Raw genomic sequence first — 230,686 nt, forward strand, 5'->3', positions numbered from 1 at the left:
GCCTCGTGATCTCCTGCATCGTCGTGTTCCTCGCCGAGATGATCACCTCGACCGACGGGCTCGGCCATGTGCTGGTGACCGCCGCGCGCACCTTCCAGGCCGTCGACATGTTCGTGCCGCTGATCACGATCTCGCTCCTGGGCCTCATTCTCAACGCCCTGCTGCAGGGCCTGCGCGCTTACCTGCTGCGCGGCTTCCCCTCGGTCTGATACAGACAACGAACAACAATCGGGAGAACGACCATGCTGGCGGATCGCATCGAGGCGAAATGGATCGACGCATTCTGCGAGATCTTCGAGCGCTGTGCCGTGAAGACCGGCGACACCGCCGCGATCCTGTCGGAGACGCAGTCGCGCCCGCTCAATGTGCACATCGCCGAGCTGGCGCTGCTGCGCATGGGCGCGCGTCCGTTCCACGTCGTGGTGCCGACCCCGCGCAACCCCCACCCGGTGCCGGTGCGCTCGACCGGCGCGTCGGAGGCGATCGGCAAGCTTGGTCCTGTCGTGACGGCCTTGCAGCAAGCGGGCTTCGTCGTCGACTGCACGATCGAAGGGCTGATGCACGCGGTGGAGACGCCGGAGATCCTCAAAGCCGGCGCGCGCATTCTCGTCATCTCCAATGAACATCCGGAAGCGCTCGAGCGCATGCGGCCTGACTCGGCGCTGGAGAAGCGCGTGCGGGCCGCCGCCAAGATGCTGCGCGGCACGAAACGCATGCGCGTGACCTCGAAGGCCGGCACCGATCTCGACGTCATCATGGAGGGCGCCTCGACCGTCGGCGTCTGGGGCTGGACCGATCGTCCCGGCACCCTGGCGCATTGGCCGGGCGGCATCGTCGTCAGCTTTCCCAAGAGCAAATCGGTCAACGGCACCATCGTCATGGCGCCGGGCGACATCAACCTCACCTTCAAGCGCTATCTCTCATCGCCTGTCACGATGACGCTGCGCGACGACTACATCACCGACCTGGCAGGCGAGGGCGCCGACGCCGCGATGATGCGCGCCTATCTCGCCTCCTGGGGCGACCGCGAGGCCTATGCGGTGTCGCATGTCGGCTGGGGCATGAATCCCGGCGCGCGCTACGAGGCGCTGACCATGTACGACCAGCGCGACACCAACGGCACCGAGCTGCGCGCCGTCCCCGGCAACTTCCTGTTCTCCACCGGCGCCAACGAATTCGCCGGCCGCTACACGGCGGGCCATTTCGACCTGCCGATGATGGGCACCACGATCGAGCTGGACGGCGTCGCCGTGATCAAGGAGGGCGTGCTGCAGGACGTGTTCGGGTAGAGTCCTTCGCATTCTACTGGCGAGCTGCTGGCGCGGCGGTAGTGCGCTCCCCTCCCCCTTGCGGGGAGGGGGCGGGGGTGGGGGTCCCCATGCGCTGAACTCCGTTGTGGGCGCAACTGCTCGTACACAAACCTCCACTGTGAGACGCGTAGGCCGCAACACGCCATCGGTTGATCGATGCAGGGCTCTTGCGCTCGTCACTCCAAGCACAACTCGAGGACCCCCACCCCCACCCCCTCCCCGCAAGGGGGAGGGGAGCGCACCGTCATGACGGGGGGCGGGCCGGCCCAAATGACAAGCGCCGAGACAGAATCATCCCCTTCTTCTGTTAAAAATAATCCTATTGCTATTTTTCGGAAATCGTGGTTCTCTCTCTGCATCCCGCCTCACTGCGGAGGGGCGTTGCGCGCGATCGTCACGACACGCGAGGTGGGGATGCGATGGCCGCGAGAGATCGCAGCGTCTTCTTACGAGGGCGCGGACGAACGATCGCTTGCGGACGTGAAGTCGCAGCGTCCTGATACCCCGACGCTGGTATCAAGTCGCGTCGGCCTCAGTGCCGCGCGGTGATGGTGGCCAACAAGCCCGGCGCACCAGGGAGACTGCGTATAAGCGTTAGACCCATCGCGCAGGGAATGCCGGCGTGTTCGGCTTTGCCTGTGGTACCTGCCGCCTGCATTTTTTTCGCAGGCGGGCCATGGGTGAGGCCTTCACCCGGCATTCCCTGCGCCCTCTGCATTCCCAGAGGGACGAACTCATCGCATACCTCGGGCATGATGTGCCGCGAGACTGCGCCCTCATGCCGATCGCTGTTTGAACCGTGAATCCGACCGCACCCATCGCCTCGCTGCGCGATACAGCGTCCTCTCCCCTTGCGGGAGAGGGCATCGCCGGCCCATCCTCGCACTCGATTGGGTGAGGGGTATCTCTCAGCGAGCAAAGCTCGTGGAAACATACCCCTCACCCAACCGAGCTCGCCGCACTGTCCTACATGCCCTCTCCCGCAAAGGGAGAGGGCGCATTCACGTGCACTCGCCGCGCTCAATCCACCACCGGTGGCCGGGCCAGTTTGAAATGCCTGAGCATATCGACCAGCGCTCCCAGCCGCTGCTCGCGATAGGCGGCGACGTCCATGCCGGAGTAGTCGAGGAAGCCCGAGCCGGTGCGCAGGCCGATGCGGCCCTCCGCCATGTTGCGCTCAATCACCTCCGGCGCGCGGTAGCGATCGCTACCCAGCGCGCCTTCGAGATAGCGGCTCGCGTAATAGAGGATGTCGCCGCCGCCCCAGTCGATGAATTCGAGCAGGCCGAGCACGGCGTAGCGGAAGCCGAAGCCGTAGCGGATCGCCTTGTCGATCTCCTCGGCGCTGGCGACGCCTTCGCCGACCATACGCGCCGCCTCGTTCATGGCGAGCGCCTGGATGCGCGGCACGATGAAGCCCGGCGTCGCCGCGCAGACCACCGGCACCTTGCCGATGTCTTCCAGCAGGGCCTTCAGCCGCGCCGTGACGTCGGGATCTGTGGCCTTGCCCGGCGAGATCTCGACCAGCGGGATCAGATAGGCCGGGTTGAGCCAATGGGCATTGAGAAAGCGCTCGGGCCGCTCGACCGCACCGGAGAGATCATCGACCAGGATGGTCGACGTCGTCGAGGCGATGATCACGTCCGGCGCGACCGCGCGCGACGCCGCAGCCAAGACCTCGCGCTTGAGGTCGACGATCTCCGGCACGCCTTCGAAGACGAGCGTGGTCTGCACCAGCACGTCGCTGCTCGCGCCGGCCGGAGCCACGCTGATCTTCGCCATCAGTCTGTCGGCATCCGCGGCCTGCAGCATCCCGAGCCGCGTCAAGGTGGCGAACGTCGCGCTGATCTCGCCGAGCGCCTCGCGCCGCAGCCTGTCGAACTCGGCCGCCGTGCGCGCCTTGATGTCGATCATCGTCACGGGATGGCCGGCATAGGCGAAAGCCACCGCGATCCCGCGCCCCATGCGACCGGCGCCGAGGCAGGCAATATGACCGCGCGTGCTCATGCCGCGAACCCGTCGCGCAACAGCGCCTGCAGGGCGGTCCGATCGAGACCGCTAAGGCCGAGGCTGGCGAGCGTGCGTCCCGTCGCCCAAAAATCCTCGCCGCAGATCGCGCCGCCGATGGCAAGGAAAGCGCGGGCAAGCGGCACAGGCGTGCCGCTCAGCTCGGCCGCCGAGATCAGGAACGACAGGCCGAGCCGGAGATCCTCGCGCATGTAGCGGTGCTGCGTCAGCACCAGCTGCTCGCGCCAGTCGCCGGAATCGGTGAGCCGATCGTGCGAGCCGCGGCCATACATCCAGATCTCGCCCTCCTTGGCGTAGTGATGCGCCAGCGGAAAATGCGGCGCGCCGTAGCCGAGCGCTTCGCGCACCGCGATCCGCTCTGCATCGAGCGCATCGGTGACGCGGCGGATCGACGGTTGCGTGCCCTCCTTGTGGATGTCCCAGCGTTCGAAGTGCTCGATGGGTCCTGCATTCATCACGATCAGCGGCGGATGGATGATGCAGCCGGCATTCATCAGTGCGCCCGACAGAGCATCGCCGCACGGCTCGATCACGCCAGGGAAGGCGCGGCCGATCACCGCGAGAGCGCGGTCCGCCGTCCTGAGAGGAAACACGCCGACGGGCAGCCGCTTGGCGCGGATGGTGATCGCCACTTCGAACGGGCCGTGCTTGCGGGTCAGCCAGGGCAGGGTGCCGGTCTCGGCGTAGCTGACACTGGCTTTGTTGCCGGCATCGCGTGCGGCCGCCGCGAAGATCATGGTGCCGAAGGTCGCCGGCGGCAGGAACACGACCTGGCCGTCGGTCAGATGCGGCGCCAGATGGCGCGCGATGTCGGCCTGTGCGAAGGCCGGCGCCGGGCAGAGGATCAGCTCGGCACCATGGACGGCCTCGCCGATGTCGGTCGTGACCAGCGCGAGCCTGGCCTCATGCCGGCCATTGACGTCCTTGACGACGATCGTCGAGCCCGCCGCTCGATGCTGCGCGACAGCGTCCGCATCGCGGCGCCACAGCCGGACCTCGTGACCTCCCAGCGCGAAATCGCCTGCCGCTGCAAAGGAGCCGTTGCCGCCGCCGAGCACTGCAATTTTCAAGAGCGCGTCTCCGTCTCGCTTATTTCGGGGTCATCGATCCGGCGCAGCAGATGGTGCTGCACCTTGCCGAGCGCGGTGCGCGGCAGGTCGTCGACGAAAACGATGTCCCGCGGCACCTTGAAGCGCGCGAGCTGCGACTGCAGATGCGCGCGCAGGGTCTCGGCCTCAAGCGCGCAGCCCTGGCGCTTGACCACGAAGGCGACCGGCACCTCGTCCCAGCGCGGATCGGGCCGGCCGATCACGCCGCAGTCGACGACGTCGGGATGCTCGCTGAGCACGCGCTCGATCTCGGCCGGATAGACGTTCTCGCCGCCCGAAATGATCATGTTGTTCTTGCGCTCGAGCACGAAGAAGTACCCCTCCGCATCGCGCTGGGCGATGTCGCCGGTGCGGTACCAGCCGTCATGGATCGCCTGCTGCGTGGCTTTGGCGTTGCCCCAATATTCGAAGAACAGATTGGGCCCGCGCACGGCGATCTCGCCCGCTTTGCCCGCCGGAAGCTCGTCGCCGTCTTTGTCGATGATCTTGGCCTCGCAGCACAGCCCGGGCAGGCCGGTCGAGCCTGCGCGCGAGAGGTCGCCGCCGAGCCGCGTGTAGACCGCGATCGGACAGGTCTCGGTCGAGCCGTAGACCTGCAGCACCGGCACGCCGCGCGCCGTGATACGCTCAATCAGCGCCGGCGGCACGATGCTCGAGCCGGTGGCGACGGCCTTGAGCGACGACAGATTCGCGGCGGCCCAGCCCGGATGCTCGGTGACGGCCTGGATCGTTGCAGGCACCAGCACGGTCAATGTCGGCCGGTCGTTGACGATCGCGGCCAGCGTCGAATCCGGGGTGAAGCGGGCGTGCAGCGTGACGGTGGCGCCGTGATGCAGCGCCGGCGTGGTCTGGAGGTTGAGGCCGCCGACATGGAACAGCGGCAGCACCGTCAGCACGTGATCGTCGGAGGTCAGGCCATGCATGTGCTGGCTCATCACCCCGTTCCACAGCAGCGCCTCCTGCCGCAGCACCGCGCCCTTCGGCCGGCCCGTGGTGCCCGAGGTGTAGACGATCAGCAGCGGGCAGGAGAGATCGATGTGCGGGTTGCGATCGTCGCCGTGGCCACGCGCTAGGAGATCGTCGATCTGCAATCCGTTAGCCGGCGTGAAATCGATGCCGACCGGCACTGTCTCCGGGTGCTGCTCCGCTAGCGCCGGCAGCACCGGCGCAAACGCCTGCTCGAGCACCAGCACCTTGGCCGCGGCATCGGAAAGAATGAAGACCTGCTCGGCCACCGCAAGCCGCCAGTTCAGCGGCACCAGGATCGCGCCAAGCCGCGCGCAAGCATAGAGCAGGACCAGATAGTCCGGCCGGTTGAGACTCAGGATCGCGACGCGGTCGCCGCGCCCGACGCCGAACTCCGATTTCAGCGCGCGCGCCATCAGCGCGATGCGCGCGCTGAAATCGGCATAGCTCAGCGTCGCGCCTTCGAAGTGGATCGCCGGCTTGTCCGGCGTGAACGCCGCATTGCGCTCGATCAGGTTGCAGAGGTCCACGCTCAGTCGTCCGTCTCGCCGGGCTCGTACAGTGCCTCGCGGCCGATGCGGTCGAGGCACAATTCGGCGGTCCAGGGCAGCATCAGGGAGCCGCAACGGCTGTCGCGATAGATGCGCTCCAGCGGCAGCGTCTTGAGCATCGACTGTCCGCCGCAGGTGCGGATGGCGAGCGCCGCCAGGTCATTGGCCCCCTCCATCACCGAGTATTGCGCCGCATAGGCGCGCAGCACCTGCTCCTTGGTCGGATTGGCGCGCGCCTCGGTCACCGCCTGGAACCAGATGCCCTTGATCTGCTCCAGCTTGATCTGCATCTGCGCCACCGCGATCTGCTTGGTCGGATACATCCGCCGCTTGACCGGCGGCATGCCGGGCACCTCGCCGCGCAGATATTTGACGGTGAAGTCGTAGGCGGCCTGCGCCAGGCCCATATAGGTCGGCGACAACGTCATGAACATGTGCGGCCAGCGCATGGCCGCCTGGAAGTAGACGCCGCGCGGCATCAAGGCGGCGTCCTCCGCGACGAAGACATCCTTGAACAGCAGCGTGCGTGACACCGTGCCGCGCATGCCCAGCGGATCCCAGTCGCCGACGACGGAGACGCCCTCCGTTTTCGCCGGCACCGCGAGATAGAGCGTGTTGCGGCGGGACGCCTTCTCGCCCTCGCTGACCTCGGTGCATAGCACACCATAATAATCCGCGTGTCCGGCAAGCGAGGCGAAGATCTTCTTGCCGTTGATCAGCCAGCCGCCATTGACCGGCTTGGCCTCGGTGCCGAAGGCGACGCCGCCCGCCGCGGCTGCGCCGCCTTCCGAGAACGGTTGCGAGTAGATCGCGCCGTCCTCGACGATGCGCTTGTAGTGGATCGCGCGCCGCCGCTCATGCTCGGCGCGGACGTCGTCCTCCATGTCGAGGTCGTCGGCGAGCGGTCCGGACCATAAGGTCGAGCAAACGTGCATGTTCCAGGTCAGCGCGGTCGCGCCGCAATAGCGGCCGATCTCGGCGGCGGTGAGTGCATAGGTCTGGTAGCCGGCGCCGAGGCCGCCGAGAGCCTTGGGAACGGAGATGCCGAGCAGGCCGGCGCGATGCAGGTCCTTGTAGTTCTCAGTCGGAAAGCTCGCCTCGCGATCCCAGGTCGCGGCGCGGCCCGCCAGCACGCTCTGTCCGAGTTGCCGAGCGCGAGTGATGATGTCGGCCTGCTCAGCGGTCAGCCGGTACGCGGCCGGATCGAACATCGGGGCGTCGAGCGCCTCACGGGATGCCGTCGCCGTCTTCTGGACCTGAATGGTCATTGTGCCTCCGCTGCCGTCGTTGTCGCGTGCGCCCTCAGAAAGGCGTCGAGCGCAGTGTTGAATTCGCCGGGCCGTTCGAGATTGACGAGATGGCCGGCGCCTTGGATCTCGACATAGCTCGACGCGGGAATGAAGCTCGCCATCTTCTCCATCATCGGCGCCGGTGCGTTGCGATCCTTCGATCCCGAGAGCACCAGCGTCGGCACCTTGATGTCCCTCAAGGTTTGTCGCCGGTCGAAACCGAGCAGGGCCAGCATGCTCGAGCGATAGCTTGCCTCGGGCACGCCGGCCATGCAGGAGGTTGCAATTTCAAGGCCGTGCGGATCGGGATCGTCGCCGACCAACTCCTCGACCAGGCCCGACGCCAGTGACGCCATCGTCGCTCCGCGATCCAGCGGGCCGAGGCGCGCCTCGATGAACGATTTCTGCCAGTCGCCGTCGGCCTTGCCGAAGGCCGGGCTGGTCTGAGCCAACACCACGGCCGACGCGGCCTGTGGATGCATCGTCAACCATTCCTGTACGATCATTCCGCCGATGGAATGACCAACGAGGATCGGCTGCTTGGCGCCGATCTGAATCAGGAAGTCTTGGAGCGCAGCAGCGAGCGTGGTGATGCTGACCATGTCGAGCCGGGCGGATCGGCCATAGCCCGGCATGTCCCAGGCCACCGCATGGCAGCGCTCGCCGAAATAATCGAGCTGACCACGCCAGGCGCGCGCGGCGCCACCGATGCCGTGCAGGAACACAACGCTCTGTTGCTCGGGCGTCCCCGATGCCTCGTAGCCGAAGCGGCCGTCCTTCGTGGTAACGATTTGCGACGCAGGCACGCAGACCTCCGAGATATGCCCGAGGCCGCTACGTTGCTCGCTCCAGGCCCTTGAACGCTAGTCGCGGTAAACGAGGTGTCAAGCCGCTTCCGGCGTGTTGTTGCAAAAATTTGAAGTTTAAAATAACTTCTCCGTCGAGACGAGCCAACGAAATCAGAGGAGGCGCACGCATGTCCGGACTTCCGCAAGCCGCGCATGCGATGGTGACCGGGGGCGGGCGCGGCATTGGCCGCGAAATCGCGCGCGCCTTGAAGCTTGCGGGCGCAACCGTGACGATCGTCGGTCGCAACCGCGCAACGCTCGATGAGGCCATCGCGGCCGGATGCGCAGATCACGCCGCAATCGCCGATGTTGCCGATCCGGCGGCGCTCAATGCCGCAGCCGCAAGCGCCGCCGCGCATCAGCCGATCGACATTCTGGTTGCCAATGCGGGAAGCGCAGAATCGGCGCCGTTCCTGAAATCCGACACCGCGCTGTTCCACCGCATGATGGACATCAACTTCATGGGCGTCGTACACGCCGTGCAGGCGGTGCTGCCGGCGATGAAGGGCAGGCCCTACGGCAGGATTGTCGCAGTGGCGTCTACCGCGGGCCTCAAGGGCTATCCCTATGTCAGCGCGTACACCGCGGCCAAGCATGCGGTCGTCGGCCTCACGCGATCGCTGGCGCTGGAGCTGGCCGCGACGCGCGTCACGGTCAATGCCGTGTGTCCCGGCTTTACCGATACCGATCTTGTCGCGGAAAGCGTCGACAACATCATGAAAAAGACCGGCCGCAGCCGGGAGCAAGCGATCGCCGAGCTTGCCAAGCACAATCCGCAGGGGCGTCTCATCATGCCGCAGGAGGTTGCCGACACTGTGCTGTGGCTGTGCGGCAGCGGTGCCGGTGCGATCACGGGGCAGGCGATCGCGGTTGCCGGCGGCGAAGTGTGAGCCGCAGCGCCCTGGCCTAACGAAAACAGTTGAACAGAGGGAACTTACATGTCGAGACCGGCCAACCCAGTCACCGTGCCGCTGGCGGACTACAAGCCCAGCCATTTCCTGCTTACGGTCAAGGATCGCGTCGCGACCGTGACGTTGAACCGGCCCGAGCGCAAGAATCCGCTGACGTTCGAGAGCTATCGCGAGCTGACCGATTTCTTCCGGGCCTGTGCCTTCGACGATGAGGTCAAGGCGGTGGTCGTGACCGGCGCCGGCGGCAACTTCTCGTCCGGCGGCGATGTGTTCGAGATCATCGGCCCGCTGGTGAAGATGGACACCAAGGGTCTCACCGCCTTCACCCGCATGACCGGCGACCTGGTCAAGGCGATGCGCGCCTGTCCGCAGCCGATCGTCGCCGCGGTCGAGGGCATCTGCGCCGGTGCCGGCGCCATCGTCGCGATGGCCTCCGACATTCGTCTCGCAGCGACCGGCGCCAAGGTCGCGTTCCTATTCAACAAGGTCGGTCTTGCCGGCTGCGACATGGGCGCCTGCGCGATCCTGCCGCGCATCATCGGCCAGTCGCGTGCGTCCGAACTGCTCTACACTGGCCGCTTCATGAGCGCGGACGAGGGCGAGCGCTGGGGCTTCTTCAGCCGCACCGTCGCGCCCGCCGACGTGCTGGGGCAGGCCGTGACACTGGCAACAGAGATCGCGAACGGCCCGACCTTTGCCAACACGATGACCAAGCGCATGCTGGCGATGGAATGGGCGATGTCGGTCGAGGAGGCGATCGAGGCGGAGGCAGTTGCCCAGGCCTTGTGCATGACGACAGAGGATTTCAACCGCGCCTTCGAAGCATTCGCCGCCAAGTCCAAACCGGTCTTCCAGGGCAATTGAGCGGCCGCGGGAACCAAAGGGACTTGCCAGGAGATATTTTAGGTCTAAAATAATTTTCATTGGCTCGGCTCTCCAGCGGAGGCGCTCATGAAGATCGCGATCATCGGCGGCGGACCTGCCGGTCTCTATGCGGCGATATTGCTCAAGAAGCAGCGGCCCAGCGCCGACATCGCGGTCTACGAGCGCAACCGTGCCGACGATACGTTCGGCTTCGGCGTGGTGTTCTCGGACGCCACGCTCGACAATTTCGAGAAGCACGATCTGCCGAGCTACCAGCGCATCACCCAGGAGTTCGCCTACTGGGATGATATCGCCGTGCACTTCCGCGGCACGGTGCATCGCGTCGGCGGCAACGGCTTCTGCGGCTGCTCGCGCCGCACGCTGCTGCGCATCCTGCAGGAGCGTGCCCACGAGCTGGGTGTCGCTCTGCACTTCGAGGTCGATCTCGAGGACGAGACGCAATTCGCTGATGCCGATCTCCTGATCCTGTCGGATGGCATCAACAGCCGCTTCCGCCAGAAGTATGTCGATCACTTCCAGCCCGAGGTCGACCTGCGCGCCAACAAGTTCGCGTGGATGGGCTCGACCAAGCCGCTCGATGCCTTCACCTTCATCTTCCAGGAGACGGAGTGGGGCCCGTTCATTGCGCACGCCTATCAGTATGAGGCGGGGCACTCGACCTGGATATTCGAGATGGATCCCGAGACCTTCGAGCGCGCCGGCCTGACCGGGCTCGACGAGCGGCAGTCCGCCGATCGCATGAAGGAGATCTTCGGCTGGTTCCTCGGCGACCATCCGCTGCTGATCAACCGCTCGATGTGGCGCAATTTCCCGATGATCCGCAACAAGCGCTGGGTCAGGGACAACATGGTGCTGCTCGGTGACGCCAAGTCGACCGCGCATTTCTCGATCGGTTCGGGCACCAAGCTTGCGATGGAGGACGCGATCGCGCTGGCCGACGCCATGCAGCGCGCGCCCAACATTCCAGCGGCGCTCGATCTTTACGAGCATGGCCGGCGCGAGGAGGTCGAGAAGACCCAGCACGCCGCCGACGTGTCGCTGGTCTGGTTCGAGCATGTCGACCGCTTCTGGGATTTCGATCCGGTTCAGTTCGCGTTCGGCGTGATGACGCGCTCGAAAGCGATCACCTACGACAATCTCACTCTGCGCGCGCCGGACTTCGTGGCCGAGGTTGACAAGGCCTTCGCGCGCCAGGTCCGCGCCAAGGGTTTTGATGTCGATGTCGAGAAGCCCTTGGCGCCGATGTTCCAGCCGCTCAAGCTGCGCGAGATGACAATCGTGAACCGCGCGGTGCTGTCGCCGATGTGCATGTACTCGGCGGAGGAAGGTGTCCCTGGCGATTTCCACTTGGTGCATTACGGCTCGCGCGCGATCGGCGGCGCGGGTCTGCTGTTCACCGAGATGACCTGCGTCAGCCGCGGTGCCCGCATCACGCCCGGCTGTGCCGGTCTGTGGAACGACGCCCAGGAGGCGGCGTGGACGCGCATCGTCGATTTCGTCCATGCGAACTCGCGGGCGAAGTTCGCGCTGCAGCTCGGCCACGCCGGCCGCAAAGGCGCGACCAAGCTGATGTGGGACGGCATCGACCGGCCGTTGGAGCAGGGCGGCTGGGACGTGGTGTCGGCGTCGCCATTGCCGTATTTCCCGGACAGCCAGGTGCCGCGCGAGCTCGACCGCCAGTCGATGGATGCGATCAAGACCGACTTCGTCGCTGCGGCCGAGCGCGGCAACCGCTGCGGATTCGACATGCTCGAACTGCACTGCGCCCACGGCTATCTGCTCGCGAGCTTCATCTCGCCGCTGACCAACAGGCGCACCGATGAGTACGGCGGCTCGCTGGAGAACCGGCTGCGCTTCCCGCTGGAAGTGTTCGCGGCGATGCGCGCGGCGTGGCCGGCGCACAAGCCGATGTCGGTACGCATCTCCGCCACCGACTGGGCCGAGGGCGGCATCACTGGTGACGACGCGGTGCTGATCGCCCGCGCCTTCGGCGAGGCGGGCGTCGATCTCGTCGACGTCTCGACCGGGCAGACCGTGCGCGAGGCCAAGCCGATCTACGGCCGCATGTTCCAGACGCCGTTCTCGGACCAGGTCCGCAATGAGGCTGATGTCGCCACCATGTGCGTCGGTAACATCACTTCGGCCGACCAGATCAATACCATCCTCGCCGCCGGCCGCGCCGATCTCGTCGCGCTCGGCCGTCCGCATCTGGTCGACCCCGCCTTCACGATGAAGGCCGCGGCCTGGTACGGCGCCGACATGTTCTGTCCGCCGCAATATCTGCCGGGCAAGGAGCAGATCTTCCGCAACAGCGTCCGCGACCGGCAGGATTTCGAGGAGCTGAAGATTAAGGCTAAGCCGAAAACGCGGGCCGAGCTGAAGGCCGAGGCTGCGAAGCCGCTTGCGGCGGAGTGAGCCGCTGTGCAACGCTGCCGCCCGGTATGCGAAGTACGAGTGGAGTAGGGAACGATGAAGGCGATCATCGTAGGCGGCGGTATCGGCGGATTGACCACGGCTCTGATGCTGCGGGCGCGCGGCATCGACTGTGAGCTGTTCGAGCAGGCGGATGCAATCCGCGAGCTCGGTGTCGGCATCAACACCCTGCCGCACGCGATCCGCGAGCTCGCCCAGCTCGGGCTGCTCGACCGGCTCGACGAGGTCGCCATCCGGACCTATGAGCTGTTCTACCTGACCCGGCGCGGCCAGGAGGTCTGGCACGAGACCCGCGGGCTCGATGCCGGCCATGACGTGCCGCAATTCTCGATTCACCGCGGCCGTCTGCAGAGCGTGATCCATCAGGCGGTGATGCAGCGGCTCGGGCCTGAGAAGGTCCACACCGGCTGCCGGCTCGGCGCCTTCACCCAGGATGAGGGCGGGGTCACCGCGTATTTCTTCGACCGCACCGGCGCCCATGTCCACACCGCCCGCGGCGACGTGCTGATCGGCGCCGACGGCATCCATTCCAAGGTCCGGCAGACGCTGTTCCCGAACGAGGGCGCGCCGTGCTGGAACGGCCTGATGCTGTGGCGCGGCGCCACCGACTGGCCGGTGTTCCTGACCGGGCGTTCGATGATCATCGCCGGCGGCCTCAACGCCAAGGCGGTGATCTATCCGATCGCCGAGGGCTCGAGCCCCGCGAGCCGCCTCACCAACTGGGCCGTGCTGGTGCGCATCGGCGATGCCAACACCGCGCCGCCGCGGCGCGAGGACTGGTCGCGGCTCGGCAAGGCCGACGAGCTGATGCCGCATGTCAACGGCTTCTCCATTCCCCAGGTCGACTTCGCCGCGATGGTGCGGGCGACGCCGGAGTTCTGGGAATATCCCTGCTGCGACCGCGATCCGTTGCCTTACTGGTCGAGTGGCCGCGTCACGCTGCTGGGCGACGCCGCGCATCCGATGTACCCGGTCGGCTCCAACGGCGCCTCGCAGGCCATTCTCGATGCCCGAGCGCTCGCTGATGCCTTGGCCCGCTCCGAGCATCCGCGCCAGGCGCTGATGACCTATGAGCAGAAGCGGCTGCCGATGACGGCCGAGATCGTCGCGTCCAACCGTCGCGGCGGCCCCGAGGGCGTCATCGATGCCGTCGAGCAGCTCGCGCCGCAGGGGTTCAGCGACATCAACACCATCCTCAACTACGAAGCCCGCGAAGGCATCGTGCGCGGCTATGCCAGCCGGGCCGGCTTTGCCGCGCGGATGGTGACGCGGCAGGCGTCGTAAGTCAGCGTCGAGCACCGTTTTCCGGGCTGCCCCTCACCCCAGCCCTCTCCCCGTAACAACGGGGAGAGGCAGCCGACTGCATTCTGTGGTATAGTTCGAACCCAAGCACCAGCCCGCCTCACGCCCCCGGAGGCGGGGGCAGGAAGTGGATGTTGTGCTCGGCGGCGAGCTTCACCACGTCGTCCGGGTTCTGCTCGCGCATGTTGTGGATCGCCCAGAACAGCTCGTAGAGCCGCCGCGTCGGCGACACCCAGAACAGCGTTTTGGCCGTCTGCTGCGACTTGTTGAAGATGCCGTGCGGCTTGCCCATCGGCAGCCGCACCGTGTCGCCGGCGGTGGCGTATTCCTCGGCGCCGTCGAGGAAGAAGTCGAGCCGGCCTTCGAGGATGTAGAGATACTCGTCCTGGTCGGGATGGATGTGCGGCGGCACGAAGGTGCCGACCGGGAACGTCGCATGCCAGGAGAAGCTGTGCTCGGTGCGGTTCTTCGGCACGTAGACCTGGCCGAGGATGTTCCAGGAGATGCCCTGGATGCCCTCATTGGCCCGGGTGATGCCGGCGATTTCCGGATGGTTCATGTTGGTTTCGCTCCCTGTTGTTACTTGGCCGCGCAATCCTTGGCGTAGCGGTCGGCGTAGTTCTCGAACACCTTCTGCACGATTTCGGTCTGGAACTTGCCGTCGGGCCGCTTGGCGACCTTGGTCAGATAGAAGTCCTGGATCGGGTAGCCATTGGTGTTGAACTTGAAGTTGCCGCGCAGCGAGGCGAAATCGGCCTTCTTCAGCGCCGCGGCCACCGCATCCTTGTTGCTGAGGTCGCCATTGACCGCCTTCACGGCGCTGTCGATCAAAAGCGCGGCGTCATAGGCCTGCATGGCGTAGGTGCCGGGCACGCTGTTGTAGGCGGCCTCGTAGCCGGCGACGAACTTCTTGCTTTGCGGATTGTCGAAATTGGGCGCCCAGTTGGCGCCGCCGAACATTCCGACCGCGGCGTCCTGCTGCGCAGGCAGCGTGGATTCGTCGACCGTGAAGGCCGAGAGCACCGGAATGGTGTCGGCAAGGCCGGCCTGCTTGAACTGCTTGACGAGGTTCACGCCCATGCCACCCGGCATGAAAGTGAACACGGCGTCCGGCTTCTGCGAGGAGATCTTGGACAGCTCGGGCTGGAAATCGAGCGTGTTGAGGGGGACGTAGGATTCCTCGACGATCTCGCCCTTGTAGTCGAGCTTGAAGCCGGCGACGGAATCGCGCCCGGCCTGGTAGTTCGGAACCAGCAGATACATCTTCTTGTAGCCGCGGTCCTGCGCGACCTTGCCGAGAACGGCATGCACTTGGTCGTTCTGGTACGAGGTCACGTAGAAGTAGGGACTGCACTCCTTGCCGGCGTAGCTGGACGGACCGGCATTCGGGCTGATCAGGAAGGTCTTGTTCTCGGTGACCGGCCGGTGGATCGCCTGCAGCATGTTGGAGAAGATCGGACCGACGACGAAGTCGACCTTGTCACGCTCGAGCAGGCCCTTGACCTTGGTGATCGCGGCGTCCGGCTTGAGCTCGTCGTCGGCGACGACCACCTCGACGTCCTTGCCGCCCATCTTGCCGCCGAGGTCCTTGATGGCAAGGTTGAAGCCGTCGCGGACCTGGCCGCCGAGCGCGGCGGCGGGGCCGGAGAGGGTGACGATGACGCCGATCTTGATCTTGTCGGCGGCCAGCGTCGGCTGGGCGAGCAGGCTCGCAGCAATGCCAAGACCGACGCCGAGACCGGCCAGCTTCGAACTCATTTTCATGACAACTCCCCCGGGATGCGGAATTTCAGGTTTATGTTTTTTGCACCTGACCAAACGATGGGCCAGACCGCAGCTTGGTCACAAGCCTAGTCTGATGACGCCCTCAGCCGCAAGCGAGCTGCTTGCGGAAAGGGCAGTTTCGGCACGCATGCAAGCGCCGCGCCAATTGCTTGAAGGTTAAAGGAATTGCCGCCTCATCGTCCTGCGCAAAATGACGGTACATTTTTCCTTGCTCCCGGGAGGTCCTGAAGGTCAAACTCACGAGCCTCGCCAGACGAGGCTGAACGTGCCCAAGTGATTCCGTCATGACGCTTGATTCCGAGACCAAGGCTGTCGAGCTGCCCGAGGACCATGCCGAGGAGCTGCGGCTGTGGCTGCGCCTGCTCACCTGCACGACGCTGATCGAAGGCGAGATCCGCAGCCGGCTGCGTGAGCGTTTCGACGTGACCCTGCCGCGTTTCGACCTGATGGCGCAGCTCGACAAGGCGCCTGATGGCATGACCCTGTCCGACGTCTCCAAGCGCATGATGGTCTCGAACGGCAACGTCACCGGACTGGTCGAGCGCCTCGTCGAATCCGGCCATCTGGATCGCCGCACCTCCGATACCGACCGCCGCGTCCAGGTGATCCGGCTGACCAAGCTCGGCCGCGCCGAATTCCGCAAGATGGCGGCCGAGCACGAGACCTGGATCGCGGATATCTTCGGCGATCTCACGGAGAAAGACGTGCGCGAGTTGATGCGGCTGCTCGCCAAGACCAAGGGGTCGGCGCAGAAGGCCGTGCAGCGCCGGCAGGATTGAAGCGGGCCTGACAGGACGTCGCAGGCCACGCTGCCACGCGCGGCAAACGCTCAAACAATTTGCGGGCAGTGCACAATCTTCGGCTCTCTTCGGCTCTTGCGTCCAGATGTTTTAAGTCTAAAATGTTTAGGACTGAAACGTGCCGGGCGTTCTTCCCTTCAGACAGGAGCGTGTGATGGCCACTGCCGCCAAGGTTCAGCAGCCGGAGAGCGCCAGTGCGCATGCGCACAGCGCCCACGTCGACACCTTCGCCCAGGACAATCTGCCGCCGCGCGAGCTGTGGCCTGACTTCGTCTTCAGCCGGCCCGAATTCCAGTATCCGCCGCGGCTGAACTGCGTGACGCATTTCGTCGATCGCTGGGTGAATGAGGGGCGGGGCGATGCGCCGTGCATCATCAGCGCTGACATCGGCTACACGTATCGTGAGCTGCAGGCCCTGGTGAACAGGATCGCCAACGTCCTGGTCGGCAAGCTCGGCCTCGTGCCCGGCGGCCGCGTGCTGCTCCGCTCCGCCAACAATCCGATGATGGTTGCCACCTATCTGGCCGTCATCAAGGCCGGCGGCATCGTGGTCGCCACCATGCCGCTGCTGCGCGCCAAAGAGCTGTCCTATCCGATCCAGAAGGCGCAGATCGCGCTGGCCTTGTGCGACGGCAAGCTCGCCGACGAGATGGAAAAGACCCGGCCGATCGCGCCGGCGCTGAAGCAGGTGGTCTATTGGGGCAACGGCCAGCCCAGCGCGCTGGAAGCGCTGATCGCCGATGCCAGCCCAGAGTTCACCGCAGTCGACACCGCCTCCGACGATCTCTGCTTGATCGCCTTCACTTCCGGTACGACCGGCGATCCCAAGGGCACCATGCATTTTCACCGCGACATGCTCGCAGTGTGCGACGGCTACGCCCGCAACGTGCTGCGCGCCAGCCAGAGCGACCGCTTCATCGGTACCGCACCGCTCGCCTTCACCTTCGGCTTCGGCGGCGTGCTGTTTCCGATGCATATCGGGGCATCCTATGTCGTGCTGGAAAAGACCTCGCCGGACGATCTGCTCGCGGCCATCGAGCGCACTAAGGCCACGATCTGCTTCACGGCGCCGACCGCCTATCGGGCGATGCTGAGCAAGCTCGAGGGGCGCGACATCTCCTCGCTGCGCAAATGCGTTTCCGCCGGTGAGACCCTGCCGAAGCCGACCTTCGACGCCTGGCTGAAGGCGACCGGGCTGAAGCTGATGGACGGCATCGGCTCGACCGAGATGCTGCACATCTTCATCAGCGCCATCGAGGACGAGATCCGCCCCGGCGCCACCGGCAAGCCGGTGCCGGGCTACGAGGCCAAGATCGTCGACGACGAGGGCCGCGACGTGCCGCCGGGCACGATGGGGCGGCTCGCAGTGCGCGGTCCCACCGGCTGCCGCTATCTCGCCGACGAGCGTCAGCGCAAATATGTTCAGAACGGCTGGAACGTCACCGGCGATACCTATGTGATGGATGAGGACGGCTACTTCTGGTATCAGTCGCGCTCCGATGACATGATCGTCTCGTCCGGCTACAACATCGCCGGCACCGACGTCGAGGCGGCGCTGCTGACGCACCCGGCTGTCGCCGAATGCGGCGTTGTCGGTGCTCCCGACGACGCGCGCGGCATGGTCGTGAAGGCCTATGTCGTGCTGGCGCCGGGAGCCGAAGGCACGCCGGCGCTGGTGGCCGAGCTGCAGGAGCATGTCAAACGCGAGATCGCACCGTACAAATATCCGCGTGCGATCGAGTTCGTGACACAGTTGCCCAAGACCGAGACCGGCAAGCTGAAGCGCTTTGCCCTGCGGCAGCTGGCGCAAGGCGTGGCCGCGCCGCCGTCCGGCGCCGACAATCGATAAGGAGGCACAGTCGTGAGCACGACCAAGGCGCCCACGCTGGCCGTGGTGAAGCAGGATGGGGCCGAAGGCATGCGCGTGCTGCAGCCAAGCGGCTGGCCGATGCCAAAGGGCTATGCCAACGGCATCAGCGCCGAGGGGCGCATCGTCGTCACCGGCGGCGTGATCGGCTGGGACGCGAGCGAGACGCTCGCCGACGGCTTCGTCGCGCAGGTGCGGCAGGCGCTGGAAAACATCTCCGCAATCCTGGCCGAGGGCCATGCGCGTCCGGAGCACCTGGTGCGCCTGACCTGGTATGTCGTCGACATGGATGAGTATCTCGGCCATCTGAAGGAGCTTGGGAAGATCTATCGCGAGATCTTTGGCAGTCATTATCCCGCGATGGCCCTGGTGCAGGTCGTCAGGCTGGTCGAGAAAACCGCGCGAGTGGAGATCGAGGCGACTGCGGTGGTGCCGCGCTGAGGGCGGGTGCTGCCGGCAGGGGCCGGTCTTTGATCGGTCGAATCTGGAAGATGACATCGCGCTCTCGCGGCTGGTCGGCCCGAGCTTTGCTGGTCGATCACCCCCGGCGAAAATCGAGGGCGCAGGGAAGGCCGGGTGTCCACCACACCCGCGGCCCCCGTGCGATCAAAAATGCACGGGGCAGGAACCACAGGTGGCCCGAACATGCCGGCCTTCCCTGCGCGATGTTTGACGGCTTATACGTGGTCTCCCTGGTGCGCCGGGCTTGTTGGCCACCTCCGCGCGAGGCGAAGCCTCGTCGCGTTCGCGACAACGCGCGTAGCGCGTTGCGCGGGTGATACCAGCGTCGGGGTATCAGGACATCACGACTTCACCGTACGCCACGACATCACTCGTCCGCGCAACAAGCGCATGATGCAACGGCGTCCACCGCAGCCTGCCCCACGTATCGTGACGACGCGTACGCCCCTCTTCGCCGGATCAGGTTGGGCGCAAGCATCGTCGTGATTTGCCCGACGACACAAGGCTCGAGCGCTGCGACATGGTAACGCGACGGGCAGTCACACAGCACATCACAGTTCGCAGGCATCGGGCTTCGTTCGTCGAACAATTGTGGTCGTCTGATGCGCCCTCTGTCGAACGATGGACGCGGGATCGCCATGTCGCGGCCACCAACCTGTTCGAGCGTGGCCGCCCAGGGGCGGATGAGAGCAGGGGGTGGACTTGGATTGGAAACTCTTCGTGGCGACGGCGCTGGCCGCCGGCATCGGCGCTGCGGCCGGCGCGCTGGCATTGGCAAGCGCCGGTGGCGGCGGCATCGAGCATCAGGCCGATGCCAAGATGCTGGAGATCGGCGTCGCGATCCTGCGCGAGCCGGCGCGGGTGGATGACGATCCGATGCGGTCGTGGGCGGTGCGCGTGGTGGAGAAGAAGTCGGGGGTGAGTTTTACGGACCAGCAGCGTGCGGCATTGTTGAAGCGGGCGGCGGGGGCAAGGTAGCTCCGCCGACGGTGCGTAGGGTGGGCAAAGGCGCGCCCGCAATGCGATTGTTTGTCCGTGTTACATGTTCGCGCCATGCCCGCCGTCTTGCGCGGATGGACTGTCGGTGGGCACGCCATCGCGCGGCTTGCGCCGCACGACGGCTTTGCCACCCTACGAATTTTCGGCGTCATGGTGAGAAGCGCAGCGACGAAGCAATCCAGAGTCCTTGCTCCATCCCTGGATTGCTTGCTTCGCTCGCAATGACGGGGTGAGAGCGGTGGCCTACTGATAGGCCGAGACGATGTCGCTCACGGCGCGCTCGAGCTGCTGGGCCGTTGCGCAGGGGCGGACGACGTTGCAGAAGGTCTGGTAGCGCGGCATCTCTGAATCGCCCCAGCCCCAGGTCATGCGGCCCTCTGGATTGAGCCACACCACGCGCTTGGCGCGCTCCGAGATCGCTTTCAGGATGTCGGCGCGCGGGGCGAGCTTGTTGCTGCGGGCATCACCCAGAATGATCACGGTGGTCTGCGGCGTCACCGAGGCCATGAACTGCTTCTCGAAATCGACCAGCGACGAGCCGTAGTCGGACGAGCCGAAGCCGACCTTGTGCATGATCTCGGCCATGGCCTCCTCGGCCGGCTTCTGCTCCAGGATCTCGCTGACCTCGATCAGGTGGCCGGAGAATGCGAACGAGCGGACGTCGCTGACGACGTCGTGCAGGCTGTGGATCAGCAGCAGGAAGAAGTCCGAGACGCGGGCGACCGAGCCGGAGACGTCGCACAGCGCGACGATCTTCGGGCGGTCGCGGTGCCGTCGCTTCCACGCGGTGAGGAAGGGCACGCTGCCCCAGGCGGCGTTGCGGCGGAGCGTGCGGCGGACGTCGAGATGGCCGCGGCGCTGGCGCTTGCGCGGCTTCGCATAGCGCTCGCGCAGGCGGCGCGCGATCTGCCGGATCAGCGCCCGCATCGCCGCGACCTGGCGCGGCTCGATGCGCGAGAGCTGGGCATTGCGCAGGATCTCGTGGCGCAGATTCTCGGTCTCTTCTCGGCCGTACAGCGCCAGCGCCTGCGCGACGGCATCGCGCACGGTGTCGCGCAGGCCGTCGAGCCCGGCCTGCAGCCGCTCCGCCAATGACGGATTGGTTTCGGTGAGCGTATCCAGATCGTCGCGCAGCCGCTGGATGCCCATCGTCTCCAGCATGCGGCTGGAGAACAGGCCGCGCTGGGTGAAGTAGCGGATCTCCGACAGCCCGACGGCGCTGGACGCGTTGGCGATCGCGGCCGAGATGTCAGCCGTGTTCTGCGTCAGCAGCATCTGGGCGAGGGGCCCAAGCTCTGCATCCGCCTCGGCGCCGGCCGGCTGTCCCGATGATAGCGGAGCTGCCTGGGCCTCCTTCGACGCCGCGTCCTGCCGCGTCTCGTCATCCGCCTCGGCCTGCGCCGGATCGACATGGGCGAAGAACAGGTCGAAGCAGGCGCCGAGCGCCTTCTTCTCGTCCTCGCTCTTGGCGAGCGTCAGCAGCAGGCTGTCGCGCAGCACCGTGCGGTCGGCGAGACCGACGCTCGCCACCGCGCGCATGGCGTCGATGCTCTCGGCCGGCGAGACGTGCACGCCGGCGCCGCGCGCCGCCCGGAAGAACCGATGCAGGTTCTCCTGCATGGCGCCTACCCGAAGATGTTCTGTCGCTGCGCCTTGGCGACGAAGGTCGTCACCTGCGGCAGCGCGACCTCGATGTCCGATTCGTATTTCAGCAGCACGTTGAGCGTGTCCTTGACCACCTCGTGGCCGAGTTCAGCGGCCTGCAGCAGCACCAGCACGCGCGCCCAATCGATGGTCTCGCTCACCGAAGGCTGCTTCTTCAGGTCGAGCGTCCTGACGTCGTGGATGAAGGCCACGAGCTGCCGGCGCAGATTCTGCGCGATGCCGGGCACGCGGCTCTCGACGATGCGCTCCTCCAGCTTCTGCTCGGGGAAGCCGATGTGCAGATGCAGGCAGCGCCGCTTGAGCGCGTCGCCGAGATTGCGCTCGGAGTTGGAGGTCAGGATCACCGTCGGCGGCTTTGCGGCGGCGATGCTGCCGAGCTCGGGGATCGTAACCTGGAAATCGGAGAGGATCTCCAGCAGCAGCGATTCGAACTCGGCGTCGGATTTGTCGATCTCGTCGATCAGCAGTACGCAACCGTTTGGCTCGAGCAGCGCCTGCAGCAGCGGCCGCGGCTCGACGAACTCCTTGGAGAAGAACACGTCGCCGAAATCATGCAGCTGGCCGAGCGCGGCATGCAAGGTCTGGGCGCCGCCGAGCACCTCGCCGAGCTTGTCCTTCAGGATCTGGGTGTAGAGCAGCTGCTTGGCGTATTTCCACTCGTACAGCGCCTTGGCCTCGTCGAGACCCTCATAGCATTGCAGCCGGATCATCTTCAGGCCGCGCCAGGCGGCGATCGCCTTGGCGAGCTCGGTCTTGCCGACGCCGGCCGGCCCCTCGACCAGGATCGGCTTGTCGATCGCCCGCGACAGGTAGACGGCGGTGGCGATCTGGCGGCTGGCGATATAGCCCTGCGCGGCGAGGCCGGCTTCGACGGCCGCGATCGAGGCGATGGCTGAAGGGGAGGCCGGGGAATCAGCCACTGACGAAACTCCGTTTCCTGGTATCAGGACCCGGCGCAGATGTGATCGGCGTTCCGGTCCCTGGACGTTGGCATCAGGGCGAAAACCCTGACTTTTCCTCGCATTGTGTTATGTCCTGGCTACGCGCACCCGGCAGCCCTGTCCAGTGCGTGCGTGGGTGCCCAAGCCGCATGGCTGCCGGTCGCCAGCGGACGGACCGAGAACCTCCTCCTGTAAATCACGCCGAGCGGAATATGAACCGATCCATCCTGCATCTCCTCGTCCTGCTGGTCCTCGTGGTCGGAGGCGGCTGGATCATCGGCGCCTCCAACATGCCCGGCGCCTGGTACGGCTCGCTCAACAAGCCCTGGTTCACCCCGCCGGGCTGGCTGTTTCCGATCGCCTGGACCGTGCTCTACATCATGATTGCGGTCGCCGGCTGGCGCACCTATGAGCGGGTCGAAAGCGGCGCCGTGATGCAGGTGTGGTGGGGACAGCTGGTGCTGAACTTCGCCTGGTCGCCGGTGTTCTTCACCGCGCATCTGATGTGGGTCGCGTTCGCGATCATCGCCAGCATGTTCGTGCTGATCGTGATCTTCATCGTGATGCAATGGCGCGAGGATCGGATCGCCGCGTTGCTGTTCGTGCCCTATGCGTGTTGGGTAGGGTTTGCGTCGGTGCTGAATTTTTCGGTGAACGTGTTGAATTGAGATGAGGCGGGTTTGATGAAAGCTCGCTGTCAGATGAAAACAACGGTGCGCTCCCTCTCCCCGTTCTTACGGGGAGAGGGTTGGGGTGAGGGGCAGCCGCGCGGGGGGTGTTCGCGGATAGACCTGTACCCCCTCACCCGGATTGCATCTGACGATGCAATCCGACCTCTCAGCGCGAGCGAAGCTCGTCGCGGCCCCGCAAGCGGGGCGAGGTTGCAGCGCGCTTGCGGCTCCGAGTTCGCGTCACACCACGGGCATTCGCGGGGCCACCGCCCATGAACCTCAAGCAGCTCGAATACTTCGTCCAGGTCGCCGAGCTCGGCTCGTTCAGCAAGGCCGCGTCCGTGCTCGACGTGGCGCAGCCGGCGCTGTCGCGGCAGGTGCGGGCGCTGGAATCGGAATTGAAGCAGCAGCTGTTCGCGCGCAACGGGCGCGGCGTCGAACTGACTGAAGCGGGGAAGCGGCTGCTCGACCACAGCGTCGGCGTGCTGCAGCTGGTGGCGCATGCGCGCGAGGATCTCGGCGCCAGCCGCGATGCGCCGGTCGGCCGCGTCACCATCGGCCTGCCGCCGAGCATCGCGCGGCAATTGACCTTGCCGCTGATCGATCGCTTCCGGAAGGAATATCCGGCGGCGCGGCTCGCCGTGGTCGAGGGCCTGTCGACGCATGTGGTCGAGTGGGTCACCACGGGCCGCATCGATGTCGGCATGGTCTACAATCCCGAGGCGCAGGCCGGCATCGAGATCACGCCGGTGCTGCAGGAGCCGCTCGCCCTCGTCAGCCACGCGCCGAAGGGCAAGCGCCGCGTCACCGCGCCGCTGCCGATGGCCGAGCTGTCGCGCTACAGCCTGATCATGCCGGAGCGGGTGCACGCGATGCGGCGCCTGCTGGAGACGCAGGCCGCGCTCGCCGGGATCAAGCTCGACATCGCCTGGGAGGTATCGAGCGTGCCCTCGATCATCGATCTCGTCTGCGCCGGCTACGGCCACGCGGTGCTGACCCCGAGCGGCGTCGCCGCCTCGGGCCGCGCCGGCGAGCTCGCGATCCGGCCGCTGACCGAGCCGGCCCCGACAAGCGTGCTGTGCTTCGTCACCTCGGCGCACAAGCGCCCGACGCCGCTGGCGCAGCAGACGATCAAGCTGGCGACCGCGTTGATCAGGAAGCTGCCGCGCTGAGCGCTGCGTCAGTTCGGTTCGGGCGGCGCCATTGTCCCCTGGAGGTTCAAGGCGGGCATGTGAAGATATCGGACTCCTGGGACGAGCAACCCCGCCAGTGAGTTACTCCGTCATGCCCGGGCTCGTCCCGGGCATCCACGTCATTCCCAGGATGCCGACCAACGTCGATGGCCGGGACAAGCCCGGCCCTGACGACTTGGAGACACGCGAGCGCAAAGCTCCGATCTTCAAGTGTAGCAGCGTCGCCTGGGGAGCAAGTGTAGCAGCGTCGCCTGGGGAGGTGGAGGTGTGAGCCTCGACGTTGCGCCCAAGCGGCTGTGGCGGCCTCTCCAGACCCATTCTAAATTCAGCATGGCTCATGTGATATCTTATGCCGTTTCGGAATAGCTGATAGAAGCCCCCGGGCGCTGGTGCGCGCTGTCCCTGTCCGTCACATAGCCTGTCAAGCTGCCGAAGCTGCAAGACCCGACCACGCGAGGAACGGGCGTCTGCGGACCTCGGTTGATGCGCCAGAACAGCACCCCAAGGAAGCAGAAGCGATGCCAACGACCGCCCGTGTCGACGTCCAGGCCTTTCTCGACGACCACCCGTTTTCCGGCTTCCAGTGGCTGATCTTCGCGCTCGGCTTCGTCATCGTGCTGCTCGACGGCTTCGACACCGCGGCGATCGGCTTCATCGCGCCGTCGCTCCTGAAGGAGTGGGGCATCGAGAAGTCGGCGCTGGGACCGGTGCTGAGCGCGGCGCTGTTCGGCCTTGCCGGCGGGGCGCTGTTCGCAGGGCCTATCGCCGATCGTCTCGGCCGCAAGCTGGTGCTGGTCGGCTCCGTGCTGATCTTCGGCATCGCCTGTCTTGCCTCGGCGTTCGCGAGCAACCTCACCGAGCTCACCGTGCTCCGCTGCGTCACCGGTATCGGCCTCGGTGCCGCCATGCCGAATGCCGTGACCCTGCTCAGCGAGTATTGCCCGGGCCGGCTGCGCGCGACCATGACCAATTTGATGTTCTGCGGCTTTCCGCTGGGCGCGGCATGCGGCGGCTTTCTCGCGGCGTGGATGATCCCGCAATGGGGCTGGCGCAGCGTGCTGGTGCTCGGCGGCGTCACCCCGCTGGTGCTGACGGTGCTGCTGATCGCGATCCTGCCGGAATCGGTGCATTACCTGTTGTCGCGAGGCGCCAGTGTGGAGCGTGTCCGTAAGGTCATGCGCAGGGTCTCTTCTGCCGCCTCCGAAGTCGGCCAGTTCGTGATGCTGGAGCCGGAGCATGCCGAGACCACCCGGCGCGTCAATGCCACCGGCATCGGCATGGTGCTGTCGCCGGTGCTGCGTGTGGGCTCGCTGATGCTGTGGGTCACCTATTTCATGGGCCTGGTGATCTTCTATTCGCTGATCAACTGGATGCCGATCCTGTTCAAGGATGTCGGGCTGAACCCGCAGACCGCGACGCTGATCTCGGCGCTGTTCCCGCTCGGCGGCGTCGGGGCGGTGTTCTTCGGCGTGCTGATGGACCGCTTCAACGCCAACCGCATCGTCGCGGTCGGCTATGCGCTGACGGCGGTCACGATCTTCCTGATTGGGCAGGCGGCTGGCAACATGGGCTTCCTGGTGGTGATCGTGTTCGTCGCCGGCGTGGTCATGAACACGGCGCAGTCGTCGCTGCCGGCGCTGGCCGCGGCGTTCTATCCGACCCAGGGCCGCGCCACCGGTGTCGCCTGGATGATGGGCATCGGTCGCTTCGGCGGTATCGCCGGGTCGTTCCTGGTCGCCGAATTGACCGCGCGGCACCTGACCTTCAGCGAGATTTTCACCGTGATCGCAGTTCCCGGCTTGATCGCGGCGCTCGCCCTTGTGGTAAAGCAGGTCGTGGGACCGGGAGGCCGCGCCAGCGGCAAGGATGTCGGCGCCCCCGTGGCGGCGCATTGAAGGCGCTAGCTGGCTCGCGAGACAATCTGAGGGAGAGACTGACGTGATCATCGACGTGCACGGCCATTACACGACGGCTCCGAAGGCGCTCGAAGAGTGGCGCAACCGGCAGATCGCGGGCATCAAGGATCCCTCCGTCATGCCCAAGGCGTCGGAGCTTTCGATCAGCGACGACGAGCTGCGCGAGAGCATCGAGAGCAACCAGCTCAAGAAGATGAAGGAGCGCGGCAGCGACCTCACCGTGTTCTCGCCGCGCGCGAGCTTCATGGCCCACCATATCGGCGACTTCCAGGTGTCCTCGACCTGGGCTGGGATCTGCAACGAGCTCTGCTACCGCGTCAGCAAGCTGTTCCCGGACAATTTCATCGGCGTCGCGATGCTGCCGCAGTCGCCGGGCGTGGACCCCAAGACCTGCATTCCCGAGCTCGAGAAGTGCATCAAGGACTACGGCTTCGTCGGCATCAATTTGAACCCGGACCCGTCCGGCGGCCACTGGACCTCGCCGCCGCTGTCGGACCGGCACTGGTATCCGATCTACGAGAAGATGGTCGAGCTCGACATCCCCGCGATGATCCACGTCTCGACCAGCTGCAATGCCTGCTTCCACACCACCGGCGCGCATTATCTCAACGCCGACACCACCGCGTTCATGCAGTGCCTGACGTCGGACCTGTTCAAGGACTTCCCGACCCTGAAGTTCCTGATCCCGCATGGCGGCGGCGCGGTGCCGTATCACTGGGGCCGGTTCCGCGGCCTCGCCCAGGAGCTGAAGAAGCCGCTGTTGAAGGACCATCTGCTCAACAACATCTTCTTCGACACCTGCGTCTATCACCAGCCGGGCATCGACCTCCTGACCGGCGTGATCCCGATCGACAACATCCTGTTCGCGTCGGAAATGATCGGCGCCGTCCGCGGCATCGATCCGGAGACCGGCTTCTACTACGACGACACCAAGCGCTACATCGAGGCCGCCAAGCTGACCCCCGAGCAGCGCCACCAGATCTACGAAGGCAATGCGCGGCGCGTGTTCCCGCGTCTCGACGCCGCGTTGAAGGCCAAGGGCAAGTAATCTAAAGGGCAGGCGATATGAGCACCCCCATGAACAATCTCGGCATCGTCAAGACGAAGATCAACCGCGCCGACAAGGCGGCGGTGGAGAAGCTGTCGAAGTTCGGCGTCGCCACCATCCACGAGGCGATGGGCCGCGTCGGCCTGATGCAATGCTACATGCGCCCGATCTATCCGACGGCGAAGATGTGCGGCACGGCCGTCACTGTGCTGCTGCAGCCCGGCGACAACTGGATGCTGCATGTCGCGGCCGAGCAGATCCAGCCCGGCGACGTCGTCGTCGCGGCCTGCACGGTCGAGAACACCGACGGCTTCTTCGGCGATCTCCTGGCGACCAGCTTCCGCGCCCGCGGCGCGCAGGGCCTCGTCATCGACGGCGGCGTCCGTGACGTCGCCGATCTCACCGACATGCAGTTCCCGGTGTTCTCGCGCGCGATCTCCGCGCGCGGCACGGTCAAGGCCACGCTCGGCTCGGTCAACATCCCGATCGTCTGCGCCGGCGCAGCCGTCAATCCCGGCGACGTGATTGTCGCCGATGTCGACGGCATCGTCGTGGTGCCGGCTGCTGTCGCGCACCAGGCGGCGGACGCGGCCGCGGCGCGCGAGGCCAACGAGGCCGACAAGCGCGAGAAGCTGGCGTCGGGCGTGCTTGGCCTCGACATGTACAAGATGCGCGAGCCGCTGGCGAAGGCCGGGCTCAAATACATCGATTGAGCAGCGATGACCGCGGCGTCGAACCAGTGGCATGTCGGGCTGATCGGCTACGGCGAGGTCGGCAAGATCCTCGCCGAGGATCTGCGCAAGGATGGCGTGCGCGTCTCGGCCTATGATGTGAAGCTGGCGGACAGCCGCGGCGACGCGATGCGCAGCCATGCCGAGAGCATCGGCGTGACGCTCACGGCCTCGCATGCCGAACTGGCGGCGCAGGCCGACTTCATCGTCTCGGCAGTGACCGCCAGTCAGGACGTGGCGGTGGCGGAAGCCTGCGCTCCGAAGATCAAGCCAGGCGCGTGGTTCCTCGACTTCAACTCGGCTTCGCCCGGCGCCAAGCAGCGCGCGGCCGCGTTGATCGACGGCGCCGGCGGCCGCTATGTCGAAGGCGCGGTGATGACCTCGGTGCCGCCCTATCGCATCAAGGTGCCGCTGCTGCTCGGCGGTGCCGGTGCGCGCGAGTTGGCGCCGCTGCTCAACGATCTCGGCTTTGCCGCCAAGTCCGCCAGCGACAAGCTCGGCGTGGCCTCGGCCACAAAGATGTGCCGCAGCATCATGATCAAGGGCCTGGAGGCGATGGTGATCGAGAGCTTCACCACCGCCCGCGCCTATGGCGTCGAGGACGCGGTGCTGGCCTCGCTGAAGGAGACCTTTCCCGGGATCGACTGGGAGAAGCAGGGCGCCTATTTCTTTCAGCGGGTCATCGAGCATGGCCGCCGCCGCGCCGAGGAGGTGAGGGAGGTGGCCGAGACCGTACGCGACATCGGGCTGACGCCGTGGTCGGCGGACGGCACCGCCGAGCGCCAGGCCTGGGTCGCCGATCTCGCCGATGACGGCCTGTTCGGCACGCGCGGCACCAAGGAATTCGCGCGCAGCCCGGACTGGCGCACCGAGGCCGATCGTATCATCAACAAGATCAAGTCCAAGGAGTAGGGAACCTCATGGAGTTCCAGAAGACCCCGGGATGGCTGGACTGGTATGACGGCCCGTCGAAGCCGCGCTTCAAGGTGCCGGCCGGCAGCGTCGATGCGCATTGCCACGTGTTCGGCCCTGGCGCCGAATTCCCCTATGCGCCCGAGCGCAAGTACACGCCCTGCGATGCCTCCAAGCACCAGCTCTACGCGCTGCGCGACCATCTCGGCTTCGCCCGCAACGTCGTGGTGCAGGCGACCTGTCACGGCGCCGACAACCGCGCGATGGTCGATGCGCTCGTGCATTCCAACGGCAAGGCGCGCGGTGTCGCCACCGTCAAGCGCAGCGTCACCGACGCCGAGTTGCAGGCGATGCACGACGCCGGCGTGCGCGGCGTCCGTTTCAACTTCGTGAAGCGCCTGGTCGACTTCACGCCCAAGGACGAGCTGGTCGAGATCGCCAGCCGCATCAACAAGCTCGGCTGGCATGTGGTGATCTATTTCGAGGCCGTCGACCTGCCGGAGCTGTGGGATTTCTTCACCTCGCTGCCGACCACCGTCGTCGTCGACCATATGGGGCGTCCCGACGTGACCAAGCCGGTCGATGGCCCGGAGTTCGAGCTGTTCGTGAAGTTCATGCGCGAGCACCACAACGTCTGGTCCAAGGTGAGCTGCCCGGAGCGTCTCTCGGTCAAGGGACCGCCGGCGCTGAACGGTGAGCAGAACGCCTATCGCGACGTGGTGCCGTTCGCGAAGCGCATCGTCGAGACGTTCCCGGATCGCGTGCTGTGGGGCACCGACTGGCCGCATCCGAACCTCAAGGACCACATGCCCGACGACGGCCTGCTGGTCGATTTCATTCCCCACATCGCCGTCACCGCGGAGCTGCAGCAGAAGCTCCTGGTCGACAATCCGATGCGGCTGTACTGGCCCGAAGAATCCTGAAGGAGGGAAGCGATGTCGCTCGACAAACCCTATACCGACGTTCCCGGCACGACCATCTTCGACGCGGACATGTCGCGGATGGGCTATCACCTCAACCAGTTCTGCATGTCGCTGATGAAGGCGGAGAACCGCGCCCGCTTCAAGGCCAACGAGCGCGCCTATCTCGACGAATGGCCGATGAGCGAGGAGCAGAAGCAGGCCGTGCTCGACCGCGACCTCAACCGCTGCATTGCGCTTGGTGGCAACATCTACTTCCTCGCCAAGATCGGCGCGACCGACGGCAAGAGCTTTCAGCAAATGGCCGGCAGCATGACCGGCATGACTGAAGACCAGTATCGCGAGATGATGATCAAGGGCGGCCGCTCGGTCGAGGGCAACCGCTACACCGGGGAGAAGAAGTAAATGGCAAAAATCTCCGCAAGCGTTTTCACCTCGCACGTGCCGGCGATCGGCGCCGCCCTCGACCTCGGCAAGACCGGCGAGGATTATTGGAAGCCGGTGTTCGCCGGCTACGATTTCGCCAAGCAGTGGGAGAAGGAGCAGAAGCCGGACGTGGTGTTCCTGGTCTTCAACGACCACGCGACCGCCTTCAGCCTGGACATGATTCCCACGTTCGCGATCGGCACCGCAGCCGAATATCAGCCGGCCGACGAGGGCTGGGGGCCGCGCCCGGTGCCCAAGGTGATCGGACACCCGAAGCTCGCCGCGCATATCGCGCAGTCGGTGATCCAGGACGATTTCGATCTCACCATCGTCAACAAGATGGATGTCGACCACGGCCTGACCGTGCCGCTTAGCCTCGTGTTCGGCCAGGTCGATGCCTGGCCGTGTCCGGTGATCCCGTTCGCCGTCAACGTCGTGCAATATCCGGTGCCGTCGGGCCGCCGCTGCTTCATGCTGGGCAAGGCGATCCGCAAGGCGATCGAGAGCTATGACGAGCCGCTCAACGTGCAGATCTGGGGCACCGGCGGCATGAGCCATCAGCTGCAGGGCCCGCGCGCCGGCCTGATCAACCGGGAATGGGACAACATGTTCCTGGACAAGCTGATCAACGATCCCGAAGGCCTGTCCAAGGTGCCGCACATCGACTACGTCCGCGAGGCCGGCAGCGAGGGCATCGAGCTCGTGATGTGGCTGATCGCGCGCGGCGCCATGAGCGACGTCAACGAGACCAAGAAGGGCAACGCTCCGACCGTGCGCCACCGCTTCTATCATGTGCCGGCCAGCAACACCGCGGTCGGCCATCTGATCCTGGAGAACAACTAAATGGCCAAGACGATCAAGGTCGCGCTCGCCGGCGCCGGCGCCTTCGGCATCAAGCATCTCGACGGCATCAAGAACATCGACGGCGTCGAGGTGGTGTCGCTGGTCGGCCGCCGCTTCGACCAGACCAAGGAAGTCGCCGACAAATACGGCATCAAGCACGTCGCGACTGAGCTCGCCGACAGCCTCAAGCTGCCGGAGGTCGACGCCGTCATTCTCTGCACGCCGACACAGATGCATGCGGCGCAGGCGATCGACTGCCTCAAGGCCGGCAAGCACGTGCAGGTCGAGATTCCGCTCGCCGACTCCTTGAAGGACGCCCAGCAGGTGGTCGAGCTGCAGAAGGAGACCAAGCTGGTCGCGATGTGCGGTCACACCCGCCGCTTCAATCCGAGCCACCAGTTCGTGCACAAGAAGATCAAGGCCGGCGAATTTCACATCCAGCAGATGGATGTGCAGACCTACTTCTTCCGCCGCACCAATATGAATGCGCTGGGCCAGCCGCGCAGCTGGACGGACCATCTGCTGTGGCACCACGCCGCGCACACCGTCGACCTGTTCGCCTACCAGGCGGGCTCGCCGATCGTGAAGGCCAATGCGATCCAGGGGCCGATCCATCCGACCTTGGGCATCGCGATGGACATGTCGATCCAGCTCAAGGCCGCCAATGGCGCAATCTGCACCTTGTCGCTGTCGTTCAACAATGACGGCCCGCTCGGCACCTTCTTCCGCTACATCGGCGACACCGGCACCTACATCGCGCGCTACGACGATCTGGTGAACGGCAAGGAGGAGAAGATCGACGTCTCCAAGGTCGATGTCTCCATGAACGGCATCGAGCTGCAGGACCGCGAGTTCTTCGCCGCGATCCGCGAGGGCCGCGAGCCCAACGCGTCCGTTGCCCAGGTGCTGCCCTGCTACCAGGTGCTGCACGACCTCGACGCGCAGCTCGCGAAGGGCTGAGCCGATTCCCTCCTCGCGTCTCGGCGCGCGGGGAGGGGACCCTCGGCGGCGCCTGGAAGATCCGCCGGCGAGCGTTGCACTCGTATGGCGGCTTCGCTTACCATCGGCTTCAGCAAGATGAGGCCGCCCTTGACCGTGCAATCGCCGCAACCGTTCCAGACCGAAAGCTTTACCGACGCGGCCGCCGCGGTGGCCCGGCTCGAGGAGATCTACGAGCGCAACACGGCGTTCCTGCGCGGCCATTTCGAGGCCTATGCCAACGGCGTCGTGCCGGCGACACGGATCCGCGCCACCTATCCCTTCGTGCGGCTGACGACCGCAAGTCATGCCCGGCTCGACTCGCGTCTGGCCTATGGCTTCGTCGCAGGGCCCGGCGTGCACGAGACCAGCGTGACGCGGCCAGACCTGTTCCGTTCGTATCTCACCGAGCAGATCCGTCTGCTGGTGGAGAACCACGGCATGCCGGTCGAGATCGGCGAGTCGGCCGAGCCGATCCCGGTGCATTTCGCCTATCGCCGCGACATCAACATCGAGACGGCGCTTCCGCACCACGAGAGCCCGTTGGTGACGCGCTCGCTGCGCGACGTGTTCGACGCTCCGGATCTCGCGACCATGGACGATGCGATCGCCGACGGCACGCTCGAGCTGAAGCCCGGCATGCCGGAGCCGCTGTCGCTGTTCCGCGCCGCGCGCGTCGACTACTCGCTGCGTCGGCTCTATCACTACACCGGGACCGACCCGGACCATTTCCAGAATTTCGTGATCTTCACGAACTATCAGTTCTATGTCGACGCCTTCGCCGATTGGGGCCGCCAGCAGCTGGCGGCCGCGCAGGGGGCAGCCGAGGCCTTCGTCGAGCCGGGCAATGTGATCACGCGAACCGCGCGTCTCGGCGGTGGCACCACGGGCTCCGCGCCGGCGCGCACGCCGCAGATGCCGGCGCTTCATCTGGTCGAGCCAGGCCATCAGGGGATCACACTGATCAACATCGGCACCGGCCCGTCGAATGCGCGCAACGTCACTGACCACATTGCGGTGCTGCGGCCGCATGCCTGGCTGATGGTCGGCCACTGCGCGGGACTGCGCAACACTCAGCGGCTCGGCGACTACGTCCTCGCGCACGGCTACGTCCGCGAGGACCACGTGCTCGACCAGGAGCTGCCGCCCTGGGTGCCGATCCCCGCGCTGGCCGAGGTGCAGGTCGCGCTCGAAGAGGCCGTGGAGACGGTGACCGGCTATTCCGGCTTTGAGCTGAAGCGGGTGATGCGGACCGGCACGGTGGCCAGCGTCGATAACCGCAATTGGGAGATCTCCGGCCCTGGGGTGATCCGCCGCTTGTCGCAGTCGCGCGCCGTCGCGCTCGACATGGAGTCCGCCGCCATCGCCGCCAACGGCTATCGCTTCCGCGTGCCCTACGGCACCTTGCTCTGCGTCTCCGACAAGCCGCTGCATGGCGAGATCAAGCTCGCCGGCATGGCCGGCGACTTCTACCGGCAGCGCGTCGGCCAGCATCTCCAGATCGGGCTGAAGGCGCTGGAACTGCTGAAGCACCAGGAGTCGGAGCGGCTGCATTCGCGCAAGCTGCGCAGCTTCGCCGAAGTCGCCTTTCAGTAGCGGTCTGCGACCGCCGCCGATCAGCGGCCGCGGCGCTCGTCGAAGGCCTCACGCGCCTGCTCGACCTCGGGCATCTTGGCGATGGTCCAGGCGTAGAGCGCGCGGAATGGCGGCTGCAGGGTCCGGCCGAGCGGCGTGATCTCGTACTGGACGGCAACGGGCGAGTCCGCGATCACCTCCCGCGCGACGAGGCCGTTGCGCTCGAGCCGGCGCAGGCATTGCGTCAGCGCCTTCTGGGTGACGCCCTCGAGCTGCTTCTTGACCGCGTTGAAGCGCAACGGCCCGCCGTCCAGCACGGCCAGCACCATCATCGACCATTTGTCGGCGATCTGGTCGATCAGCACCCGGCTCGGGCACTCCGACGAGAAGTGCTGCGGCTTGCAGCGGAGCGGGGCGGTCTCTGATGTCGACGCGACGGTCACGACGCGGTTTCCTCTGATATACCTGAGCGACTTCGGGTGCCTGATTGACTTCAGGTTTACGAAGTATACTGGAGCGGTTCCGAACGCAATGGAGCCCTCTGAATGTCCGACCTCGATACCAGCGTGCTGTTTCGTCCGTTTCGCCTGAAGTCGCTGGAGCTGAAGAACCGCATCGTCATGGCGCCGATGACCCGCAACGCGGCGCCGAATGGCGTTCCCGGCGAGGCCAATGCCGCTTATTACCGTCGCCGCGCCGAAGGCGGCGTGGGGCTGATCCTGACCGAGGGCACTGTCGTCAACCGTCCGGCCTCGCGCAACGAGCCCAATATTCCCTTCTTCCACGGTGACGCAGCCCTGGCCGGCTGGCGGAGCGTGGCGAGCGCCGTGCACGCGGCCGGCGGCCGCATCGCGCCACAGATCTGGCACACCGGCTCGACCAAGGGCATGAGCCGCTGGGAGCCTGATGCGCCGGTCGAGAGCCCGTCCGGGCTGGTTGCGCCTGGCAAGCCGCGCGGCAACGCGATGACCGAGAACGACATCGCCGACACCGTCGCCGCATTCGCGCAGGCCGCGGCCGACGCCAAGCGCACCGGCTTCGACACCGTCGAGATCCACGGTGCGCACGGCTATCTGATCGACGAGTTCTTCTGGTCCGGCACCAACCAGCGCGAGGATCGCTATGGCGGCGCCAGCATCAAGGAGCGCTCGCGCTTCGCCGGCGAAATCGTCGCCGCGATCCGCAAGGCGGTGGGGCCGGATTTTCCGATCATCCTGCGCGTCAGCCAGTGGAAGCAGCAGGACTATGCGGCGCGCCTCGCCGAGACGCCGGCGCTGATGGCCGACTGGCTGCAGCCGCTGGTCGCGGCCGGCGTCGACATCCTGCACTGCTCGCAGCGCCGTTTCTGGGAGCCGGAATTCCCGGACGTCGACGGCGAGAACGGCCTGAACTTCGCCGGCTGGGCCAAGAAGATCACGGGCGCCGCGACCATCAGCGTCGGCTCGGTCGGCCTGTCCGACGAGTTCTTCTCGGCGTTCGCCGGCAAGCCGTCGACGACAGCCGATCTCGATGCGCTGCTGGAGCGCATGGCCAAGGAGGAGTTCGACCTCATCGCGGTCGGCCGCGCGCTGATCAGCGATGCCGAATGGGTCGCCAAGATCAAGTCCGGCGACAAGGCGGGCCTGAAGGGCTTCAGCGCGGCGGATCTCGGCGCGCTGGTTTGAGCTCTGGTAAACCGGTTGGCGCCTCCCTCGCCCCGCGCAAGCGGGGCGAGGGAGCGTACCGTCCGCGAGGTGCGTGCTCGAGCCCGCCATCCCGTCCTTGCGACCGACTAATGCACCGTCAGCTCCAGGTACATCGGGCTGCGGAAGGTCGATGACGGCATCCAGGGCAGTTGCTCCTGGGTGCGGCGATAGTCCGGCACGACCTTGTGCAGCTCGTCGAACGCGATCCTGATCGCCATGCGCGCGATCGCCGATCCCAGGCAGGCATGCACGCCGCCGCCGAAGCCGAGGTGGCCGCGCGGCTTGCGCGTGATGTCGTAGACGTCGGGATTGGGAAACTGCCGCTCGTCGCGATTGGCGGAGCCGTAGGCGAGGCAGACGAAATCGCCCTCGCGCATGGTCTGGCCGTGCAGGGTGAGATCCTTCTGCAGGCAGCGGCGGAAACGCTGCGCCGAGGTGTTGAAGCGCAGCGACTCCTCGACGGCGTCCGCCAGCAGATCGGGATTGGCGACGACCGCACGGCGGGCGTCGTCGTGATCGGCGAGATTGTAGGCCAGCATCGTCATGAAGCCGCCGAGAGACTCGATGCCGGCCATGATCAGCGTGGTCGTCGTCAGCAGCACCTCGCGCTCGTCGAGCTTGTCGCCGTCGATCTCGGCCATGCTGAAATGCGAGATCAGATCGTTCTGCGGCCGCGCCCGGCGCTCCGCGATGATGCCGGCCGCATAGTCCTGCATCCAGTTGTAGGCTGCGATGTGCTGCGGTCCCTTGGCGCGGCTCACCGGATCGCTCTGCACCATGAGCACCGCCTTGTCGCGCACCGTCTGCTCGTCGCCGAGCGGCAGGCCGAGTGCGGCGAACAGCACGCGCACCGTGAACTTCGACGAGAAGGCGTCGATGAAGTCGAACCGGTCCTGGCCGCGCAGCGCCTCGGCGCTGTCGCGCGCGATGTCGCGGATCGGGCCTGACAGGCTCTCCAGATTGCGCTTCATGAAGGCATGCTGGACGAGGCCACGCAGCCGGTCATGGCGCGGCGGATCGGTGGTGCCGAGCGTCGCGCCGGCGCGGTTCGGCAGCTCGGTCATCAGGTTGCCCTTAGCCGACGAATAGGTCTGCCAGTTCGTGCCCGCCGCTGCCACGTCGGCATAGCGCGACAGGATCCACATCTGGGCTTGCTGGCTCCAGAAGCAGGGGTGCTCGTCGCGCAGCGTCTTGTAGAACGGGAACGGGTCGGCATCGACCGCCGGCGAATACGGGTCGAACGTGAACATGTCGGGCCTCCTCTCCATTGAGTGTGGTCGTTGTTGTTCTTTTCACTGATCTAGCCGAGCCGTGGCCGCGGCGCGAGACACGAAAGCCGGTCAAGACTTGTACTTTTCCGACATTCGGGGTTAGCTCTCGCTCATGCCCCGCTTTCGCACCAAGCCGTCGATCCCGGCCTTCGCGCTGTACGGCGAAGCCTCCGCCGCGCAGCCGGACATGCTGCATGTCGAGCCGATCCAGGTGCGCAGCAAGCTGTATCGCTGGGAAATCGAGGCGCATACGCACCAGGGCCTGCATCAGATCCTCTGGGTCGCCTCCGGCCCGGCCGAGATCGCCTTGGACGAAAGCCGCGAGCGCTGCACCGGCCCGGTGGCGGTGATCATTCCGCCCGGCGTCGTCCATGCCTTCCGCTTCTCGCGCGAGACCGACGGCTACGTGCTCACCTTCAATCCGCGGGCGGTGGTGGAGGGCGACGTGCCGGCGACCGGCGAGGCGCTGCGCGACCTGTTTGCAGCGCCGCAAATCCTGCATCTGGAGCCGCAAGCCGTTGCGACGGGCCGGATCGGCACGCTGTTCGTCGACCTCGCCGGCGAGTTCGCCGCGGCCGATTCCGCGGCCTCCCCGGTGCCGCACTGGCTCGGGCGCTCGATCGTGTGGCGGCTGGCGCAGCAGAGCGCGCGGCAGTCGCAAGGCGGGCGGCGCGGCAGTGGGCACGCTGATCTGTTCACCCGCTTCATCGTGCTGGTCGAGGCGCATCACCGCGATCACTGGTCGGTGGCGCGCTACGCCGACGAGCTCGGCATGACGCCGGAGCGGCTCAATCGGTTGACGCGGGCCGAGACCGGCCAGTCCGCGCTCGACATCGTGCATGCGCGTCTGGCCCGTGAGGCCTGTCGTCGGCTGACCTATATTGCAGCGCCGGTGTCGAAGCTGGCGTTCGAGCTCGGTTTCAAGGACCCGGCCTATTTCTGCCGCTTCTTCAAGCGCCACACCGGGGCGAGCCCGCGCGACTATCGGCGCGCGATGGGCGTGGGAGACGGCGCGGCGCCGCCGGCCGGCTGACCGGCGCCGCCCGATACCACCGTCGCATTCGTTTTGCGTCGCGGCATGGTGTTGGAAAAGTACAAGAGAATGCCGCGTCCATCCAAGTGATCCTGCGCATTTCTTGGTAAAATCCGCCACTGAAAAGCATACCCAACAAACCTGCGTCTGCGAATCCGGGAGAACGCGCCCATGAAAGTCCAAGTCTGCATCATCGGCGGAGGCCCGTCGGGGCTGATGCTGTCGCAGCTCCTGCATCTGCAGGGCATCGATACGATCATCCTGGAGAAGTCCAGCCGCGACTACGTGCTGTCGCGCATCCGTGCCGGCGTGCTCGAGCACGGCTTTGCCGAGCTGATGCGCGAGGCGCAGTGCGGCGAGCGCATGGATCGCGAGGGCGAAATCCATCACGGCTTCTACATCGCCCATGACGGCAAGCTCGACCGCGTCGACCTGCACAAATATTCCGGCGGCAACTCGGTGATGGTCTACGGCCAGACCGAGCTGACGCGCGATCTCTACGAGGCCCGCGACAAGCTCGGCGGCAAGGTCGTGCACAACGCGGCCGACGTCACGCCGCACGACATTGCCTCCGACAAGCCCTACGTCACCTATCGCAGCGGCGAGGAGGTGATCCGCGTCGACTGCGACTACATCATCGGCGCCGACGGCTTTCACGGCGTCAGCCGCAAGTCGATCCCGCACGACAAGCTGACGGAATACGAGCGGGTGTACCCGTTCGGCTGGCTCGGCGTGCTGTCGCGCACCAAGCCGGTGTCGCCGGAGCTGATCTATGCCAAGCACGAGCGTGGCTTCGCGCTGTGCTCGCTGCGCTCCCAGGTGCTGAGCCGCTATTACGTCCAGGTGCCGCTCACCGACAAGGTCGAGGACTGGAGCGACGATGCGTTCTGGGAGGAGCTGAAGCGCCGCCTGCCCAATGAGATCGCGGCCAAGCTGATCACTGGCCCGTCGATCGAGAAGAGCATCGCGCCGCTGCGCAGCTTCGTCGCCGAGCCGATGCGCTACGGCCGGCTGTTCCTGGCCGGCGACGCCGCCCACATCGTGCCGCCGACCGGCGCGCGCGGGCTGAACTCGGCGGCGTCCGACATCTACTATCTCTATCATGCGCTGCTCGATCACTACAAAAAGGGCGACGACGCCGGCATCGACGGCTACTCCCAGCGCGCGCTGGCGCGGATCTGGAAGGCGCAGCGCTTCTCGTGGTGGATGACGACGCTGCTGCATCGCTTCCCCGACCGGCTGTCCTACGACGACAGACTTCAGGACACCGAGCTCGCCTATCTGTTCTCGTCGGAGGCCGCGCAGCGGTCGCTGGCGGAGAACTATGTCGGACTGCCGTTCTGAGGTCTTGCACAGTCCGTAGGGTGGGCAAAGGCGCGCCAACGATGCGAGTTGGCTGCCTCACTGCATCGCGCGCGCCGTGCCCACCATTCTCTCCGTGCATGCGGATGCACGGTGGGCACGCGACCGCCCTGCGGGCGTCCGCTTTGCCAACCCTACAAGGCCGCGCATCGACCATCCCCGCTTCAACAAACACCGCTGTCGTCCCGGCCTTGAGCCGGGACCCATACCCCCAGGGAGCCATTTGAAGCACGCTGGTCGTTGGCTTTTGTGCTCATCACGACCGCCGCGGCGTATGGGTCCCGGATCGGCGCCGCGCCGCGCGTTGCGCGTCGCCACTTGTCCGGGACGACGACTGCGGGTGAGGCCCGCGTCTGCATCAACAAACACCGCTGTCGTCCCGGCCTTGAGCCGGGACCCATACCCCCAGGGAGCGCTTTGGGGCACGCTGGCAATTGGCTTTTGTGCCCATCACGACCGCCGCGGCGTATGGGTCCCGGATCGGCGCTGCAGCGCGCTTCGCGCGTTGCAGCTTGTCCGGGACGACGGCGGAGGGTGGGGCGGATTTACGGTTCAAACAGCGAAGTCATCATCAAACAGCGAAGTCATAAAGAGAGACATGGCATCACGTTCTCGCGGCATCTGATGCCCGAGGTCTGCCATCAACTCGTCCCTCGCAAGCATGAGAGGGCGCAGGGAATGCCGGGTGAAGGCCTCACCCATGGCCCGCCTGCGAAAAAAATGCAGGCGGCAGGTACCACAGGTGCAGCCGAGCATCCGGCATTCCCTGCGCGGTGTCTTCACGCTTATACGCAGTCGCCCTGGTGCGCCGGGCTTGTTGGCCACCATCCCCAACGCAATGCGTTAGCATTGCGCCAGGTTGACACCAGCTTCGGGGTGTCAGGCCGCTGCGATTTCGCGTCCGCAAGCGATCGTTCGTCCGCACCCTCGTGAAAGAGAATGCTGCGATCTCTCGCGGCCACCGCATCCCCGCCTCGCGTGTCGTGACGATCGCGCGCAACGCCCCTCTCGTTGAGGCGGGATGGCGGGAGATAATCACGAATTCGGATAAATGGCAAGATGATTATTTTTATCGGAAGATGGCGCCGGCTGGCCGGCCGATGGCAGGCAGGCCGGCCCTCGGGCGGTTCCCCCGCCGGACGTCGTGCTTCCTGTTAGGAATTTGCTCATTCTCCTCCTAAATCCGGCGTTAAGTCCCTCCGCGAGAAGCTGTCGGCGAGGAGTTGCCGATGTCAGCCCACCACCACGACGATGCCCGCCGCCTGGAAGCCCTTGCCGAACTCGACATCCTTGATACACCCAGCGAGCTCGCCTTCGACCGTCTCACCGGCCTGTGCCGGAAGGTCTTCGGCGTCCCGATGTCGACACTCACGCTCATCGACGGCCATCGCCAATGGTTCAAGTCGGCCGCGGGGATGGCCGACCGTGAAGGCGAGCGGCGGCCCGCATTGTGCAACTTTGCCATTCAGGAAAGCGAGCCGCTGGTCATCCCCGACACGCATCAGGATGCGCGGCTGGCGGACAACGTCCTCGTCCATGGCAAGCCCTTCATTCGGTTCTACGCCGGCGCGCAGCTGCGCATCTCCGGCGTGAACGTCGGCACGCTGTGCGCGATGGACACGACGCCGCGCGAGTTCAGCGCGCACGATGTCGACGTGCTCAAGGACCTCGCCGCGATCGCCGTCGACGAGCTGATGCTGCGCAATCTGAGCATGCGCGACGCTCTGACCGGCGCGCTGTCGCGCCGCGCCTTTCACAACGAAGGCGAGCGGTTGCGGGCGCTGGCCGAGCGTCACGGCCACAAGCTGACATATGCCATGGTCGACGTCGATCACTTCAAGTCGGTGAACGACACTTACGGCCATGCCGTCGGCGATCTCGTCCTGGCGAGGCTCATCGAAGCCTGGCGGTCGGTGCTGCGGAGCTCCGACGTCATCGGCCGTCTCGGCGGCGAGGAGTTCGGCATCCTGCTGCCGCATACGGGCCTGCACGACGGGCTGGCGGTGCTCGAGAAGATGCGGTCGGCGATTGCCGGCCTGTCGATCGACACGCCATGCGGACCGATCAGGGTCACCGCCAGTTTCGGAGCCGCGGATCTGACTCCTCGGCTGGGCTTCGATGCCATGCAGGAGCGGGCGGACATGGCGATGTATTCTGCCAAGAACAACGGCCGCAATCAGGTCATCGCCTGGGTGGAGGCGTCACCGTCGATCGCGCCTGCGCTGCGCCGCGTGTTCAAGGCGGGGCAGATCGCGTTCAACGCCGGACGCTCGACGCTCGACTGCACGGTCCGTGCGTTGTCCGAACGCGCTGCTGCACTGGACGTGATCTCCACGGCCGACTTGCCGGAGAACTTCAAGCTCGCGATCGCCAGCGACGGTTTCTCACGTGCCTGCCGCATGACGGCGCGGTCCGACAAGCGGATCGAGGTCGCCTTCGTCTAGCTCTCTCGGAGCTCCAGGCCGCTCCGGGCGGGGCGCCCCTCAAAAATGAGTTGCGTACCTCAAAAACCGCGCTATGGTCCTCAACCCAAAGGGGAGGACCATGAACGCGCCGCTGACATTGCGGGACATTGCGCGACAGGCGGGGGTGAGCCTCGCCACCGTCGACCGCGTGCTGCACAACCGGCCGGGCGTGCGCCCGGACACGGTGCGACGCGTCAAGGACGCCATGGCGCGTAGCGCGTTCCAGCCGCATGCGGCGGCCTCCGAGCTCGCCCATGCCCGCGCGCGGCGCTTTGCCTTCGTGATGCCGTCCGGCATCAATCCCTTCATGCAGCAGATTCAGGCGCATCTCGGCGATCTGGCGAGCTGGATGGCCGCGCGCCGGCTCACGGTCGATGTCGTCACGACCGACGTGTTCGATGCCGCCGTGCTGGCCGCGAAGCTCGAGCAGCTCGTCGGTCAGGTCGACGGCGTCGCGGTGGTGGCGCTCGATCATCCGGGCGTGCGCGCGGCGATCAACGATCTCGTCGAGTCCGGCGCCAAGGTGGTGACGCTGGTGTCGGACGTGCCATCGTCGCGGCGGCAGCATTATGTCGGCATCGACAACATCGCCGCTGGCCGCACCGCGGGGGCGCTGGTCGGACGCTTCGCCGGCGGCAAGGCGGGGCGGATCGCGATCATGGCGGGCTCGCAAGGCCTGCGCGATCATGCCGAGCGCATCTTCGGCTTCGGCCAGGTTCTCGCGGCGGAGTTTCGGCAACTTGAGGTTTTGCCGGTTGCTGAGGGGCATGACGTGGACGATCGCTCAGAGCACCTCATGCGCAAGCTGCTGACCGAGCACCGCGACATCGTCGGGCTCTACAATGTCGGCGCCGGCACGGCCGGCGTCGCCAAGGCGCTGACCGAGTCGGGGCGCGCCGACGATATCGTGTTCGTCGGCCACGACGTGACGGCACTGACGCGCAAGCTGCTGTTGAACGGCGTGATGGACGCGGCGATTTCGCAGAACCCGGGCCACGAGGCGCGCTCCGCGGTGCGCGTGCTGCTGGCGCTGGCGCGCGGCGAGCCGATCCTGAGCGAACAGGAGACGATCCGCATCGACATCGTGATGCGGGACAATCTGCCGTGAGCGGGCGGCCGCGGTGACGCGGTCGTTTGCGTACGGAACGAGAAAGACCGAGGTGCTGGTTTCGAGGCGACAGCAGATCGCCGAAGCGCCTGGCGGTCGGTGGGAGGAGTGGAGTCGTGTTTCTCGGACTGGATGTCGGCACATCCGGCGTGAAGGCCGTGCTGGAGGACGAGGCGGGCGCGCTGATCGCAAGCGCCGGGCGTCCGCTGGCGCTGTCGCATCCGCAGCCGCTGTGGTCCGAGCAGAACCCGGATCACTGGGTCGAGGCCGTCATCGGCGCGGTCGATGATCTCGCGCGGGCGCGTCCGCGCGAGACCGCTGCCGTCAGCGGCATCGGCCTGTCCGGCCAGATGCACGGCGCGACGTTGCTGAACCGCGACGGCCGGCCGCTGCGGCCGGCGATCCTGTGGAATGACGGCCGCTCGCAAGCCGAATGCGCCGAGCTCGAACGCCGCTGCCCCGAACTGCATGCGATCGCCGGCAACCTTGCGATGCCCGGCTTCACCGCGCCGAAGCTCGTCTGGGTGGCGAAGCACGAGCCGAGGATATTTGCCGAGGTCGCGAAAGTGCTGCTGCCGAAGGCCTATGTGCGCTATCGGCTGTCCGGCGAGATGGTCGAGGACATGTCGGATGCGGCCGGCACCCTGTGGCTCGACGTCGGCGCGCGGCGCTGGTCGGAGAAACTGCTGGCGGCGACCGGGCTCGGTCTCGATCACATGCCGCGCCTGGTCGAGGGCAATGAGCGCAGCGCCGTGTTGTCGCCCGAGCTGGCGCGGCGCTGGGGCATGGGCGCTGACGTCGTGATCGCGGGCGGCGCCGGCGACAACGCGGCGAGCGCGATCGGGCTCGGCGCCATCACGCCCGGCGATGCATTCCTGTCGCTCGGCACATCGGGCGTGCTGTTCCGGGTGACCGACCGCTTCGCGCCGGTGCCGGAAGCGGCCGTGCATGCGTTCTGCCATGCGCTCGGCGGTCTCTGGCATCAGATGGGCGTGATGCTGTCGGCCGCGGCCTCGCTGGCGTGGCTGGCGCGCATTCTCGAGACGCCGGAAGCCGCGCTGCTGGCGCCGCTCGGTATCAGCGTCGAACGTCCGAGCCCGGTGCAGTTCCTGCCTTATCTCGACGGCGAGCGCACGCCGCACAACGATGCCCATGCCGCCGGCGCCCTGGTCGGGCTGCGCAGCGCCGCCGGCCGCGCTGATCTCGTGCAGGCGGTGCTGGAGGGCGTGGCGTTCGCCTCACGCGACATGTTCGCCGCGCTCGCGCGCAGCGCGCAGCCGATCACAGAGCTCGATCTCGTCGGCGGCGGCTCGCGCTCTTTGTTGTGGGCGCAGATCATGGCCGACGTGCTCGGCGTCACCGTGCATCGCGTCGAGGAGGGCGAGGTCGGCGCCGCCATCGGTGCGTCCAGGCTCGGCCGTCTGGCCGCGACCGGCGAAGCCCCGGCCGATGTCTGCCGCAAGCCACGGCGGCTGCAGAGTTTCGAACCCCGCGCGCCGCAGCGCGCCGCCTACGACGACGCCTACGCGCAATGGCGCAAGCTCTATCCCGCTCTCAAGGAGTGCATCTCGTGAACGTCCAGGCTCCCTTCTTCCAGACCGGCGCGACCGTCAGCTATGTCGGGCCCGAGTCACGCAGCCCGCTGTCGTTCCGCTGGTACGACAAGGACCGTGTCATCCGGGGCAAGCGGATGGAGGATCATCTGCGCTTCGCGGTCTGCTACTGGCATTCGTTCTGCTGGCCGGGCAGCGATCCGTTCGGCGGCGAGACCTTCCTGCGGCCGTGGCAGCATGGCGACGATGCGCTGGCGATGGCGCGCGCCAAGGCCGATGTCGCGTTCGACTTGTTCCGGCTGCTCGACGTGCCGTTCTTCACCTTCCACGACGTCGACGCGGCGCCGGAAGGCGCGACGCTGAAGGAGTCGGTCGCCAATCTCAATGCGATCGGCGACCTGTTCGAGCAGAAGATGGCGTCTGCCAAGGTACGGCTGCTATGGGGCACGGCCAATCTGTTCTCGCACCGCCGCTACATGGCGGGCGCCGCGACCAATCCGGATCCCGATGTCTTCGCCTATGCCGCCGGGCAGGTGCGCGCCGCGCTCGAGCTGACGCACCGCCTCGGCGGCGCCAACTACGTGCTGTGGGGCGGCCGCGAGGGCTACGAGACCCTGCTCAACACCGACATGAAGCGCGAGCTCGACCAGCTAGGCCGCTTCGTCTCGCTCGTGGTCGAGCACAAGCACAAGATCGGATTCAAGGGACCGCTGCTGATCGAGCCGAAGCCGAAGGAGCCGACCAAGCACCAGTATGATTTCGATGTCGCCACCTGCTACGGCTTCCTGCAGCGCTATGACCTGCTCGACGACGTCAAGCTCAACATCGAGCAGAACCACGCCATCCTCGCCGGCCATTCGTTCCAGCACGAGATCGCACTGGCGCAGGCGCTCGGCGTGTTCGGCTCGCTCGACATCAACCGCGGCGACGATCTCTTGGGCTGGGACACCGACCAGTTCGCGATGAACGTGCCGGAGCTGGCGCTGGTGTTCCACGACATGCTCAAGGCCGGCGGCTTCACCACCGGCGGGCTGAACTTCGATGCCAAGATCCGGCGGCAGTCGATCGATCCGGATGATCTGCTGCACGCCCATGTCGGCTCGATGGACGCCTGCGCGCGGGCGCTGATCGCGGCCGACGAGATGCTGACCGACAGTGCGCTGACGGCGCCGCTCGCAGCCCGCTACGCCGGCTGGGACGGCGAGGAGGGGCAGGCGATCCTCGCCGGCCGCCGCTCGCTTGCCGAACTCGCCGACCGCGCCGCCGACACCGGCCTCGATCCACAGCCGCGTTCCGGCCGCCAGGAATATCTCGAAAGCGTGGTGAACCGCTATGTCTGACGACAGCCGCCTGCATACGATGACGAGCGCGGCCGAGCGCGCCGTGACCGGCACGGCCGCGCAGCCGGTGCTGGAGCTGAAGGGCCTCGGCAAGCAGTTCGGCGCGATCCGCGCGCTGCAGGGCGTGGATCTGACAATCGGCGCCGGCGAGGTCGTCGGCCTGATGGGCGACAACGGCGCCGGCAAGTCCACCCTGGTGCGCATCATCGCCGGCAACTTTCCGCCGAGCCAGGGCGCCATCCATTTCGGCGGCCGCGAGGTGCATTTCCATCGCCCGATGGATTCGCGCAGCGTCGGCATCGAGGTCGTGTACCAGGACCTCGCGCTCGCCAACAATCTCACCGCCGCCGCCAACGTGTTTCTCGGCCGCGAGCTGAAACGCAATTTCGGTCCCCTCGTGCTGCTCGACCACAAGGGCATGGAGGCGCGCGCGCTGGAGCTGTTCCGCGAGCTGCGCTCCGAGACGCGGCCGCACGATCTCGTCAAGGACATGTCGGGCGGCCAGCGCCAGGCGGTGGCGATCGCGCGCACGCGGCTGTCGAACGCCAAGCTGGTGATGATGGACGAGCCGACCGCGGCGATCTCGGTGCGCCAGGTCGAGCAGGTGCTGAGCCTGATCCATCGGCTGAAGGAGCAGGGCATCGCGGTGATCCTGATCTCGCACCGCATGCCCGACATCTTCGCGGTCTGCGATCGCGTCGTGGTGATGCGCCGCGGCGAGAAGAAGGCCGACAAGCCGGTCGGCGAGACCAGCCCCGAGGAAGTGACCGCGCTGATCACCGGCGCCAAGGAGGCGGCGTGATGTCCGTTCCATCCGAGACCAGCTCCGCCGGCACCGACGTCACCTTCACCAATGTCGGCGCCATCAGATGGTGGCATCGCGGCGTGTTCGCCTCGCAGACGGCCTACGTCACGCTGGCGCTCATCGCCCTCATCATCGTGATGAGCTTCGCCAGTCCCTATTTCCTGACCGAAGGCAATCTGCAGAACGTCGCCAAGAACTTCTCCTTCATCGCCATCGCGACGCTCGGCATCACCTTCGTGATCATCACCGGCGGCATCGACCTGTCGGTCGGCTCGATGATGTGCTTCGCGGCGATGATCACCTCGATGGTGATGACGACGCTGTCGACGCCGGGCATGCCGTTGTCCTCGCTGTTCGTGCATCTCGCCGCGGACGGCAAGACCGTGGTCGCCAACGTGCCCGGCCTGATCCTGATCGTCTCGGTGCTGGCCGGCCTTGCGGTCTCGCTGGTCGTCGGCCTCATCAACGGCGTCTGCATCGCCTTGCTGGGGCTGTCGCCGTTCGTGACCACGCTCGGCATGCTCTCGATCGTGCGCGGCCTGAGCTACGTGATCTCGAACGGCAAGGGCAGCTTCCCCGGCGGGCCGGACGCCGATTATTTCTACGCGCTGACGCAGGGTGACGTGTACGGCGTGCCGGCGCCCTTCATCTATCTGATGGCGCTGGCGCTGGTGATGGCGCTGGTGCTGCACCACACCGCGTTCGGCCGCCACGTGTTCGCGATCGGCGGCAACGAGAAGGCCGCGGAGCTCACCGGCGTCTCCGTGCCCCGCGTGAAGATCGAGGTCTATGTGATCGGCGCGCTGGCAGCCGGCCTGCAGGGCATCATCATCTCCGGCTGGCTGGGATCCGCGCCGGCCAACATGGCGACGTCCTACGAGCTCAACGTGATCGCCGCGGCCGTGATCGGCGGCGCCAACCTCGCCGGCGGTCTCGGCGGCCCGCTCGGCGCCATCGTCGGCTGCGTGCTGCTCGAGGTGATCAGGAACGGGCTGGTGCTGGCGCAGGTCAATTCCTACTGGCAGCAGACGCTGGTCGGCGTGATCATCATTGCCGCCGTGCTGGTCGACCGCATCCGCGCGCGGCTGCTGTGACGAATACTGGCCGGGATGACATCACGTCTATCCTCACCCGGAACAGACAATCATCAGGGATAGACATGGAGGAGGGAAACCCATGAAGAAGCTGCTCTATGCGGTCGCGTCGCTCGCGATCATGCTGGCCCCGGCGCAGGCGGAGACCAAGTACCGCTTCGCCATCGTGCCGAAGGCGATGAACAATCCGTTCTTCGACGTCGCGCGCGACGGCTGTCTGAAGCGCGCCAAGGAGCTCGGCAATGTCGAGTGCATCTACAAGGGCCCGGTCGAGCACGAGCCGGCCACGCAGGCGCAGATCATCCAGGACTTCATCACCCAGAAGGTCGACGGCCTCGCCATCTCGGTCGCCGACGTTCCATCGATGACGAAATCGATCGAGGCGGCGACCGCCGCCGGCATTCCCGTCATCACCTTCGACGCCGATGCGCCGGGCTCCAAGCGCCTCGCCTATATCGGCACCAACAACAAGGACTTCGGCCTCGCGCTCGGCAAGCAGCTGCGGGAGCTCCGGCCTGACGGCGGCAAGTACGCCATCGTCTCCGGCGGTCCCGGCGCCAAGAACCTCGCCGAGCGTGTCGACGGCGTGCGCGAGGCGCTGAAGGGCTCGAAGTGGACGGAAGTGGCCGGTTCGCCGACCTTCTGCAACGACGATCCCGCGCTCGCCGTGCAGCAGATGGCCGACCTGCGCACCGCGACGCCCGATCTCGGCGCCATCGTGCCGATCGGCGGCTGGCCGATGTTCGCACCCGAAGGCTACAAGGCCTTCGTCAACAAGAACAAGAAGGACATCGACGCCGGCAAGCTGACGCTGGTCGTGGCCGACACGCTGAAGATGCAGCTCGAGCTGCTGCGCGACGGCTACTCCAACGCGCTGACCGGCCAGCGTCCGTTCGAGATGGGCGAGAAGGCGATGGACACGCTGCTCGCGATCAAGAAGGGCGAGAAGGTGCCGGAGGTGATCTACACCGGCCTCGACCTCGTCACCAAGGACAACGTCGCCAAGCTTCTGAACTGAGTTCCTCCCGGGGAAAACCTGGCGGTCCGGCATCCGGCCTCGGCCGGCGGCTGGGCCGCCCTTTTTGTTTGCAGTCGGCGTGATTGTCTCCGCGTTGACATCGCGAGATATCTGACTTAAGTCAGATATCATGCTCGACCCCGTCTCCCGCGTCCGCCGCTTCAACCGCGCCGTCACCTCGGAGGTCGGCGCGCTCGACACCTCCTTCCTCGGACGCGGTCGGCCGCTCGGCGCGGCCCGCGTGCTCAACGCGATCGGCCATGGCCGTAGCGACGTCGCCGAGCTGCGCGACTATCTCGCGCTCGATTCCGGGCTGATGAGCCGGCTGCTGCGCGGCCTGGAGGAGGAGGGGCTGGTAACGACCCGGCCGCATCCCGACGACGCGCGCCGCCGCGTCGCCAGGCTCACGGCCGCCGGCCGGCGCGAATTCGACGCCTATGAGACTCTCTCCAATGCCCAGGCGGAATCGATGCTGGCGCGCCATGGCCAGCCCCAGGCGTTGCTTGCCGCGATGGACATGGTCGCGGCCGCGCTCGGGCGTAGCCGCATCACCATCGAGGAGACCGATCCCAGGAGCGAGCAGGCGCGCTACTGCCTCGGCGAATACTACGCCGAGCTGTCACGCCGTTTCGAGCGCGGCTTCGATGTTTCGCTGTCGCGCGATCCCGACGCCTTGGACATGATGGCGCCGCGCGGCGCCTTCTTCGTCGCGTTGTCGGACGGCCTGCCGCTCGGCTGCGTCGGGCTGAAGGGCAGCGGCGGCGATGCCGCCGAGATCAAGCGGCTCTGGGTCGCGCCCGCCGCGCGCGGCCTCGGCCTCAGCCGCCGCCTGATGGATGCGGCCGAAGCGGCTGCGCGCAAGCTCTCGATCAGCCTTCTTCGCCTCGACACCAACAGCGCGCTCGCGGAGGCCATGCAGCTCTATCGCCGCACCGGCTGGACCGAGATCGACCGCTTCAACGACGACCCCTATCCGGACCTGTTCTTCGAAAAGCGGATTTCAGATTGATCTCGCGGCGCCTGCGCCTTGCGGTTCTCCAGGCCGAGCCACGGACCCGATCGCCCTGTTCGGCGTTAAGCGATGGGCAACCGGTGGGGTGGTGGAATGCGGGTCTTGGGGGCGTGCGACGGAAGGGCGCGTCTTGAGTCCGATTCGTTGCCCGATCCTGCCCCAATTGCGGCGAGCGGAATGTCGATGACATCAGGACGCGCCTTCGCCTCACTTCACCCCAAGACATGATCGAGCGTATAGATCGTCCTGCGCCGATCGCGCCGGCGGAACAGCAATGACGATTCGGGAAACAGCATGGTGACACGATCCACGGCGGCTCAGAACCTTGCAGCGATGCGGCGTCGGGGAGCGCTCCTGACGACTCTCGCGGCTGCCACCGTGCTGGCGCTGGCCGGATCCGAGGCTGGTGCACGGCAGGCGCGTCCGGCGCCGGTGACCGAGGCGACGGCGCCGCGCGCGCATGGCGATCCGATCATGGCGATCGTGTCGATCAAGGCGCAGAAGGTGACGTTCTACGACGCCGATGGCTGGATCTGGCGCGCGCCGGTCTCGACCGGCGTCTCCGGCCGCGAGACGCCGGCCGGCGTGTTCGCCATCATCGAGAAGGACAAGGACCACCACTCGACGCTCTACGACGATGCCTGGATGCCGAACATGCAGCGCATCACCTGGAATGGTGTGGCGCTGCACGGCGGGCCGCTGCCTGGCTATGCCGCCTCGCATGGCTGCGTCCGCATGCCCTATGGCTTTGCCGAGAAGCTGTTCGACCGGACCTGGATCGGCATGCGGGTGATCATCGCGCCGGGTGACCCGGCGCCGGTCGAGTTCTCCCATCCCGCCTTGTTCGTACCAAATGCGCAGGCGCTCGCCGCGGTGCCCTCGCGGGCCGCGACGCTTGGCCACGAAGCCGAGGACGCCGCCAAGAGCGCCGACGAGGCCAAGGCGGCGGCCGCCGCGGCCGAGCGCGAGGCCAAGGCGCTGAAGACGTCCTTGCGCAAGCTGGAGCAGGCCAAGGCACGCGCCGAGGCCGAGCTCAAATTCGCCGACAGGAAGCTGGCTGCCGCCAAGACCGATCAGGCCAGGACGCTGGCCGAGGATGCGAAGCAGAAGGCCGCCGCCAAGGCGACCGACGCGGCAGCGCAGCTCGAGGCCGCGAAGTCGGACGCGACCGTGAAGCTCGCAGCGGCGACCTCGACCAAGGACGCCGCCAAGGCGGCGGCGGCCAGGAAGACCGAGACGAGCAAGGCCGCGACCGACGCCAGGCTCGCGACCGAGCCGGTCTCGGTCTATATCAGCCGGTCGACGCAGATGCTCTACGTCAGGCGCAACACGCACAAGCCGGCCCCCGATGGCGGCGGCGAGGTGTTCGACACCTCGATCGAGGCCCCGGTGACCATCCGTGATCCCGACCGGCCGATCGGAACGCATGTGTTCACCGCGGTGGCGCAGGACGGCGCGGGGCTGCGCTGGACGGCGGTGACCATCGACGACGGCGACACCGCCAAGGACGCGCTCGACCGCATCACCATTCCGAAGGACGTGCTCGACCGCATCGCGCCGACGGCGGTGCCGCGCTCCTCGATCATCGTCTCGGACGAGCCGCTGTCGAGCGAGACCAACTACCGGACCGAGTTCGTGGCGGTGCTGAGCAACCAGCCGCAGGGCGGCTTCATCACGCGGCGGCCGACGACCAATGCCGATGTCGTCGCCAGCGGGGACGAATATGACGACGGCTTCGGCAGCTTCTTCCAGCGCAGCTGGGATGGCCAGCCCGTCGCGGCTCCGCGTCGTCGCGGGCCGCCTCCGACCTACTACCGGCCGGTGCAGCCGGGCTGGTGGTGACCAGCCGGGCGGATGCCTGACCGCGATTCGCGGGTCAGGCCGGGTGGCACTTCAAATCAGTTGCGGCCTGCGGGGAGGACGCCGGGCCACTGCATCAGGAAGGGCTGCGCCTCGGCCGCGCGCGCTACGCGCCTGACACGGTGAGGCCTGCGGGAGATCGAGCTGGTCGCTTCGCGCGCGGTCTCGATGCGCGCCAACTGCTGACGCATCTCGCCGGTGGAGGTCCGGAGCTGCTCGATGGACATGTCGCTGTTCGCGGCGGCGGTGCGCAGCCCGCTCAGCTCGGTCGCCGCATCTTCCTGGGCGCCGCGGAGGCGGACCGCCTGGCGCTTCAGCAGCGCGAGATCGGACTCGATCTTGTCGGCCGTATCGCGGCGGCGCGCCTCGGTCTCGTCGGCGGCGGTGCGCAGAGTGGCCAGGCCGGTCTCGGTCGTGGTGAGGCTGGCGCGCAATTGCATGAGCTCGCCGGAGGTGTCGCTCTGGCGGTCGCGCAACTGGGCGGTCTCGGCCTTGAGCTGGGCCAGCTCCGATGTCAGCGTGGCGACGCGGGTCTCGAGCGAAGGCGCTCCGTTACCGAAGGAGAAGCTGTTGGCGCCGCCGCTGCTCCACCACATCGCGCCGGCGCTGGCAACGAGCGCCAGGCTCAGGACAATTCGTAGAGAGGCCGTGCCGCTGCTCGGCGGGGCGTCCGGCGTCTTGGTGGATCTGCGCATCGACGGGGTCTCCGGGATTTGATGGAGACAATTATGATCATATTAAGGTTGCCAATGTTCTAAGCGCGCCGCGCCGGTGGAACATTTCATCCACGTAGTTTTGCGGAATGCGGTCCCGGCGCCGAGCTGCAAGGCCGTGCGGTGCGCGCTGCTGCACGTCGGTCTCGCGGCGCGCGTCGTGAACGTGGTCGGCGGTGCAGAACGGTGCAGAGGCGGGAGCAGCGGTGGTCCGGGGCGGATCGTTCGCACACAAAGCAGATGTGCCGGAAAAAGACTTCGTGCCTCCGTGCGATCATGCTCTAAATCGCGCATGTCCCACATTCCGCCCACCGCCGCACCGCCGGCATTCGACGCTCTCGCCGGGGCCATCAGGAATCGCCGCTCGGTCTATGGCCATATCAGCGGGCTCAGGATGGACCGCTTCGCGCCCGGCGAGGCCTGGTCGACCCTGCCTTATCGTCCCGTGTTCGTCGGCGACAGCGAGACCGGCGTCATCCATGGCGGCGTGGTCACGGCGATGCTCGACGAGAGCTGCGGAATGGCGGTGCAGCTCGCGCTCGACGGCAGCCGGGCGATCGCCACGCTCGATCTGCGCATCGACTATCAGAAGCCGGCGACCCCCGGGCTCGACATCAAGGCGCATGCCGTATGCTTCCGCGTCACGCGCTCGATCGCCTTCGTGCGCGCCACCGCCTATCAGGAGGAAGAAAGCGAACCGGTCGCGACCGCGACGGCCTGTTTCATGATCGGCGCCAACCGCACCAACATGCTGACCGATCGCCCGGCGTTCAACGGCGCGCCGCCACCGCTCGAGGCGCCTGAGGATCCGACGGGGCCGTTCGCCACCAGTCCGTTCGCGCGCTGTCTCGGCATTCGTCTCGCCGAGAACGAGACGCTGATGATGCCGTTCTCGCAGCAGATCATCGGCAATCCCGTGTTGCCGGCGATCCACGGCGGCATGACCGGCGCATTCCTCGAAACCGCGGCGATCATCACCGTGATGCGCGAGCTCGGCGCGTCGGCGCCGCCGAAGCCGATCGGCCTCACCATCAACTATCTCCGTTCGGGGCGCGCGCTCGACAGCATCGCGTCGGCGTCGATCGTCAAGCAGGGCCGCCGCGTCGTCGCCTTCGAGGCCCGCGCCTGGCAGGACGATGATACGAAGCCGATTGCCACCGCATTCGGGCATTTCATGCTGCGGCAGGCGCCGGGGCAGGAGCAGGACTGAGGCTTGGGTTTGCACGACCGCCGCCGCGCGCTTGGCGCTCACGGCGTGCGCAGGATCTTGTCCATCGCCTTTCCGCGCGCCAGCTCATCGACCAGCTTGTCCAGGTAGCGGATCTCGCGCATCGTCGGCTCCTCGACGTCCTCCACGCGGACGCCGCAGACCACGCCCTTGATCAGGGAGCGCGCCGGATTCATGGCCGGCGCCCGCGTAAAGAAGGTCTCGAAGTCCGTCTGTCGGTCCACCTCGGCGTCGAGCTGTTTCTGATCGTAGCCCGTCAGCCAGCAGATGATCTGATCGACCTCGGCCTTGGTTCGTCCTTTCTTTTCCCCCTTCGCGACGTAGAGCCGGTACACGCTCGCGAAGCTCGTCGTGTAGATGCGGTGTTTCGCCATGAGTGCTCCCTGTCCGTCATTGGTATCATGATGCAGCCCCTTCGTGCACCGGGGAAACCGGAGCGCTATCCCGGCAGGACCATCGGGAACGATACGCCGAGCGACCACGCCAGGATCAGGCCGAGACCGATGCCCTCTGCCATCGGCGAGCCGGTCCGGCGGCCGACGCAGCCGCCGATCAGTCCGAACACGACGAAGAACAGCACGATCACCGGGACGATGATGAGCAGGAAGAACAGCCGCCTGAAATCGAGCGCGACCGCGCCGCCGAGCGAGGCCAGCAACGCGGTCCGGATCCACACCGTGCGCCACAGCGCGGCGTGCCCGCCCTGGTTGGCGATGCTGTCGGCCAGCATGCATGGCACTGCGCCCACGGCGATCGCCGCGATGACCGGCAGGCGGGCGGCGATCGGCATGAACGAGGCGACGTAGCGGTCGAGCGCGCCACCGAAACCGAAGATGCCATAGGCGGCCAGCACCAGCGCCGCGAGCCGGGCTACGCGGCCGAAGCGAACACCCTGCATGCGCAGCAGCGACAGCGACAGCGCGCCGTATACGAAGAGATGAACGGCGAGGTAGTCGGCGACGAGCACGGGCAGGAAATGCGTGTCGACGAATCGCAGCACGACCGGAGTGACTGCCGCGGGCACGAGCGTGGCGATCGCAAGCTGACGCGGCGGAATCGAAGGCGGCGGCGCATCGCCCTTCGGCAGCAGCGCGGCCAACGGCCAGGCCAACAGTACGATGCCGGCCAGCAGCAGCGCGATCGGGCCGCCGGTCGCCGCCACCGGCCCGCTGCTGGTGCGCCCGAACACGCGATCCAGCCAGTCGCGCGCCTCGCGCAGCGCGGTCGTCGAATACAGCACGCTCACGTGTTCGACTCCGGGCGCGACGACGGCGCGGCGTCCGCCGTTGTCCGCGGGATCGCCCACGGTGTCGCCCTCGCGCGCGGCGGGATCGGCGAGCCGGAGGTTACGCAGCGCGTCCCTGCGCAGGGCCGTCTCCCATTCGCCGGTGATGATCAGCAGATTGCGCGGCGCGCTCGGCGTGACGGCCTCGGAAAACATCGAGATCGCCACCGTTGCCCTGATCCGTGGGTCGGCCAGGGCCTGGCGTACGATGATGTCGGAAGCCATCGAGTGCCCGAGCAGGGCCACCCGGCCGTCATTGCCCGGCAGGGACAGCGCGGCGTCGGTGACGCGGCCGATCTCGCTCATCAGCTTCCTCGTCGTGCCGTCGATGCGGGTGACGTCGCCCGACATCGGCGTCGGATTGCGGCCATGCCCCTCGAAATCGAACGAGACCGCGACATAGCCGGCGCGCGCCAAGGTCAGCGTATAGGCCTCCATGAATTGGCGCGAGCCCGCAAAGCCGTGGGCAATGACGACGACGGGCGACGCAGCCGCTCCGTCGCGCCGATAGACGGTGACGGGAGTGGAGCCCGCCTGCAGCGGGGTGATCGAGATGCCCATGCGCTCGGCTTCGAGGCGCCAGAGTCCGGCGACGCAGAGCGCGAGGCCGGCAAGCGCTGCAGCCAGCAGGGCTGCCCCGCGCAAACCGATGGCGTCCCGTCTGCGCGCCGCAGCGTCCATGATTGGCTCCATTTGCAGCCGAAACTAGCGCAGGAATGTGCGCCATAACAACGACGGCGCAGGCGAGCGGCGTGGCCGCGATCGAACGAAACGCACGCCGCTTCGTTGACAACGCCGCCGCACCGATATTCGGTGACCCCCGTTTGGCGGCGACAAGGAGGATGCATGAAACCGGAAGTCATCTGCCTGATGGCGTCGAGCGTCGACGGCCGCACGTTGCCGAGCCGCTGGCGTCCGAAGGGATCGGGCGATCTGTTCGAGCAGGTGCATGACCAGCTCGGCGGCGACGCCTGGCTGATTGGCCGCGTCACCGGCCAGGAATTCGCCAAGGGCTCGGCCTATCCCGCCGAGACCACCGAGCGCTTCCCGCGCACCCATTGGATCGCGCGGCCCGGCGCCAAGGCCTACGGCATCGTGCTCGATCCCCATGGCAAGATCTGCTGGGGCCGCTCCGACATCGGCGGCGATCCGATCGTCGTCGTGCTGACCGAGGCCGTGTCCGATGCGCATCTCGCGGGACTGCGCGGCGAAGGCGTGTCCTACGTCTTCGCCGGCCAGGCGAAGCTCGATCTCGAGCTCGTGCTCGATATCGTCGCGCAGGAGCTCGGCGTGAAACGGCTGCTGCTCGAAGGCGGCGGCGGCGCCAACGGCGCGTTCCTGCGCGCCGGTCTGGTCGACGAGTTCAACCTCGTTCTGTGTCCGGCGGTGGATGGCGCCAAGGGGGCGCCCAGCGTGTTCGATTCGACGGAAGCCGAGTCCGGCATGCGCGCGCCGATCACGGCGATGACGCTCGAAAGCAGCACGGCGCTGGAGGGCGGCGCGCTGTGGCTGCGCTACAAGATCACCAACGGCTTGGCCATGCCGGCCCAGGCGAGTCATGGCTGAGCGGCCAATGCACATCATCATCGTCGGTGCCGGTGCCGCAGGCCTGATGGCGGCGCGCGAGCTGGCCCGCGCCGGCCAGCGGGTGACGCTGCTGGAAGCGCGTGACCGCTGCGGCGGACGCATCCATCCGCTGCCCGCGAGCAGGTTCGGATATCGCGCGGATGCCGGTGCCGAATTCATCCATGGCGAGGCGCCGGTCACCCACGCGCTGATGGCCGAGGCGGGGCTGGCCTCGACGCCGGTCGATGGCGCGCGCTGGTACGTGACGGACGGCGCGTTCTCGCGCGACGATCCCGCCGATCGGCAGATGCGCCAGTTGCACCGCGTGGCGCGGCAACTCGACGAGGACATGACCGTGACGGCGCTGCTCGACCGGCATTTCGCCGGTGCGGAGTTCGCCGCCCTGCGCAAATCCGTGCTCGGGATGGTGCAGGGCTATGACGCCGCCGATCCTGGCCGTGCCAGCGTGTTCGCGCTGCGCGACGAATGGATGGGCGGCGAGCGCGGCGCTCAGGCGCGCATCGTCGGCGGCTACGCGGCGCTGCTCGATCATCTCCTGGCGAAGTGCCGGGCGCATGGCGTGGCGATGCAGCTCGAGGCGGTGGTGCGCGCGGTGGAGAGCGCCGATGATGGTGTCGTCGTGCGCTGCGCCGACGGCCGCGCGCAGCGCGGCGATCGCGTCATCCTGACCGTGCCGCTGCCGCTGCTGCGAACCATCGCGCTGCCGCCTTCCATGCGTCCGCAATTGGCCGCCGCCGAAACCATCGGCTTCGGCAACGTCATCAAGCTGCTGCTGCGCTTCGAGCGGCGGTGGTGGCGCGAGGCTCGGACCGAGGATCTTTCGGACATGCTGTTCGTGCTGTCCGATGCCGACGTGCCGGTGTGGTGGACGCAGCATCCGAACGATGACGCGGTGCTGACCGGCTGGCTCGCCGGGCCGCCGGCCGCTGCCTTCGCTGCGTGCGACGAGGACGCGCTGATCGAAAGAGGGCTTTCGGCGCTCGCGGACATCTTCTCACGGCCCGTGGGCTCCCTGAAGCGGCAGCTCGTCGCGTCGCATGTCACGGATTGGGCGAAGGATCCGTTCGCGCGCGGCGCCTATTCCTACGCGACGCTGACCTCGCGCGAGGCGCAGGATGCGCTTTCGCGCCGGGATGGCGGACGGGTGCTGATCTCCGGCGAGGCGTTGTATCGCGGCCGCGACATGGGAACGGTCGAGGCGGCGCTGGCGAGTGGGCAACGGACGGCGCGGCGCATCCTCGCGATGTGAGCGTGCCGCGTGCATCGTTGCGCCGTCCTGCCGGCGGAGCTAGCATTCGGCCGTCATCATCGATGAGGATCGCCATGCTCGACCACGTCGGCTTCCCCGTTTCCAACTTTGCCCGCGCCAAGGCGTTCTATGCGGCGGCGCTGGCGCCGCTCGGCTACGTCCTGATGATGGAGATCACCGACGCGCAGACCGGCGGCCACGGTGATCACGCCGGCTTCGGCGACGGCCGTCCGGATTTCTGGATCGGCACCGGCGGGACGGCCGCGACCTCGACGCATGTCGCGTTCCACGCCAAGGATCGCGCCACGGTCGATGCGTTCTATCGGGCGGCGATCGCGGCAGGCGGACGCGACAACGGGGCACCCGGGCTGCGGCCGCATTATCACGAGAACTATTACGGCGCGTTCGTGCGCGACGCCGACGGCAACAACATCGAGGCGGTGTGCCATACGCCGGGGTGAGGGCCGCTCACCTCTCGGGATGAGTCACGCCATGATGGGCATGTGCTCGGCCGCAGCGGCGAGGCTCGGCGCGACCACGATCTCGAGCTGCTGGCGCAGCCAGCGGTGCATCGGATCCTCGTGGTGGCGCAGGTGCCAGACCATGTACATCGGCATCGCCGGGCAGGGGACCGGCACCGGCGCGACCGCGAGGCCGCGCAGCATGTAGGCGCGCAGCAGGCTCGGCAGGGTCGCGATCATGCGGCTGCCGCGCAGGAACGGCCCGATGCCGCCGAAGCCGGGAACCTGCGCCGCGAAGCGCCGGACGATGCCGCGCTCGGCGAGGACCTCGTCGATGTCGAGCCGGCGTCGCGGCTCGTACAGCACGGTGACATGGTCGCTGGCGAGATAGTCTTCCAGGCTTTCCGGCGGCTCGCGCTGGCCCGCATCGTAGAACACGCGATAGCTGTCCTCGAACAGCCGCTTCTGCAGGATGTCGCTGCCCTCGGGCGGGCGCGGCGTGATGATCAGCTGGCAGTGTTCTTCGCGCAGCATTTCCGGCACCGGTGCGCCTGAAGGGATCACCCGCAGGCTGAGGCCCGGCGCCTGCGCGCGGGCGTAGCGGAGCAGGGACGGCAGCAGCAGGTCGCGCTGCAGATCATTGGCCGCGATCGTCACCTGCGCGGAGATTTTCGCCGGCTCGAACGCGGCGGTGTGCGAGAAGCTCCGGAGATCGTCGAGCAGCGCGCGGGCGCGCAACGCCAGGAGCTGCGCATGCGCGGTCGGCACGATGCCGCGGCCGGACTTCACGAACAGCGGATCGCCGGTGATCGCGCGCAGCTTGTCGAGCAGATGGCTGACGGCCGACTGCGTGACGCCGAGCCGCTGCGCGGCGCGCGTCACCGAGCCTTCCTCGATGACGGCGAGCAGCAGCTGCAGCAGATGGCCGTCGAGGTCCAAATGATCGAATTGGCTCATGGATCAGATCGGTCGCGCGGCCTTTATCGGCGGTGTCATCAGACGATACTGGCGGGCACGAACGGCGCCGCGTTTGATCCAGATCAAGCGCGGCCGTCCGAAACACGAACAGGGGAGGCTAAGATGTCCACCACATCAGCCCGGCAGCCCGTGCCCGGCACCACCATCTTCGACGGCGAGCAGGCCCGCAAAGGCTACGCCCTCAACAAGATGTGCTACTCGTTCAACGATGCCGCCAACCGCAAGGCTTTCGTCGCCGACGAGGACGGCTATTGCGCCAAATATGGCCTCAATGCCCAGCAGCGCGCGGCGATCAAGAACCGCAACGTGCTCGAGCTGATCGAGGCCGGCGGCAACGCCTATTACCTCGCCAAGTTCGCCGGCATCTTCGGGCTCGACATGCAGGACATCGGCGCGCAGCAGACCGGGCTGACGAAAGAGCAGTTCAAGGCCAAGCTTCTGGCGGCGAGGGGGTAATCGTCATGGCAAAGATCGTCGGCTGCATCACCACCTCCCACGTTCCGGCCATTGGCGGCGCAATCGCCAAGGGCCTGCAACAGGATCCGTATTGGAAACCGTTCTTCGACGGTTTCCCGCATGTGCGCGAATGGCTCGCCAAGGTGAAGCCGGATGTCGTGGTGCTGGTCTACAACGACCATGGCCTGAACTTCTTCCTCGACAAGATGCCGACTTTCGCGATCGGCGCGGCCGACAGCTACAGCAATGCCGACGAGGGCTGGGGCATTCCGCAGACCGCGCCGTTCAAGGGCGACAGCGAATTGTCGTGGCACCTGATCGAGCATCTGGTGAAGGAGGATTTCGACCTCACGACCTGCCAGGAGATGGTGGTCGATCACGCCTTCACCCTGCCGATGGCGCTGTGCTGGCCGGATCAGAAATGGCCGGTGCGGGTGGTGCCGGTCGTCGTCAACACGGTGCAGGCGCCGCTGCCATCGGCTGCACGCTGCTACAAGCTCGGTCAGGCGCTGGCGCGGGCGATCGAATCCTGGCCTGGGGATGAGCGCGTCGTCGTGATGGGCACCGGCGGCCTGTCGCACCAGCTCGACGGCGAGCGGGCCGGCTTCATCAACAAGGATTTCGATGAGAAGTTCATGGCCAGCATGATCGACGATCCCTCGTGGGCGACGAAGTATTCGACCACCGAGCTGGTCGAGCTGTCGGGCACGCAGGGCGTCGAGTTGCTGAACTGGATGGTGGCGCGCGGCACCTTGCCGGAGAAGGTCCGCAAGGAGCATTCCAACTATCACATCCCGATCTCCAACACGGCGACGGGATTGATGGTGCTGGAGCCGGTGTAGCGGCTCTTGCGGGATCCTGGTGCGGACGGTGATGACCGAGAGCCGTTCCGCCAATGACCATCACGCGGTATGGGTCCCGGCGCAAGGCCGGGACGACAGCAGTGTGTTTGGCTCGACTAGGCCGCATCAACGGTGTCGTCCCGGCGAACGCCGGGACCCATACCGCGGATGCTATCGAGGAACGTCGCTATCAGTCGCCTGTCTCATCGCGACCCGATGTTAGCAGTCTTGGCTAAAGGCCGGGACGACAGCAGATGTTTTGGATGAGGGGAGTATGGTTTCTCAACCGACGCTTCCCGCGTGGTTGCCCCTCTCCCCGTGAAGAACGGGGAGAGGGAGCACACCGTCTGCGCGGCGCGAGCACGGATATCAATTCCGGCTGCTACGCCTCCGCTCCTGGCTGATGTTGATATCAGCTCGCCGCGCCGTCGTCGTCGCCCTGGATCTCGGCGATGGCGCGGGTGAGGATGTCGCTGACGCGCTTGGCCTCGTCCTCGCTCCAGCCGGGGCGGTGCATCTTGAGCGCCATCTTCAGCGTCTGCACCGTCTGCAGCACCTGCTCGGGCGGGCGCATGCCGCCCATGGTGCGGGCCATGATGCGCAGCCGGCTGAGCAGACCTTCGATCGCCGCCTCGTCGTCCTTCAGCGCCTGGCGTCCGGCGTCGGTGATCGCGAACAGCTTCTTGCCACCCTCGCTTGAGGCGGCTTCGATCTGGCCCATGTCCTCGAGGAGGCTGAGGATCGGATAGACCGAGCCCGGGCTCGGCGAATAGGCGCCGCCGACCAGCTGCTCGACCGCCTTGATCAGCTCGTAGCCATGGCGCGGCTTCTCGCCGATCAGCCACAGCAGCAGGCTGCGCAGGTCGCCGGGGCCGAAGAAGCGCCCGCCGCCACGTCCGAATTCCTCGCGCCCGCCACGGCGACCGTCCCGTTCGAACAGGCCGGGACCGCGATGGCGGCCGAATCCGGGGCCGCGCCCGCTGAGCCGGATGTCCTCGCAGGTCTCGCCGAAGCCATGCCGCTCATGCCGTCCGCGTTGCGCCCAACCGCGCTCTTCGTCGTCGCGGCGAGAAGGTCCGAATTTCCAATGATGATGTCTCATACGATATGATCTCCCGTTCGTACAAACGATATATCGTTTACGTATATCGTTTGTCAATGCCGGGCTGCTCGATTGTCGGGTCTTCGCCTAAGCTTCTGATATTTCGTTGTTTTGTAAGCCGTTTAAGGAGCGGCTGTCGCCCCGGCAGCCTGGGCCGGCGTCTCGTGCGCCGTACCCCGATGGGCGATCAGCGCATAGGCGACGGGGACCACGAACAGCGTGAACAGGGTGCCGATGGCGAGCCCGGTGGCGATCACCAGCCCCATGTTGAAGCGCGACACCGCGCCGGCGCCGCTCGCGGCGATCAGCGGGATCACGCCGAGCACCATCGCCGCCGTGGTCATCAGGATCGGGCGCAGGCGGACGGTGGCCGCCGCGATGATGGCCTCGGTGCGGTCCTTGCCGTGTTCGCGCAGCTCGTTGGCGACCTCCACCATCAGGATGCCGTGCTTGCTGACGAGGCCCATCAAGGTGACGAGGCCGACCTGGGTGTAGATGTTGATGCTGGCGCCGCCGATGCCGAGGCTGATGAAGATCAGCGCGCCCGCCAGCGACATCGGTACCGACACCAGGATGATGACCGGATCGACGAAGCTGTTGAACAGCGCGGCGAGCGCCAGGAAGATGATGATCAGCGCGAACACGAAGGTCGTGACGAAACCGCCGGACTCCTGCTCCAGCTGCCGCGACGCGCCGCCATAGTCGATCGAGTAGCCCGATGGCAGCGACGTCGCGATCTCCCTCAGGGTGGCGAGCGCGTCGCCCATCGCGATGCCCGGCATCGCCACGCCGGAGATGGTCGCCGCGTTGATCTGCTGGAAGTGGTTGAGCGACTCGGGGATCGTCTTGCGCTCGAGCCGGGCCACCGTCGAAAGCGGCACCATGGCGTTGCCGCTGGTGCGGATCGAATAGTCGAGCAGCTGCGTGTCGGTGAGGCGATCGTTCTGCCGGACCTGCGGGATCACCTTGTAGGAGCGGCCCTCCAGGCTGAAATAATCGAGATAATTGCCGCCCAGCATGGTCGCGAGCGCGCCGCCGAGATCGCTCATCTTGAGGCCGAGATCGGCGGCCTTGTCGCGGTCGAACACCACGGTGGTCTGCGGCTTGTCGATCTTCAGGTCGCTGTCGAGGAAGATGAACCTGCCGCTCGCCAGCGCCTTGGTCATGAAATCGCGCGACACGTCGTTGAGCTCGTTGAAGGACCCCGTGGTGCCGATCACGAACTGGACCGGCAGGCCGTTGCTGCCCGGCAGCGGCGAGGGCTGGAAGGCGACGGAACGGGCGCCGGCGATGCTGTTCAAGAGCTGCTGGAATTCCGGCTGCAGGGTCTTGGTCGTCGCCTTGCGCTGATCCCACGGCTTCAGCACCCAGCCGCCGATCGCCTGCGTCGGGGTGTCGATCTGGAATACGGTGCGTGTCTCCGGCCGCTGCGCGATCAGGCCGTAAAGCTGCTGGCCGTAGAACTGGCGCTGCTCGAGCGTGGCCGAGGGCGCGGAATTCGTCAACGACAACACGATGCCCTGATCCTCGTCCGGCGCGAGCTCGCTGGTGGAGCTGACATAGAGCCAGGGGATCATCGCGAGCAGCAGCAGCGCGAACACCACCACCACCGGCTTGGTCGCGAACACACTTTCCAGCCCGCGGCGGTAGCCGTGGGCGAGACGTTCGAGCACGCGGTCGATGGTGCGGACCAGCCGAGCCTCCAGCGTCGTGGCATCGCGCTCGGTCCGGCGCAGCAGCCAGGCGCAATTCATCGGCGACAAGGTCAGAGCGATCACCGCGGAGACGGTGACGGCGCCGGCGAGGGTGAAGGCGAATTCGGTGAACAGCGCGCCGGTGAGGCCGCCCTGGAAGCCGACGGGCACGTACACCGCAATCAGAACCACGGTCATCGCGATGATCGGGCTCGCCAGCGCCCGCGCCGACTGGATCGCCGCCTCGACCGGCGGCACGCCCTCGTCGATCAGGCGGTGCACGCTCTCGACCACGATGATCGCGTCGTCGACGACGAGGCCGATCGCGAGCACCAGGGCCAGCAGGGTCAGCAGGTTGATGGAGAAGCCCATCAGCAGCATCAGGCCGAAGGTGCCGATCAACGACAACGGAATGGCGATCACCGGGATCAGCACCGAGCGCCACGAGCCTAAGAACATGAAAACCACGACGATCACGATCCCGATGGCCTCCACCAGCGTGTGGATCACCTCGTCGATCGACGAGTTCACGAAGTCGGTGGAGTCGTAGAGGATCTCGCTGGTGATGCCGTTCGGCAATTGCCGCTGCAGCTCCGGATAGACCGCCTTCACGCCGTTGATGACGTCGAGCAGGTTCGCGGTCGGCGCCACCTGGACGCCGATATAGACCGCGGTCTTGCCGTTGAAACGCGTCGCGCTGTCGTAGTCGTCATTGCCGAGCGTGACATTGGCGACGTCGCGCAGGCGGATGATGGCGCCATTGACCTGCTTGACGACGAGGTTGCGGTATTGCTCCAGCGAATGCAGGTTGGTCGCGGCGGCGAGGTCGACCTGCACGAGGCGGCCCTTGGTGGTGCCGAGCCCGGAGATGTAGTCGTTGCCCGACAGCGCCGTCGACACGTCGGTCGCCGTCAGGCCATAGGCCGCGAGCTTGTCGGGATCGAGCCAGGCGCGCAGCGCGAACTTCTTGGCGCCGAGCAATTCGGCGGTCTGCACGCCGGAGACCGCCTGCAGCTTCGGCTGAACCACGCGCGTCAGATAGTCGGTGATCTGGTTCGGCGCCAGCACGTCGCTGGCGAAGCCGATATACATCGCGTCGATGGTCTGTCCGACCTTCAGGGTCAGGGTCGGCTGCTGCGTGCCGGTCGGCAACTGGTTCAGCACCGAGTTCACCTTGGCGTTGATCTCGGTCATCGCCTTGCCGGAATCGTAGTTGAGCCGCAGGTTCACCGTGATGGTGCTGCTGCCGGTGACGCTGGTCGACGTCATGTAGTCGATGCCGTTGGCCTGGGCGATCGCATTCTCCAGCGGCGTGGTGATGAAGCCGGCGATGATATCGCTATCGGCGCCGGCATAGGCCGTGCTGACCGTGACGATGGCGTTCTGCGTGCGCGGATATTGCAGGATGGCGAGCGTCGTCATCGAACGCAGGCCGAGCACGAGGATCAGCGCGCTGACCACGAGCGCCAGCACCGGCCGACGGATGAAGATGTCTGTGAAGCGCATGGGCGGGCTCTGAAGGTCGGAGGCTTTTCGCGAATTACTGATCGACGACGTCAGGCGCGGCCTCGGCGACCGGGACGTGCGAGTTGTCGATTCTCACCGGGCTGCCGTTGCGCAGCTTGATCTGGCCCGCGATCACCACCGTCTCGCCCGGCTTGATGCCGTCGGTGATCGCGATCCGGTCGCCCTTGGCCGGCTTGCTCTTGACGAAGGTCTGCCGCGCTCTGCCCTGGCCGTCCTTGAGATCGTCGACGACATAGACGAGGTCGCCATAGGGATTGCTGACGACAGCCGTCAGCGGCAGGGTGACGAGCTGCTCGGGCTGTCCGGTCGCGATCTCGACCTTGGCGAACATGCCCGGCAGCAGCCGCGCCGCCGCGTTGTGCAGCGTGGCGCGGACCTGGACGTTGCGGCTGGTGGAATCGACCTTGGCGTTGATGGCCGAGATCTGGCCGGCGAAACGCTCGGCAGGGAAGGCATCGACCACGATGGTGATGTCCTGGCCGATGCGGATGTCGGCGAGCGATTGTTGCGGCAGATAGAAGTCGACGAAGATGGGATCGAGGCTCTGCAAGGTCACGATGGTGGTGCCCGCGCTGAGAAATTGTCCGAGATCGACGGCGCGGATGCCGAGGCGGCCGGCGAACGGCGCCTTCAGGGTCTTCTGCTCGACGACCGCCTTCTGCTGCGCGACCAGGGCCTGCGCGTTCTTCAGGTTGGCGCGGTCGCTGTCGAGCGTCGCCTGGCTGACGGCGTTGAACTTGATCTGCTCCTCGTCGCGCTTGACGACGATGGCGTTGTTCTCGGCGGTCGCCTGCAGCGATTGCAGCTTGGCGACGTCGTCGGTGGCGACCAGTTGCAGCAGGGACTGGCCGGATTCGACGGCATCACCCGAATTGAACTGGATGCTCTGTACGATGCCCGAGACCTGCAGTGACAGATCGGCGCCGTTAACGGCGCGCAGCGAGCCGACTGCGGTGAGATTGGAGCGCCACGGCGCGGTCGCCGCGACCGTGGTCGAGATCGTCTGCGGCGGGTTCGCCATGGCGCCGATCGCCTTGGCGATCATGATGCCCTTGAAGGTCTGGAAGCCGTACAGGCCGCCGAACAGAGCGGCCATGGCGGCCAGCATGATGACCATGCGCTTCTTCATTACATTGCTTCCTGGGTCGTACGATTGGGACCGGCGAAATAGCCGGGATTGGCGCGCGGCAGCGCCGCCGGGGTCTCGTCCTGGCGATTCCACCAGCCGCCGCCGAGCGCCTGGAACAGCGCCGCGGTGTCGGTGAAGCGCGTGGCCTGCGACTTGATGCGGGAGACCCGGGCGTTGAGATAGGATTGCTGCGCGTTGATGACGTTGGCGTAGGGCACGGCGCCGGTCTTGAACTGCTCGACCGACATTGCAAGGCTGTCGGCCGTGGCCTTCTCGGCGGCGGCCTGCGCCTTCAGCGCCTCGGCGTCGTACTGGATGGCGCGCAGCGAATCCGCGACGTTCTGGAACGCCGTGATGACCGTGCTCTTGTAGAGCGACAAATCCTGCTCGAACGTCGCGACGTCGGCCTCCTTGGTGTGGTACAGCGTGCCGCCGTCGATCAGCTTCTGGCTGACGCTCGAGGCGGCATCCCATACCAGCGTCGTCGGCGAGAACAGCCGCTCCGGCCCGCTCGCGCCGTAGCTGCCGGACAGCGTCACCTGCGGCAGCAGGTTGGCGATCCCGACGCCGACGGTCGCGGTCGCCTGGTGCAAGGTCGCCTCGGCCTGCCGGATGTCGGGACGCTGCCGGACGAGCGACGAGGGCAGGGAGACCGGCAGCTTGCGCGGCAGCTTCAGCTCCGCGAGCGTCACGTGCTCGCCGCGGTCCTGGCTCGGCAGCCGGCCGAGATAGGCCATCAGTTGATTGCGCTGTTGCGCCAGTTGCTTCTGCAGTGGTGCCAACGTCGCCTTGGCCTGCGCCAGCGTTGCCTCCTGCGCCAGCACGTCGGATTTGGAGATCGCGCCGACGTCGAACTGGCGCTGGATGCGGCCGAGCTGATCGGTCTCGGCCCTGATGATCTCCTCGGTCGCCGCGATCTGGTCGCGCAGCGAGGCGTCGGTGATCGCGGCGGTCACCACATTGGCGGTCAGCGCGAGATACGTCGCCTCCATCTTGAACCCCTGGTAGTCGGCCTGGGCCTGCAGCGCCTCGACCTGGCGCCGCGTACCGCCCCATAGGTCGAGCGCGTAGCTGACGCTGACGGAGCTACCGTAGAGCGTGTAGAGCGACGTCTGGCCAGGCCATTGTCCCTGCTGCGTGCTGGAGGCCTGCGTACGCTCGGCCGACCCGCTCGCGCTCAGCTGCGGAAACAGCGCGCCCTGCTGCGACAGAGCGTTCTCGCGCGCAGCACGCAACGCCAATTGTGCGGCCTCGATGTCCGGATGATTGCGAATCGCCTCCTCGACGAAGGCGTTGATCCGCCGGGAATGAAACAGTGCCCACCAGGTGCCCGGCAGGTCGCTTCCCGGCGCGAAGCTCTGCGCATTGCCGCCCGGCGTCGTGGCGCTGGCGGTCGCGGCGAGGCGGTGCTCGGTCACGTAGCCGGTTGTGGCCGGCGCATCGGGGGCCAAGAAGTCCGGGCCGACAGCACACGACGCGAGCAGCACGCCGCAGCCGAGCAGGCCGAGCGGCAGAGGCCATGCGCTGCGTCTCGGGACGGGTCCCGAACAGGCGGGAAACAAATGGACATCATCAGACATGAAACTAAACCGTTTCGTTTTCTGCTGCTGACGATGCTTGGCAGTACCGATCTGGTCAAGTCACGTTGATGACAGGACGGGCTTACTCACAGCTTGACGTCTCGCGCACTGTCGGTGCCCGCCTGCGCCGGACGCGAATGACAGTTCTGAGACGAACGCCGAGAACGCCGCTGCTCGTCGCGTATTGGCGAGGGCCGACGTCGCTCGTCACAATGATCGGGAACGTTCTGCTGCCGGGCCCGCGTTCTCCGGGCCAGGCCGCGGCGACGAACCGGGCCGCGCAGATCGCGCAGAAGGTCGTAATTGGAAGCCGGCCCGCAGGGCGGGCCGGCTCCATGCGATGATCGCAATCGTCAGGACGGCATCGAGGATGCCACGGCGGTCTTCGCCGGCACGTCGCGCGCGCGGCTCGGGCGCCGCAGCCGGCGCTGCGTCCAGATCAACACGCCGGTGACCAGCAGCGCGAACAACGCGACCGAGATCAGAATGTTGGCCGCGCTTCCGATCAGAGACCAGTTGCCTTCGTGCAGCAGGCGCGGCCAGTTGCGCGGCAATGCGGAGAGCCCGTCGGACGTGACCGCATAGGCCCTGAGCTCATCGTCCTCGATGATCCTCGCCATCATCCGCCCGCCGCGATTGCCGATCGAGTTCACCGACGACAGGTCGTGGTCCCTTGAGACGATGCTGACGGCCTCAGGCAGCGAGATGCGCTTGGCCGCTGCGGGCGGCGCGCTGCCTGCGAAGGTGAGGCCGAGCTCGAGGCAGAGTCCGGTGAGCGGGCTGAGCAAAATCAGCGGCAGCGTGAACCAGGCCGTGCCCTTGTGCCAGCCGGACAGCGTGTTGCGCAGCCGCGGCAGTCCCATCAGGATGCCGACGATCATGATGCCGACCATGGCGACGGTCGAGATCAGAGTGAGGCCGGGGATTCCGATCAGATGCTCGTGGGTCCTGCGCGCCCACGAGAAGACGCTGGCCATCGCCGGCCTCTCGACCGCGGCGCCGGTCGTCATGTCGACCTCGGTGCCTGGCGCCCCCTGCAAGGTCAGGTGCTGCATGGAGGCGTCGATTGACAGGCCGCGTGCCTTGCCGTCGGGATCGTACTGCTTGATCAGCGCGACCACGCGCGCCGGATCGACGCTGTGCGGCTTGACGGCGGCGACCTGCGCCATCGGCTCGAAGGAGAGGATCATCCCGGTCACGATGATGACAAGCAATGGCAGCGCGAAGACGAGGCTGATCCAACGGTGAAGTTTGAGCAGAAGCTGCTTGTTCATGATCGTCTCCGATTGATCGTCTCGCGCACGGTGTCATGCGGGACCGGTGGTCCTCAGGCGCTTGCTCCGTGAACGTTTCTGATCGTTCTTGCTGGACGACGCGGGGATATCGACACGTCGTCCGCTGCGCTTCATTAGCTGAGCACAGCAGCGAGACGAAAGAAGACAACTATTAATTTTAGGTCATGCGCCGTTTGATCGGCGTCAATGCGGCGAGACTCGCTTCACGTCTGCTTCAATGATTTCAATTTGCATCAGATGCCGTCATGACGCCATCGAGCACCTCGCGCAGGCGCGTCGCGTCCAAGCCATTCTCCCACCTCGCGATGACGATGGTGGCGACCGCGTTACCTATCAGGTTCGTCGGCGTCAGCCCCTGCGACATCAGCCGGTGAATGCCGAGCACCAAGGCGACACTGGCGACCGGAATCGTTCCGGTCGCGGCCAGCGTTGCGGCCAGCACGACGAAAGCGGCGCCGGCGATGCCGGCTGCGCCCTTCGATGTCACCAGCAGGATCAGCAGCAGCCCGATCTGGTGACTGACGTCGAGATGCGTGTTGGTCGCCTGCGCCAGGAACACCGCGGCGGTGGCGAGGTAGAGGCAGGTGCCGTCGAGATTGAACGAATAGCCGGTGGGGATGACGAGACCGACGATGCTGCGTTCGCAGCCGGCGGCTTCGAGCTTCGCCAGCATGCGCGGCAGCACGGTCTCCGATGACGTGGTGGCGATGCAGACCAGCACCTCGTCCCTGAGGTAGCGGATCAGCTTCCACAGGCTGAAGCCGGTGAAGGCGGCGATCGGTCCGAGCACGGCGGCGATGAAGATCAGGCAGGTCAGGTAGAAGCTGCCGAGCAGCAGGCCGAGCTTGGCGAGCGAGCCGATGCCGAACTTGCCGACGGTGAAGGCGATTGCCCCGAAGGCGCCGAGCGGCGCTGCCCACATCACGATCCGGACGACGCCGAAGATCATCTGCCCGGCGACCTCGATCACGTCCGTCACCGGCTTGGCGCGATCGCCGAGCCAGATCAGCGCAAAGCCTGACATCACCGAGATGAACAGCACCTGCAGGATATTGCCCTCGGCAAAGGCGCCAACGAAGGTCTGCGGGATGATGTTGAGCAGGAACGGCACGAAGCCGACCGCAGCGGTCTGCTTGACATAGGGCTCGATCGTTGCGGAGTTGATCGTTGCCGGGTCGACGTTCATGCCGACGCCGGGTTGAAACAGGTTCACCGCGGTCAGGCCGATGATCAGCGCCAGCGTCGTGATCGCTTCGAAATAGATCAGTGCCTTGATCGCGACGCGGCCGACCTTGGCCATGTCGGCCATGTGGGCGATGCCGTTGACCACCGTGCAGAAGATGATCGGCGCGATCAGCATCCGGATCGCCTTGATGAAGGCGTCGCCGAGCGGCTGCATCTGGGCGCCGAGATCCGGCTTGATGGCACCGAGCAGGATGCCCGCTGCCATCGCGATCATGACCTGGACCCAAAGCTCCTTCCACCAGCCTCGGCGGGCGCCTGGCTTGCTGTCGGCGGTGAGGGTCGTGGCGGTCATGATCGGTCCTGTCGCTGAAAGGTTCGAAGTCGCAGCTGGCGGTGACTCAGCTCTTGGGCTCGAACTTGAACAGCCGTTCGGGATTGCTGACAAGCAGCTTTCGCTGCATGGCCGGATCCGGGGCGTAGAGTGGGATCAGATCGACCAGATCGCCGTCATTGGGCATGATCTTGACGTTCGGATGCGGCCAGTCGGTGCCCCAGATGACGCGATCCGGCGCGTTGTCGATCAGCTTGCGGGCGAACGGGACCGCGTCGTGGAATGGGGGGCCGGAGGCCGAAGCGCGCTCGGGACCGGTGATCTTGATCCAGCACTTGTCGTCGCTCGCCTGCAGGTCGAGCAGCGCCTTGAACCCGGCATCGTCGATCCCCTTGGCGGCGCTGATCGTGCCCATGTGGTCGATCACATAGGTGACCGGCAGCGCCTTCAGGATCGGCACGAATTCCTGGATCGTTCCGGCCTCGAGATAGATGTCGACGTGCCAGCCGATCGCCGCGACGCGGTCCACGAGGCTGCGGAAGACGTTCATGTCGCCGACGCCGCCGAGGCGGCGGAGGAAGGCGAACCGGCAGGCGCAGATGCCGGCCTTGCCGAGCGCCGCGAGGTCGGCATCGGACATCGCCGCATTGATGTTGGCGACGCCCTTGTAGTTGCCGTTGCTCTGCGCGATCGCATCGGTCACGACCCGATTGTCGGTGCCGTGGACGGTGGCGTTGACGATGACGGCGCGCTCGACGCCGATCTTGGCGTGCAGCGCCCGGAACATCTCCAGCGATGCGTCGGGCGGCGTGTAGGGGCGGGTGGGCGAGAACGGATAGGTCGCGGCCGGTCCGAAGATATGGGTGTGGGTATCGACGCTGCCCGGTGGCGCCTTGAAGCTTGGGGTCTTCGGTGCCGGATCCGGTCCGGCGATGTTGGGGATCTTGGCCTCTTCGGCGGAGAGTTGCGCAGGGACCGCGCCGAGCACGCTCGCCGCTCCCAGTCCGGCCATGGTGGCCAGCAGGTCTCGTCTCAACATCAGAGCGTCCTCCTCGGAATGGCCGGTCGCAGGCAGGCTCCGCCTGCCAGGCGCGGGCATCGTTCGTGTTTGCTATCGTCACCCCACAATGGCGAGCTCAGGCGACCTCGCAACGTGGCGTCGTGATCATGGCCTGCTCCGAATCCGGAGCCGGCGGATCGCGGTGATCCCAGTTGATCGAGGATCCTGCGGCCGCTGCAGCATGACAAGAAGCATTGGGTGAACGGTCAGTTCGCTTGCTTGGACAATGCTCTGCAGTCCAACTGCCAAGCTTGCCGAGCCTCTCTGTTCGAGCTGCGTTGCAGCGCGGCTGGGCGAGATCGGCTGCTCTTCAACCAGTCTGCGAGAAGGCCGCGTGAGCGCGCAGATCCGCGGAATTGTTCGTGCGACGGAAAGGTGAGTTGCATCAACGCCATGGCGTGCGTTTTGGTCATGCGCCGGCAGCTTCAGGCGCCGTTGTGAAGACCGCATGCGCGATGCTATGCGACAACAAAGAGAGGCGTGCGGCCGCCGAGACGCTGCGCGCTGTCAGCGCACAGCAACATCGGGCAAAGGAAACACCATGGTCGACGCGCTCATCATCGATGCCTGCAGGACGCCGCGCGGTATCGGCAAGGCCGGCAAGGGCGCGCTCGCCGGGCTGCATCCGCAGCATCTCGGCGCCACCGTGCTGCGTGCGCTGGCCGAGCGCACCGGCATCGACACCGGCGATGTCGACGACATCATCTGGGGCTGCTCGTCGCAGCGCGGGCCGCAGAGCGGAGACCTCGGCCGCATGTCGGCGCTCGATGCCGGCTACGACATCCGCGCCTCCGGCGTCACGCTCGACCGCTTCTGCGGCTCCGGCATCACCAGCGTCAACATCGCCGCCGCCTCGATCATGGCAGGGCAGGAGGATCTCGTCGTCGCCGGCGGCTGCGAGATGATGTCGATGGAGGGCCGGCGCGGCGAGGGGCCGCTGATGATGGATGCCGGCAATCTGCATCTGCGCGCGCTGCACCCGCAGTCGCACCAGGGCGTCTGTGCCGACGCCATCGCCACCATGGAAGGCATCACCCGCGCCGATGTCGACGCGCTCGGGCTGGAGAGCCAGAAGCGCGCGGCGGCGGCGATCGCTGCCGGCCACTTCAAGAAGAGCCTGGTGCCGGTACGTCGCGAGGACGGCAGCCTCGCGCTCGACCACGAAGAATATCCCAGGCCGCAGACCACGGCGGAGGCGCTCGCCGGGCTGAAGCCGGCGTTTCCGGCGATCGCCGACTACGCGCTTGACGAGAAGGGCACGACCTATCGCAACCTGATCCTGCAGCGCTATCCCGACCTCGAGATCGACTTCGTCCATCACGCCGGCAACTCCTCGGGCGTGGTCGACGGTGCGGCAGCGATCCTGCTGGCGTCGCCGTCTTATGCCAAGGCTCATGGTCTGAAGCCGCGGGCACGCGTCGTGGCGATGGCCAACATGGGCGACGACCCGACCCTGATGCTGAACGCCCCGGTGCCGGCGACGCGCAAGGTGCTGGCCAAGGCCGGGCTCAAGCTTGATGACATCGACCTGTTCGAGATCAACGAGGCGTTCGCCGTCGTCGCCGAGAAGTACATCCGCGACCTCAAGCTCGATCGCGCCAAGGTCAATGTGAACGGCGGCTCGATCGCGCTCGGACATCCGATCGGCGCCACCGGCTCCATCCTGATCGGGACGCTGCTCGACGAACTCGAGCGGCGCGATCTCAAGCGCGGCCTGGTCACGATGTGCGCGGCCGGTGGCATGGCACCCGCGATCATCATCGAGCGGGTCTGAACGGTCGATCTCCTCGATTTGAGTTGCACGCGCCCGTTGCGGAGTCTCCCGTGGCGGGCGCCGTCGTTTTAAACTTGGGCTGCTTGTGACCTCAGCGGTGCCGCGCGGAGGCGTAGGATCGCGCGGGCCGCGGCGGTTCCACTTTCCGGACCGGTCAACCACGTTTCGACTGGACAGGAATTCGCGCTTGTTCCGCTAGTTGCGACAGGTTATTGCCACGGCGAGGCCTCATCGTAGAAGAAATGGCTCTCCGTGCTGTCGACGCTGTCGCATATCATCGATCGCAAGGCTTCGAACCGGGTGGTCACGCGGCTGCGGGCCCTGCTGCGCAGCAACGAGTTCTACCTGATACCGCTGGCGCTGGTGATCGGCGTCGCGACGGGTGCGATCGTGACGGTGATGAGCCTGATCGCGCAGGTCGCGCATGTGGTCATCTATGGCATTCCGATCGATGTCCGGCTCAGCGCTCATACCTGGGTCAACCCGGCGGTCGCGCTGATCGCACCCGCCTGCGGCGGCCTCGCGCTCGGGATCATGGAATGGCTGCGGCGGCGCTGGAAGATCGCGGCCGCGGTCGACCCCGTCGAGGCCAATGCGCTGCGCGGCGGACGGCTGTCGATGCGGGACAGCATCGTGGTGAGCGGCCAGACCCTGGTCTCCAACGGCTCCGGCGCGTCGGTCGGGCTTGAGGCCGGCTACACCCAGATCGGCGCCGGCGTCGCCTCGCTGCTCGGGCAGTATCTCACACTCCGCCGCAACGATCTGCGCCTCATCCTCGGCTGCGGTGCGGCGGCCGCCATTGCGGCCGCCTTCGGCGCGCCGATCACCGGCGCGTTCTATGCCTGTGAGCTGATCGTCGGCGTCTACTCCGTGGGCAGCGCGGCGCCGATTCTGGCGGCGTCGCTGGCAGGTGCGCTGACCTCGCAATATCTCGCCGGCGCGCCGTATTCGCTGGAGATCGCCAAGGTCGGCGCGGTCGGCTTCGAGCAATACATCGCGCTGTTCGTGCTGGCGCTCCTCGTCGCCGGCATCGGCATCGTGGTGATGCGCGCCTCGCCGGCGGTCGAGCGGCTGTTCGTCCGCATCCCGGTCTGGCTGCGCCCGGTGATCGGCGGGGTCTGTGTCGGCGCCATGGCGATCGTGACGCCGCAGGTGCTGGCGGCTGGCCACGGCGCGATGCTGCTCGATCTGCATCGCGAGATGGCGGTCGGCATGATCGCCACCATCATCGTGCTCAAGCTCGCCGCCTGCCTGATCTCGCTGGCCTCGGGCTTCCGCGGCGGTCTGTTCTTCGCCTCGCTGTTCGTCGGCAGCCTGCTCGGCAAGCTGTTTGCGGGACTGCTCGCGCTGGCCGGCCTCGGGCTCGCGATCGACCCGCTGGTGGCGATGCTCACCGGCATGGCGACGCTCGGTGTCGCCATCGTCGGCGGGCCGCTGACGATGTCGTTCCTGGTGCTGGAAATGACCCGCAGCGTCGACGTCACGGCCGTCGTGCTGGGCGCCTGCATCGTGACGTCGGTGTGCGTCCGCGTCCTGTTCGGCCACTCGTTCTCGACCTGGCGACTGCATCTGCGCGGCGAGACCATCCGCAGCGCCAATGACGTCGGTTGGCTGCGCAACCTCACGGTCGAGCGGCTGATGCGCTCCGACGTCGCCAAGGTGCCGACCACGACCAGCATCGCGGCCTGCCGGCGCGAGTTCGCGCTGGGCACGCGCCAGGCGGTGGTGGTGGTGAACAACAGCGACGATTATTGCGGGCTGGTCTCCTTGCCCGATTTGTTCTCGGGCGAACTGGACTCCATTGCCGACGAGATCCAGGTGGTCGAGCTCGCTAAATATTTCGAGGTCGCGCTGTTGCCCGAAATGAACGTCAAGACGGCGATGAAGATCTTCGACGATTCCGGCGCGGAAGAGCTGGCGGTGCTGGAATCGGAGAACAGCCGCAAGGTGATCGGCTTCCTGACCGAGTCCTTCGCGCGCCGACGTTATGTCGAGGAGATCGACCAGGCGACGCGCGGTGTGCTCGGGGCGCTGTCGTGATCGCGTCCCATCGCCGCGACACGTGATCGCCGGTCCTCGACCGGGGTAGACTGCCGGCCGTTCGAGACGCGCGAGGACTGCATGACGAGACTGATGAGCACGGCTGTCGTGGCGACCTTGAGCGCGCTGGCGGCGACCGCCGCCGCAGCCGAACCTGCTGTGCTGAAAGGCAAGGACGCGTTCGGCAGCTGGCAGGGTAATGCACCGGGCACGATCAGGCTGATCCGCCCTGAAGACCTGCCCAAGCCGGGGGCGACGGCGTCCGCCGCGAACGTGTCCCGCGTGGTGCAACGACCGGCCTCCGCCGTGCCGAAGGTCGTCGACGGTTTCAAGGTCGCGCTGTTCGCCGAGGGGCTGAACGGGCCGCGCATCCTCCGCACCGCGCCGAATGGCGACATCTTCGTCGCCGAGACCCGGGCCGGGCGCGTCCGCGTGCTGCGCCCGAGCGAGGACGGCAGCAAGGTCGCCTCCAGCGAGATCTTTGCCGACCGTCTCGGCCATCCCTTCGGCATCGCGTTCTATCCGAGCCGCGATCCGCAATGGGTCTATGTCGCAAGCACCGAGCGCGTCATGCGCTTTCCCTATCGGGCTGGCGACATGAAGGCGTCGGCCGCGGCCCAGACGATCGCCGATCTGCCGGCCGGCTACGGTCATTCGACGCGCGATATCGTCTTCACCAGGGACGACAAGCGCATGCTGGTGTCGGTCGGCTCCGCCGGCAATGTCGGCGAAGCGCTGGGAGAGCCAGCCGGCGGAATCAGTGCCTGGATCAAGGCGCATCCGCTCGGCGCGGGCTGGGGCGGAGAGACCGACCGTGCCGGCGTGCTGGCATTCGATCCCGACGGCCAGAACCGCAGCCTGTTCGCCACCGGCATCCGCAACTGCGTCGGCCTCGCCATCCAGCCGGCAACCGGAGCGCCGTGGTGCTCGACCAACGAGCGCGACGGGCTCGGCGACGATCTGGTGCCGGATTATGTCACGCGGGTGAAGGAGGGCGGCTTCTATGGCTGGCCCTGGTACTACATCGGCGACAACCCCGACCCGCGCCATGCCGGCGAGCGCCCCGACCTGAAGGGCAGGATCACCGTGCCCGACGTGCTGCTGCAGCCGCATTCGGCCTCGCTCGGTCTGACGTTCTACGACGGAAATCTGTTTCCGCCGGAGTATCGCGGCGATGCCTTCGCCGCCGAGCACGGCTCGTGGAACCGGTCCAGGCGCACCGGCTACAAGGTGATCCGGATCAGGCTCAACGACGGTGCGCCCACCGGCGAATACGAGGATTTCGTCACCGGATTCGTCGTCAACGATCGCGAGGTCTGGGGCCGGCCGGTCGGCGTTACCGTGGCGCGCGACGGCAGCCTGCTCATCTCCGAAGACGGCAACGGCACGATCTGGCGCGTCAGCCGCTGATGGACCAGCTGATGCGGCATTGAGAAGCACGAGCGGGCCGTCCTCACTTCTTCGGCGCGCGGCAGTTGAACGCACGGCGGAAGCCGGCGGCGCGTGCGTCGTCCTCCGAGCAGAACCAGCGGTCGGGCTCGGTGGTCGCGGGATAGCTCGGGCAGCCCTGCAGATGGTAGATGCCGATGTTGCCGGTTACGCGGGCGCGCACCGCGAACTTGCCCTTGATGCTGCAGCCCGGCGGCGCGCTCGGCGCGTCCGGGAACAGCACCGCACGGATCTCGCGGTCGCGGTCGGCGCGGCAGGCGGCGCCGAGCAGGGCGCCGTCCTTCTTGTCGGCGCGGAACTCTGAGGGCGCGACGAAGCATCCCTTCCACAGCCCGCGCACCGCCTCCTTGGCCGCGGCGACATCGTCCTTGGCGCGATACTTGATCGCCGGATCCGCGCTCATGGCGTAGCCCGCGCGCGCGACCTGTTGGTTGAGGCTGACCTTGTCGCCGTCGATGGTGCAGAGGCCGATCCTGCGGGTCTTGAGCGGCTTGTCGGGACCGAGATCGTCGCAGCGCACCGAGCGCCCGCCGATCAGCTTGCCGAGCTGCTCGCGCGCCTCGACGCCGCAGCTCCAGGAATCGGCGTGATCGTCGATGCAGAGCTGGTCGACCTCCGGCGCATCGATGCCGTCGAGCCGGAACACAGTGTCGCCGAGCTGGATCGTGTCGCCGCTGCGCACCGTGGCGCTCGCCGCCAGCGATGCGCCGGTCATGCCGGCTCCCAGCACAATGGCCCCACACAACGACAACAGCCGGTCTCGCAGCCGCATGTTTTCTCCCGCAATCAATTGCATCAAATATCCGCGTCCAGTCCTATCACATCGCTCGTGAGTCACGGCAAGTGCGGCTTGGGATCCGGCGTCTCGGCCTCATGGTTCGAGACGCACCGCCATCTGGACCGACTGCTTGGCTCATTTTGGCGTGCGGCGCTTCTCACCATGAGGGTTTGAGATATTGCCGCGCAGCCGGTCCTCGTCCTGAGGAGCCTGCCGGAGGCGGGCGTCTCGAACGACGGCCGCAAGTGCGGATCAGCTCGCCCGCCTTGCGAACGGGACAGACCGCCACCTTGCGCCGGGGCAGGCTGCTACCCATCTGAGCGGCCGAAGGAAATCTTGCCATGTTGGACTTTACCTCCGATCTCGCCGGCGACGCGCTGTCGCCGGCGCAAGCGTCGTCTGCTGCCCCGGCCGATGACCGGGCGCTGCTCGACGCCTATTCCAATGCCGTCATCGACGTCACCGAGCGCGTCGGCCCTGCGGTCGTGCGTGTCGAGACTGGCCCCAAAGCCGGCTCCCGCGCCGAGCGCGGCGGCCTCGGCTCGGGCATCGTGATCTCGCCCGACGGGCTGGTGCTGACCAACAGCCATGTGGTCGGCTCGTCGAAGGCCATCCGGCTGCGCGACGTCGAGGGCGTCGTCACCGATGCGCAGGTGCTGGGCGTCGATCCCGACACCGATCTCGCTTTGCTGCGCGCCAATCACGCGCGCGACCTGCGCTACGCCGCGCTCGGCAACTCCAAGAGCCTGCGGCGCGGCCAGCTCGTGGTCGCGATCGGCAACCCGCTCGGCTTCGAATCGACCGTGACGGCCGGCGTGGTGTCGGCGCTGGGGCGCTCGATTCGCTCGGTCTCGGGCCGGATGATCGAGGACGTCATCCAGACCGATGCGGCGCTCAACCCCGGCAATTCCGGCGGGGCGCTGGTGTCCTCGGCCGCGGAGGTGATCGGCATCAACACCGCCATCATCCAGGGGGCGCAAGGCATCTGCTTTGCGGTCGCGAGCAACACCGCGCAGTTCGTGCTGTCGGAAATCATCCGCCACGGCTATGTCCGCCGCGCCTATATCGGCGTCTCCGGGCAGACCGCGCCGGTGCCGCGGCGTCACGCGCTGCTCGCCGGCGTCGAGAACAAGATGGGCGCGCTCTTGATGCAGATCGAGCCGGATGGCCCGGCGGCGCGTGCCGGCCTGCTGCCGGGCGATGTCGTGATCAGCCTCGACGGCGCCGACATCAACGGCGTCGACGACCTGATCCGCGTGCTCGACCGCGATCGCATCGGCCGCACCGTCGCGATGGATGTGCTGCGGCTGGGAAGGCTGCGCGGCATCGACATCCACCCGGTGGAGCGCAAGCCGGCGAGGCAGGCGTCCTAGTTTGCGTGAGATGCAGAGCTGTCTCGACAGCCACCGCTGTCGTCCCGGCGAACGCCGGGACCCATACCCCGAGGGAGCGGTTTGAGGCAGGCTGGTCATTGGCATTGTGCTCATCACGACTGCTGCGGCGTATGGGTCCCGGATCGGCGCCATGCCGCGCTGGCGCGCGTCATGGCTTGTCCGGGACGACAGCGGAGGGTGAGGCGACTGCATGCGAGCAAAGGACGGCGGTGGAGTTTGTAGTCCGTAGTCTGTAGGTGGGCAAAGCGGACGCCCGCAGGGCGGTCGCGTGCCCACTGTGCATCAGCGTGCTCGACAGCTATGGTGGGCACGGCGTGGGAAGGAGCTTCGCTGGCAACGCAGGTCCAGGGCGCGCCTTTGCCCACCCTACGGCAGCGTCGCTTGTGGTCGGTTTCACAGTCTCAAACAGCACGGACATGACATCGCAATCTCGCGGCGCGTCGCGCCCGAGTTCTACATTCAATTCGCCCCTCGCAAATCATGCAGAGGGCGCAGGGAATGCCGGGTGAAGGCCTCACCCATGGCCCGCCTGCGAAAAAAAATGCAGGCGGCAGGTACCACAGGCAAAGCCGAACACTCCGGCATTCCCTGCGCGACGGTCTTCACGCTTATACGCAGTCTCCCTGGTGCGCCGGGCTTGTTGGCCACCATGCCGCGACAATGCTTGCGCATTGCGCGGGTGACACCAGCGTCGGGGTGTCAGGACGCTGCGACTTCACGTCCGCAAGCCATCGTTCGTCCGCGCCCTCGAAAGAGGACGCTGCGATTTCTCGCGGCCATCGCTTCCCCGCCTCGCGTGTCGTGACGATCGCGCGCTACGCCCCTCTGCGATGAGGCGGGATGCGCATAGACAATCATGATTTCCGAAAAATAGCAAGAAGATTATTTTTATCGGAAGGTGATGTGACGTTCTCCCGCCGTCGTCCCGGGCTTGACCCGACATTTGTCGGTTTGGCGCGATCGGTGGTCATGCTGCGCACAGGCGGGACGAGGTGAAGCTCAATCTCCTTCCTTGGCGCAAGGCGATGCAGCATGGCGATCATTGCATGCAATGATCGCTCATGAAATGGGCTGAGTTCGCGCCGAACGAGCCTGCCCAGCAACCGGGCAATGTCGGCCATCTTCTCAACCCCTTGAATTAGTTCGTGCTTCGCCAGGGCCGTCGCGCCTCGCCGCATTGTACACAATGGCACACCGCTTGCTTCATCAGTTGCGAGACATTCTCGCGGGGAGGCAGGCGGCTGACATGGCGAACTCATCTGCAGCGGCAACCGCGACGATCATCGCCGAGCCGGAGCCGATCACGCTCGATCTGTCCAAGACCGCGCTGGTCATCATCGACATGCAGCGCGACTTCATGGAGCCGGGCGGGTTCGGCGAGACACTGGGCAATGACGTGTCGCAGCTTGCCCGCGCGGTCGAGCCGATCGCGAATGTGCTGGCGGCGGCACGCGAGGCCGGCATGCTGGTCATTCACACCCGTGAGGGCCACGAGCCGGATTTGTCGGATGCGCCGCCGGCCAAGGTCGAGCGCGGCGCGCCGTCGCTTCGCATCGGCGATCCCGGTCCGATGGGGCGCATCCTCATCCGCGGCGAGGCCGGGCACGACATCATTCCCGCGCTCTATCCCGTCGATGGCGAGGTCGTGATCGACAAGCCGGGGAAGGGTGCCTTCTACGCGACCGAGTTGGGCGAGGTGCTGAAGCTCCATGGCATCGCCAATCTGCTGGTGTGCGGCGTCACCACCGAGGTCTGCGTCAACACCACCGTACGCGAGGCCAATGACCGCGGCTATCGCTGCGTCGTCATCTCCGATGGCTGCGCGTCCTACTTCCCGGAATTCCACGAGATGGGGCTGAAGATGATCAAGGCCCAGGGCGGCATCTTCGGCTGGGTCGCGGACTCGGCCGCGGTGCTGAAGGCCATGATCTGAGAGACGAGCTGAAAGATCTGAGACGGATGAGTTTGATCATGTAGTCGCTGCAGGCAACAGGGGAGCAAGGCGATGAGCGGAAGCGGGACGGCAAGCTCGACAAGTGCGGATTTCAAACCGGTGCTCTGGACACAAGGGGACTGGAACGCGTTCTTCGGTTTCGGCACCAACATCCTCGTCAACATGCTCGTCCTCACCGGGCTGTTGCGCTTCGTGCTGAAGATGCCGGACAGCCTGGTGTTCGGCCGCATCCTGCCGGCGCTCGGCCTAATGATGTGCCTGTCGACCTTGTACTACGCGTTCCTCGCCTATCGGCTGGCGCAGAAGACCGGACGCAGCGACGTCTGCGCGCTGCCCTCGGGCGTCAGCGTCCCGCACATGTTCATCGTGACCTTCGTGATCATGCTGCCGGTCACCTTGAAGACCGGCGATCCCCTGAAGGGCTGGTCGGCCGGCCTCGTCTGGGTGTTCTTCCAGAGCTTCATCCTGATGATCGGCGGTTTCGTCGCGCCCTATATCCGCAAGATCACGCCGAGGGCGGCGCTGCTCGGCACGCTCGCCGGCGTCTCGGTCACCTTCATCTCGATGCGGCCGGCGCTCGAGATGTACATGACGCCGCAGATCGGGCTGGTGTGCTTCGCGATCATCCTGGTCAGCTGGTTCGGCGGCGTGAAATATCCGAAAGGCCTGCCGGCCGGTCTCGTGGCGATCGCGGTCGGCATGGTCATCGCCTGGGGCTCCAACCTGTTCGGCCTCGGCCTCGGCGGGCTCAGCGTGAAGGGCGTCGGCGATGCCTTCGCCAACTTTGGCTTCTCGGTGCCGCTGCCGGCGTTCGGCACGGTGTTCTCCGGCTTCGAATATCTCGGCGTGATCCTGGTGACCGCGATCCCGTTCGGCATCTACGACCTCGTCGAGGCCATGGACAATGTCGAGAGCGCGGAAGCCGCGGGCGACGAGTATCCGACGACGCGCGTGCTGACCGCCGACGGCGTCGTCAGCCTGATCGGCTGCATGATGGGCAATCCCTTCATCAACGCCGTCTACATCGGCCATCCCGGCTGGAAGGCGATGGGCGGCCGCATCGGCTACTCCGCGGCGACCGGGCTGATGGTGATCGTGCTGTCCTGGCTCGGCATCATCTCGGTGCTGCTGGCGCTGGTGCCGGTGGTCGCGATCTCGCCGATCCTGCTCTACATCGGCATGCTGATCGGCGCGCAGGCGTTCCAGACGACGCCGGTCAAGCACGCGCCGGCGATCGTGCTCGCGTTCACGCCGCATCTCGCCGCCTGGGCCAAGCTGCAGATCGACACCATGCTGGCCTCGACGGTGACGGCGGCGCAGGCTGTCGGCGGGCTCGCTGCCGACAAGGTGGACGCGGTGAAGACCGCCGCGATCGCCGCGCTGCCGCAGCAGGGCGTGCTGTATCACGGCCTGGAAGTGATGGGTGGCGGCTCGATCCTCGCCGGCCTCGTGCTGGGCGCCATCGGTGTGTTCGTCATCGAGCGCGACTTCACCAAGGCGGCGGCGTTCGCGCTCGCCGGTGCGGTCATGACCTATTTCGGCTTCATGCATGGTGAGGCTGTCGGCATCGGCGGCGGCTTCGGTGTGACGCCGGCGGTGGCGCTGGCCTATGTCGTGGTCGCGGGCGGGCTGTTCTGGCTGGGACGGCTCGGCATGTCCGAGAGCTACGTGCCGCATGCCGACATGCAAGCGGCGCCGGCGGAGTAGGCCGACTGCGGCACGAAAGCCAAGTTGGTTCAGACGGTCATTCCGGGGCAATCGTCAACTCGACGTCGCGAAGCGGCGGCGGGTTGGCGATTGAACCCGGAATCTCGAGCTTGTTGAAAGCCGACGCAAGACAACATCGAGATTCCGGGTTCACGGCCTGTCGGCCTTGCCCCGGAATGACGTTGTGGTGAGGCAAATGCCTGCACCGTCTCACCAGTCCGGCCGCCGGATCTGTCTTCGACCGTCACGTGGCCGGCTGATCGAGATAGTAGCGCAGCAGCGCCTCACCGGGCTCGGACAGCCACTCTGCCGCACCGGTCACATCGCCTTCGATCAAGCCGCTCATCCCGATCAGATAGGTGATCGGCATCGACGGCGTGGCGAAGACGGAGGCGTCCGCATTGGCTGGATTGGTCGCCTGCGCATGCGGGTCGGCGAAGGACAGACGGGGCATCGCGACCGTTTCCGCGTATCGGCGGATGGTCTTGATGTCGCGGCGGTCGGTGCAGATGGTCCAGACGTCGAGCGCCGGCATCCGGACGCGGTCCAGTGCGGCGAGCGTCGGCAGGTCGGTCTTGCAGGCCGCGCACCACGTCGCCCACAGGTTCACCAGCGTGACATGGCCTGGCTTCGGCGCGAGCGTCACGTCCTTGCCGCTCAAGTCCTGCAGCTTCAACGGCGGCAGCGGATTGCGCGGCCGCTCGACGATGAACTGGCTGCGGCCGCTGCGGAACAGCGGCGGCCTCGGATCATCAGCCGCGGCGCGTACGCGCGGCGAGGATACAAGGAGGGCGGTGGCGGCTCCCAGCAGCGCTGTGCGGCGCGTGAGGGCGCTGAAGGAAACAGTCTCAGCCATGGATGTAGGCCCAGCCCTTGCGCTGCAACTCGACGACGCGGCCGATGCCGAATGGCACGAGCTTCGCGCCCTCGATCAGCTCGATCATCAGATTCTCCTTGCTCTCGGCGATCGCCTTCGACGAGGCGCACATGCTGAAGCCGATATGCGGATACATCTGGCGCAGTGCGGCGATCGGCTCCTTCAACGGAGATTTGTCGGCGCGGAAGACATCGATGCCGCTGCCGTTGGCGACGACCTCGATGATGGGCGTCTGTCCGAGGCTGGCGAAATGCCGCGTGAGATTCCCCGAATAGCTGATGGCGTGGCCCATCACGTGCGGATCATTGCGATCGATCAGGATGACGATGCCGGCGCGATGCTGGGCGACGGCCGGCACGGCGGGGGTTGGAGTGCCGAGGGCCGTCGCGCCAGCGACGAAGCCGCGACGGGAGAGATCTTGAACGGGTTCGCTCATCGCTGCTTTCTCGTCGCAAGGGAAACCGTCGGCCGTGGCGATTCCAAGGCCGGTGGTTGCCGGGTCAGTTGCGCGGCCGGATCGGCGCCTTGTTGTTGCGGCCCCACAGCACGAACAGCGACAAGGCGAGCAGCAGGATATTGAGCGGGGTGACGGCGGCCTCGCCGCGGGAAAGATGAAAGGCGAGGGCGAACACCTGGAGCGTGGCGCAGCCGAGCGCGGCGAGGACGGTCAGGCGCGGCATGATGCGGGTTAGCGACGGCAGGATGATGCCGAGCGCGCCGGCGAGATCGACCAGCCCGATCGCGCGCACGAAAACCTCGGAATACTCACCTGCCCACGGCATCATCGCCGCAAGCTGCGCGATCGGCGTGAACAGCTTGGTCAGGCCGGCTCCGCCAAAGGCCACGAAGATCAGGGCCTGTGCGGTCCACAGGCCGATGCGCAGCGCGAGCGAGGGCCGAAGCGGGGTGAGATCGGTGGTCGATGCAGTGGTGGACACGATGGAAGTCTCCAAACGAGTGGGGGTTGGTCGGCGCAGGTTGATGATTTCTTATGGATTGATCATTATGCCTCCCGTTGAGAAATCATTTCTTGCTGGTTGATGATCAATGGACTCCCTCGTCAGCATCCGGGTGTTCTGCCAGGTCGCCGAGCTCAAGAGCTTCGCTGCGGCGGCCGAGCGGCTGAGCCTGTCACCCGCCATGGTCTCCAAGCACGTCATGGAGCTGGAGCGGCGGCTGTCGACCCGGCTGCTCAACCGCACCAGCCGCCGCGTCGGGCTGACCGAAGCCGGTGTGGTCTATTTCGAGCAGGTGCGTCAGCTGCTGGAGCAGCTCGACGACGTCGAGGCTGATGTCAGCGAGGCCACCGTGCTGCCGCGCGGCACGCTGAAGCTCAGCGCCTCCGTGTGGTTTGCGAATTCGCTGTTCGCCGACGTGCTCGCCGCCTATCGCTCGCGCTATCCGGAGGTCGTGCTCGATGTCGACCTCAGCGGCCGGCTCGTCAATCTCATCGACGAGGGTTTCGATCTCGCGCTCCGCACCTCGGCCTCGCCCGGTGACGGACTGATCGCCCGTCCGCTACCCTCGATCCTGATGCAGTTCGTCGCTGCGCCACGCTATCTCGCCGCGGCGGGCCGGCCGACGGCGCTGGCCGATCTCAATGGCCATGCGTTCCTGAGATATGCGCTGATCCCCACGCGCGCGATGACGCTGCCTGGCCCCGACGGCGAGGTCATGCCGGCTTTCAAGGACGTGCTGATCAGCGGCAACGAAACGCTGCTTCACCATGCCGCCGTCGCTGGCATGGGCATTGCCGTGTTGCCGCGCTGGCTGATCATGGATGATCTCGCGACAGGCCGGCTCGAGACGGTGCTGCCGGAGGCGTTGACGCTCAAGGCGCCGCTGATGGCGGTCTATCCGAGCCGCAAATATCTCTCGGCCAAGGTCCGCACCTTCATCGACTTCATCGCCGCCGATCCACGCCTGAAGCAGGTCTCGGAAGGGCCGCCGCCTGCGATCGATACGATCAGGGCGCGCGGGCGGAAGCGGCGGAAGACAGGGGCGTGATGCGCGTGGCGGCCTTGGCAGCTCGCGATCTGAGCTGGGGTGTGTGTGCTCATCGCTGGCTATCAATTTCTACAAGTTCGACTCGATGTATAGCAGCATGATGTTGTTGAGCTCTCGCGGCAGTGAAGGTGCACCTCGCCCCGCCAGGGCGAAGCGAAGCTTCGCTAGGGCGGGGAGAGGTCGGATTGCATCGAAGATGCAATCCGGGTGACGGGGACAGGTCTCTCCACGAACGCTTCCCGTGCGTCTGCTCACCCCAACCCTCTCAGCGCGAGCAAAGCTCGTTGCGGCCCCGTGACGAATGGGAAGAGGGAGCGCACCGATGGTGCCCCACGTTCACGGTCGCACGGCCGGCGCGTCCATCGTCATGCCGCGTGCCCGCGACATCAGATAGAGCTCGAGTGCGATCATGTCCGGCGCGTCGAAGTCGAAGGCTTGCGCGCGCACGCCGGTCATGCAGCCGCGGAGGCGGCGCTGCAGCGAGCCCATGCCCTGCCATTCCAGGCGATAGATCGGATAGCCGGTCGGCTGTCCCTGTGTGATCGATGAGCCCGCGAGATGCCTGTCCCAATTATCGTCGTGGCAGTTGGCGCAGGCGAGATTGAGCTGGCCCTGGCGCTGAAAGAACAAGTCGCGGCCGCGTGCGATCGAGGACGCCAGCCGCGGGTCGTTACCGGCGGTGATCGGCATCCCGCGCGATTGCTTCGCGATCAGCGCCGTCAGCGCCAGCAGCTCGCGGCTCTCTGCTGCGAACGGCGCGGCCTCCTGATGCTGCCTGCGGCAGAGATTGACGCGCTGGCCGAGATCGACCGGCACACCGCTCGCGGCATTGAAGGCGGGATAGCGCGCAGCGACGCCCTTCATGCTGACATCGACCGCGCCGTGACAATCGCCGCACGCCTTGTTGGCCGTGCCTGCCTTCGTCGTCCACAGCGCCTCGCCGTCGAGCACCGACAGCATCGCTGGATTGGCGGTGTCGTCGTCCTGCATCGCCTTGGTGTCCGACGACATGAAGTCATAGCCGGAGCGGCGCGCGGACTCTGCAATCTCGCCGGCCAGCACGGGCAAGGTCAGGGCGATCATCGTCATGACAGTGAGAAGCGCCGGCCGCATCAGTCGACCGTGATCGTCGCCGCGGCGGTAGCGACGAAGCCGTTGTCGCCGATCCACTCGAAGGCGAAGCGGCCGCTCTCGGTCGCCGTGGTGAAGAACGACAGGAACGGATTGGCGGCGATGGCCGGATAGAGGTCGGCGCGGAAGATCTCGGCGCCATTGAACCTGCAGGTGAAGCTGGTGATGATGTCGCGCGGGATGGCCTCGCCTGCGGCCGTATGGCGATAGCCCGGCTCCATGACGTGGCTCATCAGCGTCTTGATCTCGATGATGGCGCCGCGCCTGGCCTTGGCGGGAACGTTGACGAGGGCGGCAGGCATCACGGCATCTCCTCGGTGCAGGCGGCCAAGGTCACGATGACGTCGACGCTCGCCGACCAGAACGAGTCGTCGGAGAGCTTTGCGATCGCCACGACCTTCTGGGTGTCGGCGAGCCGGATGCGCGTCGTGACCTGGGCGCGGCCGGCGCTCGCCGTCAGGTGGAAACTGGCGACGTTGGGCTGCGGGTTCTTCTCGTTGAAGACGTGGATGCTCTTGACGAAATTGTCAGGCGTCATCGGGTGATCGACGCTGACCGTCATGGGCACGGTGTTGCCGTTCTCCACCAGCGGCGGGATGTCGAGCCGGACCTTGCCGACCGTCACCTTGGCCTCGCCGACGAGGTTGCGGATGGCGGACGCCAGCATCGCCGGCGTCGCCTGCGCCGGCCGGACCGTGATCAGCGGCAGCGCGCTGGCCGCGGTGAGCGTTCCCGCCAGTTGCAGCAAATGGCGGCGCGAGATGTGGGATCGTTCGAACATGCCGGTCATATGGGCTCACTCGCGCAAGGTCGCGAGATAGGCGACGATGTCTTCGATCTGCTCCGCCGACAGGATCGGCTTGTCGCGCCAGGCGGAACCGACACGGGTCAGTCCGTCAATGCGATAGTAGGACGGCATGATCGTTGCCGGATTGAGCCTGGAGGCATCGACCAGCCGCAAGCGGAGCTGCGGGATCGTCGAACGGCTGCCGGCGCCGGCAAGGCTGGGCGCGAGATCGCCCTGGAAGCGCGCTTCCGGGAACGGGCCGGAATGGCAGAGGATGCAGGTCGAGCTGCGTGCGAGAACGAGCGCACGGCCGCGCGCGGCGTCGCCGGGCTGGCCGGTGAGCGATTGCGCGATGCCGTCGCCGCTGATCGGATACGGCGCGAGCTGCTGCGCGGCGGCGGTCGCGGGCAGGGCGATGATGAGGATCGCGATGAACCGGCTAGCCGAACGCATCATGGGTCAGCGCCTTGAACCAAGCCATTGTCGCCTCTGCCTCAGCCGCGCGCGTGGCCTGGGGGGCGTCGATCGGGCTTGTCTTGCCACCTTCCACTTCGGCGAACAGATCCGCCTTGGGTTGATACACGCCTGCCAGCGAGAACGCGTAGTTCGGCGCCACCAGGCTGTAGCAGATGCCGGTGAGCGGCGGCGTATCGGACTGCCGTCCGGTCAGGTCGCGCGCGATCACCGCCGCGCACGTCTGGCCCTGCGCCCGCGCCGCGCCGGCCGATTTCGGGATGCCGCCGCCGAGACAGGCGTCGCCGATGACATGGACGTCGGGGGCGAGCTTCGAGGCGAAGGTCGCGGCATCGATCGGGCACCAACCGGTGCGGTCGGCCGCACCGGCAAGCGCGGCAATGCGGCCCGCCTTCTGCGGCGGGATGATGTTGGTCACATCGGGATTGTAGTTGCCGAACTCGGTGACCACGGTGCGCGTGGCGATCTCGACGCCGGTGACGCGGCCGCCCTGCGACAGCGGAATGCGCTCGATCATGCCGGGGTAGAGCTGCTGCCACGCCTGCTCGAACAGCTTCTGCTGCGAGAAGCTGTCCTTGGCATCGAGGATCAGCACCTTCGACTTCGGCTTGTGCGCCTTGAGATAATGCGCGATCAGGCTGGCGCGCTCGTAAGGCGCCGGCGGGCAGCGCGACGGATTAGCGGGGACGGCGATCGCGACCGTGCCGCCATCCGGCATCGTCTCGACCTGCGTCCGCAGCAGCAGCGTCTGTTCGCCGGCCTTGTAGGCATGCGGCATGACCGTCGAGGCAGCCTCGTCGTAGCCTTGCAGGGCCGTGAAATCGAGATCGATGCCGGGTGCCAGCACCAGGCGGTCATAGGCCAGCGTGGCGCCGTCGGCGAGCGCCACCTTGTGTGCAGCCGCATCGATGGCGGTGGCCGCCTGTAGCACGACGCGCACGCCTTCGGCGGCGACCTTGTCGTAGCCGAACTGCTGCGCTGTGATATCGCGCAGGCCGGCAATGACCTCGTTGCTCAGGGGGCACGAGGTGAATGTCTTGTTGGTCTCCACAAGCGTGACGTCAAGCTTCGCGTCGGCCTGGCGCAGGGCGCGGGCGCAGCTCGCGCCACCAAAACCGCCGCCGATGATGATCACGCGCGCCGTCGTCTGCGCGCGCAGCACCGCCGGCGCGGCGAGCAGGGCTGCGCCCGCCGCGATCAGGCCGCCGACCTCTCTGCGGGTGCGCTGGCTCACTCTCATCCATTCAGAATAGCATGTCGGCGGCCATTGTTCCCAACGGCTGCCGCCACACAGATCATGCGAAGGTGATGTTCTGGTCGCGCAGCGGCACCGAGCGGATGCGCTTTCCGGTGGCGGCGAAATACGCATTCAGCACCGCCGGCGCGGCGACGCCGATGGTCGGCTCGCCGACGCCGCCCCAGAAGCCGCCGCTCGGGATCATGATCGCGTCCACCTTCGGCATCTCGGCGATGCGCATCGAGTTGTAGCTGTCGAAATTGGTCTCGACGATGCGCCCGTCCTTCACGGTGCAGCCGCCGTAGAACAGCGCCGACAGGCCGTAGACGAACGAGCCGGCGATCTGCCGCTCCACCTGCGCCGGGTTGACGACATAGCCGGGATCGGTCGAGGCGACGATGCGGTGGATCTTGATCTTGCTGCCGTCGATCACCGAGATCTCGGCGGCGCCCGCGACGTAGCTACCATAGCCGTGCAGCTGAGCGAGGCCACGGTACACGCCGTCCGGCGCCGGGGTGCCCCAGCCGATCTTCTCCGCGACCGCGTTCAGCACCGCGAGATGCTTGGGATGGTCGGCCATCAGCTTCCGGCGGAACTCCAGCGGGTCCTGGCCGGCCGCATCGGCGAGCTCGTCCATGAAGCATTCGAGATAGATCGCGTTCTGGTTCACGTTGACGCCGCGCCAGAAGCCCGGATTGATGTGCGGGTTGCGCATCGAATGCTCGATCAGCAGGTTCGGCACGGAGTAGCCGATCGTCGCCTCGCCCGATGGCGCCAGCCCCTGGAAGGTCGCGGGATCCTTGCCGTTGACCAGCGCGTCGGGCCGCAGGCTGAACAGGATCGACTGGCCGGAGATGCGCATGTGCAGCGCCGTCAGATTGTTGTCGGCGTCGAAGCCGCCGGTCAGCTTGCACTGCGTGATCGGGTGATAGCGGCCATGCGTCATGTCCTCCTCGCGCGACCACAACAGCTTGATCGGCGTGCCCGGCATCTCCTTGGCGATCTTCACCGCCTGGCGGACATAGTCGGTCTGGCCGCGCCGGCCGAAGCCGCCGCCGAGGATCAGCTTGTGCACCTCGCATTTGTCGGCGGGCAGCCCTGAGGCTTCCAGCACTGCGGCGAACGCCGCCTCGCCGTTCTGCGTGCCGCACCACACCTCGCATCGCTCGGGCGTGTAGAGCGCGGTGGCGTTCATCGGCTCCATGGTGGCGTGGTTCTGATAGGGATAGTTGTAGGTAGCCTCGACCTTCTTCACCGCGCTTGCCAGCGCCGCCTTGGCGTCACCGTTCTCGTTGCCGACGAAGGCGGGGCCGGACTCCAATCCTTCCGCGAGCCATTTGGCGATCGAGGCCGAGGAGACCTTGGCGTTCTCGCCTTCGTCCCACACGATCGGCAGCGCATCGAGCGCGGTCTTGGCGTGCCACCAGGTGTCGGCGACCACGGCCACGGCGGTGCCGTCGATCGCGACCACCTTCTTGACGCCCTTCATGCCGGCGATCTTGGCCTCGTCATAGCTCTTCAGCTTGCCGCCGGTGACCGGACAGTCCTTGATCGCGGCGTTGAGCATGTTCGGCAGCTTCATGTCGGCGCCGTAGATCATCGCGCCGGTGACCTTGTCGGCGGTGTCAAGCCGTCTCACGCCCTTGCCGATCAGGGTCCAGTCCTTGGGATCCTTCAGCTTCACGTCGGCTGGCGGCGTCAGCTTCGCGGCGGCCTCGGCCACCTTGCCGTAGGTCGTGGTCCGGCCCGAGGCCTTGTGGGTGATGACGCTATTCGCAGCCGTGCATTCGGCCACCGGCACCTTCCACTCGTCGGCGGCGGCCTGGATCAGCATCATCCGCGCGGCGGCGCCGCCCTTGCGGACGTAGTCCTGCGACGCGCGGATGCCGCGGCTGCCGCCGGTGGAGAAATCGCCCCACACCCGCTTGCGCGCGACGTTCTGGCCCGGCGTCGGATATTCGGTCGTGACCTTGCTCCAGTCGCAAGCCAATTCCTCGGCGACGAGCTGGGCCAGACCGGTCAGCGAGCCCTGGCCCATCTCCGAGCGGGCGATGCGGATCACCACGGTGTCGTCGGGGCGGATCACGACCCAGGCGTTGACCTCGGGCGAGCCATCCGCGGCGCGCACGATCTGCGGCCCGCCGAAGGGAAGGTCGAGGCCGAGGGCGAGGCCGCCGCCGAGCGCGGCGGTGCCGATGACGAAGGACCGGCGGTCGAGGCGCGGCGTCACATGCTGGTTCATGCCGTCCTCCTCAGGCGTTGGCGGCGGCGTGGATCGCCTCGCGCACCTGCACGAAGGTTCCACAACGGCAGATGTTGGTGACGGCGTCGTTGATGTCCTGATCGCTCGGCTTCGGATTGTCCTTGAGCAGCGCCGCGACGGCCATGATCATGCCGCTCTGGCAGTAGCCGCATTGCGGAACGTCGTTCTCCACCCAGGCCTGCTGCACCTTGTGCAGCCCGTTGTCGCTCGCGAGCCCCTCGATGGTGGTGATCTGCTTGCCCAGGGCCTCGGAGACGGTGACGCCACAGGAGCGCACGGCCGCGCCGTCGAGATGCACGGTGCAGGCGCCGCATTGTGCAATGCCGCAGCCATATTTGGTGCCGGTCAGTCCGGCGTTCTCGCGGATCGCCCACAGCAGCGGCGTGTCGGGCTCGACGTCCAGGGTATAGGATTGTCCGTTGATCGTGAGGTTTGCCATCGCAGATCCCTTTCGTTCAACGCGCCAGTTGAACAGAGGGCGGCACTGTGGCGCGAACGTTTGCATCCTTCAAATCAAGAATATGCGTTTGCCGCGCGCAGGATTTGTGATGGGCCCGGCTTGTAGTTGCGTCGGCTCATGGGCCGCGCGGCGGAGCGACGGCAAGCCGCAGGAAGCTCATCACGCTGCCGAGCGCGGCGAAACCGGCGCCGAGGGCCAAGGCAAGGGTGGCTCCTTGGTGCCCCGCAAGGCTGAAGCACAAGGCGGCGAGCGCCGCGCCGGTGGTCTGGCCGGTCAACCGGGCCGTGGCGACGATGCCGCTGGCGCCGCCGCTGCGGTGCGGCGGGGCGCTTGACATGATGGCCTTCATATTCGGCGCCTGGAAGAAGCCGAACCCGATGCCGCAGATCAGCATGCGCCAGACGATGTTCGCGATGCTCGGGTTCTCCGGCAACATGGCGAGCAGCGCCATGCCGGAGCCGAGCATCACCAGGCCGATGCCGCCGAGCAGGCCGGCGGGAAAACGGTCCGACAGCCGGCCGGCGATCGGCGCCATGATCGTGACTGCGAGCGGCCAGGGCGTCATGAAGAACCCGGTCTCGACCTGCGAGCGCTGGAGAATGTCCTCGAAATAGAACGGCAGCGACACGAAGCCGAGGCCCTGCACCGAGAACGAGCACACCGCGGTCGCGGCCGACAGCGCGAACACGCCGCGGCGGAACAGGTCGATCGGCAGCATCGGCGCCGGGTGGTCGGCCTGGCGGCGGGCCAGGATGACGCCGAGCACGAGCGCTGCGACCAGTTCGGCGACCACCATGGCCGGCGTCGCGCCGTGCGCGGCGCTGCCGATGCCGGTGATGAACAGGCCGAGGCAGAGCGCAGCGAGGGCGGCGCCGAGAAAGTCGAAGCCGTGCTCGGCGCGCGGCGTCCGTGGCAGCATCCTCATGCCGATCGCGATCGCGATCAGGCCGAACGGCAGGTTGATCGCAAACAGCCACGGCCAGGAGCCGAGCGAGAGAATGGCGGACGCGATCGTCGGGCCGAAGGTGAAGGAAATGCCGACCACCAGCGCATTGTGGCCGAGGCCGCGTCCCAGCATCTTGCCGGGATAGACGTAGCGCACCAGCGCGGTGTTGACGCTCATGATGCCGCTGGCGCCGAGGCCCTGCAGCGCGCGGGCGATCACCAGCGTCGGCAGCGACCACGCCAGCGCGCAGCCGACCGAGGCCAGCGTGAACAGCAGGAGGCCGCCGAGATAGATGCGCTGATGGCCGACGATCTCGCCGAGCGCGCCGAGCGGCAGCAAAGTCGCGACCAGTGCGATCTGGTAGATGTTGACCACCCAGACCACCTCGGCCGGGGAGACGTGGAGATCGGCCGAGATCGACGGCAGCGCGATGTTGGCGATGGCGACGTCGAGCGAGGCCATCGACAGCGCCGTGAAGATCGCGGCGATGGCCCAGGGCCGCTTACCGGGCGGCAGGCCGTCGGTGGTGCCGTCGCCGGCGAGCTTCGAAGCGTGGTGGCGGTCGGACATGAGACCTTTGGAGACCTTCGGTTCGCGGGGCGCGTCCGGATCAGCATGTACACGGGAGCAGGCGAGCGCCCCAGCCGTCGCGGGCGCATGGCGGTATGCGCCCGGTCGCAAGGAACGGGTCGAAGCCGGCTACACGCCCGGCCTTGCCAGCCGTTCGATCGTCTGGTTGTGCCGCGTCAGGAGCTCGCAGGCGTGGCCGATCTGGCGGGCGCGCAGGGCCTGCAGGATCAGCCGGTGATCCTGGTTGGTGCGCGGACGCCAGCCGGCATTGCGGGCCATCGCCAGCACCAGCCGTGAATTCGCCAGGCGCAATCCGTCGAGGCTCGCCAGCAGCCGCGGCATCGCGCAGGGCGCGACCAGCGCGCGGTGGAAGGCGCGGTTTGCGGTCTCGAATTCCTGGATGGTCTCGGCATTGTCGGCCTCGATCAGCGCGAGCTCGATCGCGGCGAGATGCGTCGGCGTGTAGCGCGGCGCGGCATTGCGCAGCGCGATCACCTCGAGCGCGACGCGCATCTCGACGATCTCCCTGGTCGACTTCGCATCGAGCGGCGCCACCCGCACGCCGCGCCGCGGTGCCGCGACCACGAGATACAGCGCCTCGAGCTGCCGGAATGCCTCGCGCACCGGCACGTGGCTGGATTTGAACTCGCGCGCGACGTGGTCCTGCCGCAGCGGCGCATCCGGGGGGAGCGCGCCACTGACGATCCGTTCGGTGATGGCCTCGGCGATGCGGTGGGCCGTGGTGAGATTCTCGTCCTGCATGGCGATAGATTATCTATCGAAAAAACCGATGCGAGGAAAGCCGCTGTGCCCTACGGTGCTTTAATACGGATTTTCATAGATAATATATTTGAAAATCTATAATCCGCGTGAGGTGTCGAAATGCCCGTTCCAAGCAGCTTGTCCGATCGCCCCGACAACGACGCTGCCGTCCGTCACGACTGGACCCGGGACGAGGCCGAGGCGCTCTACGGCCTGCCATTTCCGGATCTGATGTTCCTGGCGCAGTCGGCGCATCGCCGGCAGTTCGATTCCACCCGCGTGGAGACCGCGAGCCTGCTCAGCATCAAGACCGGCGGCTGCCCGGAGGATTGCGGCTACTGCTCGCAGAGCGCGCATTACGACACCGGTCTCAAGGCGACGAAGCTGATGGATCGCGATGCGGTGGTCGCCACCGCACGGCGCGCGAAGGCAGCGGGAGCCGAGCGCTTCTGCATGGCCGCCGCCTGGCGCAGTCCCAAGGACCGCGACCTCGATCAGGTCTGCGACATGGTCAGCGCGGTGAAGGATCTGGGCATGGAGACCTGCGTGACTCTGGGCATGCTGACGCCGCCGCAGGCGCAGCGGCTGAGAGAGGCCGGGCTCGACTTCTACAACCACAATGTCGACACCTCGCCCGAGTTCTACGACCGTATCATCACCACGCGCACGCTGCAGGACCGCATCGATACGCTCGCGCATGTGCGCGAGGCCGGCATCAAGGTGTGCTGCGGCGGCATCATCGGCATGGGCGAGGAGATCGACGACCGGCTCGGCATGCTGGTGCTGCTCGCCAACCTCGCTGAGCATCCCGACAGCGTGCCGATCAACATGTGGAACGAGGTGAGGGGCGTGCCGGTCCACGAGACGGCCACGCGGCCCGATCCGATTGCGCTGGTGCGATTGATCGCGGTCGCGCGCATCCTGATGCCCCGGAGCGTGGTGCGGCTGTCGGCGGGCCGGCAATACATGAGCGACGAGCTGCAGAGCCTGTGCCTGCTCGCCGGCGCCAATTCGATCTTCATCGGCGACGTGCTGCTGACCACGGCCAATCCCCAGGCACAGCGCGACGCTGATCTGCTCGCGCGGCTCGGCATGACCTCGTCGCTGTCGGCGCGTCCGGTCGCACCGGCCGCTGCCAGCGAAAGCGCAGACGCATCGTCCCCGGCCTGATTCGAACCTCATCGCGAGTTCGGCGCGACCGCGCCCACGGAACTGCCTGGTCGTGCCGGTCCACGCCCGCGGCTGACCGAAACAGAGCGGAGCCATGTCCATGCTGTCCGACAGGTTGGCGATCTATTCCGACGGCCTGCAGAGACTCGCGGCCGATGACCGGTTGCGGCAGCTCACTCCACCGGCCGGTCTCGATTTCTCCTCCAACGACTATCTCGGACTGGCGCAGGCGCCACGCATCAAGCGCGCCGTCGCTGCGGCCATGGAGGCCGGCACGCCGGTCGGCGCCGGCGGCTCGCGCCTGCTGCGGGGCAATTGCGACGAGCACGAACGGCTCGAGGCCGAGGCCGCGCGCTTCTTCGGTGCCGAGCGCGCGCTGTTCTTCGGCTCCGGCTACATGGCGAACTTCGCCGTGCTCACCACGCTGCCGCAGCGCGACGACCTGCTGGTGCTCGATGCGCTCGTTCATGCCAGCACCCATGAGGGCGCGCGCGCCGGCCGCGCCGAGACGTGCCAGTTCATCCACAACAACGCGCAGTCGGCCGAGGACGCGATCCTGACCTGGCGCAGGGACGGCGGTGTCGGCCAGCCCTGGATCGTCGTCGAAAGCCTCTACAGCATGGACGGCGATCTCGCGCCGCTGGCGGATTTGATGGCGATCGCCGAGCGCCACGACGCCTTTCTGCTGATCGACGAGGCCCATGCGACCGGGGTCCACGGCGCGCAGGGCCGCGGTCTCGCCGCAGCCTATGAGGGACGCGAGAGCGTCGTCACCGTTCACACCTGCGGCAAGGCGTTGGGCGCGGCCGGCGCATTGGTCACCGCAAGCGGCGTGCTGTGCGACACGCTGATCAATCGCTGCCGGCCCTTCGTCTTCAGCACCGCGCCGTCGCCGCTGATGGCGGTGGCGGTGCTGGAGGCGCTTGCGATCTTGCGCGACGAGCCGGAGCGGCAGCAGCGGCTAGCGCAGCTCGTTGGCTTCGCCCATCGCGCGATCGACGCGCGCTTCGGTGAAAGCTGGTCGCCGTCGCAGATCATTCCCTGCGTGGTCGGCGACAATGCGCGCGCGATGAGCCTGGCTGCCGCGCTGCAGGCGCGAGGCTTCGACGTCCGCGGCATCCGGCCGCCGACGGTGCCGCCGGGCACGGCGCGGCTCAGGCTGTCGCTGACCTTGAATGTCGACGAAGCAGCAATTGCCATGCTGCTCGATGCGCTCGCCGACGAGATCGGGAGGCCGCGGGCATGACGCCACGCATCGTGGTCACCGGCACCGATACCGGGATCGGCAAGACGGTGTTCGCGGCCGGCCTCACGGCGCTGTTGGGGGCCTGCTATTGGAAACCGGTCCAGGCCGGCCTTGCCGAGGAGACGGACTCCTGCCGTGTCCAGCGGCTCGCCGAGCTTGGCGACGACCGCGTGCTGCCCGAAGCCTATCGTTTGCCGGAGCCGGCCTCGCCGCATCGCGCGGCCCGCCTCGCAGGCATCAGCATCGATCCGCTCAGCCTGCGTCCTCCGCAGTCCGTCGGCCGGCCTGTCGTGATCGAGGGGGCCGGCGGGGTCATGGTGCCGCTCGATTCCCAGACGCTCTATCTCGATGTCTTCGCGCGATGGCAATTGCCGGTCGTGCTCTGCGCGCGCACCAGCCTCGGCACCATCAATCACTCGCTGCTGTCGCTGGCGGCGCTGCGCAGCCGCCGCATCGGCGTGCTCGGCATCGCCTTCATCGGCGACGGCCATGCCGACAATGAGGAGACGATCTGCCGGCTCGGGGAGGTGAAGCGCTTGGGCCGGCTGCCCTGGATCACGCCGCTCACGGCGCGATCGCTGCAGTACGTGTTCGCCACGCAATTCCAGCGCAGGGATTTCGAACCATGATGCGCAAGGCAACCTCGCCAATCTGGCATCCCTTCACGCAGCATGCGCTCCAGCCCGAGATGACGCCGGTCGCGCGCGGCGAGGGCGCCTATCTCTTCACCGCCGACGGCCGGCGGATCATCGATGCGATCGCGTCGTGGTGGGTGGTCACGCACGGCCATTGCCATCCGCATATCGTGCGCGCGATCCAGGACCAGGCCGAGCGGCTGGATCAGGTGATCTTCGCCGGCCACAGCCATGAGCCGGCCGAGCAGGTTGCCGCCGGGCTGCTCGCGCTCGTGCCGCCGAGCCTTGCGCACGTGTTCTTCTCCGACAGTGGCGCCACCAGCGTCGAGGTCGCGCTGAAGATGGCGCTCGGCTATTTCAGGAACATCGGCGAGCCGCGCTCGCGCATCGTGGTGATGCAGCATTCCTATCACGGCGACACCATCGGCGCGATGTCGGTCGGCGCGCGCGGCGTGTTCAATGCCGCCTATGAGCCGCTGCTGTTCGACGTTATCGTCATCCCGTTTCCGTCGCAGGGCAGAGAACAGGCGACCTTGGACGCGCTCGCGGCGGTCTGCGAAAACGACCGGCCGGCCGCCTTCATCGTCGAGCCGCTGGTGCTCGGCGCCGGCGGCATGCTGATGTATCCGGCCGCGGTGTTGCGCGAGATGCACCGGATCTGCAAGGCGTTCGGCGTGCTGTTCATCGCCGACGAGGTCATGACCGGCTGGGGCCGCACCGGCACGCTGTTCGCCTGCGAGCAGGCGGACATCGCGCCCGACATCGCATGCTACGCCAAAGGACTGACCGGAGGCGCGATGCCGCTTGCGGTGACGCTGTGCAGTCCGGCGATCTACGAGGCGCACTATTCGACCGACCGCGCCCGCACGTTCTTTCACTCCAGCTCCTACACGGCCAATCCCATTGCCTGCGCGGCGGCCAGCGCCAATCTCGAGCTATGGCGGCAGCCGCAGACGCGGGCCCGGATCGCCGCCGTCGCGGCCGCGCAGCAGCGCTGCCTCGACCGCTTGCGTTACGACGAGCGAATTTCCGCGCTGCGGCGTTGCGGCACCATCACGGCGCTCGATCTCCATGCCGACGAGCCCGGCTACCTCGCCGAGGTCGGTCCCAGGCTGCAGGCCTTTTTCCGCGACAGCGACGTGCTGCTGCGTCCGCTCGGCCATACCATCTACGTCATGCCGCCATACTGCGTCACCTCTGGCGACCTCGAGGCGGTGTATGCCGTCATCGACGAGGCGGTCGACCACGTGCTCTGATGTCGCCGATGGACGAGTTCCAGCGCATGTTCGCCGGAGTGGGCTGCTATCAGCTGAGATGATCAGGAGGCCGGGCAGCTCAGTGCCCGGTCTCGGATTCGATCTACTTATTCAGCGCTGCTGACGAGACGGATGCGCGGCTCCGCCATCTCGATCAGGCTGCGATACGCCGCGAGATAGTCGAGCGCCATGCGGCGTGCGGTGAAGCGGCGTTCGAACTGCTCGCGCACGCGGGCGCGGCTCAGGCCGGACAGGCGACTGACCGCTGCGACCGCGCTAAGCTCGTCCTCGACGACGAAGCCGGTCACGCCGTCGTCGATCACCTCGGGAACCGAGCCGCGGTTGTAGGCGATCACGGGCGTGCCGCAGGCCATCGATTCGATCATCACCAGGCCGAACGGCTCCGGCCAATCGATCGGCAGCAACAGGCCGAGCGCGCCGGACAGGAATTCCGGTTTCTCGTGGTCGCCGATCTCCCCGATATAGTCGACCAAGGGATTGTCCTTGATCAGGGGATGGATCAGCTGGTCGTAGTAATCCTGGTCGGCGCGGTCGACCTTGGCGGCGATCTTCAGCGGAATCCCACAGCGCATCGCGATCTTGATGGCGCGGTCGACTCCCTTTTCCGGGGCGATGCGTCCGAGCACGGCCAGATAGCTCGGCGTCACAGGCTTGGGCATCAGCAGCCGTTCGGGAAGCCCATGCAGCACGGTGCGCACCCAGTTCGCATTCGGCACCGGTCGGCGCTGCGAGTCCGAGATCGAGACGACGGGAACATCCTTGAAGACCGAAAATACCGGCTGATGCTCCGGCAGGTCGAGCCGGCCGTGCAGGGTGGTGAGGAAGGGGGTGGGTTGCCGGTGGAACAGGGAGAACGGGTAGTAATCGAGATGGAAGTGCAGGATGTCGAACTGTTCGTCGTCGCATTGCTGCCGTACGTTTTCGAGCATCACCATGTGAAGCGCGTTCGGATCCCTTACCGAGCCGTCGAGGCGCAGAGCCTTCGGCCATGTCGGAGAGAGTTTCGCCGATGTCTGCGAATCGCCGCTGGCGAACAGGGTGACGTCGTGTCCGAGGGCCACGAGCTCCTCGGTCAACCAATGAACGACCCGCTCAGTGCCGCCGTAGAGCTTCGGAGGCACAGCCTCCGTCAATGGAGCTACCTGCGCAATGCGCATCTCGTCGTCTCCTATTCATGATCATGGATGAAGCCCCCTACCGAATGGCACCGGCACTGCCGAAGCGGGAACGTTGTCGCATGTGCGAAGTTCCCTTGCGCTGATCACTCTTTCTTCGACACAACGTGTTCCTCGCCGTCTCATTGATGCCATCCCTGATCCTCAACGCTGCTGCCGTCATTGTCGAAGGGCAGGGTTGCAGCGCGGCAGCGCAAGGAACCGGACAAACTGTTCATCGTTCAACTCGCCGCAACAGGTGTCGCAACGACGCGCTCATCTCAATGGGAAGATCATGGATCAGCTTTCAGGCTACGCGCACCGGCCCTTTCCTTTCGTGTTGCGCTATCTCATGAGGCGCCCTGCAGCGCATCTCATTATTCTGCTGTCCGTCGTCGGTGCAGTTGCCTGCTCGGTGGGCACGCAATATGGTGTGAAGTCGCTGGTCGACGCGCTCTCCTCCGGGCCGTCGCGTGACAGCAATGTCTGGACCGCGTTCGTGCTGCTGATGGCGCTGATTGCGACCGACAACATTCTCTGGCGCGTCGCGAGCTGGATCGCGAGCTCCACCTTCGTGCGCGTGACCGGAGATCTTCGGCGCGACATCTTCCGTCATCTCACTGGGCATGCGCCGAGCTATTTCGGCGATCGCCTGCCGGGAATGTTGTCGAGCCGGATCACGGCCACGTCGAACGCGGTGTTCACCGTCGAGAACATGTTCATGTGGAACGTGCTGCCGCCATGCCTCGCCACGGTCGCGGCCATCTGCCTGATCGGAACCGTGAGCGGCCCGATGGCGATCGGCCTGCTGCTGATCGCGGCCATGATGGTGGTGGCGATGTTCCGTCTGGCCGCCGCCGGCAAGCCGCTGCACGACGATTTCGCCGACAAGGCTGCGATGGTCGACGGCGAGATGGTCGACGTGATCTCGAACATGCCGCTGGTGCGCGCCTTCTGCGGCCTGCGCCACGAGCACGACCGGTTCGACGCGACCATCGACAGGGAGCTCGAGGCGCGGGGGCGCAGTCTCCGCTACCTCGAGAAGCTGCGCATTCTGCACGCCACGGTGACGATCGTGCTGACGGTCGCGCTCATGGCCTGGGCGATTTCGCTGTGGCAGCGGGGCGGGGCGACGACCGGCGACGTCGTGCTGGTCTGCACGCTCGGCCTTTGCATTCTCAACGCGACGCGCGATCTCGCGGTCGCGCTGGTCGACGTCACCCAGCATGTGGCGCGCATGAGCGAGGCGATCGCGACCCTGTTGCAGCCGCACGAGCTGCGCGATCACCCCGAGGCCGAGCCGCTGGCCAAGAGCGGCGCGGCGATCGCGTTCGACAACATCACCTTCCACTATCCGGGCGGCCACAAGCTGTTCGAGAATTTCACGCTGCGGCTGCAGCCCGGCCAGCGCGTCGGCCTGGTCGGTCAGTCCGGCGGCGGCAAGTCGAGCCTGTTCACGCTGCTGCAACGGTTCTATGATCCGCAAGCCGGCCACATCACGATCGACGGCCAGGACATCGCCAAGGTCACCCAGCAGAGCCTGCGCGAGGCGATCTCGGTGGTGCCGCAGGACATCTCGCTGTTCCATCGCTCCATCCTGGAAAACATCCGCTACGGACGTCCGAGTGCGACCGACGACGAGGTGTTGCGGGCGGCGATCGCGGCGCGTTGCGACTTCGTCGAGACGCTGCCGGAGGGGTTGCAGACGATGGTCGGGGATCGCGGCGTCAAGCTGTCGGGCGGACAGCGCCAGCGCATCGCGATCGCGCGGGCCTTCCTCAAGGACGCGCCGATCCTGCTGCTCGACGAGGCGACGGCAGCGCTCGACAGCGAGTCCGAGGAGGCCATCCGTGAGGCGTTGAGCCGCCTGATGCGCGGCCGCACCGTCATCGCGATCGCGCACCGCCTCGCGACCTTGCGGAATTTTGACCGCGTGGTGGTGCTGAAATCGGGCAGGATCATCGAGGACGGCGCGCCCGACCGGCTGATGCAGGACGAGGGCCCGTATCGGGACCTCGTGACCCAGGAGATGAACCGGCTCGCCAAGTTCGCCGCCTGATCGTTGCGTCGGATCGCGTCGAGAACGTGCACTCTCGGTTGTCCGGGCACTTCAATATCGCATGAGGCCAACATGTCCGCCGAAGTCGCAAGCACACTGTCGTTGATCACCCGGACGGACGAGCCTGCCGAGCAGCCGTTCTACATTCCCATGACGGGGCCGGCGGCACGGCCGCGGCGCTCGCTCAAGCATGACGATACGTTCATCGTCCTCGACGGCCATGGCGACATCGGCGCCTCGGCCGGCGGACCGGACGGTCTCTTCAACGCCGATACGCGCTATCTCGCGCGCCTCGAATTGACGCTGGACGACGTTCAGCCCCTGCTGCTCGGCTCGAGCCTGCGTGACGACAACTCCGCGCTGACCGTCGATCTCACCAATCCCGACATCTACAGCCAGGGCCGCCTGGTGCTGCCGAAGGACATGCTGCACATCGTGCGGACGATCTTTCTCTGGCATGGCACGGCCTATCAGCGCATCGGGCTGCAGAACCATGGTGATCGCCACGCCAGCTTCGATCTCAAGCTCACGTTCGACAACGATTTCGCCGACCTGTTCGAGGTGCGGGGCTCGGTGCGGCCCCGCCGCGGGGTCGGCTCGAGCCGGCTGGTCGATCCAGGCGAGGTCGTGCTTCACTATCGTGGGCTGGACAATGTCACACGCACCACGGATATGAGCTTCGATCCGCGTCCGACCAGTCTCACCACCAATGTCGCGACCTATCATTTCGATCTTGCGCCGCAGGAATCTGCGTCCCTGTTCGTGGCCGTGATGTGCAACGCCAAGGCCGGCGAGCGGCCGGGGCGCTTCTTTCGGAGCCTGCTCGCCCATCGGCGCGAGATGCGCCGCTGCACGCACGGCGCCACCACCATCGAGACCTCCAACGACATCCTCAACGAGGTGCTGTGCCAGGCGGCGGCCGACCTCAACATCCTGATGACCGACACGCCGGAAGGACGTTATCCCTATGCCGGCATTCCCTGGTACTCGACGACGTTCGGCCGCGACGGGCTGATCACGGCGATGCAGATGCTGTGGGTCGATCCGCGCATCGCCCGCGGCGTGCTGCGCCGGCTCGCCGTGCATCAGGCGCGCACGACCGATCCGCTGGCCGATGCCGAGCCCGGCAAGATCCTGCACGAGATGCGCGGCGGCGAGATGGCGGCGCTGCGCGAGGTGCCGTTCGCCTGCTACTACGGCAGCGTCGACTCCACCCCGCTGTTCGTGCTGCTCGCCGGCCTCTACATCGAGCGCACCGGCGACATCGACACCCTGCGCGAGCTTTGGCCGGCGATCGAGCTGGCGTTGCGCTGGATCGACGGACCCGGCGATCCCGATCGCGACGGCTTCGTCGAATATCAGCGCGCCTCCGAGCAGGGCCTCGCCAACCAGGGCTGGAAGGATTCCTACGACGCGGTGTTCCATGCCGACGGCCGCCTCGCGGAAGGTTACATCGCGCTTGCGGAGGTGCAGGGCTATGTCTTTGCCGGCAAGCAGCTGGCGGCGCGTTGCGCCCGTCGGCTCGGCAAGGCCGAGATGGCGGACCGGCTCCAGGCCGAGGCCGCCCGTCTCGCGGAACGGTTCGAGGACGCCTTCTGGTGCGAGGATCTGAACACCTATGCGCTGGCGCTCGACGGCCACAAGCAGCCGTGCCGGGTGCGGACGTCCAACGCGGGGCAGCTCCTGTTCAGCGGCATGGTGCGCGAGGACCGCGCCCGCAAGCTCGCCGCTGACCTGCTGCGGCCGCATTTCTTCTCGGGCTGGGGCATCCGCACCGTGGCGTGCGGCGAAGCGCGCTACAATCCGATGTCCTATCACGACGGATCGATCTGGCCGCATGACAACGCGCTGATTGCGCTCGGCCTGTCGCGCTATGGCCTCAAGCATGCGGTTGAGCAGGTGTTCGGCGGCCTGTTCGAAGCGGCGTCCTACATGGATCTGCGCCGGCTGCCGGAGCTGTTCTGCGGCTTCCGGCGGGAGAAGCATCGCGGCCCGACGCTCTATCCGGTGGCCTGCGCGCCGCAGGCCTGGGCCAGCGCGACGCCGTTCACCTTGCTCGAAGCGGCCCTCGGACTCGAGTTCGACGCCGAGCGCGGCCAGATCCGTCTGCGCAATCCGCGGCTGCCGCCTTTCCTCGACTGGGTTGTGCTGCGCGATCTCCGGCTCGGCAGCTCGACGATCGACCTGCGCATTCGCCGCCACGGCGAGGATATCTCGATGGAGGTGCTGCGGCGGCGCGGTCAGATCCAGGTCTCGCTGGTGCTGGCGCAATGATGACGCTGAAACACACTCTTCGCCGGGCTGCTCGCAGTTGCCTCGTCATGCTGCCGCTGCTGATCGGTCCGTATGCAGGCGATGGGCATGCGCAGCAGCCGTCGCCGACACCGACTGCCAGGGACGCAGCGGCGCCCGCAAAGGAGCCGGCACCGCCGCCCTCGGTCACGATCCTCGGCGCGCGCGATGCGCATGGCGTGCTCGGCCGCGACGTGCGCAGCTCGACCGGCGAGGACATGGGCCACATCGTCGATGTCATCGTCGATCCCACCGGGACGGTGCGCGCCGCGGTGATCGATTTCGGCGGCTTCCTCGGCGTCGGCAGCCGCAAGATCGTGGTCGACTGGACCGCGCTCGACTTCAAGCACATCGCGGAGAAGAGCGACCAGGTCACGCTCGACCTTACCAAGGAGCAGGTGAAGGCCGCGCCCGAATACAAGGAGGACAAGCCCGTCGTCGTGCTCGGCGCGTCCGGAAAGCTGTCACCCTGGGATTTCGATCATTGAGTTGATGCGTGAGATTGCCGGTCCGGCCTGCGCGTGCAGCGGAACACGGTGGGGGATGTTCTGTCCCGTCAGCCTCATGAGTTGAGAATAGAAAGCCATGCCGATTGCACGGCCGTCGAGATCACCTGACCGGGAGCCCGAGCCTGACGGCGCGGCAGAGGCGGGCGCGCGTCCGGATGCAGGGCAGGATCATGGCCCGACGATTGCGAGACCTGCGCCGTCGCGGCAGAGCCTGCGCGGGCTGGACTGGTTCATCTTCTTCCTGGCCGATGTGCAGACCGGCTTCGGTCCCTTCATCGCGGTCTATCTGACGACGCAGAAATGGACGCAGGCCCAGATCGGCCTGGTGCTGTCGATCGGCGGCATCGTCGGGCTGATCGGGCAGATGCCGGGCGGCGCGATCATCGATGCGGCCCGGTCCGAGCGCCGCGTCGCCGGTCTGGCCATCGCGACCATCGGCTGCTGCGCGCTCGCCTATGCCGCTTGGCCGATCTTTCCCGTGGTCGCGGGTGCCGCGACGCTGCATGCGGCGGCGAGCTGCGTGCTCGGACCTGCGATCGCGGCGATCAGCCTCGGCCTGGTCGGGCCGCGCGGCATGGCGGAGCGGCTCGGCCGCAATGCGCGGTTCGCGTCGCTCGGCAACGGCGTGGCTGCGGCCGTGATGGGCACCTGCGGCTATCTGCTGTCCAGCCGCGCCGTGTTCCTGGTCACCTTCATTCTCGCCTTTCCGACGCTGATCGCGCTGTCGCGCATCCGCGAGCGCGAGATCGACGTCGCGCGGGCGCACGGCCAGGCCGATCACGAGGACAAGGAGGTCGCGCGGCTGTCGAACCTGCTCGGCCTGCTGCGCCAGCGCGCGCTGCTCGTCTTCGCGCTCGGCGTGTTCCTGCTGCAGCTCGCCAATGCGGCGATGCTGCCGCTGATGGCCGGCGTGGTGACGACGAAATCGAGCGAGTGGGCGCCGATGCTGATCGCGTTCTGCATCGTGGTGCCGCAGGCGATCGTGGCGCTGACCTCGCCTTCGGTCGGCGCGGTCGCGCAGCAATGGGGCCGCAGGCCGCTGCTGATGCTGGGGTTTGCCGCGCTCGCGACGCGCGGCGCGCTGTTCGCGGTCGTGCACGATCCCTACGTGCTGGTGGCGGTGCAGATCTTCGACGGTGTCACGGCGGCCGTGTTCGCCGTCATGATTCCGCTGACGGTGGCCGACGTCGCCTTCGGCAGCGGACATTTCAATCTGGCGCAGGGAATCGTCGGGACGGCATCCGGGATCGGGGGATCGCTGTCCACCGTGGTCGCCGGCTTCGCCAGCGACCGCTACGGCAGCGCCACTGCATTCATGGGTCTGTCAGGCGTGGCGCTGACAGGTCTTCTCTTGATCGCGCTCTTGATGCCGGAGACCGGGCAGCGCGTGCGCAGGGCATGAACGGGCAGGGCGCCTCAGGCGTCCATGCTGCGCAGGCGCTGGCGGTTGCGCAGCACGATCTGGCGGGCACCGGAGAAGCCGAGAACGCCCTGGCTGTGCAACTGCGACAGCGCACGCGACACGGTCTCCAGGGTCAGGCCGAGATAGTCGCCGATATCGCGGCGGCACATCGGCAGCGCCATCATGCCGGCGACGGCGAGGCGGCGGTCCATCTCGAGCAGGAAGGTCGCGACGCGCTCCATCGCGGTCTTGCGGCCCAGCAGCAGCATGTGGTCCTCGGCATGGCGGAGATCGCCGGCCGTCATGGTCCAGAGCTTGCGGGCGACCGCGACGTCGACACCTGCGGCCTGTTCGAGGCTGCGGCGCTTCACCAGGCGCACGGTGGTGTCGATGATGGCTTCGGCGGCGAGACGGTGCATCGAGCCGAATTCGAGGCCGAAAACGTCACCGGGAAGATGGAAGGCGCCGATCTGGCGGCGGCCGTCGGAGAGCAGCTTGTAGCTGCGAACGGCGCCGGAGATCACCTGGTAGACGTACTCGGCCGGCTCGTCCTCGCCATAGATCTCCTCGTCCTTCTTGTAGGAGAACTCGCTGGCGATCAGCCCGGCATGACCGGTGATCTCGGCAAAGGGATTGGCGGCAGGAGAAGGGACGACAGCAGAGGGGACGGCGTGGGGGGCGTTGGTGGTGACGACCGGGTGGGTAATCGACTGATTGAGCATGACCATCTCCTTGCGGCGGATGGCGATGTGGTACATTGCGGCTCCCGTTAAGGACATTTCGGCCGTTATCTTAAGGGGGGTCCCTTACGTAGATGTACGTAGGCCGGCCGGGTCAGACGACGCGCTGGGCGGTACCCGAATGGTCGTTGGCGATCGCCTTGCGGATCCGCTTCACCAGGTTGTCGTCGAGCAGCGGCTTGAGCAGGAAATCCTGGATTCCGACGGCCGCCGCACGCGCCGCAAGCCGGTCATCGTAATGGCCGGTGATCAGCACCACCGGAGCGGTGGCTCCCTGCTGACGCAACCGTTCGGCGAGCTCGACCCCGTTGATCTCCGGCATCTTGTAGTCGACCACGAAGCAGTCGACGGTCGCATGGTCGGACGCCTTGAGCAGCGCGGTGCCGCTGCGAAACGTGCGCACGTCGAAGCCGTCGGCCTCCAGCAGAAAGCGCAGCGAGCCGAGGACATCAGCATCGTCGTCGGCCACGTAGACCGTGAGTTTTGTGTGAGCCGACATCGCACGTGCCGCGAGAATGTGATGTTGAACCGAGGCACAACATAACACTCGATTCTGTCAAGGTAGCTTGATCTAGCTCAATCCTTCAGCGCGCCTGCGCGCATCGCCAGACGCACCAGCTCGGAGAGGCTGTTCGCTCCCATCTTGGTCATCACGTTGGCCCTGTAGACCTCGATGGTGCGCGGGCTGATGTCGTATTCGCGCGCGATCAGCTTGTTGGAGAGGCCGGCCATCAGCCCATCCATCACTTGGCGCTCCCGGGGGCTCAGGCTGGCGACGCGCGCCAGGATGTCCTGCGTGACCGATTCGTTCTTCGCGGCTGGCTCGGCCTGCTGGATTGCCGTTTCGATCATGGCGACCAGTCGCTCGTCCTCGAACGGCTTCTCCAGAAAATCGATCGCGCCGAGCTTCATCGCTTCGACCGCGAGCGGCACATCGCCATGGCCGGTCATCACCAGGATCGGAAAGCTGCTGCCGGCGGCCTTCATGCGCTTGAGCAGCTCGATGCCATCGATGCCGGGCATCCGCACGTCCGAGACGACGCAGCCGAAAGGGAGCATCGGCAGTCGGCCGAGGAAGACCTCCGCGTTCTCGAACAGCGTGACGTCAAAGCCTGATGAATCGAGCAGGAAGTTCAGCGAGTCCCGCATCGCCTCGTCGTCGTCGATCACATAGACCTTGGCCTGTTCAGCCATCGTGCTCAACCTTGGTTGGGGCAGCCGGCAGGGTGAAGCGGAACGTCGCGCCGCCCGCTTCGTTGTTCTCGGCCCACATGCGCCCGCCATGGGCCTCGATGATGGACCGGCTGATCGAGAGGCCGACTCCCATTCCGGTGTCCTTGGTGGTGAAGAAGGTCTTGAAGAGGTTGGGCATGACGTCGTCGTGGAATCCCGTTCCGGTATCGGACACCGCAACCTCGATCAAGTCGTCGCTGATCTTGCGATTCGTCGCACTGAGCTCGCGGCGTGCGGAATGAGACATCGCCTCGAGCCCATTGCGGAACAGATTGACCAGGACCTGCTGAATCTGGACCCGGTCGGCGAGCACGAGATCGGCATCCGGATTGAGTTGGAAGCGCAGCTGGACGTTCTGCTCGCGGGCGCCGGAAAGGCCGAGCGCGCCGGCTTCCTCGATCAGCTTCGACAGGCTCTCGACCCGCTTCTCCGATTCGCCGCGCGAGACGAAGTCGCGCAGACGGCGGATGATCTGGCCGGCGCGAATCGCCTGCTCGGCGGCGCGCTCCATCGCGCTCTCGATCTTGGGCGTGTTCGGATCGCTGCTGCCGGCCAGCAGCCGGCGCGAGCCTTTCATGTAATTGCTGATCGCGGCGAGCGGCTGGTTCAGCTCATGGGCCAGCGCCGAGGCCATCTCGCCCATGGCGCTGAGGCGCGACACGTGGACCAGCTCCGACTGCAGTTCGCGCAGCCGTGCCTGGGTCTGCTGATGCTCGGTGAGATCATGGGCGAAGCCGGTGAAATAGGGCTTGCCGCCGGACTGCATCTCGCCGATCGACAGATGCATCGGGAACGTCGTGCCGTCGCGGCGGCGGCCGGTCACGATGCGGCCGATGCCGATGATACGGCGCTCGCGGCTGGCATGGTAGCGGGTGAGGTAGCCGGCATGGCGCGAGCGGTCCGGCTCGGGCATCAATTCGCTGACGTCGAGGCCGACCGCTTCTGCCTCGGTGAGGCCGAACATCCGCTCCGCCGCGGAGCTGAAGAACTGGATCGTGCCGTTGCCGTCGATCACGATCATCGCGTCCGGCACGGTGTCCAGGATCGAGCGGAAATGCTGCTCGCGCAGCCGCAGCGTCTCCTCCAGCCGCTTCTCCTGGTCGATGTCGAGGGCGATGCCGCGCAGATGATGCGGCGTGCCGGCCTCGTCGGCGACCACGCCGGCGAGCACGCGAATCCAGTGCCCGCCGCCGGACACCTTGAACGACATGTCGAATCCGGTGCTCCGATGGCGCGAATCCTCGATCGCCGCCTCGACCGGCGCGCGATCCTCGGGCGCGAGCAGCGCCAGGAAGGAGCCGTAGGTCACCGGCTGATCGGCCGCCACGCCGAACAGCTTCCGCGTCGTCACCGACCAGTAGAACTCGCCCGAGGCCAGATCGAGATCCCACGCGCCGAAGCCCAGCCTCCGAGCGTCCTCGGGAGCGTCCTCGGGCCTGGCGGATGCATCCGGGAAGGGGTGGGTGAAGTCGCGCAATTCGAAGCCTTTGATCGATTCGCCGTTATCCGATTCGCCGTTACCGCCGCAGCCGGGAGGCCGACCACCGCGGTATCTTATACCAGATTGCGCCGTTGCAACCCGGGCCGACTTAAACTTTGGTTCGACAATTCAAGGCTTTCTCCGATCCTGGGTCGGGTTGCAACGGTGTCCTGCCGTCCATGCTCCCGCGCCGCACCTTGATCTATCTCATCACGGCAGGCGATTTCACCTCTAAGAGTTGCATGGAAGCAATGTTTGGAGAGGCGGGATGACGTTCGCGACTGTCATGGTGAGCCTTGCGCTCAGTCAGCCGAATGAGGCCCGCCTTCGGGTCGCGGCCGACCTGGCGGCGCGCTTTGACGCAGCTGTCATCGGCGTTGCGGCCGCGGAATTCGCGCCGCCGCTGTACTTCACGACCGGCGAGCAGGCGCAGGATCTGATCGAGCAGGGTGAGGCCGCGCTGCGGAATCGACTGGCCGAGCTCGAGCAGGAGTTCCGCACCGCAGTGGGTGACCGGGCTGCGTCGTTGAGCTGGCGCAGCGCCGTGGATTTCCCCGCGCGCTACGTGCTGGCGCAGGCCCGTGCCGCCGACATTCTCGTCACCGGCGGCGTGCCGCCCGGGGTGTCCGATGCGTTCGCGGTGGCCAATCCCAAGGATCTTGTCATGCAGGCCGGGCGCCCGCTGCTCGTGGTGCCGGACAACGTCAGCAGCCTCGATCTCGGGACCGTGCTGGTGGCCTGGAAGGAGACACCGGAGGCGCGCCGCGCTTTGGCCGATGCCCTGCCGCTGCTCGCCGGGGCGAGCGGCGTCGTGGTCGCCGAGATCCCGGAGAACACCTCGGAATATGACGCCTGCGAGGCGCGTCTTGCGGACGTTGTCGCATGGCTCGGCCGTCACAAGATCGTCGCATCGGCGCGCATCGCGGAACCGGGGCCGGGGCGCAACGTTGCGGCTACGCTCGACGCCGTCGCCGCCGATGTTTCGGCCGGTCTCGTCGTGGCGGGCGCCTATGGCCATTCCCGATTCCGCGAGCTCGTGCTCGGCGGGGTCACCGAGCATCTGATGACGCGCAGCGAGCGTTGCGTTCTGCTGTCGCACTGAAATTCGACCCGCTTCATTCGAGAACAGGATTGCCGCCTTGTACAGATTTCTCGAGGAAACCGCCGGCAACTACATGACGCGGAACGTCACGACCGTGACCCGGGAGACGACGATCCGCGAGCTCGGCGAGATGTTCGACCGCGACGATTTCAACACCTACCCCGTCGTCGAGAACGACGAGGTGATCGGCATCGTCACCAAGTTCGACGTGCTGAAATGCTTTGCCTTCACGCCAAATCAGATGCTGCCGCGCTATACGGACCTGATGAACCGGACGGTCGCCGACGTGATGACGTCCGAGTTCATCTATGTCAGGCCGGATACGAAGCTGACGCGCGTGCTGCAACTGATGGTCGAGCATCGTATCCGCAGCCTGCCCGTGACCGACGGCGACAACAGGGTCGTAGGGATCGTCGCCCGCGAGGATATCGTCAGGGCTCTGGCCGCCGCCGCCAAGGAATGATCGCGAGGACCTGATCTGAAGACCTGATCTCAGGCCTTGTGCCAACGTCTGGGAGATGAGGCCCGCACGTGTGCCGCGTGCGGGCCTCTCTGGCTCTGTGCATCGGATCATGCATCGCCGGGATCGTACTCTGCCGCGGTCCTGGTTCCCTCCGGCTGGTTCTGCAACATTCCCAGTCTTTACGGCGAGCCGGTCGCAAAGTTGATTTCGATCAATTCCACGTGTGAACGATTGTGGTTGCTGGGCTCGTGTTCTTTCAGCGAGATTCCGCATGAGCGCGTCCTCATCCACAAAATCCATGACCATCGGCGAAAGTGGCTTGTCGCTCACTTTTGCCGTCACCGCCTTCCTGTGCGTCTTCGCTGCGGCGAAGGCACTGGATACGGCCTTCGCGTTCCACGCCTCGCTCGCGGCTGCCGCCAGCGCGGCGTCCGTCTTCTTCATCCTCAACCGCTACTTCGAGCGCGGCGAGCTGCCGCCGCAGGAGATCAATGGCCGACCGAACTACAATCTCGGTCCGATCAAGCTCGGCGCGATCATGGCGATGTTCTGGGGCATTGCCGGCTTCACCGTCGGTCTCATCATTGCCTCGCAATTGGCATGGCCGGCGCTGAACTTCGATCTGCAATGGATCAGCTTCGGTCGCCTGCGCCCGCTGCACACCTCGGCGGTCATCTTCGCCTTCGGCGGCAACGTGCTGATCGCGACCTCGTTCTACGTCGTGCAGCGGACCTGTCGGACCCGTCTGGCCGGCGACCTCGCGCCGTGGTTCGTGGTGCTGGGCTACAACTTCTTCATCGTGATCGCCGGCACGGGCTATCTGCTCGGCGTTACGCAGTCGAAGGAATATGCCGAGCCGGAGTGGTACTCCGACCTGTGGCTCACCATCGTCTGGGTGGTCTATCTTCTGGTGTTCCTGGTGACGGTCATCAAGCGCAAGGAGCCGCACATCTACGTGGCGAACTGGTTCTACCTTGCCTTCATCGTCACGATCGCGATGCTGCATCTCGGCAACAATCCGTCGCTGCCGGTGTCGCTGTTCGGCTCCAAGTCCTACATCGCCTGGGGCGGCATACAGGATGCGATGTTCCAGTGGTGGTACGGCCACAACGCGGTCGGCTTCTTCCTGACCGCCGGCTTCCTCGCCATCATGTACTACTTCATCCCGAAGCGGGCGGAGCGTCCGGTCTATTCCTACCGGCTGTCGATCATCCACTTCTGGGCGCTGATCTTCCTCTATATCTGGGCCGGCCCGCACCACCTGCACTACACGGCGCTGCCGGACTGGACGCAGACCCTCGGCATGACCTTCTCGATCATGCTGTGGATGCCCTCCTGGGGCGGCATGATCAACGGCCTGATGACGCTGTCGGGCGCATGGGACAAGCTGCGGACTGACCCCGTGCTGCGCATGCTGGTCGTGTCGGTCGCCTTCTACGGCATGTCGACCTTCGAAGGTCCGATGATGTCGATCAAGGTTGTCAACTCGCTCAGCCACTACACCGACTGGACCATCGGTCACGTGCACTCCGGTGCGCTCGGCTGGGTCGGCTTCGTGTCCTTCGGCGCATTGTACTGCATGGTGCCGTGGATCTGGAACCGCAAGGGTCTCTACAGCCTCAAGCTCGTGAACTGGCACTTCTGGACGGCCACGCTCGGCATCGTGCTCTACATCTCCGCGATGTGGGTCTCGGGCATCCTGCAGGGTCTGATGTGGCGGTCCTACACGGCGCTCGGCTTCCTCGAGTACTCGTTCATCGAGACCGTCGAGGCGATGCATCCCTTCTACATCATCCGCGCAGCCGGCGGTGCACTGTTCGTCATCGGCTCGCTGATCATGGCCTACAATCTCTGGATGACGGTCCGTGTCGGTGAGGAAGAAGTTCAGTCGCCCGTCGCCCTTCAGCCGGCGGAGTGAGGTAACCAATCATGTCTTTCTGGCAACGACACCAAGTCTTCGAGAAGAACTCGATCATCCTGGTCATCGGCATCCTGCTGGTGGTCGCGATCGGCGGCCTCGTCGAGATCACTCCGCTCTTCTACTTGAAGAGCACGATCGAGGCGGTCGACGGCGTCAGGCCCTACACGCCGCTCGAGCTGGCCGGCCGCAACATCTATGTCCGCGAGGGGTGCTATCTCTGCCACTCGCAGATGATTCGTCCGCTGCGCGACGAAGTGGAGCGTTACGGCCACTTCTCGCTCGCCGCGGAGAGCATGTACGACCACCCGTTCCAGTGGGGCTCCAAGCGCACGGGGCCTGACCTCGCCCGCGTCGGCAACAAGTACTCCGACGATTGGCATGTCACCCATCTGACCAACCCGCGCGCCATCGTTCCGCAGTCGATCATGCCCGGCTATCCCTTCCTGAAGGAGACCGAGCTCGACGCGGACAACATCGCCGACCATCTGAAGACGCTGCGGATGGTTGGGGTGCCCTACACCGACGACCAGATCGCCAACGCCGCCGCCGACCTCAAGGCGCAGGTCGATCCGGACGGTGCCGGCGCGGATGCGCTGGTCAAGCGCTATCCGAAGGCGGTGGTGCGCAACTTCGACGGCAAGGCGGGTGCGCCGACTGAAATGGATGCGCTGGTGGCCTACTTGCAGATGCTCGGCACGCTGGTGGACTTCAAGATCTACAACGAAAAAGCCAATTTGCGCTGAGATCGAGAGGCGAGCATCATGAAGCCCATCATTGCAGTGGAAAACATCGCGTCGTCACTCGTGACGACGCTGTGGACCCCGATCTTCGTCGCGATTTTCCTCGCGATCGTGACCTATGCCCTCTGGCCTCGCAACAAGGCCGCTTTCGACGAGGCGGCGAGCATGCCGTTGCGGGAGGAGTAATTCATCATGGCTGACCACAACGAAGTTGACAGCGTCACGGGCACGGCCACGACCGGCCACGTCTGGGACGGCATCAAGGAGCTCAACACCCCGCTGCCGCGGTGGTGGGTGATCACCTTCTACATCACCATCGTCTGGGCGATCGGCTACTGGATCGTGTATCCGGCCTGGCCGCTGATCTCCAGCAACACGCAAGGCATGTTCGGCTACTCGTCCCGTGCGGACGTGGCGGTCGAGCTTGCCAATCTCGAGAAGATCCGCGGCGCCAAGATGGCCGCGCTCGCGACGGCCTCGCTCGCCGACATCGAGAAGGATCCGGCGATGCTTGCCCTGGCGCGTGCCAAGGGCAAGACCGTGTTCGGCGACAACTGCGCCGCCTGCCACGGTACCGGCGCGGCCGGTGCGAAGGGCTTCCCGAACCTGAACGACGACGACTGGCTGTGGGGCGGCTCGCTGGAGCAGATCCAGCAGACCCTGCTGTACGGCGTGCGCTCGGGGCACCCGAAGACCCGCGAGGGCCAGATGCTCGCCTTCGGCAAGGACGGTGTCCTGAAGCCGGCGGAAATCATCACGGTCGCCAACTACGTCCGCGAGCTGGCGGGCCTGCCGACCCGGCCGGGCTATGACGCCAAGGCCGGCGCCAAGATCTTCGCCGAGAACTGCGCGGCCTGCCATGGCGACAACGCCAAGGGCAATCCGGAGCTCGGCGCGCCGAACCTCACGGACAAGATCTGGCTGTACGGCTCCGACGAGGCGACCTTGATCGAGACCATCACCAACGGTCGCGCCGGTGTCATGCCGGCCTGGGAGGGCCGTCTCGACCCGACCACGATCAAGGCGATGGCGGTCTATGTCCACTCGCTGGGCGGCGGAAAGTAACGGAAATCCAACGGAACTTTCCCTTCAATTGAGCTGGATCAACTGAGCGGCCGGAGGTGGACATACCTTCGGCCGCAACTGCGAGAAGACCCCAGCCATGATCCGCCAGCCATGAACCAGACGGTAAAACCGGACGACCTGCAGCCCCAAGATCTGCAACAGGTGGACGATTACGGTCCGCTCTATGCTGCGCACAAGAAGGTCTATCCGCAGAGCGTCTCGGGCACTTTCCGCCGGATCAAATGGGGCCTGATGGGCTTCTGTCTCGGCGTCTATTATTTCCTGCCGTTCGTGCGCTGGAATCGCGGCCTCGGCGCGCCCGACCAGGCGGTGCTGATCGACTTCCCGAACCACCGCTTCTATTTCTTCTTCATCGAGCTGTGGCCGCAGGAGGTGTACTACTTCACCGGCCTCCTGATCATCGCCGCCATCGGCCTGTTCCTGATGAACGCGATCGGCGGCCGCATCTGGTGCGGCTATCTGTGCCCGCAGACAGTGTGGACCGACCTGTTCTATGCCGTCGAGCGCCTGATCGAGGGCGACCGCCGGGAGCGCATGAAGAAGGATGCCTCCGGCGACCCGATGAAGCTGGAGCGGATTTCGGAGCTCGTGCTCAAGCATTCGATCTGGCTGATGATCGCGTGGTGGACCGGCGGCGCCTGGGTGCTGTATTTCAGCGATGCGCCGACGCTCGTGAAGGATCTCGTCACCTTCCAGGGGCCGATGCTCGCCTATGTCTGGATCGCGATCCTGACCGCGACGACCTACACGCTCGCCGGCTTCATGCGCGAGCAGGTCTGCGTTTATATGTGCCCGTGGCCGCGCATCCAGGCGGCGCTGACCGATGAATGGGCGCTCAACGTCACCTACCGCTATGACCGCGGCGAGAGCCGCATGTCGGTCAAGAAGGCCGCCGAATTGCGCGCGCTCGGCCAGCCTGCCGGCGATTGCATCGATTGCAAGCAATGCGTGGCGGTGTGCCCGACCGGCATCGACATCCGCGACGGCGCCCAGATGGACTGCATCCAGTGCGGCCTCTGCATCGACGCCTGCGATACCGTCATGACCAAGATCGGCCGCCCGACGCGGCTGATCGGCTATGACAACGACATCAACATTCATCGCCGACAGGAAGGCAAGCCGCCGATCTACAAGCTCGTGCGCCCGCGGACCATTGTCTATGCCGCGATCATCGCCGTGGTCGGCGGTGCCATGGTCTACAAGCTCGCGACCCGGTCGCTGCTCGAGGTCAACGTGCTGCACGACCGCAACCCGATCGCGATCAAGCTGTCCGACGGCTCGATCCGCAATGCCTATACGGTGCGCGTCCTCAACAAGCACGGCTTCGATCGCGTCATCGCCATCGACATCGAAGGGCCGGCCAACGCCGCCGTCCACGTCGTCGGCGCCGATTCCGTGACCCCGGACCGGCCGATGATCGTGATCGGACGCGACCAGACCGAGGAGCTGCGCCTGCTGGTGACCGCGCCCGAAGAGAGCAATCCCGAGAAGTCGATTCCGGTGAAGTTCCATGTGACGGATATCGGTCTCGGCGTCGTCGCCTCCGCCACCGACAATTTCGTCAGCCCGTAGAGCAAGGGAGCCCGTCAATGGCCAGCCGTTCCAATCCTTCCTTCCAGCTGACCGGAGGCATGGTGCTCGCGATGCTTCTCGCCTTCTTCGGGACGGTGATCGGCGTCAACGTCTACATGATGACGGTGGCGATCTCGACCCTGCCAGGCACCGAGGTCGACAGCGCCTACAGCGCCAGCCTCGGCTACGAGAACGAGATCGCGGCGGCGCGCGCCCAGGAGGCGCGGCGCTGGCAGGTCGAGGCGCATATCGAGCGCGGCGCAGGCGGCGCGGCGGTGGTGCAGGTCAACGCACGCGATGCGAGCGGCAATCCGCTGTCTGGCCTGACCTTCCAGGGCCGGCTCGAGCGTCCGGCCGACAAGCGCGCCGACCAGGAGGTCGCGCTGGCCGAGATCGGCGGCGGCATCTATCGCGGCACCGCGGAGGCGATCGCGCCGGGCCAGTGGGACCTCGTGCTCGAAGGCGATTCCAGCGGCCGCCGCCTGTTCCTATCGAAGAACCGCGTGCTGCTGAACTGAAGGACGTCCGATCATGCATGTGACGCGTGACTTCTCCCATTACGTCAAGGATCTCGGCGCCGGCCTGAAGCACATCGACCTCGCGGTCGAGGGTGTCAGCTGCGCCGGCTGCATGGCCAAGATCGAGCGCGGCCTCTCCGCGCTGCCCGACGTGACGCTCGCGCGCGTCAATCTCACCGACCGCCGTGTCGCGCTGGAATGGAAGCAGGGCACCCTCGATCCAGCCAGGTTCATCGATCGCCTCGCCGAGCTCGGCTACAAGGCCTATCCGTTCGAGAAGGCGAGCGCCGAGGCCACCGAGGCGGAGGAATCGCGCTTCCTGCTGCGCTGTCTCGGCGTCGCCGCGTTCGCGACCATGAACGTGATGATGCTGTCGATCCCGGTGTGGTCCGGCAACGGCAGCGACATGCTGCCCGAGCAGCGCGACTTCTTCCACTGGCTGTCGGCCGTGATCGCGCTGCCGGCCGCGGCCTATGCCGGCCAGCCGTTTTTCCGCTCGGCGTGGCGCGCCTTGAAGACCGGCAACGTCAACATGGATGTGCCGATCTGCATCGGCGTGATCCTGGCCTTGGGCATGTCGATCGTCGAGACGTTTCATCACGCCGAGCACGCCTATTTCGACGCCGCGATCATGCTGCTGACCTTCCTGCTGGTCGGCCGCTATCTCGACCAGAGCATGCGGCGGAGGACCCGCGCGGTCGCTGGCAATCTCGCCGCGCTGAAGGCGGAGACCGCGACCAAGTTCATCGGTCCCGACGAGATTTCGGAGGTGCCGGTCGCCGCCGTCCGCGCCGGCGATCTGGTGCTGCTGCGGCCCGGCGAGCGCTGCGCCGTCGACGGTGTCGTGGTCGAGGGCCGCTCCGAGATCGACCAGAGCCTGATCACCGGCGAGACGCTGTACGTACCGGCCGAGCAGGGGACCGCCGTCTATGCCGGTTCGCTCAACATTTCCGGCACGCTGCGTGTCCGGGTTTCCGCCGCCGCCGAGGGCACCTTGCTCGCCGAGATCACGCGCCTGCTCGACAACGCGCTGCAGGCGCGCTCGCGCTACATGCGCCTCGCCGACCGCGCCTCGCGGCTCTATGCGCCGGTCGTGCACGCGACGGCGGCGCTCACCGTGCTCGGCTGGGTGCTGATGGGCGCGAGCTGGCACGATGCCATCGTCACCGGCATCGCGGTCCTGATCATCACCTGTCCCTGCGCCCTCGGGCTTGCGATTCCCACCGTGCAGACGGTGGCGTCGGGCGCGATGTTCAAGTCCGGCGTGCTGCTCAATGCGGGCGATGCGATCGAGCGCCTCGCCGAGGCCGATCACGTCATCTTCGACAAGACCGGCACCTTGACGCTGCCGGAGCTCGAGGTCGTCAACGCCGCCGACATTCCTGCAGATGTGTTCGCGCTGGCCGGCCAGCTCGCGCTGTCGAGCCATCATCCGGTGGCCGCGGCGGTGGCCCAGGCCGCCAATGCGCGGTCGCCTCTGATGGGCGCGGTCGAGGAGCCGGGCCAGGGTGTCCGCGCCGTCGTCGATGGCGTCGAGATCAGGCTGGGACGTCCGGCCTTCTGTGGCGCCGAGGCGCTGGTTGCGCAGACCAAGGGCGTCGATCCCGAGGCCTCGGTGGTGGCCTTCAGCCGCGGCGATAGCAGGTACCTGTTCTCGGTGCGCCAGGGCCTGCGCCCTGACGCCGCCAAGATCGTCGCCGGCCTGCAGCGGCGCGGCATCAAGGTCGAGATCCTCTCGGGCGATCGCGAGGCGGCGGTGGCCGCGGCCGCCAAGGCGCTCGGCATCAGCGCGTGGCGCGCGGGCGTCACGCCGGCCGACAAGATCGCTGTTATCGAGGAGCTGAAGCGCGCGGGCGTCAAGGTCATGATGGTCGGCGACGGCATGAACGACGCGCCGTCGCTCGCCGCCGCGCACGTCTCGATGTCGCCGATCTCGGCCGCGCATCTGAGCCAGGCCACCGCCGATCTCGTCTTCCTCGGTCGTCCCCTGGCGCCGGTGCTGGCCGCGATCGACTACGCGCGCAAGGCGCTGCATCTGATGCGGCAGAATCTATGGCTCGCAGTCGGCTACAACGTCCTGGCGGTGCCGCTTGCGATCAGCGGCGTCGTCACCCCGCTGATCGCGGCAGCCGCGATGTCCGGCTCCTCGATCATCGTCATGCTGAATGCGCTACGTGCCCGCAAGGTGGCCGGGGAGGCCGCGTCATGGAAGTGATGATCATTCTCGTCCCGCTCGCTCTGGCGCTCGGCCTGGCCGGCCTGGTCGGCTTTCTCTGGTCGCTGAAGAGCGGCCAGTATGAGGATCTCGAAGGGGCGGCCTGGCGCGCCATCGCCGACGACGATGAGCAGGCCCCGCCGTCTCAGCCCGAGCCGGCGCCGAGCCGGTCCTGAGCGTCCGGCGGCGTCAACCAGCGCGCCAGGTATCCCGCGATCCCCAGCGCGGCGGCGATGCCTGCGACGCAGGCCGTCCAGCCGAACCGGTCGAACAACTGCCCGAGCACGGCCGTGCCGACGATGCCGCCGGCGAAATAGCTGGCCAGGTAGAGTCCGCTGGCGACACCCTGATCGTGCGTGGCGGCCTTTCCGACGAAGCCTGTGGTCACCGCCTGGGCGAAGAACGTGCCGGCGCCGACCAGCACCATGCCGGCCAGCACCGCCCCGAGCCGTGACGACAGCATCAGGACGAGGCCGAGGCCTGCGGTCGCGAGTGCGCCCCAGATCGCGCCCTGTGTGCCAATCCTTGCGACCATCCGGCCCGCCAGCAGCGTGGTGGCGATCGACGGCAGGAAGACGAAATACACCAGTCCGACCTCCATCATGCCGAGTGACAGCGGCGGCCGCACCAGCACGAAATTCACGAAGGTGAAGGCGCCGATGAAGGCGAACAGGACGCAGAAGCCGACGCCGAAGGCCGCGCGCAGGCGGCGGTCGCGCAGGTGATCGGCGATGGCCCCGCCGCGCAGCCGCATCGCTCCCTCCGCACGCATGGCCGTGCCTCCGACCGCGAATGCGGCGAGCAGGGCGCCGCAGACATTGAGCGCGGCGAAGACGTAGAAGGTCGGCTTGAGGCCGAGGGCCCCGGTCAGACCGGCCGAGAGCAGCCGCCCCACCAGATTGCTGGCGACGTTGCCGGTGATATAGGCCGCGAAGGCGCTGCCGGCTTCGCCGGCGCTGCACTGCTCGCCGAGATAGGCCAGGGTGAGGGCGAACGCCGAGGCCATGCAAAGGCCCTGCAGGATGCGCAAGCCTGCGAAGATGGAGAGGTCCGGCGCGCTGCCGAGCAGTGCGGTGAAGCCGGCGAGCAGGGCAAGGCTGGCAACGATGCCGATCCGGCGATCGATCAGCGGGCTGAGCAGGCCGATGACCAGGCTCGCGATCGCCATTCCCAGCGTGCAGGCGTTGACGGCGAGCCCCATCTCGGCCGCGCTGACCTGATAGTAGCGTGTGAGGACCGGCAGCATCGCCTGCGCCGCGAACAGATCGACGAGGCTGAAAAAGGCGAGCAGGCCGACCAGGACCGCGCGCCGCGCCGCCGTTCGTGCATTCACATGGCCGGCTCCAATCGGCAACCGTGCGGACATATCCGTCATCGCAATCTCCTCGGCTCGACAGCGCAACGCGGCCGTGTCCGGATCGCCTGCCTGAAGGGGCGATCCGAAGGCGGCTGGCGGAGGTACGCGATCTACATGTTATGGTCGTGCGGATCCTTGCGAACGTCGCCGACATAGAGGATGACCGTCTCGTTGCCGTCGTTCTTCCACCAATGCGACGTGCCGAACACCTCGGCTCTCAGATCTCCGGCCTTGTGCAGGATCGGCTCGGCGCAGTTGCTGGCATATTCGACGATCTCGCCCTGCTGAACGAAGATCAGCGCCGGGCGATCGTCATGGCTGTGCCACGGCACGATGCCGCCCGGCGCGATGGTCAGCTTGCGGAAGCGCAACTCGCGGTCCTTGAGATTGGCGGGCTGCTTGGCGAGATCGATCGCGCCAAGGGTGACGTCGGTCACGCCGACCGCCTTGACGTCGGTTTTCTCGCGCACGCCGGCCTTGATCTTGTCAGCCGGACACTCGCCGGCGCGGGCGCCGGACGCCGCGATCACCGTCGTAGCAACGGCCAGGACGAAAGCAGCGCTCAGGCGGCGCGTGCGTATAGCTGCGATCTGCATCAACATGTCATGGTCTCCTCTGATGGAACAGCGGCCCGCGCCGAGCGGGCATCGCGAGGCGCACCATCGGGGAGCAGAGCACGTGATGGAAATGCATACTTTCTCTGGAGCCGATAGACCGCCGCTATCGATAGGCGGGCGCTATCCTCGCGATTGGACAACGGCATTTCTCAAGCAGGGCAGCTCACGCTTGTAATGCGAGCGCCCGATGACGGGCGACAGCATTCATGAGGAGGAGATATCCATGACCCGCCTGTCCAAGACCTTGATTGCCGCGGCCGTGGTCGCGGTCTCTGCCACCGCAGCCATCGCGCAAGGCGGCCTCGATCTCGCGCCCGGCATGGCCTATGTCTACAGCGCCGGCAAGACCAGCATGATGACGATGGCCACCGGCGACGCCAATCATCGGGCCATGATGCGCCACGCCAGGAAGGTGCCGAACAACACCGTCTTCTTCATGAGCGACGGGCAGCTCTATTCGACGTCCGGCATGCTCGATCCCACCGGCAATTTCTACCGGCCCTGAGCGCGGCAGCCGGGCAGGCCGCCCTTGTGGTCGGCTTGCCCGGGAAACTATCATGGTTGGGGTCCTGAACGTGCCGGAGCAGCTCATGACAGTGCTTTCACCCGCGGATGCCGAGCGGCTCAGACAGGCCTTCCTGCAATGCAGGGAAATGCAGGGCACCTTGCGGCAGCAACTCGAGGCCTATGCCGCCGCGGGTCGCGAGATCTTTCCAGCCTATGCGTCCGCCGTCGACCGCCTGGTGGCGCGGCTCGGTGAAAACGGAGGCGGCGAGACGGCGCCGCGGCCCGGTGAGCCGATGCCGCCATTCGTCCTGCCCGATGAGGCTGGCCGGCTGGTGAGCCTGCAATCCTGCCTCGCCCGGGGGCCCGTCGCCGTGATGTTCTTCCGCGGCCACTGGTGTCCCTATTGCCGGCTCAACGTTCGCGCGGTGATCAAGGCGCAGCAGCGCATCGACGCCGCGGGCGGCGCGATCGTCGCGATCATGCCGGAGCTGCAGGCGTTCACCCAGCAGTTCAAATCGGACGCCGGCGCGACCTTCCCTGTGTTGACGGATCTCGACAACGGCTATGCTTTGTCGCTCAACCTCGCGATCTGGCTCGGTCGTGAGATCCAGCAACTGCTGGCGCACCAGGACCTGGCGAGCTTCCACGGCAATGACGGCTGGGTGTTGCCCATCCCGGCTGCCTTCGTGGTCGGGCGTGACGGCCTCGTGAAGGCGCGCTTCGTCGATCCTGATTTCCGCAAGCGGATGGAGATCGACGATCTGGTCGAAGCGCTTCGCCAGGCCGCAGCTCAGGACAGCTGACCGAGCCATTCCTGCCAGTTCCTGCCGCGCAGCATGCGCATCACGGTCGAGGCAACCGCCGTGCGTTCACGTCCGGCAACGCCGTAGAGATGCACGGTGCGCCGCACGTCGAGTCCGTCGACCGCGGCCCGATGCAGGGTCTCCGGCAGCGCGGTCGTTTGCGGCACCACACTGATGCCGACTCCGGCTTCCATCAGCGCGATCAGGTCGCGTTCGGAGTGGACGTCATGAGTTCGTCCGAGGTCGACGCCGCGCTCGCGGAGCAGCGTGCGCAACCTGTCCGCATGTTCGCAGTAGTTGCGGCAGAGCAGCGCGTCGCCACTGAGATCATCGATCGTGATCGCGTCCTGCCTGGCCAGCCGATGACGGCTGCTCACGGCGAGCGCGAAGTCCTCCGTGAAGAGCGGCCAGACATCCAGCCGATCCCAGGTCTCGTCGATCTCAGAGGCGATGCCGAGCTCCGCTTCGCCGTTCTTCAGATGCTCTGCGATCATGCGGCTGGAGCCGCGTAGAAACCTGAGCTCGAGCTGGTTGAACTGGCGTTGCAGCTGATCGAGCAGCGGGATCAGCAGCGCAAGGTCGACCGAGTCGGCGAGCGCGATCCGGAGCGTGCCGAGCTCTCCGCTCTTGAAGGACGAGGCGAGCGTTCGCGCGCCGACGGCAGCCTCGTAGCACTGCTTCAGCAGTGGATGCATGCGCTGGCCAAGCTCTGTGAGTTGCGCGGCCGGCCGCTCACGCCGGAACAGGTCGCCGCCGAGCTCGGCTTCGAGCTGCTTGATCGCACGGGTCAGCGACGGCTGCGTCACGTTGCATTCCTCGGCCGCGCGCGTGAAGTGCAGCAGCCGGGCAACGGCAAGAAAATACCGAACCTGATGCATTTCCATGGGAGAGCTCCGTTCGACCGGGCCGACGTCCCGGATCAATATCCTAGCAGACCGCGCATCGCATCAACGATCGCGATAGCGAAACCGTATCGTGGGGCGAGCCAAACGGCATTTCCATTCGTCGCGACAGCCCGGCAGTTTGTTCTCGCATCGAGCAATCTTCGAAACGGATGAAGGAACGTCCATGGCTGCAGATACGATGACGACCCCGCCCTCGTTACGTCCGTTGTCCGGCAAGGTGGCGGTGATCACGGGTTCGACCAGCGGCATCGGCCTTGGCATCGCGCGGGCGCTCGCCGGCGCGGGGGCACATGTGGTGCTGAACGGCTTTGGCGCGCCGCAGGACATCGATCGGATGCGGTCGGATATTGCAGCCGAGTTCGGTGTGCGGACCGGCTATGCCGCGGCCGACATGATGCAGCCCGCGGCAATCGAGCAAATGATCAACGATGCCCTGCATGAGTTCGGTCGTATCGACGTACTGGTCAACAACGCCGGCATTCAGCACGTCGCGCCATTGGAGGAGTTTCCGGTCGACAAGTGGAATGCCATCGTCGCGATCAACCTCTCGTCGGCGTTCCACACGATCCGGCTGGCGCTGCCGTCGATGCGGCGGAACGGCTTCGGCCGCATCGTCAACGTCGCCTCGGCGCATGGCCTCGTCGCGTCGCCGTTCAAATCGGCCTATGTTGCTGCCAAGCACGGCATCATCGGCCTCACCAAGGTCGCGGCGCTGGAGGCGGCCGAGATCGGCATCACCTGCAATGCGATCTGTCCCGGCTACGTCTACACGCCGCTGGTCGAGGCGCAGATCGACGGGCAGGCGAGGTCGCACGGCATCTCCCGCGATCAGGTCATCCGCGATGTCCTGCTGGCGCAACAGCCGAACAAGCGCTTCGCAACGGTGGAAGAGATCGGTGCGCTTGCCGTCTTTCTCGCCAGCGACGCCGCCGCATCGATCACCGGTGTCGCCCTGCCGGTCGATGGTGGTTGGACCGCACATTGACGGTCGGGCGATGTAACAACGACCTGAAGACTGCGAACAGGACAATGCACCAGGAGGGAAACATGGCCGAGATCGACGACACGATGCGCGCGATGATCGATCGCGGCAAGCTGCCCGGGCAGGTGGTTCTCGTGCTGCAGGGCGGGGGCGCGCTCGGCTCTTATCAGGCCGGCGTCTATCAGGCGCTGCACGAGGCCGGCCTGGAGCCGGATTGGGTGATCGGGACCTCGATCGGCGCCATCAATGCCGCGCTCATCGCCGGCAGCCCCGTGCAGGAGCGCATGACGCGGCTGCGGGAGTTCTGGAAGCGGATGCACCGGCGGCCGGCCTGGACGGTACGCACGGCCTTTCCGGATTTCAACGAGCGGCTGTCCTATTGGACGACCGTGACGCACGGGATTCCGGGCTTCTTCCGTCCCAACGCCCTGGCGCATGCCGGGGAGGCCTATCCGCTCGGGGCCGAGCAGGCCGGCTACTACTCGACCGCCCCGCTGCGCGAAACGCTGCAGGAGCTCGTCGACTTCGATCGTCTCAACAATGGCGATGTGCGCCTCACCGTCGGGGCGGCGCACGTCAGGACGAGCCGGATGCGCTATTTCGACAGCCGCGACGACGCGCTGGATGTTCGTCACATCCTGGCATCCGGCGCGCTGCCGCCGGCGTTTCCGGCCGTTCGCATCGACGGCGAATTGTATTGGGACGGCGGCATCCTGTCGAACACGCCGACCGAGGTGGTGTTCGACGACAATCCGCGAAAGAACTCGCTGATCTTCGCGGTGCATCTGTGGAATCCCGAAGGCGCCGAGCCGACGACCATGGCGGAGGTGTTCAACCGCCACAAGGACGTGCAGTATTCGAGCCGGATCTCCAGCCATATCGCGCGCCAGCAGCAGACGCATCGGCTGCGCCATATCATCAATCAGCTTGCCGTCCATTTGCCCGAGTCGACCCGCAACGATCCGGCGGTCCGCGATCTCATCAGTCACGGCTGCCAGACGCGGATGCATGTCGTCCGGCTGCTGGCTCCGCAGCTCGATCGCGAGAGCCATACCAAGGATATCGATTTCACCGAGCGGGGCATCATCGCACGCTGGACTGCGGGCTATCAGCACACGCAGTCGGTCCTTGAGCGCATGCCCTGGTCGGGCGAGCACGATCCGCTCGCCGGCGTGGTGTTGCACGATCCCTCGATCAAGCTGGCAGCGGCAGCCGAGTAGCAGGCCGATGCGCTGGCCCGATCCTAATGGTGCAGCATTTCGGCATTCCGATACCGCATGGATCAACTTGGTTTAAGGGATTAGTCGTCATTCGTTCTTAATCATTATGGCGCGGCAGCGTCGCCGCAATCTTGTCTGCCGACCGTGCGGGAACGTCGCCGAAGGGCCGCTGCGCAAGCGCGCATCAGCCGATACGCGCGCGACCGGCCGGGCAACGGTATTTGATTGGGAATGAGCAATGTCCGAGCGCGCGGTGCTGCACAATGAGACGATCAAGCCGGAGACCGGCGCGATCAGTCTCAAATGGAAGATCTTGGCCGGCAATCTGTTGACCGGTTTCTTCGCCATGGCCTTTGCATTCGTGCTCGCATGGAGCGGGTGGGGAGATCTGGTCAAGCGCGAGCAGGCGCGACGCGTCCTTGACGCTTTCGAGCTGGCGATGAAGGTGAACGCCCAAATTCCGCTCGAACGGAATATCTGGAATCTGCTGGCTGCTCCGGCGCCCGCTTCGGCCGACGATGCCGCCAAGCTCGACAAGACCATCGCGAGCACCGACGATCTGCTCAACCAGGCCAAGTCATCCGCCAAGGCGGCGGGGTTGGCGACCAGCAGCATCGACGCCGCCGAGCAGACCCTTCGCGGTATCCGGTCGGCGGCTCGCGGCGCCGTGGGGCTGCCCTTTGCGCAGCGTCCGGCCAACATCCAGGCGGCAACGATCGACGGCCTCGGCCGCGCCGCCGAGTCATTGAATGCCGCGATCGACGCGACCTCAATCGAGCTGTCGCGCGTCGGTGGCGACGTCGAGAACCTGCTGCCGTCGGGCCAACTGGCGCAACTGTCGCAATCGATGCGGACGGTGAATGGTGCGCGCTCCGCGGTTCTTCGCTTCTTCATCCAGAGCCTGAACTGGACGCCGGCACGCCTCGCCGAGGTCACCGAACAGAGCGGGCAGGTGACCCTGTTGTGGCAGCAGATGGAGCTCGCGGCCCGCAGCGTGCGCGACAATCCGGACGTCAGCTCTGCGCTCGAACATGTCCGCTCGACGCTGATGGGCGACGGCGAGCGCCGCTATCGTCAGATCGTCACCGCGGCGCGCGACGGTCAACCTTCGCCGGTCACCCCCGAGGAGTGGGGCCGCTGGACCACGCCGATGCTGAACAATGTGATCGTGCTGCGCGATGCGGCGCTGACGTCGGCGCACCAGGCCATCGATCAGTCGATCGAGGCCGCGCGGCTGCGCCTGTTCACCGCTCTCGGAATCCTGCTCGTTGTCGCGCTGGTGTCGGTGGCGGTGGTGCTCGGCGTCGTCCGCGGCGTCATCGGCCCGCTGGTCGGGCTGACCGGCGTGACCCTGCGCCTCGCCAATGGCGAGCTGAGCGCCGACATTCCGAGCGAGTCCCGCAAGGACGAGATCGGCGCGATGGCGCGCGCGCTGAAGATCTTCAAGGACGCGCTGATCGCCAAGAAGGCCTCGGACGAGGCCGCGCAGCGCGACGCGCAGGCGCAGATCGATCGGGCCGGGCGGTTGGATGCGCTGACGCGCAACTTCGAGTCGACGATCGCCGACATCGTCAACACCGTGTCGTCGGCGGCCTCGGGCCTCGAAACGTCGGCGGATATGCTGACAAACACCGCCAGCCGCTCGCAGGAGCTCAGCACGGTGGTGGCGGCTGCGTCGGAGGAAGCGTCCGCCAACGTCCAGTCGGTCGCCTCCGCCACCGAGGAGCTGTCCTCGTCGGTGACCGAGATCAGCCGTCAGGTCCAGGCGTCGGCCCGCATGGCCGGCGACGCCGTGCAGCAGGTGCGCCAGACCAATGGGCGCGTCGCCGAATTGTCGCAGGCCGCGGCCCGCATCGGCGACGTCGTCGAGCTCATCAACAGCATTGCCGGACAGACCAATCTCCTCGCACTCAACGCCACCATCGAGGCGGCGCGGGCGGGCGATGCCGGCCGCGGTTTCGCGGTGGTCGCAACCGAGGTGAAGGCGCTGGCAGAGCAAACAGCGAAGGCGACCGAGGAGATCTCACAGCAGATCTCAGGCGTGCAGGCCGCCACGCAGGAATCGGTGAATTCGATCCAGGCGATCAGCTCGACGATCGAGCGGCTAGCCGAGATCGGCGCCGCCATCGCGGCGGCGGTCGAAGAGCAGGGCGCGGCAACGCAGGAAATCTCGCGCAACGTGCAGCAAGCCGCCCATGGCACCCAGCAGGTCTCGTCCAACATCACGGACGTGCAGCGTGGTGCCTCGCAGACCGGCTCGGCCTCCGCCGAGGTGCTGTCGTCGGCCAAGTCACTGGCTGGAGATTCCAACCGCCTCAAGCGAGAGGTCGGCAGCTTCCTGGAAGCGGTCCGCGCGGCGTAAGAAGTCAGCCTTTCAAGCGCCCAAGAAAAAGCCCGGACGATGTCCGGGCTTTTTGTTGTTCGACCCTAGCGAGCTATGACGCCAGCATCTTCCGGTAGAGCGCGTTGTAGCAGGCGGCCGACAGGTCCCAACTGAATGAGCGTGCCATCGCCGACAGCCGCATCTCGTTCAGCCGTTCGGTGCTGGTGAACGCCGAAAACGCGCGCTTTACCCCGCCGAGGAAGGATTCCGCCGACGGCTTCTCGAACAGGAATCCGGTCTCGCCATCGGTGATGGTCTCGGCGAGGCCGCCGGTCTGGTGGCCGATCGGCAGCGAGCCGAAACGCTGGGCATACATCTGGCTCAGGCCGCATGGTTCGAAGCGCGACGGCATCAGGGTGAAGTCGCTGCCCGCGAAGATGCGCCGCGCCTGCGCATCGTTGAAGCCGATGGCGACCCCAATCGCGTCCGGCCGGCGGCGGTGGGCCTCCATCAGCGCGCGCTCGATGGCGGGCTCGCCGGTGCCGGTGACCACGATCTGGCCGCCGGCGCCGACGATCTCATCGGCGGCTTCCAGCACCAGGTCGATGCCCTTCTGATGCACGAGGCGCGCGACGATGCCGAACATCGGTCCACGCGACACGGCGAGGCCGAACTGCTTGCGGACGTAGTCGGCGTTGGCCTTCTTGCCCTTCCAGTCGCCCGCGGCGAAGGGCTGCGCCAGCTGCTGGCAATAGCGGGGATCCCAGCTCTCGTCGATGCCGTTGAGAATGCCGGTCAGCTCATGGGCATTGGAGCGCTGCCGGAGCAGGCCCTCCAGCCCGCAGCCGAGCTCGGGCGTCGTGATCTCCTGGGCATAGGTCGAGCTGACCGTGGTGAGATGCGACGCATAGACCAGACCGCCCTTGAGAAAGGACAGTTTGTCGTAGAACTCCAGACCATCGATGTGGAACGAGGATTCCGGAGCGCCGATCCGGCGCAGCGACTCCCGCGGGAACAGGCCCTGATAGGCGAGGTTGTGGATGGTCAGGATCGACGGCACGTCGACCCCGCGCCACGCCAGATAGGCCGGCACCAATGCCGCCTGCCAATCATTGGCGTGGACCAGATCGGCTGCCCAGTTCTTGTCCAGCGTGCCCGCCGCGAGCTCGGCGGCAGCGGCGGCGAGACGGCCGAAACGGATGTCGTTGTCCGCCCAGTCCTGCCCGTTCTCGTCGCCGTAGGGGTTGCCCGGCCGGTCATAAAGCTCGTCGCAGAGCAGGACGTAGACCGGCAGGCCATCGCGGGTCGACGACCGTCCCAGTGCGCAGCCCGGCATCTCTGCCAGAGGCGCACATTGGCCGACGATCTCGATGTGAGTGAGTTGCTCGATCACGTCCCGGTAGCCGGGCAGCATGATCCTGACGTCGGTATGTGAGCGCAGTGCCCGGGGAAGTGCCGCCGAAACGGCAGCCAGTCCGCCCACCCGGACGAAATCGTCCATTTCGGTCGTAACGAACAGAACCCGCAAGAGATGTCCTCGATCAAGCCCCATGTTCGTCCTATGCAAGAAAAGGTCCAAATTCAGTCATGAAGAAAAGCGTTGCCGCATTGCGGCGAAAGGCCAAACGCTTTCGACATCGAATGGTTCGATCTAGAAACGACCTGCACGACGATCGATGGCTTACGCTTTGTGAATCGGCGACGGCAAAGCGGAGCTTCGGCCTCGGTGCCGAGCGAGAAGAGTTCAAACCAGGGAGCTGCCAGGGTGAGTCTAGTGGGAAACGATGAGAGCCGTTTGACAGGATGTTTCGAGGGACTGCGCGTCCTCGACTTCTCGACCACCATCGCCGGCCCGCACTGTGCCCGCATGCTTGCCGATATGGGAGCGGAGGTGATCAAGATCGAGTCAGTCGAAGGTGAAACCATGCGCACCCGGCCTCCGATGCGTCATGGCTGCTCTACCGCTTTCGGTCAGCTCAACGTCGGCAAGAAGAGCGTCGTGCTCGACCTCAAGTCGCGCGACGGTGTCGCCGCGGTGTGTCGGCTGGTCGCCGAGGCCGATATCCTGGTCGAGAACTTCCGCCCGGGCGTGATGCAGCGGCTCGGGCTCGACTACGCGGCCTTGAGCGCGCTGAACCCGCGGCTGATCTACTGCTCGATCTCGGGTTACGGCCAGACCGGCCCATCGGCGGAACTCCCGGCCTATGCCCCGGTGATCCATGCGGCTTCGGGCTACGACATGGCGCATCTCGCCTACCAGCCGGGGCGCAGCCGGCCCGATTATTGCGGCATCTATCATGCCGACGTCGTCACCGGGACCTACGCGTTCGGCGCCATCGCCTCCGCTCTGTATCAGCGCGAGCGCAGCGGGCGCGGCCAGCACATCGACTGCTCGATGCTGGAATCGATGCTGAGCTTGACGCTCAACGAGATCCAATGGTCGCAATTTCCCGTCGCGCAGCCGTCGCGGCCGACCTTCGGCCCGGCGGAGTGTCGCGACGGCTATGTGATGATCGCCATCGCCAGCGAGAAGACCTTCCAGAACCTGATGACCGTGATCGGCCATCCGGACTGGGTCGATGATCCCAGATTCGCAAAATATTCCGACCGGCGGGCAAACTGGGGGGCGCTGATGGATGGCGTCGAAGCCTGGTCGCGCCGGCTCGACGTCGCCCAATGCCTGGAGGCCTTGAACGCGGGCGGCGTACCCAGCTCGGCCTACCGCAGCGTGGCCGATGCGCTGGCTGATCCGCAGATCGCGCATCGCGGCGCGCTGGCCGATGTGGAGGATGCAGCCGGCAACTTCAAGGTCATCAACCTGCCGTTCCGGATGTCGGAGGCGAAAGTTGCGGCCGGCCCCCGGGCCGCGAGCCTCGGAGAGCACACCGAGGACATCCTGCGCGAGGCTGGCGTCAGCGACGCTGCAAAACCTTGAGCTCGCTGAGGCAAAACGCTGCAGGGCTGCCATGACCGCACATGCTGCGCGCAGCCTTGCCGCTCCACGCGTTTCCAGCCAATGTCGCGACATCGCAAGAACAGTCCGGACCAGCCGGACGCGCTCATGCCGGGAGGAGGTCGAAAGGCGCCGTTGCCGCGCGCAGCCGCGCCGCTCGTCCCGTCGATGCGCCGTCCGGTCCTGGCCGCGCCGGACGACGGGAGTGAAAGCATGAAGAGCTTCAAGGTCACCGATTTCAATGCGCCGCTGACCGAGGTCGACGAGCCGACGCCGCAGCCGTTCGGCAAGCAGGTGCTGATCAAGGTGAAGGCAGCCGGCGTCTGCCACAGCGATCTGCACATCTGGGAGGGCGGCTATGATCTCGGCCACGGCCGCAAGCCGCTCTCGCTCAAGGATCGCGGCGTGTCGCTGCCGCGGACCATGGGCCATGAGAGCGCCGGTGAGATCGTGGCGTTCGGGCCGGAGGTTACCGAGGCGGAGAAGGGCGGGCTGAAGGCCGGCGACGTCGTGCTGGTCTATCCCTGGATCGGCTGCGGCAAGTGCGCCAGCTGTCTCGCCGGTGACGAGAACATGTGCCTGAAGCCGGCCTCGCTCGGCGTCTATTGCGACGGCGGCTATGCCGACCACATGACGGTGCCGCATCCGCGCCACCTGATCGATCTCAAGGGGCTCGATCCGGTGACGACCGCGCCCTACGCCTGCTCCGGCGTGACGACCTACAGCGCGCTGAAGAAGGTCGAGAAGGATTTCGACACGCCGATCGTGATCTTCGGCGCCGGCGGTCTTGGCCTGATGGCGCTGTCGCTGCTCAAGGCCATGGGCGGCAAGGGCGCGATCGTGGTCGACATCGATGCGCGCAAGCGCGAGGCGGCGCTGGCGGCCGGCGCGCTGGCGGCGGTCGACGGCAAGGCGCCGGATGCGCTGGAGCAGCTGAACAAGGCCGCAGGCGAGCCGATCCGGGCCGTCATCGACCTGGTCGGCAATGTCGCCACCGCGCAGCTCGGCTTCGATTGCCTGACAAAGGGCGGCAAGCTGGTCATCGTCGGCCTGTTCGGCGGCGGCGCGCCGTGGGCGCTGCCACTCATTCCGATCAAGGCGGTCACCATCCAGGGCAGCTATGTCGGTAATCTCCGCGAGACCAAGGAGCTGCTCGATCTCGTCCGCGCCAAGCACATCGCCCCGATCCCGGTGACGCCGATGCCGTTGTCCAAGGCCAACGATGCCTTGCACGATCTGCAAAAGGGTCAGCTGGTCGGCCGTGCGGTGCTGACGCCGTAAATCGCAACTCCGTCCGCTCGTCATGGCCGGGCTTGACCCGGCCATCCACGTCTTTGGCGCCGCGGCGTTAGAAAGTCGTGGATGCCCGGGTCAAGCCCGGGCATGACGGCTCATTGATGTCGTCCTCGAAAGCGTCGCCCATGCCCTCGACCAATTCACTCCACATCGCAGTCCTCCCCGGTGACGGTATCGGTCCTGAAGTCATGGCGCCCGCGCTCGAGGTGTTGCGCAAGGTCGAGGCCAAAGCCGGCCTGTCGTTCCGCTTCACCGAGGCCCAGGCCGGTGCGAACAACTATCTCGCGACCGGCGTCTCGATCGCCGATACCACGATCCGGCTGTGCGAAGAGGCGGACGCGATCCTGCTCGGCGCCTGCGGGCTGCCGTCGGTGCGCTATCCCGACAACACCGAGATCGCGCCGCAGATCGAGCTGCGCTTTCATTTCGACCTTTATGCCGGCGTGCGGCCGGCGCGGCTGATCCCGGGCGTGCCGAGTCCGATCGTCGGCGCCGCCGAGCGCGGCATCGACTTCGTCGTCATTCGCGAGTCCACCGAAGGCCTGTTCGCCTCGATGGGCAAAGGTGTGGTGACACATGAGGAGGCGCGCGAGACCCTCGTCATCACCCGCAAGACCTCCGAGCGGCTGTTCAACTTCTCCTTCAAGCTCGCCGAGCGACGCAAGGCGCGCGGCCGTTCCGGTACGTTAGGCTGTGTCGACAAGGCCAACGTCTTCAAGGCCTTCGCCTACTTCCGCAAGATCTTCGACGAGGTCGCGGAGCTTCATCCTGACGTGAAGACGGAGCGGCTCTACATCGATGCCTGCGCGCTCATGCTGGTGAAGCGCCCGTGGGATTTCGACGTCCTGGTCACCGAGAACATGTTCGGCGACATCCTGTCCGATCTCGCCGCCGGCCTCGTCGGCGGCATGGGCATGGCGCCGTCGGCCGACATCGGCGACCGCCACGCCGTGTTCCAGCCCTGCCACGGCACCGCGCCCGACATCATGGGGCAGGGCAAGGCCAATCCGACCGCGATGATCCTCTCGGCCGCGATGATGCTGGACTGGCTGGCGGACACGCATGGCATCGAGGGCGCAGCCGAAGCGGCGCAGCGGATCGAGCTGGCCGTCGACCAGGTCTATGCCTCCGGCCTCAAGCCGTTCGAGTTCGGCGGCAAGACCGGCACGATTGACGTGACCAAGGCGGTGCTGGAGGCGCTCTAACGTCCCTTGAAGGCCGGCTTGCGCTTCTCCATGAAGGCGCGGCGGCCCTCGCGGAAATCCTCCGAATCCATGCAGGCGTCGCCGATCCGCTTGATGGCTTCCATGTCGCGCCGGCTTTCGTCCTTCAGCACTTCGGCGATGGTGATCTTGGCAGCCTTGACCGCCAGCGGCGCATTGCCGGCGATGGTGCGGGCGATCTCCAGCGTCGCCGGCAGCAGCTCGTCGTTGGGGATCATCCGATCGATGAGGCCGATGCGCAGCGCCTCCGCGGCATCGACCCGCAGGCCCGTATAGAGCAGCAGCCGCGCCTGCGACGGGCCGACCAGTGACACCAGGTTGCGCAGGCCGTCATAGCCATAGGCGATGCCGAGCCTGGCGGCGGGGATGCCGAACTGGCTGTCCGCGGCGGCGAAGCGCATGTCGGTCAGCATCGCGATCTGCAGGCCGCCGCCGAGGCAGAAGCCGCTGACGCAGGCGATCGTCGGCTTCGGGTAGCCGGCGAGCAGCGCCCGCTGGGCGGCGCTGCGCTCGGCATAGGCCTCCGAGGCCGCGGCGTTGTGGCGGCTCTGCTCGAACTGGCTGATGTCGGCACCGGACACGAAGGCCTTGCCGCCGGCGCCGGTCAGCACCACGACCCGGATCGCGTCATCGTCGCGCAGCGCGACCAGGGCCTGGCCGAGCCCCTCCCACATCTCCAGCGACATCGCATTGCGCTTATCCGGGTTGTTGAAGGTGATGATGCCGACGCCGTCGCTCGCTCTGGTCATGAGGATCTTGCCCTCGGCGAAGGTGGTGGGGAGCTCGGAGATGGTCGGCATGAGGGTCCGTCGGCAGGGAGGGCAAGGCGGCCGGCATCGTTCACCGCGCCGGTGACGGCGTCAATGTGAGTTCACGCCACGATGGGCAGGCAAGAGGACGTCGGAGCCGATGCTCTCGACCTGTGCACGGGTGGCCCAGGAGAGGACGCGCAGCGTTCATGATCAGCGTCGGCCGACGGGACCGAAACGCCGCCATGCCGCCACTTCCTATGACGGCAGAGAGCACGAGAATACAAGGGCGACGGAGCCTCAGACCGCGCAGCGATCGCTGGGCGGACGAGAAGGGCCGGTGTGCCGGCCGCGCCGATCACTCGGCCTCGAGCCGAGGCAGTGAACTCGCCCGAGCTGGCAAAGCCTGGCGCCCCCAAGTTGCGCCCTCGAGCGAAGATGGTCCATATCCATCACGGGCAGATCTGTCTGACGGATCAGACAGCCTTGCCTATTCTTCGTTCGCTGCGATCGATTCCATCAAGGATACCAGCTGACGTTGTACGGTCTGGTCCTTGATCTTGCTGTAGGCGCGCAGCAACCGCAGGCTGAAGGCTGAGTCCAGGAACAGGAGGCTCTCGACCTCGCGCGCCTTGCTGTCGCCGTCGTAGAAGAACGTCACGGGCACGTCGAGCGCGGTGGCGATCTGCTGCAGACGCGCAGCGCCGACCCGGTTGACGCCCTTCTCGTACTTCTGGACCTGCTGGAAGCTCACGCCGAGCTTCTCGCCGAGTTCAGCCTGCGAGATCTTCTGCTCTACACGCCGGAGGCGAATCCGCTTGCCGAGCTCGATGTCGGGCTTGCCCGCACTGCGCTGCTTCATTTTCTTTGCCGCTGATTTGTTCATACTGATTTTACCGTCCTTCCATCGGAAAGCCCCCGAATAGATGGGTCAGGGGTTCACCCATATATACTGTTTTAAGTTGCTGTGGATGAATGAATTCGTCTTTAAACCACGGGTATTTGCCAGGGTTAAAGGCCTCGACCAGCCAGTCGATCATGTGACGCACCCTAGGGATGCGTCCGGTGGTGGCATGGTAGGACAGCCAGATGTCGTAGGACCACTTGAGGTCAACCTCAAGTGGTATGATCTTCCCGCCCAGGGCACTCGCATAGGTTGGGAAGACCCCGATGCCGGCGCCGTGCGCCACGGCCCAGTAATTGGCGCTCGAGACATTGGTGGTCATCGCGATCAGGTCCCGCTGCTCGAAACCGGGAAAGATGGTGGCGAAGGCGGCGTTGGCGGCGGCTTCGTCCGCCACCTGCAGAACCAAGCGATGTTTGACGAGATCGTCAATCGTCTTTGGGATGCCAAATATCTCCAAATATTTCTCGCTCGCAAAGCACATCAGGTGCATGCGGCCGAGCCGGACCAGCTTGACGTCGAGCGCCGCCGGCCGGGAGAGATGGATGGCCACGTCGGCCTCGTGGCGTGACACGTCGGCCGAGCGCATCGCGCAATAGAGGTCGACCATGACGTTGGGAAAGCTCTGCTGAAATTCGACCAGCCGCGGCGCCAGCCAGAACGTGCCGAGCCCCTCGGTCACCGCGACCCGGACCTCGCCCGACGCAGCGCCGGCGAGACCATCGCCCGCGCGCAGCAGCTCGAATGACGCGGCCTCCATGCGTTCGACGGCAGAGACCACCAGTGCGCCTTCGTCGGTCAGCCGAGCGCCGTGGACGTCGCGCGTGAACAGCGTCGCGCCGATCTGCCGCTCGAAATCATCGATGCGTCGCCGTACGGCATTGATCGAGAGCGTCAGCCGCTCCGCCGCGGAGCGGAAGCTGCCGGCCCTGACAACCTCGAGGAAGATCCGCGCTGCATCCCAGTCGGTGAGGCTTGCCAGCGCCGATTTGCTCACGGTCGACTTGGCCGGGGCGGCCCGGCCCGTCGCAGATTTTGCCGGCTTGCTCGCCGTTGCGCCCTTGGCGCTGCCACTCTCTCGGCTCAGTTCAATGCTCGATCCTGCCGCAGCAGACGAGTCGCCGTGCTCCCCTGGCGCCAGCGTCGCAGGGGTCTCGGCTAGGTCCTGGCGTTCCTTCTGAGGAACGCCCCGTTCCGCCGCAACGCGCATACAAGCTCTCTCCGCCTGCTAGAGTGATTCCGATAAATTACGGGCAGGGCACGTTCGTGCCATGATTTGGTTGAGCGATCGAGGGTCGATGAGTCTGCCACGTTCAGTTCTCTGCAGCATGGTCTTACCGCCAGCAGACGCGCGGTCTGACACATCATGTAGGACAGAGACACGCTTAGCGCGAGTCGAACCTAAGATCGACGGTTTTTGCCTCGACTGCAATGAAATGGTATTCGAAGATGGTCCGTTGTCATGCTATCTTGATGAACGGATCGTGGCGCTAACTCATCGAATGCCGGGGAGCGGTGATGTGTCTTCACCATGCGCCATGCCAGGACGTCGTCGTGCCGTCCCAGGGGGTGGGCGCGCGGCTCGGATGAGCCGCATGGGCAAAGCGCAGGGGAGCAACGACATGACGTATTTGGAAGCCATCCGCGAGTCGGGAGTTGCTCGGCTCCATCTCGTCGCACGCTAGAACGGAAACGACGCCTGTGGCCAATTCAGACGAACAAATGCTTGCAGTGCTTGCATCCCTGGAGCAGTGCCGCGCCACGCTCGCGGCGACGGGCAATCGCGAATCGGCACATTTGGTCTCGGTTGCCATCCTCGACCTGCGTATGAAGCTGAACCGTCTGAGCGAGGACGATCTGAGATCGCTCTGCGATGAGATGGTTCAAGCTGACAATCCCGACAAGCTGCGCGATCCGAAGCTGCAGCCGGGTCAGCGCAGGCAGCCTTTGCTTCGAGTGGTGAAATAGCACAGTTCGATGTGTGCACAAAGGTGCATTTAGCGCATTTGTGATATGTCGTGATCCCGCGGTGATGCGCGGCTCGCGGACGAACCGGTTGGAACGGGTGGACGTGCCGCATCCGGGCGGGACTTTGCCGACGAGGCTCCGATCCGGGGACGTCGGGCTCAATCCTAGCGAAGGCCTGCAGGCGGTGATCATCGTTGAGCGCCGTAACTTCGGCACGTCTGTTGCGTATTCCCCGTATCGGCGGCAAGAAGCGTCGTGCCCCGGCTTGCGCCTGGAGGGGCGTATCGCGGGACTCGCATGATCCAGAACGTATCGATTCCGGCCGCGTTCATTGCTGGCCTGGTCAGTTTTCTTTCGCCCTGCGTGCTGCCGCTGGTTCCTCCGTATCTGGTCTATCTCACCGGCGCCACGATCGAGCACATCGAGAGCGAGGAGCCTCCGGCCGCGTCGCGCCGCGCGGTGATGATCTCGGCCGCACTGTTCGTGCTGGGCTTCTCCACCGTGTTCGTCATGCTGGGGGCGAGCGCCTCGCTGATCGGCGGCCTGATCCGGGCCTGGTCGGAGCAGTTGTCCATTCTCGCCGGCATCGTCATCATCGTGATGGGCCTGCACTTCCTCGGCCTGACCCGGATCGCGTTCCTGATGCGCGAAGGGCGGCTGCCGATCCCCAAGCCGGTCGGCCTGTGGGGCGCCTATGTCATGGGGCTCGCCTTCGCCTTCGGCTGGACGCCGTGCATCGGGCCGATCCTGGCTGCGATCCTCTCGATCGCAGCCGCGGAGACGACGGTCGCCAAGGGCGCCGGGCTCCTTGCCGTCTATTCCGCCGGCCTCGGCATTCCGTTCCTGGTCGCGGCGTTCATGATCGAGCAGTTCTCGGCGCTGTTCATGCGCATGCGTGGCCATCTCGTGAACATCGAGCGCGCGATGGGCGTGCTGATGATCGCCACCGGCATCGGCTTTCTCACCGGCGCGGTCTCGACCTTCAGCATCTGGCTGCTCGAGACGTTCCCGGCGCTGCAGAGGTTCGGCTGACGCGGCTCAATCGTCGAGCTTGCAGGTGATGGTGTAGACCACGCCCGGCGGCAGGAAGTCGACCGTGGCCTCGCCGCCGAGCTGATCGCGCGCGCTGCGCTCGATCAGGCGGGAGCCGAAGCCGCGCTGGATCGGCGCCGAGACCACCGGGCCGCCGGTCTCCTGCCACACCAGCCGCAGCCGTGCCGGCAGCTTCTTCGCGGCGTCGGCCGCGCTCGTCAGCTCCCAGGACAGATCGACCGTGCCGGTGTCGTTCGAGAGCGCGCCATATTTGGCGGCGTTGGTTGCGATCTCGTGCACGATCATCGACAGCACGACCGCGAGCCGCGGCGACAGCGCCACCTTCGGGCCGGAGATCCTGATGCGGTCGGGCGTGTTGAGGCGATAGGGCTTGAGCACGCGCTCGATCACGTCCTGCAGCTCGGAGCCCTGCCATTTCTCCTTGCTGAGCAGATTATGCGCCTCGGCGAGCGCGCCGAGCCGGCCCTCGAACTTCTCGCGCTCATGGCGGCTGGCGCTGCGGAAGGTCTGCACCGCGATCGCCTGCAGGATCGCCAGCGTGTTCTTGACCCGGTGATTGAGCTCCTCGATCAGCAGATCGTGCAGCATCTCTGCGCGCGCGATCGTCGTCGCCATCCGCACCGCGAAGGCCAGGCCGATCGCCAGCATGATGCCGCCGAGCAGGCTGGTAACGGCGAGGTTGCGCCACAGCGGCGCCACCAGCGAATCCTCGGCGATGCCGGCGCCGATGGTCCATCCAGTCAGGGTGGAATGGGTGAAGCTCGACAGCAGCGGCACACCCTCGAGCGATACGCTCGACAGCGTCGCCTCCTGCTCGCTGCGCATGCGATCGAAGACCGAGGGCGAGGCCTGCTTGCCGATCGTCTTCGTCGGATTCGGCACGCGTGCGAAGACGGTCGCCTGGCGGTCGAGCAGCGACAGGGTCCAGTCCGGGTTCGGCCGCTGCTTTTCCAGGATGGTCTGGAACATCTCGATCGGCGGGCTGAACGAGATGTCATAGACGACCTCGCCGTCGCGAAAGACGGGAACCTCGACGGTGACGATCAGGCTCTTCTTCACGACGCCGTAGAACAGGTCGGAATATTGCGGCTGCCTGGTCTCGAACACGCGGCGGGTGATCTCGCGGTTGTTGCGCGGCGGCAGGTGAGCCGTATCCGGCGTCGCCGACGAGAACAATTGGCGTCCCTCGCGGTCGGCGACCACGATCGTGCCGTTCTTGCCGTACTGCTCGAGGAAGCCCATCGCGATCGGCCGGAAGCGTTCGAAATCGCCGGTGGTCAGCGCATCGGTCAGCGCCAGCACCTGGACGCCGCCGGTCATGCGCTGCATTTCGGCATCGAGCGTCAGCCGGATGCTGCGCACCGTCTCCAGCACGCGCTGGCGGGCGTCGCTGCGGTCCTGCATGTAGTTGTGCAAGACGATCCCGCCTGCGAACAGGATGAGCGGCAGCGTGGTCCCTGCGACCAGAAGAGCAAGCCGAATCGGCAGGGAGAGTTTTGGCACGGATGCCCCGTTTGAGCTGGCGCTGCTGATTGCCGTTGGGACTGACGTCGGCTGGGGAGATGCGTCGGGCGCAGGCGAATGTATGCAGCGAGCGCATATCAGGCTGGAGCGGCTGCGTCCGCAAGGTCCCGGCGGTTGCAGCCGTTCACATCGTTGTCAGCATAGGAGAGCGGTGCAAGCGCGCCAAGCGCAATGCGCGGGGATCGTCGGTTCCCTGAGCGGCTTTGCCGCCACAGCGCCTCTCCTAAACGTTGCTCTCGGTGATGGCCGCGTACACCATCGTGCGCAGCTCGCGGCGGATCGGGTAGGCGCTCGAGGGCAGCACCTGGGTCATGAAGATCGTGATCAGCTCTTCGGCCGGGTCGATCCAGAACGCGGTGGAGGCCGCGCCGCCCCAGGCATATTCGCCGGCGCTGCCGGGGATCAGCGTCTTGGCCGGGTCCATCGTCACCGAGAAGCCGAGACCGAAGCCGATGCCGTTATAGGCCGCTTCCGCGAACATCGAGCGCGACAGCGCCGGCAGGTCGACGCCGCCGGGCAGATGGTTCGAGGTCATCAGCTTCAGCGTCTTCGGCCCGAGCAGCCTGACGCCGCCGAGCTCGCCGCCATTGAGCAATGCGCGGCAGAACGTCAGATAGTCGGCCGTGGTCGAGCACAGGCCGCCGCCGCCGGAGATGAAGTCGGGCGGGTTGAGGAAGGTGCTGGTCGCCGGGTCGTCCTGCAAGGTCAGGCCGCCTTTGCGATCGGCGGCGTGGAACGACAGGGTGCCGGCGGGATCGGCCGAGTAGCACGCCGCAAGGCGGTGCGCCTTCGCGGCAGGAACGTGAAAGTCGGTGTCGGTCATGCCGAGCGGATCGAAGATGCGCTGTTTCAGGAATTGCTCGAACGGCTGGTCGGCGATCTTGCCGATGAGATAGCCGACCACGTCGGTGGAGACCGAGTAGTTCCAGGCCTCGCCCGGCGAGAACTCCAGCGGAATCCGCGCGAGGTCATCGATCATCGACTGCAGGGTGCCGGCCTTTTCGACCGCGCCGATCTTGGCGTCGCGATAGGCGGCATCGACGTTCGAGCGCTGCTGGAAGCCATAAGTGAGGCCCGAGGTGTGGCGCAAGAGGTCGACGATCAGCATCGGCCGCGACGGCGGGCGGCTGACAAAGCCCGGCGCGGTGCCGGCGACGAATACGCCGAGATTCTTCCACTCCGGAATGTATTTCGCGACCGGCTCGTCGAGCGCAACCTTGCCCTCCTCGACCAGCATCATGAAGGCGACCGAGGTGATCGGCTTGGTCATCGAATAGATGCGGTAGATCGTGTCGTCCCGGACCGGGACCTTGCGCTCGACGTCGGCAAAGCCGAGCGAGCTCGCGTGCACGATCTTGCCGCGGCGATAGACCATCAACTGCGTGCCTGGAAAACGGCCTGCCTCGACATAGCGCCGTTTCAGGTGGGCATCGATGCGGTCGAGCGCGGCTTGCGACATGCCGACGGTTTCGGGCGAGGCGGGAGTGGGGGCGAGCATCGGCGTCTCCGCTGTCGTTCGGTTTTCGTGGCCCGCGCGGACGGCTTGCGCGAAGGCGATGGAGCTGGAGCTGGGTGATAGCGGAAAATCGCCGCGCTTCCAATGGCAGCGCCCGTCGGGCTGATGTAGCCTTCGCCGCAGGAGGACCGCCCATGACGCAATTCAACGAAGCCGAGCTCACGGATGCCGTCGTCAAGAGCTTCGAGGGGACACCCGACCCACGGGTCAAATTCCTCATGCAGGAATTGGTGGCCTCGCTGCACGACTACGTCCGCAAGACCAATCTCACGTTCGACGAATGGGCCGCCGCCATCGACTTTCTCACCCGCACCGGCCAGACCTGCACTGCGAGCCGGCAGGAGTTCATTCTGCTGTCCGACGTGCTCGGCGTGTCGATGCTGGTCGACGCCATCAATCATCGCGACCGGGCAGGGGCGACGGAGACGACCGTGCTCGGTCCGTTCTACGTCGGCGAGCACAAGGTGACGCCCCACGGCACCGACATCTCGGCGGATCTCAAGGGCGAGAAGATGTTCGTCCAGGGACGGGTGACCGATCTGTCGGGTGCCCCGCTGGCGGGCGCCACGGTCGATGTCTGGCATGCCGACGACGAGGGCTTCTACGATTCGCAGCGGCCGTCCTATGAAAGCGATGGTCCGTCGTCGCGGGCGCGCTTCATCACGGATGCGGATGGTCGCTTCTTCTTCCGCACCATCCTGCCCTGCAGCTATCCGATCCCGACCGACGGTCCGGTGGGACGGATGATCCTCGAGACGAAGCGTCATCCGATGCGCCCGGCCCATGTGCATTTCCTGGTGGACGCCAAGGGCTACGAGCCGCTGATCACCCATGTCTTCGTCGGCGGCGACGAATATCTTGACAGTGACGTCGTCTTTGGCGTCAAGGACGACCTCATCGCCCAGGTGCAACGGAGCACCGACGCCGTGATGCCGGATGGCAAGCTGGCCGTCGGGCCATGGCACTTGATGACCTATGATTTCCGCATGAAGCCGGGAGCGGGCGTGGCGCCGCGTCCGCTCGGCGCGATCGCGCCTGAACCCGCTTGATCGGGGCGCGAGCGCCGGGCTCGCCTACCAGCCGCCGTGGCGAGCCGCGAGCAGGATGACGACGGCGATCGCGAGCAGCGCCGTCGTTGCCTTCCAGAACAGCAGCGGATTGCGCTCGATCAGCGGTGTCCGGTCGCCGCCGACATAGGCCGGATTGGGGTGCCGCAGGTCGAAGACGAATTCCGAGAGGCTCTCGTAACGTTTGGCGGCGACCGGATGGACGGCGCGGCGAAGTGCGCCGTCGATCCAGCGCGGGACGGTTTGGTCATCGCCGGAGGCCGGCTGATAGCGCACCTTGCGAAACTGTGCCGGGGTTCTCGCGCGCGCCATCTGCGCGCCATAGGGCAGCCGGCCTGTCAGCATCTGATAGGCGATGACTCCGAGTGAGAACTGATCGGACCATTCGGAGCCGCCCTCGCCGAGAACATATTCCGGCGCCGTATACTGCTGGGTCCCGAGAATGCTGTCGTGGTCGGCGGCCGGGTCGGCCTCGACCACGCCGCTGACGCGTACCGATCCGAAATCGATGATCTTCACCGTCCGGGTCCGGTCGATCATGATGTTTGCAGGCCGCAGATCCTGGTGGAGCATTTCCTTGCGATGCAGCGCCTGCAGCCCGTTGGCGATCTGCTCGATGATGTCTCTGACAGTATCGAGATCGGCTTTCGGATGGTCGATCATCCATTGCGCCAGGGTCTGGCCTTCGACGAATTCGGTGACGACGTAGAGATGATCGCGGCGGCGCGTCGATGGGAAGACCTTCAGCACGTGCGGGTTGTCGATCCGCCGCGCGATCCAGTCTTCCATCAGGAACCGTTTGAGATAGGCCGGGTCGCCGCGAAGGTCGATCGAAGGCACCTTGATGGCGACGGGGAGCTCCGTCTCGACGTCGACCGCCAGATAGATGTGGCTGCGGCTGCTGGCATGGATCTCGCGCACGATCCGGTAGCCCTCGAAGATCATCCGCGCGTCCAGCAGCGGCGCCGGCGGCAGCTGCTCGGCCTGGACCGGAATCTCGGCGGCGTCGCCGGCACCGAGCTCGTCGATCCGCACGATCTGGATCGTGAGATTGTCCGCGCTGCCCTGCGCCAGCGCCTCGGCGACGATGATGCGCGCCGCCTGGTCGAGGTCGTGGGAATTCTCCTTCAACACGGTGGCGACAAAACGCTTGCCGACATGCTCGTGAACGCCGTCGGTCGCGAGCACGAAGATGTCGCCGCGCTCGATCCTGACAGCCTGATAGTCGATTTCGACCTGAGGGTTGACTCCGAGCGCGCGCCCCAGATAGCTCTGCTGCGACGAGATGATGACGCGATGATCGTCGGTGAGCTGTTCGAGCGAATGGCCGGCGAGGCGTGAGATGCGACAATCGCCGATGTGGAACAGATGCGCGGTGGCCGCCTTGATCACGAGCGCGCTGAGCGTGCAGACATAACCCTTGTCGCGGTCATAGGCGTATTGGCTGGCCCTGGTCTGGGCGTAGAGCCAGGAGTTGGCCGCGGCGATCACGCGTCGCGCCGAGGTCTTCGCCGACCAGGCATCCGGCGTACAGTAATAGTCGGTCAGGAAGCTCTTGACCGCGGACTCGCTCGCGATGTGGCTGACCTCGCTGCTGCTGATGCCATCGGCGATGGCGACCGCGATGCCTTTCAGGCTGAGCGCAGGCTCATCGGGGATCAGGGCGCCGTGGAAGTCCTGGTTGCCCGGCTTCTGCCCTTTGTCGGAATGCGCTCCGATTGTGATCCGCAATGGCATTTGGCTGTGGGGCGAAGGCGAGGGAGCCCGACCTTAGCGCGGGCGGGCTCCCAAGGGAAAATGAAATCAGGCGGCTGCGCGAACGGAGACCTTGGCATCGCGCTTCGGCTGCGTCCTGATATGGGTGGCATAGAGCGTGAGGCCGGTAAAGGAGAGGCCGCCGACGAGATTGCCGAGCACGGTCGGGATCTCGTTCCAGATCAGATAGTCCATGATCGAGAACTTCGCATGGAGCATCAGCCCCGACGGGAACAGGAACATGTTCACCACCGAATGCTCGAACACCATGTAGAAGAAGACCAGGATCGGCATCCACATCGCCAGCACCTTGCCTGGCACGGTGGTCGAGATCATCGCGCCGACCACGCCGGTGGAGACCATCCAGTTGCACAGCATGCCGCGGATGAACAGCGTCGCCATGCCGGCCGCGCCATGCGCCGCGTAGCCGAGCGTCCGGCCTTCACCGATATTGCCGATGACGGCGCCGACCTTGTCCGGCTCCTGCGTGAAGCCGAAGGTCGTCACGAACGCCATCATGAAGGCCACCGTCAGCGCGCCGGCGAAATTGCCGATGAAGACGAGTCCCCAGTTGCGCAGCACGCCTGCGATGGTCACGCCCGGACGCTTGTCGATCAAGGCCAGCGGCGACAGCACGAACACGCCGGTCAGAAGGTCGAAGCCCAGCAGATAGAGCATCGAGAAGCCGACGGGAAACAGCAGCGCGCCGATGATCGGCTGGCCGGTGTTCACATTGATTGTCACGGCGAACCACGCCGCGAGCGCGAGAATGGCGCCGGCCATATAGGCGCGGATGACCGTATCCCGTGTCGACATGAAGATCTTGGACTCCCCTGCATCCACCATCTTGGTGACGAATTCCGAGGGCGCGAGATACGACATTCAGGCTTCCTTCTGATTGTGCTTAACAACTGCCGGTTTCGCGTTGCCCGCCGGGAACGCGTTTCCCGGTGGGCACCACATGAAGCGAGCGGCGTCGAATGTCGGTGCAAGGCTGAATTGCGGGCGCATCACGACGACTGCTGGGATCGGAGCAGTTCATTGAGATCCGTCCCGAATGTCAGGCGCTAACAGCCTCAACAATCCGTCGAACCGCAGTCATCGTTGACTAATGAGTTGTTAGCAAGCCACGTGCCAATTCTGGCCACAATGCCGGTTCGTCAATTTATCCAACGCCTTAGCCGATTGCGCGGCGCGACCATGAGCGAATGTGCCGGGCGTTGAGACGGCGGCTGCTTACGGCCGTATCGCATGTGCTCATTCGGTGTGCATTGCACATATAGCAAGCGAATCGCAAAAGATACGTGCGTTTCTGGCGAAGGCAGGCGCGGACGGCTTGTTCCTAACCCGCTGAAATTGCTGCGCTCCGGCTCAGAACGCGCTTGGCACAAAGATTGAATAAGTACTCCTGACGCCATCGACGCCGTCTCCCGAAAACTCATTCATCAGCAGCGTGACAGCTCACCGGAGCCTTCTCCGGGAGTCGGCTTGCGTCCGCAGGTCGGCAAGGCGTCACGGAGACGCAAAGGATCATCCTTTCATGCCGAATTCATCCGACCTCACCCGACGTCCTGATCCGGAACAGGCGTTCGCTTCCAAGCGCGGCGCCGTGCTGGATCGTCGTGCGTTTCTTGCGGCAGGCACTGCCGCCGCGCTGGCGCTCACTTCCAGCCGTGCGCGTGCGGCCAAGCTTGAAAAGGACGAGCTCAAGTTCGGATTCATCAAGCTCACCGACATGGCCCCGCTCGCGGTCGCCAAGGAGAACGGCTACTTCGAGGACGAGGGGCTGATCGTCACGCTGGAGGCACAGGCCAATTGGAAGGTGCTGCTCGATCGGGTCATCACCGGCGAGCTCGATGGCGCGCACATGCTTGCCGGCCAGCCGCTCGCGGCGACGATCGGCTTCGGGACCAAGGCCCATATCATCACGCCGTTCTCGATGGATCTCAACGGCAACGCCATCACGGTCTCCAACGAGATCTGGGAGCTGATGAAGCCACAGGTGGCGAAGGATGCGAGCGGCAAGCCGGTGCATCCCATCAAGGCGGAGACGCTGCGTCCGGCCATCGAGAAGCTCAAGGCTTCCGGCAAGGCCTTCAAGATGGGCATGGTGTTCCCGGTCTCGACCCACAACTACGAGCTTCGCTACTGGCTCGCCTCCGGCGGCATCAATCCTGGATATTATTCCGCCGATGATACGAGCGGCACCATCGCCGCCGAAGCCCTGCTGTCGGTCACGCCGCCGCCGCAGATGCCCGCCACGCTCGAAGCCGGCACCATCAACGGCTATTGCGTCGGTGAGCCGTGGAATCAGGCCGCCGTCTTCAAGGGCATCGGCGTGCCGGTGATCACGGACTACGAGATCTGGAAGGACAATCCCGAGAAGGTGTTCGGCATCACGGCGGCGTTCGCCGAGAAGAATCCCAATACGACGCTCGCGCTCACCAAGGCCTTGATCCGTGCCGCGATGTGGCTGGACGAGAACAACAACGCCAACCGCGCCAAAGCCGTCGAGATGCTCTCCAAGCCTGAATATGTCGGCGCCGACAAGGCGGTGATCGCGAACTCGATGACCGGCACATTCGAGTACGAGAAAGGCGACAAGCGGCAGATTCCGGATTTCAACGTCTTCTTCCGCTACTTTGCGACCTATCCCTATTACTCCGACGCCGTCTGGTATCTCACCCAGATGCGGCGCTGGGGACAGATCGCGGAGGCCAAGGACGATGCCTGGTACCACGCGACGGCCAAGAGCGTTTATCGGCCCGACATCTATCTTGCGGCCGCCCAGCAACTCGTCGCGGACGGCAAGGCGAAGAAGGAGGATTTTCCCTGGCAGACCGACGGCTTCCGCGCGCCGACTGCCGAATTCATCGATGGCGTGACCTACGATGGTCGCCAGCCGAACGCCTATATCGACAGTCTCAAGGTCGGGCTGAAGGGCAAGCAGAAGATCGAAGGCAACAAGATCATCGGCGGATGAACGGTGGCAGGGCCACAAGTCCTGGCGGTCCACACCCGGTCCCTGTCTCGCATTCTGAAAGATGAGCAATGGCAATTGTCGGAGACTACGTCGATGTCGACGCCGCCGCGGAGCAGCGCGCGCGCAAGGAGCGAATTTTCGCGCGGATCAACGCCGCCGCGAGCTATCTGAATATCGTCGGTCTAGGCTGGCTCGCTCCATTGGCGCGGATGGCGGCCGGCGACAGTATCAAGCCGCAATTGAAGGAGCTCCGGCAGACGCTGCTCGTTCCGTTGCTCGGCATAGGCCTCTTCCTTGCTGCGTGGGGTTGGGTCGCGCCCCACGTGAAGACGTCGCTCGGCGCCATTCCGGGGCCAGCCGAAGTCTGGGGTCAGGCCAAGAATCTCTACGCCGATCATGTGGCCGAACGCGCCAAGCAGGCCGCCTTCTACGAACGGCAGGAGGCACGCAATGCCAAGCTGATCGCGGACGGACGGGCTGATGAGGTCAAGCAGCGAAGCTACGCCGGAAACCCGACCTATTTCGATCAGATCCTCACCAGTCTGCTGACTGTTGCCGTCGGCTTCGTCGTCGCTACGGTGATCGCGGTTCCGCTCGGCATCTTTTGCGGACTTTCGAAGACCGTGAACGGTGCGCTCAATCCACTGATCCAGATATTCAAGCCGGTGTCCCCGCTGGCCTGGCTACCGATCGTGACGATGGTCGTATCCGCTCTCTACACCAATCCGACCGAATACCTGCCGAAGTCGCTGTTGATCTCGGCCATCACCGTGACGCTCTGCTCGCTGTGGCCGACGCTGATCAATACGGCGCTCGGGGTCGCGTCGATCGACAAGGACCTGCTGAACGTCGGCCGTGTGCTCCAGCTCCCGACCCATCGCACGATCACGAAACTGGTGCTGCCGAGCTCGCTGCCGCTGATCTTCACCGGGTTGCGTCTTTCGCTGGGGGTGGGCTGGATGGTCCTGATCGCCGCCGAAATGCTGGCGCAGAACCCGGGTCTCGGAAAGTTCGTATGGGATGAATTCCAGAACGGCTCGTCACAGTCGCTGGCGCGGATCATCGTGGCGGTGCTGACCATCGGTATCATCGGCTTCCTGCTCGATCGGGTGATGTACGCGCTGCAATCCGCCTTCACCTTCTCGAGTCAGCGCTGAGGTGGCCGTCATGTCATTCCTGTTGTTGAAGGGCGTCAGCAAGAGCTACGGCGGCGGCGATCGCAAGCTCGACGTGTTGTCCAATCTCGATCTCGAGGTCGAGGAAGGCGAGTTCGTTGCCATCGTCGGATTTTCCGGCAGCGGAAAATCGACGCTGATCTCGGCGATTGCGGGGCTGGTTCAGCCCGATGCCGGCGAGATCACACTCAAAGGCAAGCCGATCTCCGGGCCAGGGCCCGACCGCGGCGTCGTATTCCAGTCCTACTCGCTGATGCCATGGCTCACGGTGCGCGGCAACGTCGCGCTCGCCGTCGATCAGGTGTTCGCCGGAGAGACCAGGGCGGCGCGGTCGGCAAGGGTTGACCGGTATATCGCAATGGTCGGGCTGTCGCATGCGGCGCAGCGCCTGCCGTCCGAGCTGTCAGGGGGCATGCGGCAGCGGGTAGCCGTCGCCCGCGCGCTCGCCACCGGACCGGAAATTCTGCTCCTCGACGAGCCGCTTTCTGCGCTCGATGCGCTGACTCGGGCGCGACTTCAGGACGAGATCGTCGAGATCTGGTCGCGTGACAAGCGCACCGTCGTGCTGATCACCAATGATGTCGACGAGGCCATTCTGCTTGCCGACCGCATCATTCCGTTGCTGCCGGGGCCGAAGTCCACGCTCGGACAGAATTTCAAGGTCGACATTCCGCGCCCGCGCCAGCGCTCGTCGATTAACGAGGACGTGCGCTTCAAGCAGCTGAGGCAAGCGGTGACGAGTTATCTCATGGACGCGGCCGCCGGCCGGACGCCGGACAAGGCCGCTGGCCGCTCTCTGCCCAATGTGGTGCCGATCACCCAAATGGAGAAGCCGCCCCCGGCCTACCAGCGCGCGATCAGCTCGGCGCCCTACCAGTCCGACCGCTACCTGGAATACTCACAGCTGTCGAAGGTCTATCCGACCCCGAGCGGTCCGCTCACCGTGGTCGACAATTTCGACCTGAAGGTGCGCAAGGGAGAATTCATCTCCGTGATCGGTCATTCGGGATGCGGCAAGTCGACCGTGCTCTCGATGACCGCCGGGCTCAACGATGTCACGCTCGGCGGCATCATTCTGGATGGTCGCGAAGTCTCGTCGGCCGGTCCCGACCGAGCCGTCGTCTTTCAGTCGCCGTCGCTGTTTCCGTGGTTGACCGCGCGTGAGAACGTGGCGCTCGGCGTCGACAGGGTCTATCCGCATGCGACGCCCAAGGAGCGCAACGACGTCGTCGACTACTACCTCGAGCGCGTCGGCCTCGGCGACTCGCTCGACACGGCGGCTGCGTCGATGTCCAACGGCATGCGACAGCGCGTCGGCATCGCGCGCGCCTTCGCTTTGTCTCCGAAGCTGCTGTTGCTCGACGAGCCGTTCGGAATGCTCGACAGTCTCACCCGTTGGGACCTCCAAGAGGTCCTGATGGAAGTCTGGCAGCGCACGCAGGTGACAGCTCTGTGCGTGACCCACGACGTCGATGAAGCAATTCTGCTGGCCGATCGCGTGGTGATGATGACCAACGGTCCCAACGCCCGCATAGGTCACATTCTCCAGGTCGACATTCCGCGACCGCGCACGCGCAAGGCCTTGCTGGAGCATCCGGACTATTACCGCTACCGGCGCGAGGTGCTCGATTTCCTCGAGGCCTATGAACACGGTTCGAAACCTGAGCCGGGCCCCGCGGTCCCGTCGCATTCAGGCACCCAGGCTGCATGACTGCCGGACGCCGGATCGAACCGCCGTCCGCCTTCAGACGACCAACGAGGCCCGATAGCTGCATCGAAGGATTTCCCATGACGCCGTCTCAGATCGCATTGGTTCAGGACAGTTTTGCCAAGGTCGCGCCGATCTCCGATCAGGCCGCGACCATCTTCTACGATCGCCTGTTCGAGGTCGCGCCGCAGGTGCGTGCGATGTTTCCGGACGACCTCACCGAGCAGCGCAAGAAGCTGATGGCGACCTTGGCGGTCGTGGTGAATGGATTGACCAACCTGCCTGCGATCCTGCCGGCGGCAAGCGCGCTCGCCAAGCGCCACGTCGATTACGGCGCCAGGCCGGAGCACTATCCGGTGGTCGGCGCCGCGCTGCTGTGGACGCTGGAGAAGGGACTCGGCGACGGCTGGACGCCCGAGGTCGCCGCCGCCTGGACCGCGGCCTATGGCACGCTGTCCGGCTACATGATCGCGGAAGCCTATGGCAAGGCGCAGGCGGCGGAGTAGGCGCTTTGAGTGAACCGCTCGTCATCGTCGGCAACGGCATGGCCGCTGCAAAGCTGGCGGAGGAATTGTCGCAGACCGTGCTCGGCCGCTACGCGATCGCCGTCATCGGCGAGGAGCCGCGGCTGGCCTACAACCGCGTGCTGCTGTCGTCGGTGCTGGCCGGCGAGGCCGCGTCCCACGAGATCGAGCTCAAGCCGGCATCCTGGTGGCGCGAGCGCGGCGTGACGTTGAAATACGGTGCGCGCGTGACCGGCATCGATGTCGGCCGCCGCGAGCTGCAGATCGAGAACGATGAGAACGTGGCGTTCTCGCGCCTGGTCCTCGCTACCGGCTCGCTGCCGCTGCGGCTGCCGGTGCCGGGCGCCGATCTGCCGGGCGTGCACACGTTCCGCGACAGCCGCGACACCGACGTGCTTCTGGCGCTGGCGGCCAAGAAGGGCCGCGTCGTGGTCGTCGGCGGCGGGCTGCTCGGGCTGGAAGCGGCCTATGGCCTGGCGCGCGCCGGCGCCAAGGTGACGCTGCTGCATCTGATGGACCGGCTGATGGAGCGGCAGCTCGATGCGCCGGCCGCCGCATTGCTCAAGTCGCTGGTGGCGCGCAAGGGCATCGAGGTTCTGCTCAATGCCAGCACCGCTTCCATCCACGGCAACGGCCGGGTCGAAGGCGTCGAGCTGGCCGACGGGCGCCGCCTCGCCGCGGACGCGGTGATCTTCGCCGCCGGCATCCGGCCGAATGTGACCTTGGCAAAGGAAGCGGGGCTCGCCGTCAACCGCGGCATCGTCGTCGACGACGCGATGCAGACCTCGGCGCCCGGCATCTTCGCGCTCGGCGAATGCGCCGAGCACCGCGGCACCTGTTACGGGCTGGTCGAACCGGCCTACGAGCAGGCGCGGGTGCTGGCGCAGCATCTGGCCGGACGCAAGGCGGCCTATGGCGGCAGCGTCGTCTCGACCAATCTGAAAGTGTCGGGGGTGTCGGTGTTCTCGGCCGGAGATTTCGTTGGTGCCGAGGGCAGCGAGACGATCGTGCTCAACGATGCCAGGCGCGGCATCTACAAGAAGCTCGTCATCGCCGACGGGCGCCTCACCGGCGCCGTGCTGATCGGGGAGACCAGGGATGCTCTGTGGTATCGCGACCTGATCCGCAGCCGCGAGCCGGTCGCGGCGATCCGGACCGAGATGATGTTCGGCCGCGCCGCGGCGCGGCCACGGGCAGCGTGAGAGAGGGGGCCTCGCACGATGACGACTGTTGATCCCAAGTTGCGCACGGTGCGCACCGCCTGTCCGTATTGCGGCGTCGGCTGCGGCGTGCTCGCCACGCCCGACGGCAGCGGCGGCGCGGCGATCTCCGGCGATCCGTCGCATCCGGCCAATCTCGGCCGGCTCTGCTCCAAAGGCTCGGCGCTCGGCGAGACGCTCGGGCTCGAGAGCCGGCTGCTCTATCCGATGATCCGCTGCAAGGGCGGCATGGAGCGGGTGGCGTGGAGCGATGCGCTCGATCACGTCGCGACCCGCCTCAAGCACATCGTCGCCCGCGACGGCGAGGACGCCGTGGCGTTCTATCTCTCGGGCCAGATGCTGACCGAGGACTACTACGTCGCCAACAAGCTGATGAAGGGTTTTCTCGGCTCGGCCAATGTCGACACCAATTCGCGGCTGTGCATGGCGTCGTCGGTCGCCGGCCACCGCCGCGCCTTCGGCGCCGACACCGTCCCCGGCACCTATGAGGATCTCGATCGGGCCGATCTGCTGGTCTTCGTGGGCAGCAACGCCGCCTGGTGCCACCCGGTGCTCTACCAGCGCATGCTGGCCAACAAGCAGACGCGCGGCGCCAGGTTCGTGGTCATCGATCCGCGCCGTACCGACACGGCTGAAGAAGCCGACCTGTTCCTGGGATTGAGGCCCGGCACGGATGCGGCGCTGTTCTCCGGCCTGCTGGTGCATCTCGCCGACAACGGCGCGCTCGACGGCGACTACATCGCGCGCCATACGTCTGGCTTCGACGAGACCCTGGCGCGCGCGCGCAGCCTTGCCGGCAGCACCGCGGCGACCGCGCTCGCCACCGGTCTGTCCGAGCCCGATGTCGCCGCCTTCTTCAAGCTGTTCCGCGACACGCCGGAGGTCGTCACCCTCTATTCTCAGGGCGTCAACCAGTCGGCGCAGGGCACCGACAAGGTCAATGCGATCCTCAATTGCCATCTCGCCACCGCGCGCATCGGCAAGCCCGGAATGGGGCCGTTCTCGTTGACAGGCCAGCCCAATGCAATGGGCGGCCGCGAGGTCGGTGGGCTCGCCAACCAGCTCGCCGCGCATATGGGCTTCACGCCGCCGGACATCGACCGTATCAGACGCTTCTGGAAGGCGCCCGATATCGCCACCCACGAAGGGCTGAAGGCGGTCGCGATGTTCGAGGCGATCGCGCGCGGCGAGATCAAGGCGCTGTGGGTGATCGGCACCAATCCGGCGGTGTCGCTGCCGGACGCCGATCTGGTCCGCTCAGCCTTGAAGAAGCTCGAGCTGCTGGTCGTGTCAGAGAACGTCCGCTCCAACGACACCGTCGATGCCGGCGTCCATGTGCTGCTGCCGGCGCAGGCCTGGGGCGAGAAGTCGGGCACCGTCACCAACTCCGAGCGCCGCATCTCGCGCCAGCGCGCCTTCATGGCGCCGGCCGGCGAGGCCATGCCGGACTGGTGGATCCTCAGCGAGGTCGGCAAGCGGCTCGGCTTCGCTTCCGCCTTCAACTACACGTCCGCCGCGGACGTCTTCCGCGAGCACGCCGCGCTGTCGGCGTTCGAGAACGATGGCAGCCGCGACTTCGACATCGGCGCGCTGGCGAGCCTCAGCGACGACGAGTACGACACGATGGCGCCGGTGCAGTGGCCGGCGCGCGCGGGCAAGCCGCCCGCGCCGCGTTTCTTTGCCGACGGCGCCTTCTTCACCGGCGACCGCAAGGCGCGCTTCGTCGCGCCGGAGGTGCCGGCGCTGCGCAGCGAGACCAATGCGGCGCGGCCGCTGCGGCTGAACACCGGGCGCATCCGCGACCAGTGGCACACCATGACGCGCACCGGCTTGAGCCCGCGGCTATCAGCGCATCTGCCGGAGCCGTTCGTCGAGGTGCATCCGGACGACGCGCTGCGCTACGGCCTGATGCATGACGGCTTCGCCAGGGTGACGACCGAGCACGGCCGGTGCATCCTCAAGGTCGTTGTCAGCGAGCGCCAGCAGCGCGGCATGCTGTTCGCGCCGATCCATTGGAACGCGACGAACTCCTCGCATGGCCGCGTCGGCGCGCTCGTCGCCTCGCACACCGATCCGTTCTCCGGCCAGCCCGAGGCCAAGGCGACGCCGGCCGCGATCAGTCCCTATGAGTACGTCTTCCGCGGCTTCATCCTGTCGCGCAGCGAGCTCGCGCTGCCGTCCCATCTGTGGTGGGCGCGGGCGACGGTGCAGGGCGGCTTCGGCTATCTGTTCGCTGACAATGGCGACCTCATGCGCTGGCCGGCCTGGTTCAAGGCGCGCGCCACCGACGACGTCACGGATTACATGGATGTCGGCGGCGGCGTCTATCGCGCCGCGTCCTTCGCCGGCGACCGCATCGAGACCTGCGTCTTCGTCGGACCGGGCCATGACGCCGGCGACTGGAACGTCGTGAAGACGATGTTTTCAGCCGATCGTCTCGACGACGACCAGCGCCGCATGCTGCTGTCCGGCCGCGCGCCCGACGGCGTCGGCGGCGGCCCGATCGTCTGCGCCTGTTTCGGCGTCGGCCGCGACACCATCTGCGATGCGATCGCCGCCGGCGCGCGCACGCCCGCCGCGGTCGGCGCGCAGCTCAAGGCCGGAACCAATTGCGGCTCGTGCATTCCGGAGATGAAGCGGCTGATCGCGCAGACGCCGGCGCAGGCCGAGGCGTCGGTGAAGGTGGCGAGCTAGTTCAACACAGTCATTGCGAGCGCAGCGAAGCAATCCAGAGTCCGCGACGGCCCTGGATTGCTTCGTCGCCTGCGGTTCCTCGCAATGACGGCAGTGGCCAATCGACGCCGCGCGTCGCCTCCTCTATGCTCGCCGCCATGAAGCATAAGACATTCGGAACCGGCGGCGCCGGCGTGTCCGTGATCGGGCAGGGCACCTGGTATCTCGACCACGCCGACCGCAGCCGCGCCATCGCCACGTTGCGGCGCGGCCTGGATCTCGGCATGAGCCACATCGACACCGCGGAGATGTATGGCGATGCCGAGCTGGTCATCGCCGAAGCCATCGCCGGCCGCCGCGACGAGGTGTTCCTGGTGTCGAAGGTGCTGCCGAGCAACGCCTCCCGCCGTGGCACCATCACCGCCTGCGAGCGCTCGCTGAAGCGGCTGAAGACCGACCGGCTCGACTGCTATCTGCTGCATTGGCCGGGCTCCGAGCCGCTCGCGGAGACGGTGGCGGCGTTCGAGGAGCTCAAGGCCGCCGGCAAGATCGCCTCCTGGGGCGTCAGCAATTTCGACGTCGACGATCTCGACGAGCTGCTGGAGGTCGCAGGCGAGGGCAGGATCGCCTGCAACCAGGTGCTCTACCATCTGCAGGAGCGCGCCATCGAGCACGCCGTCATCCCGTGGTGCGGCCAGCACGGCGTCGCGGTGGTCGCCTATTCGCCGTTCGGCCATGACGACTTTCCGGAACGCCGCAGCGCCGGCGGCGAGGTGCTGCAGCGGATCGCGGAGCAGCACGGCGCGACGCCGCGCCAGGTCGCGCTCGCCTTCCTGACGCGGGCGTCGTCGCTGTTCGCGATCCCCAAGGCGTCGCGGCCCGAACATGCCGAGCAGAATGCGGCGGCCGGCGACATCGAGCTCACCGCGGCCGAGATCGCCGCGATCGACCGCGCCTTTCCGCGCGGGCCGAAGCCGCGTGGGCTGCCCATGCTGTAGCGCAGCATCACGGAAAATTACGGATGTTTGCTACCTCGGCGCGTAGCCAGCGCATATCGGCTGCCCGCTTTCCATGGGTTGTCCCGCGGCCGTGATTGGCGTTTTGTCGCCACTCACCGAATCGTCGCTTCTGCCAACCTTCGAGTTCGACCGTGACCCCGCCCCCGAGTGCGGCCGCCGCCGCGCGCCTCGACGACGTGCCGACGTCCGTGCAGGACAAGCCGCAGGCCCGGCGCAAGCGCGCGCCCGCCCGCGCCGACCGGCCGTTCCGCGGCATTGCGCTGATCCTGCTGTCGACCGTGTTCCTCGGCACCTCGGACGTGACGGCGAAATATCTGTCGAAGACGCTGCCCTCGATCGAGATCACCTGGATCCGCTTCGTCGTATTCGCACTCATCATGGTGCCGGCGATGATCCCGGGCTCGCCGCTGTTCGCGATGCGCACCGCGCAGCTCAAGTTTCAGTTGCTGCGCGGCGTCGCGCTGCTCGGCTCGTCGCTGATGTTCATCACCGGTTTACGCTACCTGCCGATCGCCGAGGCCTCCGCCACCGGCTTCGTCGCGCCGCTGTTCGTCACCGCGCTGTCGATCATCTTCCTCAGCGAGAAGGTCGGCCTGCGCCGCTGGGTCGCCACCGCGGTTGGCCTGTTTGGCGTGCTGGTGATTCTTCGCCCCGGCACCGGCGCGTTCCATCTTGCTGCGCTGTTTCCGATCGTCTCGGCCTTCGCCTGGGCCTGCACCCTGATCATGACGCGGATGATGAGCGGGCGCGAGCACGCGATCACGATCATGACCTATTCGTCGATCGCCGGCGTCTGCGTGCTCTCGGCCATCGTGCCATTCGTGTGGACCACGCCGTCCTGGCAGGACATCGGCTTCGGCGTGCTGGTCGGCGTCGCCTCGACCATGGGGCAGTGGATCGTGGTGCTGGCATTCCGCTATGCCGACGCCTCGGTGCTGGCGCCGTTCTCCTACACCCAGTTGCTGTGGGTCAGCATCCTCGGCTTCCTGGTGTTCGGCGAGGTGCCGGACGTCTGGACCATCGTCGGCGCCGCCTTCATCGTTTCCAGCGGCCTCTACACTGCCCATCGCGAGCGCGTCCGTCGCTCGCAACTGCTGCAGGTCGCCGGCGAGAGCTCGCCGAATCCGTGAGCCATCGGTCGCACGTCCCCAGGCCATTGCGGGGGGCGACTTTTCGGGTGGATGCGTTGCGCGCCCGCTACAACCGCGATCAAACGCGTAACGCGCTGATTTCAAACAAGAAACAGGGACGCCGTCGATCTCGGCGGGCGCCGCGCGCCTGCTAGGTCTTGGATTGCATCAGGGGGTGCAGAGCAAGATCGGGGGATTGCGTGCAGAGGCGGGTCGAAACGGCGGGGCGTCCGACGGCGCGAGGCGTGTGGGGCGCGCTGGGGCTCATGCTCGGGCTCTTCGGGCTCGGGCCGACGACGTCGGCGCAGGCCCAGACCGACTACACCTGGGGCGGCACCGGCTCTTCGACTGCGACCTCCGACTACAACCTCTCGACCAACTGGGAGACCCCGCCGGCCGGCGCGCCGCCCGCATCGAGCGGCCAGCGGGCGCTGTTCGGCGCCACCGGCGCATCGACCATCACGGTCACCGCGCCGCTCAATCCGGATTCCTGGATTGTCCTCAGCAACGCCCAGTCCTATGCGATTGGCGGCGCCGACGTGAATTTCGGCGTCGCCGGCCCCGGCTGGGGCTTCATCAACGACGCCAGTTCCGGCCAGACGATCACGATCGGCAACAACCTCGGCGAGACCGTTGCCGGCGTGCGCGCCGAGCTGCTCGGCAACAGCACCACCATCCTGCTCGGCAACAACTCCTATTCGGGCGGCACCTTCATCAGCAACGGCGCGACCTTGCAGCTCGGCGACGCCACCCACACCGCCCGCATCATCGGCGACGTGTCGAATTTCGGCATCTTCAACGTCGTCAGGGCCGATACGTCCGGGATCGTCTCGCTCACCAATGATGGCGGCACCACCAACTTCCTCGGCGCGAGCTCCGCCGGCACGATGACGATCGTGAACCACTCGATCGCCACGACGGCGTTCGGCGTCGCCGGAGGCACCGATACGGCGACGGCGGGGAACGCCGTGATCACCAACCATCAGGGCCGCACGCTGTTCAACGCCAACACCAGCGCCGGCAATGCGACGATCACGAATGATACGTTCAGCCTGGTCGCGTTCGTCAATGCCGCGACGGCCGCCAACGCGGTCATCACCAATGGCGGCAATTCCTACCTGATGTTCGGGATGGGCTTCGGCAGCGACACGCCGTCCGCGGGCAACGCAGAGATCACCAACAACATGGACGGGCATATCCAGTTCAACGCCCATTCCACCGCGGCGAATGCGACCATCACCACCAACGACGGCGCTTCCACCCTGTTCTTCGACCATGCGACCGCAGGCTCCGCCACGATCATCACCAATGCCGGTGGTCGCACCCGTTTCCTCGACAATACGACCGGCGGCGCCGCGCAGTTCGTGACCAACGGCACCGGCGTGGTCGACTTCTCCGGCAGCACGGGGTCCAACGGCGACGGCCGCATCACCGCGGGCTCCCTGGCGGGATCCGGCAACTATTACATCGGCGCCTTCAACACGCTGGTGGTCGGCGGCAACAATCTCTCGACCGAGGTCTCCGGCGTGATCAGCGACTACGACCCGTGCGAGTGCGGCACGGCTGGACCGGGCGCGCTGACCAAGGTCGGCAGCGGCAAGCTGACGCTGTCGGGCATCAACACCTACACCGGCGCGACCACGGTCGATGGCGGCATCCTCGCCGTCAACGGTTCGATCGCCGGCAGCAGCGTGACCGTGAATGCCGGCGGCACGCTCGGCGGCAACGGCATCGTCGGCAGCACGCTGGTCAATGGCGGCGCGCTGGCGCCCGGCAATTCGATCGGGCTGCTGACGGTGCAGGGCAATCTCGTGTTCACGGCTGCCGCGAGCTACATGGTCGAGGTGTCGCCGGCCAATGCCGACCGGGTCAACGTGACGGGCACCGCGACGCTGGGTGGCGCCACGGTGCAGGCGGCGTTCGCCCCCGGCAGCTACGTCAACAAGCAGTACACGATCGTCAACGCCGCCGGCGGCATCAGCGGCACCTTCAACACGCTGGTCAACACCAACCTGCCGGCCAACTTCTCCTCGAGCCTGAGCTACGACGCCAACACCGTCTATCTAAACCTGACGCTCGGCACGTCCGGGACCAATACCAACCAGCAGAACGTCACGGACACCACGACCGGCTATTTCAACCGCACCGGCGGCATCCCGGTCGCCTTCGGCGCGCTGACCCCGGCCGGCCTGACGCAGGCGTCCGGCGAGATCGCCACCGCCTCGCAGCAGGCGATGTTCGACTCGATGAAGATCTTCCTTGGCCTGATGACCGATCCCTTCGTCGCCGGGCGCAGTGCGAACCCATCGGCTCCGGCGGCGTTCGCCGACGCAGGGCAGGGCGCCCTGCCGCGCGATGCCTTCGCGCGCATGCCGGTCAAGGCCGCTTTGGCCCGGCGCTTCGACGAGCGCTGGAGCACCTGGGCGGCGCCGTTTGGTGGCGGTTCGTTCACCGACGGCAATGCCGCGCTCGGCTCGAACGACACCACCATCCGCGAGGTCGGCTTCGCCGCCGGCGCCGACTACATCGTGTCGCCGAACTGGCTGGCCGGCTTCGCGCTGTCGGGCGGCGGCACCAGCTTCAGCGTCAATGGCGGCGGCAGCGGCCGCTCCGACCTGTTCCAGGCCGGCGCCTTCGCCCGCTATCGCAACGGCCCGGACTATCTCTCCGCCGCGCTGGCCTATGGCTGGCACGACGTGACCACCGACCGCACCGTGGCCGTCGCGGGCGTCGACCAGCTCCGCGCCCGCTTCAATGCGTCGGCCTATTCCGCTCGCCTCGAGGCTGGCCGCCGCTACGCCACGCCATGGGGCGGGATCACGCCCTATCTCGGCGGGCAGGCGACGGCTTACGTGCTGCCGTCCTATGCCGAGCAGGTGCTCTCCGGCGCGGGCACCTTCGCGCTGAGCTATGCCGGCAAGACCGTGACGGATGCGCGCGCCGAGCTTGGCGCGCGCGTCGACCGGTCGTTTGCGCTCGCCGACGGCGTGCTGTCGCTGCGTGGCCGCGCCGCCTGGGCGCACAATTTCAACCCGGATCGCACCATGACCGCCGGCTTCCAGGCGCTGCCAGGCACGAGTTTCATCGTCAACGGCGCCGCGCAGTCGCGCGACCTCGCGCTCACCACGGCCTCGGCCGAAATCGCCTGGCGCAACGGCTGGTCGGCGGCCGCGACCTTCGAAGGCGAGTTCTCGACCATCAGCCGCTCCTACGCCGGCAAGGGCGCGGTGCGCTACAGCTGGTGATCGCGCGCTCCCATCTTGGATCGTTCTCGCAGCAATGCTACGGCTGCCTCAACGAGACACCAGGGAGAACGCCATGATCAATCTGACGCCCGAGACCATGCTGCCCGACGACGGCACCCAGGGAACGCTGGTCGGCCGGGTCTGGCGACCCGACGTCGATGGTCCGGCCGTTGTGGCGGTGCGCGATGACGGCGTCTACGATGTCACCTCGGCCTTCCCGACCGTCAGCGCGCTGTGCGAGCACGACGATCCCGCGGCTGCACTGCGCGGCATGGGCGGGCAGCGCATCGGCGACCTCGCCGCCATCCTCGCCAACACGCCCCCCGATCGCCGTGATCCCGCCAAGCCGTGGCTGCTGGCGCCGGTTGATCTCCAGGTGCTCAAAGCGGCCGGCGTCACCTTCGCGATCTCGATGCTGGAGCGCGTCATCGAGGAGCGCGCGCGCGGCAATCCGGCCTCCGCCGAAGCGATCCGGACAGAGGTGGTGCGTCTCGTCGGCGACGATTTCTCCAAGCTGAAGCCCGGCTCCGACCAGGCCATGCACCTCAAGCAGATGCTGATCGAGCAGAACGCCTGGAGCCAGTATCTCGAGGTCGGCATCGGCCCCGACGCCGAGGTCTTCACCAAGGCGCCGACCATGTCGTCGGTCGGCACCGGCATGGATGCCGGGCTGCATCCGAAATCGACCTGGAACAACCCGGAGCCGGAGGTGGTGCTGGCGGTGTCGAGCCGCGGCCAGATCGTCGGCGCGATGCTCGGCAACGACGTCAACCTGCGCGACTTCGAGGGCCGCTCGGCGCTGCTGCTGTCCAAGGCCAAGGACAACAACGCCTCCTGCGCGATCGGACCGCTGCTGCGCCTGTTCGACAGGAGCTTTTCGCTCGACGACGTCAGGAAGATGGACGTCGCGCTGAACGTGACCGGCAGCGACGGCTTCGTGCTCGACGGCCATTCCTCCATTAGCAAGATCAGTCGCGATCCGACCGATCTCGTCGCCCAGACCATCGGCGCCGTGCATCAATACCCCGACGGCTTTGCGCTGTTCCTCGGCACCATGTTCGCACCCGTCAAGGATCGCGACGCGCCGGGCCAGGGCTTCACCCACAAGCGCGACGACGTCGTCACCATCTCGGCGCCCCAACTCGGCCGCCTCGTCAACCGCATGCGCAACAGCGACGAATGCGAGCCGTGGACGTTCGGCGTCGGCGCCCTGATGCGCAGCCTCGCGCGGCGGAAGCTGATTTGACGACGGGCTGCCTCTCCATCCTCGCCGTCATTCCGGGGCGCGCGCAGCGCGAGCCCGGAATCCATACGCCGCAGCCGTCGTGAGTCAGACGGCTCTCAGTGATCGTGCTCCACCACGTCTATTCGTGGCTATGGACTCCGGGCTCGCTCGCTTGCGCGAGCGCCCCGGAGTGACGACCGGTGTGCATCGAGGCATTTGGGGCCTCGTGGTTCGAGACGCGCCGCGATGCGGCGCTCCTCACCATGAGGGGCAAGTGGCGGAGCAGCCGCTGCATACGGGACCATGAACACGCTGTTAGCGTGTTCATGGAGAGGGTTTGAAGCTCTTGAGGATCGCGCCGCACACTCAGCCCTCGTCCTGAGGAGCCCGCCGGAGGCGGGCGTCTCGAAGGACGGCTGCACGGCTCTGCCGGCTCTACGCCCCTTCATGCTTGCGAGCGCGATGTTGGGAATTGGAGCGGCCGCCTCACTCGCCTCACACATGCCCCGACGCCATTTCGCCGGCGACGCGGCGCGGGCGCTCCTGCAGCTGGGCGGGATCGCCGCGCGCGGCGCGCTCGCGGACCAGCGAGAGCGCGTGGTCGCGTTCGGCGGCCGGGCTGCGCCGTGGCTCCGACCGGCGCAGGCCGAGATCGTCGTCGATCGGATCCTTCGGCACCAGCGACAACGCCCGCTCGAACGGATCGAGCGACGCGTCACGCCCCCTGCCGCCGTCACGGCCCGGCTCAGGCTCGGGCGGACGTCGCGCCACGAGCGTCTTGATGCGCCCGATCAGGCCGGATGGCGCTTCCGGCGGCGCTGAATCGAACGGGTCGGCATAGAACGTCGCGCCGGCCTTCTCGACCATGCCGGCAAGTGCGGTGACCATGCGCGGCGAGCCGCAGGCATAGACCACGTCGGAGGACGTCAGCGTCGGCATGTGCGGCTCGATCCGCCCGGTGCGGATCGACGGATGGTTGATCGGGCCCTCCTCCACGGTCGGAATGATCGTGACATTCGGCAGCCGCGCGAGCTGCGCCAGGATCGGCGTCATGTAGAGCTGCGGCAGCTTCTTGGCGCCGGCGATGATCACCATGGGACGGCTGCGGTTCTCGCGCAGCGCCATCGCCGCGATCGCCCAGATCGGCGCGAAGCCGGTGCCGCTGCCGGCGAGGACGAGACGGCCGGAGCCGCCCGGACGCAGGAACGCGTGACCATACGGCCCCTGGATGCGCAGCCGATGGCCGGGCCGGATGCCGCTGCCGAGCGCTTGCGTGACGCGGCCGCCACGGACCTTCTTGATGTTGAGATGGATGACGCGGCCGCCGATGCGGCCGTCGAACGAGGCGGTCGGGCTGTAGGCGCGCGCCGGATAGCCGGCGAAGGTGAACTTGAAGTACTGGCCCGGCAGATAGCTGATGCTCTTCTCGGGCGCGATCATCAGCTCCATGATATCTGGCGCGACCTCGCGCAGGCCGACCAACCGTGCCTTGCTGATATCGATCTCCGGCACGTCCTCCACGTCGACGTCGAGGTCGGAGACGACGCGCGCCTGGCACGCATAGATCATGCCCTGCGTATGCGTCTCGCCGCACACCGTCTGCCCCTTCGAGACGTGAACCATGCAGGTGCCGCAGGTGCCGGCGCGGCAGTCGAACGGAATCTCGACGCCGTTGGCGAGCGCGCCATCGAGCAGCACGTCACCCGCGCGGACGCGGAACTGGCGGCCTTTGACGGTGACGGTCCTGAAGTTCGACATGGTTTACTCCTCGATCGGATACGCTGTGACGATGGTGGGACGAGACCGCGGGGCTTCACGCCTTGCCGGGCGACACGCGGATGAGATTCTTGTTGGCCGTGCTCTCGAATCGGCTCGACCAGTAGTTCGACGCCATCACCGGCCGCTTCAGCCAGCTCACCTTCGGCGAGCGCAGCACCAGGAACCAGAAGAAGAACGGCGTCGTGATGAGATGCGAGACCAGCGGAAACCAGTCCGGCAGCAACGACGCCGGGCCTGGCAGGCGATACCAATAGTAGGTGCTGATCGCGGCCGCCGCGAAGATGCGATGCATCCGGGTGCGTGCGGCGGGCCTGTAGCGCAGGATGTGCTCGCCGACCCTGAACACGACGTAGCTGACGAGCGCGGCGACCAGCGGCCACACATAGGCGGTGATGATCGCGGCCTGGTCGACCTGCTGCGGCGGATAATCCGGCACTTGATACCAGCCCCAGACGAAGCCGGGGAAGCTGCCGATCAGGAAGTTGCCGAGGAACTGCTGGACTTTGGTGGGCACGCCGGCGGTCGGCGTCAGCTCCGGCGTGGAGTCGGGGCACGGATTGCTGCAGGCCTCGCAGATGTTGCAGCGGGCATTCTTGAAGGTCAGCGCCGGGTTGGTGCCGTAGAGCCGCTCGACCGGATGGATCGGGCACAGCGAGGTGCACCAGCCCGAGCGCATCTCGAACACCGAGCCCATCGCGAACGCCATGACCGCGGCCGACAGCAGCATGACCGCCGTCAGCGGGCCATCGACATTGAGCCCGATGCGCCGCATCGGCACCACGATGAAGAGAAGCGTCACGCTGATCACCGCCAGCGTCGCCGCGCCCCATTCCGGCATCCTGATGTTCTGCGAGAGGCCCATCTTGTTCGGCAGCAGATGGAATGTCGCCATCGGACAGATGTTGCGCCACAGGCCGGGCGAGATCGTCACCAAGGCGGGCGCGACGGGAATCAGCAGATTCCACATCAGCGCGATGCCGAGCGCAGGAAAGAACAGCAGCAGGTTCACCAGCAGCACGCCGACGGCCAGCATCGCTGTCTGCATCGTCAGCCAGAACCGCCGCTCGCCGCGTCCGGTGCTGCGGCTGCCGGGCTGTGCGGCCGGCTGATACCGGGCCGGTGCCACGTTCACGGCCACGTGGGCGAGTGGCCGGGTCTGTCGTTGGTGGGAAGCATAATCGTGTTGAGCCGAACGTTGAGCGCTGTTGTTTCGCATTGCTTTCCAGGACGCTGGTTTCTCTGTACGGGCGCGCTGGTGTGACGATTTCGGGCCGGACGTGTTGGTCCGCCGTGCCTGTTAGTTCGCGTCATCAGCGCATGCTGTGCCGCAGAATCTGACGGCGAGATGTGGCGCTTTTTGACGGCCAATATGGACGTGTCTGGGCCATGCTGCGGTAGGCGTGCGGCCGTTTGATCTGGATCAAATCGAGGAACATCAAGGATTTGATCCGGATCTGGGGTGTGTTTTTGAGGGCGTTTGATCTGGATCAATGACGGCCTTCGCTGTGACGCATCGCAGGCGCGATCAAGGCGGTGAGTATGCGGCCTCATCGTGGGCCTCATGGTTCGAGACGGCGCTTCGCGCCTCCTCACCATGAGGGTTAGCTTCGAAGCCGGAGTTGAACATGGGTCATCATCTCCAACCTCACGAGAGCCCACGATCGCCGTGTTGGCCACTGACTACTTAGTCCCGCGGCAAGCCTCCTCTCCTCACCCTGAGGAGCCCGCCGAAGGCGGGCGTCTCGAAGGGCGAGGTCCCTGCTCGGACCTCGTGGCTCGCCCGGCGATGCGCAGCATCGTCCGCAGACGCGCCTTCGGCGCTCCTCACCATGAGGGTTAAGCTCCGAAACCGGCGCGGCACCCGGCCGGTCGGCGTCGCGGAGTGCGACGGCGCTATGGCTGCCCGACGGGCAAATCAGATCGCGCGTGAAAATCCTGTCCAGCCCTCCGCTGAAAAATAATCCACTTGCCGATTTCGCAAAATCAGCATTAGAGTCCGGCCCGTTCCGTTGCGTCGGAGGGGACGTATCGCGGTCGTCATGGACGTCGGCAGCGGAATGCGATGGGCGTGTGTCGTTGCAGCGTGATCATTCGCGCGGACGAACGGCGATGCACGCACGGTCAAGTCGCGCGGTCCTGACACCCCGATGCTGGTGTCACGCTTGCGCCGGCGCTCACGCGCCGCGCAGGCAACGGTGGCCAAAAGCCGGTGCGCCGGGGAGAACGCGAAGCAGCCGTCAAAACCATCGCGCAGGGAGGGCCGGGCGTATTCGGCCAGACCTGTGGTACCTGCCGCCTGCATTTTTTTGAGCAGGCGGGCCACGGGCGCGGCCAGCGCCCGGCCTTCCCTGCGCCCTCTTTGATGAGAGGGCGAAAAATCAAAGCTCGGGCGCAAAACGTGTCGCGAGGTCGCGAAACTATATTCTCATGCATCAGAAAGTGCTGTCGGACAACGTGAGCACGGCAGACAGTACGGGCGTCATTGCGAGCGCAGCGAAGCAATCCAGGATCTTGCCGCGGATGCGCTCTGGATTGCTTCGTCGCTGCGCTCCTCGCAATGACGGAAATCTTGGTGGGCGTCTCGTTTCAACAAACACGGTGTCGTCCCGGCGAACGCCGGGACCCATAACCCCAGGAAGATGTTGTTGCGCGAGATGTTGGACCAGGCTTGTTTCACCACGGCCGCCGCGGAGTATGGGTGCCGGCGTTCGCCGGGACGACAGCGGAGGTCGTGGCGATTGCTTGGCTCACACCGGCAGTGCAATCGAGTACTTGACCTGACTCAGGGCAAAGCTGCTCTCGATCGAGGCGATGCCGTCGAGCCTTGTCAGCTTGGTCTTCAGGAACGCCTCATACGACGACAGGTCGGCCGCTACCACCCGCAGCATGTAGTCCCGATTGCCTGTCATCAGATAGCACTCCAGCACCTCGGGCCAGGCCGAGATCGCCTTTTCGAACCGCTTCAGGTCCTCCTCCTTCTGACGCGCCAGCTTGATGGAGATGAACACCGAGACGTGCAGCCCGAGCGCCTTCTGGTCGACGCTCGCGATGTAGCGGGTGATGACGCCGCGCTCCTCCAGCAATTTCACGCGGCGATGGCAGGGCGAGACCGAGAGGCCCACCTTGTCGGCCAGCTCCTGCATGGTGATGCGGCCGTCGGCCTGGAGGTGGCCGAGAATCTTGCGGTCAATGGCGTCGAGTTCTGGCATTGGAATCAAGTCGCTGAAAATGAGTTCAGGTTGATAAAATATCCCAATAGAGCCGCTCTGTGCGCGAAAAATTGAGAATTCTGGCCGTGGCAAGAGGATTAAAGTCCACGAATCCAGCAATACCCGGGGAGCAGCGCCATGGCCACGCCATCCGCATCGTCAGACCGTCTCGATATCCTGAATGCGCTGACCCGCAAGGCGTTGTGGCTGTCGTCCTGGACCATCCATCACGCCAACCACATCCGGCCCAACACCGATGGCCTCAAGGTCGGCGGCCACCAGGCGTCATCCGCCTCGCTCGCGACCATCATGTCGGCGCTGTACTTCTCGGTGCTGCGCCCCGAGGACCGCGTCGCAGTGAAGCCGCATGCGAGCCCGGTGTTCCACGCGATCCAATATCTGTTCGGCCGGCAGACGCGCGAGAAGCTGGAGAATTTCCGGGGCTTCAAGGGCGCGCAATCCTACCCGTCGCGCACCAAGGACGTCGACGATGTCGACTTCTCCACCGGATCGGTCGGCCTCGGCGTCGCGCAGACGCTGTTCTCCTCGCTGGTGCAGGACTACGTGCACGCGCATGGCTGGATGAAGGATCGCCGCGAAGGCCGCATGATCGCGCTGGTCGGCGATGCCGAGATGGACGAGGGCAACATCTTCGAGGCGCTGGCCGAAGGCTGGAAGCATGGCCTGCGCAACACCTGGTGGATCGTCGACTACAACCGCCAGAGCCTCGATGCCGTGGTGCGCGAAGGCCTGTGGGAGAAGTTCGAGACCATGTTCCGCAATTTCGGCTGGGACGTGGTGATCGTGAAATACGGCCGGCTGATGCGCGAGGCCTTCGCCGAGCCCGGCGGCGAGGCGCTCAGGCGCTGGATCGACAATTGCCCGAACGCGCTCTACGCGGCGCTGTGCTTCCAGGGTGGGGCTGCCTTCCGCAAGCACATCCAGGACGAGATCGGCGACCAGGGCGACGTGACGCGGCTGCTCGACAAGCGCAATGACGACGAGCTGCTGGCGCTGATGTCCAATCTCGGCGGCCATGACATGGCGAGCATGCTGGAAGCGTTCGAGTCCATCGATCACGACCGCCCGGTGTGTTTCATCGCCTACACCATCAAGGGTGTCGGCCTGCCGTTCCAGGGCCACAAGGACAACCATGCCGGGCTGATGACGGTGGCGCAGATGGAGAAATGGCGCGCGCAGCAGAACATCCGTCCGGGCCATGAATGGGACAAGTTCGAGGGACTGACGCAGGATGCTTCGACGCTGGAGTCGTTCCTCGCCTCGGTGCCGTTCAACCGCGATGGCCGCCGGCTCGATGACGCCGTGTTCGACGTGCCCAGGCTGACCTTCACCGCCGCGGCGCAGATGTCGACGCAGCAGGGCTTTGGCTTGATCCTCAACGATCTCGCCCGCGGCGACACCGCAATGGCCTCGCGCATCGTGACGTCGTCGCCCGATGTCACCGTCTCGACCAATCTCGGTGCCTGGGTCAACCGCCGTGGCCTGTTCGCGCGTGCCGAGAAGGCCGATTTGTTCCGCAGTGAGAAGATCCCCTCGACCTTCAATTGGGCGGCCTCGCCGAAGGGCCAGCATATTGAGCTCGGCATCGCCGAGATGAACCTGTTCATCATGGCCTCCGCGCTCGGGCTGTCGCACGCCATCAACGGCGCGCGGCTGCTGCCGGTGGTCACCTTGTACGATCCCTTCATCGAGCGCGGCCTCGATGCGCTGAACTACGCCTGCTATCAGGATGCGCGTTTCATGGTCGTCGCGACGCCGTCGGGCGTCACCCTGGCGCCGGAAGGCGGCGCGCATCAGTCGATCGCGACGCCCTTGATCGGCATGGCGCAGGATGGGCTGTCCTCGTTCGAGCCGGCCTTCGTCGACGAGCTCGCCGCGATCATGAAGTGGGGCTTTACCCACATGCAAGCCACGCCGGGCGAGGGCGGCTCGGTCTATCTGCGGCTGTCGACGCGCACCATCGACCAGCCGCAGCGGATCATGACGCCCGAGCTGGAGTCCGACATCGCCGCGGGCGCCTATTGGCTGCGCAAGCCGGGCCCGAATGCGGAGGTGATCGTCGCCTACACCGGCGCGGTCGCGCCGGAGGCGATCGAGGCCACCGGGCTGATCGGCGAGTCCCGCCGCGACGTCGGCCTGCTCGCGATCACCTCGGCCGACCGGCTGCATGCCGGATGGACGGCGGCGCGCAGCCTGCGCCGGCATCGCCGCGGCGGGCAGCATCTCAGCCACATCGAGCAGTTGCTGGCGCCGCTGCCGCGCGATTGCGGCATCGTCACCGTCATCGACGGCCATCCGGCGACGCTCGGCTGGCTCGGCTCGGTGCGCGGCCATCGCGTCGAGGCGCTGGGTGTGGAGAAATTCGGCCAGACCGGCACGATCGACGACCTTTATCGCCACAACGGCATGGACGCGAACGCGATCATCGACGCCGCCGAGAGCCTCACCGGCGCCCCGGTGAGGCATCGCAAGATGGCGGTGTGAGAAGGGGGCGGAAACAAGGACGCCGCCTCGCTCACCTGGGGTGAAGGAGACGGCGTCGCAACTTGGATCAAATGTCTACGTGCTAAAAGGCCACGCAATAAGAACAGGCGAAAATATCGGTTCTGAAATCGTGTCCGGCGTCCTTTCGAGATGCCGGGATGTCTATGACGGGGAGATTAGCCACGGCGATCCAACGGCGATGTGAAGCAGTTCACATCTTGGAAATGAATCTTCGGCGACGGGAATTCTGCCATCCGGAATGATGGCCGGTTAGCGGCGAAAGAGGGAGCCACGCTTGTTGCGATGCAAAATGGAGCGGCGACGAAACGCAGGCGCGTCGGCTTGCGCCGGTCGCGGGCTTGCTCCTATATCCGCGGGACGCAACCCCGGTCCCCGCATGTGGCGGGTTCATCCCGCGGATCGCGCGTGCCAGGATGCCGGCCCGCGCGCTGCCGCCCCTCCATATGCTTCCACGTGAAGAGGTTTTCCGATGGTCAATCGCCTGCAATTCTACATCGACGGCGCCTGGGTCGATCCGGTCGTCAAGAAGTCCACCCCGGTCATCAATCCGGCGACCGAGGAGGCGATGTATGAGGTTGCGCTGGGCTCCAAGGCCGATGTCGACAAGGCCGTCGCCGCCGCCAAGCGCGCCTTCGATACCTTTTCGCAGACCTCGCGCGAGGAGCGCGTCGCGCTGCTCGAAAAGATCATCGCGATCTACAAGGGCCGCATGAAGGAGATCGGCGCCGCCGTCTCCGACGAGATGGGCGCGCCGCTGCCGATGGCGGAGAAGCTGCAGGCCGGCGCCGGCCTCGGCCATCTGATGTCGACGCTCGACGTGCTTAAGAAATACGAGTTCGAGGAGACGCTTCCGGCGTCCGTGGTCGTGCGCGAGCCGGTGGGCGTGGTGGGCATGATCACGCCCTGGAACTGGCCGCTCAATCAGATCGCCTGCAAGGTCGCGCCGGCGCTGGCCGCGGGCTGCACCATGATCCTGAAGCCGTCGGAATTCACTCCGACCTCGGCGCTGATCTTCGCCGAGATCCTGCATGAAGCCGGCGTGCCGAAGGGCGTGTTCAACCTCATCAACGGCCTCGGGCCGGAGGTCGGCGCCGCCATGAGCGAACATCCGGACATCGACATGATCTCGTTCACCGGCTCGACCCGCGCCGGCATCGACGTCGCCAAGCGCGCAGCGCCGACGGTGAAGCGCGTCAGCCAGGAGCTCGGCGGCAAGTCGCCGAACGTGATCCTGGAGGGGGCGGACCTCACCAAGGCGGTGACCGGCGGCGTCATGCACATGTTCAACAACTCGGGCCAGTCCTGCAACGCGCCGTCGCGCATGATCGTGCCGGCCGCGCGAATGAAGGAAGTGGCCGCGATCGCCAAGGGCGTCGCCGACAAGACCAAGGCCGGCGATCCCCGCGGCGAGGGCACCACGATCGGCCCGGTCGTCAATCGCGGCCAGTGGGACAAGATCCAGGCCCTCATCAACAAGGGTATCGAGGAGGGCGCGACGCTCGTGGCTGGCGGTCCGGGCCTGCCCGAGGGTGTCAACAAGGGCTTCTACGTCCGTCCGACCATCTTCGCCGACGTCAAGCCTGACATGACGATCTCGCGCGAGGAGATTTTCGGGCCGGTGCTCGTCATCATCGGTGCGCAGGACGAGTCCGAGGCCGTCAAGATCGCCAACGACACGCCCTATGGTCTGGCCGGCTACGTCTCGGCTCCGACGATCGAGAAGGCCCGCGAGGTCGGCCGCAAGATCCGCGCCGGCAACGTCAATTTGCAGGGCGTGCCGAACGACCGCACCGCGCCGTTCGGCGGCTACAAGCAGTCCGGCAACGGCCGCGAGTGGGGCAAGTTCGGTCTCGAGGAGTATCTCGAGGTCAAGGCGGTCGCGGGCTACAACGCGGCCTGATCGGTGAGGATGCGTAGGGTGGGCAAAGCGCAGCGTGCCCACCGTTCGCGCCGACAACGAAGCAGGTGGGCACGGCGCTCCGCGCCTTTGCCCACCCTACGGGACCGGATGTCAGCCCCCCAGCGCGCCCTGCGTGTTCACGTAGAGTGCGTAGATCGACTGGCTGGCAGCCATGAACAGGCGGTTGCGCTTGAGGCCGCCGAAGCAGACGTTGGCGCAGCGCTCGGGCAAAGCGATGCGGCCGATCGGCGCGCCATCCGGCGCGAACACCATGACGCCATCGAGCTCGGGAGAGCCCATGCCCCAGCCGCACCAGAGATTGCCGTCGACGTCGCAGCGCATGCCGTCCGGCGTGCCTGGGCCGGCATCGATGTGGACGCGCTTGTTGGCGAGCTTGCTGCCATCGGCGGAGACGTCATAGGCGAGGATCTTACGGGTCGGCACGCCGCGGGATTCGACGATGTAGAGGATGGATTCGTCGGGCGAGAAGCAAAGCCCGTTCGGCCCCAGCACGCCTTCGGCGACGATGGTCGCTTGGCCGGTGCCAGCGTCGATCCGGTACACGTGGGTGTCGATCTCCGGCTCGGCCTTGTAGCCCTCGTAATTGCCGAGCAGGCCGAAGGTCGGATCGGTGAACCAGATCGAGCCGTCGGACTTCACCACGACGTCGTTAGGCGAGTTCAGCCGCTTGCCGTTGAAGGAATCCATCAGCACGGTGATCGAGCCGTCGTATTCGGTGCGCGTGACGCGGCGGCCGCCATGCTCGCAGGTGACGAGCCGTCCCTGCCGGTCACGGGTGTTACCGTTGGCGAAATTGGAGGGCTTGCGGAAGATCGAGACCGCGCCGGTCTCCTCCTCCCATTTGAGGATGCGCTGGTTGGGAATATCGCTGCAGAGGAGATAGCGCCCGTCGCCAAACCACACCGGCCCCTCTGCCCAGCGCAGCCCGGTGGCGAGCCGCTCGACCGCGGAGAGCTTGAGCCAGTATTTCTCGAAGCGCGGATCCAGCGCCTGGATCGCCGGATCGGGATAGAAGGTGGCAGGGCGAAAGCCCTGCGCGTGAGCGTTTCCGTCGGACATTTGGCCGGTCCTGTTATTGCGCCGTTACGATCTCTGCTATCATCGCCGAGCAATGACCGCAAACCTGCGGGCCGAACAAGAGGGATGAAATGCCACGTATCTTGATGACCGGAGCGAGCGGTGGAATCGGCACTTCCTTGCGGAAGCTGCTGCCGCCGATCTATCCGGACCTTCTGCTCAGCGACCTCAGACCGCCGGCGGATCTGTCCAGCCAGGAGACGTTCAAGGCGGCCGATCTTGCCGACCTGTCCCAGGTCGAGGCGCTGTGCGAGGGCGTCGACGGCATCATCCATTTCGGCGGCTACTCGGTCGAAGGACCGTGGAGCGACATCCTGCAGGCCAACATCATCGGCGGCTACAATCTGTTCGAGGCCGCCCGCCGCAAGGGTGTGAAGCGCGTGGTGTTCGCGTCGTCGAACCACGCGGTCGGCTTCTATCCGCGCCATCGCAAGATCGACAACGACGTGCAGCCGCGCCCCGACGGCCGCTACGGCGTCAGCAAGGTGTTCGGCGAGGCGCTCGGGTCTCTGTATGCCGACAAGCACGGGCTGAAGGTCACGTGCCTCCGCATCGGCAATTTCGGCGACAAGCCGCTCGACAAGCGCCGTCTGTCGATCTGGCTGAAGCCGGAGGATCTCGTGCAGCTCTGCCGCATCGGCCTGGAGCATCCGGACATCCACTTCGAGGTGCTGTACGGCGCCTCGCTCAATGAACGCGCCTGGTGGGACAACCAGCGCGCCTATGATCTCGGCTACCGCCCGACCGGCCGCGCCGAGGATTTCCGCGAGCACGCCATGGCCGAGCAGGCCAAGCTGCCGGCCGATCCGATTGGGGACTATTTCCAGGGCGGCGCGTTCTGCACCACGGAGTTCGATGGCGACACCAGCCGGATCATCGATTGGGGGTGATCCAAGGTCGTCATTCCGGGGCGCGTCCGCAGGACGCGAACCCCGAATCTCGACATGAGAGTTTAAACCACTTCTGGATTCCGGGTTCGCGCTTCGCGCGCCCCGGAATAACGAGACAGAGCAACGAAAGAAAAGAAGACCATGACCGACGGCCTGCGCAAGGGACTGACCGCTTACGGCGATGCTGGATTCTCGCTGTTCCTGCGCAAGGCCTTCATCAAGGCGGCCGGCTATTCCGATGACGCGCTCGATCGTCCGATCGTCGGCATCACCAACACCTACAGCGACTACAATCCCTGCCATGGCAACGTGCCGCAGATTTTGGAAGCGGTGAAGCGCGGCGTCATGCTGTCGGGCGCGATGCCGTTCGTGTTTCCCACCATCTCGATCGCCGAGAGCTTTGCGCATCCGACCTCGATGTATCTGCGCAACCTGATGGCGATGGAAACCGAGGAGATGATCCGCGCGCAGCCGATGGACGCCGTTGTCGTCATCGGCGGTTGCGACAAGACCTTGCCGGCGCAGATCATGGCCGCGGTGTCCGCCGATCTGCCGACCGTGGTCATTCCGGTCGGACCGATGGTGGTCGGGCATCACAAGGGCGAGGTGCTCGGCGCCTGCACCGATTGCCGACGTCTCTGGGCGAAGTATCGCGCCGGTGAGATGGACGGCAGCGAGATCGATGCGGTCAACGGCCGGCTCGCGCCTTCGGTCGGCACCTGCATGGTGATGGGCACGGCCTCGACCATGGCCTGCATCACCGAGGCGCTCGGCCTGTCCCTGCCGATGAGCGCGACCATCCCCGCGCCGCACGCCGAGCGCTTCCGCTCGGCCGAGGCCAGCGGCCGGGTCGCGGCTGAGATGGCCAAGGTGAAGGGACCGAAGCCGAGCGAACTGCTGACCCCTGCGGCGTTCCGGAACGCCCAGGTGGTGCTGCAGGCGATCGGCGGCTCGACCAACGGGCTCGTGCATCTCACCGCCATCGCCGGCCGGACGCCGCACAGGATCGACCTCGATGCGTTCGACTGCATCGGGCGCGAGGTGCCGGTGCTGGTCGACCTCAAGCCGTCCGGCGATCACTACATGGAGCATTTCCACCACGCCGGTGGCGTGCCGAAGCTGATGAAGCAGCTCGGCGATCTCATCGACCTCGATTGCCGCTCGATCACCGGCCAGTCGCTGCGCGACATCGTCGCTGCGGCGGAGGATGTTCCCGGGCAGGACGTGATCCGCGCGCGCGATGACGCGATCAAGCCGGAAGGCGGCCTTGCCGTGCTGCGCGGCAATCTGGCGCCGCGCGGCGCAGTCATCAAGCATTCGGCGGCGAGCCCGAAGCTGCTGCAACATACCGGGCGCGCCGTCGTGTTCGAGTCGGTGGAGGACATGACCCTGCGGATCGATGATCCCGCTCTCGATGTTTCGGCCGACGACGTCCTGGTGTTGCGCAATGCCGGACCCAAGGGCGCGCCAGGCATGCCGGAGGCGGGGTACCTGCCGATCCCGAAGAAGCTCGCGCGCGGCGGCACCAAGGACATGGTGCGCATCTCCGATGCGCGCATGAGCGGCACCGCGTTCGGCACCATCGTCCTTCACATCACGCCGGAGTCCGCCGTCGGCGGTCCGCTGGGGCTGGTGCGGAGCGGCGACATGATCCGGCTCGATGTCGAAAAGCGCAGCATCGACCTGCTGGTCGACGACGCCGAGTTGGGCCGGCGTCGCGCTGCGCTGAAGCAAGCCGCAACGCCCGAATGGGCCGAGCGCGGCTATGCGCATCTCTTCCATGCAACGATCCTGCAGGCCGACGACGGCTGCGATTTCGATTTCATGCGCCGGAAAGGGAAGAGTTGAGCGCAGTCCTACTTTCCCTTGCTGGTGAACCGCTTCACGGCGGTGCGGAATTCATCCGTGTGCATGCAGTTGATGATCGCATCGCGTTCGGCCGCGAGCTGGTCTTCGACCGAGCTGGTCGGCGCGCGATGGATCAGCGCCTTGGTCGCAGCGATCCCCGCCGGCATGTTCTGCGCCAGTCGCTGCGCCAGCGCTTCGGTGGCTGCAGCGAGCCCGGGGGCGGGGACGACTTTCGCGACCAAGCCCCATTCATGGGCCTGCGCGGCCGTGAAGCTGTCCTCCGCCAGGAAGATCTGCAACGCCCGCCTGATGCCCACAGTGGCGACCATGCCAACTGTACCGCCGCCGTCGGGCGACACGCCGAGCTTGGCATAGGCCGGCGTGAAGCGCGCGTCCTCGGCGGCGATGCAGAGGTCGGCGGCGAAGGCGAGCGACATCCCTGCGCCGGCGGCGGAGCCGTGCACGCTCGCCAGCACGATCTTGGGCATGCGCCGCAGGCTCGCGATGAAAGCATGGTAGTGATGCAGCAGTTCGCTGACGACAGGCGTGATGGCGTTGGCCTCAGCGGCAGCGCCGATCGTCTGCAGATCGCCGCCGGCGCAGAAGGCGCGGCCTTCGCCTTTCAGGATCAGCACGCGGATGGTCTCGTCGGCCTCTACTTGGGCTGCAAGCAGCTCCAAGCGCTTCGCAATCGCAAGGTTGATGGCGTTGAACGCCGCCGGGCGGTCGAGCGTGATGGTCGCGATCGGACCCTCGATGCTCAGGCGGGCAGGTTCCGCTACGGCGTCCGACATTCATACCTCCCGGGCGTGGTTCTTGTTGCCGCATTTAAACCGCACGGCGGGACCGGTGACAATGCCGGGCAAGTCTGCCAAAACCCGGTTCCGTCGGCATGGACAATGACAGAATGGGGCAGGGCGCAGTGACGAAGGGACCGGTGGTGATCGTGGGTGCGGGGCATGCGGGATTCCAGCTCGCGACCTCGCTGCGTCAGGCAGGCTTTGCCGATCCGATTCACCTGATCAACGACGAACCGCATCTGCCGTATCAGCGCCCGCCGCTGTCGAAGGCCTATCTCAAGGGCACCGGCGGTCCCGAGACCCTGATGTTTCGGCCGCAGAAGTTCTACGCGGACCAGACCATCGATCTCGTCTACGATCGTGCCGTCGCGGTTCAGCGCGATCAGCGCAAGGTGCTGCTCGCCTCCGGTCGGACGCTCGACTATGGGCACCTCGTGTTCGCGACCGGCGCGCGCAACCGGCTGCTCGACATTCCCAATGCCAATCTCCCGGCCGTGCGCTATCTGCGCATTCTCGATGACAGCGAAGCGCTGCGAGGATTGCTCGCCGATGCCAAGCGGGCCGTGGTGATCGGCGCCGGCTTCATCGGTCTCGAATTCGCGGCGACGGCGCGGAACAAGGGCCTTGAGGTCGACGTGCTCGAGCTCGGCGCGCGGGTGATGGCGCGGGCCGTGACCGCCGAAATCTCGGACTACTTCCAGAAGCAGCATGCGGAAGCCGGCGTGCGGATTCATCTCGGCGTGCAGGCCACCAGCATCGAGGCCGACGGCAACAAGGTCACCGGCGTCAGCCTCAGCGACGGTCGGCACATCCCCGCCGATCTCGTCGTGGTCGGCGTCGGCGTGCTGCCGAATGTCGAGCTCGCCGCCGAGGCTGGATTGCAGGTCGCCTCCGGCATCGTGGTCGACGAGTATCTGCTCACCAGCGATCCGCACATCTCGGCGATCGGCGATTGCGCCCTGTTCGCCAGCCAGCGCTTTGGCGGCACATTGCGGCTGGAGTCGGTGCAGAACGCCACCGATCATGCCCGCTGCGTCGCGGCGCGGCTGACGGGCGACGTCAAGCCCTATGACGGGCAGCCGTGGTTCTGGAGCGACCAGGGCAATGACAAGCTCCAGATCGCGGGGCTCACCACGGGCTATGACCAGGTCGTGCTGCGCGGGGATCCGGCGCAAAAGGCGTTCTCCGCATTCTGTTACAAAGAGGGCCGGCTGGTCGGCATCGAGTCGGTCAACCGCGCCGGCGACCATATGTTCGGCCGCAAGTTGCTTGCTGCGGGCGGCACCTTGGATGCAGCCAAGGCCGCCGATCCCGGCTTCGACCTGAAGAGCGCTCTCGCCTAGAGCAGCGCGCGCACCTCCTCCTCGGTCGGCATCGACGGGCCGGCGCCCATGCGCTGCACCGAGATCGACGCGGCGATGTTGGCATAGCCGATCGCGTCCGCGATATCAGCGCCCTGCGACAGCCTTGCCGCCAGCGCACCGACGAAGCAGTCGCCGGCGCCGGTGGTGTCGACGGCCTTCACCGCGCGGCCTTCGACCAGCCGGGCCTCGGCGCCAGAAACCGCGACCGCGCCGCGCGCGCCGAGCGTGACGCAGACCGTCTGATCGTCGCGAGGCTTGAGCGCAAGCACCGCCGTGATTACCTGCTGCGGCGTCGGCGCGTCGCCAAGCTCGATGCCGGCCAGGAAGCCGAGCTCGGTTTCGTTGAGCACGAGGACGTCGACCAGCGCGAACAGCTCGCGGCCAAAGGCGCTGGCGGGGGCGGGGTTGAGGATCGTGGTGGCGCCGGCGGCCTTCGCACGCTGGAAGAAGGCGGCGATGGTCGCCTGCGGGATCTCGAACTGGCTCACCGCCACGTCGCCCGTTGTCAACGCAATCTGCGCCACGTCATCGGCGCTGACCTCGGCATTGGCGCCCGGGATCACCACGATCGTGTTGTCGGCGTTGGCCAGCGTGATGATCGCGGTGCCCGTCGACGCGTCCGCGCTGTCCTTGACCGCGGCGAGGTCGATGCCCTGGCCGGCGAGGAAGGCGCGCAGCTGCTCGCCGAAGGCGTCGCGGCCGAGGCGGCCGATCAGCGCCGTCGGCGCGCCGAGCTTGGCGGCTGAGACCGCCTGGTTCGCGCCCTTGCCGCCGGGAAAGTACATCACCGACCGGCCCGCGACGGTCTCGCCGATGCGCGGATGGCGCTCGGCCGCCGCCACCACATCCATGTTGATGCTGCCGGCGACGACGACCCGTCCCATCCGCTTTTCTCCCAAACAGCCGCTAGACGCGCGCCTCGAATTCCTGCCGGACCAGCTCGATATCGGCGAGCGTCGGCAGGCCGGCCTCGTTGCCGAGCTTCTGGATCTTGAACGTCGAGGCCGCGCGCGCGAACTCGAAATGCTCCTTCCAGCCCTTGGCGGGATCGGCGAGGTACGAATACACATACGCGCCGTGGAAGACGTCGCCGGCGCCATTGGTGTCGATCACGCGCTCGCGCGGGATCGGATAGGCCGGCAGCGTATGCACGGCGCCGACCTCGTCATACCAGAGCAGGCCCTTCTCGCCCTGGGTGACGCCGCCGATGCGGCAGCCGCGGCTCTTCAGGTAGTCGAGCATCTTTTCCGGCGTGAGATCCATCTGCTCGCACAGCCGCTCGGCGACGATCGCGACGTCGATATATTCGAGCAGCTCATGGGTGTTGGTGCGCAGGCCGCCGCCGTCGAGCGAGGTCAGGATGCCGGCCTCGCGGCACAGCTTGGCATAATGCAACGCGGCGTCGGGCTGGTGGCCGTCGACATGCAGCGCCCTGCAATTGCCGAGATTGAGCAGCGGGAACGGGTGGATATGCGCGTCGTCGCGGCAGCGCACGATGGCGCGCTTGCCGTCCTTCGGCATGATGAAGGACAGCGAGGAGGCATTGACCTTCCGGGGGTGGACCGAGATGCCGTATTTCGCGGTCATGTCCTGGAACATCCGCCCGAGCCAGTCATTCGCGACGGTCGCGATCAGGTCGGGCACAATGCCGAGCTTGGCGCAGCAAAATGCCGCAGTCACGGCATTGCCGCCGAACGAGACGGCATAGTCGGACGCCACGTGCTTCTCGTCCCCCGTCGGCATGTGGTCGGTGATGAATGTCACGTCGATGTAGGTCTGTCCGATGAAGAGGGCCTGCATTGCCATTTCTGTCTCACTAAGGGGTGATCGCGGCCCCGGCGCCGCAGATTAGCAAGCGGTCAAAGCGGATCAACGCTGAAATTCTTCGTCAAATCGTCACCTTGGTGGTTGAGATCGGCCGTCTGCTACCGGTGGCCCCCTGCCGCCGGCGCGCGGGTCGCGCTATGGTTGCCGGCCTGCAGAAACGCAGATTCGGGAGTGGAATATGACTGTCTATGCGGGTCCGGTGTTCGAGATGGCCACCAATCAGTTCAACGTGATCGCCGACCATCTTGGTATCCCAGCCGACGAGCGGGACCGGCTGCTGTTGCCGAAGCGGGCGATCACCGTCTCGTGTCCGATCCACAAGGATGATGGCACGATCTCGGTCTATGAAGGCTACCGGGTCCAGCATCTGCTGACGATGGGGCCGACCAAGGGCGGCACGCGGTTCGCCCCCACGGTCGACATTGGCGAGGTCGCCGCGCTCGCGATCTGGATGAGCTGGAAATGCGCGCTGGTCGGCTTGCCCTATGGCGGCGCCAAGGGCGGCATCAACGTCGATCTCTCCAAGCTGTCGAAGCGCGAGCTCGAATCGCTGTCGCGCCGCTACATGCAGGAGATGATCCCGTTCGTCGGCCCGCATACCGACGTGATGGCGCCCGACATGGGCACCAATGAGCAGGTGATGGCCTGGTTCATGGACACGTATTCGATGTACCAGGGCCAGACCGTGACCGAGATCGTCACCGGCAAGCCGGTGTTCTCCGGCGGCACGCTCGGCCGCCGCGAGGCGACCGGCCGCGGCGTCGCCCATGTGTCGCGGCGGGTGATGGATGAGCTGGGCATCGACCCGACCACGTCCACGGCCGTAGTGCAGGGCTTCGGCAATGTCGGCTCCTACGCCGCGCTCGGCTTCCACCAGATGGGCATGAAGGTGATTGCGGTCAGCGATCACACTGGCGCCCTCCATGATCCGCGTGGCCTCGACATCCCGGCGCTGATGGAGCATGCGACCAGGCACGGCAGCATTGCGGGCTTCTCCACCGAACTCGCCTTCGATCCATACCAGATACTGACCCTGGCCTGTGACATCCTCGTGCCGGCGGCCGTCGAGCGCGTGATCGACGCCAAGGTGGCGGCGCATCTGAAATGCCGGGTGATCGCGGAAGCCGCCAACGGTCCGACCACGCCGGATGCCGATCTCGTGCTGGAGCAGCGCCGCAAGGAGATCTTCCTCATTCCCGACATCCTCTGCAATTCCGGCGGCGTCATCGTCAGCTACTTCGAATGGGTGCAGGATCTGCAGCAGCTGTTCTGGGAGGAAGAGGAGGTGATGCGCAGGGAGTACCAGATCCTCGACCGCGCCTTCGAGCGGATGCTGGCGCGCGCCAAGGCCGACGACATCTCGCACCGGACCGCGGCGATGGCGATCGGGGTAGAGAAGGTGCGCAACGCCAAGAACTCGCGAGGGCTGTTTCCGTGATCACCGGGCTCGACCACGTCGTCGTCCTGCTGCAGGACATCCAGGCCGGCAGCGCCGCGTTCGAGACGCTGCTGGCGCGCAAGCCGTCCTGGCAGAATTCGGGCGAGGGCGCCGACCGCGTCCTGTTCACGCTCGACAACATGAGCCTGGAGCTGATGGCGCCGGCGGGGGAGAGCCCCGCCGCCGACCGCATCCGCAACGTCATCAAGATCTGGGGAGAGGGGCTCGCCAGCATCTGCTTTGCCACCGGCGATATCGGCAAGATGCATCGGCGGCTCGAGCGGGTCGCGCTGAAGCCGGATCCGATTGCCGAGGTCGACAACACCGATCGCGTCTCCGGCCAGACGCTGCATTGGAAGCGCACCCGTGCGATGACCGATCTGACGCGCGGCGTGCGCATGTTCTTCCTCGAGCTTGCCGAGCCGCGCCCGCCGTCCGCCAAGACCGCCGATACGGCCGTGCTCGGCCTCGACCATATCGTGATCTCGACCGAGGATCCCGAACGCGCCGCCGCGCTCTACGGCGCCCGGCTCGGCCTCGACATGGCGCTCGACCGCAGCCATCAGGAATGGGGGCAGTTGATGTTCTTCCGCTGCGGCGACCTGATCGTCGAGGTGGTGAAGCGGCCGGTCGCCGGCAACGACAAGGCCCATGACAAGCTGTGGGGCCTGAGCTGGCGCGTCGCCGACATCGATGCCACGCGCGCGCGGCTGCTCGCCGCCGGCCTGCAGGTCTCCGAGCCCAGAGTTGGGCGCAAGCCCGGCACACGGGTGATGAGCCTCTACAGCGGCACCTGCGGCATCCACACGCTGATCCTGGAGAAGACCCCGCGCGTGGCGGAGTGAGGGATTCGCGGAGCGTGGAGAGGCGTTCGGACAACGGCACGGCAGGTCGCGAGCAACGCTAGGGCGTCGGGATGCGCTCAGCTCTTTCGACCCGTCATGGCCGGGCTCGTCCCGGCCATCCACGTAGCACCGCACACGCCGAACGACGTGGATGGCCGGGACGGGCCCGGGCATGACGAGAATTCCCGTGGCAGTCTCGACGCCGCGCAAGGGCAGGCGGTGATATAGATTGGGACGGTTTCCAGAGTTTCGCCTCAGCCGATGACCTCTCCTATCGTCGTCCCTTCGTCTGGTCCGCGCCGTGTCTTCATGCTCGGCGCGACGGGAACGATCGGCCGCGCCACCGTGCGTGCGCTGGTCGCGCGGGGGCATGAGGTGGTCTGCTTCGTCCGTCCGCGCCAGGACGCCGTGCGGGTCCAGGGCGCCACCGTCAGAACGGGCGACGTCACCGATCCCGTCTCGCTCGCGCGCGAGGGCTTTCGCGGTGAGCATTTCGACGCCGTGGTGTCCTGCATGGCATCGCGGACCGGCGTGCCGCGCGATGCCTGGGCGGTCGACCACCAGGCTCATGTGAACGTGCTGAAGGCCGGCCGCAATGCAGGCGTGACGCACTTCGTGATGCTGTCTGCCATCTGCGTGCAGAAGCCGCTGCTGGCGTTTCAGCAGGCCAAGCTGGCGTTCGAAGCGCATTTGATGGAGCAGGGCCTGACCCATTCGATCGTTCGTCCCACCGCGTTCTTCAAGTCGCTGTCGGGGCAGGTCGAACGAGTCAAGCAGGGCAGGCCGTATCTCGTGTTCGGCGATGGCCGTCTCACCGCGTGCAAGCCGATCAGCGACGCCGATCTTGGCGACTACTTGGCCGGCTGCCTCGATGACGAGAGCTGCTGGAATCGCGTGCTGCCGATCGGCGGCCCCGGACCGGCCATCACGCCGCTGGAGCAGGGCGAGCATCTGTTCGCGCTGCTCGGACGCAAGCCGCACATCCGCCACGTCCCGGTGGCGCTGCTCGACGTCGTCATCCGCGGGCTCGATCTTGCCGGTCGGGTCGTGCCGTCGCTCGCCGACAAGGCGGAGCTCGCCCGCATCGGCCGCTACTACGCCACCGAATCCATGCTGGTGCTCGACCCCGCCACCGGCCGCTACGACGCCGACGCCACGCCGTCGACGGGTTCGGAGAGGCTGTTCGACTACTACGCCAGGCTGATCCGCGGCGAGGCCACCGCCGAGCGCGGCGACCACGCGGTGTTCTGAAATCCCCAGCGCGCTGTTGAGCATTCCACCCTCTCCATCGTCAAGCCCGGGCATGACGAGTAACTCAATAGCTCGCCCCTCGGCGGTCTCCTTATGCGCGGCGTCATTGCGAGGAGCGCAAGCGACGGAGCAATCCAGAGTCGCATGCCCAGCCCTGGATTGCTTCCGCCGTCGCCCTTCGGGCTTTGGCGGACACGTCGCCTCGCTCGCAATGACGATGGTGAGAGCTGTGTTTGGGACGATGAGACTTGTGCTGAAGGCGGTGAGACATGCGGTCACCCCCTCGCGGCGCGGTTCGCGTCCGAGTCTTGCCCTTCGTCCTGCCCTCTCCGAAGAGAGGGCACGGGGAATGCCGGGCGCTGGCCGCACCCATGGCCCGCCTGCGGAAAAAAATGCAGGCGGCAGGAACCACAGGTTCAGCCGAGAACACCCGGCATTCCCCGCGCGATGGTTTGACGGCTGCTTCGCGTTCTCCCCGGTGCTCCGGGCTTTCTGGCCACCGTTGCCCGCGCGGCGCGTGAGCGCCAACGCAAGCGTGACACCAGCGTCGGGGTGTCAGGACCACGCGACTTGACCGTGCGCATCGATGCCGTTCGTCGGCGCGGAAAACCACGCTGCGACACCAACACGCCCACCGCATCCCGCCTCAACGTTCGTGACGACCGCGAAGCGCCCCTCTTGTGAGACGGGACGGCGCGCGTATAACATGATTTCTGATGAAGCGAAACAAAAATCTTGCAATTCGAAAACAAAGCGAGGAGCGCTACGTAAAGTCGGTAGGGCGGATTAGCGAAGCGTAATCCGCCGCGCCAGCAGCAGCGGCATTGTAACAGCGGGTCGCTTGAGCGTGGTTGTGACCGGGGGCCGGATCGCTGATGAAGAGCGTGTCCTTCAATAGCAGTTGGCCGTGTCAGCGGCGGATTACGCTTCGCTAATCCGCCCTACGAACTGCCACCCAGGCCGTCATGGCTGGGCCGTCTGAAGTCAAGACGGAGGAGCTATCGCGAGAGCGACGATCGCGTCAGCCCTCGACCACACACGGCACGCTCGCAAACCCGCGAAATCTGACCCGCCCCCCACGCACCGCCTCGCCGTCCAGCTGATAGTTCGGAAACCGCGCCAGAAACCGCGAGATCGCCACCGCGCCCTCCAGTCTGGCCAGCGCCATCCCGGCGCATTGATGCGCGCCGGTGGCGAAGGCGAGGTGGCGGTTGGCGAGGCGGGTGATGTCGAAGCGTTCGGGGTCGTCGAACTGGGCGGGGTCGCGGTTGGCGGCGCCGATGCACAGCGTGACCGATGTTCCGGGCGCCAAGGCGACGCCGCCGAGCTCGACCGCCTCGGTCGTCATCCGGTTGCCGAGCTGGTTGGAGCTCTCGTAGCGCAGGATCTCCTCGACCGCGGTGCGGATCAGGCCGGGCGCCTCGATCAGCCTCTGCCGCTCGGCCGGATGCTGGCACAGCAGCACCAGGCCGTTGCCGATCAGATTGGTCGTGGTCTCGTGGCCGGCATTGAGCAGGAAGATGCAGTTGTGCAGCAGCTCCGTCTCGCTCAGCCGCTCGCCGTCGGCCTCGCCCTGGATCAGCCGCGTCAGCACGTCGCGTTCGGGATTGCCGGGGGCGGCGCGGCGGCGTGCGACCAGGGTCTCGAGATAGGCCAAGAACTCTCCGACGGCCTGGTTGCCGCGCGCCAACTGCTCGCGCGTCAGCACCGGCTCCAGCGCGCCGAGGATGGCGAGCGACCAGTCGCGCAAGGGGCCGCGCTCCTCATGCGGCACGCCGAGCAGGTTGCCGATCACCTCGATCGGAATCGCGGCGGCGAAATCCTCGATCAGCTCGAACCTGTCCTTTGCCGCGATCCGGTCGAGCAGTCCTTCGACCAGCGCGATCAGCGCAGGCTCCATCTCGGCGATCGCGCGCGGCGACAGCGCGCCCATGATCAGGCGGCGCACCCGTGTGTGCGCTGGAGGATCGTTGAAGACGAGGCTCGTCGTGTGATGCTCGTACAGCGGCGAGTTGCCGTATTTGGGCGCGAACTCGCGCTTCTTGTCCGACGAGAACGTCTTGGTCGCCTTGTAGGCGGTGACCAGATCGTCGTAGCGGGTGAGGAAATAGGAGCCGTTGCGCATGCGCTTGACCGGGGCGTGCCGGCGCAGCGCGCGATAGGTCGGGTAGGGATCGGCGTAGAACTCCCGCGTCAGGCTCTCGAGATCGAACTGGCTGGCGAGCGCTGCGTCGTCGGTCATGTCTGGTCCTCCCGGCCGATTCTTGTTTTTGTCCCGGTGACCGTCGCATGGCGCGCGGCGGAAGAAAATGCGCCCGCCGCGGCGGTCCCGGCGCGGCATTGCATCCACTGATGGAGCGGTGCCGCAGATCCGCCGCTTTGGGAGGTATAAAATTGCCTTTGGCGGCCGTGGAATCCCACCTGCAATTTCAGGGACTTGGCCGCCGAACCCTGCTGCGCCGCGGCATATTTCTTGACATCAATCAAGTGAGTATTTACTCACGGCCGATGTCCACTTTGCGCATGACAAGCGATCTCCGGAGGCAGCTGATCCTCGGTGCAGCCAAGCGCTGCTTCGCGCGTCATGGCTATGCCGGCACCACGACCAAGAGCGTGGCCGCGGCGGCGGCGATCTCCGAAGCGCTGCTGTTCAAACATTTCCCCTCCAAGGCGGCGCTCTATGCGGAGATCCTCACCGAGGAGTGCGAGACCGATCCGGATTTCGAGGTGCTGCTCAGTCAGGAACCTTCGACCGCGACGCTGGTCATGATGATGGCCGGGATGGTCCGGCATTTCCTCGGGATCGCCGACGGCCCCAATGAGGAAGAAGAGCAGCGGCTGCGGCTGATGGCGTCGAGCCATCTCGACGATGGCGAATTCGCAAGGCTGCTGTATACGAAGATCGATGATCTGATCGGCGCCAAGTTCGTTAACTCCTTGGAAAGTGCCGTTGCGTGTGGTGATGCCGTGCGTCTCGTGGCTGCGCCCCGTGACCTGTTCTGGTTCGCGCACCACACCGTATTGATGGCGGCCTTGACGCGGCTTCCATCGACCCCGTGTCTGGCTTATGGAACTGCTGATAGGCTGGAGCGCCAGCTCAGCGAATTCATCCTGCGCGGCATCGGACTGACCGACGCTGCCATTGCGTGCCACCTCGATCACGAATTGTCGCAACCTCCGGCCCGGCCGGCGACGGCAGAAAGTGCATGACATGAACATTGCGACGGAACCCAAGCTCTCCGGACAGCCGGTCGACGACAAGCCGCGCAAGCGCACCCGCCCGGTGCTGTGGTTCATCGTCGTGGGCGCGCTGCTCGCGGCGCTGGTCGGCGGCTTCGTGTGGTTCAACATGTTCCGCGACAAGATGATCGCGCAGTTCTTCGCCAACATGAAGCCACCGCCGCTCAACGTCAGCATCGCGACGGCGAGTTCGGAGACGGTGCCGAACCTGTTGACCGCAGTCGGCGATCTCGCCGCCGTGCATCAGGTCAACGTCACCTCCGACGCCTCGGGCCGCATCACCGACATCATGTTCACGCCGGGCACGACGGTGAAGCAGGGCACGCCGCTGGTGCAGCTCTATGACGCGCCGGAGCAGGGCGACCTCGCCAACTACAAGGCCCAGGTCACCGTGGCGCAATTGTCGCTCGACCGAGCCAAGCAATTGGCCTCGCGCCAGTTCGGCCCGCAGGCGACCGTCGACCAGGCCCAGGCCGCCTACGACCAGGCCCAGGCCGGCGTCGCCAAGACCGAAGCGCTGATCGCGCAGAAGCTCGTGCGCGCGCCGTTCGACGGCGATCTCGGCGTCCGCAAGGTCGAAGTCGGCCAGTATCTGTCCGCCGGATCGCAGATCGTGTCGCTGACCGATCTGTCGCAGCTCTGGGTCAACTTCACCGTGACCGAAAAGGACAGCGGCCAGCTCAAGGTCGGACAGACCGTGCGCGTCGGCGTCGATGCCTATCCGGGCAAGACGTTCGAGGGCAAGATCACCACGATCGAGCCGCAGATCGCGACCGACACCCGCAACATCCGGGTGCAGGCGACGATCGCCAATCCGGAGCGCATCCTCAAGCCCGGCATGTTCGCGACCACCACGGTCGTGCTGCCGGACAAGCCGCCGGTGCTGACGGTGCCGGAGACCGCTGTCGACTACACGCTCTATGGCGACTCGGTGTTCGTCATCAACGAGAAGAAGACCGACGACGGCAAGACCGCGCTGACGGCCGACCGCATCTATGTGCAGACCGGCGACCGCATCAACGGCCGCGCGGTGATCCTCAAGGGCCTCAAGGACGGCGATCGCGTCGTCGCCGTCGGCCAGCTCAAGATCCAGTCCGGCGCCGCGGTCGCGATCTCCACCGATCCGCTGCCGCCAGTCCCGGCGAAACCGCCGCGCTACTGAGCGACCTCTGAGCCAATGCCGGGCCGCCTGATCGTGGCGGCCCGTCCGGACCTCATCTGACCTCTGCTGACGGGATTGCCGCGATGCGTTTCACCGATATCTTCATCAAGCGCCCGGTGCTGTCGGTCGTGGTCAGCCTGCTCATTCTGCTGCTTGGCCTGCGCGCCGCCTTCGTGCTGCCGATCCGGCAATATCCGAAGCTGTCGAACACGGTCGTCAACGTCACGACCGTCTATCCCGGCGCGTCCGCCGACCTGATGCAGGGTTTCATCACCACGCCGCTGGAGCAGGCGGTCGCCTCCGCCGAGGGCGTCGACTACATCACCTCGTCCTCGGTGCAGGGCACCAGCACGATCCAGGTGTTCATCAAGCTGAATTTCGATCCGAACCAGGCGCTTACCGAGGTGCTCGCCAAGGTCAACTCGGTCCGCTACCTGATCCCGAAGGAATCCAACGACCCGATCGTCACCAAGACCACGGGGCAAACGACCTCGGTGATGTATCTCGGCTTCTCCAGCGAGGAGCTGTCGGGATCGGCGATCTCGGACTATCTGACGCGCGTGGTGCAGCCGGTGCTGTCGACGGTCGACGGCGTCGCCGCGGCGAACATTCTCGGCGGCCAGACCTTTGCGATGCGGATCTGGCTGAACCCCGAGAAGATGGCCGGCCGCAACGTGTCGCCGACCGACGTCGCGGCAGCGATCGCGGCCAACAACTTCCAGTCCGCGGCCGGACAGGCCAAGGGCTATTTCATCGTCTCCAACGTCACGACCAACACCGGCCTCACCGACGTCAACCAGTTCAAGCGGATGATCGTCAAGGCCAAGGACGGCGGCTTCGTCCGCATGGAGGATATCGCGACCGTCGAGCTCGCGGCGCAGAGCACCGACGCCAGCGTCGCCTTCAACGGCGAGCGCGCCATCTTCATCGGCGTCGACGCGACGCCACAGGGCAACCCGCTCAACATCGTCAGGGGTGTGCGCGCGCTGTTCCCGGACCTCGAGCGCAACCTGCCGCCGTCGATGAAGATGAAGGTGGCCTACGATTCCACCAAGTTCATCCAGTCGTCGATCGACGAGGTCGAGCACACGCTCGGCGAGGCCGTGCTGATCGTCATCGTGGTCATCTTCCTGTTCCTGGCCTCGCTGCGCTCGGTCATCATCCCCGTCGTGACGATCCCGCTGTCCCTGATCGGCGTCTGCACGATGATGCTGGCGCTCGGCTTTTCCATCAACCTGCTGACCCTGCTGGCGATGGTTCTGGCGATCGGACTGGTCGTGGACGACGCCATCGTCGTGGTGGAGAACATCCATCGCCATCTGGAGGAGGGCAAGGCACCCGTGCAGGCTGCGCTGCAGGGCGCCCGCGAGATCGTCGGCCCCGTCATCTCGATGACGATCACCCTGGCTGCGGTGTATGCCCCGATCGGCTTCCTCGGCGGTCTCACCGGCTCGCTGTTCCGCGAATTCGCCTTCACGCTCGCCGGCTCGGTCATCGTCTCCGGCGTGATCGCCCTGACCCTATCGCCGATGATGTGCTCGGTGCTGCTGCGCAGCGCCGAAGAAGGGCGTTTCGCGCGGCTCGTCAACCGGGTGTTCGGCGCGATGACGCGCTGGTACGGCCGCCAGCTCGACCGCTCGCTCGACTACCGGCCGGTGACGGCGCTGTTCGCGCTGACGATCCTCGGCCTCGTCGGCTTCCTCTACATGCACACCTCGAAGGAGCTGGCGCCCGAGGAGGATCAGGGCATCGTGTTCTCGATCACCAAGGCGCCGAAATACGCCAATATCGACTACATCAACTTCTACACCGACAAGGTCGACAAGGCGTTCCAGAAGTTCCCCGAGACCGATCTTCGCTTCGTCCTGAACGGCATCCAAGGCCCGCAAGGCGGCTTCGCCGGCATGCTGCTCAAGCCGTGGGACGAGCGCACGCGCTCCTCGATCAAGCTGAAGCCGCTGGTGCAGGCGGAGCTGTCGAAGATCGAGGGCATCAACGCCTTCGCCTTCAACCTGCCGGCGCTGCCGGGCGGCCCCGGCGGCCTGCCGGTGCAGATGGTGATCAGCTCGACCAGCGGCTTCCAGGCGGTCTATGAGCAGATGGCCAAGCTGAAGGACGCCGCACGCAAGAGCGGCATGTTCATCGTCTCCGACAGCGACCTCGAGTTCAACCAGCCGGTGGTCAAGGTCTGGATCGATCGCAGCAAGGCGAGCGATCTCGGCATCACCATGCAGTCGATCGGCAACACCCTGGCCGTGCTGCTCGGCGGCAACTACATCAACCGCTTCAACCTCGAGGGCCGCTCCTATCAGGTGATTCCGCAGGTGCCGCGCGACAAGCGGATCTCGCCGGAATCGCTGTCCGGCTACTATGTCGCGACCTCGGCCGGCCAGCAGGTGCCGCTGTCGACCGTCGTCAGCATCGAGACCGCGACCGACCCGAACTCGCTGACGCATTTCAACCAGCTCAACTCGGCGACCTTCTCCGCCGTGCCGATGCCGGGCGTCACCGTGGGGCAGGCGGTCGACTTCCTGGAGAAGCAGGCCAAGAACCTGCCGTCCGGCTTCAGCCACGACTATCTCGCCGACGCCCGTCAATACGTCCAGGAGGGCAATCAGCTCGCCATCACCTTCGGCTTCGCGCTGATCATCATCTTCCTGGTGCTGGCGGCGCAGTTCGAGAGCCTCAGGGATCCGCTGGTGATCATGATCAGCGTGCCCATGGCGATCGTCGGCGCGCTGATTCCGCTGTTCTTCGGGCTGGCGACCATGAACATCTACACCCAGGTCGGCCTGCTGACGCTGGTCGGCCTGATCACCAAGCACGGCATCCTGATGGTGGAGTTCGCCAACGAGCTGCAGCTCAACGAGGGGATGGACCGCCGCACCGCCATCGAGACGTCCGCGCGCATCCGCCTGCGGCCGATCCTGATGACCACGGCGGCGATGGTCACCGGCCTGATCCCGCTCCTGACCGCGACCGGCGCCGGAGCCGCCAGCCGCTTCTCGATCGGCCTCGTCGTCGTCGCCGGCATGTCGATCGGCACGCTGTTCACGCTGTTCGTGCTGCCGGCCGTCTACACCGTCATCGCCACCAACCACCAGGCCGCCGCCAAGTCGCAGCGCGCCCGGCAGATCGCGCAGTTCGACGCCGAGACTGATCATGCGCTGAAGGCGACGTGACGAGGGCGCCTGGTCTCACGACATCGACGGCGGCTGCCCTGGCAGCCGCCGTTTTGTTTTGACCGGTCTCTCGACACCCCTCGCTGTCGTCCCGGCGAACGCCGGGACCCATAACCCCAGGCAGTGGTTTGAGGCAGGCGCGGAGTGACCTTCTCGCGCAACAACGACCGACGGTGGCTATGGGTCCCGGCGTTCGCCGGGACGACACTGGAGGGTGTTGCGCTAGCAAGGGCCTACTCCTCCTGCTGCGGATCGAGCGCGTCGCGCAGGCCGTCGCCGAGGAGGTTGAGGGACAGCACCACCAGGAAGATCGCGAGCCCCGGCCAGATCGCCATCCAGGGGGCATTGGTGAGGAAGCGCTGGGCGGCGTTGAGCATGCTGCCCCAGGACGGGGCCGGCGGCTGCTGGCCCAGACCTAAGAATGACAGCGCGGCTTCGGCGATGATGGCGGCGGCGACCGACAGCGTCGCCTGCACCAGCAGCGCCGGCATGATGTTCGGCAGGATATGCCTGACCGCGATCTGCAGGTCGGTATCGCCGACGCTGCGGGCGGCCTCGACATATTCCTCGACCTTGACGCTCAGCACCTCGCCGCGGGTCAGCCGGACGAAGATCGGCGTCGCCGAGATGCCGATCGCGATCATCGCATTGCCGAGGCTCGGGCCCAGAAACGCCGCCAGCGCGATCGCCAGGATCAGGAACGGGCAGGCCAGCATCGCGTCGGTGATGCGGCTGATCAGGGCATCGATGAAGCCGCCGCGAAAGCCTGCGGTCATGCCGATGGGGACGCCGATCGCCAGCGCGATGGCGACCGAGATCGCGCCGGCCAGCAGCGAGGCGCGCGCGCCATAGATCACGCGGGCCAGCACGTCGCGGCCGAGATCGTCGGTGCCGAACCAATGCGCCGCGGACGGCGCCTTGCGCACGAGCGCCCAGCTCGTCTTGACGGGATCGTAGGGCGCCACCAGCGGCGCTGATACGGCGAGCAGGATGAAGGCCGTGATCAGGCCGAGCCCGACCATTGCGCCTTTGCGCTTTACCAGCCGGCGCCAGGTGCGCTGCATCGGCCGTTCGAGCGGAGCGAGGGCGCGTGCTCCTGATGGAGCCGACAGCGTCGTCTCGGCCATGTCAGCTCCTCAAGCGCGGATTGACGAGGACATAAGCGAGATCGGCGATCAGGTTCAGCATGATGTAGACGGTGGCGGTGACCAGCACGACGCCCTGCACGACGGCGTAGTCGCGGTTGAACACGGCGTCGACGATCAGCTTGCCGAAGCCGGGGATCGAGAAGATCTGCTCGGTCAGCACGGCGCCGGACAACAGCGTCCCGAGCTCGAGCGCGCCGAGCGTGATGACCGGCGTCAGGGCGTTGCGCAGCGCGTGGCGCAGGATGACCTGGCGCTCGGAGATGCCCTTGGCGCGCGCGGTGCGGATGTAGTCGCTGCCCAGGACCTGCAGCATCGCGCTGCGGGTGTGGCGCATCAGGATCGCGGCGATGGCGTTGCCGAGCACGAAGGCCGGCATGATGGTGGCGGCGAGGCTGGCGCGCCAGTCCTCGGCGGGCGAGACGTAGCCGGAGGCGGGGAGCCAGCCGAGCTGGATCGAGAACAGGAAGATCAGCATGATGCCGAGCCAGAAGTTCGGCGTCGAGATGCCCCACAGTGCGAACAGGTTGGCGGCATAGTCCCAGGCCGTCCCGCGCTTCACGGCGGAAACGATGCCGGCGGGAATGCCGATCAGGAACGCGATCACGATCGCCATCGCCGCGAGCTGCAGGGTCACGGGCAGCTTCTGCAGGATGAGATCGCGCACCGGCATCTTGATGCGCAGCGACTCGCCGAAATCGCCCGAGAGCACGCCCTTGATCCAGTAGCCGTACTGAACGGGCAGGGGCTGGTCGAGGCGATACTGCTTGCGGATCTGCTCGATGACAGCGGGATCGCGCTCCTCGCCGGCCATCACGAGCGCGGGATCGCCGGGCAGGAGCTGTTGCAGCGAGAAGATCAGGATCGAGACGAAGATCAAGGTCGGGATGATCTGGGCTATGCGGCGGGCGAGGAAGGTCAGCATGATCAGTGCCTCTCCCGACGCTGATGCTTGCAATCAGACTCCGGTCGTGCCGCTTGCGTTCCCTCCCCCCTTGTGGGGGAGGGACAGGGAGGGGGGTGCCCCAAGCGAGATCGGAGTGCGTGGCACCCCCCTCCCCAACCCTCCCCCACAAGGGGGGAGGGAGCGGAGTGAGTGCGGGGCGCCGGCTGCGCGTCCCAACGACCAGGTGCCACCTGACCGCTCACTTCAGCTTCAGCCCGACCACCCTCACCAGGCCGTCCGGCATCTGCTTGTAGCCCTCCAGCTTCTTGGTGTGCGCGATCAGGATGCGGCGGTGATAGAGGTAGAGGATCGGCTCGTCCTCGATCTCGAGCTTGGTCAGCTTCTCGTAGAGCGCCTTGCGCTGGGCCATGTCGGTCACCAGCCGCGCGTCGCTGAGCGCCTTGTCGGCCTCGGCATTGGCCCAGACGCTGTAGTTCTGCGGCGCGTTGCTGTGCAAGAACACGTAGCTGTTGCCGTCAGGATCGATCCGGCCGCTCCATGACAGCATGAACGCCTGATAGTCGCCGGCCTCGGCCTGCTTCAGCGAGGTCGCGAACTCCGTCACACGGATCTTCATGTCGAAGCCGGCCTCGGCGGCCATCGACTGTACCACCTGGGCGGCCGCCTCGGTCTCGGCACCCTTCGGTACCATGAAGTCGACCGCGACAGGCGTCGTCACGCCGGCCTCTTTCAGCAGCGCCTTTGCCTTCTCGACATCGCGGGCACGCACCGGGAAGGCCTTCTGATAATACGGATGCGAGGGATTGACCCATTGGTTGCCCGGCATGAATTCGCCGTTGAAGACCACCTGGTTGAGCGCCTCGCGGTCGATCGCGAGATCGAGCGCCTGGCGCACCTTGGCTGACTGGCTGAGTGGGCCCTTGGCCTTGTCCTTGCCGATGTTGAGCGTGATGCCCTGGTAGCCGAGCTCGATCGCAGTCGACAGCGCAAGCCTGGAATCGGCGCGGACATCCTTGATGTCGGTCGCGAGCACGCGCTCGATCAGGTCGAGGGCACCCGACTTCAGGTTCGCCAGCCGCACCGTGGCATCGACGATGGGCTGGTAGACGATCCTGTCGATGAAGACGTTGTCCTTGTTCCAGTAGTCGGCGAACTTCTCGAACACGATCTTGTCCTGCTGGACGCGCTCGACGAACTTGTACGGACCGGCGCACACCGGATGCAGGCCGAACTTGTCGCCGGCCTCCCTGGCGGCCTTCGGCGACACCATCATGCCGGCGCGGTCGGTGAGCTGGGCGATCAGCGGCGAGAACGGCGCTTTCAACACCAGCTTGATCGTCAGGGGATCGACGACGTCGACATGATCGAGCGAGGCCAGCTCAGGCTTGCGGAACGAGCCGGGAAAGGTCAGGTGGCGGTCGAGCGAGAATTTGGCGGCCTCGGCGTCGAACGGCTCGCCGTCGTGAAACTTCACGCCGGGCCGCAGCTTGATGGTGACCTCCTTGCCGTCGGCGGATGTCTGCTGCGACAGCGCGAGCTGCGGCACGATGTTGAGCTTCTCGTCGATGTCGAACAGCTTGTCGCAGGTGGCGGCGAACACGATGCGCCCGACATAGGTGCGGGCCATGGTCGGATCGAGAACGTCGGGGTCCTCGGCAAGGCCGATGCGCAAGGTGGTCTGCGCCTGCGCGGCCGGCCCCCAGGAGGCCACGACAACGGCCGCGACGGCGGCCAAGCACCAGTTCCTCATCATCCGATGTCCCCTACGAAAATGCAGCCTGCGTTGTTGCACTATCCATACCAACCCCGGTCACGCGCCGTCCTTCCGGCCCGGTCATGTCTGGTTCGCGTGCGCCGCGGCGATGCCGGCATCAATGGTGGCGCGATCCGTAATCCCCGCCGGATTGTCGCGCGTCGGCATGAACTGCCGGAACACCGCCCAATGCCTGCGGCTGACGCCTTCCAGGCGTGCGAGCTCGGCGAGCGGATCGGCGTGATCGTCGACCCGCAGATCGAGCTCGGACCATTCCTCCTTGCCGTGGATGAGGAGGGCGGCGGACTGTTTGCCGCGCTTGTCACCGCCGGCCGCCTCGCCGGCCTTCATGGCCGCGATCAGACGCTCCGCAAAGGGCAGGGCGCCATGAGCGAGAAACGCGTTCGCGGTTTCGTTCAGCACCTGCGGGCCGGCCAGCATGTTGCCGGCAATCGAAAAGCCTCGGCCTTCGAGATGGCCGCACCAGTCGATGCAGTCGCGGCCGGTGTGGGCGGCAATCTGGCCGTTGTGATCGAGGATGTGGAGCTGGCGGCTCTCGCGGCCGGGATCGGCAGATGTCAGCAGTTGCACGATCTCGCGCGGATGCCGGCCGTCGCGCAGCAGCGTGACGCCGTCGATGCCGTAATAGGGATTGACCAGCGCCTGTGTCGCGATGCCGCCGTGGCCGGCGACGATGAAGGGCACGCGCGCGCCGACGGCGAAGAAGCGGGTGGCGACGGCGATGCCGATCCGGCCGGTGAAATCGTCCTTGGCAATGATCGACCAGGTCATCGTCGCGTTGCTCTCTTATCGTCCGGCGGCGTAACCCTGCATGCCCCGTGGATTGGCCGCGGCGCGGCGGCGGCGGCCGACGCGCGATGCGGCCGTGAGCCGGCCTTCCGACCAGTCCGGCCCGACCTCGACGACATGGCCGCGACGGCGCAACTCCTCGACGGTCGCCTTGGGCACGCGGTTCTCGACCACGAGCACGCCGGGGCGTGCGGTGCGCGGCCAGAACGAGATCGGGAAGTGCTCGGAGTGCCACGCCGGCGCGTCGATCGACTCTTGCAGGTTCATGCCGGCATGGACGTGGCGCAGGAAGAACTGTGTGTTCCACTGGTCCTGCTGGTCGCCGCCGGGCGAACCCCAGGCCACGTAAGGCTCGCCGTCGCGCAGCGCCATGGTCGGCGATAGCGTCGTGCGCGGCCGCTTGCCCGGCACCAGCGCGGCCGGATGATCCTCCTCGAGCCAGAACATCTGCGCGCGCGTCCCCAGGCAGAAGCCGAGTTCGGGAATGACGGGCGAGGATTGCAGCCAGCCGCCGGACGGCGTGGCCGAGATCATGTTGCCGTCCCGGTCGATGATGTCGAAATGCACGGTGTCGCCGCGCACCTCGCCGAAGCGGCCGACGGTCGGCTCGCCCGAGCCCATTGCGCCGACGGCCTCGCGGTGGCCTTGCGCCTCGCGCAGCGTCACCTTGGCGCCGTAGCCGTCGAGCGTGCCGGGCCGCAGCTCGAGCGAGGCCTTGTCGGTGATCAGCTTGCGCCGCGCGTCGTTGTAGGCATCGGACAGCAGCGTCTGGATCGGAATGTCGGCGAAGTTCGGATCGCCGTAGAACGCCTCGCGATCGGCGAACGCCAGCTTGGCGGCTTCGATCTGCCAATGGATGAAGTCCGGTCCGGTCGGATCGAGGCCGTCGAGCGCAAAGCCCTTGAGCAGCGCGAGCTGCTGCAGCAGCACCGGGCCCTGGCTCCAGACGCCGGCCTTGCACACGGTGTAGCGGCCGTACTCATAGGTCAGCGGCGCCTCGATCGTCGGCTGCCAGCGCGCCATGTCGTCGGCGGTCAGCACGCCCTTGTGACGCGCGCCCGAGACGTCCATCACCTCCTGGGTCCGGCAGAAGCGGTCGATCGCCTCAGCGACGAAGCCGTGCGACCAGGCCTTGCGGGCTCGCTCGATCTGCGCGTCGCGATCAGCACCCGCGCTTTCGCCTTCGCTCAGAATGCGCGCGTAGGTCTCCGCGAGCTGTGGACTGGTGAACAGCGTGCCCGGCCGCGGCACGTTGCCGTTGGGCAGATAGAGCGCGGCCGAGGTCGGCCAATGCGTCTTGAACAACTGCTCGACGGTCTGGATCGTCGCCGAGACGCGTTCGACCAGCGGATAGCCGTCGCGCGCATAGCATATCGCCGGCTCCAGTACGTCGCGCAGCCGCATCGTGCCGTAGTCGCGCAGCAGCAGCATCCAGGACTCGAACGTGCCGGGCACGCAGGCCGCGAGCAGGCCCGTGCCGGGCACCATGTCCAGGCCTTCGTTCCTGTAGTGCGCGATGGTGGCGCCTGATGGCGCCGGGCCCTGGCCGCAGATGACCTCGGTGCGACCGCGCTTGACGTCGTGCAGGATGATCGGCACGTCGCCGCCGGGACCGTTCAGATGCGGCTCCACCACCTGCAGGGTGAAGGCCGCCGCGACGCCGGCGTCGAAGGCGTTGCCGCCGCGCTCCAGCATCGCCATGCCCACCGCGGTGGCGAGCCAGTGCGTGGAGGTCACGACGCCGAACGTGCCGTCGATCTCGGGGCGGGTCGTGAAGGGATCGGGGTTGATGAAGCTCATCGCCGGCTTTGCCTATCCTAAGTACTCGCCGTCATTGCGAGCCACCCGGTCCGCGCGAAGCGCGGCCGGATGACAGGCTCCGCGAAGCAATCCAGGGTTCCGATGTGACTCTGGATCGCTTCGTCGCTTCGCTCCTCGCAATGACGACTTCATTCAGATTCCGCTTCACGCAACCGATGCCGTCACAACGGTCCTGTCAGCCGGCTGGTTCACCGCATGGCAGGCCACGCCGCCGATGAGTTCGGGCGACTGCTGCCGACAGAGATCGAATGCAAGGGGACAACGCGGGTTGAAGGTGCAGCCCGAAGGCGGATTGATCGGGTTCGGGATCTCGCCCTTGACCGGGATGCGCTGGCGGCCGGACATCGACAGGTCCGGGACGGCGCCGAGCAGCATCTTGGTGTAGGGCATGCGCGGATCGTTGAAGAGGGTGCGGCCGTCGGCGATCTCGACGATGCGGCCGAGATACATCACGCCGATGCGGCTCGCCATGTGACGCACGACCGCGAGATTGTGGCTGATGAACAGATAGGTCAGGCCGAACTTGTCCTGCAGATCGCGCATCAGATTGAGGATCTGCGCCTGTACGGAGACGTCGAGCGCCGAGGTCGGCTCGTCGCAGACGATGAACTCGGCCTCGGAGGCGAGCGCGCGCGCGATCGCGATGCGCTGGCGCTGGCCGCCGGAGAATTCGTGCGGGAATTTCTGGCCGTCGTCGGGATGCAGGCCGACGAGGGTCAGGAGCTCGCCGACACGGTCCTTGATCTGGCGTTCGCCCTCGATGATGTCGAAGGCGCGGATCGGCTCGGCGATGATGCTGTCGACCCGGAAGCGCGGGTTGAGGCTGGCGTAGGGATCCTGGAACACCATCTGGATGCGCCGGCGCAGCTTGCGCCGCACCTGCGCCTGGCGCGCTTCGCTCATCGACACGCCGTCGATGATGACCTCGCCCGACGTCGGCGCCAGCAGCCCGACCACCATGCGCGCGACCGTGGTCTTGCCCGAGCCGGATTCGCCCACCAGCGCGAAGGTCTCGCCCTTCCTGATGCCGAAGCTGACGCCATCGACCGCCTTCAGGAATTCCTGCGGCTGGCGCTCGATCACGCGGTTGAGCCAGGGCTTCGAGACGTCGAACACCCGGCGCAGATCCCTGACCTCGACGAAGTCGCTCATGCCGCGGTCTCCGTCGCGCGATCATACAGATGGCAGGCGACCGCCTGCGTGCCTTGGCGCAGCGGCTCCGGCCGGTCGACGCGGCAGCGGTCGAAGGCTGCACTGCAGCGCGGATTGAACGAGCAGCCCGGCGGAATGGCCGACAGCCGCGGCATCGAGCCTGGGATCTGCACCAGCCGCTTCTCCTCGCCGGCGAGCGTCGGGATCGCGCCCATCAGGCCCTTGGCATAGGGGTGCAGCGGGTTCTGGATCACCTCCTGCACCGGGCCGATCTCGGCGACGCGGCCGGCATACATCACCGCGACGCGGTCGCAGGTCTCGGCGATCACGCCCATGTCATGGGTCACGAGCATCACCGCGGTGCCGTGGTCGCGGCCGAGCCGCTTGATCAGCGAGATGATCTGCGCCTGCACGGAGACGTCGAGCGCGGTGGTCGGCTCGTCGGCGATGATCAGCTCCGGCTCGGCGCACAAAGCGAGCGCGATCACGACGCGCTGGCGCATGCCGCCGGAGAATTCGTGCGGGTAGCCGTCGATGCGCTTCTCCGGCGCTGATATGCCGACCTCGGCGAGCAGGTCGATGGCGCGCTTGCGCGCCTGCTGCTCGGTGAGGTTGGTATGGGTCCTGATGGTCTCGATGATCTGGTCGCCGACGCGATACAGCGGATTGAGCGAGGTCAGCGGATCCTGGAAGATCATGCCGATGCGCTTGCCGCGCACCTTGCGCATCTCCTCCGGGGGCAGGTTGTCGATGCGCAGGCCGGAGAGCTCAATCTCGCCGCCGGAGATGCGGCCCGGAGGATCGATCAGGCCGATCACGGCAAGGCCGGTGACGGATTTGCCGGCGCCGGATTCGCCGACGACGCCGAGCACCTCGCCCTTGGCGATGTCGTAGGAGACGCCGTCGATCGCGCGCAGGGTGCCGCGCCGGGTCGCAAACTCGACCTGCAGATTGCGCACGGACAGAACGGGGGCGGTCATGAGCTCGAGCCTCGGAAGGACGCCATCACGCGGGTCATCGCAGTTTCGGGTTGAGGGCGTCGCGCAGCCAGTCGCCGAGCAGGTTGATCGCGAGGATCAGCCCGGCGAGCGCGATGCCGGGGAAGGCGACGATCCACCATTCGCCGGCGAACAGATAATTGTTTCCGATCCGGATCAGGGTCCCGAGCGACGGCATCGTCTCCGGCATGCCCGAGCCGAGGAACGACAGGGTCGCCTCGGTGATGATCGCCAGCGCCAGGTTGATGGTGGCGATCACCAGCACGGGACCGGTGGTGTTGGGGAGCACGTGGCGCAGCATGATGACGGGCGCGGGCAGGCCGATCAGTTGTGCCGCCGCGACGTAGTCCTTGTTCTTCTCGACGAGGACCGAGCTGCGCACCGTGCGCGCATATTGCACCCAGAACGAGAGGCCGATCGCCAGCACGAGCACGACCAGCATGCTGAGCCAGTCCAGCCGGTTGCCAGAGACGGACTTGGCGATGCCGTTGACCAGCAGCGCAATCAGGATCGGCGGAAAGGTCAGCTGGACGTCGGCGATGCGCATGATCACGGTGTCGACCCGGCCGCCGAAATAGCCCGCGATCAGGCCGAGGCCGATGCCGAGCGCACCGGAAAAGGCGACGCCGAGAATGCCGACCAGGAGCGAGATGCGCAGGCCGTAGAGGATGGCCGAGAGCACGTCACGGCCCTGCTCGTCGGTGCCCAGCAGGAACGGGCTCTGCCCGTCGGCGGTCCACAGCGGCGAGATGCGCGAGTTCAGGAGCTGCAACTGCGCCGGGTCGAACGGGTTCTGCGGCGACAGCAGCGGCGCGAAGATAGCCAGCAGGAAGAACAGCAGCGTGATCACGGCCGCGGCGACCGTCAGCTTCGAGCGGCGGAACGAGTAGAACAGGTCGCTCGCAAACGCACGCTTCAGCCAGCCGTCGGCGGCGCGCGGCGTCTCGACCGGCGTGGGGTGGGGGAGGGCTGCGTCGCTCATGATCAGGCCGGACGGCTGATGGTCGCGCGCAGGCGCGGATCGACCACGGTGTAGAGGATATCAACCACGAGATTGATGGTGACGAAGATCAGCGACACCATCATCAGGTAGGCCGCCATGATCGGGATGTCGACGTTCTGCACCGCCTGCACGAACAGCAGGCCCATGCCCGGCCACTGGAACACCTGCTCGGTGATGATCGAGAACGCGATGACGGAGCCGAACTGCAGACCGACCACGGTGATCACCGGCACCAGGGTGTTGCGCAGCGCGTGGCCGAAATGGATCGCGCGCGTGGTCAGCCCGCGGGCACGGGCGAAGCGGATGTAGTCGGTGCGCAGCACCTCGAGCATCTCGGCGCGGACCAGCCGCATGATCAGGGTCATCTGGAACAGGCCGAGCGTGATGGAGGGCATGATCAGCGCCTTCCAGCCGGAGACGGTGAACAGGCCCGATGTCCACCAGCCGAACCTGACGGTGTCGCCGCGGCCGAAAGACGGCAGCCAGCCCAGCGTGACCGAGAACAGGTAGATCAGGAGGATGCCGATCAGGAAGGTCGGCAGGGAGATGCCGATCAGCGACAGCATCTGGAACAGCTTGGCGAGCAGGGAGTCGCGGTGCAGCGCCGAGAACACGCCCATCAGGATGCCGAAGACCAGCGCCAGGATCGTCGCGCAGACCGCCAGTTCCAGTGTGGCGGGCATGCGCTCCTTGAGGAGATCGGAGACCGGCTGCCGGAACTGATAGGAGACGCCGAACTTGAACTGCGCCGCGTCGAACAGATAGCGTCCGAACTGCACGATGAAGGGATCGTCGAGGCCGAGCGACTCGCGGATGCTGGCCCGTTCCGCCGCCGACGCGTCGATCGGCACGATCTGGCTCACCGGATCTCCGGCGAAGCGGAACATGGCGAACGCGATGATTCCGACGGCGATCATGACGCCGATGGCCTGAATTGCTCGGCGAAGCGCGAAGGCGAGCATCTGATCCTTTCAGGTCCTTCGAGATGCGGCGGCGCGTAGCACCTGCCGCAGGAAATGAAAAGTCCCGAAAAGCAGTTCTGCTTTCCGGGACTCGTCGTCGCTTGTGGACTACTCGGTCTTGGTGGCGAGGAACAGCAGCACGGCGTTGTCGGCGCGCAGCGGAATCTTCACCTTCTTCGAGACGCCCCAGGCCACTGCCTGCTGATGCAGCGGGATGTAGCCGTAATCCTTGATGCCAATCTCGAACGCCTGCTTGATCAGTTGATTGCGCTTGGCGGTGTCGGTCTCGACCAGGACCTTGTCGGTCAGGGCGTCGAACTCCTTGTTGCAGTAATTGCCGAGATTGGCCTCGCCCCGGGTCGGGTCCTTGGCGTCGTCACGGCAGCCCATGATGTCGTGCATCACGTTGTGCGCGTCCATCGAGGAGGGCGTCCAGCCGAGCAGGAAGAACGAGGTGTTGTAGCCGCCGGGCTTCAGCACCTTGGCGAAGTACTGCGCCTTGGGCTGCGCGTTCAGGTTCACCTTGACGCCGATGCGGGCGAGCATGCCGACCACGGCCTGGCAGATCGCGGCGTCGTTGACGTAGCGGTCGTTCGGGCAGTCCATGCCGACCTCGAAGCCGTCGGGATAGCCGGCTTCCGTCAGGAGCTTCTTGGCCGCGTCGGGATCGTATTTCGGCCGGGTGAACTCCTTCGACAGCGGGAACAGCTCCGGCGCGATCATCAGCGCCGACGGCGTCGACAGGCCGCGCATGACGCGGGTCTTGATCAGCTCGACGTCGATCGCCTTGTAGAAGGCCTCGCGGACGCGGATGTCCTTGAACGGGTTCTTGCCCTTGACGTTGGAGTACAACAGCTCGTCGCGCGTCTCGTCCATGCCGAGGAAGATCGTGCGCAGCTCCGGTCCCTTCAGGACGTGAGCGTTCGGGCTCGAGTCGACGCGGCCGATATCCTGCACCGGGACCGGCTCGATGATGTCGACCTCGCCGGACAGCAGCGCCGCGACGCGCGTGGCGTCGGAAGCGATGGTGGTGAACACGATCTCCTTCAGATTGTGCTCGGGCTTGCCCCACCAGTTCGGATTGACCTTGAACACGGTCTTCACACCGGGCTGATGGCTCTCGATGATGAAGGGGCCGGTGCCGTTCTCATGCAGCGCGGCGTAGCTCGGCGTGGTTGCCGACACCGGCGTCGGCGCGACCGAGTTGTTGTCCTCGCACCACTTCTTGCTCATGATGTACCACGTATCCCATTGCGAGATCAGGATGGGATTGGGGGCATCGAGCTTCACGTCGACGGTGTAGTCGTCGACCTTGATGAATTTTGCGTCCGGCGGAACGTTGGAGAGGAAGTTGGAGCCGGTGGCGCGGACACGATCGGCGGAGAAGATCACGTCGTCGGCGGTGAAGGGTTCGCCATTGTGGAACTTGACGCCCTTGCGCAGATGGAAGCGCCAGCGGGTCGGCTCGGGCGTTTCCCAGCTCTCGGCCAGCGCGGGGATGATCTTCAGATCCTTGTCGCGCGCGGTCAGCCCCTCATAGACGTGAGCATGGTGCGCAATCGTGGTCGATTCCTTGAAGGTGTAGGGATCGAGCGATTTCAGGGTGCCCTGGTTGGCATAGCGCAGGGTCTGGGCCGAGGCCGGCATGACGGCGAGGCCGAATGCGACCGCTGCCGCGATGAGCAGGGATTTGCGTCCCGACATATGTCCAAATTCTCCGCGTTTGACGCTTGGTTTTTCGGCAGGCGCGATTATGTCCGGCCTGCTTTGCTTCGAAGTTCGTGTTGTCTGCAGCGCCTCTTGCACGAACTTCAAGAAGCAACAAGACGCCGGGCGATATGCTTGCAAGTCTGATGCCGCGCCGGAATGAACTGATCCCGTTGGCTCTGGCCTGGCGGTGCGCCGTACGACCCGCGGCAGATCGATCCGAATATGTTGCCAGAGTTCAGCGGCGGCACACAAGTGCAGTTTGTTTAAGCCTAAACGATATGGTTATCTCCGCGGCCGCTGTGCAGCGCACGCGCGCGACGCCGTCCGGGATCGGGCTGAGGGCCCGCCGGATTGACCATGTCCCGGGAATTGCGCACCTGCAGCAACGCGCCGCTTGCTAGAGGGGGGCCGGCGCGGTGATACTGGACATCCCTGCCGAGAGTCCGGGATGGGCGTTCCTTGTGAAGGGGGCCCGGCCCGGGGCTGGTGTCGGGATGGTTCGAACAGCGGAGCGGACATGAAAGTCAATATCGAGATCGATTGCACACCGCTCGAAGCGCGGCAGTTTTTCGGACTTCCCGATGTCGGTCCGATGCAGGCCGCGGTCATGGACCGGCTGCAGAACCAGATGACGAGCAACATCGACAAGCTCACGCCCGAAGCCATCATGCAGAGCTGGTTCACGTTCGATCCTCGCCTGGCCGAACGGTTTCAGGACCTGATGCTGACCATGACAGGCCTCGGCGGCAGCCGTTCGAGCGACAAGAAGTCGGCCTGACGAGGCAAACGGCTGCTCGGATTTCGCTCGCGCGGAACTCCGAGGAGAAGCGGCGTGACGTCACGGCATGGAGCAGGCTCCACGCCGGAGCCGAAGACCGGTCGAAAAAGGCCGGCTGAACAGCTTCAGGGGAGGAGGCATGACCGATCCGTCTTGGATGCCGGCGCTGCAGTTCGCGACGACCAATGGCATTCGCATGGGCTATTACGAGGCGGGCCCCGTCAGCGACAGGTCGCCGATGATCCTCTGTCACGGCTGGCCGGAGCTGGCCTTCTCCTGGCGGCACCAGATCAAGGCGCTGGCCGAGGCTGGCATCCGCGTCATCGCACCCGACCAGCGCGGCTATGGCGCGACCGACCGGCCGGAGCCGGTCGAGGCCTATGACCTCGAGCATCTCACCGCCGACCTCGTCGGCCTGCTCGATCATCTCAACATCGACAAGGCGATCTTCGTCGGACACGACTGGGGCGGCTTCGTCGTCTGGCAGATGCCGCTGCGATACCCCGATCGAGTCGCGGGCGTGGTCGGCATCAACACGCCGCATCTGCCGCGCGCGCCTGCCGATCCCATCGCCATCATGCGCAAGCGGTTCGGCGACATGATGTACATCGTGCAGTTCCAGGATCCCGCACGCGAGCCGGACCGCATCTTCGGCAGCCGCGTCGGGGAGACCTTCGATGCGTTCATGCGCAAGCCGCTGCCGCGCAGCGATGCGCCGCCGACGGAGCCGCCGGCCGGCGGGATCGCAGCGTCGCCGTCGCTCAATCTGGCGTTCCCGCAGATGATCGCGGCCTATGACGCCGCCAAGGACACGCGGCAGCCGATCCTGTCGGAGGCCGAGAAGCAGGTGTTCGTCGACACCTTCACGCGCACCGGCTTCACCGGCGGCATCAACTGGTATCGCAACATGACGCGCAACTGGCAGCGCGCCGAAGGGCTCGACCATACGGTGCGCGTGCCGTCGCTGATGATCATGGCGGAGAACGATGCCGTGCTGCCGCCCTCGGCCACGGACGGCATGGAGAAGCTTGTCCCGGACCTGGAGAAATATCTCGTCCGCGACAGCGGCCACTGGACGCAGCAGGAGCAGCCGGAGGAGGTGAGCGCCAAGCTGATCGAATGGCGGCGGCGGAGGTTTGGGTAGGGGCTTCCGGCGGTTCGTTTGAAGAACGGCTGAGACACAGACTCGCGTCGGGTGACGCAATAGCGACCCCCAGCAACATGTGTCGTCCCGGAGTCGTCCCGGACAAGCCTGTCGACGCAACGCGTCGGCAGGCGCCGATCCGGGACCCATAACCACAGGCCCGGATGGCTGAAGCGGGCTGGAGCCACAGCCCGTCGCCATCACCAAAGCCGGTGGTTATGGGTCCCGGCGTTCGCCGGGACGACAGCTCGTTTCCGGGCGGCGGCGATGACCACCGACTGCCATTCTACGCCGCCTGCGCATTCGCGCCGTGCGCGTGCTCGGCGATGGCGTCGATGATCTGCGGCCACATCGGCCGCGGGGTGGCGTGACCCATGCCGTCGATCATCAGGAGCTTGGCATTCGGAATCGACTCCGCGGTGTCCTTGCCGGCGGTGGGATGAACCAGCGGGTCGACCTTGCCGTGGATCACGAGTGTCGGCGCGGTCACCAGATGCAGCCGCGGCTTGCGGCTGCCGGAGGCCAGGATCGCGCGCAACTGACGTCCGACGCCGGCGGGATTGATGCCGCGCGCGAAGCAGCGTTCGGCGAGCGCCACGTCACTTGCCTCGTCCTCGGGGAAGGAGCCGACGCGCAGCGCCTTCCAGGTCCTCTGGAAGCGCTTGATGTACTCGTCCTTGGTCTTCGGCGGCGGCGCCATCAGCAGCATCGCGACCTCGCGCGTCGGCGGCGGGATGCGCGGATTGCCGGTCGTCGACATGATCGATGTCAGCGAGCGCACGCGATGCGGAAAGGAGATCGCGATCTCCTGCGCGATCATGCCGCCCATCGACGCGCCGACCAGATGCGCCGACTTGATGTCGAGTGCGTCCATCAGGCCGACCGTGTCCTTGGCCATGTCGAGCAGCTTGTAGGGCGCGGCGACGGGAATGTTGAAGAAGCGCAGCTTGAGCAGCTCGAACGGCGTCAGGCGGCGTCCGCCATGCAGCTTGCTCGACTGGCCGATGTCGCGGTTGTCGAAGCGGATCACGCGAAAGCCGCAGCTTGCGAGCTGTTCGCAGAACTCATCGTACCAGATGATCATCTGCCCGCCGAGGCCCATGATCAGCACGAGAGGAGGGGCCGCCGGGTCGCCGAAGATCTCGTAGCAGATGTCGATACCGTTGGCGCGCACGGTCTGCGGCGGCTGATGAGCATTTGCAGTCACGATGATCCCTCGTTCAAGGCCAACAGGCCATCTATGGCATGGTTCCGCCGACAGAGAGAAGCGGCCCCATGATCCTCCCGCATCGCAGCGATGACGTGCTATGATAGGTTGCGTTGAGTCTCCGCGTGGCCTGAAGGAGCGTGCCGATGGTGAACAAGTCCGGCGATCCGATCGCATTCTGGCAGCAGATGGTCGGTGAGATGCAGAAGAGCTTCACGGCCTTCACGCGATTGCGCCCGCTGGGCGCGGCCCGCTCATCCTCCGACGATCCTGCAACTGGTTCTGGAAACGGACAGAAGCCCATGGCCGATCTGATGGAAAACTACTTCGCCGGCATGAACGTGCCGAGCCGCGGTCAACTGACTGCGCTCAACGAGCGGCTGGCGTCGATCGAAGGCGAACTGGCGGAGACGCGGGCGCTGTTGAAGGAGCTGCTGGGCGCCGCGAAGGTGCCGCTGCCGGCATCGAAACCGCCGGTGGATCTCGCTCCCCAGTTGAATGAGATCAAGAGCTTGCTCGACGCGCTTCTCGCCGCATCCAAGGCGCAGCCGGTTGCGCCGGCACCGGTCGACGTCACGCCTGAGCTCAACGAGATCAAGGCCTTGCTCAACGAGCTTGTTGCCACATCCAAAGCGCCGCCCCCCGGAACGAAGCCTGCCATCGATGCCACGCCCCAGTTGAGCGAGATCAAGGCGCTGCTCGACCAGATTCTGAAGGCGGCGCAGCCGTCCGGTCCTGCCCCGATGGCGTCCATCGAGGCGCAGCTGCGCGAGATCCGGGAGGTGCTCGACAGGGTGATGAAACCGTCGCCGCCGGCGGAACCAGAACCCGGGGCGGTCGAGACCGCGCCGGGAACGGCCGAGCCGGTCCGGCCCGGAAAGTCTCGCAACAAGAAGCATGGGGGCGGCCCTGATCGGGGCTCGCGCCAAGGCAATGATGCGCCGTCGGGCACTTGAGCGGGGACGGCCTTTCCCCCATCCTCCCGAGATGGTGCATTGCAACATTTTTGTTGCGATGCACTATGTGTGCTGGTATAGCTGAGTCACTCCGGTTTCATAAGAGACGGAGCGAGCCATAGCTCAGAAGCATTGAGGATGGAGACAGCCATGACCACCGAGACCAATACCGTGTTCGACACCGTCAAGGATGCCTTTGCGCCGGTGACCGACGCGTTCAAGAACCTGCAGACGATGGAAGTGCCGGAGTCCGCGCGGGAGTTCGTCAAGAAGACCGCGTCGACCGCCAAGGAGCGCGCTGCGGAGGCCCTCGCTGGCTCCGAGAAGGTGACGTCGGCGATCGAAACCGCCGTGTTCGACGGCGTGACCGAGGCCGGCAAGATCAGCCGCAACATCCAGCAGGCGCTGTATCAGGACACCGAAGCGTTCTTCGACGGCCTGGACAAGCTGGCGTCCGCCAAGTCGATCAGCGAAGCCGTTCAGATCCAGGGTGAGCTGGCCCGCGCCCGTGGCGAGGCGCTCGTCGCCCGCGCCAAGTCGACCAGCGAGTATGTCGGCAAGCTCGTCACCGAGGGTGCCAAGCTCGCCCAGGAGAACATGGCCAAGGCCTACAACAAGACCGCCTGATCGCCTCGCGCGTCCGTCGATCCATCTGCAAGGCCCGCTCCATGCGGGCCTTTTCTTTTGCGATCGGGCGAAACCGGCTAAAGCCTGCACCATGCCGCAGCCGCTGTCCCGCATCGTCCATGAGCTCAAGAGCGAGCCGTCGCGCACGGGCTCGCTGATCATCACCGTGTTCGGCGACGCCATCGTGCCGCGCGGCGGCAGCGTCTGGCTCGGCAGTCTGCTGGCCTTCTTCGAAGGGCTCGCGATCGACGGTAGCGTGGTGCGCACCGCGATGTCGCGGCTGACGGCGGAAGGCTGGTTCGAGCGGACGAAGAGCGGCCGCAACAGCTTCTATCGCCTGACCCGGCGCGGCGAGCAGACCTTTGCCGGCGCCACCCGCCACATCTACGATTCGCCGCCGGCGGAATGGAACGGCAGCTTCGAACTGCTGCTCATCGGCAGCGCTGATGACCGCGAGCAGGCGCGGATCGCGCTGCGCGACGCCGGCTTCGGCAGCCCGCTGCCCGGCGTGTTCGTGGCGCCCTCGAGCATCGCCGTGCCGGACGCGGTGGAGGGGGCGGTCCGCCTGCAGGCCTCCGCAGGCTCGGATATGGCGCGGCGGTTGGTCGCCGAGAGCTGGGCACTGGAGCGGACTGCGGAAGCCTATCGCAAGTTCAGCGCCTCCTTTGCGCCGCTCAAGGCCAGCATCGAACGCGGCGAGCCGCTGTCCGACGGCCAGGCCTTCACCGCCCGGATCCTGCTGATCCATCACTACCGCCGCATCGTGCTGCGCGATCCCTTGCTGCCGGCCGAGCTGCTGCCTGGGAACTGGCCGGGACGACAAGCACGTGTGCTCTGCGGCGACATCTACCGGCTGCTGCTGCCGGGTTCCGAGCGATGGCTCGACGCTCACGCGACCAATGAAGAGGGGCCTTTGCCTGCGGCCGGCGCGACGCTGCTGCGGCGGTTCGCCGATGCCCATGAGGTGGGCTGATATATTACAGAATTCGATTGCACGGATAAAATCTCGTTATATATTGGCGGCAACCAAGTCCTGGGAGGACGCCGCCGCATGTACACGCAGGCGCTCAATTCGCCCGAGGAGGGCAGCTTCGCCGAGGACGCCGGACGCGCCTCGCGCTTTCAGGCGCGCATCGATGCCGAGGAGCGCATCGAGCCGAACGACTGGATGCCGTCGGCCTATCGCAAGACGCTGGTCCGGCAGATTTCCCAGCACGCCCATTCCGAGATCGTCGGCATGCTGCCCGAGGGCAACTGGATCACGCGCGCGCCGAGCCTGCGCCGCAAGGCGGCGTTGCTCGCCAAGGTCCAGGACGAATGCGGCCATGGGCTGTATCTCTACGCCGCGGCCGAGACGCTTGGCGCCTCGCGCGAGGAACTGGTTGACGCGATGCTGGCCGGCAAGGCCAAGTACTCCTCGATCTTCAACTACCCGACCTTGACCTGGGCGGATATCGGCGTGATCGGCTGGCTGGTCGATGGCGCCGCGATCATGAACCAGATCCCGCTGTGCCGCTGCTCCTACGGCCCCTATGCGCGCGCGATGATCCGCGTCTGCAAGGAGGAATCGTTCCACCAGCGCCAGGGCTACGAGATCATGCTCACGCTCTGCCGCGGCACGCCCGAGCAGAAGGCGATGGCGCAGGATGCGTTGAACAGATGGTGGTGGCCGGTGCTGATGATGTTCGGCCCGCCGGATCAGGCCAGCCAGCACAGCGACGCCTCGACGAAGTGGAAGATCAAGCGCTTCTCCAATGACGAGCTGCGCCAGAAGTTCATCGATGCCACCGTGCCGCAGGCGCAGTATCTCGGCCTGACGATTCCCGATCCCGCGATGACGCAGGACGAGCAGGGCCACTGGCGGCACGGTCCGATCGACTGGAACGAGTTCAAGCAGGTGCTGGCCGGCAACGGCCCGTGCAACCGCGACCGTATGGCGGCGCGCCGCAAGGCGCATGCCGACGGCGCGTGGGTGCGCGAAGCCGCGGCCGCCTACGCCGAGAAGTGCGCGCAGCGCCGGATGGCGCAGGCCGCCGAATAGACAAGGGAGAGCGAGATGGCGACGCCGAACACGCCGTTGTGGGAGGTCTTCATCCGCAGCCGCAACGGGCTCGCGCACAAGCATTGCGGCTCGCTGCATGGGCCGGACGCGACCATGGCGCTGCAGGCCGCGCGCGACCTCTACACCCGGCGCGGCGAGGGCCTGTCGATCTGGGTGGTGCCGTCGAGCGCCATCACCGCGTCCGATCCCGCCGACAAGGGCATGATGTTCGAGCCGGCGGAAACGAAGATCTATCGGCATCCGACCTTTTATGAAGTGCCCGAGGAAGTCGGACATATGTAGGTGCAACTCCTCATGGTGAGGAGGCGCGCAGCGCCGTCTCGAACCATGAGGCCCGATACGGCTCCTGGCCCATCCTCGAGACGCCCGCCTGCGGCGGGCTCCTGGAGGAGGTCAAATGCGTGGCTTCAGAGGCGAAACGTCATGACCGCCCCCTCGATCACTGTCTCCGAAACGCCGCTGGTGCTCTACACCTTGCGCCGCGCCGATGATGCGCTGATCCTCGGTCATCGCCTCTCCGAATGGTGCGGCCACGCGCCCATGCTCGAAGAGGACATGGCGCTGTCCAACATGGCGCTCGACCTGATCGGCCAGGCGCGCGAGCTCTATGGCTACGCGGCAAAGGTCGAGGGCCGCGACAATGACGAGGATAAGCTCGCTTATCTCCGGGACGTCAGGCAGTACCGCAACCTGCTGCTGGTCGAGCGTCCGAATGGCGATTTCGCGCACACGATGGTGCGGCAGCTGCTCTACGCGGCTTTCGCCGATCTGTATTGGCGCGGCATGATGGGCTCGACCGATGCGACGCTCGCCGCCATCGCGGCCAAGTCGGAGAAGGAATCCGCCTATCATCTGCGCCATGCCAGCGAGTGGGTGATCCGGCTCGGGGACGGCACCGACGAGAGCCACCGCCGCGCGCAGGCCGCGGTCGACGATCTCTGGGCGTACACCGGCGAGATGTTCAGCGTCGACGACTCCGAGCGCGGACTGATCGATGCCGGCATCGCGATCGACCCGACGATGCTGCTGCCGGAATGGCTGTCGATCGTCTCGCATGTCGCGCGCGAGGCGACCCTCGTGCTGCCTGAGAACGACTGGATGCAGCAGGGCGGCCGCGACGGCCGCCACAGCGAGCATCTCGGCCATCTCCTCAGCGAGCTGCAATACATGCAGCGCAGCTTCCCCGGTGCGACGTGGTAGTCGCCGACACCAGTCCTGCCGAACTCCGCCAGCGCGCCTGGGAGGCGGCGGCGTCGGTGGCCGATCCGGAAATCCCGGTGCTGACAATCGACGATCTCGGCGTGCTGCGCGAGGTCGAGGTGGTCGGGGAACGGGTGGAGGTCGCGATCACGCCGACCTATTCCGGCTGCCCGGCGATGAACATGATCGCGCTGGAGATCGAGCTGGCGCTGGAGCGCGCCGGCTTCCGCGAGGCCAGCGTGCGCATTGTGCTGTCGCCGGCCTGGACCACGGACTGGATGAGCGAGGAAGGGCGACGCAAGCTGCGGGAGTACGGCATCGCGCCGCCGCCGCCGTCGAGTGGCCGGCGCGCGCTGTTTGGTGTGGCCGAGGTGGCGTGTCCGCAATGCGGGTCTGATGACACCGAGCAACTCGCCGAGTTCGGCTCGACCTCGTGCAAGGCGTTGTGGCGCTGCAGATCGTGCCGCGAGCCGTTCGATTACTTCAAGTGTCACTGATGCTAAAGCCGTCATCGCGAGCGCAGCGACGCGATCCAGGGCCACGCCCGGAGCCCTGGATTGCTTCGTCGCTTCGCTCCTCGCAATGACGTGAGGATGGGTTCGATGTCGACAACGCCGCGCTTTCACCGTCTCGCCATCCGTGACCTGCGCCGGGAGGCACCGGATGCGGTGTCGCTGACGTTTGCCATTCCAAACGAACTCGCGGACGACTATCGCTTCGCGCCCGGACAGTATCTCACGCTGAAGACGACGCTCGGCGGCGAGGAAGTCCGGCGCTCTTATTCGATCTGCTCCGGCCCCGATGACAACGAGATCCGCATCGCCGTGAAGCGCGTCGATGGCGGCGCGTTCTCGAGCTTCGTCACCGACGAATTGAGGCGCGGCGACGAGATCGACGTGATGACGCCGACCGGACGTTTTGGCGTGGCGCTGGATCCTGCGGCGGCGCGCACCCATGTCGGATTTGCCGCTGGCTCGGGCATCACGCCGATCCTGTCGATCGTGAAGGCCGTGCTGGCGCGCGAGCCGGACAGCCGCTTCTTCCTGTTCTACGGCAACCGCACGACCGCCGGCATGCTGTTCCGCGAGCAACTGGAGGAGCTGAAGGATCGCTTCCTCGACCGCTTCTCGGTGTTCCACGTCATCTCCGGCGAGGAGCAGGATCTTCCGATCCTGCACGGTCGTCTCGACAGCGAAAAGGTGCGTATGCTCTTGCGCTCGCTGGTGCCGGCGGAGACGGTCGACCACGTTTTCATCTGCGGTCCGACCGGGATGAGCGAGGACATCGAGGCTGCCTGCCACATCCTCGGCATTGCCGACGAGCGCATCCACGTCGAGCGCTTCGTCTCCGGTGCGGGCGGCAAGCCGCGGCCGAGAGCTGTCGTGCCCGATACGGCGCCGCCCAAGGCGGTCGCCGCCCTGATCATCGACGGCAAGCGCCGCGAGGTCCCGGTCGCCGACGGCGAGGCCATCCTCGACGCCGCACTCCGCGCCGGCGTCGACCTGCCATTCGCCTGCAAGGGCGGCATGTGCTCCACCTGCCGCGCCAAGCTGGTCGAAGGCAAGGCCGAGATGGAGCTGAACTACTCGCTGGAGCCGTGGGAGCTCAAGGCCGGATTCGTGCTGACGTGCCAGGCCAAGCCGGTGACGGAGCGGGTGGTGGTGGATTACGATCATATGTGAGATGGCGATGTATGGAGCGGGACTCGTCGTTCGAGATGCGCCTTCGGCGCTCCTCACCATGAGGGGTGACAGCGCGGCGCACTCCCCAACTACCCCACCGGCCGCTTGTCCTTGATCCGTTTCGCCTTGCCGGCCGAGCGCTCCAGCGTGTCTGGTGCCACCACCTTCACCTTGGCGGTCAGGCCGATGGTGTTCTTGATGTGGATCGAGATCCGCTCGGCGTGCGCGCCGAGGCCGGTCTCGTCCCAGTGCTCCGGGCGCGACTCCGCGTAGATCGTCAGCTCGTCCATGCGGCCTTCGCGGGTCAGCTCCAGCATGAAATGGCCGCCGCACCATTCGGTCGACAGCAGGATCTCCTCGATCTGCGACGGAAACAGATTCACGCCGCGCAGGATGATCATGTCGTCGGAACGGCCCGTGACCTTCTCCATGCGGCGCATGCCCGGCCGCGCGGTGCCCGGCAGCAGTCGCGTCAGATCGCGGGTGCGATAGCGGATGACGGGAAAGGCCTCCTTGGTCAGCGAGGTGAACACCAGCTCGCCCATCTCGCCGTCGGGCAGCACCTTGCCGGTGTCGGGATCGACGATCTCCGGATAGAAATGATCCTCCCAGATGTGCAGCCCGTCCTTGGTCTCCAGGCATTCCTGCGCCACACCCGGACCGATCACCTCGGACAGGCCGTAGATGTCGGTGGCGTCCATCGCGAACGCATCCTCGATCTCGGCGCGCATCGCATTGGTCCATGGCTCGGCGCCGAAGATGCCGATCTTGAGCGAGCTCTGCCGCGGGTCGAGCCCCTGGCGCTTGAACTCGTCGAGGATGGCCAGCATGTAGCTCGGCGTCACCGTGATGATGTCGGGCCTGAAATCATTGATCAACTGCACCTGCCGCTCGGTCATGCCGCCGGAGATCGGCACCACCGTGCAGCCGAGCTGCTCGGCGCCGTAATGGACGCCGAGACCGCCGGTGAACAGGCCGTAACCATAGGCATTGTGGATGATCATGCCGCTGCGGCCGCCGGCAGCGCGGATCGAGCGCGCCATGACGGTGGACCAGGTCGCGATATCGTTGCGGGTATAGCCGACCACGATCGGCTTGCCCGTCGTGCCCGACGAGGCATGCACCCGCACCAGTTGCTCGCGCGGCACTGCGAACATGTTGAACGGGTAATTGTCGCGCAGGTCCGTCTTGACCGTGAACGGAAACTTGGCCAGGTCGGCAAGCTCGCGGAAGTCGGAGGGATGCACGCCAGCCTTGTCGAAGGCGCGACGGTAATGGGCGACGTTGTCATAGGCGTGCGTCAGCGAACAGGCGAGGCGCTTGGTCTGCAGCGCCATGATTTGGTCGCGCGAGGCGCGCTCGGTGCCGTCCATCTCGGGTACGTAGCTGCCGGCCGGTTGAGGTTTGCTCGATGTCATCGTGTCAGTCCTCCGGCAGAGCCGTGGGGGTCGGCACCAGCGTGCCGCCGATGCTGCGGGAATGGCCGCGAAACTCCGCGATCACGGTGTCTTCGGCGCTGACGCGGACGTCGTAGATGCCGGAGCGCCCGCTGCGCGACACCTCGCTGGCGCGGGCGGTCAGCACATCGCCGAGCTTGCCCGGCCGGATGAAGCTGATACTGCCCTGGGCCGCCACGGTGCGGTCATTGTGGGAGTTGCAGGCGAACGCGAACGCGGAATCGGCCAGCGTGAAGATGAAGCCGCCATGGGCGATGCCGTGGCCGTTGACCATGTGCGGCTGGATGGTCATGCGCAGCGTCGCGCAGCCTGGGCCGATTTCGATGATCTGCATGCCCAGGCCCTGGCTGGCGCGATCGTCCTGCCACATGGCATCGGCGCAAGCGCGGGCGAGCGCGTCGGGGGAGAGCGGGGCCGCGCCACTCACCGGCGAGCCCCCGGCGGCGAACAGGCCAAGATCGGCGCATGAGGATGCGCTGGTGACACCACGGCATTCTCTCCCGTTGATGCTTGTTGGAACAAGCATTCTGAACTAGTTAAGCTCGATATCGTGGCGAATAATCCGCGCGCGTCAAGCGAAAGCGGTGCTTGCGCAGCCCGCGTGCCGCCGCCTCTTTTCCGCAACCAGAAGGACTCCTGCGCGTGCCGGAAGCTGCTGATGTCGCCGTCGTAACCGGTCTCGGTATCGGCCTGGTCTATGGCGTGGTGGGGCTGCTCAGCGGCTTCTGCATGATGAGCAGCCTGCGCGGCTGGTGGGCCGACGGCGACAGCCGCCTGGTGCGAAGTTACGCCCTGGCGATGGGCATCGCCATCATCGCCACACAGCTGCTCGCGGCCAACGGCGCCGTCGATCTCGGCAAGTCGATCTATCTGCAGCCGACCTTCTCGGTGCCGCTGATGTTCGCCGGCGGTGTCCTGTTCGGCTACGGCATGGTGCTCGCCAATGGCTGCGGCTCGCGCGCGCTGGTGCTGCTCGGCCGCGGCAATCTGCGCTCCTTCGTTGTCGTGACGGTGCTGGCGATCGCCGCCGAGATGACCTTGAAGGGCCTGATCGCGCCGCTGCGCATCGCGCTGATACAGGGCTCGCAGACCACGGCGACCGCGACGTCGCTGCCGGCCGTGCTCTCGGTCGGTGGCCTGCATGGTGCAGCGGCGCGGCTGCTGCCGGCGCTCGCGCTCGGCGGCGCGCTGATCGTCTTCGCCTTTGCGCATGCGCCCTTCCGGCGCGCGCCCGGCCAGATGCTCGCGGGCCTCATCGTCGGCCTGCTGATCGCAGCCGGCTGGTTCGCGACCGGCTATCTCGGCGCGGACGATTTCAACCCCGTGCCGGTGGCGTCCCTGACCTTCGTCGCGCCGATCGCCGATGCCCTGCAATACATCATGCTGTCGACCGGCTCGACCGCGAATTTCGGCATCGCCACCGTGGCCGGGGTGCTCGCCGGCAGCCTCGTTACCGCCGTGGCGACGCGCCGCTTCAAGCTCGAGGGCTTTCATTCGCCGCAGCATATGCTGCGCTCGGCGGGCGGCGCCGCGCTGATGGGCATCGGCGGCGTGATGGCGCTGGGCTGCTCGGTCGGGCAGGGGCTCACGGGACTGTCGACCCTGGCGCTGCCCTCGTTCGTCGCCATCGCCGGCATCTTCATCGGCACGGCGGCCGGCCTGCGCGGAGCGTTGCGCGTCAGGCCGCTGAAGATCGAGCCGCAGGCGGCGCGTTGATCACTCCGCCGCGCGCGTGACGATGCGGATCTCCGACGTCAGCGTCCGGTGCACCGGGCATTTGTCGGCGATCTCCATCAGCCTCTTGCGCTGCTCCTCATCGAGCGCGCCGTCGAGGTGGATCTCGCGGTCGAGCTGATCGATCAGCCCGACCTTGGTCTCGCATTCCGCGCAATCTTCCGCATGGATCTTGCTGTGGCGCAGGGTGACCGTGATGCGGTCGAGCGGCAGGGATTTGCGGTCGGCATAGAGCCGCATCGTCATCGAGGTGCAGGCGCCGAGCGCCGCGAGCAGCAGGTCGTAGGGGCCCGGGCCGGTGTCCTGGCCGCCGACGGAGAGCGGCTCGTCAGCGGTGAGATGATGCGGGCCGAGCGCGATGGCCTGCTGCAGCTTGCTCGACCTGGTCTCGCGCACGACCACGTCGCGCGGGCCATCCGCGGGCGCCGGCTCGGCGGCCTCCGGCGCGACGTAGCGGCCGGCCCAGCTCGCGATCACCTCGGCGATGTAGGCGGCGTCCTCCTTCCCGCTGATGAGATGATCGGCGTGATCGAGCGAGATGAAGCTCTTGGGATGCCTGGCGGCGACGAAGATCTTCGTTGCGTTGTCGATACCGACGGTGTCGTCGAGGGGCGAGTGCATCACCAGCAGCGCCTTGTGCAGATGCTTGATCTTGTCGAGCAGGCGCTGCTCGGCGATGTCGTCGAGGAAGGAGCTGCTGATCCGGAACGGGCGCCCCGCGAGCGAGACCTCGGCCGAGCCGTCGCGGCGGATCGCCTCGAGTCGGTCCTTGAACAGCGCCGTCACATGGGCCGGATCCGACGGCGCCGCGATCGTCACCACCGCCTTCGCATCGGGGATGTCGCCGGCCGCGGCCAGCACGGCGGCGCCGCCGAGGCTGTGGCCGATCAGGATGGCCGGCGCCTGCCGCGTTTCACGCAGATGATTGGCGGCGCGGACGAGGTCGGCGACGTTGGAGGAGAACGTCGTGTTGGCGAAGTCGCCTTCGCTGGAGCCGAGGCCGGTGAAGTCGAACCGCAGCACGGCGATGCCATGCGCCGTCAGCGCCATGGCGATGCGCCGCGCGGCGTGGGTGTCCTTGCCGCAGGAGAAGCAATGCGCGAACAGCGCGTAAGCGCGCGGCGCGCCGCCGGGCAGCTCGAGCGCGGCAGAAAGCTTGTCGCCGCTGGCGCCTTCAAACTGGAAACGTTCGGTCGGCATGATGTGGTCCCCATCCGTTGCGTCTTCACGGCCGCGCGCGGCGATGACATCGCATGGTCTCACATCGAGATATAACAGACATCGCCGTACACGCAGATATGATGGGGCATTCTCGCGGCCTGCAAGGCCCGAGCTTTGCGGATCGTCGCCCTCTTGAAGCGAGAGGGCGCAGGGAAGGTCGGGAGCCTGCCGCCCCCATGGCCCGCCTGCGGAAAAAATGCAGGCGGCAGAACCACAGGTTCGGCTGAGGACATCCCGGCCTTCCCTGCGCAATGGTTGGAACGGCTTATACGCGCTCTCTCCGGGGAACGGCTGTCTTGCCCCCGTCATCGCGATGCGCGTCAACCGCACCACGACTTGACGCCAGCACCGCGGCGCCGAGACCACACGATTTCACCGTGCGCACCGGATCGTTCGTCCGCATGGACAACCATGCTGCGACCCGTTGCGCCCACCGCATCCCGCGCTCCACGTCCGTGACGATCGCGATACGCCCCTCTGCAACGAGGCGGGACGGTGGGAGTAAATCACGATTTTCAGAAATTGGCAAGGGGAATGTTTTGGGATGCGAGCTTTGGCAATAGCGGCAATACCGCCCGGGTGCCAAGGCTATCCGCGAGCGGAGTTTTGCGCTCACCTGTCTCCTCATCGTCATGGCCGGGCTTGTCCCGGCCATGACGGAGTAACTAACTAGCCAGCTCGCGCGTTGCGACGTTGGGCTGTTGCCAGCCTAGATCCGCGATCAATCTCACCAGCCCCGCCACGATCACTCGCGCTGAGGCAGCAGCTCGATCACCTGCTCACCGTTCCGGATCGCTGTCGGCAGGTCCTGCGCGACGAGATCGGCAATCCATCGGACCAGCTCGGGAAGAGCTTCGTCCTTCGCCTGCCGGCGGAGTGGGGGCAAGTCGCGCTCGTGCGCTGTGCCCACTTTGATGTTGAGACGCTCATATGGAATGTCGCCGTCCGGCGGCCGATATCGCGCATCGAACAGACGCCGGCCGTGGCTGCGAACGAGGTGGATGCGAATGCCGCCGAGATCTCGTGCGGTCAGCGCGGCCAGGATGACGCTCGGCTTGAGAAGGTACCCATAGCCCTTGGGTATTTTGCCGGTTTCTGAGGTGAACTCCATGTTGTGTCTCTGGCACGTTCGGATATCGCGGTGGCCGCGCTTCGGTGCGGAAGCGATAACATGTAGTCCGTAGGGTGGGCAAAGCGAAGCGTGCCCACCATTCTTTTCTTTTTTGCGGGGCGACGGTGGGCACGACGCTTCGCGTCTTTGCCCACCCTACGGCTCCGTTGGCCTGGCTTGAGCGGAGCCCGATCACTCCGAATAGCGCTGCTCGGCCCAGGGATCACCGCGGTTGTGATAGCCGCGCACCTCCCAATAGCCGGGTTTGTCGGAGTCGAGAAACTCGATCGCCTTCAGCCACTTTGCGCTCTTCCAGAAATACAGATGCGGCACCACGACCCGCACCGGGCCGCCGTGCTCCCTGGTGAGCGGCGCGCCGGACCAGCTGTGCGCGAGCAGCGCATCCTCGGCGGCGAAATCCTCCAGCGTCAGATTGGTCGTGTAGCCGTCGTAGGAATGCAGCACGACGAAATCAGCGCCGTCGCGCGGCCGGCAGGCGGCAAGCAGGTCGCGCGTCGCAAGCCCTTCCCATTGATTGTCGTAACGCGACCAGGTCGTCACGCAGTGAATGTCGGATGTGAACTGGCGCTGCTCCTGGGCGCGGAAGGCAGTCCAGTCCCAGAACAGGGGATTTTCCACCGCGCCGTAGACGTCGAGCCGCCAGCGCTCCGATGTGACCGACGGCGTCAGGCCGAGATCGAGCACCGGCCAGTCGCGGGTCAGGTGCTGGCCCGGCGGCAGGCGCTGGTCGTCGGGCCGCACGATGCGGCCGGTCAGGAACTTGCCTTCGCGCGCCCAGCGCTCCTTGGCTCGGCTCAGCTTGCTCTCGGGCGGCAGCCCGGACTCGTCAGCCATCGGCACCCCTCGTCAGTTCGTCCTGCTCATTCGTGCCGATGCATCGCCGACGCATGCTTGGTGTCACGCATGGTCGCATAGATGAGCAGCGACAGGAAGATCACGCTTGTGAGATAATAATAGAACCAGGTCTCGTGCCCAATGCTCTTGAAGTAGAGCGCGATCGCCGGCGCGGTGCCGCCGAACAGCGAGACGGTGATCGCGTAGGGCAGGCCGACACCGAGCGCACGGACATTGGTCGGAAACAGCTCGGCCTTCACCACCGCGTTGATCGAGGTGTAGCCCGCCGTGAAGATCCAGGCGCCGCAGATCAGCAGGAAGGCCGTGAACGGCTCCTTGGTGCCCTTCAGCACGGTCAGAATCGGAATCGTCGCCAGCGTGCCGGCGACGCCGAAGAAGATCAGCAGCGGCTTGCGGCCGATGCGATCGGAGATCGCCCCATAGAGGGGCTGCAGCACGCAGGCGAACAGCAGCGAGCCGAAGATCACCATCGTGGTCTGGTCCGCTGTCAGGCCGACCGAGAGTTTCACGAAGGTCTGCATGTAGGTGGTGAAGGTGTAGAATGCGGCGGTGCCGCCCGCGGTCAGGCCGACCACCAGCAGGAGCTCCCGCGGATATTTGAACAGCGCGGTGATCGAGCCGGAAGGGCCGACGGTCTTCTTGGCCTCGACGAAGGCCTCGGTCTCGTGCAGGTTCCGCCGCATCACCGCCACGAAGATCGCGAGGCCGGCACCGATTGCGAACGGAATGCGCCAGCCCCAGGCCCGCAATTCGTCCGGGGTCAGGAACACCTTCTGCAACAGCAGGAGCACGATGATCGCGGTGAGCTGGCCGCCGATCAGCGTGACGTATTGGAAGCTCGAATAGAAGCCGCGATGCCTGGCGTCGGCGACCTCGGACAGATAGGTGGCGCTGGCACCATATTCGCCGCCGAGGCTGAGGCCCTCGATGACGCGGGCGAGCGCCAGGATGATCGGCGCGGCGATGCCGATGGTGGCATAGGTCGGCGTCACCGCAATGATCAGCGAGCCGAAGCACATGCAGAGCACCGAGACCGTCAGCGACAGCCGCCGGCCGTGGTGATCGGCGAGATAGCCGAACAGCCAGCCGCCGAGCGGGCGCATCAGGAAGGTCGCGGCGAACACGACAGCGGCGTTGAGCTGCTCGACCACCGGGTCCTTCGATGGAAAGAAGGCCGGCGCGAAATACAATGCGAACGCCGTATAGGCATAGAAATCGTACCATTCGACCAGGTTGCCGGCCGAGCCGATCAGGATCGCCTTGATGCGGCGCTCGACGTCGGCGAGCGACGTGGTCTCGGTGGCAGGCTCGATCGCCTGGTCTGTCATATCCGGTCTCCGGCAAGCGTGATTTGCGGCCCTTCTACGGCAGCCGCAGGGATTGCCAACAGACGATAACGGACATGGGTCCCATGTTCAGCGCATGGAACTCTGCGCCAATCAAAGCAGAACTGCCGGCCCTCATGGTGAGGGGCGCTGCTCCGCCTCGCTGGGAGAACCATCAGGCCAAGGTTCGGGGCCTCGCCCTTCGAGACGCTCGCCTTCGGCGAGCTCCTCAGGGTGAGGGGGAAGGTCATGCCGGGAAGAGCGAACTGTGCAGGCCAGCGAGAATCTCAACCCTCATGGTGAGGAGCCCGCCGAAGGCGGGCGTCTCGAACCATGAGGCCAAGCGCCCGGGCCTCACCCTTCGAGACGCCGCTGCGCGGCTCCTCAGGGTGAGGGGGAGCATTTCACCTCGGCGCGCGCGGATCGATCGGCGTGGAGCTGGCGACTCCCAGCACGTCCTCGAGCAGCTTGGCACCCGCCAGCAAACCGGCGTCGTTGCGCGGCCGCGCGATCACCTGCAACCCCACCGGCAGGCCCGACGCGGTGAAGCCGCATGGCAGCGAAAGCGCCGGGCAGCAGGCGAGCGTGATGGCGTAGACGATGCCGAGCCACTGCACGTAGTTGTCGAACTTCTGTCCGGCGCATTCGGCGACGTAGCGGTTCTCGACCGGGAAGGGCGGCACGATGGTCGCCGGCGCCAGCAGCAGGTCATAGGTCTCGAAGAACTTGACGGCGCGCGCGGTCATCGCCACGCGCTGCGCTTCGGCGCGGGTGATCTGCGCGACGGTGAGCTTCAGCCCTTCCTCGATGTTCCAGATCACTTCGGGCTTGAGCAGGTCGCGCTTGGTGCGCAGCAGCTCCTGCTTGCTCATCGCGAAGTCGAGCGCGCGCAGCACGTGGAAGCATTCATGCGCCTCGCTGAAGTCCGGATGCGCCTCCTCGACGATGACGCCGAGCTCGGAGAAACGCTGCGCCGCCTTGCGGGTGACCGCGATCACTTCGGGGTCGACTGGCGTGATGCCGAGATCGGGCGAATAGGCGACGCGGATCGGCTTCTTGCCGGAGCGGGCCGCGGTGAGGAAGGAGGTCGCGGGCGAGGGCAGCGAGATCGGGTCGGCGGCGTGCTCGCCGCTCATCGCGTCGAGCAGCAGCGCGAGGTCCTCGACATTGCGGGCCATCGGGCCCTGGACGCCGAGATTGCGGTCGATGGCGACGGCCGGCGTATGCGCGACGCGGCCGAAGCTCGGGCGCAGGCCGACGATGCCGCAGAAGCTCGCGGGGTTGCGCAGCGAGCCGCCCATGTCCGAGCCGTGCGCCAGCCACGCCATGCCGGTCGCAAGCGCAACCGCTGCGCCGCCCGACGAGCCGGCGGCCGAGCGCGACGTATCCCAGGGATTGCGCGTCGCACCGAACACCTCGTTGAAGGTGTTGGCGCCGGCGCCGAACTCCGGCGTGTTCGACTTGGCGTAGATCACGCCGCCATTGGCTTCGAGATGCTCGACCAGGAGATCGGAGTGTTCCGGAATCCGGTCCTTGAAGATCGGCGAGCCCTGCGTGGTCAGTACGCCCTGGACGTCGGTGAGATCCTTGATCGGCACGGGCATGCCGGCGAGCAGGCCGCGTTCAGAGGCCTTCTTCTGCATCAGCGCCTTGGCGTGATCGCGCGCGCGATCGAAGCACAGCGTCGGCAGCGCATTCACCTTGCCGTCGACGGCCGTGATGCGCGCTTCCAATGCATCGAGGCAATCGAGCGGGGTGACCTCGCCGGCCTTCAACTTGTCGACGACGGCGCAGGCGGTCTCGCGGATCAATCCTTGGTCGGCCAAAGCTTGGTTCTCCTGATTGGAAGCATCCCGGCGCTGTGTTGTAGACCATGTTTCGCCGGACGTGGAAAGGTCGCCGCGATCAACCCCACCCTGCACTGATGCCGCCATCGACGGTATAGATCACGCCCGACGTATAGCCGGCGCGGTCGGAGGCCAGGAACGCCATCAGGTCGGCGATCTCTCGTGGATGCGCGGGACGCCCGAGCGGCAGGCCTTTCTGGAATTCCGTGTAGCGGCTCTCGTCGCCGAACTGCTGCTTGGCGCGGGTCTTCAGCAAAGTGACGTGGCGGTCGGTGCCGACCGGGCCCGGATTGATGCCGACCACGCGGATATTGTCGGCGAGGCTCTTGGAGCCGAGCGCGCGGGTGAAGGCCATCAGCGCGGCGTTGCCGGCGCTGCCGCAGATGTAGTTGAAGTCGAACTTCTCGCCGGCCGCGCCGATGTCGTTGATGATGACGCCCGCGTCGCGCGCCTTCATGTCAGCATAGACAAGGCGCGTCAGGTTGATGAAGCCGAACACCTTGAGGTCCCAGGCATGCCGCCACGCCGCCTCGTCGATCTTGTCGATGGCGCCGCCCGGAATGTCGCCGGCATTGTTGACGAGGATGTCGATGTCCGCGGCCTCCTGCGCGAGCCGCGTGACATCCTCGGATTTGCGCAGGTCGACGACATGCGCGGCCGCATCGATCTGGTGCTTCGAGCGGAGCTGCTCGGCCAGCGCCGACAGCCGGTCGGCGCTGCGCGCCGCGAGCCGGACGTGGCAGCCTTCCTCGGCAAAGGCCTCGGCCGCCGCGGCGCCGATGCCCTTGGAGGCGCCGGTGATGAGAACGCGCTTGCCGCGCAGGTGAAGGTCCATGAAGGCTTCTCGCTGAATGGAGGAGACCGGATTGTCTTGTGCGATTGTCTTGCGCGTCAGCCATGCGGTCAATCTTGCACCGCAGCGTTGCGCTTCCCGGTCGTTTGGTCCATTCAGGCGATCGACGATTTCAGCCGGGACACGGCGCAACACGCAAGGATCCGCTCGATGAGCAAGAAGCCCTATCGCATCGCAGTCATTCCCGGCGACGGCATCGGCAAGGAGGTCATGCCCGAGGGCATTCGCGTGATCGAGGCGGCCGCCAAGAAGCACGGCGTCGCGGTGCAGTTCGATCATTTCGACTTTTCGAGCTACGACTATTTCGAGAAGCACGGCCAGATGATGCCGGACGATTGGAAGACGCAGATCGGCAGCCATGACGCGATCTATTTCGGTGCCGTCGGCTGGCCGGCCAAGATCGCCGACCACGTCTCGCTGTGGGGCTCGCTGATCAAGTTCCGCCGCGAGTTCGATCAGTACGTCAACCTGCGCCCCGTGCGCTTGATGCCGGGCGTGCCGTGCCCGCTGGCGAACCGCAAGCCGGGCGACATCGATTTCTGGGTGGTGCGCGAGAACACGGAAGGCGAGTATTCGTCGGTCGGCGGCCGCATGTTTCCTGACACCGACCGCGAGTTCGTCACGCAGCAGACGGTGATGACCCGCACCGGCGTCGACCGCATCCTCAAATTCGCTTTCGAGCTGGCGCAGTCACGGCCGAAGAAGCATCTGACCTCGGCGACCAAGTCGAACGGGATCTCGATCACGATGCCGTATTGGGACGAGCGCGTCGAGGCGATGGCGAAGAATTATCCGGGCGTGAAGTGGGACAAGTACCATATCGACATCCTCACCGCGAATTTCGTGCTGCATCCGGACTGGTTCGACGTCGTCGTCGGCTCCAATCTGTTCGGCGACATCCTGTCCGATCTGGGACCTGCCTGCACCGGCACCATCGGCATCGCGCCGTCGGGCAACATCAATCCGGAGCGCAACTTCCCGTCGGTGTTCGAGCCGGTGCACGGCTCGGCGCCTGATATCGCGGGGCAGGGGATCGCCAACCCGATCGGCATGATCTGGTCGGGCGCGATGATGCTGGAGCATCTCGGCGAGAAGCAGGCCGCACAGGCGATCGTCGGCGCCATCGAGCGGACGCTGGCGGAACGGACGTTGCGCACGCGGGATCTGGGCGGGAATGCTGATACCGAGGCGTGCGGCAAGGCCGTTGCGGAGATGGTGGATTAGTTAGGCGCCGCTGATTATTGTCGCCCCGGCGAAGGCCGGGGCCCATAACCACCGGCCGTTGTTATTGAGCAAGGCGTCTGCCACCGTTCGCTACTGATAGATCACGCGGTATGGGTCCCGGCTTTCGCCGGGACGACAGCGGTGGTTGGAGTGATAGCTCGTGCAACAAGCCGCCATTGCGAGGAGCGCAGCGACGAAGCAATCCAGGGCCGTCGCGGGACTCTGGATTGCGTCGCTTCGCGCGCAATGACGGAGAGAGCCGTAGGGTGGGCAAAGGCGCGGCCTGCATCTCCATACGAAGTCGCGGTGGCGCCGTGCCCACCGTCTTGCCGCGGCCGCGCTGATCGACGGTGGGCACGCTGCCGCCTGGCGGCTGCTGCTTTGCCTACCCTATGCGTTCACAACTACGACTTCGCCACGCGGCGGCAGTGCTCCCACGCGGCGTGGATCAGATTCTCGCTCGCTTCCGGCGTGCGGAACGCCGAGTGCGCCGACAGAGTCACGTTGGGGATCGTGGTCAGCACGTGACCGGCGGGCAGCGGCTCGGTATTGAAGACGTCGAGGCCGGCGTGGCGGATGTGGCCGGAGCGGAGGGCGTCGATCATCGCGGTCTCGTCGACGATTGCCGCGCGGGCGGTGTTGACGAAGATCACGCCGGGGCGCATCTGCGCGATGCGCTCGCGCGACAGGAAGCCGCGGGTCTCGTCGTTGAGCAGGAGATGCAGCGAGACGACGTGGCTGTTCTGGAGCAGCGTCTCGAGTTCGACGAACTCCACACCGGGATGGCTCTTCGGTGAGCGGTTCCAGGCGATCACCTTCATGCCGCTGCCCGACGCGATGCGCGCGACTTCCGCGGCGATGCCGCCGAAGCCGATCAGGCCGAGCGTCTTGCCGGTGAGCTGCATGCCGTCGTCACGCAGCCAGTTGCCGGCGCGCATCTCGCGGTCCATCTGTGCGATGCCGCGGGCAGAGGCCCACATCAGCGCGATGGCGGCTTCGGCAACCGCGGTGTCGCCGTAGCCCTTGATCAGATGCACGGTGATGCCGAGCTCGGCGAGCTCCTCCGGGTTCATGTAGCTGCGTGCGCCGGTGCCCAGGAAGACGACGTGCTTGAGCCCCTTGCAGTGCCTCGCGACGTCGGTCGGGAGCGCGGTGTGATCGACCACGCCGATCTCGGCGCCGTCGAGGATCGCCGGCCAGTCCTCCGGCTTGATGTCGGGGTCGAGATGCACGCGCATCCCGGGATCGCCTGGCTGGCGCTGCCGCTCGAAGATCTCGGCAAGCGAGTCGTTGGCGTCGATGAAAACTCCGCGCACGGATACCTCCTGACGAGCCCCGATGAGACAAGATGGGGCAGGGCAACTCAATGTGGTTCAACTTGAAGCATCTCGGGCCTCATGGTTCGAGACGCGCCTTCGGCGCTCCTCACCATGAGGGGAAGCAGCGACATCGAAGACTCTCCCCTCATCCTGAGGAGCCGCGCAGCGGCGTCTCGAAGGATGAGGCCCTAGACAAGCCCGCGAGCGTCAGCCCGTCACGACGCCACGCCGGCCAGCGACAGCACCGTGTGCAGGAGCACATTCGCGCCAGCGGCGCAGTCGGATTGGGTGGCGTCCTCGAGCTCGTTGTGGCTGATGCCGTCCTTGCAGGGGACGAACACCATGGCGGCCGGCATGATGGTGTTGAGGTTGCAGGCGTCGTGGCCGGCGCCGGAGGTGATGCGGCGGTGCGCATAGCCGAGCGTGCCGGCGGCGCGCTCGACGGCATCGACCAGCTTCGGATCAAAATGGGTCGGCGGCTTGCGCCAGACCTGGTCGATTGCGATCTCGACCTTGCGCTTCTTCGCAATCTCGCCCGCGGCCGCGCGCAGGCTGGCATCGAGCGCCTCCAAGGTGTCCGCGTTGGCGCTGCGGCAGTCGATGGTGAAGGCGATCTCGCCGGGGATGACGTTGCGCGAGGGATTGGCGATGACGGCCTCGCCGATGGTGGCGACCGCGTTCGGCCCGAGCCTGATCGCGATCTGCTCCAGGGTCAGCGCGAACTCCGACAGCGCCAGCAGTGCGTCGCGGCGCAGCGGCATCGGGGTCGAGCCGGCGTGGCTCTCGAAGCCCGTGACCTTGCCGTCGTACCAGAACACGCCCTGGCCGTGATCGACCACGCCGATGGTCTTGTTCTCGGCCTCCAGGATCGGGCCCTGCTCGATATGCAGCTCGACGAAGCCGGAGAATTTCTGCGTGCCGACCTTGGCCTCGCCGCGATAGCCGATGCCGTCCAGCGCTTCGCCGACGGTCGTGCCGTCGGCATCCTTGCGCGACAAGATGTCCTCGACGGTGAAATCGCCGACATAGGCGGCGGAGGCCATCATCGCCGGCGCGAAGCGCGAGCCTTCCTCATTGGTCCAGTTGACGATGCACAGCGGCGCGTCGGTCTCGATGCCGGCATCGTTGAGCGTGCGGATCACTTCCAGCGCGCCAAGCGTGCCCAGAATGCCGTCGAACTTGCCGCCGGTCGGCTGGGTGTCGAGATGCGAGCCGAGCCCGATCGGGGCCTTCGACATGTCGCGCCCCTTGCGAAGGGCGAACATCGTGCCGAGCGTGTCGACATGCACCTCGAGCCCGGCGTCCTCGCAGGCCTTGCGGAACCAGTCGCGGACCTGCTTGTCCTCCTGGCTCAGGGTCAGCCGGCGCACGCCGCCCTTCGGCGTGGCGCCGAACCTGGCGGTCTCGTGGATGCTGTCCCAGAGGCGGGCGGAATCGATCTGCAGATTGGTGACGGCGCGGCTCATGCTTGAATTCCCTGTACTCCGGCGTCCTGTCCATCGCGCGCCGCGACGAGCGCGTCAACCGACGCCGAGGGATGGCTGGCCGTCTGCGCGGTCCGGGCTGCGAGCTCCGCCACGCGCTCGATCGCGACCATCTCGGGGGATGACAGCCAGCTCGCGGTGAAGGTCAGCGGCGGAATCCGCAGGTCCGTCTTCAGCTCCTGCAGTCGTCCGCGCTCGATCTCATTGGCCACGATCGCCGCGGGAATGACGGCGACGCCGAGACCCTCGACCGCCATGTGGATCACCGTCGCCAGCGAGGCGCTGGCGTGCAGCCGCATCGGCGGCAGATGCGGGCGGTTGAACAGCGAGCGCACATTGTCATAGGGCTGGGTGTTGCGCGGGAAGGTGATGATCGGAAAGCGTGCCATCTGCTCGGCTGTGACCACGCCCGTGCCGAAGCCGAGGGCAGGGCTGGCGAGGAAGCTGATCGGATAGTCGCACAGCACGCGGCTGCGGATGCCGGACTCGGACGGCGCGCCCAGTGCGAAGGCGAGCTCGATCTCCTGCGCGAGCAGGCGCGCGTGCAGGTTCGGCGTGACGTCGACCTCGATCTCCAGCGACAGGTTCGGATAGCTCTCGTTGACGCTCTTGATCAGCCGCGGCAGCCAGTCGTGCACGATGGTCTCGGCCACGCCGAGCCGGAGCACGCCGCGCATCGCCGAGCGGTCGCCGACCTCGGCCAGCATTTCCGCGCGCAGGCCGATCAGCTTCTCGGCATAGACCAGCATCTGCCGTCCGCTGGCCGTCGGCGATGCCACGCGATGATCGCGGTTGAGCAGCTTGACGCCGAGCTCGCGCTCGAGCTGGGCGATGCGCTGGGAGATGGCCGGCTGGGTGGTGTTCAGGCGCTGCGCCGCGCCGCGGAAGCTGCCGAGCTTCACCACCCAGAGAAAGGTCTCGATGGAACGGAAATCCAACATCGCGCCCCGCTCGGATCAATTTGTTTTATCGATCCTGATTAAAAACGAAGATTAGACTTTATAGCATGGCTGATGTTCAGTGAGTTTGTCGAGATATTAGGCAAGTGGCACAAATGACTGTTTCTGCGGCATTGCAGCAATCAGCGGGCGAGACAGACCTTCTCCCGAGCCATCAGGCCCGCCTGGACTATCGCACCGGCAAGGGCTGGAGCACCGCCGGCGTCGCCAATGGCTTCGTGCAGGGCAATCTGGCGATCCTGCCCGAGCAGTACGCCGGCGCCTTCCACCGGTTCTGCCAGCTCAATCCGAAGCCGTGCCCGATCATCGGCATGTCCGATCCGGGCAATCCTCATATTCCGGCACTCGGCGCCGATCTCGACATCCGCACCGACGTGCCGCGCTACCGCGTCTGGCGCGAGGGCGAGATGGTGGAGGAGCCGACCGACCTGATGTCGCATTGGCGCGACGACCTCGTCACCTTCGTGCTGGGCTGCTCGTTCTCCTTCGAGGAAGCGCTGATGGCCGACGACCTGCCGATCCGCCATATCGAGCAGGGCTGTCGCGTGCCGATGTATCGCACCAACATTGCCTGCACGCCGTCCGGGCCGTTTGCGGGACCGATGGTGGTGTCGATGCGTCCGTTCAAGCCGGCGCAGGCGATCCGCGCCGTGCAGATCACGACGCGCTTTCCGGCCGTGCACGGCGCGCCGGTGCATCTCGGTCTTCCCGAACAGATCGGCATCGCCGATATCAACAAGCCGGACTACGGCGATCCGGTGCCGGTCGGCTCAGACGAAATTCCCGTTTTCTGGGCCTGCGGGGTGACGCCGCAGGCGGTCATCGCCGCGGCCAAGCTGTCCTTCGCCATCACCCACGCGCCGGGGCTGATGCTGATCACCGATCTCAGGAACAAGGATCTCGCCGTCCTCTAATCAGGCAGCCTTTAATCAGGCAGTCTTGCTGCTTATTGAGCCTTTACCACCGATCTCAACCGCTTCATCGATGCGCTTTCATCAGAGGATCTTGCCATGACCATCACGCGCCGAAACGTCCTGCTTGGAGCCACCGCTGCCGCCGCGCTCGGCCCGATCGCCGCCCGCGCCCAGACCTTGGAAGTGAAGATCGGCGTCATCTATCCGTTCTCCGGCGCCAGTGCGCAGATCGGCGTCGACGCGCAGCGCGCGTTCGAGACGGCGGCCGAGATCATCAACGGCAAGTATGATTACGACCTGCCGCTCGCGCGCACCGAAGGGCTGCCAGGCCTCGGTGGCGCCAAGATCAAGCTGGTGTTCGCCGACCACCAGGCCGACCCGCAGAAGGGCCGCGCCGAGGCCGAGCGCCTGATCACCCAGGAGAAGGTCGCCGCCGTCATCGGCTCGTATCAGAGCGCCGTCGCGGTGACCGCGAGCCAGATCTGCGAGCGCTACCAGATCCCGTATCTCTCCGCCGACAACTCCTCGCCGAGCCTGCATCGCCGCGGCCTGAAGTATTATTTCCGCGCCGCGCCGCATGACGAGATGTTCTCGCAGGCGATGTTCGATTTCTTCGACATGATGAAGAAGAAGGGCACCAAGATCGACACGCTCGCGCTGTTCCACGAGGACACCATCTTCGGCACCGATTCGAGCAACGCCCAGCTCAAGCTCGCCCAGGAGCGCGGCTACAAGGTCGTCGCGGACATCAAGTACCGCGCCAACTCGCCGTCGCTGTCGGCCGAGGTGCAGCAGCTGAAGGCCGCCAACGCCGACGTGCTGATGCCGTCGAGCTACACCACCGACGGCATCCTGCTGGTCAAGACCATGGCCGAGCTCGGCTACAAGCCAAATGCGATCGTCGCGCAGGACGCCGGCTTCTCCGAGAAGGCGCTGTATGACGCGGTCGGCGACAAGCTCGAAGGCGTGATCTCGCGCGGCTCGTTCTCGCTCGACCTCGCCGCCAAGCGGCCGATGGTCGGCAAGATCAACGACATGTTCAAGGCGAAGTCGGGCAAGGACTTCAACGACTACTCGTCGCGCCAGTTCATGGGCCTGATCGTGATGGCGGATGCCATCAACCGCGCCAAGTCGACCGACGGCGAGAAGATCCGCGACGCGCTCGCCGCCACCGACATGCCGGGCGAGGCGACCATCATGCCGTGGAAGCGGGTGAAGTTCGACGAGAACGGCCAGAACAACGACGCCGATCCGGTGCTGCTGCAATATGTCGGCGGAAAGTTCGTCACGATCTTCCCGACACAGGCCGCGGTCGCCGAAGCCAGCTGGCCGATGAAGTAATCAACTCGGATGTCGTCCCGGGCAAGCCGCGATGCGCGCCAGCGCGTGGCGGCGCCGACCTGGGACCCATACGCCGAGGCCGTGGTTGGACGATGATCGGCTGTCGTCGTGCCCCACACAAACAGTGGTGGTTATGGGTCCTGGCGTTCGCCAGGACGACACCCCGAGTCACATCGAGAGTGGGGCAAGATCTGTGACAGCAGAAACAATCATCCAAAGTCTCGCCAGCGGCCTGCTCATGGGCCTGCTCTATGGCCTGATCGCCGTGGGCTTGGCGCTCATCTTCGGCCTGATGGACGTCGTGAACTTCGCCCATGGCGAGTTCCTGATGATCGCGATGTATGCGACCTTCTTCCTGTTCGCCTATTTCGCGCTCGATCCGCTGCTGGCGGCGCCGATCGTCGCGGCCGGATTGTTCGTCTTCGGCGCGGTGGTCTATCTGCTGATCGTGAGATTTGCCGTGCGGGCCAAGGCCAACACCGGCATGGTGCAGATCTTCTCCACCTTCGGTCTCGCCGTCCTGATGCGCGGCGTCGCGCAGTATTTCTTCACCCCGGACTATCGCAGCATTCCGCACTCATGGCTGGGCGGCAAGACGATCTCGATCGCCGGCATCTACCTTCCGCAGCCGCAGCTGGTCGGTGCTCTCATTGCGATCGCGGCCTTTGCCGGCCTGTACTTCTTCATCCACCGCACCGATTTCGGCCGCGCGCTTGAGGCGACCCGGGAGGATGCCGGCGCGGTGGCGCTGGTCGGCATCGACAAGAACAAGGTGTTCGCGCTCGGCTGGGGCCTTGGCGCGGCGCTGGTCGGACTCGCGGGTGCGGTCATGTCGATCTTCTTCTATGTCTTCCCCGACGTCGGCGCGTCGTTCGCGACCATCGCCTATGTGACGGTGGCGCTCGGCGGCTTCGGCAGCGTGTTCGGCGCGTTCGCCGGCGGCATCGTGGTCGGTCTGGTCGAGGCCATGACCACCTTGATCCTGCCGCCGTCGCTGAAGACCGTCGGCATCTACGGCGTCTATCTCCTCGTCGTCTTCATTCGCCCGCGCGGCCTGTTCGGATCGATCTGATGGACAAGGCATTCATCCAACGTCGCCGGCGCGATCTCGTCCTCGCCGCGTTCCTTGCGGCGATCGCCGCAGCCGTGCCGTTCTTCGTCAAGGACGTCTACGTCCAGAACATCATGGTGCTGACCCTGATGTATGCGGCGCTGTCGCAGAGCTGGAACATCCTGTCCGGCTATTGCGGCCAGATCTCGCTCGGGCATGCGCTGTATTTCGGGCTCGGCGCTTACACGACCGCGATCCTGTTCACCAAGTTCGGCGTGCTGCCCTGGTTCGGCATGCTCGCCGGCGGTCTGATCTCCGCCGTCATCGCGATGGCGCTCGGCTATCCCTGCTTCCGGCTCGGCGGCCATTACTTCGTCATCGCCACCATCGTCATCGCCGAGATCACGCTGCTCTTGTTCCAGAACTGGGATTTTGCAGGGGCCGCGCTCGGCATCGACATTCCCGTGCGGCGCGACTCCTGGCTGACGTTCCAGTTCACCCGCTCCAAGCTGCCGTACTTCTACTTCGCGCTCGCGCTGGCCTGCGTCGCCTGGTTCGTCACCTGGTGGCTGGAGGATTCCAAATGGGGCTACTGGTGGCGCGCGGTGAAGGACAATCCTGTCGCAGCCGAAAGCCTCGGCGTCGACGTCTTCAACTCCAAGATGGGCGCCGCGGCCGTCTCCGCCTTCCTGGTCGCGATCGGCGGCAGCTTCTACGCGCAGTTCGTCTCCTACATCGACCCTGAGAGCGTGATGGGCTTCCAGTTCTCGCTTCTGATGGCGCTGCCCGCCGTGCTCGGCGGCATCGGCACCCTCTGGGGCCCGATGCTCGGCGCCGTCATCCTGATCCCGCTGACCGAGCTGACGCGCTCCTATATCGGCGGCTCCGGCCGCGGTGTCGACCTGATCGTCTATGGCGGCCTGATCATCGCGATCTCGCTCGCCCGGCCGCAAGGACTCGTCAGCCTGTTCTCCCGCAAGCCGAAGCCGGCTGCCCAGCCGGTCAGAGAGGCGGTGGCGTCATGACCGCGCTGTTGGAAACCCGCAACATCACCCAGCGCTTCTCCGGCCTGACGGCGAACTCCGACGTTTCGATCTCGGTCGGGCGCGGCGAGATCGTCGGCCTGATCGGGCCGAACGGCGCCGGCAAGTCGACCCTGTTCAACCTGATCGCCGGCGCGTTCAAGCCGACCGAAGGCCAGATCCTGTTCGACGGCGAGGACGTCACGGCGCTGCCGGCCGCCGAGCGCTGCCAGCGCGGCATCGGCCGCACCTTCCAGGTGGTGAAGAGTTTTGAGAGCATGACGGTGATCGAGAACGTCATCGTCGGCTCCCTGGTGCGCACTACCAATATGCGCGACGCCCGCCGCAAGGCGCATGAGGTGCTGGCGTTCTGCGGGCTCGATGCGCGCGCCGACGTGCTCGCCAGCGACCTCGTGCCCTCGGAGAAGCGGCGGTTGGAGGTGGCGCGCGCGCTCGCGACCGAGCCGAAGCTGCTGCTACTGGACGAGGTGCTGACCGGCCTGACGCCGGTCGAATCCCAGAAGGGCGTCGAGCTCGTGCGCCGCGTGCGCGACACCGGCATCACCGTGCTGATGGTCGAGCATGTCATGGAGATCGTGATGCCGCTGGTCGACCGCGCCATCGTGCTCGACCTCGGCAAGGTGCTGATCGAAGGCAAGCCCAAGGACGTCGTCCGCGATCCCAAAGTCATTTCCGCCTATCTTGGAGACCGCCATGCTGTCGGTGCGTGACGTCACCACCGCCTATCAGGGCCTGGTTGCGATCTCGAATGTCTCGATCGACGTCGAGAAGGGCGAGATCGTCTGCGTCGCCGGCGCCAATGGCGCGGGCAAGTCGACCTTGTTGAAATCCATCGCCGGCGCCGAGCGGCCGCGCGCGGGAAGCGTGACCTTCGACGGCAACCGCATCGACGGCATGGCGCAGCATCTGATCACGGCACGCGGCATCGCCT

At 66.2% G+C, this 230,686-nt stretch carries 197 protein-coding genes (2 of these 197 cut by a window edge); 114 read left to right on the forward strand and 83 right to left on the reverse strand.

Annotated features, from left to right (window positions below; genetic code table 11):
- Positions 1-209 carry the 3' portion of an ABC transporter permease gene (locus ACQR1H_RS00255; protein ID WP_315802410.1) on the forward strand. It extends 553 nt beyond the left edge of the window, so 209 of the gene's 762 nt are visible here — the last part of the coding sequence; the start codon falls outside the window, past its left edge; the stop codon is at positions 207-209.
- Positions 210-242: 33 nt separating this feature from the next.
- Positions 243-1,289, forward strand: a complete 1,047-nt coding sequence (locus tag ACQR1H_RS00260) for a peptidase M29 (protein WP_316238343.1) — start codon at positions 243-245, stop codon at positions 1,287-1,289.
- 1,041 nt (positions 1,290-2,330) lie between these two features.
- On the opposite strand, the gene ACQR1H_RS00265 is transcribed toward ACQR1H_RS00260, so the two are convergent.
- From ACQR1H_RS00265 to ACQR1H_RS00285, 5 genes are read right to left on the reverse strand one after another with little or no spacing between them, the layout of a single operon-like run.
- Positions 2,331-3,317 (reverse strand): 3-hydroxybutyryl-CoA dehydrogenase, encoded by a 987-nt coding sequence (locus ACQR1H_RS00265; protein ID WP_434906951.1) that lies wholly within the window; start codon positions 3,315-3,317, stop codon positions 2,331-2,333.
- On the reverse strand, positions 3,314-4,408 hold the full coding sequence (locus tag ACQR1H_RS00270; protein ID WP_434906952.1) for an NAD/NADP octopine/nopaline dehydrogenase family protein: 1,095 nt from the start codon (positions 4,406-4,408) through the stop codon (positions 3,314-3,316). The genes ACQR1H_RS00265 and ACQR1H_RS00270 overlap by 4 nt, the downstream gene beginning before the upstream one ends.
- Complete coding sequence (locus ACQR1H_RS00275) at positions 4,405-5,943, reverse strand: class I adenylate-forming enzyme family protein (RefSeq protein WP_434906953.1); 1,539 nt, start codon at positions 5,941-5,943, stop codon at positions 4,405-4,407. The genes ACQR1H_RS00270 and ACQR1H_RS00275 overlap by 4 nt, the downstream gene beginning before the upstream one ends.
- 2 nt (positions 5,944-5,945) lie before the next feature.
- Positions 5,946-7,232 (reverse strand): acyl-CoA dehydrogenase family protein, encoded by a 1,287-nt coding sequence (locus ACQR1H_RS00280; RefSeq protein WP_434873914.1) that lies wholly within the window; start codon positions 7,230-7,232, stop codon positions 5,946-5,948.
- Positions 7,229-8,059, reverse strand: coding sequence for an alpha/beta fold hydrolase (locus tag ACQR1H_RS00285; protein ID WP_316183225.1), 831 nt, complete (start codon positions 8,057-8,059; stop codon positions 7,229-7,231). The genes ACQR1H_RS00280 and ACQR1H_RS00285 overlap by 4 nt, the downstream gene beginning before the upstream one ends.
- 170 nt (positions 8,060-8,229) lie before the next feature.
- Here ACQR1H_RS00285 and ACQR1H_RS00290 point away from each other — a divergent pair, with 170 nt between their 5' ends.
- The 4 genes from ACQR1H_RS00290 (at position 8,230) to ACQR1H_RS00305 (ending at position 13,614) form a co-directional block, all read left to right on the forward strand.
- Positions 8,230-8,991 carry an SDR family NAD(P)-dependent oxidoreductase gene (locus tag ACQR1H_RS00290; protein ID WP_315802545.1) on the forward strand — a complete coding sequence of 254 codons (762 nt, stop codon included), beginning with the start codon at positions 8,230-8,232 and terminating at the stop codon, positions 8,989-8,991.
- 48 nt (positions 8,992-9,039) lie between these two features.
- The gene (locus ACQR1H_RS00295) at positions 9,040-9,876 is read left to right on the forward strand and encodes an enoyl-CoA hydratase family protein (RefSeq protein ID WP_315802417.1); all 837 of its coding nucleotides are present in this window, start codon (positions 9,040-9,042) and stop codon (positions 9,874-9,876) included.
- Positions 9,877-9,963: 87 nt separating this feature from the next.
- Positions 9,964-12,312: a bifunctional salicylyl-CoA 5-hydroxylase/oxidoreductase gene (locus ACQR1H_RS00300; RefSeq protein WP_434906954.1), complete on the forward strand. Its 2,349-nt coding sequence runs from the start codon at positions 9,964-9,966 to the stop codon at positions 12,310-12,312.
- Positions 12,313-12,366: 54 nt separating this feature from the next.
- Positions 12,367-13,614 (forward strand): flavin-dependent oxidoreductase, encoded by a 1,248-nt coding sequence (locus ACQR1H_RS00305; protein ID WP_316238985.1) that lies wholly within the window; start codon positions 12,367-12,369, stop codon positions 13,612-13,614.
- Positions 13,615-13,732: 118 nt separating this feature from the next.
- On the opposite strand, the gene ACQR1H_RS00310 is transcribed toward ACQR1H_RS00305, so the two are convergent.
- A complete protein-coding gene (locus ACQR1H_RS00310) occupies positions 13,733-14,191 on the reverse strand; it encodes a cupin domain-containing protein (protein WP_315751999.1) in 459 nt (152 codons plus the stop codon).
- A gap of 20 nt (positions 14,192-14,211) precedes the next feature.
- Entirely contained in the window at positions 14,212-15,396 is a 1,185-nt protein-coding gene (locus ACQR1H_RS00315) for an ABC transporter substrate-binding protein (RefSeq protein ID WP_316183228.1), read from the reverse strand.
- 305 nt (positions 15,397-15,701) lie between these two features.
- Between ACQR1H_RS00315 and ACQR1H_RS00320 the strand changes: the two genes are divergently transcribed.
- The 4 genes from ACQR1H_RS00320 to ACQR1H_RS00335 all read left to right on the forward strand — a co-directional run bounded on the left by ACQR1H_RS00320 (position 15,702) and on the right by ACQR1H_RS00335 (position 19,524).
- On the forward strand, positions 15,702-16,196 hold the full coding sequence (locus ACQR1H_RS00320) for a MarR family winged helix-turn-helix transcriptional regulator (protein ID WP_315751998.1): 495 nt from the start codon (positions 15,702-15,704) through the stop codon (positions 16,194-16,196).
- Between the two features lie 175 nt (positions 16,197-16,371).
- Positions 16,372-18,066 (forward strand): benzoate-CoA ligase family protein, encoded by a 1,695-nt coding sequence (locus ACQR1H_RS00325; protein WP_315802422.1) that lies wholly within the window; start codon positions 16,372-16,374, stop codon positions 18,064-18,066.
- A gap of 12 nt (positions 18,067-18,078) precedes the next feature.
- Positions 18,079-18,525 carry a RidA family protein gene (locus ACQR1H_RS00330; RefSeq protein WP_434906955.1) on the forward strand — a complete coding sequence of 149 codons (447 nt, stop codon included), beginning with the start codon at positions 18,079-18,081 and terminating at the stop codon, positions 18,523-18,525.
- 723 nt (positions 18,526-19,248) lie between these two features.
- On the forward strand, positions 19,249-19,524 hold the full coding sequence (locus ACQR1H_RS00335; RefSeq protein ID WP_316218456.1) for a hypothetical protein: 276 nt from the start codon (positions 19,249-19,251) through the stop codon (positions 19,522-19,524).
- Between the two features lie 264 nt (positions 19,525-19,788).
- Here ACQR1H_RS00335 and ACQR1H_RS00340 read toward each other — a convergent pair whose 3' ends face one another.
- Both ACQR1H_RS00340 and ACQR1H_RS00345 read right to left on the reverse strand, forming a co-directional pair.
- Positions 19,789-21,165 carry a vWA domain-containing protein gene (locus tag ACQR1H_RS00340; RefSeq protein ID WP_434886965.1) on the reverse strand — a complete coding sequence of 459 codons (1,377 nt, stop codon included), beginning with the start codon at positions 21,163-21,165 and terminating at the stop codon, positions 19,789-19,791.
- Positions 21,166-21,170: 5 nt separating this feature from the next.
- A complete protein-coding gene (locus tag ACQR1H_RS00345; RefSeq protein WP_434886966.1) occupies positions 21,171-22,130 on the reverse strand; it encodes an AAA family ATPase in 960 nt (319 codons plus the stop codon).
- Positions 22,131-22,405: 275 nt separating this feature from the next.
- Here ACQR1H_RS00345 and ACQR1H_RS00350 point away from each other — a divergent pair, with 275 nt between their 5' ends.
- From ACQR1H_RS00350 to ACQR1H_RS00400, 11 genes are all read left to right on the forward strand, one after another.
- On the forward strand, positions 22,406-22,819 hold the full coding sequence (locus tag ACQR1H_RS00350) for a TspO/MBR family protein (protein WP_315802546.1): 414 nt from the start codon (positions 22,406-22,408) through the stop codon (positions 22,817-22,819).
- 275 nt (positions 22,820-23,094) lie between these two features.
- Complete coding sequence (locus tag ACQR1H_RS00355; RefSeq protein WP_315802427.1) at positions 23,095-23,994, forward strand: LysR family transcriptional regulator; 900 nt, start codon at positions 23,095-23,097, stop codon at positions 23,992-23,994.
- Between the two features lie 539 nt (positions 23,995-24,533).
- The gene (locus ACQR1H_RS00360; RefSeq protein WP_316238989.1) at positions 24,534-25,910 is read left to right on the forward strand and encodes an MFS transporter; all 1,377 of its coding nucleotides are present in this window, start codon (positions 24,534-24,536) and stop codon (positions 25,908-25,910) included.
- A gap of 43 nt (positions 25,911-25,953) precedes the next feature.
- The gene (locus tag ACQR1H_RS00365; protein WP_315802429.1) at positions 25,954-26,979 is read left to right on the forward strand and encodes an amidohydrolase family protein; all 1,026 of its coding nucleotides are present in this window, start codon (positions 25,954-25,956) and stop codon (positions 26,977-26,979) included.
- Positions 26,980-26,996: 17 nt separating this feature from the next.
- Positions 26,997-27,692 (forward strand): 4-carboxy-4-hydroxy-2-oxoadipate aldolase/oxaloacetate decarboxylase, encoded by a 696-nt coding sequence (gene ligK / locus ACQR1H_RS00370; protein ID WP_315802430.1) that lies wholly within the window; start codon positions 26,997-26,999, stop codon positions 27,690-27,692.
- 6 nt (positions 27,693-27,698) lie between these two features.
- On the forward strand, positions 27,699-28,622 hold the full coding sequence (locus ACQR1H_RS00375; RefSeq protein WP_434906956.1) for a DUF1932 domain-containing protein: 924 nt from the start codon (positions 27,699-27,701) through the stop codon (positions 28,620-28,622).
- Between the two features lie 8 nt (positions 28,623-28,630).
- Complete coding sequence (locus ACQR1H_RS00380) at positions 28,631-29,545, forward strand: amidohydrolase family protein (RefSeq protein ID WP_434906957.1); 915 nt, start codon at positions 28,631-28,633, stop codon at positions 29,543-29,545.
- 12 nt (positions 29,546-29,557) lie between these two features.
- Positions 29,558-29,947, forward strand: a complete 390-nt coding sequence (gene ligA / locus ACQR1H_RS00385) for a protocatechuate 4,5-dioxygenase subunit alpha (RefSeq protein ID WP_257168873.1) — start codon at positions 29,558-29,560, stop codon at positions 29,945-29,947.
- Positions 29,948-30,811 (forward strand): class III extradiol dioxygenase subunit beta, encoded by an 864-nt coding sequence (locus ACQR1H_RS00390; RefSeq protein WP_315802433.1) that lies wholly within the window; start codon positions 29,948-29,950, stop codon positions 30,809-30,811.
- Positions 30,812-31,771, forward strand: coding sequence for a Gfo/Idh/MocA family oxidoreductase (locus ACQR1H_RS00395; RefSeq protein WP_315802434.1), 960 nt, complete (start codon positions 30,812-30,814; stop codon positions 31,769-31,771).
- Positions 31,772-31,888: 117 nt separating this feature from the next.
- Complete coding sequence (locus ACQR1H_RS00400; protein ID WP_316239048.1) at positions 31,889-33,385, forward strand: AMP nucleosidase; 1,497 nt, start codon at positions 31,889-31,891, stop codon at positions 33,383-33,385.
- A gap of 20 nt (positions 33,386-33,405) precedes the next feature.
- On the opposite strand, the gene ACQR1H_RS00405 is transcribed toward ACQR1H_RS00400, so the two are convergent.
- Positions 33,406-33,729, reverse strand: coding sequence for a winged helix-turn-helix transcriptional regulator (locus ACQR1H_RS00405; RefSeq protein WP_434864243.1), 324 nt, complete (start codon positions 33,727-33,729; stop codon positions 33,406-33,408).
- Positions 33,730-33,909: 180 nt separating this feature from the next.
- Between ACQR1H_RS00405 and ACQR1H_RS00410 the strand changes: the two genes are divergently transcribed.
- Positions 33,910-35,028: an NADH:flavin oxidoreductase gene (locus ACQR1H_RS00410; protein WP_434864231.1), complete on the forward strand. Its 1,119-nt coding sequence runs from the start codon at positions 33,910-33,912 to the stop codon at positions 35,026-35,028.
- A 107-nt stretch (positions 35,029-35,135) separates the two neighbouring features.
- Here the strand turns inward: ACQR1H_RS00410 and ACQR1H_RS00415 are convergent, their stop codons facing one another.
- Complete coding sequence (locus ACQR1H_RS00415) at positions 35,136-36,299, reverse strand: cytochrome P450 (protein ID WP_316183241.1); 1,164 nt, start codon at positions 36,297-36,299, stop codon at positions 35,136-35,138.
- Positions 36,300-36,432: 133 nt separating this feature from the next.
- Here ACQR1H_RS00415 and ACQR1H_RS00420 point away from each other — a divergent pair, with 133 nt between their 5' ends.
- The 11 genes from ACQR1H_RS00420 to ACQR1H_RS00470 all read left to right on the forward strand — a co-directional run bounded on the left by ACQR1H_RS00420 (position 36,433) and on the right by ACQR1H_RS00470 (position 50,952).
- Complete coding sequence (locus ACQR1H_RS00420; protein WP_316183242.1) at positions 36,433-37,353, forward strand: helix-turn-helix domain-containing protein; 921 nt, start codon at positions 36,433-36,435, stop codon at positions 37,351-37,353.
- 171 nt (positions 37,354-37,524) lie between these two features.
- Complete coding sequence (gene pobA, locus ACQR1H_RS00425) at positions 37,525-38,697, forward strand: 4-hydroxybenzoate 3-monooxygenase (RefSeq protein WP_315802439.1); 1,173 nt, start codon at positions 37,525-37,527, stop codon at positions 38,695-38,697.
- Positions 38,698-39,944: 1,247 nt separating this feature from the next.
- On the forward strand, positions 39,945-41,159 hold the full coding sequence (locus tag ACQR1H_RS00430; protein WP_434839752.1) for a sensor domain-containing diguanylate cyclase: 1,215 nt from the start codon (positions 39,945-39,947) through the stop codon (positions 41,157-41,159).
- A 100-nt stretch (positions 41,160-41,259) separates the two neighbouring features.
- A complete protein-coding gene (locus tag ACQR1H_RS00435) occupies positions 41,260-42,288 on the forward strand; it encodes a LacI family DNA-binding transcriptional regulator (RefSeq protein WP_434906958.1) in 1,029 nt (342 codons plus the stop codon).
- A gap of 116 nt (positions 42,289-42,404) precedes the next feature.
- The gene (xylB, locus tag ACQR1H_RS00440) at positions 42,405-43,862 is read left to right on the forward strand and encodes a xylulokinase (RefSeq protein ID WP_434873644.1); all 1,458 of its coding nucleotides are present in this window, start codon (positions 42,405-42,407) and stop codon (positions 43,860-43,862) included.
- The gene (xylA, locus tag ACQR1H_RS00445; protein ID WP_315802443.1) at positions 43,859-45,181 is read left to right on the forward strand and encodes a xylose isomerase; all 1,323 of its coding nucleotides are present in this window, start codon (positions 43,859-43,861) and stop codon (positions 45,179-45,181) included. Before xylB ends, xylA begins: the two co-directional genes overlap by 4 nt.
- 19 nt (positions 45,182-45,200) lie before the next feature.
- Entirely contained in the window at positions 45,201-45,983 is a 783-nt protein-coding gene (locus ACQR1H_RS00450; RefSeq protein WP_434887009.1) for an ATP-binding cassette domain-containing protein, read from the forward strand.
- A complete protein-coding gene (locus ACQR1H_RS00455; RefSeq protein ID WP_315802445.1) occupies positions 45,983-47,080 on the forward strand; it encodes an ABC transporter permease in 1,098 nt (365 codons plus the stop codon). Before ACQR1H_RS00450 ends, ACQR1H_RS00455 begins: the two co-directional genes overlap by 1 nt.
- A gap of 82 nt (positions 47,081-47,162) precedes the next feature.
- Entirely contained in the window at positions 47,163-48,098 is a 936-nt protein-coding gene (locus tag ACQR1H_RS00460; protein WP_434839750.1) for a sugar-binding protein, read from the forward strand.
- A 130-nt stretch (positions 48,099-48,228) separates the two neighbouring features.
- On the forward strand, positions 48,229-49,107 hold the full coding sequence (locus ACQR1H_RS00465) for a bifunctional helix-turn-helix transcriptional regulator/GNAT family N-acetyltransferase (RefSeq protein WP_434891121.1): 879 nt from the start codon (positions 48,229-48,231) through the stop codon (positions 49,105-49,107).
- Between the two features lie 297 nt (positions 49,108-49,404).
- Complete coding sequence (locus ACQR1H_RS00470; protein WP_316183248.1) at positions 49,405-50,952, forward strand: L,D-transpeptidase; 1,548 nt, start codon at positions 49,405-49,407, stop codon at positions 50,950-50,952.
- Positions 50,953-51,008: 56 nt separating this feature from the next.
- Here ACQR1H_RS00470 and ACQR1H_RS00475 read toward each other — a convergent pair whose 3' ends face one another.
- Positions 51,009-51,665, reverse strand: coding sequence for a hypothetical protein (locus ACQR1H_RS00475; RefSeq protein WP_434873647.1), 657 nt, complete (start codon positions 51,663-51,665; stop codon positions 51,009-51,011).
- 310 nt (positions 51,666-51,975) lie between these two features.
- On the opposite strand from ACQR1H_RS00475, the gene ACQR1H_RS00480 reads away from it, so the two are divergent.
- Complete coding sequence (locus tag ACQR1H_RS00480; RefSeq protein WP_315802450.1) at positions 51,976-52,893, forward strand: PaaI family thioesterase; 918 nt, start codon at positions 51,976-51,978, stop codon at positions 52,891-52,893.
- Between the two features lie 38 nt (positions 52,894-52,931).
- Here the strand turns inward: ACQR1H_RS00480 and ACQR1H_RS00485 are convergent, their stop codons facing one another.
- Together ACQR1H_RS00485 and ACQR1H_RS00490 are read right to left on the reverse strand one after the other, a co-directional pair.
- Positions 52,932-53,285, reverse strand: coding sequence for a DUF2200 domain-containing protein (locus tag ACQR1H_RS00485; RefSeq protein ID WP_315802451.1), 354 nt, complete (start codon positions 53,283-53,285; stop codon positions 52,932-52,934).
- Positions 53,286-53,350: 65 nt separating this feature from the next.
- Positions 53,351-54,877: a serine aminopeptidase domain-containing protein gene (locus ACQR1H_RS00490; protein ID WP_434906959.1), complete on the reverse strand. Its 1,527-nt coding sequence runs from the start codon at positions 54,875-54,877 to the stop codon at positions 53,351-53,353.
- Between the two features lie 165 nt (positions 54,878-55,042).
- Here ACQR1H_RS00490 and ACQR1H_RS00495 point away from each other — a divergent pair, with 165 nt between their 5' ends.
- The 3 genes from ACQR1H_RS00495 (at position 55,043) to ACQR1H_RS00505 (ending at position 57,493) form a co-directional block, all read left to right on the forward strand.
- Complete coding sequence (locus tag ACQR1H_RS00495) at positions 55,043-55,762, forward strand: RibD family protein (RefSeq protein WP_434906960.1); 720 nt, start codon at positions 55,043-55,045, stop codon at positions 55,760-55,762.
- The gene (locus ACQR1H_RS00500; RefSeq protein ID WP_434906961.1) at positions 55,755-57,032 is read left to right on the forward strand and encodes a flavin monoamine oxidase family protein; all 1,278 of its coding nucleotides are present in this window, start codon (positions 55,755-55,757) and stop codon (positions 57,030-57,032) included. The genes ACQR1H_RS00495 and ACQR1H_RS00500 overlap by 8 nt, the downstream gene beginning before the upstream one ends.
- Positions 57,033-57,106: 74 nt before the next feature.
- Positions 57,107-57,493 carry a VOC family protein gene (locus ACQR1H_RS00505; protein ID WP_434873651.1) on the forward strand — a complete coding sequence of 129 codons (387 nt, stop codon included), beginning with the start codon at positions 57,107-57,109 and terminating at the stop codon, positions 57,491-57,493.
- 24 nt (positions 57,494-57,517) lie between these two features.
- Here ACQR1H_RS00505 and ACQR1H_RS00510 read toward each other — a convergent pair whose 3' ends face one another.
- Entirely contained in the window at positions 57,518-58,450 is a 933-nt protein-coding gene (locus ACQR1H_RS00510; RefSeq protein WP_434839742.1) for a LysR family transcriptional regulator, read from the reverse strand.
- A 123-nt stretch (positions 58,451-58,573) separates the two neighbouring features.
- Between ACQR1H_RS00510 and ACQR1H_RS00515 the strand changes: the two genes are divergently transcribed.
- Together ACQR1H_RS00515 and ACQR1H_RS00520 are read left to right on the forward strand one after the other, a co-directional pair.
- The gene (locus ACQR1H_RS00515; RefSeq protein WP_315758446.1) at positions 58,574-58,927 is read left to right on the forward strand and encodes a protocatechuate 4,5-dioxygenase subunit alpha; all 354 of its coding nucleotides are present in this window, start codon (positions 58,574-58,576) and stop codon (positions 58,925-58,927) included.
- Positions 58,928-58,932: 5 nt separating this feature from the next.
- Entirely contained in the window at positions 58,933-59,769 is an 837-nt protein-coding gene (locus tag ACQR1H_RS00520; protein ID WP_316239007.1) for a class III extradiol dioxygenase family protein, read from the forward strand.
- A gap of 412 nt (positions 59,770-60,181) precedes the next feature.
- On the opposite strand, the gene ACQR1H_RS00525 is transcribed toward ACQR1H_RS00520, so the two are convergent.
- From ACQR1H_RS00525 to ACQR1H_RS00555, 7 genes are all read right to left on the reverse strand, one after another.
- Positions 60,182-60,871 carry a PadR family transcriptional regulator gene (locus ACQR1H_RS00525; RefSeq protein ID WP_316239008.1) on the reverse strand — a complete coding sequence of 230 codons (690 nt, stop codon included), beginning with the start codon at positions 60,869-60,871 and terminating at the stop codon, positions 60,182-60,184.
- Between the two features lie 122 nt (positions 60,872-60,993).
- Positions 60,994-64,071 (reverse strand): efflux RND transporter permease subunit, encoded by a 3,078-nt coding sequence (locus ACQR1H_RS00530; RefSeq protein ID WP_434898306.1) that lies wholly within the window; start codon positions 64,069-64,071, stop codon positions 60,994-60,996.
- Positions 64,072-64,105: 34 nt separating this feature from the next.
- Positions 64,106-65,221 carry an efflux RND transporter periplasmic adaptor subunit gene (locus ACQR1H_RS00535; protein ID WP_316183260.1) on the reverse strand — a complete coding sequence of 372 codons (1,116 nt, stop codon included), beginning with the start codon at positions 65,219-65,221 and terminating at the stop codon, positions 64,106-64,108.
- The gene (locus ACQR1H_RS00540) at positions 65,221-66,801 is read right to left on the reverse strand and encodes an efflux transporter outer membrane subunit (protein ID WP_434906962.1); all 1,581 of its coding nucleotides are present in this window, start codon (positions 66,799-66,801) and stop codon (positions 65,221-65,223) included. The genes ACQR1H_RS00535 and ACQR1H_RS00540 overlap by 1 nt, the downstream gene beginning before the upstream one ends.
- Before the next feature lie 353 nt (positions 66,802-67,154).
- Entirely contained in the window at positions 67,155-68,075 is a 921-nt protein-coding gene (locus tag ACQR1H_RS00545; protein ID WP_434906963.1) for a PepSY domain-containing protein, read from the reverse strand.
- 244 nt (positions 68,076-68,319) lie between these two features.
- Positions 68,320-69,633 (reverse strand): C4-dicarboxylate transporter DctA, encoded by a 1,314-nt coding sequence (gene dctA / locus ACQR1H_RS00550; RefSeq protein ID WP_316218340.1) that lies wholly within the window; start codon positions 69,631-69,633, stop codon positions 68,320-68,322.
- 46 nt (positions 69,634-69,679) lie between these two features.
- On the reverse strand, positions 69,680-70,651 hold the full coding sequence (locus ACQR1H_RS00555) for an amidohydrolase family protein (RefSeq protein WP_434886980.1): 972 nt from the start codon (positions 70,649-70,651) through the stop codon (positions 69,680-69,682).
- Between the two features lie 562 nt (positions 70,652-71,213).
- Between ACQR1H_RS00555 and ACQR1H_RS00560 the strand changes: the two genes are divergently transcribed.
- The 3 genes from ACQR1H_RS00560 (at position 71,214) to ACQR1H_RS00570 (ending at position 75,896) form a co-directional block, all read left to right on the forward strand.
- Complete coding sequence (locus ACQR1H_RS00560) at positions 71,214-72,446, forward strand: acetyl-CoA C-acetyltransferase (RefSeq protein ID WP_316183264.1); 1,233 nt, start codon at positions 71,214-71,216, stop codon at positions 72,444-72,446.
- Positions 72,447-72,698: 252 nt separating this feature from the next.
- Positions 72,699-74,486, forward strand: a complete 1,788-nt coding sequence (locus ACQR1H_RS00565; protein ID WP_316218342.1) for a chloride channel protein — start codon at positions 72,699-72,701, stop codon at positions 74,484-74,486.
- An 81-nt stretch (positions 74,487-74,567) separates the two neighbouring features.
- On the forward strand, positions 74,568-75,896 hold the full coding sequence (locus ACQR1H_RS00570) for a PQQ-dependent sugar dehydrogenase (RefSeq protein WP_434906964.1): 1,329 nt from the start codon (positions 74,568-74,570) through the stop codon (positions 75,894-75,896).
- 43 nt (positions 75,897-75,939) lie between these two features.
- Here ACQR1H_RS00570 and ACQR1H_RS00575 read toward each other — a convergent pair whose 3' ends face one another.
- On the reverse strand, positions 75,940-76,707 hold the full coding sequence (locus ACQR1H_RS00575) for a thermonuclease family protein (RefSeq protein ID WP_315802468.1): 768 nt from the start codon (positions 76,705-76,707) through the stop codon (positions 75,940-75,942).
- Positions 76,708-77,054: 347 nt separating this feature from the next.
- Between ACQR1H_RS00575 and ACQR1H_RS00580 the strand changes: the two genes are divergently transcribed.
- Positions 77,055-78,086, forward strand: coding sequence for a S1C family serine protease (locus tag ACQR1H_RS00580; protein ID WP_315802469.1), 1,032 nt, complete (start codon positions 77,055-77,057; stop codon positions 78,084-78,086).
- Positions 78,087-78,961: 875 nt separating this feature from the next.
- Here the strand turns inward: ACQR1H_RS00580 and ACQR1H_RS00585 are convergent.
- Entirely contained in the window at positions 78,962-79,228 is a 267-nt protein-coding gene (locus tag ACQR1H_RS00585) for a hypothetical protein (RefSeq protein ID WP_316183523.1), read from the reverse strand.
- A 125-nt stretch (positions 79,229-79,353) separates the two neighbouring features.
- Here ACQR1H_RS00585 and ACQR1H_RS00590 point away from each other — a divergent pair, with 125 nt between their 5' ends.
- Together ACQR1H_RS00590 and ACQR1H_RS00595 are read left to right on the forward strand one after the other, a co-directional pair.
- Entirely contained in the window at positions 79,354-80,040 is a 687-nt protein-coding gene (locus ACQR1H_RS00590) for a cysteine hydrolase family protein (RefSeq protein WP_316218347.1), read from the forward strand.
- A gap of 72 nt (positions 80,041-80,112) precedes the next feature.
- Positions 80,113-81,768, forward strand: a complete 1,656-nt coding sequence (locus ACQR1H_RS00595; protein ID WP_315802471.1) for a regulator — start codon at positions 80,113-80,115, stop codon at positions 81,766-81,768.
- Between the two features lie 244 nt (positions 81,769-82,012).
- Here the strand turns inward: ACQR1H_RS00595 and ACQR1H_RS00600 are convergent, their stop codons facing one another.
- The 3 genes from ACQR1H_RS00600 to ACQR1H_RS00610 all read right to left on the reverse strand — a co-directional run bounded on the left by ACQR1H_RS00600 (position 82,013) and on the right by ACQR1H_RS00610 (position 83,583).
- Complete coding sequence (locus tag ACQR1H_RS00600) at positions 82,013-82,504, reverse strand: TlpA family protein disulfide reductase (protein WP_434907172.1); 492 nt, start codon at positions 82,502-82,504, stop codon at positions 82,013-82,015.
- 112 nt (positions 82,505-82,616) lie between these two features.
- Positions 82,617-83,081, reverse strand: coding sequence for a DsrE family protein (locus ACQR1H_RS00605; RefSeq protein WP_315802472.1), 465 nt, complete (start codon positions 83,079-83,081; stop codon positions 82,617-82,619).
- A gap of 64 nt (positions 83,082-83,145) precedes the next feature.
- On the reverse strand, positions 83,146-83,583 hold the full coding sequence (locus tag ACQR1H_RS00610) for a DoxX family protein (RefSeq protein WP_434906965.1): 438 nt from the start codon (positions 83,581-83,583) through the stop codon (positions 83,146-83,148).
- A 109-nt stretch (positions 83,584-83,692) separates the two neighbouring features.
- Between ACQR1H_RS00610 and ACQR1H_RS00615 the strand changes: the two genes are divergently transcribed.
- On the forward strand, positions 83,693-84,652 hold the full coding sequence (locus tag ACQR1H_RS00615) for a LysR family transcriptional regulator (RefSeq protein ID WP_315802473.1): 960 nt from the start codon (positions 83,693-83,695) through the stop codon (positions 84,650-84,652).
- A 336-nt stretch (positions 84,653-84,988) separates the two neighbouring features.
- Here ACQR1H_RS00615 and soxA read toward each other — a convergent pair whose 3' ends face one another.
- The 9 genes from soxA to ACQR1H_RS00660 all read right to left on the reverse strand — a co-directional run bounded on the left by soxA (position 84,989) and on the right by ACQR1H_RS00660 (position 93,282).
- The gene (gene soxA / locus ACQR1H_RS00620) at positions 84,989-85,741 is read right to left on the reverse strand and encodes a sulfur oxidation c-type cytochrome SoxA (protein ID WP_410051458.1); all 753 of its coding nucleotides are present in this window, start codon (positions 85,739-85,741) and stop codon (positions 84,989-84,991) included.
- A 23-nt stretch (positions 85,742-85,764) separates the two neighbouring features.
- Positions 85,765-86,085 (reverse strand): thiosulfate oxidation carrier complex protein SoxZ, encoded by a 321-nt coding sequence (gene soxZ / locus ACQR1H_RS00625; RefSeq protein WP_316239014.1) that lies wholly within the window; start codon positions 86,083-86,085, stop codon positions 85,765-85,767.
- Positions 86,085-86,573, reverse strand: coding sequence for a SoxY-related AACIE arm protein (locus ACQR1H_RS00630; protein ID WP_316239015.1), 489 nt, complete (start codon positions 86,571-86,573; stop codon positions 86,085-86,087). Before ACQR1H_RS00630 ends, soxZ begins: the two co-directional genes overlap by 1 nt.
- Positions 86,574-86,579: 6 nt before the next feature.
- Entirely contained in the window at positions 86,580-87,026 is a 447-nt protein-coding gene (gene soxX / locus ACQR1H_RS00635; protein WP_316239016.1) for a sulfur oxidation c-type cytochrome SoxX, read from the reverse strand.
- Positions 87,010-88,278, reverse strand: a complete 1,269-nt coding sequence (locus tag ACQR1H_RS00640) for an FCSD flavin-binding domain-containing protein (RefSeq protein WP_410053185.1) — start codon at positions 88,276-88,278, stop codon at positions 87,010-87,012. The genes soxX and ACQR1H_RS00640 overlap by 17 nt, the downstream gene beginning before the upstream one ends.
- A gap of 61 nt (positions 88,279-88,339) precedes the next feature.
- Entirely contained in the window at positions 88,340-90,523 is a 2,184-nt protein-coding gene (locus tag ACQR1H_RS00645; RefSeq protein WP_434906966.1) for a molybdopterin cofactor-binding domain-containing protein, read from the reverse strand.
- Between the two features lie 10 nt (positions 90,524-90,533).
- Positions 90,534-90,983 (reverse strand): (2Fe-2S)-binding protein, encoded by a 450-nt coding sequence (locus ACQR1H_RS00650; protein ID WP_434906967.1) that lies wholly within the window; start codon positions 90,981-90,983, stop codon positions 90,534-90,536.
- 136 nt (positions 90,984-91,119) lie between these two features.
- Entirely contained in the window at positions 91,120-92,520 is a 1,401-nt protein-coding gene (locus tag ACQR1H_RS00655; protein WP_316218354.1) for an MFS transporter, read from the reverse strand.
- A gap of 129 nt (positions 92,521-92,649) precedes the next feature.
- Complete coding sequence (locus tag ACQR1H_RS00660) at positions 92,650-93,282, reverse strand: GntR family transcriptional regulator (protein WP_315802482.1); 633 nt, start codon at positions 93,280-93,282, stop codon at positions 92,650-92,652.
- 120 nt (positions 93,283-93,402) lie between these two features.
- Here ACQR1H_RS00660 and bioB point away from each other — a divergent pair, with 120 nt between their 5' ends.
- The 4 genes from bioB (at position 93,403) to ACQR1H_RS00680 (ending at position 97,589) form a co-directional block, all read left to right on the forward strand.
- Entirely contained in the window at positions 93,403-94,452 is a 1,050-nt protein-coding gene (gene bioB / locus ACQR1H_RS00665; RefSeq protein ID WP_434906968.1) for a biotin synthase BioB, read from the forward strand.
- Positions 94,453-94,552: 100 nt separating this feature from the next.
- Complete coding sequence (locus ACQR1H_RS00670) at positions 94,553-95,698, forward strand: 8-amino-7-oxononanoate synthase (protein ID WP_434907173.1); 1,146 nt, start codon at positions 94,553-94,555, stop codon at positions 95,696-95,698.
- Positions 95,695-96,327, forward strand: coding sequence for a dethiobiotin synthase (bioD, locus tag ACQR1H_RS00675; protein ID WP_434896002.1), 633 nt, complete (start codon positions 95,695-95,697; stop codon positions 96,325-96,327). Before ACQR1H_RS00670 ends, bioD begins: the two co-directional genes overlap by 4 nt.
- Positions 96,324-97,589, forward strand: coding sequence for an adenosylmethionine--8-amino-7-oxononanoate transaminase (locus tag ACQR1H_RS00680; RefSeq protein ID WP_434906969.1), 1,266 nt, complete (start codon positions 96,324-96,326; stop codon positions 97,587-97,589). Before bioD ends, ACQR1H_RS00680 begins: the two co-directional genes overlap by 4 nt.
- A gap of 107 nt (positions 97,590-97,696) precedes the next feature.
- On the opposite strand, the gene ACQR1H_RS00685 is transcribed toward ACQR1H_RS00680, so the two are convergent.
- Entirely contained in the window at positions 97,697-98,767 is a 1,071-nt protein-coding gene (locus tag ACQR1H_RS00685) for a glycosyltransferase family 4 protein (RefSeq protein WP_316218359.1), read from the reverse strand.
- A 292-nt stretch (positions 98,768-99,059) separates the two neighbouring features.
- Here ACQR1H_RS00685 and ACQR1H_RS00690 point away from each other — a divergent pair, with 292 nt between their 5' ends.
- From ACQR1H_RS00690 to ACQR1H_RS00705, 4 genes are all read left to right on the forward strand, one after another.
- Positions 99,060-100,823 (forward strand): ABC transporter ATP-binding protein, encoded by a 1,764-nt coding sequence (locus ACQR1H_RS00690; RefSeq protein WP_434906970.1) that lies wholly within the window; start codon positions 99,060-99,062, stop codon positions 100,821-100,823.
- Positions 100,824-100,895: 72 nt separating this feature from the next.
- Positions 100,896-103,097, forward strand: coding sequence for an amylo-alpha-1,6-glucosidase (locus tag ACQR1H_RS00695; protein WP_316183538.1), 2,202 nt, complete (start codon positions 100,896-100,898; stop codon positions 103,095-103,097).
- A gap of 47 nt (positions 103,098-103,144) precedes the next feature.
- Positions 103,145-103,603, forward strand: coding sequence for a PRC-barrel domain-containing protein (locus ACQR1H_RS00700; protein WP_316183539.1), 459 nt, complete (start codon positions 103,145-103,147; stop codon positions 103,601-103,603).
- 97 nt (positions 103,604-103,700) lie between these two features.
- Complete coding sequence (locus tag ACQR1H_RS00705; RefSeq protein WP_434839720.1) at positions 103,701-105,026, forward strand: MFS transporter; 1,326 nt, start codon at positions 103,701-103,703, stop codon at positions 105,024-105,026.
- 14 nt (positions 105,027-105,040) lie between these two features.
- Here the strand turns inward: ACQR1H_RS00705 and ACQR1H_RS00710 are convergent, their stop codons facing one another.
- The 4 genes from ACQR1H_RS00710 to fixL form a co-directional block, all read right to left on the reverse strand.
- Positions 105,041-105,748 (reverse strand): helix-turn-helix domain-containing protein, encoded by a 708-nt coding sequence (locus tag ACQR1H_RS00710; RefSeq protein ID WP_315802551.1) that lies wholly within the window; start codon positions 105,746-105,748, stop codon positions 105,041-105,043.
- Between the two features lie 112 nt (positions 105,749-105,860).
- Positions 105,861-106,265, reverse strand: coding sequence for a response regulator (locus ACQR1H_RS00715; RefSeq protein WP_316183541.1), 405 nt, complete (start codon positions 106,263-106,265; stop codon positions 105,861-105,863).
- 77 nt (positions 106,266-106,342) lie between these two features.
- A complete protein-coding gene (fixJ, locus tag ACQR1H_RS00720) occupies positions 106,343-106,960 on the reverse strand; it encodes a response regulator FixJ (protein ID WP_315802492.1) in 618 nt (205 codons plus the stop codon).
- Positions 106,953-108,476 (reverse strand): sensor protein FixL, encoded by a 1,524-nt coding sequence (fixL, locus tag ACQR1H_RS00725; RefSeq protein ID WP_434873663.1) that lies wholly within the window; start codon positions 108,474-108,476, stop codon positions 106,953-106,955. Before fixL ends, fixJ begins: the two co-directional genes overlap by 8 nt.
- A gap of 271 nt (positions 108,477-108,747) precedes the next feature.
- Between fixL and ACQR1H_RS00730 the strand changes: the two genes are divergently transcribed.
- From ACQR1H_RS00730 to ccoS, 10 genes are all read left to right on the forward strand, one after another.
- Complete coding sequence (locus ACQR1H_RS00730; RefSeq protein ID WP_434906971.1) at positions 108,748-109,581, forward strand: universal stress protein; 834 nt, start codon at positions 108,748-108,750, stop codon at positions 109,579-109,581.
- 37 nt (positions 109,582-109,618) lie between these two features.
- Complete coding sequence (locus tag ACQR1H_RS00735; RefSeq protein ID WP_315802494.1) at positions 109,619-110,044, forward strand: CBS domain-containing protein; 426 nt, start codon at positions 109,619-109,621, stop codon at positions 110,042-110,044.
- A 271-nt stretch (positions 110,045-110,315) separates the two neighbouring features.
- On the forward strand, positions 110,316-111,962 hold the full coding sequence (gene ccoN / locus ACQR1H_RS00740; protein WP_315802495.1) for a cytochrome-c oxidase, cbb3-type subunit I: 1,647 nt from the start codon (positions 110,316-110,318) through the stop codon (positions 111,960-111,962).
- Between the two features lie 11 nt (positions 111,963-111,973).
- Positions 111,974-112,708, forward strand: a complete 735-nt coding sequence (ccoO, locus tag ACQR1H_RS00745) for a cytochrome-c oxidase, cbb3-type subunit II (protein WP_434839716.1) — start codon at positions 111,974-111,976, stop codon at positions 112,706-112,708.
- A gap of 18 nt (positions 112,709-112,726) precedes the next feature.
- Positions 112,727-112,891 (forward strand): cbb3-type cytochrome oxidase subunit 3, encoded by a 165-nt coding sequence (locus ACQR1H_RS00750; RefSeq protein WP_315802497.1) that lies wholly within the window; start codon positions 112,727-112,729, stop codon positions 112,889-112,891.
- 6 nt (positions 112,892-112,897) lie between these two features.
- Positions 112,898-113,770, forward strand: coding sequence for a cytochrome-c oxidase, cbb3-type subunit III (ccoP, locus tag ACQR1H_RS00755; protein ID WP_315802498.1), 873 nt, complete (start codon positions 112,898-112,900; stop codon positions 113,768-113,770).
- Between the two features lie 111 nt (positions 113,771-113,881).
- A complete protein-coding gene (gene ccoG, locus ACQR1H_RS00760; protein WP_316183543.1) occupies positions 113,882-115,363 on the forward strand; it encodes a cytochrome c oxidase accessory protein CcoG in 1,482 nt (493 codons plus the stop codon).
- Between the two features lie 17 nt (positions 115,364-115,380).
- Positions 115,381-115,881: a FixH family protein gene (locus tag ACQR1H_RS00765; RefSeq protein ID WP_434898323.1), complete on the forward strand. Its 501-nt coding sequence runs from the start codon at positions 115,381-115,383 to the stop codon at positions 115,879-115,881.
- A 13-nt stretch (positions 115,882-115,894) separates the two neighbouring features.
- Positions 115,895-118,096 (forward strand): cation-translocating P-type ATPase, encoded by a 2,202-nt coding sequence (locus ACQR1H_RS00770; RefSeq protein WP_316218367.1) that lies wholly within the window; start codon positions 115,895-115,897, stop codon positions 118,094-118,096.
- On the forward strand, positions 118,087-118,272 hold the full coding sequence (gene ccoS / locus ACQR1H_RS00775) for a cbb3-type cytochrome oxidase assembly protein CcoS (RefSeq protein ID WP_315802502.1): 186 nt from the start codon (positions 118,087-118,089) through the stop codon (positions 118,270-118,272). Before ACQR1H_RS00770 ends, ccoS begins: the two co-directional genes overlap by 10 nt.
- Here ccoS and ACQR1H_RS00780 read toward each other — a convergent pair.
- Complete coding sequence (locus ACQR1H_RS00780) at positions 118,242-119,471, reverse strand: MFS transporter (RefSeq protein ID WP_434839714.1); 1,230 nt, start codon at positions 119,469-119,471, stop codon at positions 118,242-118,244. The genes ccoS and ACQR1H_RS00780 overlap by 31 nt on opposite strands.
- Before the next feature lie 92 nt (positions 119,472-119,563).
- Positions 119,564-120,055: a cupin domain-containing protein gene (locus ACQR1H_RS00785; RefSeq protein ID WP_315802504.1), complete on the reverse strand. Its 492-nt coding sequence runs from the start codon at positions 120,053-120,055 to the stop codon at positions 119,564-119,566.
- A 238-nt stretch (positions 120,056-120,293) separates the two neighbouring features.
- On the opposite strand from ACQR1H_RS00785, the gene ACQR1H_RS00790 reads away from it, so the two are divergent.
- Positions 120,294-120,575, forward strand: coding sequence for a hypothetical protein (locus ACQR1H_RS00790; protein ID WP_434873666.1), 282 nt, complete (start codon positions 120,294-120,296; stop codon positions 120,573-120,575).
- A gap of 85 nt (positions 120,576-120,660) precedes the next feature.
- On the forward strand, positions 120,661-121,380 hold the full coding sequence (locus ACQR1H_RS00795) for a peroxiredoxin-like family protein (RefSeq protein WP_434873667.1): 720 nt from the start codon (positions 120,661-120,663) through the stop codon (positions 121,378-121,380).
- Here ACQR1H_RS00795 and ACQR1H_RS00800 read toward each other — a convergent pair.
- A complete protein-coding gene (locus ACQR1H_RS00800) occupies positions 121,368-122,264 on the reverse strand; it encodes a LysR substrate-binding domain-containing protein (protein WP_434906972.1) in 897 nt (298 codons plus the stop codon). The two genes, ACQR1H_RS00795 and ACQR1H_RS00800, sit on opposite strands and share 13 nt — an antisense overlap.
- Positions 122,265-122,448: 184 nt before the next feature.
- Between ACQR1H_RS00800 and ACQR1H_RS00805 the strand changes: the two genes are divergently transcribed.
- The 3 genes from ACQR1H_RS00805 to ACQR1H_RS00815 all read left to right on the forward strand — a co-directional run bounded on the left by ACQR1H_RS00805 (position 122,449) and on the right by ACQR1H_RS00815 (position 126,849).
- Positions 122,449-123,270 (forward strand): 3-hydroxybutyrate dehydrogenase, encoded by an 822-nt coding sequence (locus ACQR1H_RS00805; protein WP_315802508.1) that lies wholly within the window; start codon positions 122,449-122,451, stop codon positions 123,268-123,270.
- A 62-nt stretch (positions 123,271-123,332) separates the two neighbouring features.
- Positions 123,333-124,487 carry a patatin-like phospholipase family protein gene (locus ACQR1H_RS00810; RefSeq protein ID WP_434906973.1) on the forward strand — a complete coding sequence of 385 codons (1,155 nt, stop codon included), beginning with the start codon at positions 123,333-123,335 and terminating at the stop codon, positions 124,485-124,487.
- A gap of 238 nt (positions 124,488-124,725) precedes the next feature.
- Entirely contained in the window at positions 124,726-126,849 is a 2,124-nt protein-coding gene (locus tag ACQR1H_RS00815) for a methyl-accepting chemotaxis protein (RefSeq protein ID WP_434906974.1), read from the forward strand.
- Between the two features lie 73 nt (positions 126,850-126,922).
- On the opposite strand, the gene glgA is transcribed toward ACQR1H_RS00815, so the two are convergent.
- A complete protein-coding gene (glgA, locus tag ACQR1H_RS00820; protein ID WP_315802511.1) occupies positions 126,923-128,338 on the reverse strand; it encodes a glycogen synthase GlgA in 1,416 nt (471 codons plus the stop codon).
- A gap of 339 nt (positions 128,339-128,677) precedes the next feature.
- Between glgA and ACQR1H_RS00825 the strand changes: the two genes are divergently transcribed.
- The 3 genes from ACQR1H_RS00825 to ACQR1H_RS00835 all read left to right on the forward strand — a co-directional run bounded on the left by ACQR1H_RS00825 (position 128,678) and on the right by ACQR1H_RS00835 (position 132,264).
- Positions 128,678-129,745 (forward strand): CaiB/BaiF CoA transferase family protein, encoded by a 1,068-nt coding sequence (locus ACQR1H_RS00825; protein WP_434907174.1) that lies wholly within the window; start codon positions 128,678-128,680, stop codon positions 129,743-129,745.
- Positions 129,746-129,976: 231 nt separating this feature from the next.
- Positions 129,977-131,044 carry an alcohol dehydrogenase gene (locus ACQR1H_RS00830; RefSeq protein ID WP_434906975.1) on the forward strand — a complete coding sequence of 356 codons (1,068 nt, stop codon included), beginning with the start codon at positions 129,977-129,979 and terminating at the stop codon, positions 131,042-131,044.
- A gap of 140 nt (positions 131,045-131,184) precedes the next feature.
- Positions 131,185-132,264 carry an isocitrate/isopropylmalate dehydrogenase family protein gene (locus tag ACQR1H_RS00835; protein ID WP_434906976.1) on the forward strand — a complete coding sequence of 360 codons (1,080 nt, stop codon included), beginning with the start codon at positions 131,185-131,187 and terminating at the stop codon, positions 132,262-132,264.
- Here the strand turns inward: ACQR1H_RS00835 and ACQR1H_RS00840 are convergent.
- The 3 genes from ACQR1H_RS00840 to ACQR1H_RS00850 form a co-directional block, all read right to left on the reverse strand.
- Positions 132,261-133,082: an enoyl-CoA hydratase gene (locus ACQR1H_RS00840; protein WP_316183504.1), complete on the reverse strand. Its 822-nt coding sequence runs from the start codon at positions 133,080-133,082 to the stop codon at positions 132,261-132,263. The genes ACQR1H_RS00835 and ACQR1H_RS00840 overlap by 4 nt on opposite strands.
- A gap of 439 nt (positions 133,083-133,521) precedes the next feature.
- Positions 133,522-133,917 (reverse strand): helix-turn-helix domain-containing protein, encoded by a 396-nt coding sequence (locus tag ACQR1H_RS00845; RefSeq protein WP_015668220.1) that lies wholly within the window; start codon positions 133,915-133,917, stop codon positions 133,522-133,524.
- A gap of 7 nt (positions 133,918-133,924) precedes the next feature.
- Positions 133,925-135,145, reverse strand: coding sequence for a LysR family transcriptional regulator (locus tag ACQR1H_RS00850; RefSeq protein ID WP_434846972.1), 1,221 nt, complete (start codon positions 135,143-135,145; stop codon positions 133,925-133,927).
- 512 nt (positions 135,146-135,657) lie between these two features.
- Here ACQR1H_RS00850 and ACQR1H_RS00855 point away from each other — a divergent pair.
- Together ACQR1H_RS00855 and ACQR1H_RS00860 are read left to right on the forward strand one after the other, a co-directional pair.
- A complete protein-coding gene (locus ACQR1H_RS00855; protein WP_315802553.1) occupies positions 135,658-135,903 on the forward strand; it encodes a hypothetical protein in 246 nt (81 codons plus the stop codon).
- 297 nt (positions 135,904-136,200) lie between these two features.
- On the forward strand, positions 136,201-136,935 hold the full coding sequence (locus ACQR1H_RS00860) for a cytochrome c biogenesis CcdA family protein (protein WP_315802516.1): 735 nt from the start codon (positions 136,201-136,203) through the stop codon (positions 136,933-136,935).
- A gap of 6 nt (positions 136,936-136,941) precedes the next feature.
- Here the strand turns inward: ACQR1H_RS00860 and ACQR1H_RS00865 are convergent, their stop codons facing one another.
- Positions 136,942-138,459 (reverse strand): HWE histidine kinase domain-containing protein, encoded by a 1,518-nt coding sequence (locus ACQR1H_RS00865; protein ID WP_315802517.1) that lies wholly within the window; start codon positions 138,457-138,459, stop codon positions 136,942-136,944.
- A gap of 244 nt (positions 138,460-138,703) precedes the next feature.
- Positions 138,704-139,978 carry a serine hydrolase domain-containing protein gene (locus ACQR1H_RS00870; RefSeq protein ID WP_434906977.1) on the reverse strand — a complete coding sequence of 425 codons (1,275 nt, stop codon included), beginning with the start codon at positions 139,976-139,978 and terminating at the stop codon, positions 138,704-138,706.
- A gap of 152 nt (positions 139,979-140,130) precedes the next feature.
- Here ACQR1H_RS00870 and ACQR1H_RS00875 point away from each other — a divergent pair, with 152 nt between their 5' ends.
- Positions 140,131-141,045: an intradiol ring-cleavage dioxygenase gene (locus tag ACQR1H_RS00875; protein ID WP_434906978.1), complete on the forward strand. Its 915-nt coding sequence runs from the start codon at positions 140,131-140,133 to the stop codon at positions 141,043-141,045.
- A gap of 24 nt (positions 141,046-141,069) precedes the next feature.
- Here ACQR1H_RS00875 and ACQR1H_RS00880 read toward each other — a convergent pair whose 3' ends face one another.
- Positions 141,070-142,800, reverse strand: a complete 1,731-nt coding sequence (locus ACQR1H_RS00880; RefSeq protein ID WP_434906979.1) for a protein kinase domain-containing protein — start codon at positions 142,798-142,800, stop codon at positions 141,070-141,072.
- A gap of 66 nt (positions 142,801-142,866) precedes the next feature.
- Complete coding sequence (locus ACQR1H_RS00885) at positions 142,867-143,700, reverse strand: formate/nitrite transporter family protein (RefSeq protein WP_316239039.1); 834 nt, start codon at positions 143,698-143,700, stop codon at positions 142,867-142,869.
- 658 nt (positions 143,701-144,358) lie between these two features.
- Between ACQR1H_RS00885 and ACQR1H_RS00890 the strand changes: the two genes are divergently transcribed.
- The 10 genes from ACQR1H_RS00890 (at position 144,359) to ACQR1H_RS00935 (ending at position 159,741) form a co-directional block, all read left to right on the forward strand.
- The gene (locus tag ACQR1H_RS00890; protein WP_434846967.1) at positions 144,359-145,801 is read left to right on the forward strand and encodes a CmpA/NrtA family ABC transporter substrate-binding protein; all 1,443 of its coding nucleotides are present in this window, start codon (positions 144,359-144,361) and stop codon (positions 145,799-145,801) included.
- 68 nt (positions 145,802-145,869) lie between these two features.
- Entirely contained in the window at positions 145,870-146,958 is a 1,089-nt protein-coding gene (locus ACQR1H_RS00895; RefSeq protein WP_316239040.1) for an ABC transporter permease, read from the forward strand.
- Positions 146,959-146,968: 10 nt separating this feature from the next.
- Positions 146,969-148,687 carry an ABC transporter ATP-binding protein gene (locus tag ACQR1H_RS00900; RefSeq protein ID WP_434906980.1) on the forward strand — a complete coding sequence of 573 codons (1,719 nt, stop codon included), beginning with the start codon at positions 146,969-146,971 and terminating at the stop codon, positions 148,685-148,687.
- Positions 148,688-148,764: 77 nt separating this feature from the next.
- On the forward strand, positions 148,765-149,190 hold the full coding sequence (locus tag ACQR1H_RS00905) for a globin family protein (protein ID WP_316239042.1): 426 nt from the start codon (positions 148,765-148,767) through the stop codon (positions 149,188-149,190).
- A 5-nt stretch (positions 149,191-149,195) separates the two neighbouring features.
- Complete coding sequence (locus ACQR1H_RS00910; protein ID WP_434839704.1) at positions 149,196-150,410, forward strand: NAD(P)/FAD-dependent oxidoreductase; 1,215 nt, start codon at positions 149,196-149,198, stop codon at positions 150,408-150,410.
- An 18-nt stretch (positions 150,411-150,428) separates the two neighbouring features.
- A complete protein-coding gene (locus tag ACQR1H_RS00915; RefSeq protein WP_434906981.1) occupies positions 150,429-153,122 on the forward strand; it encodes a nitrate reductase in 2,694 nt (897 codons plus the stop codon).
- Positions 153,123-153,259: 137 nt separating this feature from the next.
- Positions 153,260-154,099: an aldo/keto reductase gene (locus ACQR1H_RS00920; RefSeq protein ID WP_434906982.1), complete on the forward strand. Its 840-nt coding sequence runs from the start codon at positions 153,260-153,262 to the stop codon at positions 154,097-154,099.
- 197 nt (positions 154,100-154,296) lie between these two features.
- The gene (locus tag ACQR1H_RS00925) at positions 154,297-155,250 is read left to right on the forward strand and encodes a DMT family transporter (RefSeq protein ID WP_434882248.1); all 954 of its coding nucleotides are present in this window, start codon (positions 154,297-154,299) and stop codon (positions 155,248-155,250) included.
- Positions 155,251-155,516: 266 nt separating this feature from the next.
- Positions 155,517-158,495: an autotransporter outer membrane beta-barrel domain-containing protein gene (locus ACQR1H_RS00930; RefSeq protein WP_434906983.1), complete on the forward strand. Its 2,979-nt coding sequence runs from the start codon at positions 155,517-155,519 to the stop codon at positions 158,493-158,495.
- A 73-nt stretch (positions 158,496-158,568) separates the two neighbouring features.
- Entirely contained in the window at positions 158,569-159,741 is a 1,173-nt protein-coding gene (locus ACQR1H_RS00935) for a fumarylacetoacetate hydrolase family protein (protein WP_434873687.1), read from the forward strand.
- Between the two features lie 474 nt (positions 159,742-160,215).
- Here ACQR1H_RS00935 and ACQR1H_RS00940 read toward each other — a convergent pair whose 3' ends face one another.
- The 4 genes from ACQR1H_RS00940 to ACQR1H_RS00955 form a co-directional block, all read right to left on the reverse strand.
- Positions 160,216-161,478: a 2Fe-2S iron-sulfur cluster-binding protein gene (locus ACQR1H_RS00940; RefSeq protein WP_434906984.1), complete on the reverse strand. Its 1,263-nt coding sequence runs from the start codon at positions 161,476-161,478 to the stop codon at positions 160,216-160,218.
- A 55-nt stretch (positions 161,479-161,533) separates the two neighbouring features.
- A complete protein-coding gene (locus ACQR1H_RS00945; protein ID WP_434846959.1) occupies positions 161,534-162,637 on the reverse strand; it encodes a ferredoxin in 1,104 nt (367 codons plus the stop codon).
- Positions 162,638-163,414: 777 nt separating this feature from the next.
- The gene (locus ACQR1H_RS00950) at positions 163,415-163,822 is read right to left on the reverse strand and encodes a hypothetical protein (protein ID WP_315802531.1); all 408 of its coding nucleotides are present in this window, start codon (positions 163,820-163,822) and stop codon (positions 163,415-163,417) included.
- A gap of 424 nt (positions 163,823-164,246) precedes the next feature.
- Positions 164,247-164,708, reverse strand: coding sequence for an Lrp/AsnC family transcriptional regulator (locus tag ACQR1H_RS00955; RefSeq protein ID WP_316218907.1), 462 nt, complete (start codon positions 164,706-164,708; stop codon positions 164,247-164,249).
- Between the two features lie 138 nt (positions 164,709-164,846).
- Between ACQR1H_RS00955 and ACQR1H_RS00960 the strand changes: the two genes are divergently transcribed.
- A complete protein-coding gene (locus tag ACQR1H_RS00960; protein WP_434906985.1) occupies positions 164,847-167,213 on the forward strand; it encodes a transketolase in 2,367 nt (788 codons plus the stop codon).
- 490 nt (positions 167,214-167,703) lie between these two features.
- A complete protein-coding gene (locus tag ACQR1H_RS00965; RefSeq protein WP_315805867.1) occupies positions 167,704-169,134 on the forward strand; it encodes an aldehyde dehydrogenase family protein in 1,431 nt (476 codons plus the stop codon).
- 111 nt (positions 169,135-169,245) lie between these two features.
- On the opposite strand, the gene ACQR1H_RS00970 is transcribed toward ACQR1H_RS00965, so the two are convergent.
- Positions 169,246-170,214: an SMP-30/gluconolactonase/LRE family protein gene (locus tag ACQR1H_RS00970; protein WP_316239640.1), complete on the reverse strand. Its 969-nt coding sequence runs from the start codon at positions 170,212-170,214 to the stop codon at positions 169,246-169,248.
- An 89-nt stretch (positions 170,215-170,303) separates the two neighbouring features.
- Here ACQR1H_RS00970 and ACQR1H_RS00975 point away from each other — a divergent pair, with 89 nt between their 5' ends.
- Both ACQR1H_RS00975 and ACQR1H_RS00980 read left to right on the forward strand, forming a co-directional pair.
- Positions 170,304-171,122 carry an NAD-dependent epimerase/dehydratase family protein gene (locus ACQR1H_RS00975; protein WP_315805865.1) on the forward strand — a complete coding sequence of 273 codons (819 nt, stop codon included), beginning with the start codon at positions 170,304-170,306 and terminating at the stop codon, positions 171,120-171,122.
- Between the two features lie 141 nt (positions 171,123-171,263).
- A complete protein-coding gene (locus ACQR1H_RS00980) occupies positions 171,264-172,970 on the forward strand; it encodes an IlvD/Edd family dehydratase (RefSeq protein WP_434906986.1) in 1,707 nt (568 codons plus the stop codon).
- Between the two features lie 8 nt (positions 172,971-172,978).
- Here ACQR1H_RS00980 and ACQR1H_RS00985 read toward each other — a convergent pair whose 3' ends face one another.
- Complete coding sequence (locus ACQR1H_RS00985; RefSeq protein WP_434906987.1) at positions 172,979-173,764, reverse strand: enoyl-CoA hydratase/isomerase family protein; 786 nt, start codon at positions 173,762-173,764, stop codon at positions 172,979-172,981.
- Between the two features lie 113 nt (positions 173,765-173,877).
- On the opposite strand from ACQR1H_RS00985, the gene ACQR1H_RS00990 reads away from it, so the two are divergent.
- Positions 173,878-175,113 (forward strand): NAD(P)/FAD-dependent oxidoreductase, encoded by a 1,236-nt coding sequence (locus ACQR1H_RS00990; protein ID WP_434907175.1) that lies wholly within the window; start codon positions 173,878-173,880, stop codon positions 175,111-175,113.
- On the opposite strand, the gene rbsK is transcribed toward ACQR1H_RS00990, so the two are convergent.
- Together rbsK and ACQR1H_RS01000 are read right to left on the reverse strand one after the other, a co-directional pair.
- On the reverse strand, positions 175,110-176,018 hold the full coding sequence (gene rbsK / locus ACQR1H_RS00995; protein WP_434906988.1) for a ribokinase: 909 nt from the start codon (positions 176,016-176,018) through the stop codon (positions 175,110-175,112). The two genes, ACQR1H_RS00990 and rbsK, sit on opposite strands and share 4 nt — an antisense overlap.
- Positions 176,019-176,040: 22 nt before the next feature.
- Positions 176,041-176,934, reverse strand: coding sequence for a sugar kinase (locus tag ACQR1H_RS01000; protein ID WP_315805870.1), 894 nt, complete (start codon positions 176,932-176,934; stop codon positions 176,041-176,043).
- Between the two features lie 205 nt (positions 176,935-177,139).
- Here ACQR1H_RS01000 and ACQR1H_RS01005 point away from each other — a divergent pair, with 205 nt between their 5' ends.
- From ACQR1H_RS01005 to ACQR1H_RS01015, 3 genes are all read left to right on the forward strand, one after another.
- Positions 177,140-178,399 (forward strand): Glu/Leu/Phe/Val family dehydrogenase, encoded by a 1,260-nt coding sequence (locus tag ACQR1H_RS01005; RefSeq protein ID WP_434873694.1) that lies wholly within the window; start codon positions 177,140-177,142, stop codon positions 178,397-178,399.
- Positions 178,396-179,244, forward strand: coding sequence for a VOC family protein (locus tag ACQR1H_RS01010; RefSeq protein WP_316183410.1), 849 nt, complete (start codon positions 178,396-178,398; stop codon positions 179,242-179,244). Before ACQR1H_RS01005 ends, ACQR1H_RS01010 begins: the two co-directional genes overlap by 4 nt.
- A 309-nt stretch (positions 179,245-179,553) precedes the next feature.
- Positions 179,554-180,495: an NAD(P)H-binding protein gene (locus ACQR1H_RS01015; protein ID WP_434907176.1), complete on the forward strand. Its 942-nt coding sequence runs from the start codon at positions 179,554-179,556 to the stop codon at positions 180,493-180,495.
- Positions 180,496-181,516: 1,021 nt separating this feature from the next.
- Here ACQR1H_RS01015 and ACQR1H_RS01020 read toward each other — a convergent pair.
- Positions 181,517-182,737, reverse strand: a complete 1,221-nt coding sequence (locus tag ACQR1H_RS01020; protein ID WP_434906989.1) for a cytochrome P450 — start codon at positions 182,735-182,737, stop codon at positions 181,517-181,519.
- Between the two features lie 281 nt (positions 182,738-183,018).
- Between ACQR1H_RS01020 and ACQR1H_RS01025 the strand changes: the two genes are divergently transcribed.
- The 3 genes from ACQR1H_RS01025 (at position 183,019) to ACQR1H_RS01035 (ending at position 188,079) form a co-directional block, all read left to right on the forward strand.
- The gene (locus ACQR1H_RS01025; RefSeq protein WP_434907177.1) at positions 183,019-183,705 is read left to right on the forward strand and encodes a TetR/AcrR family transcriptional regulator; all 687 of its coding nucleotides are present in this window, start codon (positions 183,019-183,021) and stop codon (positions 183,703-183,705) included.
- A 1-nt stretch (position 183,706) separates the two neighbouring features.
- Positions 183,707-184,897, forward strand: a complete 1,191-nt coding sequence (locus ACQR1H_RS01030; protein ID WP_434906990.1) for an efflux RND transporter periplasmic adaptor subunit — start codon at positions 183,707-183,709, stop codon at positions 184,895-184,897.
- 83 nt (positions 184,898-184,980) lie between these two features.
- Complete coding sequence (locus ACQR1H_RS01035; RefSeq protein ID WP_316218881.1) at positions 184,981-188,079, forward strand: MexW/MexI family multidrug efflux RND transporter permease subunit; 3,099 nt, start codon at positions 184,981-184,983, stop codon at positions 188,077-188,079.
- A 233-nt stretch (positions 188,080-188,312) separates the two neighbouring features.
- Here the strand turns inward: ACQR1H_RS01035 and ACQR1H_RS01040 are convergent, their stop codons facing one another.
- The 10 genes from ACQR1H_RS01040 to ACQR1H_RS01085 all read right to left on the reverse strand — a co-directional run bounded on the left by ACQR1H_RS01040 (position 188,313) and on the right by ACQR1H_RS01085 (position 200,334).
- Complete coding sequence (locus ACQR1H_RS01040; RefSeq protein WP_315801390.1) at positions 188,313-189,143, reverse strand: ABC transporter permease; 831 nt, start codon at positions 189,141-189,143, stop codon at positions 188,313-188,315.
- A 64-nt stretch (positions 189,144-189,207) separates the two neighbouring features.
- Positions 189,208-190,149: an ABC transporter permease gene (locus ACQR1H_RS01045; RefSeq protein WP_316218879.1), complete on the reverse strand. Its 942-nt coding sequence runs from the start codon at positions 190,147-190,149 to the stop codon at positions 189,208-189,210.
- 220 nt (positions 190,150-190,369) lie between these two features.
- Positions 190,370-191,881, reverse strand: coding sequence for an ABC transporter substrate-binding protein (locus ACQR1H_RS01050; RefSeq protein ID WP_434840496.1), 1,512 nt, complete (start codon positions 191,879-191,881; stop codon positions 190,370-190,372).
- Positions 191,882-191,965: 84 nt separating this feature from the next.
- Positions 191,966-192,676, reverse strand: a complete 711-nt coding sequence (locus ACQR1H_RS01055; protein ID WP_434840495.1) for a DUF1028 domain-containing protein — start codon at positions 192,674-192,676, stop codon at positions 191,966-191,968.
- A 15-nt stretch (positions 192,677-192,691) separates the two neighbouring features.
- On the reverse strand, positions 192,692-194,494 hold the full coding sequence (locus ACQR1H_RS01060) for a gamma-glutamyltransferase family protein (protein WP_434886501.1): 1,803 nt from the start codon (positions 194,492-194,494) through the stop codon (positions 192,692-192,694).
- A gap of 165 nt (positions 194,495-194,659) precedes the next feature.
- On the reverse strand, positions 194,660-195,667 hold the full coding sequence (locus ACQR1H_RS01065) for an ABC transporter ATP-binding protein (RefSeq protein ID WP_434886502.1): 1,008 nt from the start codon (positions 195,665-195,667) through the stop codon (positions 194,660-194,662).
- The gene (locus ACQR1H_RS01070) at positions 195,664-196,647 is read right to left on the reverse strand and encodes an ABC transporter ATP-binding protein (RefSeq protein ID WP_434840527.1); all 984 of its coding nucleotides are present in this window, start codon (positions 196,645-196,647) and stop codon (positions 195,664-195,666) included. The genes ACQR1H_RS01065 and ACQR1H_RS01070 overlap by 4 nt, the downstream gene beginning before the upstream one ends.
- A 34-nt stretch (positions 196,648-196,681) precedes the next feature.
- On the reverse strand, positions 196,682-197,647 hold the full coding sequence (locus ACQR1H_RS01075) for an ABC transporter permease (protein WP_316183420.1): 966 nt from the start codon (positions 197,645-197,647) through the stop codon (positions 196,682-196,684).
- A gap of 2 nt (positions 197,648-197,649) precedes the next feature.
- A complete protein-coding gene (locus tag ACQR1H_RS01080) occupies positions 197,650-198,630 on the reverse strand; it encodes an ABC transporter permease (RefSeq protein ID WP_434906991.1) in 981 nt (326 codons plus the stop codon).
- Between the two features lie 108 nt (positions 198,631-198,738).
- The gene (locus ACQR1H_RS01085; RefSeq protein WP_315801360.1) at positions 198,739-200,334 is read right to left on the reverse strand and encodes an ABC transporter substrate-binding protein; all 1,596 of its coding nucleotides are present in this window, start codon (positions 200,332-200,334) and stop codon (positions 198,739-198,741) included.
- 523 nt (positions 200,335-200,857) lie between these two features.
- Here ACQR1H_RS01085 and ACQR1H_RS01090 point away from each other — a divergent pair.
- Together ACQR1H_RS01090 and ACQR1H_RS01095 are read left to right on the forward strand one after the other, a co-directional pair.
- Entirely contained in the window at positions 200,858-201,118 is a 261-nt protein-coding gene (locus ACQR1H_RS01090) for a DUF6489 family protein (RefSeq protein ID WP_315801359.1), read from the forward strand.
- A gap of 139 nt (positions 201,119-201,257) precedes the next feature.
- Entirely contained in the window at positions 201,258-202,262 is a 1,005-nt protein-coding gene (locus ACQR1H_RS01095; RefSeq protein WP_434864296.1) for an alpha/beta fold hydrolase, read from the forward strand.
- A gap of 286 nt (positions 202,263-202,548) precedes the next feature.
- On the opposite strand, the gene ACQR1H_RS01100 is transcribed toward ACQR1H_RS01095, so the two are convergent.
- On the reverse strand, positions 202,549-203,469 hold the full coding sequence (locus ACQR1H_RS01100) for an alpha/beta fold hydrolase (RefSeq protein ID WP_315801357.1): 921 nt from the start codon (positions 203,467-203,469) through the stop codon (positions 202,549-202,551).
- 146 nt (positions 203,470-203,615) lie between these two features.
- On the opposite strand from ACQR1H_RS01100, the gene ACQR1H_RS01105 reads away from it, so the two are divergent.
- The 8 genes from ACQR1H_RS01105 to paaE all read left to right on the forward strand — a co-directional run bounded on the left by ACQR1H_RS01105 (position 203,616) and on the right by paaE (position 209,996).
- Positions 203,616-204,425 carry a hypothetical protein gene (locus tag ACQR1H_RS01105; protein WP_316218871.1) on the forward strand — a complete coding sequence of 270 codons (810 nt, stop codon included), beginning with the start codon at positions 203,616-203,618 and terminating at the stop codon, positions 204,423-204,425.
- 150 nt (positions 204,426-204,575) lie between these two features.
- Complete coding sequence (locus tag ACQR1H_RS01110) at positions 204,576-205,052, forward strand: phasin (RefSeq protein WP_315801355.1); 477 nt, start codon at positions 204,576-204,578, stop codon at positions 205,050-205,052.
- Between the two features lie 91 nt (positions 205,053-205,143).
- Positions 205,144-206,025 (forward strand): phenylacetic acid degradation operon negative regulatory protein PaaX, encoded by an 882-nt coding sequence (gene paaX / locus ACQR1H_RS01115; RefSeq protein ID WP_315801354.1) that lies wholly within the window; start codon positions 205,144-205,146, stop codon positions 206,023-206,025.
- Positions 206,026-206,103: 78 nt separating this feature from the next.
- Positions 206,104-207,093 (forward strand): 1,2-phenylacetyl-CoA epoxidase subunit PaaA, encoded by a 990-nt coding sequence (gene paaA, locus ACQR1H_RS01120; protein ID WP_434906992.1) that lies wholly within the window; start codon positions 206,104-206,106, stop codon positions 207,091-207,093.
- A 15-nt stretch (positions 207,094-207,108) separates the two neighbouring features.
- Positions 207,109-207,396, forward strand: a complete 288-nt coding sequence (gene paaB, locus ACQR1H_RS01125) for a 1,2-phenylacetyl-CoA epoxidase subunit PaaB (RefSeq protein WP_434906993.1) — start codon at positions 207,109-207,111, stop codon at positions 207,394-207,396.
- Between the two features lie 141 nt (positions 207,397-207,537).
- The gene (gene paaC, locus ACQR1H_RS01130; RefSeq protein WP_434906994.1) at positions 207,538-208,314 is read left to right on the forward strand and encodes a 1,2-phenylacetyl-CoA epoxidase subunit PaaC; all 777 of its coding nucleotides are present in this window, start codon (positions 207,538-207,540) and stop codon (positions 208,312-208,314) included.
- Positions 208,308-208,811 (forward strand): 1,2-phenylacetyl-CoA epoxidase subunit PaaD, encoded by a 504-nt coding sequence (gene paaD / locus ACQR1H_RS01135; RefSeq protein ID WP_315801351.1) that lies wholly within the window; start codon positions 208,308-208,310, stop codon positions 208,809-208,811. Before paaC ends, paaD begins: the two co-directional genes overlap by 7 nt.
- Positions 208,812-208,916: 105 nt before the next feature.
- A complete protein-coding gene (gene paaE, locus ACQR1H_RS01140; RefSeq protein ID WP_434906995.1) occupies positions 208,917-209,996 on the forward strand; it encodes a 1,2-phenylacetyl-CoA epoxidase subunit PaaE in 1,080 nt (359 codons plus the stop codon).
- Between the two features lie 89 nt (positions 209,997-210,085).
- On the opposite strand, the gene paaK is transcribed toward paaE, so the two are convergent.
- A complete protein-coding gene (gene paaK, locus ACQR1H_RS01145; RefSeq protein WP_434906996.1) occupies positions 210,086-211,414 on the reverse strand; it encodes a phenylacetate--CoA ligase PaaK in 1,329 nt (442 codons plus the stop codon).
- 4 nt (positions 211,415-211,418) lie between these two features.
- Positions 211,419-211,880, reverse strand: coding sequence for a hydroxyphenylacetyl-CoA thioesterase PaaI (gene paaI / locus ACQR1H_RS01150; RefSeq protein ID WP_316239506.1), 462 nt, complete (start codon positions 211,878-211,880; stop codon positions 211,419-211,421).
- Between the two features lie 215 nt (positions 211,881-212,095).
- Between paaI and ACQR1H_RS01155 the strand changes: the two genes are divergently transcribed.
- Positions 212,096-213,169, forward strand: a complete 1,074-nt coding sequence (locus ACQR1H_RS01155) for a YeeE/YedE family protein (RefSeq protein ID WP_434906997.1) — start codon at positions 212,096-212,098, stop codon at positions 213,167-213,169.
- On the opposite strand, the gene ACQR1H_RS01160 is transcribed toward ACQR1H_RS01155, so the two are convergent.
- The 6 genes from ACQR1H_RS01160 to ACQR1H_RS01185 all read right to left on the reverse strand — a co-directional run bounded on the left by ACQR1H_RS01160 (position 213,170) and on the right by ACQR1H_RS01185 (position 220,402).
- Positions 213,170-214,387, reverse strand: a complete 1,218-nt coding sequence (locus ACQR1H_RS01160; protein ID WP_434906998.1) for a bifunctional alpha/beta hydrolase/OsmC family protein — start codon at positions 214,385-214,387, stop codon at positions 213,170-213,172.
- Positions 214,388-215,153: 766 nt separating this feature from the next.
- Positions 215,154-215,519, reverse strand: coding sequence for a hypothetical protein (locus ACQR1H_RS01165; protein WP_315801345.1), 366 nt, complete (start codon positions 215,517-215,519; stop codon positions 215,154-215,156).
- Between the two features lie 192 nt (positions 215,520-215,711).
- Entirely contained in the window at positions 215,712-216,374 is a 663-nt protein-coding gene (locus tag ACQR1H_RS01170) for a sulfite oxidase-like oxidoreductase (protein WP_316239509.1), read from the reverse strand.
- A gap of 26 nt (positions 216,375-216,400) precedes the next feature.
- A complete protein-coding gene (locus tag ACQR1H_RS01175; protein WP_315801343.1) occupies positions 216,401-217,723 on the reverse strand; it encodes an MFS transporter in 1,323 nt (440 codons plus the stop codon).
- 401 nt (positions 217,724-218,124) lie between these two features.
- Complete coding sequence (locus tag ACQR1H_RS01180) at positions 218,125-219,546, reverse strand: amidase (RefSeq protein ID WP_316239510.1); 1,422 nt, start codon at positions 219,544-219,546, stop codon at positions 218,125-218,127.
- A gap of 79 nt (positions 219,547-219,625) precedes the next feature.
- Positions 219,626-220,402, reverse strand: coding sequence for an SDR family oxidoreductase (locus tag ACQR1H_RS01185; protein WP_434906999.1), 777 nt, complete (start codon positions 220,400-220,402; stop codon positions 219,626-219,628).
- A gap of 168 nt (positions 220,403-220,570) precedes the next feature.
- Here ACQR1H_RS01185 and ACQR1H_RS01190 point away from each other — a divergent pair, with 168 nt between their 5' ends.
- Positions 220,571-221,644 (forward strand): tartrate dehydrogenase, encoded by a 1,074-nt coding sequence (locus ACQR1H_RS01190; protein ID WP_316239512.1) that lies wholly within the window; start codon positions 220,571-220,573, stop codon positions 221,642-221,644.
- Positions 221,645-222,048: 404 nt separating this feature from the next.
- Here the strand turns inward: ACQR1H_RS01190 and ACQR1H_RS01195 are convergent, their stop codons facing one another.
- The 3 genes from ACQR1H_RS01195 to ACQR1H_RS01205 all read right to left on the reverse strand — a co-directional run bounded on the left by ACQR1H_RS01195 (position 222,049) and on the right by ACQR1H_RS01205 (position 225,388).
- Positions 222,049-222,960, reverse strand: a complete 912-nt coding sequence (locus ACQR1H_RS01195; RefSeq protein ID WP_316239513.1) for an NAD(P)-dependent oxidoreductase — start codon at positions 222,958-222,960, stop codon at positions 222,049-222,051.
- Positions 222,961-223,178: 218 nt separating this feature from the next.
- Positions 223,179-224,429 carry a Zn-dependent hydrolase gene (locus tag ACQR1H_RS01200; protein ID WP_316239514.1) on the reverse strand — a complete coding sequence of 417 codons (1,251 nt, stop codon included), beginning with the start codon at positions 224,427-224,429 and terminating at the stop codon, positions 223,179-223,181.
- Entirely contained in the window at positions 224,426-225,388 is a 963-nt protein-coding gene (locus tag ACQR1H_RS01205; RefSeq protein WP_316239515.1) for a LysR family transcriptional regulator, read from the reverse strand. Before ACQR1H_RS01205 ends, ACQR1H_RS01200 begins: the two co-directional genes overlap by 4 nt.
- 113 nt (positions 225,389-225,501) lie before the next feature.
- Between ACQR1H_RS01205 and ACQR1H_RS01210 the strand changes: the two genes are divergently transcribed.
- From ACQR1H_RS01210 to ACQR1H_RS01235, 6 genes are all read left to right on the forward strand, one after another.
- Positions 225,502-226,320, forward strand: a complete 819-nt coding sequence (locus tag ACQR1H_RS01210; RefSeq protein ID WP_316239516.1) for a putative hydro-lyase — start codon at positions 225,502-225,504, stop codon at positions 226,318-226,320.
- Positions 226,321-226,416: 96 nt separating this feature from the next.
- Entirely contained in the window at positions 226,417-227,661 is a 1,245-nt protein-coding gene (locus ACQR1H_RS01215) for an ABC transporter substrate-binding protein (protein WP_434907000.1), read from the forward strand.
- 193 nt (positions 227,662-227,854) lie between these two features.
- Positions 227,855-228,733, forward strand: a complete 879-nt coding sequence (locus ACQR1H_RS01220; RefSeq protein ID WP_434907001.1) for a branched-chain amino acid ABC transporter permease — start codon at positions 227,855-227,857, stop codon at positions 228,731-228,733.
- Complete coding sequence (locus ACQR1H_RS01225) at positions 228,733-229,737, forward strand: branched-chain amino acid ABC transporter permease (protein ID WP_434898364.1); 1,005 nt, start codon at positions 228,733-228,735, stop codon at positions 229,735-229,737. Before ACQR1H_RS01220 ends, ACQR1H_RS01225 begins: the two co-directional genes overlap by 1 nt.
- Positions 229,734-230,465, forward strand: a complete 732-nt coding sequence (locus ACQR1H_RS01230) for an ABC transporter ATP-binding protein (RefSeq protein ID WP_434898365.1) — start codon at positions 229,734-229,736, stop codon at positions 230,463-230,465. Before ACQR1H_RS01225 ends, ACQR1H_RS01230 begins: the two co-directional genes overlap by 4 nt.
- Positions 230,449-230,686, forward strand: the 5' portion of a protein-coding gene (locus ACQR1H_RS01235) for an ABC transporter ATP-binding protein (protein ID WP_316239519.1). It continues 467 nt past the right edge of the window; 238 of the gene's 705 nt are visible here — the first part of the coding sequence; the start codon lies at positions 230,449-230,451; its stop codon lies beyond the right edge, outside the window. The genes ACQR1H_RS01230 and ACQR1H_RS01235 overlap by 17 nt, the downstream gene beginning before the upstream one ends.

The sequence above is a fragment of the Bradyrhizobium sp. HKCCYLRH2015 genome (genome assembly GCF_051168215.1).
Taxonomy (GTDB): Bacteria; Pseudomonadota; Alphaproteobacteria; order Rhizobiales; family Xanthobacteraceae; genus Bradyrhizobium.

Excerpts from the sequence above, each read along its gene's own strand:
- ACQR1H_RS00615 (WP_315802473.1), top strand. The coding sequence starts at position 83,693 with ATGGACTCCCTCGTCAGCATCCGGGTGTTCTGCCAGGTCGCCGAGCTC.
- ACQR1H_RS00545 (WP_434906963.1), bottom strand. The coding sequence starts at position 68,075 with ATGAACAAGCAGCTTCTGCTCAAACTTCACCGTTGGATCAGCCTCGTC.
- ACQR1H_RS00730 (WP_434906971.1), top strand. The coding sequence starts at position 108,748 with ATGACGTTCGCGACTGTCATGGTGAGCCTTGCGCTCAGTCAGCCGAAT.
- ACQR1H_RS00560 (WP_316183264.1), top strand. The coding sequence starts at position 71,214 with ATGGTCGACGCGCTCATCATCGATGCCTGCAGGACGCCGCGCGGTATC.
- ACQR1H_RS00430 (WP_434839752.1), top strand. The coding sequence starts at position 39,945 with ATGTCAGCCCACCACCACGACGATGCCCGCCGCCTGGAAGCCCTTGCC.
- ACQR1H_RS01005 (WP_434873694.1), top strand. The coding sequence starts at position 177,140 with ATGACTGTCTATGCGGGTCCGGTGTTCGAGATGGCCACCAATCAGTTC.
- ACQR1H_RS01200 (WP_316239514.1), bottom strand. The coding sequence starts at position 224,429 with ATGAGCCGCGCCGTCACCAATCTGCAGATCGATTCCGCCCGCCTCTGG.
- ACQR1H_RS00680 (WP_434906969.1), top strand. The coding sequence starts at position 96,324 with ATGATGCGCAAGGCAACCTCGCCAATCTGGCATCCCTTCACGCAGCAT.
- ACQR1H_RS01185 (WP_434906999.1), bottom strand. The coding sequence starts at position 220,402 with ATGGACCTTCACCTGCGCGGCAAGCGCGTTCTCATCACCGGCGCCTCC.
- ACQR1H_RS00685 (WP_316218359.1), bottom strand. The coding sequence starts at position 98,767 with ATGCGCATTGCGCAGGTAGCTCCATTGACGGAGGCTGTGCCTCCGAAG.
- ACQR1H_RS01035 (WP_316218881.1), top strand. The coding sequence starts at position 184,981 with ATGCGTTTCACCGATATCTTCATCAAGCGCCCGGTGCTGTCGGTCGTG.
- ACQR1H_RS00825 (WP_434907174.1), top strand. The coding sequence starts at position 128,678 with ATGCTTGCCGATATGGGAGCGGAGGTGATCAAGATCGAGTCAGTCGAA.
- ACQR1H_RS00525 (WP_316239008.1), bottom strand. The coding sequence starts at position 60,871 with ATGAGACATCATCATTGGAAATTCGGACCTTCTCGCCGCGACGACGAA.
- ACQR1H_RS00515 (WP_315758446.1), top strand. The coding sequence starts at position 58,574 with ATGTCCACCACATCAGCCCGGCAGCCCGTGCCCGGCACCACCATCTTC.
- ACQR1H_RS01065 (WP_434886502.1), bottom strand. The coding sequence starts at position 195,667 with ATGAGCGACTTCGTCGAGGTCAGGGATCTGCGCCGGGTGTTCGACGTC.
- ACQR1H_RS00300 (WP_434906954.1), top strand. The coding sequence starts at position 9,964 with ATGAAGATCGCGATCATCGGCGGCGGACCTGCCGGTCTCTATGCGGCG.
- ACQR1H_RS01015 (WP_434907176.1), top strand. The coding sequence starts at position 179,554 with ATGCTCGGCGCGACGGGAACGATCGGCCGCGCCACCGTGCGTGCGCTG.
- ACQR1H_RS00650 (WP_434906967.1), bottom strand. The coding sequence starts at position 90,983 with ATGGCAAACCTCACGATCAACGGACAATCCTATACCCTGGACGTCGAG.
- ACQR1H_RS01050 (WP_434840496.1), bottom strand. The coding sequence starts at position 191,881 with ATGAGGAACTGGTGCTTGGCCGCCGTCGCGGCCGTTGTCGTGGCCTCC.
- ACQR1H_RS00530 (WP_434898306.1), bottom strand. The coding sequence starts at position 64,071 with ATGCGCTTCACAGACATCTTCATCCGTCGGCCGGTGCTGGCGCTCGTG.
- ACQR1H_RS00985 (WP_434906987.1), bottom strand. The coding sequence starts at position 173,764 with ATGTCGGACGCCGTAGCGGAACCTGCCCGCCTGAGCATCGAGGGTCCG.
- ACQR1H_RS01075 (WP_316183420.1), bottom strand. The coding sequence starts at position 197,647 with ATGAGCGACGCAGCCCTCCCCCACCCCACGCCGGTCGAGACGCCGCGC.
- ACQR1H_RS00450 (WP_434887009.1), top strand. The coding sequence starts at position 45,201 with ATGACGAGCGCGGCCGAGCGCGCCGTGACCGGCACGGCCGCGCAGCCG.
- ACQR1H_RS00355 (WP_315802427.1), top strand. The coding sequence starts at position 23,095 with ATGAACCTCAAGCAGCTCGAATACTTCGTCCAGGTCGCCGAGCTCGGC.
- ACQR1H_RS01160 (WP_434906998.1), bottom strand. The coding sequence starts at position 214,387 with ATGCCGACCGAACGTTTCCAGTTTGAAGGCGCCAGCGGCGACAAGCTT.
- ACQR1H_RS00390 (WP_315802433.1), top strand. The coding sequence starts at position 29,948 with ATGGCAAAAATCTCCGCAAGCGTTTTCACCTCGCACGTGCCGGCGATC.
- ACQR1H_RS00660 (WP_315802482.1), bottom strand. The coding sequence starts at position 93,282 with ATGCAGGACGAGAATCTCACCACGGCCCACCGCATCGCCGAGGCCATC.
- ACQR1H_RS01095 (WP_434864296.1), top strand. The coding sequence starts at position 201,258 with ATGACCGATCCGTCTTGGATGCCGGCGCTGCAGTTCGCGACGACCAAT.
- ACQR1H_RS00990 (WP_434907175.1), top strand. The coding sequence starts at position 173,878 with ATGGGGCAGGGCGCAGTGACGAAGGGACCGGTGGTGATCGTGGGTGCG.
- ACQR1H_RS00965 (WP_315805867.1), top strand. The coding sequence starts at position 167,704 with ATGGTCAATCGCCTGCAATTCTACATCGACGGCGCCTGGGTCGATCCG.
- ACQR1H_RS01205 (WP_316239515.1), bottom strand. The coding sequence starts at position 225,388 with ATGTTGGATTTCCGTTCCATCGAGACCTTTCTCTGGGTGGTGAAGCTC.
- ACQR1H_RS01215 (WP_434907000.1), top strand. The coding sequence starts at position 226,417 with ATGACCATCACGCGCCGAAACGTCCTGCTTGGAGCCACCGCTGCCGCC.
- ACQR1H_RS00915 (WP_434906981.1), top strand. The coding sequence starts at position 150,429 with ATGACGACTGTTGATCCCAAGTTGCGCACGGTGCGCACCGCCTGTCCG.
- ACQR1H_RS00470 (WP_316183248.1), top strand. The coding sequence starts at position 49,405 with ATGGTGACACGATCCACGGCGGCTCAGAACCTTGCAGCGATGCGGCGT.
- ACQR1H_RS00280 (WP_434873914.1), bottom strand. The coding sequence starts at position 7,232 with ATGACCATTCAGGTCCAGAAGACGGCGACGGCATCCCGTGAGGCGCTC.
- ACQR1H_RS00420 (WP_316183242.1), top strand. The coding sequence starts at position 36,433 with ATGCCCCGCTTTCGCACCAAGCCGTCGATCCCGGCCTTCGCGCTGTAC.
- rbsK (WP_434906988.1), bottom strand. The coding sequence starts at position 176,018 with ATGGGACGGGTCGTCGTCGCCGGCAGCATCAACATGGATGTGGTGGCG.
- paaC (WP_434906994.1), top strand. The coding sequence starts at position 207,538 with ATGACCGCCCCCTCGATCACTGTCTCCGAAACGCCGCTGGTGCTCTAC.
- ACQR1H_RS01070 (WP_434840527.1), bottom strand. The coding sequence starts at position 196,647 with ATGACCGCCCCCGTTCTGTCCGTGCGCAATCTGCAGGTCGAGTTTGCG.
- ACQR1H_RS00645 (WP_434906966.1), bottom strand. The coding sequence starts at position 90,523 with ATGAACCAGCATGTGACGCCGCGCCTCGACCGCCGGTCCTTCGTCATC.
- ACQR1H_RS00410 (WP_434864231.1), top strand. The coding sequence starts at position 33,910 with ATGTCCGACCTCGATACCAGCGTGCTGTTTCGTCCGTTTCGCCTGAAG.
- ACQR1H_RS00505 (WP_434873651.1), top strand. The coding sequence starts at position 57,107 with ATGCTCGACCACGTCGGCTTCCCCGTTTCCAACTTTGCCCGCGCCAAG.
- ACQR1H_RS00850 (WP_434846972.1), bottom strand. The coding sequence starts at position 135,145 with ATGCGCGTTGCGGCGGAACGGGGCGTTCCTCAGAAGGAACGCCAGGAC.
- ACQR1H_RS00860 (WP_315802516.1), top strand. The coding sequence starts at position 136,201 with ATGATCCAGAACGTATCGATTCCGGCCGCGTTCATTGCTGGCCTGGTC.
- ACQR1H_RS00690 (WP_434906970.1), top strand. The coding sequence starts at position 99,060 with ATGGATCAGCTTTCAGGCTACGCGCACCGGCCCTTTCCTTTCGTGTTG.
- ACQR1H_RS00460 (WP_434839750.1), top strand. The coding sequence starts at position 47,163 with ATGAAGAAGCTGCTCTATGCGGTCGCGTCGCTCGCGATCATGCTGGCC.
- ACQR1H_RS00585 (WP_316183523.1), bottom strand. The coding sequence starts at position 79,228 with ATGGCCGACATTGCCCGGTTGCTGGGCAGGCTCGTTCGGCGCGAACTC.
- ACQR1H_RS00375 (WP_434906956.1), top strand. The coding sequence starts at position 27,699 with ATGACCGCGGCGTCGAACCAGTGGCATGTCGGGCTGATCGGCTACGGC.
- ccoS (WP_315802502.1), top strand. The coding sequence starts at position 118,087 with ATGGAAGTGATGATCATTCTCGTCCCGCTCGCTCTGGCGCTCGGCCTG.
- ACQR1H_RS00920 (WP_434906982.1), top strand. The coding sequence starts at position 153,260 with ATGAAGCATAAGACATTCGGAACCGGCGGCGCCGGCGTGTCCGTGATC.
- ACQR1H_RS01210 (WP_316239516.1), top strand. The coding sequence starts at position 225,502 with ATGACTGTTTCTGCGGCATTGCAGCAATCAGCGGGCGAGACAGACCTT.
- ACQR1H_RS01165 (WP_315801345.1), bottom strand. The coding sequence starts at position 215,519 with ATGGAGTTCACCTCAGAAACCGGCAAAATACCCAAGGGCTATGGGTAC.
- ACQR1H_RS00500 (WP_434906961.1), top strand. The coding sequence starts at position 55,755 with ATGGCTGAGCGGCCAATGCACATCATCATCGTCGGTGCCGGTGCCGCA.
- ACQR1H_RS01040 (WP_315801390.1), bottom strand. The coding sequence starts at position 189,143 with ATGCAGCGCACCTGGCGCCGGCTGGTAAAGCGCAAAGGCGCAATGGTC.
- ACQR1H_RS00765 (WP_434898323.1), top strand. The coding sequence starts at position 115,381 with ATGGCCAGCCGTTCCAATCCTTCCTTCCAGCTGACCGGAGGCATGGTG.
- ACQR1H_RS00540 (WP_434906962.1), bottom strand. The coding sequence starts at position 66,801 with ATGTCTGATGATGTCCATTTGTTTCCCGCCTGTTCGGGACCCGTCCCG.
- ACQR1H_RS00710 (WP_315802551.1), bottom strand. The coding sequence starts at position 105,748 with ATGCTCAATCAGTCGATTACCCACCCGGTCGTCACCACCAACGCCCCC.
- ACQR1H_RS00935 (WP_434873687.1), top strand. The coding sequence starts at position 158,569 with ATGATCAATCTGACGCCCGAGACCATGCTGCCCGACGACGGCACCCAG.
- ccoG (WP_316183543.1), top strand. The coding sequence starts at position 113,882 with ATGAACCAGACGGTAAAACCGGACGACCTGCAGCCCCAAGATCTGCAA.
- paaK (WP_434906996.1), bottom strand. The coding sequence starts at position 211,414 with ATGACATCGAGCAAACCTCAACCGGCCGGCAGCTACGTACCCGAGATG.
- ACQR1H_RS00880 (WP_434906979.1), bottom strand. The coding sequence starts at position 142,800 with ATGCCATTGCGGATCACAATCGGAGCGCATTCCGACAAAGGGCAGAAG.
- ACQR1H_RS00495 (WP_434906960.1), top strand. The coding sequence starts at position 55,043 with ATGAAACCGGAAGTCATCTGCCTGATGGCGTCGAGCGTCGACGGCCGC.
- ACQR1H_RS00340 (WP_434886965.1), bottom strand. The coding sequence starts at position 21,165 with ATGCAGGAGAACCTGCATCGGTTCTTCCGGGCGGCGCGCGGCGCCGGC.
- ACQR1H_RS00855 (WP_315802553.1), top strand. The coding sequence starts at position 135,658 with ATGCTTGCAGTGCTTGCATCCCTGGAGCAGTGCCGCGCCACGCTCGCG.
- ACQR1H_RS00455 (WP_315802445.1), top strand. The coding sequence starts at position 45,983 with ATGTCCGTTCCATCCGAGACCAGCTCCGCCGGCACCGACGTCACCTTC.
- soxX (WP_316239016.1), bottom strand. The coding sequence starts at position 87,026 with ATGATGCGTTCGGCTAGCCGGTTCATCGCGATCCTCATCATCGCCCTG.
- ACQR1H_RS00700 (WP_316183539.1), top strand. The coding sequence starts at position 103,145 with ATGCTGCCGCTGCTGATCGGTCCGTATGCAGGCGATGGGCATGCGCAG.
- ACQR1H_RS00295 (WP_315802417.1), top strand. The coding sequence starts at position 9,040 with ATGTCGAGACCGGCCAACCCAGTCACCGTGCCGCTGGCGGACTACAAG.
- ACQR1H_RS00705 (WP_434839720.1), top strand. The coding sequence starts at position 103,701 with ATGCCGATTGCACGGCCGTCGAGATCACCTGACCGGGAGCCCGAGCCT.
- ACQR1H_RS00485 (WP_315802451.1), bottom strand. The coding sequence starts at position 53,285 with ATGGCGAAACACCGCATCTACACGACGAGCTTCGCGAGCGTGTACCGG.
- ACQR1H_RS00940 (WP_434906984.1), bottom strand. The coding sequence starts at position 161,478 with ATGTCGAACTTCAGGACCGTCACCGTCAAAGGCCGCCAGTTCCGCGTC.
- ACQR1H_RS00380 (WP_434906957.1), top strand. The coding sequence starts at position 28,631 with ATGGAGTTCCAGAAGACCCCGGGATGGCTGGACTGGTATGACGGCCCG.
- ACQR1H_RS00955 (WP_316218907.1), bottom strand. The coding sequence starts at position 164,708 with ATGCCAGAACTCGACGCCATTGACCGCAAGATTCTCGGCCACCTCCAG.
- ACQR1H_RS00305 (WP_316238985.1), top strand. The coding sequence starts at position 12,367 with ATGAAGGCGATCATCGTAGGCGGCGGTATCGGCGGATTGACCACGGCT.
- ACQR1H_RS01230 (WP_434898365.1), top strand. The coding sequence starts at position 229,734 with ATGACCGCGCTGTTGGAAACCCGCAACATCACCCAGCGCTTCTCCGGC.
- ACQR1H_RS00900 (WP_434906980.1), top strand. The coding sequence starts at position 146,969 with ATGTCATTCCTGTTGTTGAAGGGCGTCAGCAAGAGCTACGGCGGCGGC.
- ACQR1H_RS00630 (WP_316239015.1), bottom strand. The coding sequence starts at position 86,573 with ATGACCGGCATGTTCGAACGATCCCACATCTCGCGCCGCCATTTGCTG.
- ACQR1H_RS00770 (WP_316218367.1), top strand. The coding sequence starts at position 115,895 with ATGCATGTGACGCGTGACTTCTCCCATTACGTCAAGGATCTCGGCGCC.
- paaB (WP_434906993.1), top strand. The coding sequence starts at position 207,109 with ATGGCGACGCCGAACACGCCGTTGTGGGAGGTCTTCATCCGCAGCCGC.
- ACQR1H_RS00605 (WP_315802472.1), bottom strand. The coding sequence starts at position 83,081 with ATGAGCGAACCCGTTCAAGATCTCTCCCGTCGCGGCTTCGTCGCTGGC.
- ACQR1H_RS01175 (WP_315801343.1), bottom strand. The coding sequence starts at position 217,723 with ATGACAGACCAGGCGATCGAGCCTGCCACCGAGACCACGTCGCTCGCC.
- ACQR1H_RS01030 (WP_434906990.1), top strand. The coding sequence starts at position 183,707 with ATGAACATTGCGACGGAACCCAAGCTCTCCGGACAGCCGGTCGACGAC.
- ACQR1H_RS01025 (WP_434907177.1), top strand. The coding sequence starts at position 183,019 with ATGACAAGCGATCTCCGGAGGCAGCTGATCCTCGGTGCAGCCAAGCGC.
- ACQR1H_RS01060 (WP_434886501.1), bottom strand. The coding sequence starts at position 194,494 with ATGAGCTTCATCAACCCCGATCCCTTCACGACCCGCCCCGAGATCGAC.
- ACQR1H_RS00400 (WP_316239048.1), top strand. The coding sequence starts at position 31,889 with ATGAGGCCGCCCTTGACCGTGCAATCGCCGCAACCGTTCCAGACCGAA.
- bioD (WP_434896002.1), top strand. The coding sequence starts at position 95,695 with ATGACGCCACGCATCGTGGTCACCGGCACCGATACCGGGATCGGCAAG.
- ACQR1H_RS01105 (WP_316218871.1), top strand. The coding sequence starts at position 203,616 with ATGGTGAACAAGTCCGGCGATCCGATCGCATTCTGGCAGCAGATGGTC.
- ACQR1H_RS00655 (WP_316218354.1), bottom strand. The coding sequence starts at position 92,520 with ATGTCCGACCGCCACCACGCTTCGAAGCTCGCCGGCGACGGCACCACC.
- ACQR1H_RS00875 (WP_434906978.1), top strand. The coding sequence starts at position 140,131 with ATGACGCAATTCAACGAAGCCGAGCTCACGGATGCCGTCGTCAAGAGC.
- ligA (WP_257168873.1), top strand. The coding sequence starts at position 29,558 with ATGTCGCTCGACAAACCCTATACCGACGTTCCCGGCACGACCATCTTC.
- ACQR1H_RS00590 (WP_316218347.1), top strand. The coding sequence starts at position 79,354 with ATGGCGAACTCATCTGCAGCGGCAACCGCGACGATCATCGCCGAGCCG.
- ACQR1H_RS00535 (WP_316183260.1), bottom strand. The coding sequence starts at position 65,221 with ATGAAGAAGCGCATGGTCATCATGCTGGCCGCCATGGCCGCTCTGTTC.
- soxZ (WP_316239014.1), bottom strand. The coding sequence starts at position 86,085 with ATGCCTGCCGCCCTCGTCAACGTTCCCGCCAAGGCCAGGCGCGGCGCC.
- ACQR1H_RS00290 (WP_315802545.1), top strand. The coding sequence starts at position 8,230 with ATGTCCGGACTTCCGCAAGCCGCGCATGCGATGGTGACCGGGGGCGGG.
- ACQR1H_RS00715 (WP_316183541.1), bottom strand. The coding sequence starts at position 106,265 with ATGTCGGCTCACACAAAACTCACGGTCTACGTGGCCGACGACGATGCT.
- ligK (WP_315802430.1), top strand. The coding sequence starts at position 26,997 with ATGAGCACCCCCATGAACAATCTCGGCATCGTCAAGACGAAGATCAAC.
- ACQR1H_RS00870 (WP_434906977.1), bottom strand. The coding sequence starts at position 139,978 with ATGCTCGCCCCCACTCCCGCCTCGCCCGAAACCGTCGGCATGTCGCAA.
- ACQR1H_RS00895 (WP_316239040.1), top strand. The coding sequence starts at position 145,870 with ATGGCAATTGTCGGAGACTACGTCGATGTCGACGCCGCCGCGGAGCAG.
- ACQR1H_RS00490 (WP_434906959.1), bottom strand. The coding sequence starts at position 54,877 with ATGGACGCTGCGGCGCGCAGACGGGACGCCATCGGTTTGCGCGGGGCA.
- ACQR1H_RS00790 (WP_434873666.1), top strand. The coding sequence starts at position 120,294 with ATGACCCGCCTGTCCAAGACCTTGATTGCCGCGGCCGTGGTCGCGGTC.
- ACQR1H_RS00785 (WP_315802504.1), bottom strand. The coding sequence starts at position 120,055 with ATGTTGATGCAGATCGCAGCTATACGCACGCGCCGCCTGAGCGCTGCT.
- ccoO (WP_434839716.1), top strand. The coding sequence starts at position 111,974 with ATGTCTTTCTGGCAACGACACCAAGTCTTCGAGAAGAACTCGATCATC.
- ACQR1H_RS00260 (WP_316238343.1), top strand. The coding sequence starts at position 243 with ATGCTGGCGGATCGCATCGAGGCGAAATGGATCGACGCATTCTGCGAG.
- ACQR1H_RS00310 (WP_315751999.1), bottom strand. The coding sequence starts at position 14,191 with ATGAACCATCCGGAAATCGCCGGCATCACCCGGGCCAATGAGGGCATC.
- ACQR1H_RS00845 (WP_015668220.1), bottom strand. The coding sequence starts at position 133,917 with ATGAACAAATCAGCGGCAAAGAAAATGAAGCAGCGCAGTGCGGGCAAG.
- dctA (WP_316218340.1), bottom strand. The coding sequence starts at position 69,633 with ATGACCGCCACGACCCTCACCGCCGACAGCAAGCCAGGCGCCCGCCGA.
- ACQR1H_RS00815 (WP_434906974.1), top strand. The coding sequence starts at position 124,726 with ATGTCCGAGCGCGCGGTGCTGCACAATGAGACGATCAAGCCGGAGACC.
- ACQR1H_RS00480 (WP_315802450.1), top strand. The coding sequence starts at position 51,976 with ATGTCCCACATTCCGCCCACCGCCGCACCGCCGGCATTCGACGCTCTC.
- ACQR1H_RS01020 (WP_434906989.1), bottom strand. The coding sequence starts at position 182,737 with ATGACCGACGACGCAGCGCTCGCCAGCCAGTTCGATCTCGAGAGCCTG.
- ACQR1H_RS00325 (WP_315802422.1), top strand. The coding sequence starts at position 16,372 with ATGGCCACTGCCGCCAAGGTTCAGCAGCCGGAGAGCGCCAGTGCGCAT.
- paaE (WP_434906995.1), top strand. The coding sequence starts at position 208,917 with ATGTCGACAACGCCGCGCTTTCACCGTCTCGCCATCCGTGACCTGCGC.
- ACQR1H_RS00830 (WP_434906975.1), top strand. The coding sequence starts at position 129,977 with ATGAAGAGCTTCAAGGTCACCGATTTCAATGCGCCGCTGACCGAGGTC.
- ACQR1H_RS01080 (WP_434906991.1), bottom strand. The coding sequence starts at position 198,630 with ATGCTCGCCTTCGCGCTTCGCCGAGCAATTCAGGCCATCGGCGTCATG.
- ACQR1H_RS00975 (WP_315805865.1), top strand. The coding sequence starts at position 170,304 with ATGCCACGTATCTTGATGACCGGAGCGAGCGGTGGAATCGGCACTTCC.
- ACQR1H_RS00840 (WP_316183504.1), bottom strand. The coding sequence starts at position 133,082 with ATGCCGACCATCTCCGAGCTCCCCACCACCTTCGCCGAGGGCAAGATC.
- ACQR1H_RS00570 (WP_434906964.1), top strand. The coding sequence starts at position 74,568 with ATGACGAGACTGATGAGCACGGCTGTCGTGGCGACCTTGAGCGCGCTG.
- paaA (WP_434906992.1), top strand. The coding sequence starts at position 206,104 with ATGTACACGCAGGCGCTCAATTCGCCCGAGGAGGGCAGCTTCGCCGAG.
- ACQR1H_RS00695 (WP_316183538.1), top strand. The coding sequence starts at position 100,896 with ATGTCCGCCGAAGTCGCAAGCACACTGTCGTTGATCACCCGGACGGAC.
- ACQR1H_RS00780 (WP_434839714.1), bottom strand. The coding sequence starts at position 119,471 with ATGACGGATATGTCCGCACGGTTGCCGATTGGAGCCGGCCATGTGAAT.
- ACQR1H_RS00835 (WP_434906976.1), top strand. The coding sequence starts at position 131,185 with ATGCCCTCGACCAATTCACTCCACATCGCAGTCCTCCCCGGTGACGGT.
- ACQR1H_RS01000 (WP_315805870.1), bottom strand. The coding sequence starts at position 176,934 with ATGCAGGCCCTCTTCATCGGACAGACCTACATCGACGTGACATTCATC.
- ACQR1H_RS01090 (WP_315801359.1), top strand. The coding sequence starts at position 200,858 with ATGAAAGTCAATATCGAGATCGATTGCACACCGCTCGAAGCGCGGCAG.
- ACQR1H_RS00800 (WP_434906972.1), bottom strand. The coding sequence starts at position 122,264 with ATGGAAATGCATCAGGTTCGGTATTTTCTTGCCGTTGCCCGGCTGCTG.
- ACQR1H_RS00360 (WP_316238989.1), top strand. The coding sequence starts at position 24,534 with ATGCCAACGACCGCCCGTGTCGACGTCCAGGCCTTTCTCGACGACCAC.
- ACQR1H_RS00415 (WP_316183241.1), bottom strand. The coding sequence starts at position 36,299 with ATGTTCACGTTCGACCCGTATTCGCCGGCGGTCGATGCCGACCCGTTC.
- ACQR1H_RS00465 (WP_434891121.1), top strand. The coding sequence starts at position 48,229 with ATGCTCGACCCCGTCTCCCGCGTCCGCCGCTTCAACCGCGCCGTCACC.
- ACQR1H_RS00905 (WP_316239042.1), top strand. The coding sequence starts at position 148,765 with ATGACGCCGTCTCAGATCGCATTGGTTCAGGACAGTTTTGCCAAGGTC.
- ACQR1H_RS00555 (WP_434886980.1), bottom strand. The coding sequence starts at position 70,651 with ATGTTGAGACGAGACCTGCTGGCCACCATGGCCGGACTGGGAGCGGCG.
- ccoP (WP_315802498.1), top strand. The coding sequence starts at position 112,898 with ATGGCTGACCACAACGAAGTTGACAGCGTCACGGGCACGGCCACGACC.
- ACQR1H_RS01055 (WP_434840495.1), bottom strand. The coding sequence starts at position 192,676 with ATGACCTGGTCGATCATTGCCAAGGACGATTTCACCGGCCGGATCGGC.
- pobA (WP_315802439.1), top strand. The coding sequence starts at position 37,525 with ATGAAAGTCCAAGTCTGCATCATCGGCGGAGGCCCGTCGGGGCTGATG.
- ACQR1H_RS00315 (WP_316183228.1), bottom strand. The coding sequence starts at position 15,396 with ATGAAAATGAGTTCGAAGCTGGCCGGTCTCGGCGTCGGTCTTGGCATT.
- ACQR1H_RS01085 (WP_315801360.1), bottom strand. The coding sequence starts at position 200,334 with ATGTCGGGACGCAAATCCCTGCTCATCGCGGCAGCGGTCGCATTCGGC.
- ccoN (WP_315802495.1), top strand. The coding sequence starts at position 110,316 with ATGAGCGCGTCCTCATCCACAAAATCCATGACCATCGGCGAAAGTGGC.
- fixJ (WP_315802492.1), bottom strand. The coding sequence starts at position 106,960 with ATGGCTGAACAGGCCAAGGTCTATGTGATCGACGACGACGAGGCGATG.
- ACQR1H_RS00265 (WP_434906951.1), bottom strand. The coding sequence starts at position 3,317 with ATGAGCACGCGCGGTCATATTGCCTGCCTCGGCGCCGGTCGCATGGGG.
- ACQR1H_RS00320 (WP_315751998.1), top strand. The coding sequence starts at position 15,702 with ATGACGCTTGATTCCGAGACCAAGGCTGTCGAGCTGCCCGAGGACCAT.
- ACQR1H_RS00885 (WP_316239039.1), bottom strand. The coding sequence starts at position 143,700 with ATGTCGTATCTCGCGCCCTCGGAATTCGTCACCAAGATGGTGGATGCA.
- ACQR1H_RS00980 (WP_434906986.1), top strand. The coding sequence starts at position 171,264 with ATGACCGACGGCCTGCGCAAGGGACTGACCGCTTACGGCGATGCTGGA.
- ACQR1H_RS00890 (WP_434846967.1), top strand. The coding sequence starts at position 144,359 with ATGCCGAATTCATCCGACCTCACCCGACGTCCTGATCCGGAACAGGCG.
- ACQR1H_RS00805 (WP_315802508.1), top strand. The coding sequence starts at position 122,449 with ATGGCTGCAGATACGATGACGACCCCGCCCTCGTTACGTCCGTTGTCC.
- ACQR1H_RS00510 (WP_434839742.1), bottom strand. The coding sequence starts at position 58,450 with ATGAGCCAATTCGATCATTTGGACCTCGACGGCCATCTGCTGCAGCTG.
- ACQR1H_RS00580 (WP_315802469.1), top strand. The coding sequence starts at position 77,055 with ATGTTGGACTTTACCTCCGATCTCGCCGGCGACGCGCTGTCGCCGGCG.
- ACQR1H_RS00970 (WP_316239640.1), bottom strand. The coding sequence starts at position 170,214 with ATGTCCGACGGAAACGCTCACGCGCAGGGCTTTCGCCCTGCCACCTTC.
- ACQR1H_RS00930 (WP_434906983.1), top strand. The coding sequence starts at position 155,517 with ATGCTCGGGCTCTTCGGGCTCGGGCCGACGACGTCGGCGCAGGCCCAG.
- ACQR1H_RS00670 (WP_434907173.1), top strand. The coding sequence starts at position 94,553 with ATGCTGTCCGACAGGTTGGCGATCTATTCCGACGGCCTGCAGAGACTC.
- ACQR1H_RS00520 (WP_316239007.1), top strand. The coding sequence starts at position 58,933 with ATGGCAAAGATCGTCGGCTGCATCACCACCTCCCACGTTCCGGCCATT.
- ACQR1H_RS01045 (WP_316218879.1), bottom strand. The coding sequence starts at position 190,149 with ATGCTGACCTTCCTCGCCCGCCGCATAGCCCAGATCATCCCGACCTTG.
- ACQR1H_RS01170 (WP_316239509.1), bottom strand. The coding sequence starts at position 216,374 with ATGGCTGACGAGTCCGGGCTGCCGCCCGAGAGCAAGCTGAGCCGAGCC.
- ACQR1H_RS01225 (WP_434898364.1), top strand. The coding sequence starts at position 228,733 with ATGGACAAGGCATTCATCCAACGTCGCCGGCGCGATCTCGTCCTCGCC.
- soxA (WP_410051458.1), bottom strand. The coding sequence starts at position 85,741 with ATGACGATGATCGCCCTGACCTTGCCCGTGCTGGCCGGCGAGATTGCA.
- ACQR1H_RS01110 (WP_315801355.1), top strand. The coding sequence starts at position 204,576 with ATGACCACCGAGACCAATACCGTGTTCGACACCGTCAAGGATGCCTTT.
- ACQR1H_RS00795 (WP_434873667.1), top strand. The coding sequence starts at position 120,661 with ATGACAGTGCTTTCACCCGCGGATGCCGAGCGGCTCAGACAGGCCTTC.
- ACQR1H_RS00750 (WP_315802497.1), top strand. The coding sequence starts at position 112,727 with ATGAAGCCCATCATTGCAGTGGAAAACATCGCGTCGTCACTCGTGACG.
- paaX (WP_315801354.1), top strand. The coding sequence starts at position 205,144 with ATGCCGCAGCCGCTGTCCCGCATCGTCCATGAGCTCAAGAGCGAGCCG.
- ACQR1H_RS00435 (WP_434906958.1), top strand. The coding sequence starts at position 41,260 with ATGAACGCGCCGCTGACATTGCGGGACATTGCGCGACAGGCGGGGGTG.
- ACQR1H_RS01190 (WP_316239512.1), top strand. The coding sequence starts at position 220,571 with ATGAGCAAGAAGCCCTATCGCATCGCAGTCATTCCCGGCGACGGCATC.
- bioB (WP_434906968.1), top strand. The coding sequence starts at position 93,403 with ATGCCCGTTCCAAGCAGCTTGTCCGATCGCCCCGACAACGACGCTGCC.
- ACQR1H_RS00810 (WP_434906973.1), top strand. The coding sequence starts at position 123,333 with ATGGCCGAGATCGACGACACGATGCGCGCGATGATCGATCGCGGCAAG.
- ACQR1H_RS00575 (WP_315802468.1), bottom strand. The coding sequence starts at position 76,707 with ATGCGGCTGCGAGACCGGCTGTTGTCGTTGTGTGGGGCCATTGTGCTG.
- ACQR1H_RS00395 (WP_315802434.1), top strand. The coding sequence starts at position 30,812 with ATGGCCAAGACGATCAAGGTCGCGCTCGCCGGCGCCGGCGCCTTCGGC.
- ACQR1H_RS00595 (WP_315802471.1), top strand. The coding sequence starts at position 80,113 with ATGAGCGGAAGCGGGACGGCAAGCTCGACAAGTGCGGATTTCAAACCG.
- ACQR1H_RS00475 (WP_434873647.1), bottom strand. The coding sequence starts at position 51,665 with ATGCGCAGATCCACCAAGACGCCGGACGCCCCGCCGAGCAGCGGCACG.
- ACQR1H_RS00960 (WP_434906985.1), top strand. The coding sequence starts at position 164,847 with ATGGCCACGCCATCCGCATCGTCAGACCGTCTCGATATCCTGAATGCG.